This window comes from Mycobacterium sp. HUMS_12744610 (assembly GCF_041206865.1).
Taxonomy (GTDB): domain Bacteria; phylum Actinomycetota; class Actinomycetes; order Mycobacteriales; family Mycobacteriaceae; genus Mycobacterium; species Mycobacterium servetii.
Map to the genome: position 1 here is coordinate 1,598,282 of NZ_JBGEDP010000001.1, position 229,960 is coordinate 1,828,241.

Here is a 229,960-nt window from a genome sequence, read left to right on the forward strand (position 1 = left end):
GTGTATGCCGCGGCCGCCGAACGGAACCTGCAGACCATCGACGCCACCTGCCCGCTGGTGACCAAGGTGCACAACGAGGCCAGGCGCTTCGCCCGCGACGACTACGACATCCTGCTGATCGGCCACGAGGGCCACGAGGAGGTCATCGGCACCGCCGGGGAGGCGCCCGAGCACGTGCAGCTGGTCGACGGCGTTGCCGCGGCCGACAACGTGACCGTGCGCGACGAGGACAAGGTCGTCTGGCTGTCCCAGACCACCCTGTCGGTGGACGAGACCATGGAGATCGTCGAGCGGCTGCGGCAGCGTTTCCCGAAGCTGCAGGATCCGCCCAGCGACGACATCTGCTACGCCACCCAGAACCGGCAGGTGGCGGTCAAGGCGATGGCTCCCGAGTGCGAGCTGGTGATCGTCGTGGGGTCCCGCAACTCGTCGAATTCGGTGCGGCTGGTCGAGGTTGCCCTGGGCGGCGGCGCGGGAGCCGCTCACCTGGTCGACTGGGCCGACGACATCGACCCGGCGTGGCTGGAGGGCGTCACGACGGTGGGTGTCACCTCGGGTGCATCGGTCCCGGAGGTGCTGGTGCGCGGGGTGCTCGAGCGGCTCGCCGACAATGGCTTCGACGTGGTCCAGCCGGTGACGACCGCCCAGGAAACCCTGGTGTTCGCCCTGCCCAGGGAGATCCGCTAGGAGCAGCTAGGCGTCGTGCTCCCAGGATTCGGCCGGGAACCGGCCGTTCGAGCGGGATCGCGGACGGTACTGGCCCCGCGGCTCGGCCCTCGACTCGTCCACCGGTGCTGTCGCGCGGTAGCGGACCTGCGATATCGGGTGGTGCGTGGATTCGGCGCCGTTGGTGGCGCGGCGCCGCTTCGGTTCGCCGGCCGGCTCGTGGCGGCGGTCGTAGCGCTCATGGGTGTCGTAGCGGCCGTAACGCTCGGACGCCCCCGGCAGGTCATACCTGTCGTAGCCGTCGAAGCGGCTGCTGCGCGGCGCCGGCCGTTCGTAGGGGCTGCGACGGGGGCGGGGCTCCCTGGGCGGCAGCTGGCCGCGCGGGTCCGAGTCGGGCTCAGGGCGCGGGCGGCGCCGCGAGCGACGGGGAGGCTGCGCGGCGTCGTAATCGCGCGCCGGAGCCGCGCCCCGGCGGCTTGGCCGCCGCGGCCGCTCGGCCGTCGCTCCCCGCTCGTCGTCGAGTGGCTGTCGGGCGTGCCGGGAACGGCCGCGGGTGGTGCGTGTCGTCGTTCGGGTGCCGCGCGCCGACCGCCGGCGGGCGGTCGATGCGGTGGTTCCCGCGCGGCTCCGGCGCGCGCCGGAGGAGCGGGACTCGTCGGCGTCTTCGCCGTCGGCCCTGGGCCGCAGCAGCGCGTGCAGCCGGGCGGCGATGTCCTTGACAACGGAGTGCGCGGCCGGTGCCGAGGCGTCGGCGTCGTCGGCGTTGCCGGCCTTGTCGGCCGCGATCAGCCGGTGCGACATCCCGAAGTACCACCGGAGCAGCCCGATCAGCAGGACGCCGCCGGCGGTGCCCAGCATCAGCGGGAACCGCTCGATCAGCGGGTAGCCGCAGTTGATCAGCAGGTCTTTGAGGTGGCCGATCTTGCCCCCGTGGAACAGCCAGTAGGCGCCCGGCACCGCGCAGAACAGGATCAGCGGCGGCTGGATGACGGCGGTGAACAGGCCCTCTTGCCGCACGGCCAGCACCGCGGCCACACACCCGGCGATGTAGAAGCCGGCGAAGACGTGGGTCAGCTCCTTGTGGCCGGCGTCGATTCCGTAGCCGACGGCGGTCGCGGTGACGGCGATGAGCAGGGCCGTCCACCAGGGCACACCTGGGATGTTGGGGTGGACCGAGCGATGGGCGGTCTCCACCGCCGACCTTGCCCGCTGTGCTGACACACGTAGACCGTACCGGCAATGACCCCAAAGGCGCGTATATAGCGGGCCGTCGCGCGGGCGTGCCCTCTTTCCTCACCTTTTCTTCCACCGGTGAATCCGCGGCGGGTCGACGCCGCCGCGGAGCCTAGACTTGGTTCCCTGTGAGCCTGAGCCTGGGAATCGTGGGTCTGCCCAATGTCGGCAAGTCGACGCTGTTCAACGCGCTGACCCGCAACAACGTGGTGGCGGCCAACTATCCGTTCGCGACCATCGAACCGAACGAGGGCGTCGTTGCGCTGCCCGATCCGCGGCTGGACAAGCTGGCGGAGATGTTCTCCTCCGAGCGCGTCGTGGCGGCGCCGGTCACCTTCGTCGACATCGCCGGTCTGGTCAAGGGAGCGTCGGAGGGGGCCGGGCTGGGCAACAAGTTCCTGGCCCACATCCGCGAGTGCGACGCCATCTGCCAGGTGGTGCGCGTGTTCGCCGACGACGACGTGACCCACGTCGCCGGGGCGGTCGATCCCAAGTCCGACATCGAGGTGGTCGAGACCGAGCTGATCCTGGCGGACCTGCAGACGCTCGAGCGCGCCGTGCCGAGGCTGGAGAAGGAAGCCCGTAACAACAAGGAGCGTAAGCCTCTCTACGAGGCGGCGCTGAGCGCCCAGCAGGTGCTCGACGGCGGCAAGACGCTGTTCGGCGCGGGTGTGGACGGTTCGGTGCTGCGCGAGCTCAACCTGTTGACCACCAAGCCGTTCCTCTACGTCTTTAACGCCGACGAGTCGGTGCTCACCGACGCCGCGCGCGTCGCCGAGTTGCGCGCGCTCGTTGCGCCCGCCGACGCGGTGTTCCTCGACGCGGCGATCGAGGCCGAGCTGAACGAACTCGACGACGAGTCGGCCGCCGAGCTGCTGGAGTCGATCGGGCAGACCGAGCGCGGCCTCGACGCGCTGGCCCGCGCCGGTTTCCACACGCTCAAGCTGCAGACCTTCCTGACCGCGGGGCCCAAGGAGGCCCGGGCGTGGGTGATCCACCAGGGCGACACCGCGCCCAAGGCCGCCGGGGTGATCCACACCGACTTCGAGAAGGGCTTCATCAAAGCCGAGATCGTCTCCTACGACGACCTGATGGCCGCCGGCTCGATGGCAGCGGCCAAGGCGGCCGGCAAGGTGCGCATGGAGGGCAAGGACTACGTCATGGCCGATGGCGACGTGGTCGAGTTCCGGTTCAACGTGTAGAGCGCGGGGTGCGGCTCAACGTCTTGGTGGTGACACCGGAAATCGTGGCATCATGATATGCATCAATGATGCGCGTAGGGGTGTGCTGTGAGGACAACCGTCACAATCGACGATGATTTACTGGCCAAGGCTGCCGAGTTGACCGGCGTGCATGAAAACGTCGCGCTGCTGCGCCAAGGGTTGCAGACGCTGATCCGAGTGGAAAGCGCTCGCCGTCTTGCCGCGCTCGGCGGAACGGATCGCGAGGCGACGGCCGGTCCCCGGCGGCGTGGTGTGACTGAATGATCCTGGTCGACACCGCAGTGTGGATCGATCACCTCCACGCGGCGGAGTCGAGACTGGTCGAGTTGCTGGAGGCCGATGGAGTCGGCTGTCACCCGTTGGTCATCGAGGAAATCGCGCTCGGGTCGATCTCGCAGCGGGATGTGGTGCTCGACCTGCTCGCGAATCTGCGCCAGTTCCCGACTGTCCACCACTACGAAATCCTCCACTTCACTGATCGACGCGCGCTCTGGGGGCGTGGCCTGAGTGCAGTCGACGTTCATCTCATGGCGGCGGTCACCATGGTCGGAGGGGCGCGGCTCTGGACGAGAGACAGGCGGTTGAAGGCCGCGTCGGCCGATGTGGGCGTCGCGTTGTTCGATGCTTGACGTTATTCGGCGACGCGGCGTGATCGAGTTCCGGTTCACCGTGTAGCCGCCGGCAGACCGGGACGAACCGCGCGATCAAGCTAGAATTCTGTACATGACAACGCTGCCGCTCGCCGAGGTACGGGCAAACCTGTCCAGGCTCGTCGAGGAAGCGGTGCGCACGCACCAGCGGATCGAGGTGACTCGACAGGGACGCCGGGCCGCGGTGATCCTGAGTGCGGATGACTTCGACTCGATCATGGAGACCTTGGCGATCCTCAGCGATCAGGAACTCATGCGCGATGTCCGGGAGGCCGAAGCCGAGGCTGAAAACGGTGACATCTTCTCGCTCGAGGAGGTAACAGCGGAGATGCGCGCCGCTGGTCGGCTGCCGCGGTGAGCTACCGCATCGAATTGACGAAGACCGCGAAAAGGGCGCTGCTCGAGTTGTTGCCCGAAGCGGTCGCCGTCGCCTGCTGGGAGTTCATCAGAGGCCCGCTGGCCGAGAATCCCCATCAGGTGGGTAAGCCGCTCCGCGGCCGGCTGGAGGGCCGGTTCTCGGCGCGGCGAGGCGAATTTCGGTTGCTCTACCAGGTTTTCGACGACAGAGTCGTCGTCCGGGTGATCCACATCGCGCATCGCCGCGACGTCTACCGATGACGCGACGTGGTCGAGTTCAGGTTCACGTGTAGAGCGGGCGCGTCCAGCGTGGGGGACGTTCGTGCGCAGGGCCGGCAGTCGTCGGGGAGTGCTGAGCGCTCACGCCGATTCGACTTTCGGTTCCGGGGGCGCCGACGGAGCCGGGCTGGGGGCGTTGGGGCCCCTCTTGGGGAGGGCGGGGACGGCGAGGGAGCCGTACTGGGGGCAATAGGCCTGGATCGCGGCCCCCGTGAAGTAGGCGGCGTTGAGCGCTGGCCAGTGGGTGGCGTCGGTGACCTTGGTGACCAGGTCCGCGTTGCTGGTGTCGGGGTTGCTGCCGAGGGTGGCGCAGACGACGGTCTTGGCGACCTGGATGGCTTTCTCGGGTGCGCCGTAGTTCATGCCGGAGGTGTTGAGGTTGGCGATGAATGCGTCGTCGGTGGCGTCCGCACGGGCCGGCGCGGCGAATCCGAGGGAAACGACCAGCAACGCGATGGCTCGTACCACCATGACACCCTCCTCGAGTCGAATTCCGCGGCGTCCGGTGGCTGGGACTGGGGAGTAACGACGTGATCTCCAAAGATTTTAGCTGCCACCGCGCGCGCCCGGCGGCGAGTTTCGCGTGATCGAGAAGAAGTCCCGTTGTCGGAGGGTCTGCCTAGCATCGTCGCCCGAGCGCTGCAGGAGGCGGCGCGCCGGATTCCCGCAGGAGGCCGCATGAAATTCGTTTCGACCCGCATCATCACCGCCGACGTGCAGCGGCTCGTCGCCTTCTACGAGTTGGTCACCGAAACCGCCGCGGTCTGGGCGAACGAACTGTTCGCCGAGGTTCCGACGCCGGTCGGCACGTTGGCCATCGGAAGTGACAGGACCGTACCCATGTTCGGGGCCGGATCGGCCCAACCGGCCGCCAACCGAAGCGTGATCATCGAGTTCATCGTCGAGGATGTGGACGCCGAGTGGGAGCGGCTGCGTGGGCATGTCGGTGGGGCCGTGACCGAGCCGACGACGATGCCGTGGGGCAACCGGGCTTTGCTGTTCCGCGACCCAGACGGAAACCTGGTCAACCTGTTCGCCCCGGTGACGGACGAGGCTCGCGTCAAGTTCGGCGCGTGAGCACCCGGCACCCCTAGGGGTGAGTCACCAGGTACGTCTCGTTGCCCAGTCCTGCGGTGAGTTCGTCGACCTTGAAGGGCCGGTCGAGCCGTGCGTGCAAAGCCTTCGGATCGACCAGCAGGCTGATTTCAGCGGTTTGCCGCGCGAACAGTCGCCCGATGAACGGGTAGATCCGGCGCATCAATGCCCGCTCCGCGGAGCTGCAACGTGATGCGCAGTAACCGACGTGGCCGATCTCGTCGGTGAGGATCTCGCTGTAGAGCAGTTCGATGCGCGCGGCGACAGCGGGTTCGTCGGCGAACAGTTCGGCGCCGACGCGGCGCAGTTCGTCGAACATGACGCAGCCGGCCATCTCGGCGGCTCCGACGAACGTGAAGTTGAGCCGGTCGGGCATGAACACGGCCGCCTTGACGAACTGTCGCATCACGAAAGGCGGGGGGACAACCTGGAACGTCAGGTCGAACACGTCCAGGACGTATGCCAGCAGCCGGGTGTGATAATGCTCTTCCAGTTCGAGATAGACGTTCTCGGGCGGCAGGTTCTCGTCGCTGTTGCGGCCGTAGGTCTCGCCGAGTCCCACGCCGAAGCGTTCGGCCTGATTGAGTTTGGCAGTGGCCAGCAGGAACAGCATTTTCCTGTCCAGGCCGGGTTCGGGCCGGCGGCGGCGCAGGTTGCGAAGAAAGGTCTGCCGGTCAGCGGGGTGGGCCGAGCGGACGGGGTTCGCTTCGATGTCGTCGAAGAATTGCTCTCGATTCGCCAGGCGCCTGTTGAGGAGGTCGGCGTCGCCGTCACGCCGGGCCAGGAATTCCCGGTAGCCCTGAATGCCCGTGCCGTTCATCGCTTCTCCATTCCTTTGACGATCGTTGTCACGTAACGGCTCAACAGCGCGGCGTCGTGCGCTCCGGTGGACAGCAGCGCGAACAGACCGGTGAGGAAGAACGTCGCGAGTTCCCCGGCGTCGGCGGCCGGTGCGACTTGTCCGGCGTCTTGCGCCTGCCGGATCGCGCGCACCAGGAACTGTGCGAGCGGGTGCTGTTCCATTTCGTCTTCGAGCGGACGCGTCGAGGAGAAATGCAGTCCCAGCATGTCGCTGAAGACGACCGCGCCCAGCCGCCGTCGGGCCTCGAGTACGTGCCGCACCAGTTGCGAAAGCACCGACGCCAGATCGCCCTCGGCGCGGTCGAGTTCGCCGGCGATGCGGGTCTCCTCGTCGCGTTCGATCTCGATGAGGACGTGCTCTTTCGTCGGGAAGTGGAAGTAGAACGTCCCCCGCACGACACCGGCCGCGGCGGCGATGGCGCTGACGTCGGCGCCGCCCAGTCCGCGCCGCGCGATCTCGGCCAGCGCGGCGTGCAGCAGGCGGGCTCGCGTCTCGAGCCGTCGGGCTTCCCGCACGCCGCGGCTCGGCGATTCGGCGACGGCGGACGGTCGTGGCGACCCCATGAAGGCACAGTACGACCGTCGTTGACGGACGTCAATGACGGCCGTCAATGAATGCGATTAGGCGCGGTGGCCGCCGTCGACAAGAACTTCAACGACGCTCGCAAGCTCGCGCCGATCGGCTGCTGACTCTCGGCAGTCTGCGGGTGCACTACCCGGCCGACCGCCCGGCGGATGCCGGGTGGCCCTCGAGCCGGAAGAAGTCGCCGACCCGACCGGCGCGGTAGCGCAGCGGTGACCCGACGAACTCGCCCAGCACCGCCTCGCTACCGAGAGCCAGCGCCGCCGTCGCCCCCACCAGTTGCGCCTGAGCAACTCGAGGGCAAATCCGCAGAGGTCTTGACTCGTCGACGCTGCAACCATGTGGCAACTCCCGGGGGAGGGGTGAATCGGCGGGAAATGCAAGTTTGTCAGCCGCGATTTGCTGAATGTGAGACGAAAGCCATTATCCACCACGCGGATGACCTGCGCCACAAATTTTGGCGCGCAATGAATGTAATTGCTAACGTGCCTGCCCATGGTAGTTCTTGCCACGTTGATATCTCTTGTCAATCAGGTTTCCGGGACACCCTATATTTCAGGTGGGGATTCTCCGGCGGGTACCGACTGTTCCGGGTTGGCATCCTGGATCGCGAATGCGGCAGCCGATCGGCCGGTCTTCGGGAATCGCTTCGACACCGGTAACGAGGAAGCCGCATTGTTGGCGCGCGGATTTCACTATGGGACTGCCCCCGACGCCGTGGTGATCGGCTGGAACAGTGGCCACACCGCCGTGACGCTGCCCGACGGCACCGCGGTGTCCAGTGGTGAGCGCGGTGGGGTGCATGTCGGTGGCCAGGGCGCTTACCAGTCCGGATTCACCCATCACATGTTTTTGCCCATTCCTCCGGACGACGCGGGGACGCCGCCCCCGCCGCCCGACGCACCGCCCCCGCCGCCTGACGCACCGGCCGTTCCGGTCGATGACGCGGCTCCGGATATGGTCGCTCCACCGCCTGAGGAATCACCGCCACCCGGACCCTGAATTTCGAATTCATAAGCGCGTATCAATGGCCGTGATTTCAGGATCCTGCGGACGATTGACACCGTGCCAGGGAATACGGACAGCCGACTGCGCAACGCCAATGCTTCGATATTCTCACGTTCCGGTCAAGTTTAGAAAACAATTTGCTATTCCGGCCACACCCGAATATCGATTGATGCGCGGGCGTGCCGCCTGGCCGAGGGCTGCGCGACGACGCTGCCGACAGCATGCAGGTCGCCGGGTGGGCTGCGCCCGTCGCCAGCACCACAAGTGCCAGCAGTGCGCGGCCGCCGACTCGGTGCGCGCAGGAGGCCGGTTGGCTTTCCTAGTCGGTGGTGACGGCTCCGCCCAGGCTGACCGCGATCTCGTCGCCGAGTCGATAGCCGGCTGCCAACGGCAGGGTGTCACCGCTCCAAAACGAGCCCGGATCAAACCAATTCGCCTTCTTGTCCGTGACGAGCAGACCCATTTCCTCGTAGGTGATCGCCACCGTCTCCGCGCAGTAGGCGGTCTCCAGGCCGACGTGTTGGCGCGCTTTGCGTCGTTGCGTTGACTCTCGAACCTTGCGGTCCGCCCACGGGATCCCCCGCACCCAGTCGGCGGCGGTCGGGAGCCGCCCCCGCAACCACCGGCCGGTCAGCCGGGCGGTCGTCGGGAATGCGGTGCCGTCCATTCGCGCGATGACGCGCAGCAGTTTGTCCTCCTGCTCGCGGCTGGCGTATGGCGTCAGCTGACGCAGCCAACAGCGTTGGCGGTAGCGCTGTGTCCACTGCTCGACGGCCTGTTTCAGGTCATTGAGCTGAACGCCGCGGTGGTTGGTGCCCGCCCACATGTCGACCAGCCTGTCGCCCAGTTCGGCATGCCAGATCAGGGGCGGTAGGTCGTCGATGGCGACAGTCATGCCGACGTGGTTGACCGGGCTGTTGGTCAGGGTCTGGATTGCCCGGTCGGGTCGTGAACCGCCGCGGAACAACCAGATGTCGCCGGTCCGGGTTTCGTGGAGTGCCCAATCCAGTGTCAGCATGGTCGCGTTATCCCGTTCGTGGCCGAAACCGCCGGACAGATCACCGATGCCCCCGGTCCACGGGCAGATTGCAGGCATTGTGTGCCGATGACGGCGATCTTCTCGCGCGAGGTGTGTCCATTGGCTCTCGGGGCCGATGCCGTTGCCGTGTCTGGTGGTCGATGGGCAAACAAGTTAACCACGACCGGCGATAGCCTGGGCGCATGCGCAGCGTCTGGAAGTGGGTCGGGTTGGCTGGTGCCGCCGGCGTGGTCGCCGGGGGAGCGCTGGTCGCGCGCGATCAACGCAGGCGACGCGCCTACACCGCCGACGAGGTGCGGGCGCGTCTGCACCAGCGACTGGCCGAATCCGAGGCGGAGGGTGGTCAATCCGAGACGTCCGCTTCGACGGCGAACAGGCGGAAAGTCCCCGAAAATCCCTTCAATTCGACGTCGCGGCCGTCGTCGAACCCGATGCCCTGACAGTCGGGGCGGCCGTCGACGGCGTCGCGCACCTTTTCGCTGACCAGGATCTCCCCGCCGACGGCCTGGGCCGCGACCCGCGCCGCCATGGCGACGTTGCGCCCGAACAGGTCGTCACCGCGACGCACGGAGCGTCCCATGTGGATGCCGATCCGAACGCGAATCGCATCGTGGTGCTTGCGTTTTGACGCTGTGCACAACGCGCGTTGCACGTCGACGCCACACCGCACCGCGTGTTCGGGGCGCGAGAAGGCGATCATGAACCCGTCGCCCTGGCTCTTGACCACATGCCCGGAGTGCCGTCGCACGAGGCCTGAGACGAGTTTGTCGTGCGCGCTGATGAGCTTGACCCACGCCCGGTCGCCGATGCGCTCGTTGAGCGCGGTGGATTCCTCGATGTCGGAGAACAGGATCACCACCCGGCCGTCCGGGGTGACGCGCGCCAGGTCGGGCCGCTCGACCTCGGCCCAATCGGCGAGGTCCTCGATCGAGCTGCGCAGTGCGCCGCCGAAGCCCTCCTTGTTGATCAGGTTTGCGGTTTGCCACACGGTCTTGACGGCCTCGCGGCCGCTCGACAGCAGCCAACCTCGCGTATCGGTTCGGTCCCGCAGTTCCTCGATCTCGCGGCGACTTCGGTACAGCAGCCGCCCCAGGACGACCAGCGCAACGGCTTCGGCTACGGCAAATCCGGCCAGCACGCAGGCGGCGATGGGCAGCACGTTAGCCACATCAGCATCCTCCCAAAAGCCGTCGCGGCTCCGGTTTGTCGGGTCCCGGCATAGTGTCTAGTGTTGATCCCGGCCGTCGTGGGGTAATGCTTGTCAAGTAAGCCGATCGGGTGACTTTCGGGAGGTGCGGCTTGGCCGACGGCGACGATATCCCCTCTGACCTGCTCGTCATTTTCGGAATCACCGGGGATCTGGCCCGCAAGATGACGTTTCGGGCGTTGTACCGGATCGAGCGCCGAAACCTGCTCGACTGCCCGATCATCGGTGTGGCCAGCGACGATATCTCGGTGGACCAGTTGGTCGAGCGGGCGCGGGACGCCATCAAGGCGTCCGGCGAGGATTTCGACGCGGGGGTGTTCGACCGCCTGGCGGGCCGGTTCTCCTACCTGCACGGCGACGTCGTCGACGGGAAGCTCTACACGCGGCTGGCCGATCAGATCGGCGCGGACCGCCGTGCGCTCTTCTACCTGGAGATGCCGCCGGCGTTGTTCGCGCCGATCGTCGAGAACCTCGCCAAGGTGAACCTCCTGGAGAACGCTCGCGTCGCCGTGGAGAAGCCGTTCGGTCACGATCTGGCCTCCGCGCGCGACCTCAACGCCCGGCTGCGTGCGGTGCTCGACGAGGACCAGATCCTGCGGGTCGACCACTTCCTGGGCAAGCAACCCGTCGAGGAGCTGCAGTACCTGCGCTTTGCCAACAAGAGTCTGGCCAAGCTGTGGGACCGCGAGAGCATCTCGGAGATCCACGTCACTATGGCCGAGGACTTCGGCGTCGCGGACCGCGGCAAGTTCTACGACGCGGTGGGCGCGCTGCGCGACGTGGTCCAAAACCATCTGCTGCAGGTGCTCGCGCTGGTCGCCATGGGGCCCCCGGTCGGGCCCTCCGCCGACGACCTCAACGACAAGAAGGCGGAGGTGTTTCGCGCCATGCCGGCCCTGGACCCGCAACTTTGCGTGCGGGGCCAGTACCGGGGTTACACCGACGTACCCGGAGTGGCCAAGAATTCGCGCACCGAGACCTACATCGCGCTGCGCACCGAGATCGACAACTGGCGCTGGGCCGGGGTGCCCATCTTCTTGCGTGCCGGCAAGGCGCTGCCGGAAAGGGTCACCGAGGTGCGGATGTTCTTGCACCACGTGCCCGGTTACTCCTTCCTTCCCAACCGCCGGCCGCCGGCTCCCAACCAGGTCGTGCTGCGTATCGACCCCGACCCGGGGCTGCGGCTGCAGCTGTCCGCACAGGTCGGCAGCTCGTGGCAGGACGTTCACCTGGACTCGTCGTTCGCCGTGGACCTCGGTGAGGCCGTGCGCCCCTACGAGCGTTTGCTGTATGCCGGGTTGACCGGCGACCGCGAGCTTTTCGCCAGGGAAGACGCGATCGAAGAAACGTGGCGCATCGTGCAGCCGCTACTCGACAAGCCGGGCCGGATCCACCTCTACGACCAGGGTTCCTGGGGGCCCGAGGCCGCACACACGCTGCTTCGCGGTCACCGTAATTGGCAATCGCCGTGGCTTCCTCGCGGCGCGAACGCGGCACAGTAAGGAGACAGCAGCAATGCAGCTGGGGATGATCGGACTGGGCCGCATGGGCGCCAACATCGTGCGCCGCCTCGTCGCCGACGGCCACGAATGCGTGGTCTACGACCACAACGCCGACGCGGTCAAAGCCATGGCCGGTGAGGACAACACGACCGGGGTGTCCTCGGTCAAAGAGCTCGTCGAGAAGCTGAGCGCCCCGCGTGTCGTCTGGGTGATGGTGCCGGCCGGAACCATCACCACCGGAGTCATCGAGGAGCTGGCCAAGACGCTGGACTCCGGCGACATCGTGATCGACGGCGGCAACTCCTATTACCGCGACGACATCCGCCACGCGAAAACCTTGTCCGAGAGCGGAATTCGGCTGCTCGACTGCGGGACCAGCGGCGGCGTGTGGGGCCGCGAGCGCGGCTACTGCCTGATGATCGGCGGGGACCGGGAGGCGTTCGACCACGCCGAGCCGATCTTCGCCACCGTGGCTCCCGGGGTCGAGGCGGCGGAACGCACACCGGGCCGTGACGGCGAGATTGCGCAATCGGAGAGGGGTTACCTGCATTGCGGGCCGTCCGGGGCCGGACACTTCGTCAAGATGGTGCACAACGGCATCGAGTACGGGATGATGGCCTCGCTGGCCGAGGGGCTCAACGTGCTGCGCAACGCCGACATCGGCAAGCACGTGCAGCAGGGTGACGCCGAAACCGCGCCGCTGTCGAATCCCGAGTTCTACCAATATGACTTGGACATCGCCGAGGTCGCCGAGGTCTGGCGCCGCGGCAGCGTCATTGGGTCCTGGTTGCTGGACCTGACCGCGATCGCGCTGCACGAGTCGCCGAGCCTCGAGGAGTTCTCCGGGCGCGTCTCCGATTCGGGGGAAGGCCGGTGGACCTCGATCGCGGCGATCGACGAAGGCGTTCCGACACCGGTGCTCACGACCGCGCTGCAGTCCCGTTTCGCCTCACGTCACCTCGACGACTTCGCCAACAAGGCCCTGTCGGCGATGCGCAAGCAGTTCGGCGGACACGCGGAAAAACCCGCTAACTGAGCGGTCGCCGCCGGACGAACGTCACCACGGCCTCGCTGAACGCGTCATTGTCGTCGCCGGCGGCGGTGTGCCCCGCGTTGGACAGTTCGACGAATTCCGCCTGCGGCACCGTCGTCAGGAAGTGTTGGACGCCTTCGGGACTGACGACGTCGGACAGTTTCCCGCGAATCAACAGAATCGGAATCGTCAGGTTCGTCGCGGCGTGCTCGAATTTCTCGGTGCGCAGTTCGGGGTCGTCTCCGGGCTTGGTCATGAACGCGGGGTCCCAGTGCCAATACCAGCGACCGTCGCGCAGGCGCAGGTTCTTCTTCAGACCCTCCGGGTTGCGCGGTTTGGTGCGGTAGGGCAGGTATTCGGCGACGGCATCGGCGGCCTGATCCAGCGTGTCGAACCCGTCGAGGTTGCCCATCATGAAGTCGCGGATGCGGGCGCTTCCACCCTTCTCGAATCGGGGTACCACGTCGACCAGAACCAGTTGGGTGACCCGGTCGGGGCCGGCGCGGTGAGCGGCGAGAATCCCGGTCAACCCACCCATGCTGGCCCCGATGATCGTCACCGGGCGGCCGATCGCGTCGAGGACGTGCATGACGTCGGCGGTCAACGTCTCGACCGCATAATCGGCTTCGGGGGCGCGATCGCTGTCACCGTGGCCACGGGCGTCGAGGGCGACGACGTGGAATCCGCCGTCGGCCAGAACCTGGCCGGTGTTCTTCCAGGAGAACCGATTCTGGCCACCGCCATGCAGCATGAGGATGGTCGGGTGATCGGACGCGGCGGCGCCGCGGTTCCATTCGTCGGCGACCAGGCTGATCCCGTCGACACCGGAAAACTCGACGGTCTGGGGGTTGCTGCTCGCGGCGTTCATGCCCTGACGTTACCCAGGCGGCTTGAGCAGCCCGAGCAGGGGCCACGGCAAAAGCCGGCGCGGCCACGTGCATTCTGACCGCGCCGGTCGAGTGTGACGCGGGGTGCTCGCTTTGGGCCGGTTTGAGCGTTGCGGTGCAACGCTATTGGTGGACGCGCCTGGGCTGCGGCCATCTGGCCTGGGTTCCGGGCTTGGCCGGCGGGCGTCCCGTTGGTGTCGTTCCTGTTCAGCGCCGAGAACAAGACGAGACCGGGACCGGTGGCGGCAAGCGGAGACAGGCGGACAAACAACCGCGGCAGTCTCTGCCGCGGTTGGCCTTTGGCGGGAAAGGGTGGAGGCCGGTGCGCTTCGGACGCACACGGGCTAGGTTGGTCCGTGCGGATACGCCGAACAGGGAGTGAACATGGCGGACGAGGCTGAGGGAGTGCGCGAGCGGGCCACGCGAATCGCCGGCGAGGGTCGGGTGACGGCCCGAGCCGACAGGGCGGTCCGCGATGACTGAACCGGGCTGGATCGACGTACCGGGCCCCGGTGCCGACCTCAAGGCGCTGACCTGGGGCCCGCCCGACGCCCCCATCGCGCTGTGCCTGCACGGCTTCCCCGACACCCCCTACGGCTGGCGCAAAATCGCTCCCCGGCTGGCCAGCTCGGGCTGGCGTGTCGTCGCGCCGTTCATGCGGGGGTACGCGCCCTCCTCGCTCCCCGCCGACGGCAGCTTCCACATCGGTGCGCTGATGGACGACGCGCTGCGCGTGCGTTCGGCGGCGGGCGGTACCGATCGCGACGTGGTGATCGGCCACGACTGGGGCGCCATCGCCGCCACCGGACTGGCCGCGATGCCCGACAGCCCGTTCACCAAGGCCGTGATCATGTCGGTCCCGCCCCCGGCGGCGCTGCGCCGCCCGGGCGGGGTGGCCGAGCGGGGCCGGCTGGCTCGCCAGCTGCCGCGTCAGCTGTTGCGCAGCTGGTACATCTTCTATTTTCAGTTGCCTTGGCTGCCCGAGCGTTCCGCCTCCTGGGTGTTGCCGTTGCTGTGGCGGCGATGGTCGCCCGGCTACAACCCCAACGAGGACCTGCGCCACGTCGACGCCGCGATCGGTACACCGGAGAGCTGGCGCGCGGCGCTGGGGACGTACCGGGCCACGATCCGCAACACCGCGCCGCCGGCCCGGTATGCCGAGTTGCACCGGCTGTGGACCGAGGCGCCCGTGCTGCCCTGCCTGTACCTGCATGGCCGCGACGACGGGTGCATGACACCGGCTTTCACCCAGTGGGTGGAGAAGGTGCTGCCCCCCGGCAGCGAGGTCGACATCGTCGAACACGCCGGACATTTCCTGCAGCTCGAACAGCCGGAGAAGGTTGCCGGCCTGGTGCTCGGGTTCATCGGCTCGCCCGGCTGAGCCGATGCCGTCCCAGCAGATGACGGCCGTGGATGCGCAGTTCTACTGGATGTCGGCCAAGATCCCGAACGACCAGTTCCTGCTGTATGCGTCGACGGCGAGCCCGCGGACCTGGTGCACGCCGTCAAACGGGTGTGCCGACGGGCGCGCGCCTGCCCGGACTTGGCGACGCGGATCCAGGACCGGAATCCGCTGACTTATCCGCGGTGGGTGCCGGCGGCCGTGGACGCACGTTGGGTGGTCCGCCACGACCTGCCCGACGGCTGCTGGGCCGATTGTCTGGCGGCCGTTGCCGGACTCGCCGATGCCCAGCTGGACGTTCGTCTGATGCCCTGGCGGCTGCACGTGTTCACGCCGGTCTTCGGCATCCCCGGTGTCGCCGGCACGGGAACGGTCGCGGTATTGCAGGTCGCGCACGCGTTGGGCGACGGCGCCCGCGCGGCGGCGATGGCGGCCTGGCTTTTCGGCCGGGACGTTCCGGTGCCCGCGGTGGCGCGGCCCGCGGCGGCCTGCTTTCCCTGGCGGGTCGTCGACGCGGCCCGCACCCATCGGCGGTTGCTCCGCGATACCCGCGCCGGGCTCCTCGCACCCGGGGCCGGTCCGCGCCCGTTGCAGCGCACCAACGCCTATCGGGGTGGCGCCCGCACGGTGCGCACGTTCGTGCGACACCGCTCGCAACTGCCCGGTCCCACGGTAACGGTCGGCGTGCTGGGGGCGGTGTCCACGGCGTTGTCCGATCTCCTCGGCGGCACGGCCGATTCGCTGGGGGCCGAAGTGCCTATGACCAAAGCGGGTGCCCCACAAGCACACAACCACTTCGGCAACGTCGTCGTGGGTCTGTACCCGAACCTGGGCCGCGATGCCCGCGCCGAACGGATCGCGTCCGACCTGGCCAACGGCCGGCGTCGCCTCGCCCACTCGGCCGCCCGCAGCGCCGACCGGGCGATCGCCGCGCTGCCCCCGCCGCTGCTGCGGTGGGGCGTGGCGCAGTTCGACCCCGGCGTGCGACCTTCGCAGGTGGCCGGCAACACAGTCGTCTCCAGCGTGCATCGCGGGGCTGCCGACCTGAGTTTCGGGGGCGCCAGGGTGGTGCTGACGGCCGGCTATCCCGCGTTGTCGCCCGCGATGGGCCTGACCCACGGAGTGCACGGCATCGGCGACACCATCGCGATCAGCGTGCATGCGGCGGAGTCGGCCGTCGAGGACATCGACGCCTACGTGCGACTGCTCGACGCGGCGCTGTAGCAGTTCGCCCGATGTTTCGGAAGCAGCTATTGGGCGTAGCCGGCGCGTGCCTCGCCTTCGCGGGTGAGGCCGGCAGCGAGGATCAATTCCTCGTGCAATTCGAACCACACGGTGTGGTATGAGTCGATGAGCGGCTGTGTCAGCCAGGTGGTCTGTCCCGACTGCACCTTGGCCAACGCCGCGGCCAGTTTGTCCGAATAGGCGGCGAGCCGGGGGACTTCGGCTGCGACGGCCGTGGCAATCGGCATCACTCGCTCGTGCACATCGGCGAGCCGAGCCAAGACCGCGGAGTCGTATTCCCCATCATCGTGGGCGTTCGGCTCACCGTTTCTGAGCTGCCAGTCCGTCACCAGAGCCTTGAAATCGGCATTGACACTGCGGAAATCGTGGTAGGCGGCCTCGACGGCAGCGTGGTTTGCTTTCCGTCGTTCCGCTGCGAGCAGCTCGCCGAGTCGGGTGCGCCCGTCCGGCAAAAGCTGAAGAGCCTTGCCCTCGGCGAGGTAGCCCGCTCTCGTTGCCACCCCGACCGCCTCGGCCACCGCGGCTGGGTCTTCGTTGATGGTGGCAGCGATCTCGGCTGCGCCGAGTCTGCCCTTGAGGCGAACTGCCTGGAGCACTTTCAGCTCGATCATCATCGAATCCTTCCGCCGATCCGTCGATCGCCACCGGGAGGAGAGTCCTCGGTCACAGGGCCGATCGTCGTGACCGACGCTAATTGCTTCAGATGCATTGCAAGCACCGATCATAGTCAGGACCGTTGCCGGACCAGGCTTGTCGCCTCGCTGACCGGCGGAGGAGGCGATAGGCGTATCTCGTCGGCCAGTCAAATCCGCTGCTGGAATGCCACGTTGGTTCATGGATGGGATGCGGTTAGCAGCGGTCCGGTCTCGTCGGTACCCGGATATGCATGACGACGTTGTGATGGCCGCGTACGATCCCGCAACCGGCGCTATGTCGGGCCGGACGGCACGGTATCGAAAGACCTATCTGGTCGGGCGATCGAGCAGGGAGCAGACATGGCAGCAGATGCTGACGCCCCCATGGCGAAACAAGCGGCACCGAATCCGGGGGCATTTCGGCGGAGCCCGAGCCGTCAGAGCCTGTGGCGTCGTCGTCCGCCCCGGGGAGCCGGTCCCTCATCGCCCCGCGATTTCGCGCGCCTGCAGACGCGCGGCGATCAGCATGGTGACCAGCGGATGCGGCGAGACAACGTCGGTCAGGCCCGCGTCCAAAGCGGCGTGGACGCCTGCTTCGGTGTTGTCGTCGATCGCCGGGTGATCCCCGGCAGCGTGCGCGACCAGCGGGCTGTGCCGGCGTGCGATCGTTGCGAGCTCAGCCAGGTCAGGGGTGTCGTCCTCGGACCACGCCGTCAGTTCGAGGGTGCCCTCGCGGACTTCGCCCTCGGCGCCGTCGATCGTGATCTGCTTGCCGGCCAGAGCCCGGGTGATTCCGGTCCCGCACCCGACGACCGAGGGCCGATGCAGTTCGCGCGACACCACAGCCGCGTGACTGGTCGCGCCGCCCGTTTCGGTGACGATGCCCCGCGCCGCCATCATGCCGCGAATGTCGTCGGGACTGGTGCAGGGGCGCACCAGGATCACGTCCTTGCCGGCCTCGGCCGCGTCGATCGCCTCGTCGACGTCTTCGTAGGCCGTGCCAGACGCAACTCCGGGGCAGGCGGGCAGGCCCTTAGCCAGAAGCGGTGCAGCCAAACGGGTCTCGGGTTGTAGCGAGGGCCGCAACAGCGTCTCGAGCTGCGCAGGGTCGATGCGGCGCAGCGTTTCTAGATCGTCGATCAAGCCCTCGGTGCGCAGCGCCAACGCCAAGCGCACCGCGGCCTGCGCCGACCGCATGGCCACCCGGGTCTGCAACAGCCACAGCTTGCCCTGTTCGACGGTGAACTCGATGTCCTGCACATCGGCGGCGATGCGCTCGAGCGTGCCGGCGGCTCTGAGTAATTCTTCGTAGATCGCCGGTTGCTCGTCGCGCAGCGCGGTCACCGGCTGCACGTCGAAGGTGCCGGAGACGACGTCCTCGCCCTGACCGTTAGGCAGCCATTCGCCGAATGGTTCGCCTGCGCCGGTCAGCGGGTTTCGCGAGAACAACACTCCGCTACCCGATTTCGGATCGACGTTGCCGAAGACCATGGCTTGCACTACCACGGCCGTGCCACCGACCTCACTGAACCCGCGGTGCTTTCGGTAGGCGACGGCGCGGGGTACATTCCAGGATCTGAAGACCGCACCGATGGCGCCGTCCAACTGGGCGAAGGGGTCGTCAGGTACCTCGCTGTCGGCGCCAGCGAGGACGATGCGCCGATACATGTGGCGGAAGCGCCGGCGGGTGTCGACGGCGAACTCGGGGCTATGCAGCTCGGCGAGGGCCGACTCGACGGCGTCGTCGATGCCCAGGTCGAGCACGGTGTCCAACATGCCGGGCATGGACAGGGCTGCGCCGCTGCGGACGCTCACCAACAACGGCCGCGGGCCGGCCCCGAAGGTCCGCGAGGTCTCCGCTTCCAGCCGGCACAGCTGGGCGCGTACGTCGTCGCGAATGGCGTCGGCGGTCGAGTCGGGTTCGTCGAAGTAGCGCGCACACACCTCTGTGGTGATGCAGAACGCCGGGGGCACGGGTAGGCCCTCGCGCCGCATGACGTTGATGCCGTAGCCCTTGTCGCCGAGGATATCTCGCGGCAGGGCTGCCGTGCCGTCGAGGGAGACGACGGGCGGATGCTCAAACGGCGTAGCACCGTCCATTCCTGCCCACTCCTTCCGGCCGACCACAAGTCGTCCGCTTATCGTTTCACGAGTCCGATGTCGGAGGTGGCAACGTGCGAATGGCCGCGGGGAGCGCCTCGTCAAGACGGCGGGGTTTCAGCACGGTGTGTCGCCGCCCATGCGGTCGTCGCCGAATCGCCCGGCTCAATCTCCCGGCGCTCCTGTCAACCGAGCGACCAAATGCTCTAGGTTTGCACCTATGACTCCCTACTACGTCGGCTTACTGATCCTGCGGCTGGTGTTGGGCGTGACAATGGCCGCGCACGGCTACAACAAGTTCTTCGGCGGTGGCCGCATCCCCGGCACCGCGCGCTGGTTCGAAAGCATCGGCATGAAGCCCGGTAAGTTCCACGCCACCGTGGCCGCGACCACCGAGATGGCCGCCGGGTTGGGCCTGGCCGCGGGGCTGTTGACGCCGATTCCCGCGGCGGGCTTCGTGTCGCTGATGTTCGTCGCTGCCTGGACCGTGCACCGCGCCAACGGCTTCTTCATCGTCAAGGAGGGCTGGGAGTACAACCTGGTCCTGGCCGTCAGCGCGGTCGCGGTCGCCACGCTGGGGGCGGGCAGGCTGAGCCTGGACTGGCTGATCTTCGGCAAGAACTGGTTCGACGGTTGGCAGGGCCTGCTGATCTCGGTGGTGCTCGGCCTGGCCGGAGCGTTCGGTCAGTTGCTGATCTTCTACCGCCCGCCGGCGAAACAGGCGGGCTGACGGCTCGCCGTCCCGCAAGCTTTCCGGCCACTCGCGGCCGCGCGCTAGCGGGAGTTTCCAGCCTTTGTAGCTGATCGGCGTGTCTTGCGTTGTGGTGCTTGATGTTTGTGGGGCTGGAGTGTATTACCCATATATGGCGTCGATCGTGGGTAAGCGGCGCGGCAAGCAGACCTATTACTACCTGGTGGAATCGGCCCGCGTGCAAGGTAAGCCGCGCATCGTTTCGCAGCAGTATTTGGGCAGCGCGGAGGAGGTGATGGCGAAGCTGTCGGCGACGCCGGCCGGGCAGCCGATCCGTAGCCAGCACAAGCAGTTCGGGGATCTGGCTGCGGTGTGGTCGATGCTGGCCCGGCTGGATGTGGCCGGCATCGTCAACGACGTGGCGCCCCGGTACGCGAACGCGGCCGCACCGGTGGGCACCTATGTGGCCCTGGCGTGCGCGAACCGGATTGTCGACCCATGTTCCAAGCGTGGCTTCGCTGACTGGTGGGCCACCACGGCCGGGTCACGGTGGGTGAAGCTGGACCGGGCCGCGCTGGATCATCGCCGGTTCTGGGACGCGATGGACCGCCTGGGCCAGACCGAACTGCGTGAGATCGAGACCCGGCTGGGACGGCGGATGGTGACCGAGTTCGGGCTGGATTTGACCGGGCTGGCGTTGGACATGACCAACTTCGCTACCTTCATCGACACCGGCAATGACCGCGCGCCGATCGCGCAGCGGGGCAAGGCCAAGCAGAAACGCACCGATCTGCGGTTGGTCGGGCTGGCCCTGGTCGTCACCCGCGACGGCGGGGTGCCCGTGATCAGCCACCCCTATCCCGGGGACCGGCCCGATGTCACCCAGTTCAGCACCGTCGTCGACGAACTGCTCACCCGCTACCGGGACCTGGTCGAGCACGTGGAGTCGCTGACCGTGGTCTATGACGCCGGGCAAAACAGCAGCGACAACCATGCGGTAGTGGAGGCGCACGGGATCGGGTTCGTCGGTTCGCTGCCGCCCAGCGATCACCCCGAACTGCTGCAGATCCCGACCCGGGACTACCGGCCCGTGGACGACGACCGCTACCCCGAGCTGCGCTATGTCGACACCACCGTCACCGCGCTCGGCGTCACCCGCCGAGCGGTACTCACCCACTCGGCGAACCTGGCGGCCAAACAATCCCGCGGCCTGGACCAGACCCTGGCCAAGGCCCGGCGCCGCCTGGCCGAGCTGGCCGCCCGCCTCGCGCGCGGCCGCACCCGCCGCGACCGCGACCAGGTCCAGGCCGAGATCACCGCGATCCTCAAACCCCGCTGGGTCGCCGACATCATCACCACCACCCTCACCGGCGACACGCCCGCCCAATTGAGGCTGTCCTGGCGCACCGACACCAAGGCCCGAAAGCGCCTGCAAGAACGGCTGTTCGGCAAGCGCATCCTATTCACCAACCGCGACTGGCCGGTACCCGACGTGGTGGCCGCCTACCGATCGCAATCCGACGCCGAATTCGGGTTCCGCCAACTCAAAGACCCCCACGTAGTCTCGTTCAGCCCGATGCACCACTGGACCGACTCCAAGATCCGGGTGCACGTGTTCTACTGCGTGCTCGCCCTGGCCGTCGCCCACCTGATGCGCCGCCAGACCGAGCACGCCGGGCTGCACCTGTCGGTACGCGAACTACTCGACGAACTCTCCGGCATCCAAGAGACCGTGTTGATTTACCACGACGGCAGCAAGGGACGGCCCCGCGTGCAGCGCATGCTCACCGACACCAGCCCCACCCAACAGCGACTCGCCGACCTGTTCGCAATCCACCAATACGCACCCACCCGCTGACCAACAACGCCCAACACAACGACTTGGGTAATACACCAACCCTGCCCAAAAACCCAACCCCACCAGGGCAAATCAGGCCGTCGATCAACGAAGGCCGGAAACTCCCGCTAGCGCAGCACCGCAGATAGGCCTAACGTTGCTGGTTATGGCCGCTTTGCGGCAGACCTGCTGGTTGTGCGGCAGCGAGTTCTATGCTCGTGCCGACGCACGGTACTGCTGTAATGCGTGCTGCCAGAAGGCCCACCGCCGCGCCCGGGCGGCGCGGTGCGCCTTCGCGCGATCCCAGGTCGCCACCACGATCCGGAGCGCACGAGAAGCCCGGGAGCAGGCCCCCGCCCTGCGCGAACGATCGGCGGCGAGACACGCCAATTCGTATGCGGCGCCCACCCGGAGCGGCTCGGCGCCACCCGACGGCTAGCAACCACATCGCCGCCGGGTGGTCGGGTGGCTAGTGTCGGGTTGTGTTGATGCATGCGGTACGGGCGCGGCGCAGCGCCGAGGAGTTCCCGCGCGCCGATCACCTGGCGGCCAGGATCGCCGACGTCGCGACCGACCCGGTCCCCATCGAGCCGGACGTCGCGGCGATGGTGGCAAACCGGATCATCGACAACGCCGCGGTCAGCGCCGCGGCGGTGCTGCGCCGGCCGGTGACCGTGGCCCGCCGGCAGGCGCTGGCCCATCGCGTCGCGCACGGGGCAGCCGTGTTCGGCGTGGACGGCGCCTACTCGGCCGACTGGGCGGCATGGGCCAACGGGGTTGCGGTGCGCGAGTTGGACTTTCACGACACCTTTCTGGCCGCCGAGTATGCCCACCCGGGCGACAACATCCCCCCGCTGGTGGCCGTTGCGCAGCAAATCGGCGTGTGCGGTGCCGACCTGATCCGCGGTGTGGCCACCGCCTACGAAATCCACATCGACCTGGCGCGCGGAATCTGCTTGCACGAGCACAAGATCGACCATGTCGCCCATCTGGGGCCCGCGGTGGCGGCGGGGATCGGGGCCATGCTGCGGCTGGACACCGAAACCATCTATCAGGCGATCGGGCAGGCCGTGCACCTGACCACTAGTACTCGCCAGTCGCGCAAAGGCCTGATCTCGAGCTGGAAGGCCTTCGCGCCGGCGCACGCTGGAAAGGTCGCCATCGAAGCGGTCGACCGCGCGATGCGCGGTGAGGGATCGCCGGCGCCGATCTGGGAGGGCGAGGACGGCGTCATCGCCCGGCTGCTCGGCGGGCCGGACCGCGAATACCGGGTGCCGCTGCCCGCTCCTGGCGAGCCCAAGCTCGCCATCCTCGACAGCTATACCAAGGAGTATTCGGCGGAGTACCAGAGCCAGGCGCCGATCGACCTGGCGCGGCGGTTGCGCGCGCGCCTTGCGGCGTCGGAGGGCGGACTCGATCGGATCGAGGCGATCGTGTTGCACACCAGCCACCACACCCATGTGGTGATCGGGACCGGTTCCGGGGACCCGCAGAAGTTCGACCCGGACGCGTCGCGGGAAACGCTCGACCACTCGCTGCCTTATATTTTCGCGGTCGCGCTGCAGGACGGCAGCTGGCACCACGAGCGCTCCTACGCGCCCGGGCGCGCTCACCGGCCCGACACCGTGGACCTGTGGCGCAAGATCTCCACCGTCGAGGATCCGGAGTGGACCCGCCGCTACCACTCGACCGATCCGGCCGAGAAGGCCTTCGGCGCGCGGGCGGAGGTGCGCCTGGCCGACGGCGAGGTGATCGTCGACGAACTGGCCGTGGCCGACGCGCATCCACTGGGCGCCCGGCCATTCGGCCGCCGGGAGTACATAGCGAAGTTCGCCGAACTCGCCGGCGGCGTCGTGGGAGCCGCCGAGCAGCGAAGGTTCTTGTCCGCGGTGGACTCCCTGGCCGATCTGCGGGCCGCGGATCTGCATGCTTTGAACGTCGTGATCGATCCGCGGGTGCTGCAAGCCGCACCCGCGACACCGCCGGGGATCTTCGGATAGCCGCCCTGGGCTCCCACTCGAGCAGGAAACTCTGACCCGAAGATCAACGCATCAGACTAGAACACGTTCTAGTCTGTGAAACCATGGGATTCCTCAAGCCCGACCTGCCGCAAATCGACATGGCCGAATGGAGCAAGGGCACCCGCAGCGAGAAAATCCGTCCGATGGCCCGGCACTGGGCCGAGGTCGGGTTCGGGACGCCCGTCGTCCTACACCTGTTCTACGTGGCGAAAATACTGCTCTACATCCTCTTCGGATGGCTTTTCGCGTTGGCCACGAACGGCATCCACGGGTTCACCGGCGTCGGGTCGTGGTGGTCGGAGCCGATCGTGTTCGAGAAGGTCGTCCTCTACACGATGTTGTTCGAGGTGGTCGGCCTGGGCTGCGGGTTCGGGCCGCTCAACAACAGGTTCTTCCCGCCGATGGGCTCGATCCTGTACTGGATGCGCTTCGGCACCATCCGCCTGCCCCCGTGGCCGGACCGGGTTCCCTGGACCAGGGGCACCAAGCGCACGCCGATCGACGTGGGGCTCTACGGGCTGCTGCTGGTGGTGACGCTGGGGGCACTGCTCTCCGACGGCACCGGCCCCGTGCCGGAACTGGGCACCACGGTCGGCCTGCTGCCGACGTGGGAGATCGTGCTGATCCTGCTGCTGCTCGGCGTGCTCGGCCTGCGCGACAAGGTGATCTTCCTGGCCGCCCGCGGCGAGGTCTACGGCAGCCTGGCGGTGACCTTCCTGTTCGGCGGGATCGACATGATCGTGGCCGCCAAGCTGGTGTTCCTGGTGATCTGGATGGGCGCGGCGACCTCCAAGCTCAACAAGCACTTCCCGTTCGTGATCTCGACGATGATGTCGAACAACCCGCTGGTGCGGCCCCGCTGGCTGAAACGCCGCTTCTTCGAGAAATTCCCGGACGACCTGCGGCCCGGCTGGCTATCGCGCTGGCTCGCGCACCTGAGCACGGCCGTCGAGATGCTGGTGCCGCTGGTGCTGTTCTTCTCCCACGGCGGCAAGCCGACCATGGTGGCCGCGATCGATGGTGTGCTTCCACCTGGGCATCCTGGTGTCGATCCCGATGGGGGTGCCGCTGGAATGGAACGTGTTCATGATCTTCGGGGTGCTGTCGCTGTTCGTCGCGCACGCGGGCATCGGGCTGAGCGACGTCAGACACCCGGTGCCGGTGGCGATCCTGTTCATCCTCGTCGCGGGCACCGTCGTCCTGGGCAACCTGTTTCCCCGTAAGATCTCGTTTCTGCCGGGCATGCGGTACTACGCCGGCAACTGGGACACCACGCTGTGGTGCATCAAAGGATCGGCGAACGACAAGATCACCCGGGGCATCGTGGCGATCGCCAGCATGCCGCAGGCCCAGCTGGAGCGCTTCTACGGCAGCCCGGAGGCGGCGCAGATTCCGATTTACATGGGATATGCCTTCCGCGGCTTCAACACTCACGGTCGGGCGCTGTTCACCCTTGCCCACCGCGCCATGGCCGGCCAGAACGAGGACGACTACGTCATCACCGACGGCGAGCGGATCTGCAGCACGGCCATCGGCTGGAACTTCGGCGACGGCCACATGCACAACGAGCAGCTGATCGCCGCCCTGCAGCAGCGTTGTCACTTCGAGCCGGGGGAGGTGCGCGTCGTCCTGCTCGACGCGCAGCCGATCCACAAGCAGACCCAGCAGTATCGCCTGGTCGACGCGGCGACCGGTGAGTTCGAGCGCGGGTTAGTCAAGGTCGCCGACATGGTGACTCGTCAGCCCTGGGCCGACGACGTTCCGGTCCACGTGCACGCGACCGGGTGAGCGCTGTCACTCACGGGACGTGAGGCGCTGGGCTGTTTCCGAGTGGGTACCCGGCGGCACGGGCACAGGCGTTTGCCCGCTACGCGCCCTTTGGTCCACGCGGCGCCGTCGGTGGTAGCCCGCCCCGCCGAGAACTCGCAGACGGCAAACGTCACGACGGCTTAGGCCGCGCTCACACCGGGCCGCATGTCGTACCGTAGCAAACGGACAGGAGGCTGTCCGATCCTGAACGCGCTGTGACGTAGACGACTCCGGTAGTTTGCTATCCGGTGATATATGCGATCCGGCCGCTCGCCTCGAATTGCTGATCCGGGGGTTATCGCAGCTCGACGCGCTCCCAAATCGTTATTTCACACGTGACTTGCCCGTAATACTACTCTCAGGTAACATCCGTCACAGCGCTGTGACGCGCGCCATACTCCACACCCAGCAAAGGAGTAGTCATGACAATAACCTCAACTGCCGATCGACAGGGCGTGGCAGCCTGGTCGCCGGCGGGCTCGTCGACCCGCATGCGGCCGTATCTGGCCGCCGGCGTCGCGATGATGGGTGCCAGCCTCATCGCGGTCAACCCGCTCACCCCGACCATCGTCAACGACATCCAGGAGCGCGCGGTGCGGCTCACCGACTCGGTGGTCGCCGATGTCGGCGACTTCGCCGCCAACGTGGGCACCGCGCTGCCGGGCTCGCTGGACATGAGCGGCTTGGCCAGTGCGGCGGCCTCGATTCCGCCGGCGGTCAACCCGATCGTGGAGTGGCTGAACGTGTTTGAGACGGCGGGCTCCAACCTGCAGAGCATCGCCGACACCTGGCTTGCCGACCCGTTCCCGGTGCTGGCGCAGGTGGCCAGCAACCAGATCGGCTTCGCCGACACTTTGGGCAGCAACTTGCAGACGCTGGGCAACGGTGTCTACGACCTGCTGACCCAGACGTTGCCGCCGCAGATCAACACGCTGATCGACGGCATCCAGGCCGGGGACATCGCGTCCTCGGTGAGCACGTTCAACAGCAACTTGACGTTGGACCTGCTTCCGCTTGCCACTCCGCTGGTGAATATCGCCGATATTCCCGGTGAGATGTTGACGAATCTGTCGACCACGGTCAGTCAAAACTTGTCCAACACCGTTTTGGAGCTCTTGCTCGACTTCAATGGCACGATTTTTGCGCAGGCACAGGGGGCCGCAAACGGACTGCAGTTGGCGCTGGACGCCTACAACGCCGGGCAGTACGGCACCGCGTTCGTCGACCTGCTGAACGTGCCCGCCCTTAGCGTGGGCGGTTATCTCAACGGATCAACAGGCCCGTTTGACGTGGGTTACCTGCAAACAGGCGGACTGCTCGATCAGCTGGTCAACGAGATCCCCCAGGCCTTCGCGAAATCGCTGATACCGAGTGGGGGAACGGCGGCCACCTGGGGTGGGGTTCTCGACCAGCTGGGCACCCTGTTGTTCGGCGGGCTGGAATCTTACTTCGGGGTGGCTCCCGCGGCTTTCGATCCCGTCGCCGCGTTCGATCCCGCCGCGTTCAGCGCCGCGTTCGACCCGGCCGCGTTGTCGATGGCCTTCGACCCGGCCGCGGTCACGGACATCGGCTCGATGCTGGCCGCCGACCTGGCGCCCAACCTGAGCACCATCGCGCTGGATCTGCTCTCGTCGCTGCTCTGAGTTGCCGTCGGTGTGGCCAGTCTTCCCGCGGGCGCCACCCGCGGGAAGACTGGCCGCTCGGCTTTTGCCGAATCCGTTGCCGCGTAGGCGATTTCGGTGAAAACCGCACTGTATTCGCAGTGGCCGGGCTACGATGGCGGGAACTGCTGGGATGCAAGCCAGATCAGTTGTCCCCGGCAGGTGCCGCGCCTAATCGCTTCGGTCACAGGAGAATTTGGTCCCCGTTGCCGGGGTGGCCGGCCGACATTGGTGACAGGAGGTGGAGGTCGTGTCCTTCGTAACGGCTCGACCGGAAATGCTGACCGCCGCGGCGGGAAGCTTGTCGAGGATCGGATCGTCGATGGCGTCCAACAATGCGGCGGCCGAAGGGCCGACCACCGAGGTGGCGCCGCCGGCGGCCGACCAGGTGTCCCAACTGGTGGGCACCCACTTCGCCGCGCACGGGTTGGCCTACCAGACCATTGCGTTGATGGCCAACCAGATCCACGAGGCGTTCGTCAACGCCCTGTCCACCGGCGCCACGTCGTACACGATCACCGAGGCGGCCAACGTGGCGGCGGCCGGCTAGGGCAAGGCGGCCGCGGTGTTCTTCTCCTTTTTCCCCCCCGAAATCATCTCCGGGATGATGTACTCGGGCCCGGGCTCGGGGCCCCTCGTGGCGTCGGCGGCGGCGTGGGATGGGCTGGCAAGCGACCTGTACGCGACGGCGGCTTCCTATGAGTCGGTGATCGCGACCCTCACCAGCGGATGGGCGGGCCCGTCGGCGATGGCGATGACCGCGGCAGCCGTGCCGTACGTGTCGTGGATGGGCGCGACGGCCGCGGCAGCGGCCGAGGCCGGCGCGCAGGCGAGCGCGGCGGTGGTCGCGTTCGAGACGGCGTTCGCGACGACGGTGCCCCCGCCGGTGATCGCCACCAACCGGGCGGTGCTCGCCGCGTTGATCGCCTCGAACATCTTCGGCCAGAACACCCCGGCCATCGCGGCGACCGAGGCCGACTATCTGGAGATGTGGGCCCAGGATGTTGGCGCGATGAACGGATACGCCGCCTCGGCCGCCGGTGCGCTGCAGACGCCGGCGTTCAGCGTGCCGCCGGCGATGACCAACCCGGCGGCCACGCTGACGCCACTGCTGACCAGTTCCGGAGCCGGCGCGCTGTCCGCGCTGACCACGCTGAGCGTCGAGCTGCAGGCGACGCTGGGGTCGCTGACGACGTCGGCCCCCGTGGCCGGGTTTCTCAACGCCACCGGTCTGGGTTCGTTGGCGAGCGGGGGCGGTCTGACCCAGGCGTCGATCTATCCCATCGAGGGCGGCTACTACGCGGCGATGATGAGCAGCATCCCGGCGCGCATGTTCATGAGCATGGGCAACTCGGCCGGATCCTCGGGAATGGGGCTTACCGGCAGTCAGGCGCTGTTCGACAGCATCGGCCAGTTCGTCAGCAGCAAGATGCAGGTGGTGGTCGGCGGGATCTCCAATCAGCTCAAGAGCTGGGGTGGTTCGATTTCGGCCCAGTTGGCGTCCGCCTCGAAGCTGGGTGGGCTGTCGATCCCGTCGGGCTGGTCGGCGGCCGCGGACGGGGGGATCCGTGCCGCGCCGGTGCTGCCACCCACCAGCGTCGCCAGCCCGGCGATGGCGCAGGCCTCGGCCATGCCGAACAGCCCGTTCGGCCAGGCGCTGATGGGAGCCCTCAGCGGTCGGGGCATCGGCAGCATCGGCAAAGTGCCGGCGAAGATCCTGCCCCGTTCACCGGCCGGGGGCTGATCGCCGCGGTCAGCTCGACACCTCGGCCCTCACCTCGTGGGCCGCGCCCACCATGTTGCGCAGCGACGCGGTCACCTCGTCGACGGAGCGCGTCTTCAGCCCGCAGTCGGGGTTGACCCAGAGCCGTTGTGCCGGAAGGGCTTTGAGCGCGGCACGCAACGACTCGGCCATCTCGGCGGTGCCGGGCACCCGCGGGGAGTGGATGTCGTAGACGCCGGGCCCCACGCTGTTGGCGAAGCCGACCGAGTTGAGGTCGTCGAGCACCTCCATGTGCGAGCGCGCCGCCTCGATCGACGTCACGTCGGCGTCCAGGTCCGCAATCGCCCCGATCACCTCGCCGAACTCCGAGTAACACAGGTGCGTGTGGATCTGCGTCGAGTCGGCGACACCGGAGGTGGCCAAGCGGAAAGCCCCGATGGCCCAGCGCAAGTACTCGCCCTGGGCGGCGCGGCGCAGCGGCAGCAGCTCCCGCAGCGCGGGCTCGTCGACCTGGATGATGGAGATGCCGGCGGCCTCCAGGTCGAGGATTTCGTCGCGGATGGCCAGCGCCACCTGGTTGGCCGTCTCGGCCAGCGGCTGGTCGTCACGGACGAACGACCACGCCAGGATCGTGACGGGCCCGGTCAGCATGCCCTTGACCGGCTTGTCGGTCAGCGACTGCGCATAGGTGATCCACTCGACCGTCATCGGTCGGGGCCGGGACACGTCGCCGTAGAGGATCGGCGGACGAACGCAGCGGCTGCCGTAGGATTGCACCCACCCGTTCTGGGTGGCCGCAAACCCCGCCAGTTGTTCGGCGAAGTACTGGACCATGTCGTTGCGTTCCGGCTCGCCGTGTACAAGGACGTCGAGGCCGAGTTGTTCCTGCAGCTCGATGACATCGGCGATCTCCCGCTTCATCCGGTCGACGTATTCGGCTTCGGTGATCTCACCGGAACGAAAAGCGGCGCGCGCCTTGCGGATCGCGGGGGTCTGCGGGTAGGAGCCGATCGTGGTGGTCGGCAGCGGCGGCAGGTGCAGCCGCGCGTCCTGCGCGGCGCGGCGCTGTGCCGGCTCGCCGCGGTGCACACCGGAGTCGAGGATGTCGGCGATGCGGGCCCGCACCCGGTCGTTGTGCAGTCGCGGATCCTCGCGGCGGGAGGCGGCGGCCGCATCCGACGCCGCGATCTGCCCGGCGACCGCGTCGCGTCCGTCGCGCAGCGCGCGCGCCAGGGTCACGACCTCGGTGACCTTCTCCTGCCCGAACGCCAGCCAGCTGAGCAGCTTTTCGTCCAGCCCGGTCTCGGGTTCGAGCGAGTACGGCACGTGCATGGTGGAGCAGGAGGTCGAAACCGCCACCGTGGCGGCCGAATTCAGCAAGGGGACGAGCGTGTCCAGCGCCGCCGCAAGGTCGGTGCGCCAGACGTTGCGCCCGTCGACGACGCCGGCCACCAGGATTTTGCCGGCCAGTTCGGGTACCTCGACTATGGATGCGACCGCCGCGTCGGCGCCGGCCACCAGGTCGAGGCCGATCGCTTCCACGGGCGTGCGGGCCAGCGCCGCCAGGGACGGGCCGGGGTCGCCGAAGTAGGTGGCGACGTGGATGCCGGGACGCGTGCTCCGCGAGCCCAGCGCGTTGTAGACGCGCTCGGCCAGGGCGGGCGCGTCGGGGCAGATGTCGGTGACCAGCGCCGGCTCGTCGAACTGCACCCACTGCGCGCCGGCGTCGGCGAGCAAGGCGAGCAGCTCGGAGTAGACAGGCACCAGCTCTTCGAGGCGTTCGATCGGTGCGTCCGCGCCCTTGATGCCCTTGCTGAGCAAAAGGAAGGTGACCGGGCCGATGACGACGGGTCGCGCCGGGATGCCCTGGCCGAGAGCTTCTTTCAGCTCGGACAGCACCTTGCCCGCGTTCAGGGTGAAGCGGGTGGTGGGCTCGATCTCGGGGACCAGGTAGTGGTAGTTGGTGTCGAACCACTTGGTCATCTCCAGTGGTGCGACGTCGTCGTTGCCACGGGCGAGGGCGAAGTAGCGATCCAACTCGTCGGGAATGTCGGTCACGCGTTGCGGCAGCGCGCCGAGCAGGAACGCCGCGTCGAGCATCTGGTCGTAGTAGGAGAACGTGTTCACCGGCACGGAGTCCAGGCCCGCGCCCGCCAGCCCCGACCACATATCGCGCCGCAGTGTGGCTGCGACGGCCTCCAGCTCGGAGCGGCTGGTCCGCCCGGCCCAGTACCCCTCGGTCGCGCGCTTGAGCTCGCGATTCGGGCCGATGCGTGGAGAGCCGGTGACTGTGGCGGTGAATGGCTGGGGGGTCACGGTCTGGTCCTATCGCTCGACGGAATGTGGTCACCGCCCGTGGCGGTGCGCGCCTTCTGTGCAACGCCCACAGCCAAACGCCCATTCCACCGGGCGATGAGCCACCGGACGCGGCGCGCCCGGCACGACTGCCAGCGGGCCGGCCCCGCGGGGACACCTCATCGCCGCAGCGACAGTTGTCGTTGCCGTGTCGCGCTGCCGGGGACGTGCCGGACTCTGACCGGGTTCCCTGCCGCGTTGCGCGTCTAACCTGCCGGGTTCGACGCCGACCGCGAAGTCAGGTCAGCTTGCCAGCGCCTCGGCGATGGGGGTTTTGCCGTTGTTGAAGTCGATGGTGCGACCGATCGTCGAATCGTCCGCGAGTGCGGCGGCCACGACCAGGGCGACATCGCCCCGGGTCACCTCGTGCCCTGCGCCGACCACGATCCGGCCCGTCGGCGCGTCGAGGGTGAGCCGACCCGGCCCGAGGATCGTCCAATTGAGGTCGCTGGCCCGCAGCCGCGCATCCGCGGCCGCCTTGGCCTCGGCATAGGGAAAGAACGAATCACTCGGCGGTACACCGTGATCCGCGCCCGCCCCGAAATACGAGACCATCACGAAACGCCGCACCCCGGCCCGCGCGGCCGCGTCGATCGTCCGGATCGCCGCGTCCCGGTCGACGGCGTAGGTCCGTTCCGGGCTACCCCCGCCGGCCCCGGCGGAGAAGACGACCGCGTCGTGCCCGGCGAGCAGGCCGGCCAGCGCATCGGTGTCCAGCCGCTCGACGTCGGCGACGACCGGCGTGGCGCCGGTGGCCGCGACGTCGTCGGCGTGGTCCGGATTGCGGAACACCGAAGCCACCTCGTCGCCGCGCTCGACCAGGATGGGGGCCAGTTGCAGCGCGACCTTCCCGTGGCCGCCGATGACGACGATGCGTGACATACCCCGACGGTAGCGCGGTGGTCTCGACCGGGGGCAACCCGCTTCTAGAGCTTCACCCGCCCCATGATGATGTCGATGATCGGCTTACCGGGCGGGTAGGCGCCGGTCAGCGACGCCATCGTGTGCCCGTAGTCCACCAGCAGCGTGATGCCGTTGATACCGAAGGCGGCGGCGCTGTTGAGGAACGCCATCACGTCACCCATCTGCTCCGGCGTGTGAACCTTCGAACCGGTCTCGTCGCGATAGTCCTGGGCGAACGTCAGCCAGAGGTCGGCGTTGGCCTGGGCCAGCGGGGTGTCGGTGGGACCGGGGCAGATCGCGTTGATCCGAATGCCCTTCTTGAGCAGGGGATAACCCTGCGTCGCCACGTAGGCGTTGACGACCTTCTTGGAGAAGCCGTAGTGGATGATGCCTTCCGACTCGTGCGCCTTGACCCAGTCCTGCGCGGCCGCGAAGTCGCCCAGGGCGAGGAACTCGTTCAGCAGGTCCAGATCGTTTTCCCACCCCATGCCGGCCACCGAGGAGATGAAGCAGATCGCCGAGCCGGAGGGAAGCTGGTTTTTCTCGAGCAGGCGATCGATGAGATACCGGTGGCCGAGGAAGTTGATCGCCATCAGGTCGGTCGTCCCCTCGGCGATGCCGGCGGCCGAGAAAACGGCGTGCACGGGGCCGTCCAGCTGCTCGAGCGCGGCATCGATCGAGGCGGGGTCGCGCAGGTCCACCTGGATCGACTTGGCGACGTCATAGTTCACCGGCGCGTAGTCCATGACGATGACTTCGGCGCCGAGCTCCCCGGCCGACTTGGCCGCCGCGGCACCCATGCCGGTCGCACCGCCGACCACGAGCGCCCGCTTACCGTCATAACGCAACCGATCGACGATGGTCATGGAAATCCCCTTCTCGGCAATTGCTAACCCGGTTCTAACCGCCCAACTGTATGGGTAACAGTTTTTTGGTTCAATACCTAACCGCTTCGAACCGCGACGCCGCGCAAAACCGTGTCCCGCGCATGCAGCAGCGCCGCGCGGGTGCCGATGTTGCGAAGGATGTTCTCCGGTATCCACTGCAAGCCGACGACGCACCGTGCCAGCATCGCCGTCGATGGCGCTTGGATAGCGATCTCTCCTGACTTGATGCCCTCGGAGAGAAGCGATTTCATCTGCCGAAGCCTCGTGGCATACAACCAGCCGGGGTTCGGGCTGTCCGGCGGTGATTGCCGCATCCAGGCCAGCTGAATCCGGAACTCGTCGGAGAATCGGTCGAGTGCGTTGACGTTGACCCAGCTCAGTGCGTCCAGCTTCTCGACGGCCGTGGCATCCGAGCGCAGGACTTTGACCCAGCCCGCCTCCACCTTCTTGCCGAAGGATTTCATGATCGAGGCAAGCAGTTCGTCCTTGGACCCGATCACCCGGTAGACGGTCCCGGTGCCCATGTCGGCGGCCGCCGCGATGTCCCTGATGGTGGTCACCTCGTAACCCTTGCGACCGAACACGGTCCGCGCCACCGCACGCACGTGGGCGGCTTTGTCGCTGGGATCCGCGTCGCTGTCGTCGGCCCAGGTGTCGATGACCTCGTTTGCGGCGGCAAAGGCCTGGGATCGGTCCAGGGCCGCATCGGCGGGTGAGCGGGTCGCCAACCCCTGCAGGATGATTCGGCAGAGGAGGCTCGCAACCTGGTCGGGCGAGGAATCGTGGCGCATCACGGCGAGCCCGACCTGCAGCATTGTCTGGCAGATGCGGTCGGCCAGGACCGGAAGGTCGATGTCGGGTTTGATGTACCCGCTCCACCGCCCGGCGCGCAAGGCCTGCAGCATCGCCTCCTGGATGGCCACGGGCTGCCGCCGGGTCAGCTCGATCAGCTCGGGATCCGAACTCGGCCCCTCATAGAAGGACATCTGCAGCGCCGCACCGTGCTGCACGGCGCAGCGGGCGATCGCCGACCCGAGCTCGATGATCTTCTCGGGTACCGGTCGCGCGTCGGGTGCGTCCAACTTCGCCTGCGCGGTCCGGCCGATCCGATCCAGATCGTCCTGGTAGCGGCGGATCAGTTCGACCAGGATCGCCTCTTTGGACTCGAAATGGTGATACAGGCTGCCCGGCAGGATTCCTGCGGCGTCGGCGATCTCCTGTAGCGAGGTCCGCAATCCCGAGGACGCGATCAACGATGCCGCGGTCTGCAGGATCTCGGTGCGACGGGTGCCGGAGTTCTCTGCGTGGTTCGCGCGCTCGGCTTCCGGCGGGCGACCCTTGGGCAGCGAGTTGGCTTTGGCCATGATCAGCGGTGGTCGAGCTGTGGCGAGTGCGGTTTCGCGGCCCTGCGCATTCGTCCTCCCGCCGAACCAAATCTTTGTTGGAGGCTATCAGACGGGGTGCGCCAAACGCGCTGCACAACGCGTTGCCACCATCGTAGAGGCCGGCGGACGGCCCGAGGGGGGCCGCGGCCCCGGCCGCGCCCGGGCCGGCCGGGGCGAGTGCGGGCGCCCTCTAATAACGATTTCGCCGAATTGGGGCTTGCCTACCTGCCAGCGCCTTACCATTTCACCATCTTGCAAATAGTCTCTATAGGGGACTATTGCTATAGATAACCGTTGAGCCGGTGCGGAGACATTGGTGCGGGCAGCTGTGGTGGGGTTGTGATGGTTCTGGATTTCTCGTGGTTGCCGCCGGAGGTCAACTCCGCGCGCATGTTCACCGGGCGGGGATCGGGTTCGTAGATCATGGCGGTCGAACCGCTTCATCCATGGCCACCCGGCATCGCGCTTATCCCGCGTCGCTCACACACTTCCAGCACCTGATCGAAGATCGACGTGGGTATGTAGAACGCTTCGGTGCACGACATCTGCTCGAGATTATGCCGTGCGTTTCGCCTTCGATGGCAATCACGTTGGTCAATCCGACCAGTCCCGCCTTTGCCGCGGCGTAGTGCGCCTCCATCGGTTGACCGAAGACCCCCGCCGAGGACGAGACGAACACGAAACGTCCGCCCCCGCTTTTCTTCATCTCGCGATAGGCGGGCTGCGAAAGATGGAAGCCGCCAGCGACAACCGCCACGCGGTCGGTGAAGTCGATCATGATGCACTCCCCGTAGCCTGCAGCCGGCGCCGCGATGCGATTGACGGCAATGGCACCGGACTCTACGGTGGAACAGATATTTGGTCAACGCAGTCCTGCGGTCGGAGGTGAGCGTGCCGAGCGAGGATCGCGCAGCCCGGGTCCAGACACTGGGCATGCTCGCGTCCGTACTCGCGGGCCGAGGGGTCGCGGTGGCCGAGTCGAAACCGGGCGAATCCCCGTGGACGGACGGCCACACGCTTTATCTCGATCCGTCCGCCAGAGCCCGCGCCAATCTCGAAACCGTTGCGGTGCAGGCCTCGATGATCGCCGCCGGCAGCCTGGAACCCGACGTTCTGCGCCGCCTGCGCCGCCGGCCCCGGCTGGCGAGGCGCTATCTGGCGATCGAAGCTCACCGCGCACTGGCCGGCAACAGCGGTTTGCTGCCGGGAATCCTGGCATCGTTGGCCGACCGCGACATCGCGGGCCGGAGCGACTCGCCCGCGCAGTCGCTGAGGATCGCCGAGGGCCGGAGCACGATCGCGGACCCGGCGCCGGAGTTCGGCGAGATCCGCGCGGCCAGGGTGCTGGCCGGCCGTTCCCGCGCGGCCCGACGGGGCGATCCGGCACCCGGACACGTCCCGCGACGCGGCGCCGGGGGAGAACCGGAAGACCTCGACGACGGCGAAGTCGACGATTCCGACGATGCGGACATGTTCACCAGCCCGGTCGGCGGCGGCGGTTTTCTCGGCAAGTGGCTGAAAAAGCTGCTGTCGTCGGTGCGTAAGACCGGTGGCGGTGGCGGACCGGCCGGCGCGGACACCCCGACGCATCGGACGAACGCGGCGAATCGCGGGCAGCACGCCGTGTCGTCGTCGGCGGCGACGTCGATCGAGGACCTCGGCGACCCGGAACGTCGCACCGGTGGCCTGACGTATCCGGAATGGGACGTGGCGCGAAAGAAGTACCGGCCCGCGTGGTGCACGGTGCGCGAACTCGAGCCGAGGATCAAGGCGCAGGCGACGCACGCGATCGACGACGCCGTCAGCGTGCGGCGCCCGCTGTCACGGCTGGGCATGGGCCTGCACCGCCGCCACCGCCAGTCCCAGGGCGACGACATCGACATCGACGCCGCGGTCGAGGCCCGCGTCGAGGCGCTGGCCGGATCGCTGCCCGGCGAGGCGGTCTACCTGGACAGCCTGGCGAACCTGCTGGTCGCGCTGCACGACCTGGGTGACCGACGTCTCCGGGTCCGCGGCCGAGCCCGGCACTTCGGGGCGCACGGTGCACGAGCAGCAGAAAGCGGCGGTGGCGAACCTGCTGGTCGCGCTGCACGACCTGGGTGACCGGGTCGCGCTCTACGGTTACTACTCGCAGGGCCGCGGCGCGGTGAGCGTGGTGCCCGTCAAACGGTTCGACGACCACCTCGACACCCGGGTCATGAAGCGGCTCGACAGCATGGAGCCCGGCGCGTACTCGCGCCTCGGTGCGGCCATCCGCCACGGCTCGGCGGTCGTGGAAGCGCGCGGCGGCACGTCGCGGCGGTTGTTGGTGGTGCTGTCCGACGGACTCGCATACGACCACGGATACGAGCGTGCCTACGGTGCCGCGGACTCGCGCCGCGCCCTGGCCGAGGCCCGCCGGCGCGGCACCGGCTGCGTGTGCCTGACGATCGGCGCGGGAACCGACGTGCGGTCGCTACGCCGGGTGTTCGGCGACACCGCCCATGCGACGATCGCGCGCCCGGATCAGCTCGCCGGGGTGATCGGACCGCTGTTCCGGTCGGCGCTGCGGTCGGCGGAGGTCCGGCGCCGGGTCTCGTGACGTGCACTCTCTCGGGTTCACGATGATGCTTGTCGCACAACGTAGTTGAGGGCAAAGGGGCACGATGTCCCCTCCCTGATGTGCGCTTGAAACAAACATCTGTTCCGGATACGCTGCAACCACAGCGTGGCGAAAGGGAAGTTATGGCCGAGGAGCCCGGGCTGGCGTTCCGCAACGGCGCGGCCTCGGAGGCGGTGCGGCCCTACTACAAGGCGCTCGGCAACGAGGAGGCCATCTTCAAGGCGGCCCACCGCCAGGGTCTGGCGCTCCTCCTGAAGGGGCCGACGGGGTGCGGCAAGACCCGGTTCGTCGAGGCGATGGCCCACGACCTCGGCCGGCCGCTGATCACCGTGGCCTGCCACGACGACCTCACCACCGCCGACCTCGTCGGCCGGTACCTGCTGCAGGGCGACGAGACCGTGTGGGTGGACGGCCCGCTGACGAGAGCGGTGCGCGAGGGGGCCATCTGCTACCTCGACGAGGTGGTGGAGGCCAGGCAGGACACCACCGTGGTACTGCACCCCCTCGCCGACCACCGGCGGCAGCTGCCCATCGAGCGGCTCGGCGTCACGCTGGACGCGGCCCCGGGTTTCGGTCTCGTGGTGTCCTACAACCCCGGCTACCAGAGCGTGCTCAAGGACCTCAAGGATTCGACGCGCCAGCGGATGGTGGCCATCGAATTCGACTTCCCGGCCGCCGAATTCGAGGAGGGGATCGTCGCGCACGAGGCCGGGGTGGACGGTGCCACCGCCGCCGAGCTGGTGCGTTTCGGCCAGGCCATCCGCCGGCTCGAGACCGGCGGCCTGCGCGAGGTCGCGTCGACCCGCGTGCTGATCGCGGCGGGCAGGCTCGTCGCGGCGGGGCTCGCCATGCCGGACGCCGCCCGGGCCGCCATCGCCGGGCCGCTCACCGACGACGTGGCGGTGGGCCGGGCGCTGGGCGAGATGATCGACCTCTACCTCGGCGGGGCCGGCCCAGTCGATTGACGCTGTCTGCCAGCGCAGCTAGTGTCTGAACAAATATTAGGTTTCCCAGGCGGGCAGGTCGAATGTCCTACGAAAGCAGCGCAGAACCGATCAAGGTCGGTTACCTCATGGACTTCACGCTCCCACCGCAGTTCCCGGAGGAGATGAAAGCCGACTTCACGCGGTGCTTCGACCTGATATTCGCCGAGGCCCTCTCATCCGGGGTGCTGGACCGGCCCGTGCAGATGGTCTACCGCGAAGTGGAGGGATTGCCCAAGGGATCGGTCAAGGCGGTGATCGACGCGTTCGGAGCACTCGTCGACGACGGGTGTCTGGTGGTGTTCGGGCCCCACATCACCGACAACTGCGTGCCGACCCGCGAGGCGATCGAGGAGCGTTTCAAGGTCCCGGCGATCAGCGTCACCGGCACCGACGACTGGTTGGGCGAATGGACGTTTGCCTTCCCGCAGGGATCGATGACCGACGAGCCCATCTTCATCGCCGACCTCCTGGCCAAGCGCGAACTGTCCGAGATCGGAGTTCTCGTCGAGCAGAACCTGATCGGCGAAAGCTACCTGAGGAATCTGCGTAGTGCGTGCCGGCGCAAGGGCATCCGCATCGTCGCCGAGGCGGCCATTGCGCAGACCGCGCAGGACATCGACGAAGCGGTGCGCTCCCTGCACGATGCGAAGGCGGACGCGATCGTGCACCTAGGCTTCGGGTTCGGGATCGTGTTCATCAATCCCGCGCTGCAGGCCGTCGATTGGGACCCACCCAGATTCACCACCACGGCCTTCCAGAACGCCTGGGTGAACCCCGTCATGTGGGACGCGTTCACGGGCTGGATCGGCGTCGACCAGTACGACGAGCAGAACCGGCTCGGCCAGGACTTCCTCGACCGCTACGCCGCAGCGTACGGCGGCAGGCGCCCCGAATACTGCGTGCCCGTGGTCAACCGGGACGTCGCCGCGACGCTGGTGCGCGCGTTCACCGACGCTCATCCGCTCAGCCCGCGTGGGGTCAAGGAGGCGCTGGAGCGGGTGAAGATGATGCCCGCCGCGGCCGGTGCGCCCGGTACCCGCGTGTCGTTCGGCAAGTGGACTCGACGGGCCTGGATGGGCGCCGGCTACCTGGTCGCTCGGACGCTCGACGCCGACGGCGTCAGCTCGCATCTGGTCGACCGCTTCGGAGAGGAAGGCTGATGCCATGTCCGCGGACCAGTCGCTGACCGTGGGCGAGACACCGGTCCGGCAACCCGGGGGCGCAGGGCGCGGCTGGGGCGGATGGATCGCCGGCGCCGCCGTGGCCGCGTTCGTGGCCTTCTTCATCGCGAACTGCCGCGTCGCCCTCGATCCCCGCGTCGCGAACCCGAAGGTGCAGGGCCGGCCCCGTCCGGTCAGGTTCATCTTCGGCCTCGATTACATCGCTTTCCTGCAGATTTCGACCGTGATCATGCTGATCGTGCTGCTCGTGGTGTTCATCAGGGGCTGGCGACGCAACCCGGGCAGCCCGGTGATGCTGATGTTCTTGTGCACGACCCTGATCGTGTGGCAGGACCCGATCATGAATTGGGCGCCGTTCGCGGTCTACAACCCCGATCTCATCCATTGGCCCGAGTCGTGGCCGCTGGTGTCGCTGTCGCCGACGGTCGAGCCCTTCGTCGTGTTCGGTTACGTCACTTTCTATTTCGGTCCGTACTTCCCGGCGATCTGGATCCTGCGCAAGCTGCAGGCCAGGCGCGGCCCCGAGGCGTTCGTGTCGCGGCACCCGTTGGTCAGCCTGGGCGTGCTGACCTGCGCCATCGGCTTCGTCTTCGACGCGTGGCTGGAGATCCAGCTCGTCCACACCGGCATGTACATCTATTCCCAGGTGATACCGTGGGGTTCGGTGTCCACCGGCACGACATTCCAGTTCCCGCTGATCTGGGAATCGTTCTCGGTGACCTTCGTGATGGCGCCCGCCGCGATACTCTGCTACCGCGACGACACCGGAAAGTCGGTGGCCGAGAAGCTGGCCGCGAAAGCCAAGGTCTTCCCCGGCCGTCCGGTGCTCGGCACGTTCCTGGTGATGTTCGCGATCATCAACGTGTCCTACTTCGCCTACGGGGCATGGTTCGCCGTGATCAAGATCAGCCACGCGGCGACCTCCGTGGCCTGCCCGTGGCCCTACCCGGAAGCCAAAGTGTATGACCCACAGGGCTTTTACGAAAAGGCGGGCGCCCAGGGGCCCTACTCGGTGGGCATCTGGTCGACCTGGGCGAGTGGGGAGCCGAACGGACGGCCCCATGTCGAAGCGCCGCCGCCCGGTCATGGGCCCTGCGCGACTTCTTCGTCACCGAGCGCGAATGGCTGAGGCGCGCGCGGTCGTCATCACCGGCGCGTCCCGCGGCCTGGGATTCGCCTCGGCGGCGCGGCTCTATCGCGAGGGCTGGCGCGTGGTGGCGGCCATGCGGAACCCGGCCACCGGGATGCCGCTGCTGCGCGCGGCAGCCGACGCCCTGCCCGACGACGACCGGCTGATCGGCGTGCACCTCGACCTGCTGGACACCGCGTCGGTGGCCGCCGCGGCCAAGGCGATCGAGGAAGCCGTCGGTGCGCCGTACGCCATCGTGCACAACGCGGGCATCTCTGCCGCCGGGATGGTCGAGGAGACCGATATCCGGTTGTGGCAGAACATGTTCGCCACCAGCGTCCTGGGTCCGGTCGAACTCACCAAGGCATTGCTCCCGGGCATGCGGGCAGCGGGTGAGGGCCGCATCGTGCTGGTGTCCAGCGCGGCCGGGGTCCGCGGTCAGCCCGCCACCGCGCCGTACTCGGCGGCCAAGGGAGCGGTGGAGCGGTGGGGTGAATCGATGGCCTGCGAGATCGCGCCGTTCGGTCTCGGTGTCACCGTTTTGGTGGCCGGCACCTACGACACCGACATCATCACCGACGCGGGCACCACCGACAACCGCGACTTCAGTGGCCCGTATGCCCGGCTGCACAACACCATGAACACCCGTGGGAGGGCCGCGATGAAATTGGCGCGGTCACCCGAACGGTTCGCCGACGGCCTGCTCCGGGCGCTGGACGACCGGGGCCCGTTCCGCCGCCGCGGCGTCGGCCCCGATGCCTCGATGCTGCTGGCGACCAGCAGAATTCTGCCCGTGTCGGGCATGCACCACATGTCCCGGGTCGTGCTGGGCATACCGCGGCAGGGTTCGATGCGGGACGGCGCCTGGCCGCTGACCGCGGCGCAGCGGGCGATGGTGTTCGCCGCGCGGATTCTGCCGCAGCCGGTCCTGCAGCGCTTGGCGGCCCGCAAAAGCGAAGTGAAGGAGCGTTGATGGAACAGCTTTTCGACGACCTGGAGGACTTCGGCGCCTTCGACGCCGCGGTGTCCGGGGACGTGCGCGACCCCTACACGGAGTTGGCCCGGCTGCGCCGCGAGGAGCCGATCCAGCGCCTGGACGTCTCCGGGATGCCGCACGAGGAGTCCAAGCCGGTCTTCATCGTCTACCGCCACGAGGAAGCCCAGCAGATGCTGCGCGACAACGAGACGTTCTCGTCGGCGGGCGTGATCGCGGCGTTCGGCCCGGTGTTGGGGGAACGCGTGATGCTCGGCATGGACGAACCGCTGCACGGCCGGCTGCGGTCGTTGGTGTCGAAGGCGTTCTCGCAGAAGGCGTTGGCGCGGTGGGAAGACGAGTTGGTGGGGCGCGTCGGCAACAGCCTGATCGACAAGTTCGCGGGCAACGGCAGGGCCGACCTGGTCAAGGAGTTCACCTTCGACTACCCCAGCCAGATCATCGCGGGCCTGCTGGGCCTGCCGGAACAGGACTATCCGCAGTTCCAGCGGTGGTCCATCTCCCTGCTGAGTTGGATCCTGAATCCGGAACGGGGTCTTGCCGCGTCGGCCGCCCTCTGCGACTACTTCGCGCCGATCCTGCAGGCGCGCCGCGCCGATCCGCGGGGCGATCTCATCAGCGGGCTGGCCCAGGCCGAGATCGACGGAGAGAAACTCGAGGACGAGGAGATCTACTCGTTCTTGCGCCTGCTGCTGCCCGCGGGGGTGGAGACGACCTACCGGTCGCTGGGTAGCTTGTTGTTCGCCCTGCTGTGCGACCCCGCGCAGTTGGACGCCGTCCGCGCCGACCGGTCGCTGCTGCCGCAGGCCATCGAAGAAGGCGTGCGGTGGGAACCACCCCTGCTGACCATCACCCGGGTCGCCACCCGTGACACCGAACTCGGCGGGGTGGCGATACCGGCGGGCTCGACGGTGATGCCGATGCTGGGGGCCGCCAACCGGCAGGAGGACCGCTACCCCGACCCGGACACGTTCGACATTTTCCGGCCCGCGCGCTCGCACCTCGGCTGGGGCCACGGCGTGCACGTCTGCCTGGGGATGCACCTGGCGCGGCTCGAGATGCGCACCGCCGTCAACCTTCTGCTCGACCGGCTGCCGAACCTTCGGCTGGACCCCGACGGCGACGACCCGCACATCCGCGGGCAGGTCTTCCGGTCGCCGACGTCGCTGCCGGTGCTGTTCGATCCTCGATAGCCGACCTGACAGCGGTTGAAACTTGCCAATCGGATAGTTTCCGGTAAGGCTCTCCGTAGCCCCTCAACGACTCAGAAGAGAGTGACAGATATGACCGAGGCTGTAAAGGTCCGTTTCGAGCCCAAGATGATGATCGACGGCAAGCTCGTCGAGGGCCGGGCCGGCACCTTCACCAACATCAACCCGGCTACCGAAGAGGTGCTCGGCGAGGTCGCCGACGCGTCGAAGGAGGACATGCACCGGGCTATCGACGCCGCCCGGCGTGCCTTCGACGAGACGGACTGGTCGACCAACCGCGAGCTGCGCAAGCGTTGCCTGGTACAGCTGCACGAAGCGATCGACGCGGAGCGGGAAGAGCTGCGCGAGGAGCTCATCCTCGAGGTCGGTGCCCCGCGTGCCATCACTTACGGACCCCAGCTCGACGCCCCGCTGGCCGAGGGGCTGCTGTATCCCGCCAAGCTGATCGACGAGTACCCCTGGGAGACCGACCTGGGCGACCGGGTCATCAGCCTCACCGGCACGAACACCACCGTCAAGGTCTGGCGGGAACCGGTGGGTGTGGTCGGCGCGATCGTCCCGTGGAACTTCCCGTTCGAAGTCGCTATCAACAAGCTCGGCCAGGCGTTGGCCACCGGTAACACCGTCGTTCTCAAGCCGGCGCCGGACACCCCGTTCAACGCCACCCGACTGGGTCGGCTCATCGCCGAGAAGACCGACATCCCACCGGGTGTGGTCAACGTGGTCACCGCGTCGGACCACCTGGTGGGCGAGGAGCTCACGCTGTCGCCGAAAGTCGACCTGATCTCGTTCACCGGCTCGACCGCGGTCGGCAAGCGGATCATGGAAAAGGGTGCGGCGACGCTGAAGCGGCTGTTCCTGGAACTCGGCGGCAAGTCGGCCACCATCGTGCTGGAAGACGCCGACTTCGGCTCGGCGTGCGCGATCGGCATCTCGCCGTGCATGCACGCCGGACAGGGCTGCGCCATCCCCACCAGGATGCTGCTGCCGCGGTCTCGCTACGACGAGGGCGTGGCAATTCTCAAGAGCATCTATGAGAACGTCATACCGGGCGATCCGCAGGACCCCAATACCCTTACCGGCCCGCTGATCTCGGACAAGCAGCGTCAGCGCGTGCTCGGTTACATCAACAAGGGCGTGGAAGAGGGCGCCACGCTGCTGGTTGGCGGGCCCGACGCACCCACCGGCTTCGACAAGGGATTCTTCGTCCGGCCAACGCTTTTCGTCGACGTCGACAACTCCATGACGATCGCGCAGGAGGAGATCTTCGGTCCGGTGCTGGCCGTCATTCCGTTCGACGACGAGGAGGACGCCATCCGGATCGCCAACGACAGCGCCTACGGGCTGGCCGGCAACGTGATGTCGGGGTCCCTCGAGCGGTCGTTGGCGGTGGCCCGCCGATTGCGGGCCGGCGTCATCGGCGTCAACGGTGGCGCCTGCTACGGCGCGGACACGCCATTCGGCGGATACAAGGCCAGCGGGGTGGGCCGCCAGAACGGTGTGGCCGGGTTCGACCAGTACACCGAGGTCAAGTCCGTGGGGTATCCGGCCGGGTAGCGACCCGCACACGCCGAGATTGCCGTGCGGGCAGTGGTTTCGGCATCGACCACGACCACGGCGGCAATCTCGGTGCGTGTCGGGAAGCGGCGTGCGAGACGTGGCGGTGGCCGGTCAGCTGACGCCGTCGACGCTCGCGGAGAACGAGTTGACCGACTGCCCACGCTGCCGTTCCACGGCTCGAAGCCGGCTTGGATACTGGTCAGATAAACCGTTGCTGCCCTCCTGCGCCCGTCGTTCGTGCTGTTGCCCAAGATGGAGCTTGTACGAACCAGTCGTGAAACTGCGCCACTTGGGCGCTCGAAGTTGAGACTCCTGCCCGACCGCGCCGGGCAAGGTCGCCACGCTCGTGGACACTTCGTCGGCGGCCGCCACCAAAACCTTCGTTGGCGGGGCCCGCGACCCGGCGCCCCGCGGTCCTTCGCCGCATGTCTCTCCAGGAGATCCCCGGCTGAAGTGGCCCACTTGAGGCGCGATGACGAACGTCCTGAAGCGCGCGACTTTGGTCCCTGTTGCGGAACTCCGGTAAATGGTCGGATATTCATGACGGCGCCGCCGCTTTTCGCCGGCGTCTGCGGTGCAGAACCGGCGAACATCGCGACCGGAATGTCGGAGGAGTCAGTGATGCGCAACAAGAATGGGGTTTCACCAGTCAAGCGACTCGGACGCGGATCGTGCGTCCGACGGGTGGCCCTAGCGGTCGCGCGGGGCGCCGCCGGCGCGCTGACCGCCGTGGCCGGGCTGGGCTTGCTTACCTACGCCGGTGCGCAGCCGGCGGCCGCCACTCACTTCAACCCCGACGAGCAACGGATCGTCGAGGAACTGCCCTTCGGATTCTCGGGAGCTTCCTGCGAAACCGCCGCCAACCCGCCTGCCGGCGCGCTGGCCAGTTTGGACTGCGGCCAGGACGCCGGACTCGACAGCCCGTTGGGCGGGCACTTCACGTCGTTCGCCGATCCGGGATCATTGGACCGTGCCTTCCACGACGATCTGGCCAACCGCGGGGCGGACTACATGCCGTCGCCGTGCCCCGGTCTGGACGCGTCCCCGACGGTGTGGCACTACATCGCGACGCCGGGGGAGACCGCGGGTCAGATCTTTTGCGGCACGCTCAACAACGCCCCGGATATCGAATGGACACGCGATCGGCAACTGCTGCTCCTCAATGTCCACGATGGCCCGGAACTGAACAAGCTGTTCCAGTGGTGGGACAGGTACGGGAACGAGCCCAGGGAGCTGTTTCCGTTCACCCGTTGAGTACACACTCCTGAAGTGGCGCGGTCTGCTGTGGCACGATCCCGAAAGGCGCGCTGAGCCAACGGGTCCCAGGGACGGCGCGTCGGGTCAGCCGGTGGTGTGGACGATCAGCACGTCGATCTTCGCCTTGGTGGCGATTCCTCCGGGGATGGAGAAGACCCGGCCGATGAGTGCGGATCGCGCGTCCAGCCCGACATTGCCGACCACGAGCAGATCGGCGTCGACTTCCTCGGCCAGGTCCACCAGCGCATGAACCGGGGCATCCTGGATCGGCCTTTCCTCGATGTCCGTGGCCCCCGCCGCCTCGGCTCGCTCTCGGGCGTCGTGCAGCATCGCGTAGATGGGCGCGTTGCCCTGCACCTTGTAGGCCTCGTCCCGGAGTATGTCGGCCGCGCGCAGGTCGTCCTTGGGGGGAACGTACCCGGTGGCGACGATCAACTTCGCGCCCGATTCGGCCGCGATGGCGCCGGCCTTGGCGACCGCCCGTAGCGACGACTCCGAGCCGTCGGTGCCGACGACCACGGTCCGATAGGTCTTCACTCGTTCTCCCTGCCTTGTCGCGCAATCCTTCTGCAGTCGGCCCCATCCATCCCGTCGCTGCCAGATTATCGGCGGATGTGCCGCAGTAAAGAGTTTTGCCCGACACCGCGGCGATCGCCGGTCGCGCGGACGCGGCCGCGTACGACCCGTCCGGTTGCGGGACCTTTTCTCATGGCGCGGAACTCAGCGCAGCGAGCCGGGTCGTGGAGTCGTCGCTCGGGGCGGCTGCCACGATGTGGGCAACCAGCTTGCCGCCACGGGTGACCTCGATCGGCTGTCCCGCGGCAACCCGGTCGAAATAACGACCCGCTCGCCTGCGCAGCTCCTCGAGCTCGACTCGCGGACCCGCGTCGGGGGCAGTCCTCGAGTCGCCGGCCGCCACGATCCGCGCCAGTAAGCTGCCGTCCCGGACGACGAAGAGCGTTTCCCCGGCCGCGACCCGATCGAAGCACCGGCCGGCGCGCTTTCGCAGCTCGTCGAGGCCGACCCACCCGCCGGCGTCCGGTGCCGCGACGCGGACGGGTCGCGCCGGGATCGGAGCGACCCTCCGGTGACCGACCGGCACGATTCGAGCCACCAACTTGCCGCGGCGGACGACATCGATCGTCGCGCCGGCGGCGACCCGCTCGAGATAGGTGGGCATGTTGTACCGAAGTTGGCCTAGGCCAATGACTTCCCGCATTCCACTCCGATCTCCGTGCTCCCGGACCGGCCCGGGAAGTATCGGCCGCGCGCTGCGACCGCGCCGACCCGGAACAGTATATGACCGTACGTGCGGTCAGTATCAACGCTTGGTGCCCGACCCGGCCTCCGCCGGCCAAGGCCACAGGAAAAGCGCTGTGATCCAACGGCATCGACCGCGGCGGGGATGGTAGAGCCGATCGCGTTCAGCCGGGCGGCGCCAGCATGTCCTTCCATCCGTCGTCTCCTGTTTTGCTGGAATTCTCGACCGCATACCTGACACCGTCGGGCCCGACGAGCTCCCCACTCTGCGGGCTGTAAACCGCGGTCGGGGGACTGCTGGGCGTGTATACGCAGGGATTCGGCTGCTGGCCGTTGCATTCGACGGTCCCCGACCCCGGCCGCTGCAGCGCATCGCTGACGGGAGGCGGTGTCCCCGCCACCCTGTCGGAAGGCGCCGGGTTGAGACCGTTGTCGATCGATGGTGCGGGTATCACCTGACCCGGCTTCACCGGCTGGTCGCAGCGCGCCGCGGGCGCGGGGCAGGTGAGGATCTGGTTGGGTTCGCCGTACCAGGGGTTGGTTCCCAGGGGGACGTAGGGTTTGTTGTCGCGGCAGTCGCGCGGTGTGGCAGCGCGCTTCCCCGGGACATCGACGCACGGTAGGTTGCGCGCCCCGCGCACGGCGTTGGCCGGAGTGTCTTGCGGGATCTTGCAATACGTTCCGGACGGCATCGGCGCCAGGCTGGTGTCCGCCGGAGACCGCCACTGCGATGCCGGGAGGAAGCCCGTCAGGCACGGGGGAGGCTGGTTGATGGTCGCCGACGTGCCGAGGGACGCATAGCCGGGGAAAGGCGCCGTCACCGTCAGCCCTTCCGCGGCGCCCTGCGGATAGGAGACCAGGAGTTGCTCGACGCCCTTGTGGTAGCGCTTGAGCATCTCCAGCACGATCTCGATGTTGGCCAGCGTCTGCGGCAACGAGTCGCGGACGTCGCCGAACACCGCGTTGACCTGATCTGCGGTGGGCGCCGCTTGGGTCAGGATGCTTCGCACGTGCTGGTCTTCTCCCGCGGTCTGCGCGGACAGGATGTTCAGGTTGTGCGCCCAGCGCTCGATCGCGCCACCCGACTCGACCTGACTGTCGATGACCGGCCCGGAGTGCTGGATGATGTCGTCGACATCGGCGATGTTGGTCTTGAAGTCACCGGCGATCGCCTGCGTCGCGTCGACCAGTCGTTGCAGCGCCGGGCCCAGCCCGCCGACGGCTTGGGCGGTCTCGTCGAGCAGCGCGGGAATCTTGTCCCTGGGCAGCACGGCCAGGCCACGGTTGGCGGCGTCCAGCGCCGGCCCGATCTCGGTGGGCACGGTGCCCTTGGTGATGGTCTGTCCCGGCGAGAAGTAGCGGGTCGGGTTGCCCACCGACACCAGGTCCAGATACTGCTCACCGACCGCCGACACCGAATGCACGTTGGCCGACGCGTCGATCGGAATCTTGTAGCGGTCGGCGATGCTCATGCTCACCCTCGCGCCGGTCTCGGTGGGTCGGACGGCGGTGACCTTGCCGATGGTTTGACCGCGGTACGTCACGTTGGCCGTCTTGTACAGGCCGCCCGAGGCGGGCAGATCCGCGTTCAACGTGTACTGGCCGATTCCCATCGCAGCGGGGATCCGCAGGTAATACCAGCCCAGTACGATCGCGGTGAGCACACTCAGAACGCCGAACACGATCAGCTGGGTCTTGATGAAGCGGGTCAGCATTGCCTGTCGGCTCTTTCGACCAGTGGCCCGCCGGGAGCGTCGTTCGGGTTGGGTGTGTACCGGACGTCGGGAATCATCGTTTCGGGGTCGCGGCCCCACGATTGCTCGAGCGCGCGCAGCGCTCCGGAGAATCCGGTCCCGGTGAGCACCGCGTTGTCGACGGCGCTCAGCGTCAGATCGAGCGTCAGCGACAGGTTGAAGTAGTCGCCGCGGAACGACTTCGGCACGGCGTCGACATCGAACGGCCGGACCAGGATCACCTTGAGTGCGCGGATGAGATACGGTGCGGCACGACCGAGTTCCCGCAGGGGGCACTGCAGCGACAGTAGATCCTGGTGCAGATTGCCCCGCGACGCGGTCAGGTATTCGTCGGCGAGCCGGCTGAGCCGTCCCGTCGCGACGACCGCGTTGATCAGAAGGTTCTGTTTGTCGGCGAAATGTTTGATCAGGGGTGGGAACTCGGTGAGCACCCGGTCCAGGACGTCCGAGCGGGGACCCACGTACGCCAACAGCCGGTCGGTGGAGTCGATGGCGCGAGTGATGTCGTCGCGTTGCTCGTCGAGGCGGGCGGTGAAGGTGTCCAGCTTGCCGAGAAAGGCGCGGATCTGGTCGGCGCGCCCGCGCACGACGTTGTAGAGCTCGTTTTGCAGCACCTCGAGGTTCGGGATGCCGCCGCCGCGCAAGATCAGGGCGAGACTGGCCATTGTCTGTTCGGTCGTCGGGTAAGCGGAGGAGTTCTTCAGCGGGATGGTGTCGCCGTCCTTGAGCCGCTCCGGGGACGGGTCGGGCGGCGCGGCCAGCTCCAGATGCTGGGAACCCAGAAGGCTTGTCTGTCCGATCTTGGCGGTGGCGTTCCTGGGTAGCTTGACGTTGTTGTCCAGACGGATCGTCAGCGTGGCGACCCAGTTCTTCAGTGCGATCGCGCGCACCGTGCCGACGAAGACGTCGGCCACCCGCACCCGGCTGTTGTTGTTGAGGGCGAGCGTGTCGGGCATCTGCACGTAGACGGTGTAGGAGCCGGGCTGGCTGCCCGGACCGCCGGGCATCGGCACGTTGGCGATTCCATGCCAGCTCCCGCACGACGACAGCGCCGCGGCGGTGCTCATCAGGACCAGCCCCCGAAAGGCTCGACTCCGCATCCGAGACATCAACGCGCGCAACGTTTTCATGATCCGACGCCCTTCGATGCGGCCGCCTCCGCGGGTGGTGGCCCGGGGGGCGGCGGGACCGGCGCCTGCGGCGCCTGCACTCCGATGGGCGGCAACACCGGGTATTCGTCGTAGGCGTTCGGCGGGCCTGGCGGGGTCTGCACCCCCGGCGGTGGCGGTGCGACGTCCGGACCGCCCATCAGTTCGGCCAGCGACCCCGCGGTCAACAGGCCCGCCGTGATCGGCCCGACCTTGGTGCCCTGCATGCCCGGCGCGACAACCCAGCCGGGCTGGGTGTTGCGATGCGACAACGGGGTGTCGGGCACCCAGATCCCGGGCACGGTGGTGTCCTTGTAGCCGTCGGGCGGTTGCAGCCGGGCCTCGGAGTAGGCGACCTCCTTGGGAAGGGTCTCGGCGGTGCTGAACGGGTTCAGCCCGAACGGCGGGTAGTTGAACTTGATCGCGTCGAGAACCGGCGCCAGGTACTGCGCGCACAATTCGGCGGAATCCTGATACCCCAGCCGGCTGCCGGCCTGAATCATGCTGCAGATGAACTGCATCGGGTTCGCGAAATTCGGGATCGCCGGGATGGACATGACGGCGCCATGCGACGGATGGTAGATCTGGCTGAGATTGGTCTCCAGCGTCGGCAGGACGTGCAGGGCGGTCTCCAGACCGTTCAGCGGATCGGGCTGAACCAGTGCGGTGGTCAGGTCGGCGAGGTTGCCGACGTCGTGTGCGATCACCTCGCGGTTTTTGGCCAGGAACGGTCGCAGGGTGGGCAGCAGTCTGTCGAAATGCCTTATCGCACTGGTGAGTTCGGAGTCGGACCTGGTCAACCTGTCGGTGAACCCGGCCAGGTTGTTGTTCAGCGCGACGAGCTGCTGGTCGTCTTTGTGCAGCGCGTCGACGAACAACGCCAGGCTGTGCACCACCGCGAAGAAGTCGCCGCGGCCCTCGTTCAGGGCGGTCAACGCGCGCGACAGGCTGTTCAGCGTGGTGTTGATCTGGGTGCCCTTGCCGGCCAGCCCGTCGGCGAACGATTCGATGACCTCACCGAACGGGCCCGTGGGCTGCTCGGGGGTGGGGCCGAGCTTGGAGATGATGTGGGCGACGCTGTCGCGCAGCTGATCCCACTCCGTCGGCACCTGCGTGCGCTCGAGCGGGATCACCGCGTGGTCGGCCAGCACCGCACCCCCTTCGTAGGGCGGCTCGAGCTGAATACTGCGTGACGCCACCAACGTGGGATTGACGATCACCGCGGAGGCGTTGGCGGGCACCTTGTACTTGTTGGCGTAGTGGAACGTCACCCTCATCTTGTCGCCGGCCGGCTCGATCCTGTCGATCGAACCGACGCGAACGCCCATGATCTCGACTTTGTCCCCGGGATAGAGCGCGTTCGCCTCCGCGAAGTACGCCACCACGGTGTTGGTGGTCGATTTCTGGTAGAGCTGCCAGCCGAGGAAGCCGGCCACCAGCGCCAGCACCACCACGGCCGACCCGATGACCGTGCGGCGCCGCAATTTGTGAATGCTCAACACGGACTTCAATTCCGGCCACCTCCCGTCCCATCCGTCGCGATGGCCGGGGCCGGCGCCAACGGCTCGGTGCGCGCGCCGGGCGGCGCCTGAGTCGGAAGCGGCACCGGCGTGCCCGGGACGTCCGGCGGCGGCTCGCCCGGTCGCCCGGCGATTCCGATCCCCGGTGTCGGCGACAAGCCCGCCGGGTTCGGTGGCGACGTCTGCACGTCCAGCGGCGCCGGGAAACTGCCGCCGAACGGGCCGGCGTCCACCCCGGCGCACGGAAGAGGGTTCCACGGCCGTGGCAGCGCGTCGTGCGCCGGCGTGTACGAACACGCCGATCCCGGTGGCACGGCGGGGCCGGGATGCTCCGGGGTCCCCTCGGACACCGCCGGTGCGGGCGGGGGCGCGCCGTTGGGGAACCGGGTGCCGTTGGGGTCGGGCCAGCGGAAGGCCGGCAGGCCGGCGCTGCGCCAGAAGTCCTCCGGGTCGATGCCACGCTTCTTGAAGGCGGCGTCGACGAACGGCTGCAACATCCAGTACGGCAGCAGATTGGACAGGACGATCTTGAAGTACGGTCCCGAGGCGACGGACTCTCCCAGCGATGCCGCGAATTGGCTCACGTATGTGAGGGTTTGAGCGAGGTCTTCTTTGCGTGCCACCAGCACATCACTGAGGGTGCGCAACTGTTCGAGGACCGGATTCAGGCTCGGGTTGTCGTTGATGAACCCCTGAACCTGGGACGAGAACGCGGAGATGTTGCCCAGCAGGGCGTCGATGGCTCGTCCGCGCGCGTTGAACGCGACCAGCAGCGTCTTCGCGTTGACCAGCAACCTGTCGATCTGTTCGCTGCGGTCACCCAGGACGCCGGCCACCTTGTTGGCCTGGGCGAGCAGGTGTTTGATCTGTTCGTCGCGTTGACCGATGGTGTCGGAGAATCTGGCCAAACCGTCGAGCGCGGCACTCAGATGGGGATAGGTCTCATCGACGGTCTGCGACAGGGTGTTCAGCGAAAGCTTGATGGTGTCGATGTCCCAGCCGGTGGCGGCCTTGGTGGCGTCGGAGAACGCATCGTAGAGCTGATAGGGCGTCGTGCTCTGGGCCAGCGGCAACACGCCGCCGGGCCGCAACATCCGGTTGCCCCGCGGCTCGATCTCGAGCACCTTCTTCCCCAGGATGGTGTCGGTCTTGATCGCCAGCCGGCTCTCGGTGCCGATCGTGTTGCCGCCGATGGAGAACTTGATCTTGACGTGATTGCCGTCGATCGCAAGTGCCTGCACCGTACCGACGTTCACCCCGGAGATGCGCACCTTGTCATTGGTGTTCAGCTGTCCGGTGTTGGCGAACTGCCCGTAGTAGCTGGGAGTGGCGAACACCATCGGGACACTGGTGAAGCTTTGGCCGACGGCGACGACGAGCGCCAGCACGGTGATGCCCATCAGCCCGGTGCGGCCGCGGTTGAACTCGGTCAGCGTTCTCATTGCGGGGTGCACCTGCCCGTAGGCTGCTGCCAGATCCTGACCGTGCGGACCGGGCCGCCGGGCTGCAGTCCGTTCCACTTGATCGTGAGGTCACACAGGTAGAAGTTGACCCAGTCTCCGTAGAGGCCGATGCTGCGCCCGATCAGGTTGAGCGCGGTCGGCATCTTGTGGATCAGATCGTTCAGTTGATCCTTCTGGTCGATCAGCGGCTGCTGGAACGCCTGCAGGTAGTTGATCTCCTTGTGCAGCAGGGCGCGGTTGTCCGCCAGCAGGTCGGACACCGTCCCGGCGGCATTGCTCAGTTGCGCGGTGCCCTCGGCCAGCGGGTCGGCGTGGTTTTTCAGCCCGGTGATCAACCTCTCGAAGTTTTCGACGGTCTGGTCGAACTCCTTGCGATGCCGAACCGTGGTGTCCAGCACGATGTTCAGGTTCTTGACCACATCGCCGATCGCCTGGTCGCGCTCGGCGATGTGCGCGGTAACCTGCGCGGTCTGGTCGAGGATGTCGTTGATGGTGCCGCCCTGGCCCTGGAACACGGTGATGATGGCCGACGCGATGGTGTTGACCTTTTCCGGATCGAGCGCCCGGAAGAGCGGCTTGAAACCACCGATCAGGCTGTCGAGATCCACGGCCGGTGTCGTGCGCGAGAGCGGGATGAAACCGCCCGGCGGCAGGATCCGGTCGACCCCCTCGCCGGCACCGCGTTTGAGCTCCACGTAGCGGTTGCCGATCAGGTCGAGGTAGCGGATCTGCGCGGTCGTCGACTGGTAGAGCGGTATCGAGCGGTCGACGTCGAAATCCACCAGTACCCGCGTGCCGCCTTCGATCAGCCGGACGTTCTTGACCTTGCCGACCTCCACCCCGGAGGCGCGGACGAACTGCCCGTCGCGCAACCCGGTGGCGTTGCTGAACTCGGCGGAATAGCTGTTGGTGCGGTTGAAGCGCATCTGACCGAAGACCAGGACGATCGCCACGGTGATCAGCAGCAGCACCAACGCGATGCTGCCTAGCTTGATTGCGCTGCCGGTGATTTTCATGGGTTGATCGTGTTGTCCCCGACCTGACGACCCCACACGTACTCGATTGCGTACGGAGAGCCGGTGTCCACGTGGTTGTAAGGGGCGATGCTGGCGCCGGTGTCCACCACCAGGGACGGGGCGGGCCACAGATCACGGGTGACGGGTTGCCAGCACCCGGGCGCGCCGCCCGGCCCGCCATGGGCGTTCACGCGCGGCAGATTGTCCGGATAGACATAGGGATTCGGCGCCCCGCCGACCAGCCCGGCCAATCCCAAGAGCCCCATCGTGGCTACGCTGCCGGCCAGTCCCGGGAGGGTCAGAATGCCGCCCAGGCCCGACGTCAGCTCGGTCATGGTTCTCAGCGCGTAACCGTTGCCGCCGCCCACCGTCGCATAGGCAGCGGGTTCGGCCTCGTTGTACTCGCGGACGGTGCAGAAGATTTCGGGACTGTAGGTGTCGAGCAGCTGTGCGGTGGGCACCAGATCGCCGATGCCCCGCTGCAGGTAGGGCCCGCCGCGGGCGAAGATGTCTGCGCCGGTGTCGCCCAACCCGGCCGCGGCCAGCAGGGCGGCGTCCAGGTCGGCCTCCTGCCGGTGCAGCGTGTGCGCCGTGACCACCGCATGGTCGAGGGCGTCGAACAGATCCGGTGCGGCGGTGGCGTAGGTGTCACCCAGGTCGGCCAGCCGCGCGATGTCGTGCCGGATCTGGGGCATCTGCGGATTGAGGTCGTCGAGGATGGCGTTGCCGTTGACGATCGACTGGCCGAACTTGTCGCCCAGCCCGCTCAACGCCTCCGCGGCCGCGGCCAGCGTCAGGTTCAGCTTGACCGGGTCGACCTTCTCGGCGATCGAGGTGAGTGTCTCGAACAACGTGTTGAACTCCGTTGTCACCGACCTGGCGTCGATGACCTGGCTCGGGGTGATCCGTTGCGGCGTAGGGTGTTTAGGCGACGTCAGCGACACGTACTTGTTGCCGAACACCGTGGTCCCGGTGATGTTGGCGTCGACATTGGCAGGAATCAGCGGGATGTACTCGGGCTTCACGTTCAAGATGAGCTTGGCTGCGGGCCTGCCGTCACGCTCGATCTCGGAAATGCTGGCCACCCGGCCGATCTCCACACCGTTGTAGGTGACTTTCGACCCCGGGTCCAGCACCAGACCCGCGCGGGCGGACAGCATCGTCAGAGGCGTCTTCGGCGTCAGCTGGCCCCGAAACTGCAACCACACGAACGCCAAGACCAGCGCGGCGACCAACAAGAAGACCACGGCCGCCGTCTTGTACGGCGGGATGCGTTGCTGGTTCTCCTGCACCGGTCTGGTCATGGCGGCTACACGGTGAGCGCAAAGTTCGGGTTCTTGCCGTAGACCGCCATCGCGGTCAGCACCACCACCACGACGACGGTGACCAGCGACAGCCGCATCGACCGGCCGACGGCCTCGCCGACGCCGACCGGTCCGCCGCTGGCGTTGTAGCCGTAGTAGCAGTGGGTGGTCATCACGATCACCGCGATGACGATCACCTCCAGGAAGGACCAGCCCACGTCATTGAGGCGCAGGAACGTGTGGAAGTAGTGGTCGTACGTGCCGGCGGACTGCCCGTAGAGGAACACCGTGGTGGCTTGCTGGGACAGGAAGGCCATGGTGATTCCCAGCGCGAACAGCGGGGCGATGACGACCAGGCTCGCCACCACCCGGGTGGAGGCCAGGAAGGCGATCGACCTGATGCTCATCACCTCCAGCGCGTCGATCTCCTCGCTGATGCGCATGGCGCCCAGTTCGGCGGTGGCGCCGGCGCCGACGGTGGCGGCCAGCGCGTGACCGGCGGCCACCGGCGCCACGAACCGCACATTGACCATCGCGGCCACGAAGCCGGTGAACGCCTCGACGCCGATGTTGCCCAGCGAGGCGTAGCCCTGGATGGCGACCAGGGAGCCCGTGGCCAGGGTGATGAAGCTGACGATGGCGACGGTGCCGCCCACCACGGCCATCGCCCCCGTCCCCATCCCGACCTGGGCAACCATCCGCAGCGTCTCTTTGTGGTAGCGGCGCACCGCGAAGGGGATCAGCCCGACCGCGGTCAGCGTGAACCAGACCATCTGCCCGATCTCGACCAGTAGCCGAACCGGGGCGTCCCGGTATCTCCTGAGGGTCGTGGCCGCCCGTGGGAAGCGGACACGCAGTGCGGCGGTCGCCGTAGCCGTGGTCACCTCAGCGCCCCGTTCCGAAGCGGACACCAATCGTGGTCAGCACGACGTTGACCGCGAACAGCGCGATGAAGCACAGCACCACCGTCTCGTTGACGGCGGTGCCGAGACCTTTGGACCCGCCGCGCACGATCAGGCCGCGGTAGCAGCCGACCAGGCCGGCGATCAGGCCGAACGTCGCGGCCTTGACCATCGCGATGACGACCTCGGGCAGGCCGGTGATCGCGGTCAACGTGGACAGGTAGGCACCGCTCGAGACGTTCTGCAGATACACGCTGAACAGGTAGCCGCCGACCAGGCCGACGGCGACCACGAGGCCGTTGAGCAGCACCGCGACCACGGTCGAGGCGACGACGCGGGGCACCACCATGCGGTGGATGGGGTCGATGCCGAGCACCTCGAGCGCGTCGATCTCCTCGCGGATGGTGCGGGCGCCGAGGTCGGCGCAGATGGCGGTGGACCCGGCGCCGGCGACCACCAGCACCGTCACGATCGGGCCGAGCTGGGTGACCGCGCCCAGCGCGGCACCGGCCCCGGAGACGTCGGCGGCGCCGATCTCGGTCAGCAGGATGTTGATGACGTAGATGAGCAGCACGGTTTCCGGGATGGACACCGCGATGGTGGGCAGCAGGGACACCCGCATGATGAACCAGCCGTTGAGGATGAATTCGCGCCATTCGAACGGCTTCATCAGGGCCTTGCCGGTCAGCACGCACATGCGGAAGAACCCGCCGACCACTTCCGTTCCCGGCCGGATCTGGGTGCCGAGCTTGCCGGCGAACGTGGTCGAAGTGGTCATCGGCGCGGCCCCCGGCCTACGTGGTGCGCGAGCTCGCCCACGCCGGGATAGCTCGTCGAAAGGGTTTGGCAGAAAAGGTTTTTCGCAGCTGTAGGCGCGTGCCGCGTCGGGCCGGCAGCGTCGGCCTGCGCCGTCCGGTTCGGTGTCGTCCGCGTGTGCACCACGCTGCCACTATGGCATCCGACCGTACGGTCAGTCAACGAAATGGCCTCGCTGAGGCCCCGTGGCCTTGTCGGCAGGAGCCATTTGCGCCCGCTCGATGTTTCGGTTGCCCTCGGGAGCGGATATTCCCGACTAGAAGCCGACCCGTCGTACAGTCGAGCTTTCCGCCGGCCGCGCGAGCGCCCGGCGTGTCACGTGGGCCGGAGCGGGGGGATTCCTTCCTGCCCAACGCATTCCAGCGCTAGGTGGTCAACCCGTCGTACCCGCCGCCGCGGCGAGGGAGTCGCGCACCACCGAGACCACGTCGGCCGAAGGGCTCGCCCATCTGCCGAGTCCCAGGCGGTCGAGTAGCAGTCCGCCCAGGAACACGTCGGCGAAGGCGGCCCCGACCTGTTCGGGTGTGCGGGAGTCGGCGGGATCGAACCACACCCACATCCACTCCAGCGACCCCCACAGCTGCAGTGCCGCCAGTTCGACGTCCACGCTGCGGAAAACACCGCTGTCCACTCCGTTGCGAATCTCGCTCACGGTGAGTGCGAGCAGATCTCGGCGCAGTTCACGCACGTGTTGCATCGCCGGGTCGTCGGACAGCTGGAGTACCTCGCGCTGGCTTGCCACCGTCGCGTCACGAGCGGTGACCTGCAGCAGCGCGGACGTGAAAATGATTGCGGCGATGCGTTCGTGAGGGGCCCCCACGTGATCCCAGACCGTCCGCAGCGCATCGAGCTGGCGGGCCAGATGTGTCTCTTCCAGCTCCCGCAGCATCTGGGCTTTGGTCCCGAAGTGATGAACGATGGTGCCTTTGGACATGCCGAGCTCATCGGCGATGTCGCCGATGTTTGTCTTGTCGTAGCCGCGTTCGGCGACATAGCGGACGAACGCGTCGAGGATCTCGCTACGTCGGCCGGGGGATCTGGGCATCTTCCAACCCTTCGGCGTCGACTAACCGTACGAACGGTCTACCATAACCTCCGGTGTGTGAATATCCCCCGTCGGGTGTGTCGGCCGTGCGGATCGCCTCTGTGGCGATCAGTCGCCGGAACGCGCGCGAGGGGCGACCGGTTTGGGGCCGTCCGGCGGTTCAACGGAGCCCGTAACCATTGCGCCGATCCGGTGCGGTCACGACGTACATGTGCGCGCCGTCGGCGCAGGTGATCTCACCGGCGGTGTAGACCGTCATGAGTTCTTTCCCGTCGCCGTCGGCAACGCACACATACGTGTCGGTCTCGGCGTCGTAGTCGAAGCTGTTCCACGCCAGGACGAACGCCAGGCAGTTGCCGTCGCGGTCGGCGACGACGAGCTTGTGCGCACCGGACTCCTTCAACAAGTCGGCATCCCGCGTGCGCTGCTGAGGGACCTGGGTGGTGTGGACCGTTACGCCGTTCGCCATCTCTGCACTCCTTAGCGAGGAGATCTCCTCGGGTCCGGGCGCTCCAGTCCGGACCTGGCAGCGATTGTCTCCCCCCGGCACCACCCCAGACCAGGGCATAACGACCCTCCGCGCGGGGTCGTAAGTCGCCGACCACCCCCGCCGCCCGCCCTCCCAACGCGTTGGTTGACAATCGACGCCAGACCACTTCGTCCGAAGTCCCAGCGTCAAAGGAGACACAACCATGGCTGAAGCCGTCATCGTCGAGGCAGTGCGCTCACCCGTCGGCAAGCGCAACGGCGGGCTGTCCGGCGTGCACCCGGCCGACCTGTCCGCGCAGGTGCTCAACGGATTGGTCGGCAAGGCCGGCATCGACCCCGAGATCGTCGACGACGTCATCTGGGGCTGCGTCATGCAGGCCGGTGAGCAAGCCCTCGACATCGGCCGCACCGCGCTGCTGACGGCCGGTTGGCCGGAGACGGTTCCGGGTGTGACCGTCGACCGCCAGTGCGGGTCGAGCCAGCAGTCGGTGCACTTCGCCGCGGCCGGCGTGGTGGCCGGCCACTACGACGTGGTGGTCGCCGGCGGGGTGGAGTCGATGTCCCGCACCCCGATGGGTTCCTCGCTGGCCAACGGCGGACGGCCGTACCCGGACGCGTTCATGAACCGCTACGACCGCCAGGTGCCCAACCAGGGCCTCGGCGCCGAGATGATCGCCGAGCAGTGGGGGCTGAGCCGCACCGCGCTCGACGAGTTCTCGCTCGCCTCACACGAAAAGGCTGCAGCGGCACAGGATTCCGGAGCCTTCGACGACCAGATCGTGGGCATCAAGGACCAGGAGGGTGGGGTGGTGCTCAAGGACGAGGGCATCCGCCGCGGCACGCCGATGGAGAAGATGGCGTCGCTGAAGCCGGCGTTCAAGGAGGACGGCGTGATCCACGCCGGCAACTCCTCGCAGATCTCCGACGGCTCGGCCGCCCTGCTGTTCATGTCCGCCGAGAAGGCGAAGTCGTTGGGCCTCAAGCCGATCGCCAAGGTGCACACGGCCACCCTGGCCGGGGCCAACCCGGTGATCATGCTGACCGCGCCCATCCCGGCCACCCAGAAGGTGCTGAAGCGCTCGGGCCTGAGCATCGACGAGATCGGCGCCTACGAGGTCAACGAGGCCTTCGCCCCGGTCCCCCTGGCGTGGCTGAAGGACATCGGCGCCGACGAGAAGAAGCTCAACCCCAACGGCGGGGCGATCGCGCTCGGGCACCCGCTCGGCGGCTCGGGGGCGCGGCTGATGACCACGCTGCTCTACCACATGCGGGACAAGGGGATTCGCTACGGCCTGCAGACGATGTGTGAGGGCGGCGGTCAGGCCAACGCCACCATCCTGGAGCTGCTGTGACCGAAGGCGACACCGGCCGGCCCGCGGTGCTGGTCGAACGTCGCGGCAACGTCGCCGTCATCACCATCAACCGGCCGGAGGCCCGCAACGCGATCAACGGCGCGGTCAGCATCGGGGTCGGCGACGCGCTCGAGGAAGCGGGGCGCGACGCGGGAGTGCGGGCCGTCGTCGTCACCGGCGCGGGCGACAAGTCGTTCTGCGCCGGTGCCGACCTCAAGGCGCTCTCCCGCCGGGAGAACATCTATCACCCCGACCACGGCGAGTGGGGCTTCGCGGGCTACGTGCACCACTTCATCGACAAGCCGACCATCGCCGCGGTCAACGGCACGGCGCTGGGTGGGGGTACCGAGATCGCGATGGCCAGCGACCTGGTGGTGGCCACCGAGGGTGCCACGTTCGGGCTGCCGGAGGTCAAGCGCGGGCTCATCGCGGCGGCCGGTGGCGTGTTCCGGATCATGAACCACCTGCCGCGCAAGGTGGCCATGGAACTGCTGATGACCGGCGAGCCGATCACGGCCTCCGACGCGTGCCGGTGGGGCCTGATCAACCAGGTCGTCGGGGAGGGTTCGGTGCTCGACGCCGCGCTGGCGCTCGCCGCGCGGATCACCGTCAACGCGCCGCTGTCCGTGCAGGCCAGCAAGCGCATCGCCTACGGGGTCGACGACGGCGTGATCGCCGACGAGGAGGCCGGCTGGGAGCGCACCGGCCGCGAGATGCGCACGCTGCTGAAATCGGAGGACGCCAGGGAAGGGCCGCTGGCGTTCGCCGAGAAGCGGGAACCGGTCTGGAAGGCGCGTTAGACACCGCTCGCGCTATCAGCTGCCCAGGACGTTGACTCCCCACCGGAACACCGGGGGGAGCAGGGCGGCCGCCGGTACGATCGCGCGGCGCGCGGCGCGGGGCGCGCTGGCCAGCACCAGTGCGCGCGTGAGCAGCCGGTAGTCGCGGGTGATCCGGTGCCATGCGGCCTCGTAGGAGCCGGGCTCGTCGGCGGCGATCGCGTCGATGACCGCGCCCGCCTGCTTGACCGCGAGGCTGATGCCCTCGCCGGTCAGCGCGTCCTCGTAGCCGGCCGCATCGCCGACCAACAGCACGCGCCCGGCGACCCGGCGCGAAACCACCTGGCGCAGCGGGCCGCAGCCGCGCGCCGGCCCGCGCTCGGCGCCCGCCAGGCGCCGTTCCAGTTCCGGAAACCAGGCCAGGTCGGGCCGCCCGGGGGACAGGATCGCCACACCGACCAGGTCCGGTTCGACCGGCGTGACGTACGCCTCGCCGAACCGCGACCAGTGCACTTCGACGAACTCCGACCACGCCGGCACACGGAAATGCCGGCGGACGCCGTAGCGGCGCGGTGTTCCGGCCGTCGCCGTGATTCCCGCCGCGCGGCGGACCGTCGAGTGCAGCCCGTCGGCCCCCACCAACCACCTCGCACGCACGCCGGCGGCCGTCACACCGCGCGCGTCCTGGTCTACGGCCGTCACCCGCGCCGAAAGCCATTCGGTGTCTTGTTCTTTGGCGCGGGCGGCCAGCGCCGCGTGCAACGTGGTGCGGCGCACGCCCCGTCCGGGACCGCTGCGGAATCGGGCCTGCGCCCGGTGGCGGTCGCTCACGTAGGCGATCCCGCGGAACGGCATGCCGGCGGGGTCGACCCCGAGCGCAGTCAGCTCGGACAGCCCGCCGGGCATCAGCCCCTCGCCGCACGCCTTGTCGACGGGGCCGTCGCGCGGCTCGACCACGACCACCGACAGTCCGTGCCGGCGCGCGTGCAACGCCGCGGCGAGGCCCGCGGGCCCGCCGCCGATCACGAGCACGTCGGCGTCGTAGTCGCTCACGTGTAGCCCAACGCGGCGTTTTCCACACCCACGCGCACCCTTAGCAATATCGCGTTGGCCACGGTGAACAGGGCCGCGGTCACCCACGCGGTGTGCACCAGCGGCAGCGCGATTCCCTCGGCCACCACTGCAACATAGTTCGGATGGTGCAGGAACCGGTAAGGCCCCTGGCGCACCAGCGGCGCGTCCGGCAACACGATGACCCGGGTGTTCCAGCGCGGGCCCAGGGTCTCGATGCACCACCAGCGCAGCCCCTGACTCAACGCCACCACGCCCAGCATCGGCCAACCCAGCCACGCGATGAACGGCCGGTGCAGCGCCCACGGTTCGACGACGCAGCCCACCAGCAGTGCCGTGTGGATGGTCACCATCACCACGTAGTGCGGCCGGCCGAACTCCTTGGCGCCCCGGGCGAAAGACCACTCCGCGTTTCGCTTCGATACGACCAGCTCCACCAGGCGTTCCAGCCCGACCGCCAGGATCAGCAGGTAATACATGCGACTACTATCTCGTGGCCGGGCCCACCGGGCCAACGGGCGGCTGTTGCTGACACATCTCGGCTCACGAGGTCGGCGCGGGATCGGTTCAGCGGTTCGCGCGCGCCCGCGCCGACCCCGGTGCGGCCGCTAGGGTGGGCAGGTATGCGGATCCTGGTCACCGGCGCCACCGGCTATGTGGGATCGCGGCTGGTCACGGCGTTGCTGGCAGACGGGCACCAGGTGGTGGCGGCCTCCCGGAACCCGGCGCGCCTCAAACGTCTGGGATGGTTCGCCGACGTGACGTCGGTCACCCTCGAAGCGGCCGATCCCGAGTCGGTGCGCGCCGCGATGCAGGCCGCGGGCCCCGTCGACGTGGTGTATTACCTGGTACACGCGATCGGACAGCGCGGGTTCCGCGATGCCGACAAGGCCGCCGCGACGAACGTCGCGGCGGCGGCGCGGGACGCCGGCGTGCGGCGCATCGTCTACCTGGGCGGGTTCGTCCCCGCCGGCGGTGCCCTGTCGGAGCACCTGGCCAGCCGTGCCGAGGTGGCCGAGGCGCTGACAGTCGAGGACGGCCCGGAACTGGTGTGGCTGGGCGCGGCGATCATCGTCGGCGCCGGTTCGACGTCGTTCGAGATGCTGCGCTACGTCGGGGACCGGTTCCCGCTGATCCCGATTCCCACCTGGATGGACAACCCGATCGACCCGATCTCCATCCGCGACGTGCTGCACTATCTCGTCGCCGCCGCGGATCCCGACCGGGTGCCCGCGGGCGCCTACGACATCTGCGGCCCCGACACCACGACCTACCGGGGGTTGCTCGAGACCTACGCGCGCGTGGCCGGCAGGTGGCACGCCGCGGTGCGGGTCGGCCCGGTCGACACCGCGCTGGCGTCGCTGATCACCGGGCTCGCGCTGCCGGTTCCGCAGGGATTGGCCGGAGACCTCGTCGAGTCGCTGGATCACCCGATGGTGGCGTCGGTGAGCGGTCTGCGCGACCGGGTGCCCGACCCGCCCGGCGGCCTGCTCGGGGTCGAGGACGCCGTCGCGCGCGCGCTGACCGCCAACCGCAGGCCCCCGCCCGTCAACGCGCTGGTCGATCCGCACCATCTCGCCGACAGCGATCCCAGCTGGGCCGGCGGCGACGCGCTGTGGATCCGCCGGGTCGCGCGGGCGGTCACACCGCCCCTCGCCCGGCCCACGCTGCGGCTGGTGAACCGTGTCCCCGGGCCACTGGCCGGGGCGCTGCGGACCGGCCTGGAAATCCTGGCCGCAGTCACCCCGAAGGTGCGTCCCGCATGAGCGGGCCGACCGCGTCCGCGCACACCAGCACCGTCGCCGAGCTGCGCCGCGCGATGGCCAATGTCGCTGTCCCGCACAATGAAGCGCCCAGGGCGGCATGGCGCCGCCGGGTCGTCGTCAGCGTCACGCTCGTCGCCGGTGCCGCGGTGCTGGGCTTCTCGCTGCGCCGCCACCCGGGCGAGTCGAGCTTCTACTGGCTCACCCTCGCGCTGGCCGCGCTGTGGATAGCCGGCGCGTTCGCCTCGGGCCCGCTGCATCTGGGGGGTATCTGCTGGCGGGGGCGCAACCAACGGCCCGTCGTCTCCGGGCTGAGCATCGGCCTGCTGGTCGGCGCCGTGTTCGTGGCGGGCGGGCTGGTCGCCAGGGAGATTCCGCCGGTCGCCGAGTTGATCACCCGGGTGCTGCTCTTCGCCCACGGGTCCTACCTGTTCATCGTCGTGATCACCGTCATCAACGCGGTGGCCGAGGAGATCTTCTTTCGCGGCGCGCTCTACACGGCGCTGGGCCGGCAGCACCCGGTGGTGATCTCGACCCTGCTGTACACCGTTGCCACGATGGCCAGTGGCAACCCGATGCTCGGGTTCGCCGCGGTCATCCTGGGCACCGTGTGCGCCGTGGAGCGCCGGGCCACCGGCGGTGTGCTGGCGCCGGTGCTGACCCACTTCGTGTGGGGCCTGATCATGGTGCTGGTGCTGCCGCCGATGTTCGGCGTCTAGGACGATCGTCGAGGCGCCGTCGAGATCGGCGTTTCGCAGGAAAAGTTCGAGAAGCGCGCTGCAAAAGGTCGATCTCGCCCACCCGAGAACCCCGTTCGCCTGCCTACCGCGCCGCGTCGACGATCCGGCGGGCCAGGCGGTGCATCCCGGCGGTGTGCAGGGGCCGCGTCAGCCACCAGTACAGCCGCCCGACGATGCCGGCCGGCAGGAAGATCGCCCGCTGCGTGTAGGTGGTTCCGCCGCCGTCGCGCGGCGCCACCGAGATCTCGAGCCAGGCCCGCCCCGGTCGGCGCCGGGTCCCGCGCAGCCGCAGCAGCCGGCCGGGCTCGCGCTCGGTCACCGCCCAATGTGCGCGGCCGCCCAGGACGCTCTCGGCCGCCCGCCACACGTCGGCGGGCGCGGCGCCGCTCACGGCGGTCCGCACGCCGGTGTAGACGACCTCGCCGGCCCAGTCCGGGTCGCTGGGCAGCGCCTCGGCCGGCGCGGACAGCAGCGAGTCCCAGGTGGCGTCGGTCAGGCCCCGCTTGGCGCGGTCGAGTGCCAGCGCGACCGAGCGGCGGTAGTCGGTGAGCCCGCCCGGCGGCGGCGCGATGAGCCCGTCGATGTCGTGGTTGCGCATCACCGCGTCGCATTCCAGCGACTCGATCAGGGGCCGCGCCAGCCCGGGCGGGATCGGGGTCACCGCTCCCACCCAGAGGCTGGCGATCGTCGGCGTCAAGAACGGCAGCACGACCAACCGGCGCGGCCACAAGCCGGCCACCTGTGCGTAGACCCGCATCATGTCGCCGTATTCCAGGACGTCGGGCCCCCCGATGTCCCAGGTGCGCGACCCCTCCCCAGCGGGCACCGGGGCCGTCGCCGCGGCGGCCAGGTAGTGCAGCACGTCACGCACCGCGATGGGCTGGATCTTGTTGTGCACCCACTTGGGGGTGGTCATCACCGGCAACCGGTCGGTGAGGTGCCGGATCATCTCGAAGGACGCCGACCCCGACCCCACGACCACCCCGGCCTGCAGCACCACGGTTTCGATGCCGGAGTCGATCAGCGCCTCGCCCACGGCTTTGCGCGACTCGAGATGCGGCGAGAGCTTGCGGCCCTCCGGGTGCAGGCCGCTCAGGTACACCACCCGCCGCACCCCGGTGCGACGTGCGGCTGTCACGACGTTGCCGACGGCCCGGGATTCCTCGGCGGCGAAATTCTTCGACGCCCCCATCGAATGGACCAGGTAGTACACGACGTCCATGCCGTCGAACGCTGCGACCAGTGACTCGACGTCGCCGAGGTCGCCGCGCGCCACCTGGGCTTGGTCCCGCCACGGCACGTCGGCCAGCTTGTCCGGGTTGCGGGCCAGCGCCCGAACCTGATGGCCCTCGTCCAGCAGTCGCGGCACCAACCGGGCGCCGATGTAGCCGGTCGCCCCCGTTACCAGGCAGCGAACTCGTTCTGCCATCGCTTCTCCGTTCCTCGCCGGCCATTCGGAGCTGACGCAGGCTGGGATTGCCGCTTCCGGGGACCGCTAAGCGGTCAACGGTCGCTGAACTGAGGAGTGCGGCGGTCCTGGAACGCCGTCGCGCCCTCGATGAAGTCGTGCGACCGCAACAGGACGGCCTGCCCGTCGAGCTCACGCTCGAGGGCCGGCTCCAGTTCGGTCAGCGTGGCGGCGTTGATGGCGTCCTTGGTCTTGGCGTAGGCCGCGGCCGGACCGGCCAACAGCTTGGCGACCACCTTGTCGACTTCGGCGTCGAAGTCGTCCGCCGGATACACCGCGGAGACCAGGCCCCAGGACAACGCGTCGACGGCCGGCAACCGCTCGGCCAGCAGCGCCATGCGCATCGCGCGGATCCGGCCGATCGCCGCGGCGACCAACGCCGACGCGCCACCGTCGGGCATCAAGCCGATCCGCGTGAAGGCCAGCATGAAAAACGCCTTCTCCGAAGCTAATACGACGTCGCAAGCCAGCGCCAGCGACACCCCCACACCGGCAGCTGGCCCGTGCACCACGGCGACGACCGGCCGGGGCAGCGCGGTGATGGCCCGCACGGCGCGGTTCGCCTGCTCGAGGACCTCGGTTCCCGGACCGGCGTCTGCCAGGTCGTCGGCGCTCATCCCGGCCCCCGAGCAGAAGCCGCGGCCCGAACCACCTAGGCGCACCACGCTGACCCGGGAATCGGAGGCCGCGCGTTCCATCGCGTCGGCGATGCCGGCCAGCACCGGGGTGGTCAGCGAGTTGAGGCTCTCGGGCCGGTCGATCGTGACCGACAGCACGCCGTCGGACAGCGCGACGGCAAGGCCCTCGACGGGCGTCAGCGTGTCGATGCCGGGTTCCATGGGGCCACCCTAAGCGACCGGGGTGCGCGGCTCTCACGGGCGGCTGCAAAGATGCCAACGGCCGGTAGTTCGACCTACACCGCCGGTCGAAGGCGTCGGAGCGGACGAGAGGTCGGTGCATCGTGGCGGGACCGCTGAGTGGACTGCGTGTCGTCGAGTTGGCCGGTATCGGACCCGGCCCCCATGCGGCGATGATCCTGGGGGACCTGGGCGCAGACGTGGTGCGCATCGACCGGCCCTCGAGTGGTCCCGGTGGTGTCGCCAAGGACGCCATGATGCGCAACCGGCGCGTCGTTACCGCCGACCTGAAGTCCGACGCGGGACGCGACCTCGTGCTGCGGCTCGTCGCGAAGGCCGACGTGCTGATCGAGGGCTACCGGCCCGGCGTCACCGAGCGCCTCGGCCTCGGGCCGGAGCAGTGCGCCGAGGTCAACGATCGGCTGATCTACGCCCGGATGACGGGCTGGGGGCAGACCGGGCCGCGCAGCCAGCGGGCCGGGCACGACATCAACTACATCTCGCTCAACGGCATCCTGCACGCGATCGGCCGGGTCGGTGAGCGGCCCGTGCCGCCGCTGAACCTGGTCGGCGACTTCGGCGGCGGCTCGATGTTCCTGCTGGTCGGCATCCTCTCGGCGCTGTGGGAGCGGCAGAGCTCCGGCAAGGGCCAGGTCATCGACGCCGCGATGGTCGACGGCTCCAGCGTGCTCGTCCAGATGATGTGGCAGATGCGGGCCTCCGGCATGTGGTCGGACAACCGCGGCACCAACCTGCTCGACGGCGGCGCGCCCTACTACGACACCTACGAGTGCGCCGACGGCCGCTACGTCGCCGTAGGGGCCATCGAGCCGCAGTTCTACGCCGCCTTGCTGACCGGCCTGGGTCTCGAGGGGGCCGACCTGCCCGGGCAGAACGACGTCACCCGCTGGCCGGAGTTGCGGGCGGTGCTGACCGAGGCTTTCGCCGGCCGTGACCGCGACCACTGGGCGAAGGTGTTCGCCGAGTCCGACGCCTGCGTCACGCCGGTGCTCGCGTTCGGCGAGGTGCAGACCGAACCGCACATCACCGAGCGCAACACGTTCTACGAGGTCGGCGGGAGCCTGCAGCCGCGGCCGGCGCCGCGGTTCTCGCGCACCGCGCCCGAGAAGCCGCGTGCGGCCGCTCCGGTGGCCGACGCCGAGGCCATTCTGAAGGACTGGGTATAGTCCCCGACCAACAGGTTGGTGGGCCAAACCGCTGGGATCAGGGAAGGATTCGCATGGAGATCAAGGACGCCGTCGCCATCGTCACCGGCGGGGCCTCGGGCCTGGGCCTGGCCACCACCCGCCGCCTGCTGGACGCCGGAGCCCAGGTGGTCGTGCTGGACCTGCGGGGCGAGCACGTGGTTCGCGAACTCGGCGAGCGGGCGCGTTTCGCGCCGGCCGACGTTACCGACGAGGCCGCCGTCACCAGCGCGCTGGACATCGCCGAGGCGATGGGTCCGCTGCGCATGGTGGTCAACTGCGCCGGCACCGGCAACGCCATCCGGGTGCTGAGCAAGGACGGCGTCTTCCCGCTGGACGCGTTCCGCAAGATCGTCGACATCAACCTGGTCGGGAGCTTCAACGTGCTGCGACTGGCCGCCGAGCGGATCGCCAGGACCGAGCCAGTCGGCCCCCCGGACGGCCAGGAGCGCGGGGTCATCGTGAACACCGCGTCGGTGGCGGCGTTCGACGGGCAGATCGGCCAGGCCGCCTACTCGGCGTCCAAGGGTGGCGTGGTGGGGATGACGTTGCCGATCGCGCGCGATCTGGCCAGCCGGCTCATCCGGGTGGTCACCATCGCCCCGGGCCTGTTCGACACCCCGCTGCTGGCCGGCCTGCCGGAACCGGCCCGCGAGTCGCTCGGCAAGCAGGTACCGCACCCGTCGCGGCTGGGGAAGCCCGACGAGTACGGGGCGTTGGCGGTGCACATCATCGAGAACCCGATGCTGAACGGCGAGGTCATCCGGTTGGACGGCGCCATCCGCATGGCCCCGCGCTGACGGGCGCCCCCAGTCCCGGGTCGGCGGGAAAACGAAAGCCCCCCGCATCGCGGGGGGCTGACCCGGAGAAGACCTCCGGATCTATCGACGGAACCACCGGGTGATAGCGGGTTCGGCCATCAAAAGCCGTGCGAGCACACTCATGGAGGTCAGCTCGCCGTCGGGAGGGGGTGCCAGTCCTCGAACTGCTCCGAGGTCTCCCCTTCCACCAACATGTCGCCGTGGTAGAGGGCTTCGAAGTCGGCTTTGATGACGTCGGCACTCGAGTCGTCGATCCACATGACACAGAGCGTATGGGCCACGTTTAAGGAATCTTTGAGTCGCGATTCGGAAAATGGTGGCAATTTACCCGCGGGTAGGTTACTCGCGCGTCGAACCCCCGATCGTGCCGCCGACCGGCTTATTCGCTGCCCAGTTTTCTGGCCGGACTCTTAGGGCCGCGCCGGTTTGAAAACGACGCTGAACCCTTCGGTGCCCGTATCCGTCGATTACGTGAACAGCGTTGTTCGGCACATGTAAGTTGACCCTAAGCAAGGCCCATCGGGGTGGGCGCACGCGACCGGCTGGGGGAGAACGCCGACATGCTGCAACGAATCGCACGATTGGCCATCGCCGCGCCGCGCCGAATCATCGGGGCGGCGCTTCTGTTGTTCGTGGCCGCGGCGGTCTTCGGCATCCCCGTCGCCGAGAGCTTGTCGCCCGGCGGCTTCCAGGACCCAGGCGCGGAGTCGGCCCGCGCGATCAAGGTCTTGACCAGCAAGTTCGGGCAAAGCGGTCAGAAGATGCTGATCCTGGTGACCGCCCCCGCGGGCGCCCACAGCGAGCAGGCGCGGCGGGTTGCCACGGGCCTCGTCGCGGATCTGGAACGCTCGCCGCTGGTGTACAACGTGTCCTCGGCCTGGACCGCGCCCCCGCAGAGCGCCGCGGACATGGTCAGCACCGACGGTAAGTCGGGGTTGATCGTGGTCAACCTCAAAGGCGGCGAGAACCACGTTCAGACCAACGCCCAGCAGCTGGCCGACGAATTCGTCCACGACCGCGACGGCGTGACCATGCTGGCCGGCGGCTCGGCGATGGAGTACGCCGAGATCAACAAGCAGAACCAAGACGACCTCCTGGTGATGGAGATGATCGCCCTGCCGTTGAGCTTCCTGGTGCTGGTCTGGGTGTTCGGCGGATTGCTGGCGGCGGCGTTGCCGATGGCCCTGGGCGCGCTGGCCGTCGTCGGGTCGATGTCGGTGTTGCGGCTGGTCACCTATACCACCGAGGTATCCATCTTCGCGCTGAACCTGAGCACGGCGTTGGGTCTTGCTCTGGCCATCGACTACACGCTACTGATCGTCAGCCGGTACCGCGACGAGCTGGCCGAGGGCGCCGACCGGGACGAGGCGCTCATCCGGACCATGGCCACGTCCGGCCGCACGGTGCTGTTCTCCGCGGTCACCGTCGCGTTGTCGATGTCGGCGACGGTGGCGTTCCCCATGTACTTCCTCAAGTCGTTCGCCTATGCGGGGGTGGCCACCGTGGCCTTCGTCGCCACGTCGTCGATCGTGATAACCCCGGCTGCGATCGCGCTGCTGGGCCCGCGCCTGGACGCGCTGGACGTGCGCGCGCTGCTGCGCCGGATCCTGCCCATGAGCAAGGGGAGCGCCGATCCGGCACGCAAGCCGGTCGAGCAGCTGTTCTGGTACCGCTCCAGCAAATTTGTGATGCGGCGCTGGGCGCCGATCGGCCTGGCCGTCATCGCGGTGCTGGTGCTGCTCGGCCTGCCGTTCGCCGGCGTGACGTGGGGATTCCCCGACGACCGGGTGCTGCCGCGGTCGGCGTCGGCCCATCAGGTCGGTGACCAGTTGCGTCACGACTTCGCCCACGATTCCGCCGCGGCCGTGCCGATCGTCGTCCCCGATGCCCGTGGGCTCAGCCCCGAGGCCCTCGACACCTACGCCGCCGCCCTGTCGAAGGTCCCCGGCGTCTCGGGGGTGTCGGCGCCGGGCGGGTCGTTCGTGGCGGGCAACCGGGTGGGGCCGCCCGCCGCGGCGACCGGGGTGGAAGACGGCAGCGCCCTGTTGACCGTGGACAGCAGCGTGCCGCTGTTCACCCGGGCCTCCGATACCCAGCTGAGGCGTTTGCACCAGGTCAGCGGGCCCGCCGGCCGGCCCGTCGAGATGGCCGGCGTCGCCCAGATCAACCGCGACAGCGTCGACGCGGTGACCGATCGGCTGCCGCTGGTCCTGGGCTTGATGGCCGTCGTCACCTTCGTTCTGCTGTTCCTGCTGACCGGCAGCGTGGTGCTGCCCGTCAAGGCGCTGATGTGCAACGTGTTGTCCCTGAGCGCGGCCTTCGGCGCGCTGGTGTGGATTTTCCAGGACGGCCACCTCGGTGCGTTGGGGACCACGCCGAGCGGGACGCTGGTGGCGAACATGCCGGTGCTGCTCTTCTGCATCGCGTTCGGCCTGTCCATGGATTACGAGGTGTTCCTGATGGCCCGGATCCGCGAGTACTGGGTGGCGTCCGGGGCCGCCCGGCAGGCCACGGCGTTGAACCCGGCCGAAGCCAACGCCCCGCATGGGTTAGCGTGGCGATCGTCGGTATTCGCGGTGCGGAAGGGTGACGCGCATGGCATCAGCTGGGGCAGCGGTCGACAACCCGTTCTTCGCCCGGATCTGGCCCTACATCGCCGCGCACGAGGTCGAGGCGATCAAGGCACTGCGCCGGGAGAATCTGGCGGGCCTGAGCGGCCGCGTGTTGGAGGTCGGCGCGGGCATCGGGACGAACTTTCCGCACTACCCCGAGTCGGTCGACGAGGTGGTCGCCGTGGAGCCCGAGCAGCGGCTGACGGTCCAGGCCCGCGCCGCGGCGGACGTGGTACCGGTTCGGGTCGTGGTGCACGGCGACACCGTGGAGGCCTTCAGCGGCGGTGAACCGTTCGACGCGGTGGTGTGCTCGCTGGTGTTGTGCTCGGTGGCCGACCCCGGCGACGTGCTCCAACGCCTGCATTCGCTGCTGCGGCCGGGCGGCGAGCTGCGCTACCTCGAGCACGTGGCCAGCCGCGGGATGCGGGGGCGGCTGCAGCGGTTTGCCGACGCGACCGTGTGGCCGCGGCTGTTCGGCAACTGTCACACCCATCGCGACACCGAGCGCGAGATCGTCGCGGCCGGATTCGAGGTGCAAACCGCCCGGCGGGAGGAGACGCTGCCGGCCTGGGCGCCGTTGCCGGTGTCGGAGTTGGCGCTGGGCAGAGCACGCCGACCATGACGCTCAATTTCTCGTCGCCGAGCCTGTGCTCAGCGCGGAGTTGGTGGCGGCGGCTTGGCGCCGTGACAAGGGAGCTAACCCAACAGCGCGGGCAGTCGCTGTAGCAGCTCGGGCAGCGCCTGGCTCGCCGTCTCGTGAATGCTGATCGTCGCGCTTGCCGACAGCGGGGTGACCTCGGGGTTGACCTCGACGACGGCCGTGCCGCGCGACAGCGCCAGATCGGCCAACCCGGCCGCCGGGTAGACGACGGCGGAGGTTCCCACCACCACCATCAGGTCGGCGGCCTCGGTGGCCTCGACGGCGCGCTGCCAGGGCGCGTCGGGCAGCTGCTCCCCGAACCACACGATGTCCGGTCTGATCAGACCGCCGCAGTGACACACCGGGGGTTCGACCTCCAGCGCCGGCTCGGGCATTTCGGGCAGCGCGCCGGCGTAGGCGATTCCGCACTGAGCGCAACGGAATTCGAAAAGGCTGCCGTGCAAATGGTGCACCGCTGTGCTTCCCGCCCGCTCGTGCAGGTCGTCGACGTTCTGGGTGATCACGCTGACCTCGGCGTAGTCCTGCCAGGCGGCGATGGCGCGGTGTCCGGCGTTGGGCTCGACGTTGGCCACCAGGTAGTGGCGCCACAGATACCAACCCCAGACCCGTTCGGGGTTGTCGCGCCAACCCTGGGCGCTGGACAGCTCGTAGGGGTCGAAGCGGGCCCAGAGACCGTTCTTGTCGTCGCGGAAGGTGGGCACGCCGCTCTCCGCGGAGATCCCCGCGCCGCTGAGCACCGTTACGCGCATCCCCCCAACATAGTCGGCGCGGGGTGGATACTGGGGGCGTGGAGCTGGCTGACTGGTTGCGGGTCGACGTGAAGGGGCGTAAGCCCCTGTTCGACCAGCTCAGAACGCAGGTGATCGACGGGGTCCGGGAAGGTGCGTTGCCGCCCGGCACCCGCCTGCCGACCGTCCGCGAGCTGGCCGGCCAACTCGGCGTGGCCGTGAACACGGTGGCCCGCGCCTACCGCGAGCTGGAGAGCGCGGCGATCGTCGAAACCCGCGGCCGCTTCGGCACTTTCATCGCCCGCTACGACCCGACGGACGCCGCGATGGCGGCCGCGGCGCGGGAGTACGTCCAGGTGGCCAGGGGCCTGGGACTGGGCAAGAACGACGCGCTGCGCTACATCGAGGCCGTGCCCGAGGAACGGGACGCGCGCTAGCGCTAGCGGCGGGCCTCCGTCCGCTCAGCGCAGCACCTTCGTCAGCGTGCGCAGGTTGCGGGTCGTGGTCGTCGACTTGTACCGCGCCTTTCCCATCGTCTTGCCGATCGTGCTGTTCAGGGTGGAGCCCTTGGGCACTCCGCGCCTCCGGCGCGTCCAGCAGTACGTTGCCGCTGGCCAGGATCGTGCACACGCCGGCGAATCCGGCGTCGGTCAAGGCGGCGGCCACGTCGGCCAGCTTGAGGTTGACGCCGCCGACGTTGACGCCGCGCAGGAAGGCCGCGTAGTGGGGCATGCCCCCATCGAACCAGGACCGCGTGCCCGCGACGTAGTCTTTCGGCATGGGACGTCAGGTCTTCGACGACAAATTGCTGGCCGTGATCAGTGGGAACTCCATCGGGGTCCTGGCCACGATCAAACGGGACGGACGCCCCCAGCTGTCCAATGTGCAGTATCACTTCGACCCGCGGGAAGCGGTGTTGCGGGTGTCGATCACCGAGCCGCGGGCCAAGACCCGCAACCTGCGCCGCGACCCGCGGGCGTCGCTGCTGGTCGACGCCGACGACGGGTGGTCGTATGCCGTCGCCGAGGGCACGGCGGCGTTGACGCCGCCGGCGGCCGCGCCCGACGACGACACCGTCGAGGCCCTGATCGCCTTGTACCGCAACATCGCCGGGGAACACCCGGACTGGGACGAATACCGGCAGGCGATGGTCACCGATCGGCGGGTCGTGCTGACGCTGCCGATCTCCCACATTTACGGCATGCCGCCGGGCAGGCGTTGACCGCGCCGTCTACCGCTGCGGCGGCTGCGACGGGGCTAAGCTTCCGGTATGGCTGAGTCGAGCTCTCCGCGAGAAGAAACGGCACCCACGGATGCGGCCTCGGGGGAGTCCGAGGACGAGAACAAGCGCAAGTTCCGCGAAGCCCTCGACCGCAAGATGGCCAAGGCGTCCGGCGGCTCCGCCCACAAAGACGGCGGCGGCAGGCAGCCGCGGACGCACGGGCCGGTGGAGAACCGTCGGGAGTTCCGTCGCAAGAGTGGCTGAGTGCCGCTGAATACCGTTGAGCGGCATCCGTTCTGTGGTGTCGGGGGCGCTTTTGGGCTGCGCCGGGGCTTCTCCCCGGTTCTGGACCGCACGGGCGCCGAAACTGCACCTCGTCCAAGACCCGGCCGCCGTCGCGTTGCTGGTCGGCATGCTGCTCGACTAGCAGGTGCCGAATTGAGACGGTTCAGCTCTGGGGCGTTGTGAACAGGCTGATCGAAGGGTCGGCTTGGCCCGGTTTGCCGCGCAGGCTTCCCCGGGTGCTCGGGTGTCCGAAGTTCACTTGCGACGGGTCATTTTGATATGCCCAGTCCGCCACGATGGTGCGTTGGCTGAACTTCCAGCGGCCGTCGTGTTTGGTGTACTTGTCCAGGTACCGGCCGCCGATGATGACGTCCACGTCGTTTTCGGGACCGGCGAAGGTGTGAAAAACCAGGCAGTAGATTTCGCCACGGGCTGTGTCTCCGTCGATCACGAAGTTCGTCGTGGTGATGTTGTGTTGAGACACAAGCACATACGGCTCCGCGGCCTGTAGTTGCGCGATGAACTCTTCGACGCCGCCGGTCGAGAACGACCCGTGAGAGTCGGTCGCGTCGGAGTGGTAGAGGCTGCGAAGCGTCTCATAGTCGGCGCCCTGTGTGACAGGGTTAAGTGAGACAGCAGCAGTAGCCAATCATCGCTACAGGGCGAGACAGGATCACCATTTTCCGTGACTATGACGATCGCATCCCTGGACGGGTGCAGTGATAATGACCAAGTGGACAACGTGCCCGATCCAGGTGCTCGGGCGCGGCGGCGCACGTTCACCGCCGAGTACAAGGCCCGCATCCTCGACGAGTACGACGCGCTGTCGGTGGGCTCGTCGGAGCGTGGTGCGTTGCTGCGCCGTGAAGGCCTGTACAGCTCGCATATCGCCGAATGGCGAAAGGCCCGTGATGCCGGCGCTCGGGAGGGTTTGTCGGCGAAGGGCAAGCCGAAGCGCAGCGCTGAGCAGGTCGAGTTGGACAAGCTGCGGCGGCGCACCACGCAACTGCAGGCTGAGCTGGATCGGACCAAGCTAGCGCTGGAGATCACGGGAAAAGCACACGCGCTCTTGGAGATGCTCTGAGCCTGTCACGATTTCTGTGTAAGTCAGAGGTGATTTGACTACGAGTTGTATTCTAGCACAATGGGATTCGCCCAGGGAATAGTCTGGCGAGTGTGTTGAGCGCCACAGTCCAGTTGTGCGTTCCAGTACCCGAATAGCCTCCTCTCTCGCTGGAGATGTTGCGCAGCCCGAGGTACAGCAACTTCATCGCGGCGTCCTTGTCCGTGAAATGACCACGGTTCTTGGTGATCTTGCGCAACTGGAAGTTGATCGACTCGATCGCATTGGTGGTGTAGACGATCTTGCGCAACTCCACCGGATAGTCCAGGAACGGAACGAATTCCCCCCAGGCGTTGTGCCACACGTCAATTGCACCCGGATATTGGGCGCCGAATTGCTGGTCGAACTCCTTGAGTGCGAGTTCGGCTCCATCGACGGTCGGCGCACTGTAGATCGCCCGCATCGCGGTGGCGACCTTCTTGCGGTCCTTATAAGACACGAAGCGCATCGCATTCCTAATGACGTGCACGACGCAGGTCTGCACCACGGTATCGGGATAGATCGAGCGGATCGCATCAGGCAGACCGGTCAGCCCGTCGCAGCAGGCGATGAGGATGTCGCGCACCCCGCGGTTGCGCAGGTCGATGACGACCTTCTGCCAGAACTTCGCCCCCTCGGAGTCCTGGATCCAGCAGCCCAAGGCGTGTTTGCGGCCCTCCAGATCCACGCCAATGGCCAAATAGGCGACCTTGGTGGTGATGACCCCGTTGTCGCCGATCCGCAGCCGCAGCCCATCGATGTAGAGGATCGGGTAGACCTCATCGAGCGGGCGGGCCTGCCAGGCCTTGATCTCATCGACCACCACCTCGGTGATATTGGAGATCAACTCCCGCGACACCGACGCCCCATAGACCTCCTGCAGGTGGGCTTCGATATCGCGGGTGGTCATTCCCCGTGAATACAGCGACAACACCACCGAATTGATGTTGTTGAGCCGGCGGGTCTTCTTCGGCACAATCGCCGGCTCAAACGAGCCGTTGCGATCACGCGGCGCATCGATCTGCACCGGGCCGTTGACGGTGGTCACCGTTTTCGGCGTGGTGCCGTTGCGCGAATTTCCCGATCCGCGTCCGGCCGGATCGCCGGCCTCATAGCCCAGATGGTGGGTTAGCTCCGCATTCAGCGCCCGCTCCAGCACGGCCTTAGTCAGCTGGTTCAGCAAACCGTCCGCGCCGTCGATCGGGGTCCCGGTCTTCACCGCATCCTTAATCAACGAGTCCAGCGTCTCTTCGGTGAACATCTCGGCCAGCCGCCGCGCCGCGGTCGTCTCCTCAGCCGGCATCTGCATGGTCTTGGTCACAAAACACTCCTTCTGTCCGCCCAACGGCGGTCCGATGATGGACCACCCCGGACTTACACAGATGGAATGACACGCCCGATGCTCTCCGAGAGCGCGGATTTCGAGCCGAAGTCCAAGCCGTGATCGGCGAGCACCTGCCCGACCTGGAGGCCGCAACCAGCACCAAACGGGCGTGCGAATTGCTGGGTGCATCGCGGGCCACGCTCCACCGCCACCGCAACCCACCACCACGGCCGGCACGGCGGGTGCGGCCCGAGCCACTGAATAAGCTCACCGAGGCCGAACGCCAGCAGATTCTGACGGTGCTGCGCTCAGAGCAGTACTGCGATCTGGCGCCGGCGCAGGTGTGGGCGCGACTGCTTGATGATGGTGTCTACCTGTGCTCGATTCGCACCATGTACCGGCTACTGGCCATTGCCGGGGAGAACCGCGAGCGGCGTCGCCAGCGCACCCATCCGGCGCGCAAGAAACCCGAGCTGATCGCTAACGCACCAAACCGGGTCTGGTCCTGGGGTATAACGAAATTGCAAGGGCCACAACGGGGTATCTTCTATCAACTCTATGTGATTATCGACATCTTCTCGCGCTACGTCGTCGGCTGGATCATCGCAGAAGTTGAGGACGGTGAGTTGGCCAAAGCATTTATCGCCGACACCATGGCCCGTCACGGCATCGCCCGCGGCCAGTTGGCCTTGCACGCTGATCGCGGCACCTCGATGACCTCCAAGCCGGTCGCCCAGTTGCTGATCGACCTGGGGGTGGACCGCAGCCACAGCCGCCCGCACGTGTCCAACGACAATCCCTACTCGGAGGCTAATTTCAAGACCCTCAAGTACTGCCCGGCGTTCCCGGGCCGGTTCGGCTCGATCGAAGATGCCCGCGCCTTCTGCACGACATTCTTCGATTACTACAACCATGAGCATCGCCACAGCGGCGTGGGCCTACACACCGTTGCATCGGTGCACTACGGCACCGCAAACGAGATCCAGGCCCAACGTGCCGCCACGCTGGATGCGGCCTACGCCGCTAACCCCGCTAGATTCCGGCACCGGCGGCCCGCTCCACCGAAGCTGCCCACCGTCGCCTGGATCAACCAACCAACCCCGGAAGCACTCATCAAATCCGCGTAAGAAACTGTCTCACCGACCTTGACACGTTCCGGCGCGGTCGACGGCCCGGCAATAGGCAGTGACGAGCTGATGCAGTTCGTCCCGGTCCAGCATCTGTGCCAACGTGACCTCATCCACCACCACGCCACGATAACGCGACGGTTGTGCGCCGTTCTGGTGGTTGGTGCCGCAACTTTGGGCCATCGGTCTTAGGGTGTTCAACGGAAGGAAGTCACGAAAGGTCGTTGACATTGAAGCTTTGGCTCGCTCAAGATCCTGAGGCTGACAGGCTACTGGCCGAGAATCCGTTGGCGTTGCTGGTCGGCATGCTGCTCGACCAGCAGGTGCCCATGGAGACCGCGTTCGCGGGGCCGAAGAAGATCGCCGACCGGATGGGTGGCTTCGATGCCGCCGAGATCGCCGAGTACGACCCGGACAAGTTCGCCGCCTTGTGTTCGGAAAAGCCTGCGATACACCGGTTTCCGGGGTCGATGGCCAAGCGGGTGCAGGCGTTGGCGCAGATCGTCGTGGACCGCTACGACGGGGACGCCACCGGGTTGTGGCGCAGCGGCGAGCCCGACGGGCACGAACTGCTGCGACGGCTCAAAGGCCTGCCCGGTTTCGGTGAGCAGAAGGCGCAGATCTTTTTGGCGCTGCTCGGCAAGCAGTACGGGGTCACACCGCCGGGCTGGCGCGAGGCGGCGGGCGACTTCGGCCGGCCCGGCACGCACATCTCGGTCGCCGACATCGTCGACGACCGTTCGCTCGGGCAGGTGCGTTCCTACAAGAAGCAGATGAAGGCCGCGGCCAAGGCGGCGAAGTAACCGGTGGAGCAGTGCAGAAAGGCGGCATCGTGAAGACACACATAACGTGCCCGTGCGGAGAGGCCATCGTCGGCAAGGACGAGGACGAGTTGGTCGAACTGACCCAGGCCCACCTCGCCGCGGTCCATCCCGGACTGGAGTACGACCGCGACGCCATCCTGTTCATGGCGTACTGACGAGCGACCGGCGTGCCCCGTCGCGGGGACACGCCGGCCGTCACGTCTGCATCAAGTGAGCTCTACGGCACCACCGTCGAGCCGATCGTTGGCATGAACTGGCACTGCTTCTCCTTGGTGGTGACCTGCCCGAAGATCGTCGACATGACGCTGCCCGACCCCGTGTCGGCGATCGCGGTCAGCGTCGTCGGCCCCTCCGGGTTGATGTCCGAGCGTGGCTTGAGCGTGACGCTGCCGGACTTGCCGGTCGTCAGGTTCACCCAGGTGACGTTCAACGGGAGCTTCTGCACCTCGGCCGGGCCGGGCGTGCCGACCGCGGTGAACACGTAGGCGGTCTGGCCCGGGCCGGGGCCCGGCAGCGGAATCTTCGCCGGGCCCGCCACCGACAGTGCGGTCGCGATCGAATTGCCGCCGTCGGCAAGGCAATTGCTGCCGATCGAGGGATACAAGAAGTCCTGCGTGGGCGGCGCGTCGGGGCCGAAATCCGGGGTCGTCGCCGCCTCGGGCGCGGGTCCCGCCGCCGCGGAATCCGGGGCGGGCGCCGCAGCCGCCGGGGCGGGCGCCGGTGCCGGTGCCGCGGCCGGCGCTGTGTCCACAGGTGGCGCGACGGGGGCGGCGAGGGGCGCAGGGCCCGCCGCGTGCGCGGGGTCGACGCCCGTGGGCAGGTGCGCCTGGAGGCCGGGCTCGAGCCCCGCCGGTGGCACGTGCTCGACCGGCGCCTGGACGAAGTGGTCCACCGACGCGGCCACGTTCTTGGACTCGGCGGGGGCGGTCGGATTGTGGGTGAAGGCCTGGGCGGCGGCCATGAGCAGCTGGGTGGCCTGCTCGGGGTTGCCGGCCGCCTGCTGGATGATCGGGCTCAGCTGCGACAACGCCGGCAGGCCCGGCAGTTGCTGGGCCGAGCTCGCCTGCGGTGCGGGTTGCGGTACCGCCGGGTCGGCCGTCGCGCTCGGGCAGAGCCCGAACGCGACGGCCGCGGCCGCGGCCACGACAGCTAATCCTTCGGACAGTTTCCTAGTACGTGCCACGATGTCCTCCGGTCCTGGTAGTGGGTTGGCCGACTAAATGGCTGATCAGGGCATTGCCGAGAGCAGCCCCGGCGCGGCCGCTGGCGCCACGGCCGCCGGTGCCGCCGAAGCCAGAGCCGGCAGGTCGCCCGGCAGCGTGACCTGCGGCGGCACGCTCACCGGCAGGCCCGGCAACGCGGGCATGTCGATCTTCGCCTGCGGCATCCCCGCTTGCGGCGTGGAAGCGGCCGGAGAGGCCGCGCCCGGCAGCGACACGGGCAAGCCCGGGATCGGCGAAGCCGCCGGAGCGGGAGCGGTCGCCGGTGCCGGCGACGTCAGGCCCGGGATTGATGCCGGGAACCCCGGCAGGGCGGAGGAGGCCGGCGCGGCGGGTGCGGTGGCCGCGGGCGGCGTCAGCCCGGGGATGGAAGGCAGGCCCGCCGGCGGGGTCGACGCCGGCGCCGTCGCCGCCGCCGGGGTCACACCCGGGAAGCTGATGCCGGGAGCCGACGGCGGAGCCGCCGGCGGAGTGGCGCCGAGCGCGGTCGCGAGGTTCTGCAGGATCTGCGGCGCGTTGGCCGCCGAGCTGATCAGCTGCTGCGGGATGTTCGGCAGCGGCGCGGGCGCCGGCGCCGGATCGGCGTGGGCGATACCGCCCGTCAGTAGCGCTGCGGACGAACCGACCACGACGGCGGTTGCACGCAGATAGGTCCAGATGGTTGGCATGTCTCTCCCTGGTTGTCGACGACAGGTCCCGCGGCTGAAGCTACTTTGATACGGATGTGACTCAAGTGACACGTGTGGCATTTATTCGATCGTTACCCCTTCGAGTGACGGCGGTGACCGGGCGCTCGCCGGACCGTGACCGGCGATGCCGAAGCGGCCGCGGCGGCACCCCCTAAAGTCGGATGGATAGACATCACCTCGGCCGCCCCGGCGGCAACCACCGACGGCCGGCCGGCGCGCCGGCTCAGCACCGTCGCGCCGGTGCTGTTGGTCCTCAGCGTCGCCGCCCGGCTCGCCTGGACGTACCTGGCGCGCAACGGCGCGAACTTCGTCGACCTGCACGTGTATCTGGGCGGCGCGGCCGCGCTGAACCATCCGGGCAGCCTCTACAGCTACGTCTACGCCGACCAGACGCCGGACTTCCCGCTGCCGTTCACCTACCCGCCGTTCGCGGCGGTGGTGTTCTACCCGCTGCACCTGCTGTCGTTCGGCCTGGTCGCGTTCCTGTGGCAGGTCGCGACCATGGCCGCGTTGTACGGGGCGATCCGGATCAGCCAGCGGCTGATGGGCGTCGCCTCCGGCACCGGACACCGCATGGCGATGCTGTGGACGGCGGTCGCGATCTGGATCGAGCCGCTGCGCAGCACGTTCGACTACGGACAGATCAACGTGCTGCTGATGCTGGCGGTGCTGTGGGCGGTCGCGACGACGCGGTGGTGGCTCTCCGGCCTGTTGGTCGGCGTCGCGGCCGGGATCAAGCTGACCCCCGCGATCGCCGGGATCTACCTCGTCGGCGTGCGGCGGTGGGCGGCCGCGGTGTTCTCGGCCGTGGTGTTCGTCGCCACCGTCGGGCTGTCGGCCCTGGTCGTCGGCGACGAGACTCGTTACTACTTCACCGAAGTGCTCGGCGATGCACACCGCGTCGGCCCCGTGGCCACCTCGTTCAACCAATCGTGGCGCGGCGGCATCTCCCGGATCGTCGGCTACGACGCGGGTTACGGCCCGCCGGTGCTCGCCGCCATCGGCATCACGGCTGTGCTGGCCCTGCTGGCGTGGTGGGCGCTCGGCCCCGGGGACCGGCTCGGCAGGTTACTGGTGGTCGAGCTGTTCGGGCTGCTGCTCTCGCCGATCTCCTGGACCCATCACTGGGTGTGGCTGGTTCCGCTGATGATGTGGCTGCTGCACGGGCCCCTGAGCGCGCGCCGCGGCGCGCGCATCCTGGGCTGGACCTGGCTGGCGCTCGCGGTCGTCGGCGTGCCGTGGCTGCTCAGCTTCGTGCAACCCTCCATCTGGACGATCCACCGCCCCTGGTACCTGGCCTGGGCCGGCCTCGTCTACATCGCCGCCGCGGTCGCGACCCTGAGCTGGATTGCCACGAGCCGACGCGGCGCCGCAGAACTAGCGGGAGTTTCCGGCCTTCGTTGATCGACGGCCTGATTTGCCCTGGTGGGGTTGGGTTTTTGGGCAGGGTTGGTGTATTACCCAAGTCGTTGTGTTGGGCGTTGTTGGTCAGCGGGTGGGTGCGTATTGGTGGATTGCGAACAGGTCGGCGAGTCGCTGTTGGGTGGGGCTGGTGTCGGTGAGCATGCGCTGCACGCGGGGCCGTCCCTTGCTGCCGTCGTGGTAAATCAACACGGTCTCTTGGATGCCGGAGAGTTCGTCGAGTAGTTCGCGTACCGACAGGTGCAGCCCGGCGTGCTCGGTCTGGCGGCGCATCAGGTGGGCGACGGCCAGGGCGAGCACGCAGTAGAACACGTGCACCCGGATCTTGGAGTCGGTCCAGTGGTGCATCGGGCTGAACGAGACTACGTGGGGGTCTTTGAGTTGGCGGAACCCGAATTCGGCGTCGGATTGCGATCGGTAGGCGGCCACCACGTCGGGTACCGGCCAGTCGCGGTTGGTGAATAGGATGCGCTTGCCGAACAGCCGTTCTTGCAGGCGCTTTCGGGCCTTGGTGTCGGTGCGCCAGGACAGCCTCAATTGGGCGGGCGTGTCGCCGGTGAGGGTGGTGGTGATGATGTCGGCGACCCAGCGGGGTTTGAGGATCGCGGTGATCTCGGCCTGGACCTGGTCGCGGTCGCGGCGGGTGCGGCCGCGCGCGAGGCGGGCGGCCAGCTCGGCCAGGCGGCGCCGGGCCTTGGCCAGGGTCTGGTCCAGGCCGCGGGATTGTTTGGCCGCCAGGTTCGCCGAGTGGGTGAGTACCGCTCGGCGGGTGACGCCGAGCGCGGTGACGGTGGTGTCGACATAGCGCAGCTCGGGGTAGCGGTCGTCGTCCACGGGCCGGTAGTCCCGGGTCGGGATCTGCAGCAGTTCGGGGTGATCGCTGGGCGGCAGCGAACCGACGAACCCGATCCCGTGCGCCTCCACTACCGCATGGTTGTCGCTGCTGTTTTGCCCGGCGTCATAGACCACGGTCAGCGACTCCACGTGCTCGACCAGGTCCCGGTAGCGGGTGAGCAGTTCGTCGACGACGGTGCTGAACTGGGTGACATCGGGCCGGTCCCCGGGATAGGGGTGGCTGATCACGGGCACCCCGCCGTCGCGGGTGACGACCAGGGCCAGCCCGACCAACCGCAGATCGGTGCGTTTCTGCTTGGCCTTGCCCCGCTGCGCGATCGGCGCGCGGTCATTGCCGGTGTCGATGAAGGTAGCGAAGTTGGTCATGTCCAACGCCAGCCCGGTCAAATCCAGCCCGAACTCGGTCACCATCCGCCGTCCCAGCCGGGTCTCGATCTCACGCAGTTCGGTCTGGCCCAGGCGGTCCATCGCGTCCCAGAACCGGCGATGATCCAGCGCGGCCCGGTCCAGCTTCACCCACCGTGACCCGGCCGTGGTGGCCCACCAGTCAGCGAAGCCACGCTTGGAACATGGGTCGACAATCCGGTTCGCGCACGCCAGGGCCACATAGGTGCCCACCGGTGCGGCCGCGTTCGCGTACCGGGGCGCCACGTCGTTGACGATGCCGGCCACATCCAGCCGGGCCAGCATCGACCACACCGCAGCCAGATCCCCGAACTGCTTGTGCTGGCTACGGATCGGCTGCCCGGCCGGCGTCGCCGACAGCTTCGCCATCACCTCCTCCGCGCTGCCCAAATACTGCTGCGAAACGATGCGCGGCTTACCTTGCACGCGGGCCGATTCCACCAGGTAATAATAGGTCTGCTTGCCGCGCCGCTTACCCACGATCGACGCCATATATGGGTAATACACTCCAGCCCCACAAACATCAAGCACCACAACGCAAGACACGCCGATCAGCTACAAAGGCTGGAAACTCCCGCTAGCCCCCGACGATCCCGTCGATGTCGCGCGCCATCGCTAGGTCGTTCTGGGTGATGCCACCCTCGGAGTGCGTCACCAGAACGAAAGTCACCGTCCGCCAACGGATGTCGATGTCGGGGTGGTGATCTTTGCGCTCGGCGTGCTCGGCCACCCGGCGCACGGCGTCGATCCCGTCGAGGAACGCCGGGAACTTGATCGACCGGCGCAGGGCGCCGCCGGCGCGCTCCCATCCGCTCAGTTCGGCCAGCGCGGCATCCACCTGCTCATCCGATAACACAGCCATATCGGACCTATCCTTTCTCCGCAGATATTAGCTTCTAGCTGCGACGATACACCCATGATCTGGCCCCGGGGTTGCGCATAACGCAATCAGTTACCATTAACATATGACGACCGACGCCGTTGACCTTGCCGCCTTGGTTGACAGCTTCGAGATCGAGCTTAAGTCCGCCCGCCGCTCTCCTCGGACCTGCACGATCTACCTCTCTAGTGTGCGCCGCTATCTGCAATGGTGCGCCGACAACGGCCACCCCGCCCAGATCGACAGGCGCCAGGTGCAGCTGTGGATCGCGCAGATGCTCGATTCCGGCGCTCAGGCCGCTACCGCACAGGCGCGCCTGGCCGGTGTGCGCCAGTTCTCGAAATGGCTTGCCGCAGAGGGGGAGATTCCGTCTGATCCGCTGCTGCGGCTCAACGCGCCGAAGAGCGACACGCCCATCACTCCGGTGCTCACAGAGGAGCAACTGGCGGCGTTGATCAAGGCGTGCGACGGGAAGTCCCTGAAGGATCGCCGCGACGAGGCGATTGTCAGGCTCCTCGCCGAGACTGGAATGCGGGCCGGCGAGTTGATGGCACTCGAACTGGACGACATCGACCCGGTGCGCGGCCTGGTGACAATCCGGCGGGGGAAGGGCGGCAAGGGTCGTATCGCGCCTTTTGGGCCGCAGACCGCCAAAGCCCTAGACCGGTACATCCGGCTGCGCCGGACCCATCCCGGCTCGGAGAGCAAGGCGCTCTGGTTAGGTGCGCGTACGCACCAGCCCTTGGGTCCGCACGGGTTGCGTGTCACGCTGGCCGAGCGGGCGCGAAAGGCCGGTGTAACCGGATTTCATCCCCACGTGTTGCGGCACACCTTCGCTAGTCGGTGGATGTCTCAGCGTGGCTCTGAGGGGGGACTAATGGCCGTCGCCGGGTGGTCGTCAAGAGAGATGCTCGACAGGTACGCCCGCGCCACCGCGTCCCAACGCGCCGTCGATGAGGCCCGCACTCTCAACCTGGGGGACGTGTAGATGCCGTGCTGTATGCTTGTGGTCACAAACGCTGCTGAGGTGTCGGTTGCAGACCGCAAGCCCGTGAAACTCGGGAGTCAGACCAGCAATCCATAACAAACGGCCAAACAAGGCCGGTAACGAAACTCTTTGAGCCGCATCCGCATTGGGTGTGGCTTTTTCTTTTGCCAATTTTCAGGCCGGGTCTCACAGCCCGGCCTTTTTGTCATGCCGAGGAGAAACCATGACACTGACACCCGCTGAGCGCCGCCTGGGCGCGCAATACGCAGCCCACTTGTCCTGGGCCTACACCGAGAACCGCTCAATCAGAACGCTGCCGGCCCGGTTGGGCCTCTTGGCCCGCTTTGAGCGGCTGGCAGACCCGGACGGGGAGCTTCTACCGGCCGAACGCCACAAGCGCGCCGAGTCCCTACGCAAGGCCCACTATGCCGATATGGCGCGAAAGTCTGCGCGTGCTCGGCGGCTACGCAAGGGGCTTGTTACGTCACGCGTTACGTAACGGCGTGACCCTAGGAAAGGCGAGCCAAGGCGAGGCGAGGCCAGCCAGGAAACAGGCTAGGAATTAGGAACTAGGCCAGTTAGGCGAGAAAGGCCACTTAGTAAAGGCCCGGCTTAGGCCACAGGTCTTAGGAGAAGGACAGGAATAGGCGAGGCGCGGCAAGTCCAGGTAAAGGCCACGCCAGTCTTTCAGGAAAAGGATTTAAGGCACGTTTAGCGAGTGCCAGGAAAAGGAACTGAGAATGACACTTAAGACTAAAGGCGAATCGTTGGATACTCGCCTGCGTCACAAGGTACTCCTCGATGCGAAGTTGCAACGCAAGCTGACGGCCGAGGAGTTTCGGGCGTTTATCAATCTCAACGTGTGGGTGGTGTCGCTGATCTCGGATGGGGTCTTCGACCCGACCGACGCCGAGATGGTCGCCAATCTGGACTCCGGGCACATCGCCCGCTTTTTAGCGATGGGACTGGTCGAGTGTGATGATACCGGCCTTTATCGCGTGAATGCCGATTACTGGGTGTGGCAGTCGACCCGTGCGCAGCTCGAAGAACAGGAACGCGTCCGCGAGGCCAACCGCGCCCGTCAGGAGGCGTGGCGCGCGAACCAGAAGCGCGAAGCCTAGTGGAGTTCGACTGGGGAGAGGAGTGGCGCGTCATCCCCGAATTCAGCGCCTACGTTATGAGTGTCCGGCTGGAAGTATGGAGCTTGCCGCGTGAGGTTGCGTGTAAGGGTGGTCGCACTCGACAGCACGCGGGCAAGCGGATCAAGTGCGACGACGGCCGGGTTTGGTTGTGCAAGAACGGACAATCGCGGCGGTTTCACGTCCGGGACCTTTTTCCGCAGGTGTTTCCCGAGCTGGTCGACCAGGAGCGACGGGCCGCACGCCAGCGCCCCCAGGTCACATGCCGCAAGGGTCATCCCCTCATGGAGTTTGACCACGAAGTCCTCAAGACGTGGATGACGCCCAAGCCGAAACTGGCGTACTGGGGCACCGGCAACCGGATCTGCCTGGCATGCGGCGATGCTCCGAGAAGCTATCCGACCGATAATTGTTACTCCCTGCATTTCGGCGTCGCCGGAATACGTGATTACACCGGGGCGCCTGCCGAACCGAAATTGGTGGGCCGCCGGCCTGGTGATGACCGTGACCAGTTGGCGGAATTGGATTGGGCAGACCGTGGCTTCATGATTCTAAAATCGCCGCTGTAAATGCGCAGGTAGATTACTTCTCCGATCATCACCAATAGGTGAGAGGAACTTTTTATGACTAACATTGAAGCGGCCAGCTATGCCGTGCTGGTCGACCATACGGCGCCCGAGAAAATCCTGGGCCTGAAAGTGAATCCGCGGTTCGGCGAGAGCTTCGTCGTCCCCATGACGGCGCGCACCGCCGTAGAGATCGGCACCCTATTGCTGGAAAAGGCGCAATGACGCAGACCCTCGTCATCTCCGACCGCTTTCGCTCGCCCATTTCGGTCCGTAGGCGAACTGACGCGGAGGGCGGCATTGTGATTCGCAACCACCGTCACGCGATGCTGCTGAGCCGGTCCGAGCTGGATCGGTTGATTCAGTTCGTTCACGGCCTCTGCAGCGCTACACAAAAGCCAATGGAGACTTAGGTGAGTGAACTGTCGATGCTGCTCTTCGCGGCCATGGAAGGCGCCGAGGACGTGGACCGTAATCGCCTCCTATTGGCCGCGAGCGCGTTTTTGGACGCCACCACCCCGCTGGCCGCGTCCGAAGGGGCCGAGTTGGCGCGCACGATGGCATTCCGGGCGATGGACTGGGCCGTGTTCGACACCGCCGAGACCTACCACGCCTTGTTCCGCGCCGTGAGCCGCTTCGCTCATACTTGCCGTGTCTGCTAGCTGTCCCGTAGCCGGCGGGATTCCGGAACCACCCTGGCTGGCCGACCTTCCGCGGCTACGGCCGAACGGCAGCCGCACCCCGTCACAGTTGAAACTTCCCGTCCCAGCGGTGTGCCACCCCGGTGGAACGTCATTTGACGTGACTCGCGCCGTGGCCCTTGGTCTTAGGCGACGGTGCGGGCACTGTGGTTATGCCGTGTCTGGTGCGCGGTATGTAGTAGAACATTGCTCAGACGACTATGAGCCTTGCCTTTCCTATCCAGGTGGCGTGCTCGTGGATAGTCAGCCGCCATTGCACTTGTCCTGCGCCCTGTACGGGAGCTTGGTGTGTCCGTTCCTACAGCGGCCCACCTCACGGGCACTGCGCGACGGTACGCACCGGGGGGGCGCAGCGGTGGCTGGATTCTCGCGGTACGGCATCGCCTACCTCGATGAGCCTGTCGTGGGTGACTGGAACTGGGCTTTTGGCTACCTAGGCCAGACGAAGCGCATCGAATTTGTCGCCGCCAGGGAACTTCTTTCGGCATATCGCGATGCGCTGACCGCCGACGCGAAGACCGTGAAGGTCGCGAACAGGCTTTACTGGACCGATTCCGCGACCGACCGGCGACGGCTAGCCGAGCTAAAACAAATCGACGAAGCCCACCTTGAAGCGGGGCGCGCTGGTGCGCACCTGCAGGTCGGCGGCTACACGTATCGCTTGGCGCTGCTGTGAGCGGCTTCCCAGAGCCCCCCTGGCTGGCTTCACTTCCGCGTCTACGCCCGGTATCGGACTTCGGCACCCCCCGCACGCCAGCGCAACTAAAGGTTCACAACCCAGCGGTGAGCGACCACGCCCACAGTGTGTTTGACGACGCTCGCGCACTAGCCCTGGCAACGAGGGGGCACTGCGCCAGTTGCGGTTGCGCCATTTCTGGACCGCGGTACGTAGTGCTCCACTGCTCGGAGGACTACGAGGGGAGCTACTCCTACCCCGGCGGCGTCTTCGTGTCGTCACTCGGGCCGGCGCACCTCTCGTGCATCATCTACACCGCCGCCGTGGCGTGTCCGTTCCTACAGCGTCCGACCTCGCGAACGCGCGATGGTGCCCACCGGGGCGCCGCAGCGATAGCCGGATTCTCTCGCCACGGCGTCGCCTACCTCGATGAGCCCGTGTTCAGCGGCAAGAAATGGGCCTTCGGCTACCTCGGTAAGACGAAGACGTGGGACTTCGTCGCGGCGAAGGAACTCGCGTCGGCATATCGCGATGCGCTGACCGCCGACGCCAAGGCCATCAATGTGGCGAATCGCCTCTATTGGACGGACTCGCCGACCGACCGGCGACGGCTAGCCGAGCTTAACCAAATCGACTTGGCACAGCTCGAAGCGGGGCGCGCTGGTGCGTATACAAAAGTCGGGAGTTACGAATACCGCTTGGCGTTGCTGTAGTCCATGCGCGATTCATTGCCCCTTACATGGGCGTGCCGCGATCACATTGTGGCACATGGTCTCGTAATGGCGTGGCAGTCGAGAGCGGTTTGCGTCAAGGCATTCCGACCGTGGGGGGTACTAGGAAATCCCTAGGAATGGTCACCCCCCGCGACCCTTCGGGCAAAGCATTGCGAACGGCAAGTATTGCGGCACAACGGATTTCGTGAAAACCACAAAACCGCAGGTCACGGCACTTTTTTGGCCGAATCAAAACCCCGCTCCCGCTTGGGATCTCACCCACGCGAAAAGCGTTGCTAGCGAAGGACTTACGCGATGAAGTACACGCCAACGGCGTGCCCGAAATGTGGTGGCGCGCTTGAGGATAAGCCACGCGGCGGCCGGCCAACCCGCTGGTGCTGCGAAGGCTGCAAGCGCAGCGGTGAAACGGAGATGGCACGGCTAGACTCCTTGCTGCGAACGTTCACCGAAGGCCGGTACGTCGACAAGCTTAACGGCTGGCCGACTGAACGGCGTGACGCCATCATCGCTGAGATGCAGGCCAGATACGATCACCTGGCCGGCGTACCGGGGTAGGGCAAAGTCCCTTACCCCCAACTGGGCCGATTCCCGGCCCCAACGGGCGCCGTCGATGGCCGCCTGTCAACCCCGATAGCCCGCCCCCATGTGGGGCCGCCTGTCGAGCGACAGCCCGCCGATGACAATCGCCTATGAGTGCCCTTGGGCACGAACCACCCCCACACCCGCCGCTCACGTTCGTGACCCGCAATTAAAAGTGTGGCGCTTGGTCGTCTATGCAGGACTACCATGAAAGAAATAGATATGAACATCACCCAGCTCAAGGCCAAAGGCCAAGAACTGGAATCGCGTTTGGCGAACTTCGATACGGATTTCGAGAATAACCCTCGCCTGACCGAGCACCAAAAGCAAAAAGCGCACGATGACCTGACCGCGGAATTTAAAGCCTGGAAGGCTGAAATGCGGAAACACGACGGTGACCGTGAACCTTTTGTCAAGATGACTAGCCATGGCGAAATTCCCAATCCCGCGTTCGCTAAGACTATTGAAGGAAAGAATATGAGTGACAGGCTCAGCGGCGCGAAATTTGTCGGCGTCGATGGAAGGGTCATTGAGACCAAGGGCGCACAGCTTTCGCCGTTGGACGTGGACGACTTCGCCGTTAAGGCAATGGATCAACACCACCGCACGGGCTTGCCGGTGAACGTGAAAGGCATGACCGCCGCTCAGGGCAGTGTCGGCCTGAAGACGCTCGACGCGTCGATGCCGACGATGACCGGCCTAATCCCGGCGCAGCTTTTGCCAGCAGGAATCGTAGAGCGCGTCTGGCCTTTCCGAATCGCTAGTGAGCTTCCTTCAATCGGCGGCGACGCGGCCCAGTTCACTTACATCAAGGACACCACCACCGCAGCTGCGCAAGCATCCGTGGTTGGGGAGGGCCAGACCAAGCCGACCGTTGATGTTGCGCTTACCGCCGTCACCGATTCCTATGTGAAGATTGCCGGCAAAGCGATATTCACGCGGGAACAGTCCGATTATCCTGCCGCATTTTCTTACCTAATTAACCAGCTTCAGAAAAATGTTATCTCAGCGGAGAACCACCAAATTCTTTATGGTGACGGTTCGACTAATGCTGACGGTTCGGTCAACATGATTGGGCTTAAGAATCTGTCGGGTGTTTTGACGGCTACTGCCACAACTCCTACCAGTCCTCGCAGCTATTTGGATAACATCCTGGCGGCGATTGACAGTATGAATACGGGCGCAGCTCTGGCGCAGCCGAATCTGATGTTGACCCATCCGACCACGTATCACGCCTTGGTGCAGCAGCTTGACGGTTTGAACCGTTCCCTGTTGGCGCCTGACCCGTCGCGTTCGCCGTTGACGGAGATTTACGGCGTGGAAGTACGGCTGAGTACCGATGTGACCGCGGGCGATGCGTTTTTCATCGACTCAAGCCGCCTCGGGTATTTGGTAATCCGTGAGGCCATGAATATTATCACCGGCACGAATGCGGACGACCTCGCCCGTAACCAAAACACGTGGATTGCGGAACTTCGCGAAGGTGCCGCTTGGGTAAGGGCTTCGGCCGCCTTCTACCTGACTGGCCTGCCGACTTCGGTCGCCGTTTAGAAATTGCTGCATAACTATCAGGGGCCGTTCCCCCTTCGGGGCCTCGTGGATCTCGGACCATATTGCAGTGGTGTCGAGTACGTGACGACTGTTGAATCCGAGGGTGAGTCTACGGGTTTGATTTTTGTGAGGGCCGAAGAACCTGAACGGACGGAGGGGCCTCGGCGCGGCCGTAGGCCCCACCCTCCCAATTAATTTTCGACAATTGCGGCTGCCTTTCTCTGTAATTGTCGAGAATGGTCGTATTTGCGGGGATTTCTTTTAGTTATTCTCCTACTCCCGCATCTCGCGGCCAAATGGGGCCGGGCGATTCCCCTGATCTCGGGAGTTCGCCCGGCCCCCCTCAAACTTCCGCCCAGCTGCGCCTGTCCCCCCTGGCTGCGCGGGCGATGGGCGCGGCTTTCCCCTGAAAGGCCGGCGCCAGGCCGGGGCGTGACATGTGAGGTGCACGTCCCGGCTTTCAAACTTCCGCACCCCAAAAAGGTGTCGGAAACACCGGGTCAGCTTCGTCTCCTGACCCCACGCCAGAGGCGGCCGGTCGACAAAAAATAAAATCGGAGTAAACGTACTCGCTCGCCCGGCCCCTCTGTGCATTTCTCAGCCCTGAATGGCCCGTAGGGGCCTCAACGGCATGCGGGTAGATAGGACATACCTGAGACAACAAAAAGGCCCCCAGAATTGATCTGAGGGCCGTTTTTGCGCTTTGGTGGTGTTTATTAGGATGGAATTTCCCCGCCGCTTCCATCGCCATCCCCTCTTATCAGACTCGGAGCGGCGTCAATGTAGGCACGCGCCGCATCGGCCGACTCGAAAACCTCACTCTCTTCGGGATGATCGAGCGGGTAGACGCGGTACCATTCGGCGGTCTCCTCGTTTGCGCCCCCGTTCGCCATGGTGCTAGTGATGGCCGCGACGCCGTAGCCCTTTGGTGTGGCCTCCTTACGCAGGCCCCTTACGGTTTCGGTTGCGGCGAAGCTTTCGCTCCGCGAAGGCCGCTACGTCGTCGCCGCTCATGACTCGCCACCTCCCAGGCTTAGTTCGAGCGCCCGCAAGATCTCGTTTTGCTCCGCGTCGGGGTCGGCTTCCTGGTCCAGTTGCTCTAGGTATTGCTCAACTGAAACCCCTTGCTCGCGAGCGCGTTCCTCTGCGTGATGGCGGAATTTCGCGTCGATCATCCCTAGCATGAAATCCTCAACCGAAACGCCGGCTTCCTGTGCGCGGTGTTCAAGCGCCGCTCGCGCTTCGGGGCCGAGGTTGTGAACCATGATGACCCCATCGCCGGAATGGGCCTCAATCCGGACTTGGCCCATGTCGTAGTCGTCCATTTCTTTTTGGTTCCTCCTCCTTTATCTGTTGTACTGCGGGGGCCGTCTATTGTGTATTTTGGAGCTTGGCGCTCTCGTTCATCCCCCGAGAATGTCGGGGCAATAAAAGTTCTTGGTAATTTCAAAAAATCTGCGTAACTTTAGTTCCGTGGGATCGATAATTCCAGCCCCGGTTTTTATGCTGTGTTCAACAGAGGCCAAACCATCGGGGTGGCTGACCGACCTCAACCTCAAGCAGCTTTCATGTGCCCACGCAATCACATTCGAGTTGCTCAGTGACCGAGCAATCCCGGCAGCTTCGAGCCGCTGTATGTATGCACCGTCTCTAGCTGGCCCTGCTGCAGGTACCGGCGGAGGTTGGGGGGCAGCACGGTGAACGGTCGGTATGGGCGGTGCGGGATTCATCTTGTAATCGTTGCCCCAAAAGGCGTAAACGACGCCCGCGCCCAGGACGGCCGCGATGAGCGTTGGCACCATGTACTTGAGAACCTCCTTGAGCGTATTCCACATCTTTTTTGCTCTTCCTCTAGTAGGTGTGCAGCAAGGTCGCAAGCGAGTCGTCTGGGCAGAAATACTTGATGGCGGCTCCGACTATTGCCTCGGCACTTTCACGGTGGGACGCCGGATCGGCCGCTGATGCAATGAGCCGGTCAACGAGTTGTTGTGGGTCGTCATCGGCGCTTAGTCGTAAGCAGATTTCGTGGCCCGCGTCGATCATGTCGTCATCGCGGGGCCATGTGATCCAGGAATCGCGAAGCGCCGTAGCGAATGCCTCGTCCTGCGCCGGTCCCGGCGGTGGTATCGGCGGTGGGGGCAGGATTTTCGCCGGGGGCGCTGGGTCTGTGATGATTTTGGCCGGTGGCACTGGTGGAGTTATCGCGGGGCGCGCATTTATGTAGGTAAACATTCCTGCCGCGCCTAGCACGGCGGCGACGAGCATCGGTGCCACGTATTTGACGGCCGCGAATCGCTCCTCCTCGCGATAATCCGGCTCTTCCAGCACCTCCGAGTAGGCGGGGGTGGGAATCATCTCCCCGGCCGTTTCGGCTTGAAGCTCCGGCTCAGCTGGGGGCGCTGCCCGAGTATCCATGAGGTGGGACGCCTCTGTAGCGTCTGACAGGCCTTTCGCCGCGTCCGAAGCGGCGTCCTCGCTGCTCATGATCCCGATTGTGTCGTCGGGGTCCGACAGAGCATCGAGTTCGTCGCGCAACGACCGTAGGTCGGTCTCGATCCTTCCAGCGGTCGCGGAATCAACCTCGGTGCCACAGGGGTCAGCTTCAATGAGGATTCTTCGCGTGAGCACCGTCCCGCTGATGTCCTGCAGCCCCCAGATGCCAAGGCGCACGCCCTTGGAGGGCTGAACTGCGGCATCGTGAATGTACGTGGTGCCCCAGAACTGACGGTGGGTATCGTCCTGCCAGGGTTCCGCGTCGAGTGCGCCGGCCGGGAGCGGGACATCGAACGAGCTATCGGCCATGGGCCTTGTCCTTTCGCTGGGCGTATGTCAAACAGTACCACCCGCCGAGGGTTGCGGTGAAGCCGAAAGTGCCTGTTCTGCAAGAGAATTCGTACTACGTACTGTAGCTAGTACGGTCCAGCCTTCGCCAACGCGGGCAGCTTGCAGATACTTACGTTTAACAGGCTTCGCAAAGCCACCCTCTGGCCAGCGTTTATGCAGGTCGCGCACAACGTTTGGCGGGGTGTAACACAGCCATGACCCGACCGTATAACGTCACTGGCCATGGCCACCCAGATCGTCGTCGCCGCGGCCCTCATCTCCGGCTCCGCGGTCCTGGTGGCCCAACGGGTGCGGCCGCCGGAACTGGCCGGCCGCTGGGAGCTGCCCGGCGGCAAGGTCGCGGCCGGCGAATCCGAGCGCGACGCGCTGGCCAGGGAGTTGGCCGAGGAGCTGGGGGTGGGCGAGGCCGACGTCGTGGTGGGGGATCGGCTCGGGCACGACATCGCGCTGGACGGCACGACGACGCTGCGGGCGTACCGGGTGCGCCTGCTCCGCGGTGAGCCGCGGCCGCACGACCACCGGGCGCTGCGCTGGGTGACGGCGGCCGAACTGCACGACGTCGACTGGGTGCCCGCCGACCGGGGCTGGCTGGGGGACCTGACCCGGGCGCTTTCAGCCGTCTCGTGACAACTCCACAGGACTTATTCAGCCAACCTCCAGGTCAGCGGTAGGTTACTACAGTCCAATTTGTAGATACCAACGTCGTTGCGGCGGACAACGCGGTGCCGTCCGGGAGGGCCACGCACCCGCATGCGGGAACACGGCGCCGATGACGGCGTTCGTGCCGACCGGCTACCCGCGGCGAGTTAACCGGCAGGAACGGGGGCGAACGCGTACGGTCACTACTCCATCGCAGCCATCGGGTAGGGGGTTTTGCCGTTGACCGCGAAACCTCACGCCGGCGGAACGCTCGAGGAACTGCTGCAGCGCAGCGGACGATTCTTCACGCCGGGCCAGATCTCACCGGACCTGCGCACCGTCACCCGCCGGGGCGGCCGCGAAGCCGACGTGTTCTACCGCGACCGGTGGAGCCATGACAAGGTGGTCCGCTCCACCCACGGCGTCAACTGCACCGGATCGTGTTCCTGGAAGATCTACGTCAAGGACGGGATCATCACCTGGGAGAGCCAGCAGACGGACTATCCGTCGGTGGGCCCGGACCGGCCGGAATACGAACCGCGGGGCTGCCCGCGCGGCGCGTCGTTCTCCTGGTACAGCTATTCGCCCACCCGGGTGCGCTACCCCTATGGCCGCGGTGTGCTGATCGAGATGTACCGGGAAGCCAAGGCCCGCCTCGGCGACCCCGTACTGGCGTGGGCCGACATCCAGGCCGATCCCGAGCGCCGTCGTCGCTACCAGCAGGCCCGCGGCAAGGGCGGGCTGGTGCGGATCACCTGGGCCGAGGCCACCGAGCTCATCGCCGCCGCCCACGTGCACACCATCAAGACCTACGGCCCCGACCGGGTCGCCGGCTTCTCCCCGATCCCGGCCATGTCGATGGTGTCCTACGCCGCGGGCTCCCGGTTCGTCGAGCTGATCGGCGGCGTCATGACGTCGTTCTACGACTGGTACGCCGACCTGCCGGTGGCCTCGCCGCAGGTGTTCGGCGACCAGACCGACGTCCCCGAATCCGGCGACTGGTGGGACGCGGCCTACCTGATGATGTGGGGCTCCAACGTTCCCGTCACCCGGACCCCCGACGCGCACTGGATGGCCGAGGCGCGCTACCGCGGCACCAAGGTGGTAACCGTCAGCCCCGACTACGCCGACAGCACCAAGTTCGCCGACGAGTGGATGCCGTGCGCGGCCGGCACCGACGGGGCGCTGGCGATGGCGATGGGCCACGTCATCCTCTCGGAATGCTATGTGCAAAAGCGGGTTCCGTTCTTCGCCGACTTCGCGCGCCGCTACACCGACCTGCCGTTCCTGATCAAGTTGGAAGAGCGCGGCGACATGCTGGTGCCGGGGAAGAATCTCACGGCGGCCGACTTGGGAGAAGCGGTCGAGAACTCAGCACTCAAGCCCACCGTGTGGGACGAGGCCACCGACTCGGTCTCGGTGCCGCACGGCTCGCTGGGCTTCCGGTACGGCGAGGACGGCATCGGCAAGTGGAACCTCGACCTCGGCGACCTGATGCCGGCGCTGAGCATATGGGACGTGCACGGCTCGAACGGTCATTCCGGCACCGCGCTGGTGCATCTGCCCGGCTTCGACACCGTCAACGGCGAGGGTGCGACGATCGCGCGCGGCGTACCGGTGCGTCGCATCGGAAAACACCTGGTGTGTACCGTGTTCGACTTGATGCTCGCCCAGTACGGGGTGGCGCGGCCGAGGTTGCCGGGCGACTGGCCTGCCGGCTACGACGACGCGACCCGGCAGAACACCCCGGCGTGGCAGGAGGCGATCACCGGGGTTTCGGCCGCGCAGGCCATCCGCGTCGCCCGCGAATTCGCCCGCAGCGCAGAGGAATCCGGCGGCCGTTCGATGATCATCATGGGCAGCGGCATCAACCAGTGGTTCCACGGCGACGCCATCTACCGCGCGGTGCTGGCGCTGTTGATGTTGACCGGCTCGATGGGACGCAACGGCGGCGGCTGGGCACACTACGTCGGCCAGGAGAAGGTGCGCCCCCTCAGCGGCTTTCAGACGATGGCGATGGCCACTGACTGGGTGCGCCCGCCGCGGCAGATACCCGGTGCCTCCTACTGGTACGCCCACACCGACCAATGGCGCTACGACGGCTACGCGGCCGACAAGCTGGCCAGCCCGGTGGGTCGGGGGCGGTTCGCCGGCAGGCACACGGTGGACCTGCTGGCGGCCGCGACGGCGATGGGCTGGAGCCCGTTCTACCCGCAGTTCGACCGGTCCAGCCTGGACGTCGCCGACGAGGCGCGGGCCGCCGGCCGCGACGTCGCCGAATATGTCGCCGAGCAGCTCGGCCGGCGCGAGCTCAAGCTCTCCGTGACCGACCCCGACAACCCCGTGAACTGGCCGCGCGTGCTGACGGTGTGGCGGGCCAACCTGATCGGATCGTCGGGCAAAGGCGGCGAATACTTCCTGCGCCACCTGCTGGGCACCGACGCCAACATCCAGGCCGGGCCCGCGTTCGACGGGGCGGCGCCCGTCGAGGTGGCCTGTGCGGGGGACATCCCCGAAGGCAAGCTCGACCTGATGATGTCGATCGACTTCCGGATGACCTCGACGACGCTGGTGTCCGATGTCGTGCTGCCCGCTGCGACCTGGTACGAAAAGGCGGACATCTCCAGTACCGACATGCACCCGTTCGTGCACGCGTTCAGCGCCGCAACCGACCCGCCGTGGGAAACCCGGTCGGACTTCGACGCTTTCGGCGCCATCGCCCGCGCCTTCAGTGTCATGGCCAAGCGGCACCTGGGCACCCGCAGCGACGTGGTGCTCACCGCGCTGCAACACGACACCCCCGATGCGATGGTGTATCCCGATGGCAGCGAAGAAGACTGGCTGCGCACCGGAGCGACGCCGGTGGCGGGGCAAACCATGCCCAAGCTCACCGTGGTGGAGCGCGACTACACCGCCGTCTACGACAAGTGGATGACGCTGGGACCGCTTGTCGACCAGTTCGGCGTGACCACCAAGGGAGTCACGGTCCACCCCACCCGTGAGGTCGCGGAGCTCGCCGCCAAATTCGGGGTGATGAATTCTGGTGCGGCGGAAGACCGCCCGGCGGTAAACACCGATGAGCGGATGGCCGATGTCATGCTGCTGCTGTCGGGCACGTGCAACGGCCGGCTCGCGGTCGAGGGGTTCCGGGAACTGGAGAAACGCACCGGGCAGCGGCTGGCGCACCTGGCCGAGGGCAGCGAGGACCGCCGCATCACCTACGCCGACACCCAGGCGCGCCCGGTGCCGGTGATCACCAGCCCGGAGTGGTCGGGCAGCGAGACCGGTGGGCGCCGCTACGCTCCCTTCACCATCAACATCGAGAACCTCAAGCCGTTCCACACCCTCACCGGACGCATGCATTTCTATCTGGCCCACGACTGGATCGAGGAACTCGGCGAGCAGTTGCCGGTCTTCCGACCACCGCTGGACATGGCGCGGTTGTTCGGTCAGCCCGAGCTCGGCCCGACCGATGACGGCGTCGGCCTGACCGTTCGGTACGTGACCCCGCACTCGAAGTGGTCGTTCCACTCGACCTATCAGGACAACCTGTACATGCTGACGCTGTCGCGCGGGGGACCGACGATGTGGATGAGTCCCGGCGATGCGGCCAAGATAGGTGTGCGAGATAACGATTGGGTGGAGGCGGTCAACACCAACGGAATTTTCGTGTGCCGGGTTATCGTCTCGCACCGGATGCCCGACGGTGTGGTGTTCGTCTACCACGTCCAGGAACGCACCGTGGACACGCCACGCTCGGAGATCAACGGCAAACGCGGCGGCAACCACAACGCGCTGACCCGGATCCGGATCAAGCCCAGCCACCTGGCCGGCGGCTACGGCCAGCACGCGTTCGCCTTCAACTACCTGGGACCCGCCGGTAGCCAGCGCGACGAGGTCACCGTGGTGCGCCGCCGCAGCCAGGAAGTGCGGTACTAAAGCGATGAAAGTCATGGCGCAGTTGGCGATGGTGATGAACCTCGACAAATGCATCGGCTGCCACACCTGTTCGGTGACCTGCAAGCAGGCCTGGACCAATCGCGCCGGCACCGAGTACGTGTGGTTCAACAACGTCGAAACCCGGCCGGGACAAGGCTATCCGCGTACCTACGAGGACCAGCAGCGCTGGCGCGGCGGCTGGGTCCGCGACAAGCGAGGCCGCCTGCGGCTGCGCGACGGCGGGCGCATCCGGAAACTGCTGCGGATCTTCGCCAACCCGCAGCTGCCCACCATCGACGACTATTACGAACCGTGGACCTACGACTACGAGAACCTGACCACTGCACCGGCCGGTGACACGTTCCCCACCGCTGCGCCGCGCAGCCTCATCAGCGGCGAGCCGATGAAGATCTCCTGGGGACCCAACTGGGACGACAACCTGTCCGGTTCACCGGAGATCCTGGCCGGAGACCCGATCCTGCAGAAGGTCGGCGAGGAGGTCCGGCTGCGTCTCGAAGAGACGTTCATGTTCTACCTGCCGCGGATCTGCGAGCACTGCCTCAACCCGTCCTGCGTGGCCTCCTGCCCGTCCGGTGCGATGTACAAGCGCAGCGAGGACGGCATCGTGCTGGTCGATCAGGACCGCTGCCGCGGCTGGCGGATGTGCGTGTCCGGATGTCCCTACAAGAAGGTGTATTTCAACCACAAGACTGGTAAGGCCGAGAAGTGCACGCTGTGTTACCCGCGGATGGAGGTCGGCTTGCCGACCATCTGCTCGGAGACCTGCGTGGGCCGGCTGCGCTATCTCGGCCTGGTGCTCTACGACGCCGACGAGGTGCTGGCGGCCGCGTCGGTGGAGAACGACACCGACCTCTACGAGTCGCAGCGCCGAATTCTGTTGGATCCCAACGATCCCGAGGTGATCGCCGGTGCGCGCGCCGAGGGCATCTCCGACGAGTGGATCGAGGCCGCGCAACGCTCGCCGGTCTACGCGCTGATCAACACCTACCAGGTGGCGCTGCCGTTGCATCCCGAGTACCGCACCATGCCGATGGTCTGGTACATCCCGCCGCTGTCGCCGGTGGTCGACGCGGTCAGCCGGGACGGCCACGACGGGGAGGACCTGGGCAACCTGTTCGGCGCGCTGGAGGCGCTGCGCATCCCGATGCAGTACCTGGCCGAGCTGTTCACCGCCGGCGACACCGGACCGGTCGAGGCCGTGCTGCGCCGGCTGGCGGCGATGCGCTCCTACATGCGCGACATCAACCTCGGGCGCGAGACCCAGCCGCACATCCCGCATTCGGTGGGAATGACCGAAGAGCAGATCTACGAGATGTACCGGCTGCTTGCGATCGCGAAATACGAAGAGCGCTACGTCATCCCGACGGCCTTCAGCCCGCAGGCCCGGGATCTCGAGGAGCAGGGGTGCTCGCTGACCGGTGAGGGGGGTCCGGGAATGTACGAGTCGGGCGGCCCGGTGCCCGTCTCGGTGGAAAGCTTCCACGCCACGCAACGCTCCCGGGTGAACCTGCTGAACTGGGACGGCCGTGAGGCGTCGGCCGGGATGTTTCCCGAAGAGGACAAGCAATGAGACTGCCGCAGCTTCGGGACCGTTCCGGTGGCCGGATGCAGGATCGGCTGGTCTGGCAGGCGGCGTCGCTGCTGCTGGCCTATCCCGACGACGGGCTGACCGACCGGCTGGACACCGTGGCGGAGTTGCTGGGTCACATCGTCGGCCCCGCCGCCGAACTGCTCGCGCAGACGGCGGCGGCGCTGCGCGCCCGCGAGCCGATGGCCGCGGCGATGGACTACGTCGCCACCTTCGACCTGCGGCGGCGGGCCACGATGTACCTGACGTACTGGACGGCCGGGGACACCCGTAACCGCGGCCGGGAGATGCTGGCGTTCGCGGCCGCCTACCGGGCGGCGGGCGTCGAGTCGCCGCGCGTCGAGGCCCCCGACCACCTCCCGGTGGTGCTCGAGTTCGCCGCCACCGTCGATCCCGGGGCCGGGCGGCGGCTGCTGAGCGAGCATCGGGTCCCCATCGACGTGTTACGTAGGGCGCTGGCCGATGCGCAGTCACCCTACGAGCCCACCGTGGCGGCGGTCGCCGCGACGCTGCCGGCGGCCACCGGCCAGGAGATCACTCGGGCGGAGCGACTGGCCGAAGCCGGGCCGCCCGCGGAAGCCGTTGGGCTGCAGGCGTTCACACTGACCGTACCGCCCCGACGGCAGGCAGGAGCGCCAAGTGTTTAGCAACGTGCTGTTCTGGGACATCGCGCCCTACGTGACGCTGGCCGTTTTGATCATCGGCAGCTGGTGGCGGTATCGCTACGACAAGTTCGGCTGGACCTCCCGGTCCTCGCAGATCTACGAGTCGCGGCTGCTGCGTATCGGCAGCCCGATCTTTCACTTCGGCATCCTCGCGGTGTTCGCCGGACACGTGATGGGCCTGCTCATCCCGCCTCGGGTGACGCACTGGCTGCACGTGAGCGACTACGCCTACCACCTGCAGGCGGTGATCGCCGGGTCGATCGCCGGCGCCGCGGCGTTGGCCGGCATCGGGTTGCTGATCTACCGGCGGTTCACCCGCCCCGCGGTGTCGGCGGCCACCACCCGCGGCGACAAGGTGATGTATGTGGTGCTGGTGCTGGCCATCGTGGTCGGCCTGTACTGCGACCTGATCGGCACCGGTCCCCACGGCGGCGAGTTCCACTACCGCTACACCGTCGGCTTGTGGTTCCGGCGGATCTGGCTGCTGCAGCCGCACGGGGAGGTGATGATCAACGCCCCGTGGGATTACCAACTGCACGCCCTGATCGGGATGGTGCTGTTCGCGATGTGGCCGTTCACGCGCCTGGTGCACGTGTTCAGCGCGCCGGTCGCCTACCTGTTCCGGCCCTACATCGTCTACCGCAGCCGTGAGGTGGCGGCCAAGGGCGACATGGTCGGCGCGGCGCCGCCCCGCAGGGGCTGGTAGGCGCACGGGCGCCGACGCGCCGACCATGTCGCCCTTCGACGCCGCCCTTTCACGCCCGGTGACCTGCTCGGTTCGCGCATGCGCAGCCCGCGCTGCCACAATCACCGACGTGCCATTTCGCAACGTTGCCATCGTCGCCCACGTCGACCACGGAAAAACCACCCTGGTCGACGCGATGCTGCGGCAGTCAGGGGCGTTGACGCACCGCGGTGATGACACCCAGGAACGCATCATGGACAGCGGTGACCTCGAGAAAGAAAAGGGCATCACCATCCTGGCCAAGAACACCGCCGTGCACCGCCTTCACCCGGACGGGACCGTGACGGTGATCAACGTCATCGACACCCCCGGGCACGCCGACTTCGGCGGCGAGGTCGAACGCGGGCTGTCCATGGTGGACGGGGTGTTGCTGCTGGTCGACGCGTCGGAGGGGCCGCTGCCCCAGACGCGGTTCGTGCTGCGCAAGGCGCTGGCCGCGCACCTGCCGGTGATCCTCGTCGTCAACAAGACCGACCGGCCGGACGCGCGCATCGCCGAGGTGGTCGAAGCCAGCCACGACCTGCTGCTCGACGTCGCCTCGGACCTCGACGACGAGGCGGCCAAGGCGGCCGAACACGCGCTGGGGCTGCCGACGCTGTACGCGTCCGGTCGCGCGGGCATCGCGAGCACCGAACAGCCCGCCGACGGCGAGGTGCCCGCCGGCGACAACCTCGACCCGCTGTTCGACGTGTTGATGGAGCACATCCCGCCACCGTCGGGAGACCCGGAGGCACCGCTGCAGGCGTTGGTGACCAACCTCGACGCGTCGGCGTTCCTCGGGCGGCTCGCCCTGATCCGCATCTACAACGGCAAACTGCGCAAGGGTCAGCAGGTCGCCTGGATGCGGGAAGTCGACGGGCTGCCCGTCATCACCAGCGCCAAGATCACCGAGCTGCTCGCGACCGAGGGAGTCGAGCGCAGCGCCACCGACGAGGCGATCGCCGGCGACATCGTGGCCGTCGCGGGCCTGCCCGAGATCATGATCGGCGACACGCTGGCCGACCCCGATCACGCCCACGCGCTGCCGCGCATCACCGTCGACGAGCCGGCGATCTCGGTGACCATCGGCACCAACACCTCGCCGCTGGCGGGCAAGGTGCCCGGCCACAAGCTGACCGCGCGCATGGTCCGCAGCCGGCTGGACACCGAGCTGGTCGGCAACGTGTCCATCCGGGTCGTGGACATCGGCCGGCCCGACGCGTGGGAGGTGCAGGGCCGCGGCGAGCTCGCCCTGGCCGTGCTGGTCGAACAGATGCGCCGCGAGGGCTTCGAGCTCACGGTCGGCAAGCCGCAAGTGGTCACCAGAACGATCGACGGCAAGCTGCACGAGCCGTTCGAGGCGATGACGATCGACTGCCCCGAGGAGTTCGTCGGCGCGATCACCCAATTGATGGCGGGCCGCAAGGGCCGCATGGAGGACATGACCAACCACGCGGCCGGCTGGGTCCGGATGGACTTCATCGTGCCCAGCCGCGGCCTGATCGGCTTTCGCACCGACTTCCTCACCATCACCCGCGGCACCGGGATCGCCAACGCCGTGTTCGACGGTTACCGGCCGTGGGCGGGCGACATCCGCGCCCGCCACACCGGTTCCCTGGTCTCGGACCGTTCCGGCACCATCACGCCGTTCGCGATGATCCAACTCGCCGACCGTGGCCAGTTCTTCGTCGAACCCGGCCAAGACACCTACGAGGGCATGGTCGTCGGAATCAACCCGCGCGCTGAGGATCTCGACGTCAACGTCACCCGGGAAAAGAAACTCACCAACATGCGGTCGTCGACCGCCGACGTCATCGAGACCCTGGCCAGGCCGCTCGAGCTGGACCTCGAACAAGCCATGGAGTTCTGCGCGCACGACGAATGCGTCGAGGTGACCCCGGAGATCGTGCGCGTCCGCAAGGTCGAGCTGGACGCGACGGCCCGGGCCCGCAGCCGGGCGCGGGCCAAGGCCCGGGGTTAGGTCGTTGGGCCCTTGCGCCCGCGGGCGTGACGCCGTTGCCAAATCCGGCCCGGATTTCGGCGACGGCGCTCCGCTCGCCGAGCGTGCCGCGGCCGGTGCGCCCGATACCCTGATCGGCGTGCCGAGACGAGTTCGCCGCCTGCTCACCACCGTCGGCGTCGTCGTCGCGCTGGCCGGGCTGGCGCCGGCCGCGTGCACCGTCAAGCCTCCGCCGGCGCCGCAGAGCACCGACACGCCGCACAACTCGCCGCCGCCGCCGCAACGGGTCACGCAGATCATCATGGGCATCGACTCGATCGGCGCCGGATTCAACCCCCACCTGTTGTCGGACCTCTCGCCGGTGAACGCGGCGATCAGCGCGCTGGTGCTGCCCAGTGCGTTCCGGCCGGTGCCCGACACCAGCACGCCGACCGGGTCGCGCTGGGAGATGGATCCGACGCTGCTGGTGTCCGCGGAGGTGACCGCCCAGAACCCGTTCACCGTGACCTACAAGATCCGTCCCGAGGCGCAGTGGACGGACAACGCCCCGATCGCGGCCGACGACTTCTGGTACCTGTGGCGTCAGATGGTCAGCCAGCCCGGCGTGGTGGATCCGGCCGGCTACGACATGATCACCGGCGTGCAGTCGCTCGAGGGCGGCAAGCAGGCGGTGGTCACCTTCGCGCAGCCGTATCCGGCCTGGCGGGAGCTGTTCACCAACATCGTGCCCGCGCACATCGTCAAGGACGTGCCGGGCGGCTTCGCGGCCGGGCTGGCCCGGGCGCTGCCCGTCACCGGGGGCCAGTTCCGGGTGGAGAACATCGACCCGCAGCGCGACGAGATCCTGATCGCCCGCAACGACCGGTACTGGGGGCCGCCGGCCAAGCCCGCGCTCATCCTGTTCCGGCGTGCCGGCGCCCCGGCGGCACTGGCCGATTCGATGCGCAACGGCGACACACAGGTCGCCCAGGTGCACGGCGGGTCCGCGGCGTTCGCGCAGCTGTCGGCGATCCCCGACGTGCGGACCGCCCGGATCGTGACACCGCGGGTCATGCAGCTCACGCTGCGCGCGAACGAACCCAAACTGGCCGAAACCCAGGTCCGCAAGGCGATTCTGGGATTGCTCGACGTCGACCTGCTCGCGGCCGTGGGCGCCGGCAGCGACAACACCGTCACGCTGGACCAGGCGCAGATCCGCTCGCCCAGCGATCCCGGCTACGAGCCGACCGCGCCCCCGGCGATGACCACCACCGCGGCGCTGGGCTTGCTCACCGCCGCCGGGTTCGACGTCGAGAGCAACGGGCCGGTTTCGGAGGCGTCTTCCGTGCCCGCGTCGACGCCGGCCAGCACCGGACCGCCGGAAGTCGTCCGCGGCCGCATCAGCAGGGACGGCCACCAGTTGTCGCTCGTCATCGGAGTGGCGGCCAACGACCCGACGGCCGTCGCGGTGGCCAACACGGCCGCCGACCAGCTGCGCAACGTGGGCATCGCCGCGACGGTGCTGGCGCTGGATCCGGTGACGCTCTACCGAGACGCGCTCAACGACAACCGGGTCGACGCGGTCGTGGGCTGGCGCCAGGCGGGCGGCAACCTGGCGACGCTGCTGGAGTCGCGGTACGGCTGCCCGGCGCTGCAGTCGACGCAGATTCCGGCTCCCGCCGCCCCGACGAACCCGGCGGCCCGCGCGACGCCGTCCGGCGGGGCCGGTCCCAGGTCGACGGCGCCGCCGCCGAGCCCGGCACCGGAGCCAGGGGCGCTGGTGCAGGCGCCGTCGAACCTCACCGGCATCTGCGATCCCAGCATCCAGTCGAACATCGACGCCGCCCTCAACGGCACCAAGAACATCAACGACGTGATCACCGCCGTCGAGCCACGCCTGTGGAACATGGCAACGGTGCTGCCGATCCTGCAGGACACCACCATCGTCGCGGCCGGCCCCAGCGTGCAGAACGTCAGCCTCTCGGGGGCGGTGCCGGTGGGCATCGTCGGCGACGCTGGCCAGTGGGTGAAGACCGGGCCCTAGTCCCAAGGCCTAGTCGTCCTACGGCGGTCCGGCGCCGGCCCCGTCGCGGCAACAGCGGAAAACGAAGGTTTCCGGATAAAAGCCTGCATCGTGCGCGGGGGCGATATCATTTGGCCGTCCAAGGCTTGATGTCCGGGTCTTGGGGGGACGGCCATCATGCCACGCCTTCAGAAAGGTGCACGATGTCGTTCCTGACCGCTACGCCGGACATGGTATCTGCAGCCGCGTCGAACCTGGCGGGTATCGGGTCCACGCTGAACGAGGCCAACTCCGCGGCGGCGGCGGCAACGACCGGGGTGATGCCGCCGGCCCTCGACGAGGTATCGGCGACCGTCGCCTCCATGTTCGGGGCCCACGGCCAGGCGTACCAGGCGCTCAGCGCGCAGGCGGCGCAGTTCCATGCCCAGTTCGTGCAGGCACTGACCGCGGGGGCGAACGCGTACGCCGGCGCCGAGGCCAGCGCCGTCCAGGCGATGTAGGGTACGGATCCTGAGCCCGCGCAGGCGGTGTCGGCGGCGACGTCGGTGAGCGCAACGCAGATCCGCTCTAACACCGGCCTGATCACCCACCAAGTGAACCTCAACAATGCGTTGCTCACCAACTGTGGCCTCGACGCCTTCAACCTATTTGGGTCGGCACCGGCGAGCAAAGCATCAACAACTCGCCGGTGGGCCCGGCAACCAGACGCTGCTGACCGGCGGCAGCGCCCAGGTCTTCAACAGCGGGCAGATCGGCGGCCCGGTGGGTTCTGTCGACCAGACCCTCGCCGCCGGCGCCGACCTCGTCGGGTTGTTCACCGGCCAGTGATCGCCGGCCCCGGGTCGCGAATTTCTCGGCCCCGGAAACGAAGTGCTTCGGGCCGTTCAGCGGATATACACAAATTCGTTAGTGCAAATGACAATTTTCACCGTGCAATTGCGGCTACGCTTCGAGCTATCGCGATATCTGCACGAGCGGGCTGGTGGGATAGCGGTCACGTTTCGCTGAGCTGGGGAGGTACGGGGTGTCGTTTCTGATCGCAACGCCAGATGCCATGGCTGCGGCCGCATCTGACTTGGCGAACATCGGTTCTGCCATTGGGTCAGCAAATTCCGCGGCAGCGGTGGCGACGTCGGGCGTCCTGCCCGCGGCGGCCGATGAGGTGTCGGCCGAAATCGCCGCACTGTTCTCCGCGCACGCGGCGGGCTACCAGCAACTCAGCGCGCACGCGGCAGCGTTCCATCAGCAGTTCGTCGAGGCCATGAACCTGGGCGCGGCCACGTACGCGTCCGCCGAGACCAGCGTCGTCCAGACCATGGCGAGCGCGGTTCCCGCATTCGGGTTGGACCTGGGCGGTGCGCTCGGGGGCCTCGAGGCCAGCCTGGCCGCCGACATCTCCGGCCTCAGCGGTGCGCTCAACGCCGGCCTGTCGCTCAACCTCGCCGGGGGTCTTTCCGGAATGGCGCCTCTGGGGGCCGCCCTGACGGCGGACCTCAACGGTGGGCTGTCGGCGCTCGCGCAGACCGGCGCGTCGCTGACCAGCAGCCTGAACACCGGTCTTTCCGGCCTGGCCAACCTGGGTGTCGGGCTACCCGCCCTGTCGGGCGCGTTGACGGCCGGGCTGCCGGGGTTGCAGGCGACTCTGACCGGCGGGCTGGCCGGCCTGAACGCGGAGCTGAACGCGGCGCTCTCGGGCGGCCTCGGCGGCAGCCTATCGGGGCTGGGGCCGGTGGGGGCGATGCTGGCCGCGGACGTCAACGGCGCGTTGTCGACGCTGGCGCAGACCGGGGCCGCGCTGCCTGCCCTGGCGGGCGTGCTGGCCGCGGGCCTGCCCGGGCTGGCGGCCAGCCTCAGCGCGACGTTCCCGGCGCTGAGCGCGGACATCGCCGGTCTGGCGGGCATGCTCGGCCTCAACGCCGGCCTGTTCGCCGACGTGACGGCCGGGCTCGCCGGAATGGGTGCGCAGCTGAGCGCCTTCCTGACCGGTGGCCTCAGCGCCAGCCTGGCCGGCATTCCCGCCTTGCTGGGCACGTTGATCGCGCCGTGGCAGGCGCTGCTGACGGCGGCCTCGCCGGCCGCGTTCCTGGCCCAGCTGCAGGCGATGGAGATTGCGTTCAACACCAGCCTGATCAACGCCGAATTGGGCTTCAACGCCGCCCTGGTCGCCAACGAGGCGGGCCTGGAGCTCGCCCTGTTCGGCAACCTCGGCAACGGCGTGCTGAACAGCTTCTACAACTTCTGGAACCCGCTGCTGGGCGCCGGCGAGGCGACATTCGACGCCATCCTGGGGGCGCCGGTGGGGTTGGTTGGTACAGCCTTGATTCCCAGCCTTTTCGTGGGCACCAGCCCGAGCATCTTCGGCGCCGCGCTCGGCGGGCTGCTGGCCGCCGTGCCCGACAAGTTCCTGTGGGACCTCAACATCATCAGCGCGATCACCGGCGCGCTGACCGGAAACGGCGCGCTGTCGGCCACGTTGACCGGTGCGCTCTCCGGCGCGGGGCTGTCGGTGAGCGCCTTGCTCAACGGGTCGCTGTTCGCCGGTATTCCGACGACGGGGGCCGCGCTCATCGCGGCGCCGCTCGCCGGCCTGCAGGGGATCGGGTCGGCCGAGTTGGGCTTCTTCAACAACCTGGTCGGCATGGAGACCGCCTTCGACACGAACCTGCTGGCCAGCGAATTGACTTGGGAGGCAAGCACCTTCGGAGCCGGCGCGTTCAACGGAGCCCTCGATCGGCTCTTCAACGTCGCCAACCTGACCGTGCTCACCGGCCAGCAAGCCGTGAACGGCGTCCTGGGCGGTGCGGCGCTGCCGGCGTCCGGGGCCTTCGGACCGTACTTCCTGACCGGTAGCGCGACGCCGCTCGTACCCCAGGAGGTCCAGCTGATAGCACCTTCGCTGGCATCTTCTACACCGGTCTTCGACGGAGCCGGACCGTACGCGATCGGCGGCATCGAGGGCATCTTCGACCAGACCCTCGCGGCCGGCGTCGACCTCGCCGGAATGCTGTAATCCCTGGCGCGTTCAATTACCGCGGGCCGACGGCCTGGGCGGGATCACAGTGTCGACGATCAGGCCCAGCTCCCGCCGGGTCGGTGGCGACCCGGTGACCAGGCATTGGTGGTTGATCAAGGCCGGTCCGATGCGCGCGGTGAACGGGGTGATCGCGGCCGGGTCGAGGTCCCCGTCCGCGACGGCGGTGCGCAGGATCGCCTCGACGAGAGCCAGGCGCGGGCCGACCACGGCGTCGGCGAAGATGGCGCGCAACTCGGGCTCGTGGATGAGCTGGCCGATGATGTCCAGGCCGGGGAATCCGGTTTTGCCGGCCAGCACGTCGCGGTGCGCGGTGAACACCGCCAGCAGGTTCTCGCGGGCCGACCGGCCGGGGCGCGACTCGGGCAGCGACGGCAGGGCATACACCAGCGCGGCGTGCACCAGGTCGTGCTTGCTGCACCAGCGCCGGTACAGCGCCGCCTTGCCGGTGTGGGCGCGCGCCGCGATGCCCTCCATGGTCAGCCCGCCGTACCCGACGTCGGCCAATTCCGCCAGCGTGGCCTCGTAGAGCGCGCGTTCAAGGACCTCACCGCGTCGGCGGCCCCGGGCGCCGGCGGCGGGGGTGAGCTGCGGCATCGTTCGATAGTAGCCGTCGGCGTTCTCACATTCCGAAGAAACGGATAAGCAACGGAACCGACCACTATCTGGGCCGTGGGCGGAAGGGCGGTCCGGGTAGGGTGCGTGCATGCCTGAGTCCCCGCGGCTGTTGTTCGTCCATGCGCACCCCGATGACGAGACCATCGGCACCGGCGCCACCATCGCCCATTACGCCGCCCGCGGAGCGGAAGTGCGCGTCATCACCTGCACGCTCGGCGAGGAGGGCGAGGTCATCGGCGAGCGGTGGGCCGGGTTGGCCGTCGATCGCGCCGACCAACTCGGTGGCTACCGGGTCGCCGAATTGACCGCGGCTCTGCAGGCGCTGGGCGCCGGCGGACCCACCTACCTCGGCGGCGCCGGCCGCTGGCGCGACTCGGGCATGGTCGGCACCGAGAAGCGCCGGCACCAGCGGTTCATCGACGCCGACGAGCGCGAGGCCGTCGGGTCGCTGGTCGCCGTCATCCGCGACGTGCGCCCCCACGTCGTCGTGACCTACGACCCCCGGGGAGGCTACGGCCACCCCGACCACGTCCACGCCCACACCGTGACCACCGCCGCCGTCGCGGCCGCCGCCACGACCGACTATCCGGGCGAGCCGTGGCAGGTCCCGAAGTTCTACTGGTCGGTGTTCGCGCTGAGCGCCTTCCGGGCGGCCCGAGGCGAGCTGGGGCCCGAGGATCTGCAGCCGCACTGGGTGGTCCCGCCGGAGGACGCGTTCGCCTTCGGGTATGCCGACGAGGACATCGACGCCGTCGTGGAGGCGGGGCCGGAGGCCTGGGCGGCCAAGCGCGCGGCGCTGGCCGCGCATGCCACCCAGGTGGATCTCGGGCCGACCGGGCGGGCCTGCGCGCTGTCCAACAACATCGCGCTGCCGATCTCCGCGCATGAGCACTATGTGCTGGCCGCCGGCGCCGCGGGGGAGCGCGACGCGCGCGGTTGGGAAACGGATCTGCTTGCCGGGCTTGGTTTCACTGCGGGCTGACGCGGTAGGCTTCCGGGCAGGCGCCCCACGGAAGGAATTCGCATGGACCCTGACCTGGACCCTAATATGCAGCACTGGCAGGACCGACTCGACAGCTTTCAGTGGGTGATCGGTTCGATCCTCTCCCAGGTCGATAGCGTCCCGACCTGACCGCGACCAAGCCGGGCGCCGCGCCGGTTGAGGACGGCGCCGCAGACTCAGCTCTTCGCGTCGTCATCCTGACGCTGTTGGCCGTGGACGGTGTGCTGTCCGCGCTGGCCGGGGCGCTGCTGTTGCCTTCCTATATCGGTGCCGTCCCCTTTCCCGTCAGCGGGTTGGCTAGCGGGCTGGTCAATGCGGCCCTGGTGTGGGCCGCCGGCTCGTGGGCGAGGTCCCCGCGGGTGGCCGCGGTGCCGCTGTGGACATGGCTGATCACCGTCGCGTTCATCAGCATGGGCGGTCCCGCGGACGACGTGCTCCTGGGGGGCGAGGGTCTGATGCGTTACGGGGCGCTGCTGCTGATGGTGCTCGGCGTGACGCCGCCGGTGTTGGTGCTGTGGCGGCGCGGCTCGCCCGGTTGAGTTTTACGGCAGGTTCACCCCGAGCGGCGGGGGCGGCGGGAACAAGCTGCGGAACCAGTAGTTCTCGGTGGTGATGAACTGGTCGATCGACGCCATCGTGGCCGCAGAGATGTTGTTCAGCCCCTGGGTGAAACTGACTGTCCCATCCAGGAAGTCGATGGTGTTGAACAGGACGCTCTGCACGATGGGCTCGAACAGGTCGTAGAAGTAGTTGATCTGCGGTGCCAAGATGCCGATCAAGAACACCCATCTGACCGCGTAGGAGACGAGGTCGAAGCCGTACGACACCCACGGCTCGATGGCCAGGTAGGCGTTCTCTATCGCGGTACCGAGGGGCAGCAAGATGTTTGCGGCCGGCACCGCCGCGGCGCCGGCGACCGCGGCCGGCCCGAGCAGCGCGGCCGCGGCCGGTATTGCTGCCGCACCACTGCCGCCGAAAATCCCGGTGCCGAGCAGCCCGGCGACGCCGCCCCCCGCCGTCCACCCGGGGACGGATCCGATCAGGGGGTGCCCCAGCAGCATCTCGGCGGGCGTGTTGACCGCGTTCACCAAGGTCTGCACCGCGCTGGTCTCGGTGGACGCGTACGCGTTCGCCGCGGCGGTCAGCGCCTGGACGAACCGCTGGTGGAATTCCGACACCTGGGTGCTGAGCTGCTGATACCGAGCCGCATGTTCGGAGAACAGGGCGGCGATCTGCGTCGACACCTCGTCTCGGGCGGCGGCGAGGATGCCGGTCGTCGCCGGCGCCGCGGCGGCGTTGGCGGCGCTGATCGTCGCCCCGAGACCGGCCAGGTCCGACGCCGCGCCGGCCAGCGCCTCGGGCGCCGCGAACAACAAAGACACCGCGCATCCTCCAGGGTCTGAGTTTTGCTGTCCGGCAACCCGGTTTGCCGGCAACGGATTTGCTCGGATCGTAGCGCGATCGTGGTTGATTAGCCGGAAATGTCGGTAAAACCGCCACGCCCGGACACCTGGGCCGCGTCGCGCCGGGACGGTCGAGCGCAGCCGCGCGGCAGCCTGGCGCTACTGTTGCGCATATGGCACCGTTGCCCAGGGATTCGTGTTGGGACGCGCGGATGAAAATCGATCGTGGGGAAGTTACACCAAGGTGCCAATGAAACCGGGGACTCCGGGCCAGGAGCCCATCGCTCTGCCCAGCCCCGTCGTTCCGCCACAGCCCGGTGGGTCAGCGCTGCGCAGGGTGTTGCGCCGGGCCCGGGACGGCGTCGCGCTGAACCTCGAGGAGGCGGCGGTCGCGATGACCGCGCGCGGCGATGCCCTGGCCGACCTGTGCGCGAGCGCGGCGCGGGTCCGCGACGCGGGCCTGGACTCGGCGGGACGCCGCGGGCCCAACGGGCGGCTGCCGATCACGTACTCGCGCAAAGTCTTCATCCCGGTCACTCATCTGTGCCGCGATAGCTGCCACTACTGCACCTTCGTGGCCGCGCCGGGCAAGTTGCGCGCCCAGGGCGCGGGTATGTATCTCGAGCCGGACGAGATCCTGGACGTCGCTCGGCGTGGGGCCGAACTCGGTTGCAAGGAAGCCTTATTCACCCTCGGTGACCGGCCCGAGGACCGATGGCCCGAGGCCAGGGAGTGGCTGGCAGAGCGCGGTTACGATTCCACGCTGTCCTACGTGCGGGCGATGGCGATCGGCGTGCTGGAGGAGACCGGGCTGCTGCCGCACCTGAACCCCGGTGTCATGAGCTGGTCGGAGATGTCGCGGCTCAAGCCGGTGGCGCCGTCGATGGGCATGATGCTCGAGACGACGTCGCGGCGACTGTTCGAGACCAAAGGTCTTGCCCACTATGGCAGCCCGGACAAAGACCCGGCGGTGCGCCTGCGTGCACTCACCGACGCGGGTCGGCTGTCCATCCCGTTCACCACCGGTCTGCTGGTCGGCATCGGCGAGACGCTGGCCGAGCGTGCCGACACCTTGCACGCGATTCGGAAGTTGCACAAGGAATTCGGGCACGTCCAAGAAGTGATCGTGCAGAATTTCCGGGCCAAGCAACACACTGCGATGGCCGCGGTGCCCGACGCCGGGATCGAGGATTACCTGGCCACGGTGGCGGTTGCGCGGCTGGTGCTCGGCCCGGGCATGCGCATCCAGGCGCCGCCGAACCTGGTCTCGCGCGAGGAGTGCCGGGCGCTGATCGCCGCAGGCGTCGACGACTGGGGCGGTGTTTCGCCGCTGACGCCCGACCACGTGAACCCCGAACGGCCCTGGCCCGCTTTGGCGGAACTGGCCGCCGTCACCGCGGAGTCCGGGTACGACCTGGTGCAGCGGCTGACCGCCCAACCCCGATACGTGCAGGCGGGTGCGGCCTGGATCGATCCCCGGGTGCGGGGCCATGTGCTGGCGCTGGCCGATCCGGCTACCGGCCTGGCCCGCGACGTCAACCCGGTGGGGCTGCCCTGGCAGGAACCCGACGACGTGGAGTCTTCGGGGCGGGTGGACCTCAACGCGACCATCGACACCGAGGGGCGCACCACCGAAACCCGTGGCGACCTCGACAGCGCCTTCGGCGACTGGGAGTCGATCCGGGCGCACGTGCACGAGCTGGCCGCGCAGGGCGCCAAAGCGCCAGAACGCCTAGACACCGACGTGCTCGCCGCGCTGCGCTCGGCGGAGCGCGATCCCGCCGGCTGCACCGAAAGTGAGTACCTGGCGCTGGCCACCGCAGCGGGCTCCGCACTGGAAGCCGTTGCTGCACTCGCTGATTCGCTACGCCGCGACGCGGTCGGCGATGACGTGACCTTCGTGGTGAACCGCAACATCAACTTCACCAACATCTGTTACACCGGCTGCCGGTTCTGCGCGTTCGCTCAGCGCAAGGGCGACGCCGACGCGTATTCGCTGTCCACCGAGGAGGTCGCCGAGCGCGCGTGGGAGGCGCACGTGCAGGGCGCCACCGAGGTGTGCATGCAGGGCGGCATCGATCCCGAGCTGCCGGTGACCGGTTACGCCGAGCTGGTGCGCGCCGTCAAGGCCCGCGTGCCCTCGATGCACGTGCACGCGTTCTCCCCGATGGAGATCGCCAACGGTGTGACCAAGAGCGGGTTGAGCGTTCGCGAATGGCTGAGCAGCCTGCGCGAAGCCGGACTCGACACCATACCCGGCACCGCGGCCGAGATCCTGGACGACGAAGTGCGCTGGGTGCTCACCAAGGGCAAGCTGCCGACGTCACTGTGGATCGAGATCGTGACCACCGCGCACGAGGTGGGCCTGCGCTCCTCGTCGACGATGATGTACGGACACGTCGACACCCCGCGGCACTGGGTTGCCCACCTCAACGTGCTGCGCGACATCCAGGACCGCACCGGCGGCTTCACCGAGTTCGTACCGTTGCCTTTCGTGCACCAGAATTCGCCGTTGTACCTGGCCGGGGCGGCCCGTCCCGGACCCACCCTTCGCGACAACCGCGCGGTGCACGCGCTCGCACGGATCATGTTGCACGGCCGCATCTCGCACATCCAGACCAGCTGGGTAAAGCTCGGCGTGGAGCGCACCCGGGTGATGCTCAACGGCGGGGCCAACGACCTCGGCGGCACGCTGATGGAGGAGACCATCTCGAGGATGGCCGGCTCGGAACACGGATCCTCGAAGAGTGCGGCGGAGCTGGCCGCGATCGCCGAGGGCATTGGCCGTCCGGCGCGTCAGCGCACCACGACCTACGTCACCCAACTCGCATAGCGACCGGCTACTCAGCGGGTGCTGAGCAGCCGGTCGCTATGCGAGTTATCGGATCAGTAGTTGTTGCAGCTACCGGCGACCGACTGGACGACACCGAAGTACTGCGCGGCCTGCGGCATCGCCTGGATCTGAGCCGCCATCGCCGCACGCTGCGGCGGCGCGGAGGCGAGGAACTGACGCAGGTAGTTCTGCGCGATCGGCGACGAGTTCAGCTGAGCGGCCGCACCGGGCGAAGTCGCGTTGAGCGCCGCCATGACCTGCCCGTAGTTGCAGGTCGTGTTGATGATCGGATCCAGAGCGGGGTCCGCGGACGCGATCCCGGCCCCGGCAGTGAACGCCAACGCCACGCCACCGGCCACGGCAGCGATCTTGGCCAACGAAAGCTTCACCATTATGGACACCTTCCCCATTCAATGCACCGTCGACAGACGGCGACGACGACTGCCCAAACGGTGTCGTCTCGGTCGAGATTACCAGTCCGTGCGGGCGTTCTTCTATCGTACGGCTTTTCGGAAAGTGGCTTTCGAATGTGACAAACGGGAGGTCAGGGGCGCGGCGATGTCCGTCACATTTGCGCTGCTGGACGCCCTGGCGGGCGCCTGAGAGCCCGCGTGGGAAGACACGGCTGCGAGCCGAAGGGCGTGCCATGTGGTCGACGTGTGTGCGACGTTTAGTATCAGTAACCGAAACGCCCGCCTACCGGCACCGAGCGGCCTGCGGCGAGCCGACAACAGCAGCCCACATTGATCAGTACGAGGAGACGTCTGTGACGTACACGATCGCCGAACCCTGCGTCGACATCAAAGACAAGGCGTGTATCGAGGAGTGCCCGGTCGACTGCATCTACGAGGGTGCTCGGATGATGTACATCCACCCCGACGAATGCGTCGACTGCGGGGCATGCGAACCGGTCTGCCCCGTCGAAGCGATCTACTACGAAGACGATGTGCCCGACCAGTGGAGCCAGTACACGCAGATCAACGCCGACTTCTTCGCCGAGCTGGGCTCGCCCGGCGGCGCGGCCAAGGTCGGCATGACCGAGAACGACCCGCAGGTGGTCAAGGACCTGCCGCCGCAGGGCGAAGGCGACTGAGCGGGGCGGTGCCGCCGGCGCGCGCCAAGGTGTCGGCGTCGCTGCCGGAGTTTCCCTGGGACACGCTGGCCGAGGCGAAGGCTTTGGCGGCGGCCCACCCGGACGGGATCGTCGACTTGTCCGTCGGCACGCCGGTCGATCCGGTCGCACCGGTGATCCGGCGGGCGCTGACGGCGGCCGGATCGGCGCCGGGGTATCCCACGACCGCCGGCACCCCGGGCCTGCGCGCGTCGGTGGCGGCGGCGCTGTCGCGACGCTTCGGCGTCACCGGGCTCGGTGCGGCGGCGGTGCTGCCGGTGATCGGCAGCAAGGAGCTCATCGCCTGGCTGCCGACGCTACTGGGCCTCGGGGCTCCGGACGTCGTGGCGGTGCCTGAGCTGGCCTACCCGACGTACGAAGTCGGTGCCCGCCTGGCCGGAGCGCAGGTGTTGCGCGCCGACTCGCTGACCCAGTTGGGCCCGCAGACCCCGGCGCTGATCTACCTGAACTCGCCGAGCAACCCGACGGGACGCGTCCTGGGCGTCGAGCACCTGCGCAAGGTCATCGGCTGGGCGCGCGAGCGCGGTTCCGTCGTGGCCTCCGACGAGTGCTACCTGGGCCTGGGCTGGGACGCCGAGGCCCCGCGCCCCCTGTCGGTGCTGCACCCGTCGGTCTGCGACGGCGACCACACCGGTCTGCTGGCGATCCATTCGCTGTCGAAGAGTTCGTCGCTGGCCGGCTACCGGGCGGGTTTCGTCGCCGGGGACCCGGAGCTGGTCGCGGAGCTGCTGGCCGTGCGCAAGCACGCCGGGATGATGGTCCCGACGCCGGTGCAGGCGGCGATGGTGGCCGCCCTCGACGACGACGAGCACGAGGATGCGCAGCGCGAACGGTACCGGCGGCGCCGCGACGCGCTGCTGCCGGCGCTGCGGGCGGCGGGTTTCCGCATCGACCACTCCGAGGCGGGCCTGTACCTGTGGGCCACCCGCGACGAGCCGTGCCGGGACAGCGTCACCTGGCTGGCCACTCGCGGGATCCTGGTGGCGCCCGGCGACTTCTACGGCCCGGCGGGAGCGCGGCATGTGCGGGTCGCGCTGACCGCGGCCGACGAACGGGTCGCCGCGGCGGTGGAACGGCTCACCTAGCCGAGGTGCACAGGGACTGCCGCAGCCTGGGTGAAGATGTGGTGGTGACTATTTCGACGGACAAGCCACGCATTCCCCTGTCGATCGGGGACATCGCCAAGCGCGTCTTCCTGGGGAAGCCGCTGATCACCGAGGACCTCGGCTCCGAGAAGTTGTCGAATCCGGTTGCCCTCGGCGCGCTGTCACCCGACGCGGTCTCGTCCGTCGCCTACGGCCCGGAACAGATCTTGAACGAGCTGCTGCCGCACGCCGGGCTGGCCGCCTTCGTGTTGCTGCTTCCCATCACCGGTGTCATCCTGCTGATCCTGGTGCTCGTGGCCGCGTCGTATCGGCAGGTCGTGATGGCCTATACGCGGGCCGGCGGCTCCTACATCGTCGCGCGCGACAACTTTGGGCCCAAGGTGGCGCAGGTCGCCGCCGCGGCGCTGCTGATCGACTACGTGGTCACCGTCGCGGTGCAGTCGGCGGCCGGGACGGTGGCGGTGGCGTCCGCGGTCCCGGCGCTGGGTCCCCACAGCCTGGAACTCACTGTCGGCGTGGTGCTGGTGATCTGCTACGCGAACCTGCGCGGCTTGCGCGAGGCCGGGCTGCCGTTCGCCGTGGCGACGTACGCCTTCGTCGTCATGGTCGGTCTGATGATCGTCGTCGGCGTGATCCGGGCGACCGTCGGGAACCTGCCGGTATACGATCCTGCGCGGCTGCCGGGAACGGTGCCGCTGCATCAGGGTGGCGCGTTGGTGATGGGCGCCACGATCCTGACCGTGCTGCGTGCGTTCGCCAACGGGGGTTCGTCACTGACCGGGGTCGAGGCCATCTCCAACACGGTCGACTACTTCCGAAAGCCACAGGGCCGCAATGCGCGTCGGGTCCTCACCGTGATGGCCACCATCCTGGGCCTGCTGCTGGCCGGTGTCGCCTACCTCGCCCACGTCACGCACGCCACACCGTATCTGGACGAGTACCCGTCGGTGTTGTCACAGGTCGGTCGGGCGGTGTTCGGCAACGGGGTGGTCGGCGACATCTGCTATGTCCTGGTCCAGGCCTCGACCGCCGCCATCTTGTTCACCGGGGCCAACACCAGCTTCAACGGCTTCCCGGCGCTGGCCAGCTTCGTCGCCGAGGACCGTTTCCTGCCGCGACAGCTGATGAAACGCGGCCACCGGTTGGTGTTCTCCAACGGGATCATCACGCTCACCGCGCTGTCGGTGCTGCTGCTGGTGGCGACCGGCGGCTCGGTGGGCGCGCTGGTCCCCTTCTATGCGATCGGCGTGTTCACCGGGTTCTCGATGGCCGGCTACGGGATGACCAAACATCATCTGACCCATCGTGACCCGGGCTGGCGAAGGCGGCTAGCGATCAACCTGTCCGCCGGGATCCTCTCCACGGTCGTGGTGGTCATCTTCGCGGTGGCCAAGTTCACCGAGGGTGCGTGGCTGGTGGTGGTCATCTTCCCCCTGCTGGTGTTCGCGCTGACCCGGCTCAACCGCGAATATCGTTCCGAAGCAGCCATTCTCGAGATGTTCCGCACCGACCGCCCCGAGCTGGTGAAATACGCGCGGCACCGGGCGTTCGTGTTCGTGGACTCGGTGGACCTGGCGGTGATCGAAGCGCTGCGCTACGGGAGGGGACTGCGCGCCGACGAGCTGACTGCGGTCCACTTCATGGTCGACGCGGCCCACGCCGCGCAACTGCGGAAGCGCTGGGATCACTTCGAACTCGACACCCCGCTGCGGATCGTGGACGTCCCGGACCGGCGGGTCACCCGGGCGGCCCAGGTGTTCGTCGTCAAAGTCCGCGACGAACATCCGGACACCAACGTGACGGTGCTGCTGCCTCGCCGCACGTACGCCCGGCTGCTGGGCCGGCTGCTGCATGACCGTACCGCCGACAAGATCGCGCAGGCAGTCAGCGTCATCCCGGACGCGGCGGCCACGATCGTGCCCTACGATGTGGAATCGCGCATCAGGGAGGCCTACCCCGACGAGTTCGAGCAGCGGCTCGCGCACGAGATCGACAAGCTGCGGGCGTGGGTGTCCCAGGCCAACGAAGAGCAGCTCGAGGCCTACGCGCGTCCGGAGCGGCCGCCGTCGGTGATCACGGTGGCGGGGCTGATCCCGGGGCAGCGCGGGACGGTCGAGGGTCGGGTCAGCGAGGTCCAGGACATCAGCGAACGCAGGCGGACCCTACGGCAGGTCATCGTCGGCGACAGCAGCGGGGAGCTGACCGTCACTTTCCGCCCGGGGCACGGCGGCGCGGACATCGAACCCGGCCAGCTGCTGCGGATCACCGGGAAGGCACGCCGCAGCGCCGACCGGTCGATCTCGATGGTCGACCCGGCCTATCACGTGATCGGGGGCCCGGCGGAGGTCACCGAATCGGACGGCGCCGAACGGCCCGGCTGAGCGCGCTCACCCGCCGTAGGGCGGGCGCGGCATCGTGAAACGCCGGCGTCCGTTGCGCAGAACGACACTGCTCGCGGGTTCGGATCTCCCGGTCGGCATGGCGCCCACCATGTTCGACGGCTGGTGCGCCGCTGCGGCCGGGACGGCCCGGAACTCGTTTTCCGACAACGCGACAGTCCGAACTGCCGAGCCGTCGGCGGGGCTGGCCGTCACCCAGCTCGACGGGACCGACAGTTTTCCCACCGCCGCCGCCTGTCCCGCTTGCGCCACCACCGGACCTCGGGCGCCCACGGCGCCGGCCTTGGCCGCCGATTTGGCGGCGATCTTGGCCAGCTGGCGGTTGAGCAGGGTGTAGCCGGTTCCGTAATGGCCCGCCGAGAAGATCGTGTACGGAATCTCGTACATGACTCTTCCTGGGCCCAGCAGCGTGTCGAGGTAGGAGAAGGCGGTGACCAGCGGCGTGGACCCCAACAAGGCTGCCGGATTCGCCGTCGAAGTGTTCGTTGCCACTCCGGTGGCGAGGGTCTGCAGCTGTTGCGGCAGAGTGGCCATCAGCTCGGAAACGGTGGCCTGAGTCTCTCCGGCCGAGGTGCCGGTGGCCTGCGACACCGCGGCCGCCTGTTCGCCCGGGCCCGCGGCGCTGGTGGTCTGCGGCGGCTGATCGAACGGTGTCAGCGCGGTCGCGGCCGACGACGACGCGGCATAGCCGTACATCGCGGCGGCATCCTGCGCCCACATCTCGGCGTATTGTGCCTCGGTGGCCGCGATCGCCGGCGTGTTCTGTCCGAAGAAATTGGTCGCGACCAGTACGGCCAACTGAATGCGGTTGGCGGCCACGACCCCCGGCGGGACCGTGGCGGCGAATGCCGCCTCGAACGCGGCCGCCGCGGCCCGCGCCTGCCCGGCGGCCTGCTCGACCTGGCCGGCTGTCGCCGTCGCCCACGCGACGTAGGGTTCGACCGCGCCCGCCATCGTGAACGAGGCGCCCCCGGCCCAAAGGCCTTGCAGCTCCGACAGTGTCGAGGCGTATCCGGCGGCGTAGGACTCCAGTTGGGCGGCCAGTGCGTCCCAGCTCGCCGCCGCCGCCATCATCGGCGCCGAGCCCGGCCCGGAATACATTCGTGCCGAGTTGATCTCGGGTGGCAACGCCCCGAAATCAAACATCGGCATTCCTTTCTCAACCGTCGGTCAAGGAGCGCCCCGGACTGGAGAGGCGATTTCTCAGCGTTGAGGTGGTAAGTGACTGCTATCCGCCGAGGGAGGGGCGGGGCATGGTGAATTTGCGCGGCCCCACCCGCAGCGCGTTGTTGACCGAGGAACCCGATATCACGCTCGACCTGGTGCCGGTCCCCGCCGCCGGCACGCCGTTCCACATGTTGGTCGCCGGGGTGACTTCCTCCCAGGACGGGCCCCCGCTGATGTCGGAGTCGGACAGCCAGAGCGGCTCGGCGACGGTGGTGGCCGCCGGGTTCGTCGTCGTCCAGCTCTGCGGCACGGACAACTTGCCCAGCGTGCTGGCGGTGCCCGCATTGGCGACCACCGGGGCGGGCGCGTGGCCCAAGCCCGCGGCCGCGGCCGCCTTGGCGGCGCCACCCGCGCCCTGGATGACCGGATTGGCGGCGGCGTTGCCCGACTGCAGGCCGACACGCTGAAGTCCCGTCCCGAAGCTTCCACCCGATGTGATCGTGCGGCTGAGGCCAGCGCCGAGACTTGTTGGCCCGGTGAGGGTGTTGAATGCATCGAAGGCGCTGAGTAACGAGTTAACCCCCGTCCCCTGTGCGGGGTTCGCAGATCCCGTGGAAGCGAGCGATTGCAGCTGCTGCGGCACGCTCGACATCAGCTGGGACAGCGTCGTCTGAGCCTGGCCCGCCGCCGAGTTGCCCGTGCTCTGCGACACCGCGGCGGCCTGGGCGGGCTGGGCGGCGGCGCTGGTGGTCTGCGGCGGCCGGCCGAACTGCGACAGCGTGGTCGCGGCGGACGAGGACGCCGCGTAGTTGTACATCGCGGCGGCGTCCTGGGCCCACATCTGCTCGTATTGCGCCTCGACGGCCGCGATCTCCGCGGTGTACTGCCCGAAGACGTTGTTGGCGACCAATTCGGCGAACTGTGCACGGTTGGCCGCGACCAGCGGCGGCGGCACCGTCGCCGCGTATGCCGTCTCATAAGCCGCGGCGGCCGCGCGCGCCTGGCCTGCGGCCTCTTCGGCCTTGGCCCCGGCCGTCGCGACCCAGGCCACATAGGGTGCGACCGCGCTGCTCATCTCCTCCGATGCGCCGCCGGACCAGCTCTCGCCCTGCAGCCGCGTGATCACCGAGGAGTAACCCCGCGAAACCGACTCCAGGCCGTTGGCCAGCACGTCCCAGGCCGCGGCGGCGGCCATCATCGGGCCCGAGCCCGAACCCGCATACATGCGCGCCGAATTGATCTCCGGCGGCAGCGCCCCGTAATCCAGCATCAGCGTTCCCCTCCCTCGCCCGGGCGCGCAGCGCCGCGGAGCGTCGAGACCGCGAGGGGCGCGCCGACCGGTGCGGTCAACGACCGTGGCCTCGAGGACGAATATTCAACGGTCATTTGCGCTCCTTCGGGTCGTTGCGGCTGCTGCGCCATTGGGCAGTCGCGCACTCATTGTTCCGAAGGGACCGTTGGCGGTCGACGGTGACGCGCAGTTCTGGCGGGCCCCACCGCCATCGTGCGTTGCCGGGGCGGGGCGATCCCACCGCTGGGCACACCCCTGTCAACGCACCTTGACACTCAAGAGACAGTCAAGCCCAGCGTAGGCCGTTCGACAACGACGAATGACCGATGTACAGCAGATTTCCAGCTAACTTCACCGGCATATTCAGTTAGCGGTGAGGTGGGTGTCCGCCCGGGGTTATCGCAATGGCGGCCGCAATCGACGCGGTTGCGGCCGCCAGGATCAATGGGCGTGATCGCAGCGGCCGCAAGAACTTTGACTGCGCGGCGCGACCATCGTCATGCACGGGACCGCCCCGGCCGGGGCTACCGGAAAGTGCCGGCCCGGCAAGCGACCGGCGCCGGTGTGGCGTTACCTACGTCACTTTTCACAAATTGGCGGTGTGCCGGGGGCTTTGCCACCGGCACGGCCTGATGCGCCGGCCGGCGTCCAGTGCTGGCCGCCATCGCGGGCGGTGCCGAACCCTACGCGCGAGGGATCCGGCAAACCGGGCCGGCGCCGCGGGCCGCGCATTGCGGATCGTAAATCTCAGGGCAGCTAATTTCTGTTCCCCGCGAGGCGGTCACATTTCACCCGATCCGGAGTGAATGGAGGATGGCCGGCAGGTGGAGCGGGCATAGTCCGCCGCCCGCCCCGCCCGCAATTCTCGAATTTGCTGGGAAAGTAATACCTCACCTGTCCCCGGTCGGCTTGTGAGCTCATACGCGCATGAACAGCGCTTTGAGGTCGTCGACGGAGCCCGGCCCGGGTAGCTGGACGTCTCTGTGAAGTTAACTGGGGATTTCCTGTTTATCGGTCGGTGCGAGTTGTCGGAGCGCGGGAATTGAGTTCTACTATTGGGTAGTGGAGCATGTCGCCGCTGCGGTTCACCCGAAATGCGCGCCAGAAGGTATCCGAACGGTTTCCGAATGGTGTCCGGCAGGTGTCCCGAACGGGTCGACCCACTGTGGCGCCGGACCCGCCATGATCGCGCGTCAATGTCGACCGCCAACAGGTCCTGTAGCAGCCGGTGCTACGCCGGCGACGGCGGCCAGATGTGACGCGGAGGGCGGCAAGTGGCGGTTCATGTCTCGTCTCGTGTGTCGCCCAGGTGGGCGGGCAAGATCGTCGGCCGCCGCGCCTTGCGCGGCTTCGGGGTGTCGATGCCCGTTGCCGTCGACCGCCGGGTAGGGTCGGGCGCATGTTCCATGGTGTCGTTCAATGTCACTGACCGACAACGGGTTTCGGTCTCGCGGCGCGGTCCGCGCCGAATACGGATCTTCCTCCATGCGGGTGGGCGATAAGGAAACGGCAGATCCGCCAGGCTGTTCGGAGTGCAGGATCCGTAGCGCCGACGAGTTCACCGCAACCCGGCTCCCCACCGCGCGAAGAGTGGCTGATGGTTGCCCGACATTGTGAAAGGTAAAGACCGCATGGCAAGTACGCGTCGCATCCTGGACTGGGATCCGGAAGACGTCGTGGCCTGGGCGGCCGGCAACAGCCGCATAGCCCGTCGCAACCTGATCTGGTCGATCGTGACCGCGCACGTCGCGTTTTCGATCTGGTATCTCTGGTCGGTGATGGTGCTGTTCATGCCATACGGCGTGTACGGCTTCAGCACCGGCGACAAGCTGCTGATCGGCGCCACCGCGTCTCTGGTCGGAGCGGTCGCCCGCATCCCGTATGCGATGGCGGGGGCCAGGTTCGGCGGCCGCAACTGGGCGGTGTTCTCCTCGGCGGTACTGTTGATCCCCACCGTCGGCACGCTCGTCCTGCTAGCTCATCCGGGGCTGCCGTTGTGGCCGTATCTGCTGTGCGCGGCGCTGACCGGCCTCGGGGGTGCCAATTACTCGGCGTCGCTCGCCACCGCCGAAACCTTCTACCCGCAGCGGTTGAAGGGCTTCGCACTGGGTCTCACTGGTGGCATCGCCAACCTCGGGTCGGCGGCCATTCAGGCGGTCGGTCTGATCGTGCTGGCCACCGCCGGCCACGAGGCGCCGTACCTGGTCTGCGCGGTATATCTGGCCCTGCTGGCCCTGGGCGGGCTCGGTGCGGCGCTGTTCATGAACAACCTGCACTACCGCATCGATATGAGCCACCTCAAAGACGTCCTCAAGGTGGGCGACTCGTGGGGCATCGCGATGCTCTACCTGTGCTGCTCCGGGTCGTTCCTCGGGTTCGCGTTCGCCTTCGGGCAGGTGCTGCAGCACAACTTCGTGGCCAGCGGCCAAAGCCACGGGGTGGCGTCGCTGCACGCGGCCGAGGTCGCTTTCACCGGTCCGCTGCTGGGCTCGGTGGCCCGCGTGGTCGGAGGCAAGCTGAGCGACCGCTTCGGCGGCGGCCACATGAGCCTGGCCCTACTGTCCTGCATGATCCTGGGCGGTGGCTTTCTGGTCGCCGTCAGCACCCACGACGACCTTACCCGCCACGAGGGCGACCCCGTGACGGGCTTCACGCTGGCGGGCTACATCGTCGGGTTCATCGCGCTGTTCATCTTCTCCGGAGCGGGGAAGGGCGCAGTGTACAAGCTGATCCCGTCCATCTTCGAGGTACGCAGCCGCCAGCTGGACGTCAATGAGGCCGAACGGCGTCACTGGGCACGGGTGCGATCGGGCACGTTGATCGGGTTCGCCGGGGCGTTCGGCGCGCTAGGGGGTGTGGGGATCAACCTGGCGTTGCGGCAGTCCTACGACCGCGCCGGCACCGAGACGCCCGCGTTCTGGATTTTCCTGGGGTGCTACATCGCCGCCGCGGTCCTGGCCTGGGCGCGCTACGTGCGGCCGCAGGATAAGGTGGCGCCGGCGGCTGCGCCGCTGCAGACCACCGCCGAGGTGCCGGTCAACACTTGACTGCTCTCCGATGAACGCCACCGATAACCCAACGGCGGCAAAGCCAAGGGCCGAGGGGACGTAGTCCCGCTCGGCCCTTGGCTTTGCTCAGAGATTCCGGCTTTCACGCCTCCTGCAGGAAGCGATCCGTCACCTCGGGACCCGTCGAATGCATCTGGATGGAGAGCTCCAGCAACTTGTCCTTGGCCTTCTTGGGCAGCAACTCGATGGACTTGGTGGTGGCGGAGTCGTACTTCGCCCCCGCGAACCGCTGCAGGATGACGTCCTTCTGCTCCTCGGTCGTGTGGATGGCGAGCAGCCTCATGCCGGCGAACGCGTCCTCCGCCAGCTGCGCCATTCCCGCCTTCTCCAGCGCTTCGAGCCGCTCCTCGTTGATCCACACGTTGATCTTGATGGTGCCACCATTCGTGCTCATGAGTCGAGTCCCTCCAGTTGATTGAGCGAAAAGACCGGCCGCCGGTTCTTCAGGTACTCCTCGGTGCAAAACGGTGACCCCTCGCCGTACTTGGCGGCGCTGTCCATGACGACCTCGAACACCTCGTGCCGCATTACCCGCTGGGTCGGCTTCACCTCGTCGGTGAGGATACTGCGGATGACGCTGCCGCTGAAGCTCTGCGACGTGGCGTCATGGCCGCACAGCGCCGAGTTGGTGACCTCCTGGCATTGCGGGCAGTACCAGTTCTCCTTGAGGAACACCGGCTTGATGGAGAGCTGGTCGCGGTGCTTGGTCAAGAGGTTCTGCGCGTCGTAGGGCTGGTAGAAGTCCCCGACGCCGGCGTGGTCACGGCCGAACATGTGGTGGGTGCAGCCGAGGTTTGCCCGCAGGATCGCGTGGAAGATCGCCTCCCTGGGGCCGGCGTACCGCATGTCCCATAACGTGAAGGTCACCTTGTGGACGTCGTCGCGGAAGTAGCCGTTGGTGCGCAGGGCGTCCTGAGCCAGCAGGATCGCTTCGTCGATGTAGTCACCGGCCCGCTTCTGCCCGATGATGCAGTTGACCAGCACACCGGTCTTCAGCGTGTCGATGGGGAGGTCCTCGTTCGCGGCGAACCAGGCCTGCTTCATCAGCGCCTCGTGACCGGTGTGGGGCACGTTGCGCGTCTGGTGTGCGACGAGGTTCTGCCAGCCCTTCTGCGTCAACACGTCCCGGTGTTGCTTGGGCGTGAGCCAGAAGCTCTTGAACGGCTCGTTGAAGACCGGCTCGTTGATCAGGGTGATGCCACCGCTGAGGAACCGGTTCTGGTAGGACATGGTCTTCTTCACGCCCGGGTGCCGGGCGTCCGTCGTGCCGTACGTCTTCTCGGCCATGCGCTCGAGGTCGTACTCGTAGATCTCCGCGATCTCGAAGACGGCCATCGGCGCGCCGAGGTACTCGAGTACGACGCTGCTGCCCTCGGTGATGTCGAACTTCTTGATGTCGTCGGTGGACATGTCGAACACGATGGGAATGCTCCACAGCGTCCCGTCTGGAAGCTGCATGTCGTCCAGCGTCCCGTCCACTTCCCGCCGGTTCATGAATCCGGTGAGTGGGGTGAAGAAACCGTAGGAGAGGCTGATCACCTCGTGCGCGGTCGCCTTGGATATGGGAACGCGCGTCAAACCCTCGATCTGCTTGGCTGCGTTCGCGGTCGAGACCCGCTCCACGATCGGTTTACCGTTGTGACCGATATAATCCATCTTGCTAACACCTCTTTCCGAGACAAAGTTCTGCCACTGTTAATCTTTCAGTTCGGCGGGGTACTTCTTGCGGTTGTCTTTATCGGCGCTGCGCCACCGTCGTCGCTCCTGTGCTGAATCTGTCTCGCTCTCTTCGATGACGGCCATCATCGCCTTGGTGCTGTGCAAGAACCGATGCCGCGCGAGTCGTCGCCAATTTTAGCCAACCCCTCGCCCGCTCTCGCGCCGAGGCGGGAAGGACACCGCCGGGCCGCCGGTGCGGCGCTACGGCCCTCGCGGGAGGCGCAGTGCCGGCCGGCGTGTTGGAGACGCGAATAGCGCCGTCCGGCAACAGATATGGCCGCGGCGTCGCGCGCGCTGGCGGGCGCTGCGGTTACGCCGTCGGGTGCGGGCTCGGAGCGCGGGGCGGGTGGCCATCGCGTCGCAGGGGCGGGCTCGCCGAGGAGTCGACGGGGGAGCCGATCTCATGCCACTCGTGGTGCGCCGGGGGGCATCCCCCGCCCGCTGCGGCATCCCGGTCACCCCTTAGCTGGACGTCTCGATGAAGTCTGCTGGAAATCTCCTGTGCATCAACCCCGTCGAGTTGTCTGATGCCCACAACTCCGTTTGACTGAGGAACGAAGCAGTCAGCTTGCGGTGTCGAGGTTCGGGAGTCACCCCGGCCTGGTCGCGCAAGACGGCGGTGGGGCTCGCCATAACCGCTCGTCGGATCACGACGGCCAACAGTCCCTGCGTAACCGATCAGTATTCGGCTGACAAGCGATGCAGCCGCGTGTGACGCAGGAGGACTATGAGCGCCGATCCAAGATTTCCCACTCACCCTGATCTCCGCCTGAGCGCCACGCGGGACCCTCGGTCCGCAAGGCCGGCCGGCTTCTGCCGTCGCTAGACGGCGAAATGCCAACCACGCGGCGCGAATTCGATCGGCTCACACCGAATCGACCACCGGCGCAACAAATCCCAACCTTATTCCCTACGCGCTAGGGGCGGCTTGGTGGTTGCCGGCATCAACCCTGAAAGGTAAACAGCGCATGGCGCGTTCGCGCATCACCTCTTGGAATCCAGAGGACACGGCTGCCTGGACCGCCGGCAACGACGCCATCGCCCGTCGCAACCTGATCTGGCTTGTCATCAATGCGCATATCGCCTTTTCGGTCTGGTACCTGTGGTCGGTGATGGTGCTGTTCATGCCGCAGTCCATCTACGGGTTCTCGACCGGCGACAAGCTCCTGCTGGACGCCGTCGCATCCCTGGTCGGCGCGCTCGTGCGCATTCCCTACGCGATGGCGGCCAACTGGTTCGGCGGCAGCACCTGGACCACGATCTCGTCGCTGGTGCTGCTGATCCCCACCGCCGGGACGATCGTGCTGCTGGCCCATCCCGGCCTGCCGCTGTGGCCCTACCTGATCTGCGCGGCGCTGACCGGGCTGGGCGGCGGCAACTACTCCGGGTCGCTGGCCAAGGTCGACGGCCTGTTCCCCCAGCGGCTCAAAGGCTTCACGCTGGGGCTGACCGGCGGGCTGGCCAATCTCGGCTCGGCGGCCATCCAGGTGGTGGGGCTGGTCGTTCTGGCGACCGCGGGGCACCAGGCGCCCTACTGGGTGTGTGCGATCTACCTGGTCCTGCTGGCCGTCGGCGGCGTCGGCGCGGCGGTGTTCATGGACGACGTCGTCGCGCACCGTACCGGGCTTTCGCTGGACAACCTGCGGGCCATCGTCGCGGTGCCCGATTCCTGGGCGATCTCCCTGCTGTACATGTGTGCCTCCGGTTCCTTTCTGGGCTTCGCCTTCGCCTTCGGTCAGGTGCTGCAGCACAACTTCTTCGCGGCGGGGGAGAGCCATGCCCAGGCGGCGCTGCACGCGGCCGAGATCGCCTTCATCGGGCCGTTGTTGGGCTCGCTGGCGCGCATCGTCGGCGGGAAGGTGAGCGACCGCTTCGGCGGCGGCCACGTCACCTTCACCGCGTTCCTCGCCGCGATCCTGGCCGGCGGGCTGCTCGTCGCCGTCAGCACGAACGCCGACGGCGCCGAGGACCGCGGGAACACGCTGACCGGGTTGACGATGGCCGGCTACATCGTCGGCTTTATCGCGCTGTTCATCTTCTGCGGTGTCGGCAAGGGTGCCGTGTACAAGCTGATCCCGTCGGTGTTCGAGGAGCGCAGCCGGGCGCTGGGTCTCGACGACAGCCAACGCCACCACTGGGCGCGGGTCAGGTCGGGCGCGTTGATCGGGTTCGCCGGCGCGGCCGGCGCGCTCGGGGGGGTGGGGATCAACCTGGCGCTGCGGCAGTCCTACGACACCGAGGGGACGGAAACCCCGGCGTTCTGCATCTTCCTGGCGTGCTACGTCGGCGCCGCGGCGCTGACTTGGGCGCGCTACGTCCGGTCACCAGCCGAGCGGGCGGCGACGTCGGGGCCCCGGGAACCGGTGACCGCGGAGTCGATCGAGACGGCAATGACCGAAGGGGGAGTGAATCGATGAGCGGGACCGACCTGGGCCGGCACCTCGAACAGGTGAGCGCAATCGCGGTCGAAGCCGGCAAGCTCACGCTCAAGTACCGGCGGGATCCGCGGGTGGTGGAGAAGGGCGATCACGGCGACGACACCTCGCCGGTCACCGACGCCGACCTGGCGGCCAACCACTACATCACCGATCATCTCGCGGCCCTGGATCCGCGGACCCCGATCATCTCGGAGGAATCGAAATCGGCCGACTACGCGACCAGGAAGGACTGGCGGCGTTTTTGGCTGGTGGATCCGCTGGACGGGACCAAGGAATTCCTGAAGGGCAGCGACGAATTCACCGTGAACATCGCGCTGATCGACAATTTGGAACCGGTGCTCGGCGTGATCTACGTTCCGGCGCAGGAGCTGCTCTATTACGCGGAAAAGGACGCGGGAAGCTGGCGGCGGAGGGGCGACGGGCACCCGGTGCGCATTTTCTCGTCGGTGCCGGACCTGAGCAAGGGACTCACCGTCGTCGAGAGCAAGTCGCACCCCTCGCCGGAATTGGAAGAGTACCTCAAGGACCTTCCGGTCAAGGAGCGGGTGAGTGCGGGCAGTTCGCTCAAGTTCTGCCTGGTAGCGGAGGGTCTCGCGGACATCTACCCGCGGATGAACCCGACCATGGAATGGGACGTCGCGGCGGGTGACTGCATCTACCGCAATTCGGCACGGCTGGGGCAGCGGACGTCGTCGTTGACGTATAACAAGCCGACTTTGAAAAATGGCAGCTTCGTCATGGGTTTCAGGTGAGTCAGCGGTAGGAAGCGTCGTCAAGCGAACCATTACGTATTTACGCGACAACAATAAAAATCAGGCTGATTAAAATGAGCGCAGAAAGGCGGGCGATGGTACCACCGCGGCAACCAGTCAAATGTCTGCGTAGTGAAACTCTCGATCGCACTGTCGATATGACCGGAAAGGGGCTTTGCAGTGAGGACTGACATCACGTGGCACGACCACAGCGTGACTCGACTCGAGCGGGAAAGGCTCAACGGGCACCGGGGTTGCGTCATCTGGTTCACCGGGCTGAGTGCCAGTGGAAAGAGCACGATAGCCAACCTCGTCGACGTCAAACTCTACGATCGGGGCCTGCGCAGCTACCTGCTCGACGGCGACAACGTCCGGTACGGGCTCAACGCCAATCCCGACATCATCGAAGAGCACCACGGCAAGGAATTCGCCGAGCGGTTCGGCCTGGGCTTCTCCGCCGAGGACCGCGAGGAGAACATCCGGCGCATCGGGTCGGTGGCGAAACTGTTCTGCGAGGCCGGCGTCGTGGCGCTGACGGCCTTCATCAGCCCGTACCGCCGTGACCGGGACAGGGTGCGCGCCACCCTCAACGAGGACGATTTCGTCGAGATCTTCGTGGACACTCCCATCGAGATCTGCGAGCAGCGCGATCCCAAGGGCCTCTACAAGAAGGTCCGGGCCGGCAAGATCAAGGGGTTCACCGGGATCGACGACCCGTACGAGGCCCCGTCCAAGCCGGAGTTACGGCTCGAAGGCGGATCCAAGGATGCCGACACCCTGGCCGAGGAAGTGATCTCCCACCTGGAGAAGGTGGGCATCATTCCGGCGCTCGCGCGAAGCGGAGGACCGCTGGGAGGGAGCGCCGAGGCCTAGAGAGTCCTTGCCCGTAGATCCGAACGACGAAACTTCAAGAAAGGCAATCTCATATGACGAACCAACTGTTGGCGCCCACCCGGGTCGTGAGGGACTACCTGTCCAATTCCCTGGTGTGGGAAGACTTCTTGGCCCAGGGCGGCTTTGTCGGCGGGGACATCGTCGTCGCCGACCCGTTCAAGGCCGGCACCACCTGGACCCAGCGGATCCTGCAGCAGATCCTGAGCAACGGCGAAGAGCACGACGCCGGCCTCTCGGACACCTCGCCGTGGCTGGACTCCAGTTGGGGCGATCACGCCGAAATGCTCGCCACGCTCAAGGGGCAGCGCGAGGCCGGCACGCGGCGGGTCATGAAGTCGCACCTGCCCGCGGACGCCCTGCCGATCGCGCCCGAGGCCCGCTACGTGTTCGTCGGCCGCAACGGCAAAGACCTGGGAATCAGCTTCCACAACTACCTCCACAACTTCTCCGAGTCGACCATGGCGGAGATCAACCGGATTCACGCCGAGTGGTCCGATGACTCCACTCCGCTGGTGATTCCCGAGGACATGCGGGAGTTCTTCGACCTGTGGCTGGACACCGACGGGTACCAGTGCTGCGACCTGCTCGACATCATGGCGTCGTGGTGGAAGCTCAAGGACGAGCCCAACATCCTGCTGGTGCACTACAAGAACCTGAAACAAGATCTGCCGGGCCAGGTTTCGCGGATCGCGAAGTTCTTGTCCATCGAGCCCGAGTCGTTGCGCATGGATGCCATCCTCGAGCACTGTTCGTTCGAGTACATGAGCGGGCGGGCGGAGAAGATGGCGCCCTTCGGCGGTGAGCACATGTCCAGCGCCAAGGCCTTCTTCCACAAGGGGCCCAAGCGCGACTTCCGCACCGAGCTGACCGATGAGCAGATCGAGCGATTCGACCGCAAAGCCCTCGACAAGTTGGGTGCGGAGTGCGCACAGTGGTTGGAGACGGGCGAAAGTCGCTAGGATCGCAAGTCGCGCGGAGTCGTTGACGCGGACCCGGACGGCTGGACTGCCGTCCGGGCTTCAGCACGACGACGCGAACGGGGGATTGGTTCGGTGATCGATTTCGGTGCACTGCCGCCGGAGATCAACTCCGGGCGGATGTATACGGGCCCAGGGTCGGGACCGATGGTGGCCGCCGCGGAGGCCTGGGACGGTTTGGCCGCTGAGTTGCATTCCGCCGCAGCGCATTACTCCTCGGCGCTTTCCGGGCTCACGGCGAAGTGGCAGGGCCCCTCGTCGCTGACGATGGCTGCCGCCGCCGCGCCGTACGTGGCCTGGCTGACCGGTACGGCCGTGCAGGCCGAACAGGCCGCCAGCCAGGCCAGGGCGGCCGCGGCCGCCTACGAGGCCGCGTTCGCGGCGACGGTTCCCCCCGCGGCGGTCACGGCCAATCGCGCGCAGCTGCTGGCACTGATCGCGACGAATTTCTTCGGCCAGAACACCCCGGCGATCATGGAGACCCAGGCCCAGTACCTCGAGATGTGGGCCCAGGACGCGGCGGCGATGTACGGCTACGCCGGCTCCTCGGCGTCCGCCGCGACCCTGCCGCCGTTCGGGCCCCCGCCGCGGACCACCGAACCGGCCGGCGCCGCCGGACAGGCCGCCGCCGTCGCCCAGGCCACCGGCACCCAGGCCGGGGCCCGGGCGCTGCCACCGCTGATGTCGGCGGTGCCGTCCTCGTTGCACGGCCTCGCGGGATCCGCCGCCGCGGCACCCGCGACCACCTCCCCCTCGGCGTCGGCGCCGCAATCGCTGGCATCGGCGCTGAATTCGCTCGTGGCCTTCGGGAACGGGCCGTTGTCGCCGCTGTCGTATTTCAGCGCGGTGGGCGCGCCGCAACTCCTCGGCGCACAGAGCTACCTGCTGCCCCAGGCGGGGGCGAACCTGTCCGACGCCATGGCCAAGCTGGGGACGGCGCCGGCAATCGCCGCCGCGTCGGGGCCGGTTTCGCCGACCGGCGCGCTGGGTTCGGCGGTGACGGCGGGTGTGAACCGGGCCGGCTTCGTCGGGGGCCTGTCGGTGCCGCAGGGCTGGGCGATGGCGGCCCCGGCGGTCAAGCCGGTGGCCGCGGTGTTCGCGGACCCCGGCCCCGCCGGCGCTGCGGCCGCCGCCGCAACGCAGGGCGAAGGAAACCTGTTCGGCAACGTGGCGCTGTCGAGCCTGGCCGGCAGGGCGATCGCGGACACCGGCGGCACCGCCGCGCGATCGGCCGGGGCCGGCGCGAGCGGCGAGGCCGCCGGACCGGTCAACATCTTCATCATTCCCGCTCTTCCCCCAGAAGCCTGAGGTCCGCCAATGCTTTTCGGATTATTGCCACCGGAGGTCAACTCCGGACGCATGTATGCCGGCCCGGGATCCGCGCCGATGTTGGCGGCCGCGGAGGCGTGGGACACGCTGGCGGCGCAACTGCACGGCACGGCCGCGTCCTACTCCTCGGTGATCGCGGGCCTGACGACGGCATGGCGGGGCCCGTCGTCGGTGTCGATGGCGAGCGCGGCCGCGTATCTGGACTGGCTGAACGCCACGGCCACCCAGGCCGAGCAGGCCGCCGCGCAGGCCCGTGGTGCCGCGGCCGCCTACGAAGCGGCGTTCGCGGCGACGGTGCCGCCGGCGGTGGTCGCGGCCAACCGCAGCGAACTGGCGTTCCTGGTGGCGACGAACATCTTCGGGCAGAACACCGCCGCGATCGCGGCCAACGAGGCCCAGTACAGCCGGATGTGGGCGCAGGACGCCTCGGCGATGTCCACCTACGCCACCCAGTCGGCGGCCGCGTCGGCGGTCACCCCGTTCACACCACCGCCGGCGACCACCGCCACGGCCGGAGCGCTCGGCCCGGTGTCGAACGTCATCGCAAGCGCGCAAACGGAGTTGGCCGCCGCATTCGGCGCGGTGCCCGCCGCGTTGCAGAGTCTTGGCACCGTGCTGACCGGGCCGAACCCGGCCGCCGGACTGGTGAGCGCCCTGCAGGACTTCGCCGGGATGCAGACGCTGAGCTCGCTCAGCGCGGACTTCGAGGGCATCGGCAAGCTGGTCCTGCCGGTCAACGTCGTCATGATCAACACCATCTTCGGCCTGGTAGCCGGGGCGAGGTACGTCCTCGGATTGGAGCCCGCGGCCGGCATCGGGGTGACCGGCGGCGCAGAGTGGGCGTTGGAAGCCGGCCTGGGTTCGGCGTCGCCGCTGGCGAATCTTGCCGGCGCGGGCAGCGTTTCGGCGGCTGTCGGTCACGCCGGCCTGGTCGGCGGCGTGTCCGTGCCGCCCAGCTGGGCCACGGCCACCCCGGCGATCCGGACGGTGGCGGCGGTATTGTCCGGCGCGGGGGCGGACGCGGTACCGGCGGCTGCGGTCAGCGAGGGTACGTGGCTGAGCGGAATGGCGTTGGCGGGCATGGCCGGAAGCGCGCTGGGCGCCGCCGTGCCCGGAGCCCTCGGCGGCGCGGGCGTCCGACTGCGCTCCACCTCGCTCAAGGACGGCGCGTCCAAAGACGGTGAGACGCCGGCGAATCTGCAGCGGCTCGTGGCCGAAATGGCCGACAAGCCCGACGACGTCCAGCATTGGTACACCGAATCGGCGGACCTGGAAAGCCTCGTCGCCAAGCTGAGGAAGAAGCCGGGCATTCACGCGGTGCACTTGACCGACGGCGGTATGAACGTGAGATTACCGCGGCCTGAATAGAAGTCGGTGCCGCGGCGAAGCCCAGCTCATCGCCGGACCACGACGCAAGGAACAGGAAACACCCAACCGGGACACAGCTAACCGTCAGCTTGGGCGGCAAGGGTACCTTAAGAATCGGGATGAATAAAACGGGCCCAGAGAGGCGGTCGGTGACATCGCAACGATAACCGGCGCCGGCACCTGCGTCCTGACTCCCGCCAAATCCCCAGTTCGGTGCGGGATTTTTCGTCGACCGAACCTCGTTAGCCGACTGGTACGGCAAATGTCAATTTCCGCTCGAATTTTTTCCGATCGTTCCCGCTTTTCGGCGCAGGGGCGCTCCGACCACCTCCGCGCGCCCTGTCAGCGGGCTTAGAAATCGCTGACATCCGACCCACCCGCAGAAAGGCAGGATCGCCGTGCCGAGCCAACTCATCGCACCGACCCGGGTGCTGAGGGACTACCTGTCCAATTCCTCGGTGTGGGAGGACTTTTTGGTCCAGGGCGGCTTTGTCGGCGGGGACATCGTCGTCGCCGACCCGTTCAAGGCCGGCACCACCTGGACTCAACGAATCGTTCAGCAGATCCTGCACAACGGCGAGGAGGGGGACGCCGGCCTCTCGAACACCTCGCCGTGGCTGGACTCCGGTTGGGGCGAGCACGCCGAAATGCTCGCCACGCTCAAGGGGCAGCGCGAGGCGGGCACGCGGCGGGTCATGAAGTCGCACCTGCCCGCGGACGCCCTGCCGATCGCGCCCGTGGCCCGCTACGTGTTCGTCGGCCGCAACGGCAAAGACCTGGGAATCAGCTTCCACAACTACCTCCACAACTTCTCCCCGGCGACCATGGCGGAGATCAACCGGATTCACGCGGCGTGGTCCGGCGACTCCGCTCCGCTGGTCATCCCCGAGGACATGTCGACCTTCTTCGATCTGTGGCTCGAGACGAATGGATACGGCTGCTGCGACCTGATCGACGTCATGGCTTCCTGGTGGAGGCTCAAGGATGAGCCGAATATCCTGCTCCTGCACTACCGGCAGCTGAAAGACGACCTGCCGGGCCAGATAGCCCAGCTCGCGGAGTTCTTCTCCATCGATCCGGGGTCGCTGCGGATGGACGCCATCGTCGAACATTGCTCGTTCGACTACATGAGTGCCCGCGCGGAGAAAATGGCGCCATTCGGCGGCGCGCACATGTCCAGCCCCCAGGCGTTCTTCCACAAAGGGCTCAAACGTGACCACCGCACCGAGCTGAGCCCCCAGCAGGTCGAGCGTTTCGACCGGGTCGCGCTGAACAAGCTGGGGGCCGAGTGCGCGCACTGGCTGGAGACCGGTGAAACCCCAACAGCGGGTTAGCTTTCACCGCCACCACGTGGAGGTTAGCGGGACCTCGCCGAACGACGGGGTCCCGCGCACGCGCGTGGGTTCCGCGGCCATGGCTCAGCGCGTGCTGACGCCGCGCCACCGCCTCCTCATGGAGGCCGTGGCCGTGGTCTACATCGTGGTGGCAGCGCAGTGCGACGGCCACCACTACCTGTTCTTCCCGGGCCTCGCGGCCCTGGCCTACGACGTGCTGACCCGGCCCTGGGGTAAATGGGCGAGCCAGCCGGCGCGGCTTGTGCTGACACCGTCGCTGGCGGCGGTGGCCGGAGTGTGGACCACCCGGCAGTTCCCGTACCACGCTCTGAGCGTCTTGGGCCTTGTCACCGTGTGCCTGCTGGTTGTCGCCGCGCTCAAATCGAACATCGCCCCCGCCATCGCGGCGGGCGTGCTGCCCCTGGTCCTGGGGATCCAGAGCTGGGTTTATCCCGCCTCGATAGCGGCCAGTCTCGTTGTCCTGCTTTGCATCCTGATGCCGTGGCAACGGTATTGCCGGCGCAGATACCAGTCGGCCGGCGGGGCCGCGGCCACGAATCTCGACGACATCCTCGAAACGTCACCGGTCGGGCGCGGCTGGATCGTGCCCTTATACGCGTTCGTGACGACGATGGCGTTCTGCGCCGCGGGTTCGGGCCTGCGGCTGTTGCTGTTCCCGCCGCTGATCGTCATCGCCTACGCGATGTTCGCGCATCCCGGTACCTGCCCCTGGGCCGGAAAGCCGATCGCGCTTCTGGCTGCATGCTCGTTGATATCGACCGCGGGCTGGATCGTCGTCAGCCTTTGGGGCAAGGGCGGTTTCGCGGCCGGATGCGCGATGGTGTTCGGCATCATCGCGCTTCGCGCCCTGAAATTCCACATGCCACCAGCGTTGGCGATCGGATTGCTTCCGCTGGTCATCGGTTCTCTCAGTATCGAATTTCCCGTCTCCGTCACCGTCGGGGCGGCAGCCCTGACGCTCGCCTACCTGCCCTACCGGCGGCTGAATATGAGGAGTGCATCGTGTCAAACGCCCAACTGACCCACGTCATCATCGTCCTGCTCTTACTAGTGGGGCTCGCCCAGTTGCTGGGGTACGTGTTCGTCAAGCTTCGCCAGCCCAAGGTGGTGGGCGAAATTCTCGCCGGCATCGTGCTGGGCCCGGCGGTGCTCGGGCAGATCCCGTTCATGGCCCACCTCGTCGGCAGCGCCACGCATCAGGGCAACATCCTGACGTTCGTCTACTGGCTCGGCCTGCTGCTGCTGATGTTCGTGTCCGGGGCCGAGATGCAGCAACTGTTCGGTCGCGGGGAGCGGCGCACCGTGAGCTGGCTCGTCATCGTGGGCACCGGCATCCCGTTCCTGCTGGGTCTTGGTTTCGGACCGCATCTCATCCGGCCCAGCCTGGCCGGACCGCACGGAAACCGGTTGTCGCTCATCATCATTCTGGCCGTCGGGGTCGCGGTCACGTCGGTGCCGGTGGTGTCGAAGATCTTCGCCGACCTCAACATCATGGACACCCGGTTCGCGCGGCTCATCCTCGGCGTCGCCGTGATCGAGGACATCGTGTTGTGGCTCGCCCTGGCCATCGCGACCGCGGTCGCGGCCAAGGCCGCGCTGGAGCCCGAAGAGATGGCCGTGCACCTGGCGATCACCGTGGCCTACTTCGTCGTCGGGCTCACGCTGGCGCCGCGCCTGATACGGCGCGTCAACACCGCCAGCTGGAACGTCCTGGCGCAGCACTCGCCGACCGGCTACGCCATCGCGATTCTGCTGACCTACTGCGCCATCGCCGGTGCGCTCGACGTCAACCTCGTCTTCGCCGCGTTCCTGGCGGGGTTCGCCGTCGTGCACAAGGAGCGCAGGATCTTCGACGACTCGATGGAGGCGATCAGCAAGGTCTCCTTCGCCTTCTTCATCCCGGTGTACTTCGCGATCGTCGGCCTCAAGCTGGACCTCATCCGAGGCGTCTCCCTGCCGATGATGGCGATCTTCATCCTCGGCACCTGCGCGGTGAAGCTGATGTCCGTCGCGCTCGCCGGCCGGTTCGCCGGCTTCCGCGGACTCGACCTGATCAACCTCGCGATCACCACCAACGCCCGCGGCGGCCCCGGCATCGTGCTGGCCAGCGTCGCCTTCGACGCCGGCATCATCAGCCCGACGTTCTACACCACGCTGGTGGTCGCGGCCGTGCTCACCTCGCAGCTGGCCGGCGCGTGGCTGGACTACGTGCTGCGCAAGGGCTGGCCGTTGCTCAAGTCCGACCTGGACGAGACGGTGTCCGGAGACGGCATGGCGGCAGCGGAACCCGTCGGCGCGCCTCATGACTCCGAGGCCGCGCCGGCCGTCGGCCGGGCGGCCGCGGATCAGCCCACCCAGGCCTAGCTCCCGGTCGGGCAGCGCGCGCCGACGCTCAATGACCGGTCAGGCCGGCCAGCAGTAGGACAACGCCGACGACGGTGAGCAGGGCGGCCACCTCGACGCGGCGCCGAGCGCGGATCCAGTTGTGCAACGCCGCCACGGACGTGCGCGTCGCCCGCGGCGCCAGCAGGTAGGCCAGCAGTGGGATCTCCACGAACGCGAAGGCCACGACGTTGAACAACAACAGCGCGCCGACCTGCGTCGCGGCGGCCGCGCCCGAGGCCAGGATGACGGCCAGCGCGGCCAGATAGTCCACCGACGGCAGGGCGATGCCCAGGCCGGCCACCCCGGCGACCCACAGCGAGCGACCGTGCAGCAGCCGGCTTGTCCGCGCGGGCAGCCTCACCGAACCGGATCGCCCGGTGGCGACCCGGACGGCCAGGACGGCGGCGACGAGCAGCGCGAGCAGCCCGATCAAGATCTGGACCCTGGGCAGGGTGAAATAGGTGGAGCGCACCAGAATGCGCCGAAACACGAACAAAACGGCCAGGCCCACCGTCATTCCCATCGCGAAACCGCCGGACAGGAAGGCGAGCAGTTGCAGCAGCGGCCGCGGCCGGTTCAGCATCAGCACCGTCATCCCGATACGGAACGGTTCGAGGCTCACGGCGACGGCCATCACCAGGATGGTGATCAACATGGCGGGATGTGATTGCGGACGGGCGTGTCCGCTCAGACGTGCAAGCGGGCGAGCCGCCTGATCTCGCCGCTCGTCGGCGCCGGAAGCGATCCGGGCGACGTGACGACGACGCCGCCCGCGTTGCGAGCGTGTGACGGCGATGTCACGTCGCGGATATCGGCGGCGCCGACGGTGAACGTGTGCACTGTGTCCCCGCGCCTGCCCTCCTGCTCGGCGTGGCTATCGTCGCCGGTTTGCGCGGCAAATTCGACGGGGATGGCGGATTCGACGGTCCGGCGTGGGATCGAGCCGACAGCTACCTCATTCCGGTGCGTATCGCGAAATACCACGGTGTCTGGCCGCATTCTGGCGCGTTCGCTCAACAGGGAGACAATGGACGAGCGCTGCATGACGTCAGGTTACCGGTCCACGCCCAGCCATATTCGGCCATGCCTGGCATCGGAGCGCGGGTGGCTGCGGTGGCCTGTTCCCCGCTGCTGCCCGGCCGAACGCCACGCGCCAGAGGTTACAAGGGCCGGGTCATGACAGGCATCTGCGGCGACCGCAGTTTGACCGCCAGTTTCGGGATTTCGGGCACGCCGGCTGCAGCTCAAGCCCCGCCAGGCCGCGTGCCGTCCATCCTGCCAGCCCTGTGGGTATTCTTGATCGCCGCTAGCCCCAAGCGAATTCGTTGGCGGCCAATTCCTCCTGCCAATGCGGCGGAAGAGGTAGCGACGTCGATGCCGGCTCCACCCGTCGGCGGTTGTGGTACGCCAACGTCGACGCCAGCCAGCCACTGGGCATGAGCAGGGCGGCGGCCGTCCGCTCCCCGTCCTTCTCCTTGTCGTCTTTGCCCCGGCGGTTCTTGCCGCTGCGACCGTCGCCATGGGTGTCGGCCACCGCGTTCGCCGCGCCTCCCCCGGACATCGTGCCCACCATCGCCTCTTGCATCGCCACCCCCGGCGGCAGGCTGGCGGCTATCGCCGGGGCCGCGTTGGCATTGGTGGCCGCCAGCGACAGTGCGATCGGATGGGTCTCGGCAGCGGCCGTGGCCCAACTCGCCGGCACCGACAACGCGCCGATCCCATACCCCTGCGCCATGCCCGCGGCCGGCAAACCGGCAACATTCGGCCCCAGCAACGCGGTTTTACCCAGATCGCCGAGATAGCCACCGACACCGGACAAGTTGTTGAAACCGCCGAGCCCCTCGAACCAGGTGTATCCGGCGATCCCACCGCGCACGAGGCCCTCACGCCAATAACCAAAGCCGTTGGCACCAATGGTGTAGAAGGCCGTGAAGTAGCCAAGCGGGACGTTTGTAGTGTCTCCCACCGCCTGATTGACCCAGCCCAGGCCCTGCACGGTAAGGGCGCCGGCATTGGAGTCCAGGAACGCCAGCAGTCCCGACGGGCTTAAGGCGTTGGCGGCGTTGGCCCCCAGAGTCTGGGCGTTGCTCCCGACGGTGGCGGCAGCCTGGGCGACCGTACTGGTCAGGGTGTCCAGCCCGGCCGCATTGGTGGTCAACGGCGGTTCGCGGAAGGGTGTGAGCACGCTCGCCGACAACGAGGCACCCGCGTAGGTGTACATCGCGGCGGCGTCCTGCGCCCACATCTCGGCGTAGTGCGCTTCGGTTGCCATGATCGCCGGGGTGTTCTGCCCGAAGAAGTTCGTGGCGACCAACGCGGCCAACGTCGCCCGGTTGGCGGCGATCACCGCCGGCGGCACGGTGGCGGCAAACGCCACCTCGTAGGCCGCCGCAGCCGCCTTGGCTTGCATGGCAGTCCGCTCGGCTTGCGCGGAGCTGGTCTGCAACCATTCCACATAGGGAGCGGCCGCGCTCGCCATAGTCGTCGAGGACGGGCCGGCCCATTCGATCCCGGTGAGTTCGGAGATCACCGAGGCGTAACCGGTTGCGGTCAAATCCAGTTCGTCGGCCAGCGCGTCCCACGAGGCCGCGGCTGCCAGCAGCGGCGCTGACCCGGGGCCGGTGTACATCAGCCCCGAATTGATCTCCGGTGGAAGTGATCCGAAGTCCATCGGTGTTGCCCACTTTCTTGTTAGCAAAGCTCAGTAGTAGATACGCGCAAGCCCTTGACGAGTCCTGGGGTCCGTTGGGCGTGGAAACCATCTTTCGAGCGGGCAGGCGGAATTCGCCGCCAGATCGCGTCCTCCGATGGGGATGGTTCAGCCGCCCGCGGGTGAGCGAGATACGATACTGTCCCGGCGGGTGGCGGCGCGCGCCGTCGCCCCACCTAGACCACGGCCGGCCAGGGTGCCCAGCATGGTCTCGCCGAACGCCCCACCCGGGAAGCCACCGGCGGCGACCGGGATGCCGGTTGCGCTGCTGACCGGCAAGGTGAACGACACCGGCGTGATGGCAGCGGCGGGCGTTGCCCAACCCGTCGGCACCGACAACGCGCCAATCTTGAGTGCTTGGCCCGCGCTTGCGGCCGCACCGGCTGTCGCCGCGGCGCGCGCCGCCCCGCCGCCGAAGTTCAACGCCGCCGGACCCACGAATGCCGGGTTGAGTGTTTCGGCGAGGCCGCCGGGGTTCTCGGCCGTCCAGGTCAACAAACCGATACCGTTGTTGGCGTTACTAAGGGCGTTTGCCATATCGGCCCAGGAGGCGGTGCCGTTGCCGAACGCCTGGCCCCCGTACCCGGTCATCTGGCCGAGTAAGCCGTCGGCGTTGATGAGATCGCCGTTCCCGAGTAACTGTGTCAGCCACGACGGCAGGCTGGATCCGGTGCTGCTGCCGGTGACTTGGGCGACCGAGGCGGATTGGGCCGCCTGCCCGGCGGGGTTGGTGTTCTGTGCCGGTTGGCTGAACGGGGTGAGTCCCGACGCGGCCGACGACGAACGTGCGTAGCTGTGCATCGCGGTGGCATCCTGGGCCCACATCTGTGCGTATTGACGTTCGGTCTCCCCGATCGCCGCGCTGTACTGCCCGAAGTAATTGTTCGCGACGAGCGCGGCCAGCAAGGCACGGTTGGATGCGATCACCGGCGGTGGAACGTGAGCCGCCAGTGCGGCCGCGTGGGCGCTCGCGGCAGCTTTGGCCTGGCCGGCTGTTTGTTCGGCCAGGCCGGCGGTGTTATGCAGCCACGTCACATACGACTGGGCGGCGGTCGCCATCGCCGTCGCCGACGGGCCGGCCCACTGTGCGACGGTCAAGCCTGAAATTACCGAACGATATTGGGCCGCCGTTGAATGCAACTCGGTAGCCAGCGCATCCCAGGCCGCTGCGGCGGTGACGAGCGAGCCCGATCCGGGACCGGCATACATGCGCCCTGAGTTGATTTCGGGTGGCAACAAGCTGTAGTCCACAACCATTTATCTCCCCATTTTCCTGACTCGTGGATGGATCTGCGGGTGTTGCTGGCAACGCTCGCCGCTTGCCAACGGCATGATTCGGGCGGGCGAAGCGATGGCGTTGCCGCGCTTTCGGTCACCGCTTTGTCGTCGCGGCCGACGTGTCGTCGGGACGCCGCGGTGTAGTTCATCGAAAAGCGTTAGGGACAAACAATTCTGGCTCGGCGATGCTGATGTGCGATGCGCGGTGCCGCTGGCCATCGTTTCCTGAGCTGCCGCTGGTCGACGGGTCGTGGGGGCCTCGTAAGCCGTAGATCGCGGCAGGCAGTCAGCCATCATGGGCCTGAGCACTCCTTCGTGCGGACCAGTCGTCAACCATGGGAATGACAATCTCTTCCGGTGAACTGACGGGGCGCACAGATGCGCTAAACGATGACTTGCGGATGAACTATTGGTTACCGACGACCACGCGGGACGGCCGCGAATCGGTTCGGCAAACGCCGCTGACGCACTGGGCGCGAGGTAGTCCCATTTTCTGTGGCAGACGAGAAAACCCCATTTAGTGTAGGGCCCCGGCCTACGGGGTGAAGGCCGTCCATAACCGGTTGCCGAGAACCGTTGCGGGGCCCTCGCTACGGTGGGCGACTTCGCCGGTGTGGTTTTGTTTTCACGACGTGCAACCCGGGATACCGCGATGTCGACAACCTCGCTGGGGGCCGGTGTGGTGGGCGCGAATGTCCACGGCTGCAGGCGCACCGCGGACATTGTCGGGAGATTGCAGTGATCATGGCGCGCTGCCGCGCAGCCCACTCCCCGAATGCCCGTCGATCACGCCGACGTCGCCCAGACAGCGACGACGTGTCCACCGCGGGCACCCTCTCGAAATCCGCGGACACCCCGTCGCGGCGCCTATTCGGGCAGCGGGCAATGCCGACGTAAGGAATTCGCCCATCGATATTCACCTTCTCGTCACCTGCCGCCCAGGTGGCGTTCGCCGCCGGCGACAAAAATTCCGTAACCATGTGGTCGACGAGATTGGTTCTGCCCGTCGCCGGCACCCTGACCGCGATCGGCCTGGCCGTGCCCGCTCAGGCCGACAACGGTGACGCCGTACTCCTGGACCAGCTGGACCGGGTCGGCATCGAGTTCGCCGACGCGCAGGACGCCGTGGCGACCGCGAAAGGGGTGTGTGGCTACCTCGCGGAAGGGCGCTCCCCGACGGTCGTGGCGCGCGCACTGAAAATCCGCAACCACCATCTGTCCAACAACAACGCCTTGCAGTTCGTGGAGATCGCCGGAGAGACCTACTGTCCGAACGACTTGTCGGCTGCCGTCAATAGTTGAACAGCGTGACCAATCAGGGGACGGCGACCATAGCGTGCTCGTACCACCGAAAGCAGTTGCCACGCAAGATTTCCGAAACGGCTTTGGGTTCTCCACACGGAGCCTACCGGCTCGCTTGATGTTGACAGGGAGGCAACAGTGACACCGATGTTCGTTAAGCCGCTTGTGGTCGTAGCCGGGATGGCCGCCTTCGCGGTGCCGGCAACCGCGCACGCCGACGACGCCGCCTTCTTAAACGCGCTCAACCAGGCTGGTATTCAATTTCCGGATACGTCCGCAGTCAGGTCCGCAGCCCGGGAGGTGTGTGACTACCTCGCAGATGGTCATACCGCCGCACAGGCCGCGCGCGGGGTGAAAAACGCCAATCCCGAGCTGACGCTGACACACGCAGGCCAGTTCGTGGCCATCGCACGGGATACGTACTGCCACCAGTCCGTCACCGGCGCCAGTGACAATCAGCCTGTCGCCGACCGGTCGCAGCCGTAGTCGGTGGCTGTGTGGGCCGCTCACCGAGGCCCGGTAAGGCGGCGGCGTCGGCGGTTCCTTCGACCGTGTTGACGCGATCGATTTTCTGCGTGAACCTGCCCGATTCCGCGCAGTAATGGGGATCCTCGGCTCCACTGTTACAGCAAGACCGGCTCATTCGGTGGTCGAGTACGTTCGGCGGTGGGGATGCGAATGGGCCGTGTGGGCGAGGAAGCGAAACGCAGGTCGTAGTTGGAGCCGAAGCGGTTGGGCCGGGATTCGGTTGCAGCGCGGTCCTGCTCGATCGTGGCTGGACACAGGTTGACCAGATCCACGGATTTACTGTAACGATGCCCCAAATCATCTCGATGGGATTGAGATCGTGAACGGAGCCTGGTAGGCGTTCAACACGACTCTGGTGAAGACAGCCGACGCTGGCGGGCCTTGAACTTGGGCACCGCCAAGGTACCTGCACGCACCCCATCTGAGCCCATGTGACCGCGCCGCCAAGCAAAGACTTGATTGTTAGCCGCCGCCACCGCCGCCCATCGGCGGCAACGGGCAATACGCCCCGCGGGCCAGGTTTACGAATTGAACGGCTTGAATCGACGAAAGCTTGGGATTTTGTTCAGCCACCATTTGCACGGTCTCGTTTTCCGTGTGTCGTCCGGCGATGATATAGGAACACACAGCTTTGCCGCTGGATATGGCCTGATCCGCGTTCGGGTATTGAATTCCCTCTGCGTTGAGTGCTTCGATGAATGCGTCGTCGTTCCCGTCGTCCCCGTCGGCTTCTGCGACGCCAGATGCGCCGAAAAAGGTTGTTGTACAAGCGATAGCCACAAGCAGCCGCTTCATTGCGCACATGTCGTCTCCCATCTCGAGATCCGAAAGAGATTCGACCCAAAGCATAGGGCACGATCGGCCGGATGGAACCTTACTTCCTACCGTCGGCGGAATCGATGGAACCGTGCAGTCGACGGTGATGCTGGCTGCGGATCTGCCTTGCTGCTAAGGCGATCTTTCCATGACACGCAGCGCGAGCGAAAACAAAAGGCGCGCTTCGGGATCGGCCAGTGAGACCGACAGCAGTCTCTCGATCCGCCGCACCCGGTAACGCACGGTGTTGGGATGCACCTGCAGCGCCCGCGCCGCGGCGCCGACGTCGCCGAAGCTGTCGAGGTAGACGCGGAGGGTCTCGGCCAGCGCCGGGTCCTGAGCGTGCAGGTCGCGTATCCACGGATCCACCAACCGTTTCTCGGCGGCGACCACGGTGACGATCTCGTCGAGCAGGACGGTGGTGCGTGCCTCGGCCAGCGACGTGACCTGCCCGATCGAGACCGGGTGGCGCTCGGCGCTGTCGAGCACGCGGTCCACCTCGGCGCGCGCGCCCGCGACAGCCGCCAGACCCGCGACCGGCGCCGCGATGGCGGCCCGCAGCTCGATACCGAGCTCGGCGCGCAGAGCGCCGATCGTGCCGCGGACCCAGGAGGTGACCGACCGCGTCGTCGCGGTCTGCGGCAACAGCACATAGATCCGTGAGCCGTGTGAGGCCACCCGGGCGTCGCCGCGAAATGCACTGGCGCTCAACGCCACGACGTCGGACAGCCGCGGGGGGCGGGGCATGGTGGTGTCCGCGGTATCCCACCCGATCAGCACGGCACTGCCGTCGACGGTCAGGCCGAGCTCGGCGGCGACGGCGGGCACGTCGGCGGGCTCGCCGTCGGTCAGGCCCAGCAGCTGCTGCAGCCGGCGGGTCTGCGTCGACGGCCGCGCCGCCAGCCGCGCCATGATCCGCGCGGCCAATACCGCCGCTCCCCGCAGCACCTCCTCGGCGTCGTCGGCCAGCGGCCGCGCACCCTGCTGCACCCAGATGGTGCCGGCGAACACCGGGGCGCGGCGCGCGTCGGCCGCCGGCTGGTAGATCCCGACCGCCAGGCGCGGGCGCAGCCCCAGCGCCGGGCGCTCGTCGACACGCACCACCCCGCCGCCGGCGCGCAGCGCATCGAAGATGCCCCACTGGCCGATCCACTTGAGGTGCTCCGGCGGGCCGGCCCTGCCCAGGATGGAGAGCCGGCGCAGCTCGTCGGCCTCGTCGTTGGAGGCCGAATACGCGAGCACCTGGGATTCGGCGTTCTCGATGCTGACCATGCCGTGGATGCGGTCGGCCAGCGACTGCGCCAGCCCGAACAGGTCGGTGCCCGAGTCGTCCGCCGGGTCGGTGCGGTCCCCGTGATGCTCCAGCACGTGGTTGACCAGCTGGTAGAGCCGCTCCCAGCGGGCCCGCGGTTCCACGGCCACCACCGCCGACCCGGCGGCCACCGCCCTGGTCACCAGCGCGTCGGAGGGCTCCTTGGCGAAGATCGCCACGGGCACGCGCTCGCGCGCCTGCTTGTCCACCCAGCGCAGCGCCTCGTCGTCGGCGACGCCGAGCAGGAAGAAAATGTCGGCCGAACCGGCCGCCGCCGCCAGGCCCAGCCGCACGTCGTCGGAATCGATCAGCGCCGCCGAGCCCACCGGCAGGTCCAGGCCGCGAGGTGCCCCCACCAGGCTGACCAGGGTCGCATCCAACGCGAGCAGCAACTGACCAAGTCCGACACCAGCCGCCCGCATATTGTCGGATTTTACTACCAAGCCCGACCAATCCTGTCCGATCAGACAAACATATCGACGACGGCGGCAGGGACCCTGGCAGGCATGGATGCGATCACCCACGTGCCAGTACCCGCCAACGAACCGGTCCACGACTACGCCCCCGGTTCCCCGGAACGCGCCCGGTTGGTCGCCGAGCTGGCCGCGGTGGCCGACCACCCCATCGACCTTCCCCACGTGATCGGCGGCAAGCACCTGATGGGCGACGGCGAGCGGATCGACGTCGTGCAGCCGCACCGGCACGCCGCGAAGCTGGGGACGCTGACCAATGCCGGGCACGCGGAGGCCACCGCGGCGGTCGAGGCCGCGACAGCCGCCAAAAACGACTGGGCGGCAATGCCCTTCGAGGAACGCGCCGCGGTCTTCTTGCGCGCGGCCGACCTGCTCGCGGGACCGTGGCGGGAGAAGTTGGCCGCCGTGACGATGCTCGGCCAGTCCAAGTCGCCGTACCAGGCCGAGATCGACGCGGTGTGCGAACTCATCGACTTCTGGCGCTTCGACGTCGCGTTCGCGCGTCAGATCCTCGACCAGCAGCCGCTCAGCGGGCCGGGCGAGTGGAACCGCAGCGACTACCGCCCGCTGGACGGTTTCGTCTACGCCGTCACCCCGTTCAACTTCACCTCGATCGCGGCGAACCTGCCGTCGGCCCCGGCGCTGATGGGCAACACCGTCGTGTGGAAGCCGTCGATCACCCAGACGCTGGCGGCCTACCTGAGCATGCAACTGCTCGAGGCCGCCGGATTGCCGCCCGGGGTGATCAACCTGGTCACCGGGGACGGATTCGCGGTCTCCGACGTGGCGCTGGCCGATCCGCGGCTGGCCGGCATCCACTTCACCGGGTCCACGGCCACCTTCGGCCATCTGTGGCAACAGGTGGGCGCCAACATCGGCCGTTACCAAAGCTATCCGCGGCTAGTCGGTGAGACCGGGGGCAAGGACTTCGTCGTCGCACACACCTCGGCCGACCCGCAGGTGCTGTCGACGGCCCTGATCCGCGGCGCGTTCGACTACCAGGGCCAGAAGTGCTCCGCGGCGTCGCGGGCCTTCATCCCGCATTCGGTGTGGCAGCGCATGGGTGAGGACTTCCTGGGCGAGGCGGCGGCGCTGCGCTACGGGGACGTCACCGACCTGACCAACTTCGGTGGCGCCGTGATCGACCGCCGCGCCTTCACCAAGCACGTCAACGCCATCGAGCGCGCCAAGGGCGCCGCCGGCGTGACCATCGCCGTGGGCGGTGAATACGACGACAGCGAGGGCTATTTCGTGCGGCCGACCGTGCTGCTGTCCGACGATCCGACCGACGAATCCTTCTCGACCGAATACTTCGGGCCGATACTGTCGGTGCACGTCTATCCCGACGACCAGTACGAGCGCATCCTCGGCGTGGTCGACACCGGCTCTCGCTACGCGCTGACTGGAGCGGTCATCGCCGACGACCGGCGCGCGGTGCTGACGGCGCAGGACCGGCTGCGGTTCACGGCCGGCAACTTCTACGTCAACGACAAACCGACCGGGGCGGTGGTCGGGCGCCAGCCGTTCGGCGGGTCGCGGGGCTCGGGTACCAACGACAAGGCCGGATCGCTGCTGAACATGGTGCGCTGGGTGTCGGCACGCACCATCAAGGAGACGTTCGTCCCGCCGACCCACCACAGTTACCCGCACATGGAATCCGACTGATGGGCGGGGTCTTCGCCAACACGGTGCGCCCGGCGATCCTGTCGGCCGGCCGGCGACAGGGGTTGCGCCGCATCGCCGAACGGCTGCCAATCACCCGCAAGGTGGTGCGGCGGTTCGTGCCCGGGGAGACGATCGGCTCGGTGTTGACCAGTGTCGCCGCGCTGCGCGACTCGGGGCTCTACGTCAGCGTCGACCACCTCGGTGAGGACGTGACCGGCATCGACGACGCCGAGGCGGCGGTGCAGGTGTACCTGGACCTGATCGGCAGGCTGGGCCGGCTCGACGACCGCGTCGAGGACGGCGCACGGCCCCTGGAGGTGTCGCTGAAGCTGTCGGCGCTGGGGCAGTCGCTCGAGCGCGACGGCGAGAAGATCGCCCGGGAGAACGCCTTTGCGATCTGCGAAGCGGCGCAGCGTGCCGGGGTGTGGGTGACGGTGGACGCCGAGGACCACACGACGACGGATTCCACGCTGACGATCGTGCGCGACCTGCGGGCCGATTTCCCTTGGCTGGGAACCGTTTTACAGGCATACCTGCGCCGCACGCCCAGGGACTGCGCGGAATTCGCCGCAGCGGGAGCGCGGATCCGGCTGTGCAAGGGCGCCTACGACGAACCGGCGTCGGTGGCCTACCGCGACCCCGCCGCGGTCACCGACTCCTACCTGCGCTGCCTGCGGGTGCTGATGGGCGGCTCGGGCTACCCGATGGTGGCTTCCCACGATCCCGCCGTCATCGAGGCGGTCCCGTCGCTGGCCCGCGAATCCGGCCGTGGGGTAGACGATTTCGAACACCAGATGCTGTTCGGCATCCGCGACGACGAACAGCGGCGACTGGTCGCCGCCGGCAACCGGGTGCGCGTGTACGTGCCGTTCGGCGACCAGTGGTACGGCTACTTCATGCGGCGGCTGGCCGAGCGGCCCGCCAACCTGACGTTCTTCCTGAGGGCGCTGGCGTCTCGCGGTCACTGAGTCACCGGATGGCCAGCCGCAGCCGGTTGCGCCGCCGGACCAGGATGCTGGGCAACCATTCCCCGATGTCGGCGGCCTCGATCCAGGTCGTGCGTTCCAACAGCACGCGTAGCACGATCCGGGCCTCCAGGCGTGCCAGAGCGGCTCCCACGCAGAAGTGCACACCCTTGCCGAACGTGATGTGGCCCTTGGCTGTGCCGCGGTCGAGGCGGAATTCGTCGGGAGCCTCGAAGTGCGCCGGGTCGCGGTTTGCCGCGCCCCACATGAGGAGCAGGTGGGTATCGGCGGGCACCGCGACCCCGGCCAGGGTGGTGTCGCGCCACACGTGCCGGTAGTGGCCGCGAAACGGTGATTCGAACCGCAACGTCTCCTCGATGAAAGCGCCCAACAATTCGGGGTTCTCACGCAGCTGCCGTTGGATCTCGGGGCGATCCGCGAGGATCCAGGCCGCGCTGCCCAGCAGTGAGGCGGTCGACTCGCCGGCGGCGCTGAACAGCGTGAGCATGATGCCCAGCGCCGGGAGCTGCTCCAGCTCGCCCGACGCGTAGCGCGCGGCCAGGTCGGCGATCAGGCCGTTGCTGCTCGGCTTTTCGAAGTGCTCCATGACGTAGGCGGACAGCTCGATCGCCGCCATGCCGGCGGCGTCGAGTTGATCGGGGGTGACGACCCCGTCGAGCAGTGTGGTGGTGGCGTAGCCCAGGCGGATGAGTTCGTCGACGTCACCGGCGGGCAGGCCCAACAGCTTGGCGACGACCATCATGGGCAGCCGGTTGGCCACCGCGCCCATCCACTCGATGTGACCCTCTTGCAGGTTCTGTTCCCAGAGCAGCTCGGCGGTCTCGGTGGCGAACTCCTCGATGATGCGCACCCGCTTCGCCGACAGGTGCGGCAGCAGGAGTCTGCGATGCACCGCATGCACCGGATCGTCCGCGGTGGCCAGCGCGTGAGACGGACCTCCCGGCGGCCCCATGTCGAACGGGGTGACGCTGCCGTCGTCGCGGTAGACCATGGTCGCGGTGAGGTTCGACGAGAAGTCCCCGACCCGCTCGATCGCCTCGGTCACCGCGTCCCAGCCGCACACGGCATAGAACACCGAGTCGCCGATGCGGTGCACCGGTGCCTCCGCGCGCATCCGCTCATAGAGCGGATACGGGTCCTGCAACGCGGCGGCGCCGAAGAATTCGACCGGATCGGTGAGGACCGTCATGGGTTCAGGCTGAGATGCGTCCGCCGGCGGCGTCAACGGGGCGCGACGAAGTTGAGAGACGCCCCGGGCTGGCCCGGGCGCGGCCGCACTCAACCATCCGGACCGATCAGCGCGTTAGGCTGAGAAAAACGTTGCGAAAATTCTCAAGTTGCGAGAAGAATTTCGGCGGCTTTCGATGCGAGGAGACTGGTTGGATGCCACGCGACGATTGGCTGGTGGGACGGGACCGCCGCAGCGAAGCCACGACACGCATCTACGCGGCCGCCGCCGACCTCATCGCCCGGCGCGGCTACGAGGCCTTCACCATCGAGGCGCTGGCGGCCACGGTCCACTGCTCGCCGGCGACGATCTACCGGCACGCGGGCGGCAAGGCGGCCATCCGCGACGCGGTCGTGGCGATCCAGTCCGCGCGCATCCTGGACACGGTGCGCGAAGCGATCAAAGACCTCCAAGGCCCGGACCGGGTGGTGACCGCCACCATCGTTGCGCTGCAACGCCTTCGATCGGATCCACTTGCCCAGCTCATGCGGTCGATGCACGTTGCTCCGGTCAGCGACTGGATCACCGATTCGCCGATCGTCACCGGCCTCGCCGCCGAAATGCTGGGCCACGACAGCCCGGATCCGCTCCAGGCGCAGTGGCTCATCCGCGTCTTCCTGGCGTTGTGGTGCTGGCCCCACAAAGACGCCGCCGCCGAACGCGCCATGGTGCGACGCTTCCTCGGCCGCCTGGTGTGAACCCGTCACACCCGAAGCCGGCCGAGATCAGGCGGCCGGCGGCGCCGAGCGCTTTCGGTGCGTCCTCGATGGCGGTGTGCAGCACGTCGAAAACCTGCGGATCGCACGTGAGCGGCGTCTTCGGATCCAGCCCGGCCGCGCGGGCGTCAGGATGCGTCGCACAACGCGGGATGCCAGCGGCCGGCGCCGGTCAGTGGGCGCGCTTCGGCCGCGAGCGGTCGCCGGCGAATCCGCGCACCACGTGCGCGCGCACGAAATCCGCTGCCACTTCGGGGTTTTCCATGTCCAGGGTGGACGACGGCGTGCTGAACAGCGAGAACAGGATCCGCGCGAACCATTCGCCGGCGGCCTCCACGTCGAGGTCCTTGCGCACCTCTCCGGTCAGCCTGGCCGCCGACAGGTAGGGCTTGAAGAAGTCGACGCACTCGCGCAGCAGCACGGCGGCATCCTTGGTGAGCAGCAGGCTGACCGCGTCCTCGTCGAAGTACCGCTCGGCGGCGATGACCCGGCGGGCCTGGGTGACGAACACCGCGGCGCGGCTGAGCTTGTCCTCGAGTGAGCCGCCCTGGTCCATCGCCTTGGACATCTCGCGGTAGAACCGCTCGGAGGCGTGTTCGGCGCACGCCTCGACGATCGCGGCCTTGTCGCTGAAGTACTCGTAGACCGTGCTGCGCGACACGCCGGCCTTCTTGGCGATGTCGACGATCGTCGCCTTCTGCAGCCCCTGCTTGCCGAAACAGGCATACGCCGATTCGACGATCAGTTCGCGCGTCTCGGTGGCCTGAACCTGGGTCGTCATGGCACCAGCGCGCCCCTGGGCATCGACCCCGTATCGGCGGCGGCGTAGGCGGCGTTGATGTCGGCGAGGCGGAAGGGCCTGGGCAGCAACCGGTGAAACGGAAAGCTGGTGTGCTGCAGGAAGGACAGGCCGACTGCCAGCGTGACCGGGTCGTAGAACATCACCCCGCGCACGGACTTGTTGCCGTAGACCAGGACGCTCGGGTCGAGTTCGAAGGTGCGGCCCATCCCGACGTTGCCGACCTCTAGCAGCGTGCCCCCGTTGTTGAGGAAGCCGATGCCGTCCGGGATGACCGCCGGCACGCCGACGACCTCGAGCACCCAGTCGGCCCCGATGCCGTCGGTGAGCCCGTGGACCCGCTCGGTGAGCTCGGCGGCCGACAGACCGCCGGCGTCCAGACAGTGGGTGGCGCCGAAATCGGCGGCGACGTCGAGCCGTTGGGGGATCTTGTCGATGACGATCACCGCCGCGGCGCCCGCCGTGCGCGCGACGGCGGCGGCGTTGATGCCCAGCCCGCCGGCGCCCTGGATGACGACGGTGTCGCCGAGGCGCACGTCGCGCAGCGCGAACAGCACCTGGGAGAGTGCGCAATTGAGCGGCGCGACGGCCTCGTCGGCGAGGCCGTCGGGGACCTTGTACAGCGGCTGGCGCGCGCTGGTGTAGTAGTACTCGGCGTGCGCGGCGATGAAGTGCGGCTCCTGGTCGTGGGTGCGGTACTCGCCGGCCATCAGGTTCTGGCAGGCGTGGGGGCGTCCCCGCGAGCAGGCGTGGCATGAGCCGCAGAACCAGAAGTACGGTGTCACGACGCGATCGCCGACCGCCAGCGGTTGGCCGGTGGCGTCGGTGGTCAGCCCCGCCCCGAGTTCGGCTATCTCGCCGACCATTTCGTGGCCCATGGCGAACGGGCACGGCAATGGCAGCTCGCCCCGGAAGATGTGCAGATCTGATCCGCAGATCCCCGCCACCCGCAGCTTCAGCGCGGCCGTCCCCGGCGCCGGGTCCGACAGCGGGAATTCGGCCAGCTCGATCGGGCCGCCGGGTGCGGTCAGCAGCGCGAGCGTGGGCATCGGGGTCCCTCCTAGCCGGCCGGTGCGAGGATCAGGCCGCTGGTGGGCACTCCGGTTCCCGACGTGACGAGGACGTGCTCGACGTTGTCGACCTGGTTGTGGGACGTGCCGCGCACCTGGCGCACGCCCTCGGTGATGCCGTTCATCCCGTGGATGTAGGCCTCGCCGAGCAGCCCGCCGTTGGTGTTGATCGGGAACTCCCCACCGAGCGAGAGCCGTTCGACGGTGGCGAAGTCCTTGGCCTCGCCGCGCCCGCAGAAGCCGAGCTCCTCCAATTGGGCGAACACGAACGGCGTGAAATGGTCGTAGATGAACGCGGTTTGGATGTCTTGGGGCTTGAGGCCGGAATCGCGCCAAAGCCGTTGGGCCACCACGCCCATCTCGGGCAGCCCGGTGATGTCCTCGCGGTAGTAGCTGGTCATCATCTCGCCGTTGGCCGCTGCGCCCTGGGCGGCCGCGGTGATGATCGCCGGCGGTTGGCGCAGGTCGCGGGCGCGTTCGGCGCTGGTCACCACCAGCGCCACCCCGCCGTCGCTTTCCTGGCAGCAATCCAGCAGGCGCAGCACGGGTTCGATGATCCAGCGCGAATTCTGGTGGTCTTCCAGCGTGATCGGGCGCTGGTAGAACCAGGCGTCGGGGTTGGTCGCCGCGTGCTTGCGGTCCACCACCGCGATGCGGCCGAAGTCCTCGTTGGTCACCCCATAGGTCGACATGTAGCGCTGCGCGTGCATCGCGACCCACGCCGCGGGGGTGAGCAGCCCGAACGGCGCGTAGTGCGCCATGAACAGCGGCGTCCCCAGGTCGGTGCGCCCGCTGCCGCCGAAGCGCATGCCGGAGCGTTCGTTGAACGCGCGCCAGCACACCACCACGTCGGCCACGCCCGTGGCGACGGCCATCGCCGCGTGCACCACGGTGCCCGAGGCCGCGCCGCCGCCGTGATGCACGCGGGAGAAGAAGCTCAGGTCGCCGATGCCCACATTGCGGGCGATGTCGATCTCGTCGCTGGAGTCCATGGTGAAGGTGACCATGCCGTCGACGTCGGCGGGCGCCAGGCCGGCGTCGTCGAGTGCGGCACTGACCGCCTCGCACGCCAATTGCAGTTCGCTGCGCCCGGATTCCTTGGAGAATTCGGTCTGGCCGATCCCGACGATCGCGGCGGCGCCGGGCAGCGCGCTCATGCCCCCGACCCGTCGAGCAGGCTGAGCACCGCGGTGCCCGACACGTGGTCGCCGAGGCTGTTGGACGCCTTGAAGGTCACCTCGACGAAGTTCTCTCCGCCCGAAGCCTCGCTCTTGCCGGTCACGCTGCCGGTGAACCGCAGCGGATCGTCGGGAAAGCACGGCACCCCAAGGCGAATCGAGAGGTTCTTGACCATCGCCTCGGGCCCGGCCCAGTCGGTCAGGAAGCGCACGCAGTAGCCGTTGCTGGTCAGGATGTTCATGAACAGGTTCGGCGAGCCCTGCTTGTTGGCGTAGTCGCGGTCGTGGTGCACCGGCATGAAGTCGCGGGTCGCGATCGCGCCGGCGACGATCATCGTGGTGGTGATCGGGACCTCGAGCGGCGTCACCTCGTCGCCGACGTTGATATCGGCCCACTGCAGCGTGGTGGTGCGGGTTTTGGCGGTCGTCATCGGTTTCCTTCGGAGTAAGCGCTGCCCATGGCGGCGAGCTGGGCGGAGGCGGGGCCGAGCGCGAGCTCGTTGTGCTTGGCCCACAGGAAGTAGCGGTGCAGGGGATAGGTGACGTCGATGCCGATGCCGCCGTGCACCTGTTGGGCGGTGGCGGCGACGCGGGCGCCGGCCTCGGCGGCCCAGAACTTCGCGATGCGGGCGGCCCGGCGGGCCTCCGTCGCGGGCCGGTCGTTCGCGACCAGCCAGGCCGCGTGCCAGGTGGTCCAGCGGATCGCCTCGACGTCGATGAACGCGTCGGCCATCCGCTGCTGCACCGCCTGGAAGCTGCCGATCGGCCGGCCGAACTGCTCGCGCCCGCTGGTGTAGTCGGCGGCCAGCCGCAGTGCGCGCTCGCAGACGCCGAGCTGGATGGCGCACAGGCCGATGAGCGCGCGGGTGTGCAGGTCGTCGAGCGTGGCGTCGAGCCGGTCTTGCTCGGAAACCGTTGCGCCGTCCAGGAACACGTCGGCGTGCGGTTCGTGGTCGGTGGTCGCCACCGGCCGGACCTCGACGCCGGGAGCGTCGGTCGCCAGCAGGAACAGGCCCGCCTCGCCGTCGTCGGTGGTGGCGGCGACCAGGACGGTGTCGGCGATCTGGGCGGCGGGCACCAGTTCCTTGATGCCGTCGAGGCGCCAATGCGGACCGTCGCGGCGGGCGGTGGTGCCGGGACTCGTCGGATCGGAGCGGCCGGGCTCGGCCAGGGCGGCGGTCAGCATGCGGGCGCCCGCGACGACGTGGGGCAGGTAGCGTTGCCGTTGCTGCGCCGTGCCGTGCCGGGCGATGGGGTCGGCGCCCAGCACCAGGGTCGCGTACGCGGGCACCGGCGCGACGGTCCAGCCCACCTCGGCCAGCAACACGCCGAGTTCGACGAAGCCGCCGCCGTTCCCGCCGAACTGCTCCGGCAGCGCGGTGCCCAACAGGTCGGCGGACGCGAGTTCGCGCCAGAGCCCCGCATCGTGGCGGATCTCCCCGGCTTCGAGTTCGGTGAGGCGCTCAGGGGTGGCGCGGCGCTCGAGAATGTCGCGGGCGAGCTTGGCGATCGTCTCCTGCTCTTCGGTGAACGTGAAATCCATGGCGCGCCTAGCCCACCGGCCGGAATTGGTGCAGCACCAAACCGTCGTCGAATTCTTGGTAGAAGACCTCGACTTCCATGCCGACCGTGACGTCGGCCGGGTCGATGTCGCACAGGTTCGACACCAGCCGCACCCCCTCGGCGAGCTCGATCAGCGCGACGATGTAGGGGTATTCGGAGAAGGGGAATTTGGGTTCGTGCGGCATCACGTAGCTGTAGACGGTGCCGCGGCCGCTCGCCTCGACCGCCTCCCAGTCCAGCGACCGGCACGCCGGGCACATCGGCCGGGGCGGGTGGCGCAGCGCCCCGCAGCCGCCGCAGCGCTGGATCAGCAACCTGTGCTCACGCAGGCCGTTCCAGAAGAACTCGGTGTCCTTGCTGATGGCCGGGGCCAGCCGGGCCGCCATCAGCGTTCCGGCCTGAATCGCAGCACCCGGAATCGCTGCCGCCCCAGCACCTCACCGTTCTGGTCGGTGTAGGTGGTCAGCCAGGTCAGGAAGAAGCCGGTGCCCAGCGCGGTCTTCTTCTCCTCGGAGACCGATTCGTAGACCGCCGTGGCGCTGATGACGTCGCCCAGCCGGGGATAGCGCTCGATCTCGAACTCCGAGTTGGTGGCGACGGTGCTGGTGTAGCCGGCCTCGTCGAGGAAGGCCGTTGGGTTGCCGGTGATCTCGACCGGGGCGCCGCCCCGCTCGCCGATGCCTTCCAGTTTGGGTGACGGCATCGTCCAGGTCTGCAGCATGACCGGCGGCGAGACGATGCCGCCGAACCGGGACGACGCCGCGAACTCCGGGTCGAGGTAGACCGGGTTCATGTCGGCCATGGCGTAAGCCCAGTGCCGGATCATCGGCTGGTTGACCGGATCCGGCGCCACCGAGGGCTCTCCGGTGCCGCCGGTGGGCTGGCCGACGAGGGCCCGCACCTTGGCGCTGACGGTTTCTGGGTCGGTCACTGCGTTGGTCCTCCTGACTACGTGGCGGCTCGAAGGTCGCGCGGCGCGCGGGGCATGCCCAGCCCGGCCATGGCAATGATGTCACGCTGGATTTCGTTGGCCCCGCCGCCGAAGGTGTTGATGACCGCGAACCGGTAGGCGGCTTCCAGGGCGCCCCGCAGCGGGGCGTCGGCGCCGCGTCGTAACCCGTTGTGGTCCAGCACTTCCAGCAGCTGGCGGGCGACCTGCTGGGTCAGTTCGGTGCCGAACACCTTGGCCGCGGATGCTTCCCCCATACTCAGCACGCCCTTCGTCATCGCGGCGTTGACCCGCAGGTTGATCAGTTTGTACGCGGCGACCTGGGCCTCGACGCGGGCGAGCGCGAGCCGCACCCACGGCTGGTCGATGACGCGGCCGCCGTCGAGTTCGGTGGTGGCGGCCCAGTCCAGCGTCTTCTCGAACAGCGGCTCGAGCCCGGCGAGGTTGCCCAGGGCCGCGCGCTCGAAGTTCAACTGCGTGGTGATCAGCTGCCAGCCCTGGTTCTCGCCGCCCACCAGCGTGCTCACCGGCACTCGCACGTCGTCGTAGAACGTGTAGAACGTCGAGACGCCCGGCATGGTGTGCAGCGGCTGCCAGGAGAACCCGGGCGACGAGGTGGGCACGATGAGGATGGAAATGCCCTTGTGCTTCTTGGCATCCGGGTCGGTGCGCACGGCCAGCCACACATAGTCGGCGTACGCGGCGCCGCTGGTGAACATCTTCTGGCCGTTGATCACGTATTCGTTGCCGTCGCGCACCGCCGTGGTGCGGATCGAGGCCAGGTCGCTGCCGGCGCCGGGCTCGGAGTAGCCGATCGCGAACTCGACGCTGCCGTCCAGGATCGCCGGCAGGAACTTGCGCTTCTGCTCCTCGGTGCCGCACTGCATCAGCGTCGGCCCGACCGTGTTGAGCGTCACCAGCGGGATCGGGGCGTCGACCCGGCGAGCCTCCTCGGCGAAGATGAACTGCTCGATCGCCGAGAAGCCGCGCCCGCCGTACTCTTTGGGCCAGCCGACCCCGAGCAGGTCGGCCGCCGCCAGGGCGCGGATGCACTCCCGGACCTCCGGGCCACCCTCCATGCGTTCGCGGACCGCGGCGGCCCGCTCGGGCGTCATCACCCGCTCCAACGACGCGCGGATCTCTGCGCGCAGCCGTTCCTGCTCGGGCGTGTACTCGAGGTGCACCGTCAGGCCCCGAGCCGTACCGGCATGCGCTTGACCCCGGGCACCATGGTGGCCCGCATCCGGTCCACCTCGCCCACCAACTCCAGCCGGGGAAACCGGCGCAGCACCTCCTCGAACAGTACGCGCGCCTCCAGGCGCGCCAATTGCGCTCCCACACAGGAATGTTCGCCACAGCCGAAGGCGATGTGCGGGTTGGGGTTGCGGGTGACCTTGAACTGCTCGGCGTCGGGGCCGAAGATGTCCTCGTCGCGGTTGGCCGACCCGTAGAGCATCACCACGACGTCGCCCGCGGCGATGCGCCGGCCGCGGATCTCGACGTCGGCGGTCGCGGTGCGCGCCATGTGGACCACCGGGCTGTTGAAGCGCAGCATCTCCTCGACCGCACCAGGGATCAAGCCGGGATCGTCGGCCAGCAGGCGGCATTGGTCCGGGTGGGCGATCAGCGCGCACGTGCCCAGCGCGATCAGGTTGCGGGTGGTCTCGTTGCCGGCGACCAGCAGCAGGAATGCGAAGTTGAGCAGGTCCTCGTCGGTGAGGCGGTGCCCGTCGATCTCCGCGCCGGCCAGCACCGACAGCAGGTCGTCGCGGGGCTCGGTGCGCCGTGCCGCGATCAGCTTCTGGAAGTACTCGTAGAGCTGGCCCATCGCGACCATCGAGTCGAGTTCGATCTCCGGGTCGGCGGTTCCGGTGGCCGCGTCCGACCACGCCCGGAACTGCTCCCAGTCGTCGGGCGGGGCGCCGATCAGCTCGGCGATCATCCGGGTGGGCAGCGGGGCGGCGATCTCCTCGGCGAACTCGTGCACCGAATCCGGCTGCAGGGGATCGAGGATGCCCCGCACGATCTCGCGGATCTTGGGCTCGAGCACCGCCACGCGCCGCCGGGTGAAGCCCGAGTTGATCAGCTTGCGCAGCTGCCGGTGCCGCGGCGGGTCGGTGAAGATGAGGTTGCCCTCCTGCACGGGATTGGCCATGTGCGGGTCGGGGATGGTGATGCCCTTGGTCGAGGTGAACAGGGCCGGGTTGCCCGACACGAACCGGATGTCCTCGTATTTCAGCAGCGCCCAGAAGTTGGTGACATCGTTCCAGCAGACCGGGTTGGTCGCGCGCAGCTCCCGGTACGCCGGGTAGGGGTCGCCGGCGTAGAAATCGGGGGAGTGCAACAAAGAAGCGGGCAAAGTGGTCTGCACGGCAGGCCTCCTGACCAGAAGATCCGACATATTGATGCAATATGTCTTGCGCCGTTGTGTCTACTCCAGGCGGACAGCTCTGTCAACGGGGCAGACACGCATTGAAATACGCGGAAATTCGCGTCTGCAGTGATTGACGTCACGTCGTCATAGGTGAACACTGTCTCCCGAGATGACCGACATTCGGTGAGGAAGCGCATGGCCGAGTTACACCCTCCGGGTCCCCTGGTCGACACCTATCGGCTCTACATCGACGGCGCGTGGGTCGAACCGGAGGACGGGCGCTACGACGACGTCGACCCGGCGACCGAGCAGGTCATCGCCGGCGCCCCCGACGCGAGCGTCGCGCAGGTCGGCGACGCGATCGCGGCCGCGCGCCGCGCTTTCGACGACGGCCCCTGGTCGGCGATGGGCCCCGAAGAGCGGTCCGGCTGCCTCAACCAACTCGGCGCCGCGCTGCTCGAGCACGCCGACGAGTTCTTCGCGCTCTCGCAGGCGGAGTGGGGCTGCGTTGCGAACGAACGCATGATGCAGATCGACGGCGCCGGATACACGTCCATGCACGCCGCCCAGTTGGCCACGCAGCTGGTCGACGAGCCGGTCACCGGGATCGGCGCCGGTACCACCGTGCTGCGGCACGAGCCCCTCGGTGTGGTGTCCATCCTGACGCCGTGGAACTTCCCGCACATTCTCAACGTCATGAAGGTGAACAACGCGCTGGCCGCGGGCAACACCGTCCTGCTCAAGCCGTCGCCGCTGACGCCGCTGGCCGGGCTCGCGCTGGCCCGAATCATCGACGAACACACCGACATTCCCCCCGGGGTGGTCAACGTCGTCACGCCGTCGGGCCTGCAGGCCGCCAAGCTGCTCACCACCGACCCGCGCATCGACATGATCAGCTTCACCGGCAGCTCGACCGTCGGGTGCGAGGTCATGCGCTCCGCCGGCGACGCCATGACCCGGCTCCTGCTGGAGTGCGGCGGCAAGTCGGCGAGCGTCGTCCTGGACGACGCGACCGTCACCGACGAGATGCTCGAGCAGCTGCTGTTCAACTGCTGCTCACTGCACGCCGGCCAGGCCTGCATCCTGCACAGCCGGCTGCTGTTGCCCGAGAAGCTGCACGACGACGTCGTCGACCGGCTGGTCACGCTCGCCGGCGACGTCAAGGTCGGCGATCCCCGGGATCCCGCGACGCGGATGGGACCGCTGATCAGCGCCGCGCAGCGCGACCGGGTGCAGGCGCACGTGGACGGGGCGGTCAACGACGGAGCGAAACTGGTGACCGGGGGCGGCCGCCCGGCCGGGCTGGATACCGGGTTCTATTTCGAGCCAACGATTCTCACCGAGGTCGACCCGGACTCGGCGATCGCCCAGGAGGAGGTCTTCGGCCCGGTGCTGACCGTGCTGCGCTACTCCGGGGACGACGACGCCGTGGCGATCGCGAACAACTCCCGCTACGGGCTGTCCGGCGCCGTGTGGGGCACCGACGTGGACCGGGCGGTCGCCGTCGCCCGCCGCATCCGCACCGGGCAGGTCGCGATCAACGGCGTCGGGCCCGGCGACGCCCCGTTCGGCGGTTTCAAACTGAGCGGATTCGGCCGGGAGAGCGGCGGGATCCGCGGGCTGCACCAGTACACGGAGGTGAAGGCCATCGGGATCCCCGCATGACGGGGCCGCTGGCCGGGCTGCGCGTCGTCGAACTCGCCGGCGACATCTCGGGCCCCTACGCCGGCAAGCTCCTCGCCGACCTCGGCGCCGAGGTCACCAAAGTCGAGCCGCCCGAAGGGGATCCGCTGCGCCGGTGGGGCCCGTTTCCCGGTGGTGTCGCCGACCCGCAGCGAGCGGGCTTGTTCGAATACCTCAACGCCGGAAAGCGCATGACCGCAATGGATTCCGCCAACACACGCGAGCTCGTCGCCGGCGCGCACGTCCTCATCGAGGATTTCGCACCCGGCACGCTCACGGACCGGGGACTCGGCGCCGAGGCGTTGGAGCGGCTGAACCCGAACCTGGTGCGGCTGAGCATCTCCGCGTTCGGCCGGTCGGGGCCGTGGCGTGATCGGCGCGCCACACCGCTGACCCTGCAGGCCGCGTCGGGCTGGGTCAGCGCCCGCGACCCCGACCGCCCGCCGGTGCAGGTCGGCGCCCGCATCTGCGAATACGTCGCGGGCGCCTACGGCGCGCTGGGCGCGCTGACCGCGCTGCGGCTGCACCCCGCCGGCCGCGTCCGGGAGGTGGACGTCTCGCAGCTGGAGTGCCTGCTCTCGACGCTGCCGTATCCGATGTTGATGGCGCAGCGGATGGAACGCCTTGGCCTGCCGGCGAACATGCGCTCGGCGCCGATGCTCGGTGTCGTGCGGGCCGCCGACGGGTGGGTGGGCATCAACTGCCTGACGGGGCAGCACTGGCTCGACGTGTGCGCGATGCTCGGCCTGCCGGAGTACGGCGAGCAGCAGCTCGCGATCATGATGGGCGGCCCGGAGCGCGACGAATTCTTCGCCGAGGCCGAGCCGTGGCTCGCCGGCCGGACCGTCGCCGAGATCGTCGAACTGGCCCAGGCGCTGCGCGTCCCGGCGTCCCCGGTCAACGACGGCGCGACGGTGCTGGACTGCCCGCAATACGCCGAACGCGGGTTCTTCCAGGCGGGCGGCGGCGCCGGCTGGCCGTTCCGGCGGCCCGGTCCCGCGTTCCGATTCTCGGAAGCCGCTGTGCAGCAACAGGAGCCGGTAGTCCCGGCGGCGGATGCGTTGCCCTTCGCGGGGCTGCGGGTGCTCGACCTCACCACGTTCTGGGCCGGGGCGTACCTGACCTGCTACCTCGGGGCGTTCGGCGCCGACATCGTCAAGGTCGAGTCCATCCAGCGTCCCGACGGCCACCGCTACTCGGGGGCGTTGGCCTACGAGGGCGACGACTGGTACGAGCGCAGCCCGATCTGGCAGGGCACCAACCTCAACAAGCGCGACCTCACGCTCGACCTGACCTCGCAGCGGGGCCTCGAGATCGCCCGCCGGCTGGCCGCCCAGGCCGACGTCGTCGTGGAGAACTTCTCCCCGCGCGTGGTCGAGCACTTCGGTCTGGACTACGAGTCGGTGGTGGCGCTGAACCCCGGCGTGATCATGGTGCGGATGCCCGGCTACGGCCTGCACGGCCCCTGGCGCGACTACGTCGGCTGGGCGCTGAACTTCGAACAGACCGCCGGGATGTCGGCGGTCACCGGCTATCCCGAGGGGCCGCCGTGCAACCCGCAGGGGCCCGCCGACCCGATCGTCGGCGTGCACGCGGGCGTCGCGCTGCTGGCCGCGCTCGAGCACCGCAACCGCACCGGAGCGGGCCGGCTGATCGAGATCGCCCAGATCGAGGTCGCGGCCTGCCTCACCGCGGAACCGGTGATCGAGTACTCGATGAACGGCGTCGTGCGTCCGCGCGAGGGCAACCGGCGGCGCGGGTACCTGCAGGGTGTCTACCCGACCGCGGACGACGCCTGGGTCGCGCTGTCCGTGCCCGACCGGGACGGGTCCGACCACGACGCCTTCGACGGGATCGTCGGCGCCTGGACCTCGACGCAGACGGCCGCGGAGATCGTGCAAACCTGCGCGGCGCATGGCATCGCGGCCGAGCGAGTCAGCACCGGCGAGGACATGTACGGCATCCCGCAACTCGACGCCCGCGGCTACTACGAGGAACTCGAGCACCCCGTCACCGGGGTGCACCGCTACCCGGGGTGGCCGTTTCGCATCACCCCCGGCCCGGCGCGGCACCACCGCAGCGCCCCGCCCACCCTGGGCCGGCACAACGACGAGATCCTGCGCGGCCTGGGCCTTTCCAGTGATGAGGTGGCGTCGCTGCGCGCGGCTCGGGTGATCGGCGAGCGGGTGCTGAACGCGTAACCGCGGCTGAAGGCGTCAGCGGCGATAGGCATGCGCGCGGTGCTCGATGCGGCCGATGTACAGCACGCGGTCGTCCTCGAGCGCCCGGAATGTGACGCGGTAATCGCCGCGGCGCGCGAGGCGCCAGCCTTCGAATTCGAATCGCAGCGGCTTGGACAGCCGGTACGGGTCAGCCGGCAATGTGAGGGTGATGAATTCGGCGATCGCAGCGGCGACTCGGTGCGCGAGCCGGTCGAGGGAGCGCGACGCCGACGGCGACAGCTGGACGGACCACGGTGTCTTCGGCCCGGTCACTTCAAGCCGTAGCGCCGGCGAATCTCTTCGCCGCTGACCGTCTTTCCGGCGGCGTAGTCGGCGTCGGCCTGGGCGAGCTCGTCGGCCACGCCCGGCGTCCGCAGCGCGTGCAGAGTCTCGTTGAGCGACTCGAGGTCGTCGGCGGACATGAGAACTGCCGCGACGCGGCCGTGCCGGGTGATCTGGATGATTTCGTGGGTCGTGTCGGCCTCGTCGACCAGCGCGGAGAGCTTGTCCTTGGCCTCGGTCAGCGGCACCGTCTTCATGAGTCCGCAGTATAGCCCGGACCTTGGCCAATCAATGGCTCGATAAATAGCCGGGAGAAACCGATGTCGCTAGGAGGCCGCTTCGTGGCACGAGAGCTCCAACTGCCCAATCAACCGCAGGGCGGTCGGCTCCCCGCGAGGCTTTGGTAAACCGCTCGTCACATGCCAAGCTGCTGGGCATGGCCATCGAGATCGCCCGCCCCAAGCTCGAAGGAAACGTCGCGGTCGGCGAGGACCGCCAGATCGGCTTCGCCGAGTTCGGCGACCCGCAGGGGCGTGCGATGTTCTGGCTGCACGGGACCCCCGGTGCCCGCCGTCAGATTCCGGTCGAGGCTCGCGTCTACGCCGAGAACCACCACATCCGCCTGATCGGCCTGGACCGACCCGGAATCGGCTCGTCGACACCCCACCGCTACGAGAACATCCGGGCGTTCGGTGACGACCTGCGCACGATCGCCGACACGCTGGGCATCGACAAGATGGCCGTCATCGGCCTGTCCGGCGGCGGCCCCTACGCGCTGGCCTCCGCCGCGGTGCTGCCCGACCGGGTGGTCGCCGCCGGCGTGCTCGGCGGCGTCGCGCCGTTCGTCGGCGACGAGGGCATCACCAGCGGCCTGATGAACCTGGGCAAGCGGGTGGCGCCGCTGCTGCGGCTGGGCGGTGACCCGCTGCGGATCGGCGCGAGCCTGATGGTCCGGATGATCCGCCCGGTGGCGAACCCCGCGCTGTATCTGTACGCCGCGATATCGCCCGAGGGCGACCGGCGCCTGCTCACCCGGCCCGAGTTCGGGGCCATGTTCCTCGACGACCTGCTCAACGGCAGCCGCAAGCAACTGGCGGCCCCGTTCAACGACGTCATCCTGTTCACCCGGGACTGGGGATTCCGGCTCGACGAGGTCAAGGTCCCGGTCCGCTGGTGGCACGGCGACCACGACCACATCGTTCCGTTCGCCCACGGCGAGCACGTGGTGTCGCGGCTGCCCGACGCCGAGCTCTATGTGCTGCCGGGCGAAAGCCATCTGGCCGGGCTGGGGCGCGGCGAGGAGATCCTGGCCACCCTGATGAAGATCTGGGACGAGCAGTAACCTGCTCACGTGCTGCTGGCTTCCCTGAATCCCGCGCTGGTCACCGCCACCGACCTCGCCGACGCGGTACGCATCGACGGCGTCGCGTTGAGCCGCGGCGACCTGCTCGGCGCCGCGACGTCGGTGGCCGAACGGGTCGCCGGCGCTGACCGGGTCGCGGTGCTGGCCACGCCCACCGCGGCGACGGTGCTGGCGGTCACCGGCTGCCTGATCGCCGGCGTCCCGTTCGTCCCGGTGCCGGCCGACATCGGTACGTCCGAACGCCGCCACATGCTCACCGACTCCGGCGTGCAGGCCTGGCTGGGGCCCCCGCCGGACGAGCCGGAAGGGTTGCCGCACATCCCTGTCCGGCTGCATGCGCGCTCCTGGCACCGGTATCCCGAGCCGCCGCCCGATGCCACCGCGATGGTCATCTACACCTCCGGCACCACCGGGCTGCCCAAGGGGGTGGTGCTGAGCCGGCGCGCGATCGCCGCCGACCTCGACGCACTGGCCGAAGCCTGGCAGTGGACCGCCGAGGACGTCCTGGTGCACGGACTGCCGCTGTTCCACGTGCACGGCCTGGTTTTGGGCCTGCTCGGGTCGCTGCGCGTGGGAAACCGCTTCGTGCACACCGGAAAACCGACACCGGCCGGTTATGCCCAGGCGTGTGCGGAAGCCGGCGGCACGCTGTACTTCGGGGTGCCCACGGTGTGGTCGCGGGTGGTGGCCGACGAGGGCTCCGCGCGGGCGCTGAGCCGGGCGCGGCTGCTGGTCTCCGGCAGCGCACCGCTGCCGGTCCCGGTGTTCGACGGGCTCGCCGGGCTCACCGGGCACCGGCCCGTCGAACGCTACGGCGCCTCGGAGTCGCTGATCACGCTGTCCACGCGCGCGGACGGTGAGCGGCGCGCCGGCTGGGTCGGCCTGCCGCTGCCCGGCGTGCAGACCCGGCTGCTCGACGAGGACGGCGGCCCCGCGCCGCACGACGGGGAAACCGTTGGCAGGCTGCAGGTTCGCGGGCCGACGATGTTTGACGGCTACCTCAACCGGCCGGACGCCACCGCCGAGGCGTTCGACACCGACGGCTGGTACCGCACCGGGGACGTCGCGGTCATCGACGGCGGCGGGATGCACCGCATCGTCGGGCGCGAGTCCGTCGACCTGATCAAGTCCGGCGGATACCGCATCGGTGCGGGCGAGATCGAAACGGCCTTGCTCGGGCATCCGGGCGTGGGCGAGGTGGCCGTCGTCGGGGTGCCCGACGACGACCTGGGCCAGCGCATCGTCGCCTACGTCGTCGGGGCGCCGGACGTCTCCGCCGACGAGTTGGTCAACCATGTCGCCCAGGAGCTTTCGGCCCACAAGCGGCCGCGCGAGGTGCGCTTCGTGGATTCGTTGCCCCGCAACGCCATGGGCAAGGTGCTCAAGAAGCAGTTGCTGTCCGAAGGCTGAGAGCGCGGCCTGTCCCCGAGCACGACGGCGCGGCGTCGCGCTACCGTCGTTACCGTGTCGATCCACACGGACCCCGGCGTCACGCCGATGAGGCGGGTGGCGGCCGCCTGTCTGGTCGGCTCCGCCATCGAGTTCTACGACTTCCTCATCTACGGCATCGCGGCGGCGCTGGTGTTCCCCACCGTGTTCTTCCCGCATCTGAGTCCGGCAATGGCCACGGTCGCCTCGATGGGCACGTTCGCCACCGCGTTTCTCTCCCGGCCGCTGGGCGCGGCCGTGTTCGGGCACTTCGGGGATCGGCTGGGCCGCAAGAAGACGCTCGTCGCCACGTTGCTGATCATGGCCGTGTCCACGGTGGGGGTGGGCCTGGTGCCCACCCCCGCGGCCATCGGGGGCGCCGCCCCGCTGATCCTGATCGCCCTGCGGGTGCTGCAGGGGTTCGCCGTCGGCGGCGAGTGGGCGGGGTCGGCGCTGCTGAGCGCCGAGTACGCGCCCGCGGGCCGGCGCGGCCGGTACGGCATGTTCACCCCGCTGGGCGGGGGTGTCGCGCTGGTGCTGACCAGCCTGGTGTTCCTCGGCGTGAACGCGACCATCGGCGAGCGCAGCGCCGCGTTCCTGCAGTGGGGGTGGCGGGTTCCGTTCCTGATCAGCGCCGCGTTGATCGTCGTCGCCCTGTACGTTCGGCTCAACATCGGGGAGACCCCGGTGTTCGCGGGCGAGAAGGCCCGCAACGCCGTCACCGAGGCGCCGATCAAGGAGGTGCTGCGCCGCGAGTACCGCACGATCGTCCTGGCCGGTGGCAGCGTTGTCAGCGGATTCGGATTCGTCTACATGGCCAGTACGTACCTGGCTCGGTACGCGCAGAGCGAACTGGGGCATTCCCGCACCCTCATCCTGGTCGTCGGGGTGCTGGGCGGGTTGGCGAGCATCGCGCTCGTCGCGGTCTCTGCGAGCCTGTCCGATCGGGTCGGGCGACGCCGGATGATGCTGGTGGGGAGAGTGGCGTCGCTGCCGTGGTCGCTGGTCGTGATCCCGCTGATGGACACCGGCAGCCCCGTCCTGTTCGCGGTCGCGATCGTGGGCATGTACGCCGTCGGCGCCATCGCCGCGGGCCCCACGGCGTCGTTCGTGCCCGAACTGTTCGCCACCCGCTACCGCTACACCGGCGCCGCGCTGTCCAGCAACCTCGCGGGCATCCTCGGCGGGGCGTTGCCGCCGCTGATCGCCGGGACTCTGCTGGCCAGCTTCGGCAGCTGGGCGCTGAGCCTGCTGCTTGCCGCGCTGGTGTCGGTCAGCCTGGTGAGCACCTACTTGCTGCCGGAGACCAACGGGGCGGCGCTGGGGTCGGCCGCGTCGCCCGACCTGCAGCGCAACGGCTGCCGCTGACTCAGTTGGCGTGCAGTTCGGCGTTGAGCGTGATGCCCCGGCCGTCGCGGGCCACCACCTCGACTGACCCGGTGCGCGAATTGCGGCGGAACAGCATGTTCCCGGCGCCGGAGAGCTCCCTGGCCTTGACCACTTTGCCGGCCGGCGTGGTCACCTTGGTGCCCGCGGTGACGTAGAGGCCGGCCTCGACGACGCAGTCGTCGCCGAGCGAGATGCCCAGCCCCGCGTTCGCGCCCAGCAGGCAGCGCTTCCCGATCGAGATGACATCCGTACCGCCGCCGGACAGCGTGCCCATGATCGATGCCCCGCCGCCGACGTCCGACCCGTCGCCCACCACCACACCGGCGGAGATGCGGCCTTCGACCATCGACGCGCCCAGCGTGCCGGCGTTGAAGTTGACGAAGCCCTCGTGCATCACGGTGGTGCCCGGGGCCAGGTGGGCGCCCAGGCGCACCCGGTCGGCGTCGGCGATGCGCACCCCTGTCGGCACGACGTAGTCGACCATCCGCGGGAACTTGTCGACACCGTAGACGGTCACCGGTCCGCGGCGGCGCAGCCGGGTCCGGACCGCCTCGAACCCGTCGACGGCGCAGGGCCCGTGGTTGGTCCACACCACGTTGGTCAGCACCCCGAACAGCCCGGTGGCGTTCAGGCCGTGCGGGGCCACCAGCCGGTGCGAGAGCAGATGTAACCGCAGGTAGGCGTCGTAGGAGTCGGTCGCGACATCGTCGAGCGAGCCGATCACCGTGCGCACCGCGACGGTCTCGGTGCCGCGGTCCTCGTCGCGGCCGACCAGCGCGGCCAGGTCCGGGGGAACGTCGGACGCGGCGAGCCGCGAGGTGGTGGTGGTGCCCGATTCGGTCAATTCCGGTGCGGGGAACCAGGTGTCGAGGATCGATCCGTCCGAGGCCAGCGTCGCCAGCCCGATTCCTGCAGCTCCAGTCACGGCGGTCAGGTTACTTTCTCCGGCCGAGCAGACACAAAAGCGCCCTCTTTGGGGCCGCAAATAGGAGCTTTTGCGTCTGCTCGGCATACTTGGGATCGTGCTGGACTTGCGCGGGGACCCGATCGAGTTGACCGCGGCGCTGGTCGACATTCCCAGCGAATCGCGGCACGAGGCGCGCCTGGCCGACGAGGTGGAGGCCGCGCTGCGCGCCCAGACGTCGGGCTTCGAGATCGTCCGCAACGGCAACGCCGTCCTGGCGCGCACGTCGCTGGGCCGGCCGTCGCGGGTGCTGCTGGCCGGACACCTCGACACCGTCCCGGCCGCCGGCAACCTGCCCAGCCGCCGCGACGGCGACCTGCTGTGCGGCTGCGGGGCCGCCGACATGAAGTCCGGTGACGCGGTGTTCCTGCACCTGGCCGCCACCGTGGCCGACCCCGCGCACGACCTGACGCTGGTGTTCTACGACTGCGAGGAGATCGAGGCCGCCGCAAACGGCTTGGGACGCATCGAGCGCGAGCTTCCGGACTGGCTGGCCGCCGACGTGGCCGTCCTGGGCGAGCCCACCGGCGGCTACATCGAAGCCGGCTGCCAGGGGACGCTGCGCGTGGTGATCGGGGCCACCGGCACCCGCGCGCATTCAGCGCGTTCCTGGTTGGGCGACAACGCCATTCACAAGCTGAGCCCGGTCCTGGACCGGCTGGCGCGATACCGGGCGCGCTCCGTGGACATCGACGGGTGCACCTACCGCGAGGGCCTGTCGGCGGTGCGGATCGAGGGCGGTGTGGCCGGCAACGTGATCCCCGACGCGGCCTCGGTGACGGTCAACTTCCGTTTCGCGCCCGACCGGTCGGCGGCCGCCGCGCTGGCGCACGTGCACGAGGTGTTCGACGGGCTCGACGTGGCAATCGAGCAGACCGACGCCGCATCGGGCGCCCTGCCCGGGCTGGCGCAGCCCGCCGCCAGGGCCCTGGTCGAGGCCGCCGACGGGCGCGTCCGGGCGAAATACGGCTGGACGGACGTGGCGCGGTTCGCCGCCCTGGGCATCCCGGCGGTCAACTTCGGGCCCGGCGACCCCAACGTCGCGCACAAGCGCGACGAGGCGGTGCCGGTGGGCAACATCACCGCGGCCGTGGACGTGTTGCGGGCATACCTGAGCGCATGAGTGCCGAGCCGGCCAATCGCGGCCATATCGGCGTCCCCCTGGCGGTCCTCACCGCCCTGTTGGATCGGCTTGGACACCACGAACCGGCCGCCATCATCGGCGGTTTGGCCGTCGATCCCCTCGGCGCGGCGGGCTTTCCCGAGATCATCACGACGGTCACACACCTTCACGAGGTCCTCGGCGGCCAGATCTACGAATCGTCACTCGCACGGGCGAGGGCATGGGCGTTGCCGTTGCCGAGGTGGCCGCCTACGCATACGACCAAATCGAGCGGGTCCGCACGGAACCGCAGGCGGTCTCGGAATAAGCGGAGAGTTGTGCCCGACGTGCGTAGCTCACCGTCGCACCACTTGCTACACTTCGTCGGTGGCCAGGACCATCGCGCAGCGTGAGCTCCGCAACGACAACGCCAAGGTGATCGACGCGGTGGCTGCGGGGGAGACGTTTGTCGTCACCCGCAACGGTGAGCCGGTGGCCGAGTTGAGCCCGATCCGAACCGGTCGCCGCCGCACCTTCGTCTCCCGCGACGACGTCGCGGCGCTGGCGGCCGCCGCCGCCGTGCGCATCGACCACCGCCGGTTCCGCGCCGACCTGGACCGGTCGATCGACCAGGGCCTCTGAGCCGTGGCGTCCGGCCTTCTCGACACCTCGGTGGTCGTCGACTGGCATGACCCGGCCGTGATCGCCGCGCTGCCCGACGAAATGGCGATCTCGGCGATCACCGCGGCCGAACTGGCGTCCGGTCCGCATTTGGCCGGCGACCCGGTCGAAGCGGCCAGGCGGCAGGCCCGGCTGCAGGAAGTCGAATCGATACTGGAACCGATTCCCTTCGACGCGGCGGCCGCGCGCAGTTATGGACTCGTCGTCGCCGCCGTGGTCGGTGCAGGCCGGATGCCGCGGAGCCGTTTCGCCGACCTGCTGATCGCGGCGACCGCGCACGCGAGCGGCCTCGATCTCTACACCCGAAACGGGGCGGACTTCGCCGGGCTGGACGGCCTGGTCCGGGTCTTCGACGTCTGAGCCGTCTGAGCCATCGGGGCCATCGGGGCGTGACGACCAACTCGACGCTGCCGACGCCCGCGTTCGCGACGACGGCCAGCACGGGCGCGTTGGGCGCCGAAACCACTTGCCGCCGCCCACGCCGGGGCGCCCTCGCCCTGGAACGCCTCGTTGTACGAGGTCCCGATGGAAGTCGAGCAGGCTGACCATGCCGTGCGACGCGACCGGCGACGCGGCGCCAGTGGTCAGCGCGGTGATCAGCGATCCGACCGCAACCAGACTGGCCGCACGGGAAGGGCGGATCTGCATCGTGCCTTCAACCCGCGTTGCTCACGGGCTCGGAGCCACTGCAAACCGTGATGGCTAATGGTCGCTGCGGCAACATGATCGGGTCACGGTTCGCGCACAATGCGGCGCGCCGGTCAACGCTATCCGTCGCACCGCCGGGCCTGCGCGTCGGCGTCGGCGGCCGCCGCGCGCATCCCCACCGCGGCCAGCTCGCCGGACACCGTCTGCAGCGCGGCCGCGTCGCCAGCGGCCAGTGCCCGCGCGTGGGCGAGGGCGAGATTGCCGGTGAGACAATCGATCTCGTCGCAGAGTCGGGCCAACGGGTCCGCGGCGCGAATGTCGCCGAGCCGTACGGTCTCGTACCACGCCCGCAGCGCCGTGCCGGGCTGGCCGCCGCGTTCGGCCATGCGCGCGGCGTCCCGGGCGGCGGCCACCGCGCCGTGTGCGTCGCGCACCGCGGCCAGCCGCCAGGCCCGCGCCACACCGAGCTCGGGGGCGAACAGCGCCGACTTGGTGCCGTGGCGGGATTCGGCCCTGCTCAATGCCTTTGCCGCCGCGGCGGTGTCGCCCTGCTGCGCCAGCGCGGTGGCCAGCAGTGTCAACGACAGTGGTCCCCACGAATACCCCGTGCGTTCCAGCGTGGTGGCGGCCGGCCCGAGCAGCGCCGCGGCACGGCCGAATTCCCCGGCGGCGATCAGCACATGGGCCAGCAGGACCTCGCCGATCGCGCGGCCCGGCTGCTGTAGTTCGGCGAAATCGGTGAACTGCTGGGCCAGTTCGGCGGCCGCGTCGAGCCGGCCAGTCATCATCAGCGCAGTGGTCTGCCCCAAACCGATGGTGAAGCGCAGCAGCCCGGGATGCTCAGCGGCCAGGGCCCGTCGGGCCAGCGGCTCGACATCGTCGAACCGGCCCTGCCGCGCCGAGCACAGCGCGGCCGCGCTGGCGGCCCAGGCCACCGCCTGGTCGTCGGCCGCCGGCGACGCCAGCACCTCCCCGGCGATCTCGACGGCGTGGGCGACATTGCCCGCGTTCATCGCGAACGTGGCGCTCAGCGCCTGCAGGGTTGTCAACGAGGCGGCATCGGTGACCCGGTTGCGCACGGTCCGCAAAAACGCGGTCGCGCGTTCGGGTTCGCCGAGCATCCAGAACTGATTGGCCGCCCGCAACAGCGTGAACGCCATCAGCTCCGGTTCGGATAGCGCGGCCGGGTCGACCCCGGCCAGCACCGACTCGGCCTCGCGGCCGCGCCCCTGCCACGCCAGGGCATGGGCCAGTGGCAGTCGCGCCGCGAGGTCCCCGGAGCGGTCCAGCGCCGAGCGGGCCAGCCGCTCGCCCAGGTCGAGGTCGCCCAGCCGCAGGGCCTGCTCTGCGGCGGCGACCACCTCGGCGACCGGCTGCTGCGCGTCGCTGTCCAGCGCCAGGGACGCCAGCCGCAGCCGCTCGCTGAGATGCTCGGGCGCACGCCGGGACAGCAACGTCACGATCTCGGTGCGCCGCCGCCGGGCGCCGTCGGCTCCGAGCGCGGCCCGGGCCCGCTCGGCGAACAGCGGGTGCGCGGTGTAGACCACCGGCACGCCGCGTTCCCGCGTCTCCGCCGCGCCCCATTCCCGGGCCTGCTCCACCGCGCCGTCGCCGGCCAGCACCGCCAGGTCGGCCAGCGCCAGCGGCTCCTCGACGGCCAGGTAGTCCAGCACCGACCGGGCCGGCGCGGGCAAGGCGGCGATGAACGCGTCGACCTCGGCCGGGTCGGTCGGCCCGCCGGGCGCCTCGATGTCGATGCGGTCCAGCAGGGCGTCGGTCCACAGCGCCGCGATGGCCTCGGGGGCGGCGTCCGCACGGGCGGTGACGATCAGCCGGGCGGTGCCGGCCAGCGCCAACTGATAGACCAGCGTGGCCGACAGGATGTCCAGCTCGTGGGCGTCGTCGACGACCAGCAGCAGGTCTTCACCGCCCGCCGCCAGCGAGGCCCGGGCCGCCCGCAACAACGCCGCCGGCTTGCCGATGTCCGCGATCGCGACCAGATGGCCGAAGGCCCCGAACGGCACCGCCCGTTCGCTCGGGGTGCCGGTGACCCACCTGGCGAGCACGTTGGGGTGCCGGCGGGCGAGGTGCTCGGCGGCCAGCCGCGCCAACGTGGACTTGCCGACGCCGTCGGGTCCGAGCACTACCGCACCGGCGCCGTCGGCCAGGGCGTCGTTCAGCCGGTCCAGCGCCGCCGCATGCCGCGGAACGTTCCATCGAATCGGCACTGCCGGATCTTATTGCGCGGGCGAGCCCCGGCGGGGCGCATCGGCGGGCGTGCCGTCGGGGGCTTGGTCTACCTTTGGCGGATATGGGTCCGGGAGGCAATCCGTCAGGCAGCTGGGCTGTCTGCGTCTACTGCGCGTCCGCGCCGACTCATCCCGAATTACTCGGCCTGGCCGCCGAACTCGGCGAGGCGATCGCCGAGCGCGGCTGGACCCTGGTCTGGGGTGGTGGCCGCGTGTCGGCGATGGGGGCGGTCGCCGGCGCGGCGCGGGCCCGCGGCGGCCACACCGTCGGCGTCATCCCGCAGCACCTGATGCGCCGCGAGATCGCCGACACCGACGCCGACGAGCTGATCGTCAGCGACACGATGCGCGACCGCAAGCGCACGATGGAAGACCTCGCCGACGCGTTCATCGTCCTGCCCGGCGGCGTCGGCACCCTCGACGAGCTGTTCGACGCATGGACCACCGGCTACCTCGGCATACACGGCAAGCCGATCGTGCTGCTGGACCCGCTGGGGCATTACGAGGGGCTGTGGGTGTGGTTGTGCGGGCTGGCCGACCGCGGTTACGTCTCGCAGGCGGCGATGGACCGGTTGGTGCTGGTCGACAAGGTGAGCGCCGCGCTGGAGGCGTGCGCGCCCGCCTGAGTCATCCCTCAGCGGGCCGTCCCCGGCCCGCGTCGTCGCCCGGCGGGGTTGGATGGTCGGACTCCTCAGCGGGCCGTCCCCGGCCCGCATCGTCGCCCGATAGGCTGGCCGCCGAGCTGGACGGTGCGCAGGAATGAGGGGTCGACGTGTCCGATCACGACGGGGGAATGCGCAAGGCGGTCGGCCTGACCGACATCGCATTCAGGCTGCCGGGCGTACTTGCCGACCTGCCGGTCATCCTGCGCGGGGCGCTGACGGGTCTGCTGGCGCGGCCGGGTTCCCGGAAGTCGATCGGCACGGTGTTCCAGGACCGGGCCGCCCGTCATGGCGACCGGGTCTTTCTGAGGTTCGGCGACCAGGAGGTGACCTACCGTGACGCCAACGCGGCCGCCAACCGTTATGCCGCGGTGCTGGCCGCGCGCGGCGTCGGCAAGGGTGACGTCGTCGCGATCATGCTGCGCAACTCGCCCAGCACCGTGCTGGCCATGCTGGCCACGGTCAAGTGCGGTGCCGTCGCCGGGATGATCAACTACCACCAGCGCGGCGAGGTGCTGGCGCACAGCCTGGGCCTGCTGGACGCCAAGGTGTTGATCGCCGAGACCGACCTGGTGAGCGCGGTCGCCGACTGCGGAACCGCCGGCAGCACCGAGACGCTCACGGTCGAAGACCTCGAGCGGTTCGCCATGAGCGCCCCGGCCACCAATCCGGCGTCCGCCTCTTCCGTGCAGGCCCGTGACACCGCGTTCTACATCTTCACCTCGGGCACCACGGGATTCCCCAAGGCCAGCGTGATGACGCATCGCCGGTGGTTGGCCGCGCTGGCCGCGTTCGGCGGCATGGGCCTGCGGCTGAAGAGCTCCGACGCGCTGTACTGCTGCCTGCCGCTTTACCACAACAACGCGTTGACGGTGGCGTTGTCCTCGGTGATCAACTCCGGGGCGACGCTGGCGCTGGGCTCGTCGTTCTCGGCGTCCAAGTTCTGGGACGAGGTGATCGCGAGCGAGGCCACCGCGTTCATCTACATCGGCGAGATCTGCCGCTACCTGCTCAACCAGCCGCCCAAGCAGACCGACCGGGCGCACAACGTGCGGATGATCGCGGGAAACGGGCTGCGCCCGGAGATCTGGGACGAGTTCACCGAGAGGTTCGGCATCGGCCGCGTTTGCGAGTTCTACGCCTCGAGCGAGGGCAACGCCGCGTTCATCAACGTCTTCAATGTGCCCCGGACCACCGGACTGTTCCCGATGCCGCTGGCCTACGTGGAGTACGACCCCGACACCGGCGCACCGCTGCGCGACGAGAGCGGGCGGGTGCGCCGGGTCCCGGCCGGCCAGCCCGGCCTGCTGCTCAGCCCGGTCAACAAGCTGCAGCCGTTCGACGGCTACACCGACCAGGAGTCGAGCGAGAAGAAGTTGGTGCGCAACGCATTTCGCGAGGGTGACTGCTGGTTCAACTCCGGGGACGTGATGAGCCCGCAGGGCCTTTGGCACGCCGCCTTCGTCGACCGGCTCGGCGACACCTTCCGGTGGAAGGGCGAAAACGTCGCCACCACGCAGGTCGAGGCGGCGCTGGCGTCCGACGGCTCCGTCGAGGACTGCACGGTGTTCGGTGTCGAGGTGCCCCGCACCGGCGGGCGCGCCGGCATGGCCGCGATCAAGCTGCGCGAGGGTGCCGAGTTCGACGGGCAGTCGCTGGCCCGCGCGGTGTATTCGCAGCTCCCCGCGTATGCCTTGCCGCTGTTCGTGCGGGTGGTGGACTCGATCGAGCAGACCACGACGTTCAAGAGCCGCAAGGTGCAGTTGCGCGACCAGGGTTACGGTCCCGACGTCAAGGACCCGCTGTACGTGCTGGCCGGCCGGGAGGAAGGCTACGTGCAGTACTACGACGACTACCCCGACGAGGTGGCGGCCGGTAAGCGACCGCGGGGCTGAAGGGCCCGGGGCCGTCGGTTCGAGCCGGTAAGCGACCGCAGGGCTGACGTGAGACGCCCCTGCGTGCGCCGAGATCGACGTTTTGCAGCTGGAGTGCGAGCAGCGGCCTGCAAAACGTCGATCTCGGCGCAATGGGGCCTGCGCGCCGCGGGGTTTGCGGGAACCAGGCACCATGTATGCGTGCAGTCCACGCTGTGCGGCCGCCCGGTCGCAGGGGATCGCCCGCTGATCATGGCGATCGTCAACCGCACCCCGGATTCGTTCTACGACCGCGGTGCGACCTTCAGCGACGGCGCGGCCCGGGACGCGGTCCACCGGGCCATCGCCGACGGCGCCGACGTGATCGACGTGGGCGGTGTCAAAGCGGGGCCCGGTGACAGCGTCGACGCGGCCACCGAGATCGCCCGCCTGGCGCCGTTCATCGAGTGGCTGCGCGGCGCCTATCCGGACCAGCTGATCAGTGCCGACACCTGGCGTTCGGAGGTGGCCAGGGTGGCCTGCGCCGCCGGCGCGGACCTGATCAACGACACCTGGGGCGGCGTCGACCCCGCCCTGCCCGCGGTGGCCGCCGAGTTCGGCGCGGGACTGGTGTGTTCGCACACCGGGGGCGCGCTGCCGCGCACCCGCCCGTTCCGGGTGAGTTACGGTACATCGGCCCGCGGCGTGGTGGACGACGTGATTCGCCAGGTCACCGGCGCCGCCGACAGGGCCGTTTCGGCCGGGGTGGCCCCCGACAGGGTGCTCATCGACCCGGCCCACGACTTCGGCAAGAACACCTTCCACGGGCTGGCTCTGTTGCGTCACGTGGGCGATCTTGTTAACACGGGGTGGCCGGTGCTCATGGCTTTGAGCAACAAGGACTTCGTCGGGGAGACTCTTGGAGTGGAATTGACCGAGCGGCTCGAGGGAACATTGGCGGCCACTGCGCTGGCGGCGGCCGCGGGCGCGCGAATGTTTCGGGTGCACCAGGTCGCGGCCACCCGGCGGGTTCTGGAGATGGTGGCCTCGATCCAGGGAACGCGCCCGCCCGCGCGCACCGTGAGGGGACTGGCATGACGGCATCCGAATTGGTCGCCGGCGAACTGACGGGTGAGGGGGCCGTGTCCGCCCGACCGGGGGATGTCTGGCTGCGCGACCGCTGGCACCGGCCCGGCTGGACCGTCGAGGCGCTGGAGGCCGCGAAGGGCGGGCGGACCATCTCCGTGGTGCTGCCCGCCCTCAACGAGCAAGACACCGTCCAATCGGTGATCGAGAGCGTCTCGCCGCTGATCCGGGACGGCGGGGGCCTCATCGACGAACTGATCGTGCTCGACTCCGGCTCGACCGATGACACCAAGAACCGCGCCATCGCCGCGGGCGCCCGCGTCGTCAGCCGGGAACAGGCGCTTCCCGAGGTGCCGCCCCGGCCGGGCAAGGGCGAGGCGCTGTGGCGCTCCCTGGCGGCCACCAGCGGCGACATCGTGGTGTTCGTCGACTCCGACCTGATCGACCCGCACCCGATGTTCGTGCCGTGGCTGGTCGCTCCGCTGCTCACCGGCGACTGCGTTCACCTGGTGAAAAGCTTCTACCGGCGACCCCTGCAGGTCGGCGACGCCGACGGCACCGCGGGAGAGACGGGCGGCGGGCGGGTCACCGAACTGGTGGCCCGGCCGCTGTTGGCGGCGTTGCGGCCGGAGCTGGGCCTCATCCTGCAGCCGCTGGGCGGGGAGTACGCCGCGAGCCGGGAATTGCTGACCTCGCTACCGTTCGCCCCGGGCTACGGCGTGGAGATCGGCCTGCTGGTCGATACCTTCGACCGGTTGGGGCTCGACGCGATCGCCCAGGTCAACCTGGGTGTGCGGGCTCACCGCAACAGGCCGCTGGCCGAACTGGGGGCGATGAGCCGTCAGGTCATCGCGACCCTGCTCTCACGCTGCGGGATCCCCGACTCCGGGGTCGGGTTGACCCAGTTCCTCTGTGGCGGGCCCGAGGGTTTCGGCTTCATCCCGCACACCTCGCCGGTGTCGCTGGCGGACCGGCCGCCGATGAAAACGGTCCGGCCACGTTGATCCCCGGGCTGTCGGCACGATAGGGCAGTATCGGTCACGTGGCGCTGGTGTTGCTGTACCTGGTTGTGTTGGTGCTGGTCGCGATCGTGCTGTTCGGTGCGGCCAGCCTGCTGTTCGGGCGTGGTGAGCAGCTGCCGCCCCTGCCGCGGGGCACGACGGCGACGGTGTTGCCCGCCTACGGCGTGACCGGCTCCGACGTCGACGCAGTCAAGTTCACCCAGGTGTTGCGCGGATACAAGACCAGCGAGGTGGACTGGGTGCTGGACCGGCTCGCCCGCGAGCTCGAGGCCCTGCGCGGCCAGCTGGCGGCGGTCGATGCCTCGGCCGCCGAGCGCGCCGCCCAGCCCGATCCGGTGGAACCCGAGGACGGCCAGGGTCGTCAGGACTCACATGAACGATGATGAGCTGGTTCGCTGCGACTGGGCGTCGGCGCGGCCCGGCCGCGATTTCGACCTGTACCGCGACTACCACGACCGGGAATGGGGCCGCCCGGTGCGCGGCGGGGTCGCGTTGTTCGAACGGGTGAGCCTGGAGGCCTTCCAGAGCGGGCTGTCCTGGCTGGTGATCCTGCGCAAGCGGGAGAACTTCCGGCGCGCCTTCTCCGGGTTCGACATCGAGAAGGTCGCCGGCTACACCGATGCCGACGTGCAACGGCTGATGGCCGACGAGGGAATCGTCCGCAACAGGTCCAAGATCGAGGCGACGATCGCCAACGCGCGCGCGGCTGCCGAGCTGGGATCTCCCGACGACATGTCCCGGCTGCTGTGGTCGTTTGCGCCGCCGCCGCGGCCCCGGCCGGCCGACGGCAGCCAAATCCCCTCGGCCAGCGCCGAATCGAAGGCGATGGCCCGCGAGCTGAAACGCCGTGGATTCCGCTTCGTGGGGCCGACCACCGCCTATGCGCTGATGCAGGCGACCGGGATGGTCGACGACCATATTCGTGCTTGCTGGGTGCCCGCGACAGGCGGATGAGGCGCGACAGCCGGGTCTTGGTGCAACCCGTGATCTCCATAGGGAACAATGGAGGGGTGATTTGGCAGTTCGATGTCGGGTGTGGCAGGAAGTTCGCTGGCGGGGCACGCTCGACGCCGACCAGGCCCGCTGAAGCGGGCCGGCCCGACTGTGGAGGGAGCACTCGATGGCGGCGATGAAGCCCCGGACCGGAGATGGTCCTTTGGAAGCGACCAAGGAGGGGCGCGGCATCGTGATGCGGGTACCACTCGAGGGAGGTGGTCGACTGGTCGTCGAGCTGACGCCCGACGAAGCCGCCGCCCTGGGTGACGAGCTCAAGGGTGTTACCAGCTCGACCTGAGGTTCGGCATGACCGAAGACCCGGGTGCTAAGCACACACCTTCCGGTAGACGTCCAGCGTCTGATCCGCGGCGTGCGCCCAGGAAAATTCTTCGATGCAGCGCTGCCGCCCCGCCCGGCCGTAGCGCTCGGCTTTTCCCGGGTCGGCGATCAGCTCGTTGACCGCTTCGGCCAATCCGGCCTGGTACCCGCAGGCGTCGTCGGGATCGTAATGTACCAATGACCCGGTGACACCATCGGCGACCACCTCGGGTATCCCGCCGACGTCGGAGGCCACCACCGCGGTCCCGCAGGCCATCGCCTCCAGATTGACGATGCCCAGCGGCTCATAGACCGAAGGGCATACGAAAACAGTTGCCGCCGAAAGTATTTCGCGTAGATCGCTCGTGGGCAGCATCTCCCGGACCCAGAACACGCCGGAGCGGGCGCGGGCCAGTTGCGCCACCGAGTTGCGCACCTCCTCGGCCAGCTCCGGGGTGTCGGGAGCGCCGGCGCACAAAACCAGCTGCACCCCGGGGCTGAAATGGTGCGCGGCGGCCACCAGGTGGGCGACGCCCTTCTGCCGGGTGATCCTGCCGACGAAGGCCACGATCGGCCTGTTCCGGTCCACCCCGAGTTCGGCCAGCAACGAGCCGCCGGGGTCCGCGGGTCCGGCGGGATACCAGACTTCGGCGTCGACGCCGTTGCGGATTACGTGCACCTTGGCAGGGTCCAGCGCGGGATACACCCGTAGGACGTCCTCGCGCATGCCGGAGCTGACCGCGATAACCGCGTCGGCCGCCAGCACCGCGGTGTGCTCGACCCACGTCGACACCCGATAGCCGCCGCCGAGCTGTTCGGCCTTCCACGGCCGCAGCGGCTCGAGGGAATGCGCGGTCAGCACATGGGGGATGCCGTAGAGCAAAGCGGTCAGGTGCCCGGCCAGGCCGGTGTACCAGGTATGCGAATGCACGACGGTGGCCGCCGACGCGGCGTTGACCATGACCAGGTCCGACGACAAGGTCGACAGTGCCGCGTTGGCGTCCTGCAGCCGCGGATCGGGCTGGTGGGCCTGCACCCCCGGGACTCCCGGGCGGGGCGCGCCCATGCAGTGCACGTCGACCTCGCAGAGCCGGCGCAGCTGGGCGACCAACTCGGTGACGTGCACCCCGGCCCCGCCGTAGACCTCCGGTGGGTACTCCCGCGTCATCATCGCCACCCGCATATCGGCACCGTAGTGCGGCGGCCGGGGGGTCCGCGAGTCGGGATGCGGTAGCACCGGGGCGGCAGCCGGTGGGTGGCGGCCGGTGGGCCGCGGCGCGGCCGGGCGAGCCAAATACCTTGACGGACAGAACGTCAGAACGGCAAAAGCGAGGACCCCCTGGCAGCGGTTCGCAACGGCCGATAGGTTTGTGCCATGAGGGAAGCGCCACACGTGCTGGGCATCGTCCTGGCCGGCGGTGAGGGCAAGCGCCTGTACCCGCTCACCGCGGACCGTGCTAAGCCCGCGGTTCCCTTCGGCGGCGCCTACCGGCTGATCGATTTCGTGCTGTCCAACCTGGTGAATGCCCGGTTTCTGCGGATCTGTGTTCTCACGCAATACAAGTCGCATTCACTCGATCGTCACATTTCGCAGAACTGGCGGTTGTCCGGCCTGGCCGGTGAGTACATCACCCCGGTGCCGGCGCAGCAGCGCCTCGGCCCGCGCTGGTACACCGGCTCGGCTGACGCGATCTACCAGTCGCTCAACCTGATCTACGACGAAGACCCCGACTACATCGTGGTTTTCGGTGCCGACCACGTGTACCGGATGGATCCCGAGCAGATGGTCCGGTTCCACATAGACAGCGGGGCCGGCGCGACGGTGGCCGGAATCCGCGTCCCGCGCAGCGAGGCCTCCGCGTTCGGGTGCATCGACGCCGACGACTCCGGTCGCATCCGCGATTTCGTGGAGAAGCCACTGGACCCGCCGGGAACCCCGGACGACCCGGAGTCGACGTTCGTGTCGATGGGCAACTACATCTTCACCACCAAGGTGCTCATCGACGCGATCCGCGCTGACGCCGACGACGACCACTCCGACCACGACATGGGCGGCGACATCATCCCGCGGTTGGTCAACGACGGGATGGCCGCGGTCTACGACTTCAACAACAACGAGGTCCCCGGCGCCACCGATCGCGACCGGGCCTACTGGCGCGACGTCGGGACGCTGGACGCGTTCTACGACGCGCACATGGACCTGGTGTCGGTTCATCCGGTGTTCAACCTCTACAACAAGCGCTGGCCGATCCGCGGCGAGTCGGAGAACCTGGCGCCGGCCAAGTTCGTCAACGGCGGCTCGGCGCAGGAGTCGGTGGTGGGGGCGGGCAGCATCATCTCGGCGTCCTCGGTGCGCAACTCGGTGCTGTCGTCCAACGTCGTGGTCGATGACGGCGCGATCGTGGAGGGCAGCGTGATCATGCCGGGCGCCCGGGTGGGCCGCGGCGCGGTGGTGCGGCACGCAATCCTGGACAAGAACGTCGTGGTAGGGCCCGGCGAGATGGTCGGGGTGGACCTGGAGCGGGACCGGGAGCGTTTCGCGATCAGCGCCGGTGGCGTCGTCGCGGTGGGCAAGGGCGTCTGGATTTAGCTCCGAGCAGACACAACCTCCCGCTTGCGGGGGACTGGTCACGGGGCTTAGGGGAGCTCCGGGACGAGCAGATGGGCGTCGTAACCGGCCCCCAGTGCAAGGTGACCGACCCGGCCGCGCGGCGAGCCGGCGTAGGCCGCCGGGAACTGGCCGGTGAGCGGGTTGCGCGGACACAGCCGGCGCCCGGCGACCACCAGCCGCAGCTGCTTGCCGGCGCGGAACAGCGTCGCCAAGGGGCCCAGCGCGACGTCGACCGCCACGACCTCGCCGGCGGACACCGGGCCGATGCATGCCGGCGCGGGCTCCCACGGCCGCGAGAGCTCGGGGTCCGGCGCGCGCAGTGCCACCCGCTGCCACCCGGTCCCGGCCATAGCCGTAGGACCCCTCGAATCCCACATACCGCCCGCCGCGCCACTTCTCCACGCCGACTAACAGGTTCGCGCCGTCGCAGCCGTCCAGTGAGATCCACAACCGTGCGGCCATGGGACCGGTTAGCTCGACATCCTCGGATGCTGTCCAATTGAAAGATGCTGTGCGAGAACGGCTTCGGAACGCAAAGCGACTGGACTCCGGTGGCGGGTCCGGGGAGAGCATTCCCGGGCCGCTCAGATACAGCGGCCGCCAACGGGTTCCGGCTAGCGGCCATTCCGCCTCTTCGCGCACCGCGGCGACGGTGTCGCGATCCTCGCGCACCTCGAGGCGCACGCTGCGCGACCCCGCCGCGCCGTCCAGCACGCCGCGGAAGAACTGCAGCTGTTCGTCGCGCGCGGCCGAGGCGTAGAAGGTCGCCCACTTGCCGCCGCGGTGGGTGTAGAGGCGGGCGGGGGCGGAGCCGCACTGCGTGAAGGCCCGGATGGAACCGCGGCTGTGCAGGTTGTCGTCGGAGAAGCTGCCGCACACCAGCATGGGCACCTCGATCGCCGACAGGTCGGGCACCAACGAGCGCCAGAAGTCGTCGCGCAGCGGGTGCTCGTCCTGCATCTGCGCGAGGTCGTAGGCCTGCCGCGTCGTCCAGGCGACGATGCGCCCCCACAGACGGGCGAACCCGCGTTCGCAGACGCCGCCCGGAAAGGTCAGATCGCGGTACGCGTCGGTCAGGCCCTCCCACGGGCAGATCGTCCGCAGCGCCGGCGGCCGCACGGGCGCGACGGCGTACTGGCTCATGGCCAGGTAGGAGACCCCGAGCATGACCACCCGGCCGTCGCACCAGGGCTGGCCGGCGATCCACTGCACGAGGTCGTTACTGTCCTCGGATTACTGGTGCGACAACAGCTTTCCGGCTCCGCCGGAATGGTCGCACCCGCGTGAGTCGGCGTTCACGACCGTGAACCCGCGCGCGGTCCACCACGCCGGGTCGGGCGCCTCCCAGCCGGTGAGCGCCGAGAACCTCACCGGCCGCGGCTGACGCAGCATGCGGTATTGCGCCGAGAACGTCCACCTCTTGCCCCGCCGCGCCGGCAGGGTGTCCTTGCCGTAGGGGTGGATGCTGAGCACCACTGGCCGAGGCGGACCGTCGGACTTACGAATTACATTGACAAGCAACGTGTTTCCATCGCGGGTCGGCGCCCCCACGTCGTGGTCGACGACGACGCCGGCCGGGGGTCGGTGACGGTGACGGGCGGTTTGACGATGCCGCGGATCCGGCTCAGGGCGTACCGCAGGGCGCCGGGCCGTCGCCACGGCCGGTCCAGGGCAGGCGCCGCGTTTCGGGTCACGCCGCTACCTTAAGGCGTGCGGCCAGGTGTCACCACAGGTGCGGCAGCAACCGGTAGCGCACGTCCCGGGTGTATTCGCGGTAGCCCGGCAACTCCGCGATGAGCACCTTCTCCTCGTCGAGGATGCGAAAGACGAGCATGACGACGCCGGGGATGACGAAGACAAGACCCCAGTAGGAACCGAGGGCCAGCGGCACGCCGACCATCATCACCACGTCTCCGGCATACATCGGATGCCGCACCAACCCATAGAGACCGCCGGTGACCAGTGTCTGACGCGCCTCCACCGTGACCGTGGCGGCGGCATAGCCGTTCTGGACGACCACCAGCATGGCGATACTCAGCCCGGCAGCTACCAGGAGATCACCGAGCAGGCAGAGCCACACGGGCACCGTCGACCAGCCCATCCGATGATCGAATGCGCTGAGCGCCATCATCGCGAAGAGATCGACGGAGAAGCCGGTCATGATGATCTTTTGGATCGTCCGGGTCTCCGCCCTTGGCCCGGCATGCATGCGTCGCCGCAGAGCCGCGAGGTTCGTCCGCGCCAGATAGATCGTGGGGACGATCGATGTCGTCGTGAACGTGGCGATGAAAACCCAGGCCTGCCAATAGTGCAGCGTGCCGGCAGGTACGAAGAGGGCCAGACCGAATGTGGCGAGTCCGAAGACCGAGGACACGGCCAGCCGAACGGCGGTCTTCACCAGGCCCCTAGCAACGCAGATCGCGGCGTCGAAAAGCCATGACACCAAACATGATCAGGGCACCATCGATGGCCAGCAACCACAGCAGCGGCACGGCGGTGAAGTCGCCGCCGACGCGCGGGATGTGGGCGAAAGGCTCCAGATCGAGCAACCACTGCGGGAACCCGGCCAGTGAACCCATCAGGTAGACGGCGACGAAGGCGACCAGCACGCCCCACGCCGCTGGTGCGAAACGGGGCGTGAGACCGAACAATCCGACCGTCACGGCGGCGAGCAACCACACCGCCGGCAACTGCGCGAGGGCGGTTCCACTCACCACCGCCAGCTTGCCGCCGACGTCGCCGGCGGCGACGCCGTAGACGAATCCGCCCACCGCACCGCTGGTCAGCATCGCCGCCGCGGATCCGGCCAATGCGGCCACCAGATGGCTTGTCAGCCAGCCGGTTCGCGATACCGCACCCGCCAGCGTCGTTTCCGCTCGTTGGCAGGATTCCTCCTGGTGCAAACGCAAGGTCAGCGAGATGGCGAAAGCGGCGGCCACCATCCCCATCATGGTGAACGCCACCGCGATGAACGCCTCCTCGAGCGCGGCGGTGCCGCCCATGCGCACCACCATGTCGTGCGCCAGCTGGCTGCCGCCCAGTTCGTCGCCGACGCCGTGCACCACGCTGCCCATCACCAGGCCGTAGAGGCACAGCCCGGCCGTCCACAACAACAGCGAGCCGCGGTCCAGCCGCCATGCCAGCCCGAAGGCGTTGCCCAACCCCGGTGCCGCGGCCCCGGGACCGGCGCGTTCATCCAGCAGTCCGGCGCCGACGTCGCGCGCGGCGAGCAGCCGATACGCCACCGCGGTGAGCACCGTCGCCGCCGTCAGGTCCACCGCCAACACCCACCAGTGATCGCCCGCATACGGCCTGACCTTTAGCGACCAGCCCAGCGGCGACAGCCACGACAGTGCGCCGTCACCGGCATCGCCGATGGCGCGCAACGTGAACGCGCCCGCCAGCACGGCGAACGCGGCCCCGCGCGCGAACCGCGCGCTCGACGACAGCTGCGCGGCCACCGCGGCCACAGCGGTGAACACCACGCCGGAGCCGGCCAGCGCCGCCCCGAAGGCGAGCGACCCGCCGGACGGCACGGCGGTGGTGAGCAGTCCGGCCGCACCGATCGCGCCGGTGGCCACGGATGCCCCGAACGACAGCAGCAGCGCCGCGCTCAGGCTGGCGTAGCGGCCCACCGCGGTCGAGTCGACCAACTCGGTGCGGCCCGTCTCCTCGTCGGCGCGGGTGTGCCGGATCACCGTGAGGATGACGGCCACCCCGATCAGCACGTGGAACATCCCCGCCTTCCAGATGCCGACCGCGCCGAGGCTGTCGTTGTAGACCTGCCCGTAGAGCCCCCGCTGGGCCGGGCTGGCCATGATGGAGGCCGCGAGTGCGGCGCGGGCGGCCTGGGTGGGGTAGACCTTCTCGATGCTGCCGATGTAGACCGTGGCCAACGGCACGGACAACAGCAGCACCCACAGGGGCAGGGAGACCCGGTCGCGGCGCACATAGAGCCGCAGCATCCCCAGCGTGCCGGCGAATTTCGAAAAGTGTTGCGGTGCCCGGTGCGTTGCGGGGTGCGGCCGGTCCACGGTGGCGGTGCCCATCACGCCGAAACCTCCGCGGTGTTGTAGTGGCGCAGGAAGAGTTCCTCGAGCGTCGGCGGCTGGCTGACCAGGCTGCGCACGCCGGCGTGGCCGAGCGCCCGGATGAGTTCGCCGAGGCTTTCGCTGTCGACCTGGGCGCGCACCGTGTTGCCCTCGACGATGACGTCCTCGACTCCCCGGATTCGGGTCAGGTCGCCGGGATCGCCCGTCATTTCAGCCCTGATCGAGGTGCGGCTGAGATGCCGCAGGGCGGCCAGGGACCCGCTCTCGACGGTTCTGCCGGCCCGGATGATCGTGACGCGTTCGCACAGTGCTTCCGTTTCGGCCAGGATGTGGCTGGACAGTAGGACCGTCACCCCACGGTCGCGGGCTTCGCCGACGCACTGCTGAAACACGTTCTCCATCAACGGGTCCAGGCCGCTACTGGGCTCGTCCAGCAGCAACAGCTCGGCGTGCGAGGAGAAGGCCGAGATCAGGGACACCTTCTGGCGGTTGCCCTTGGAGTAGGTGCGGGCCTTCTTGTGGGGGTCGAGGTCGAACCGCTCGATCAGCTCCGCGCGGCGCTTCCCGTCGATGCCACCGCGCATCCGGGCCAGCAGGTCGATGGTCTCGCCGCCCGTCAGCGAGGGCCACAACGTGACATCGCCGGGCACATAGGCGATCCGGCGGTGCAAGGCGACGGCTTCGGTCCACGGGTCACCGCCCAGCAACCGCACGCTGCCGCCGTCGGACTTCACCAGGCCCAGCAGGATGCGGATGGTGGTGGACTTGCCGGCGCCGTTGGGTCCGAGAAAGCCGTGCACCTCGCCGGCCCGCACCGTGAGATCCAGGCCGTCCAGCGCCCGCACCGCGCCGAAGTGTTTTGTCAGCCCACGGATTTCGATGGGCGCAGCCTGCTCAACCGGCATGGGATTCTCCTTCTTCAGCTGCGGACAGGAATGCGTCGTACATGGTGCGATCGGCCATCAGTCCCTCGGTGTAGATCTCCAGCGCGGGCAGCATCATGTCGTGGGCGTAGTCGCGTAGCACGGCACGCAGATCCGTTGGGGTGTCGTGCATGTGCAGATACAACATGAATCCGCCGCCCCCGGTGATCGACAGGTATTTCGCCCTGGCCCGGGGATCGCGGCTCGGTTTGAGCGCTCCCGACCGCACGCCCTCGTCCAGGTAGGTCTCGGCGTTGTCGATCATCTTGCGCCACAGTGTCTTTGCCAGTTCTCCGCCGTCCTGCATGCTGCGGACCAGGTAGGCCATCAACGGCGCGTAGGACTCGATCTCGGCCATCTGCGCGAACCACGAGGCCGGATCGGGGGACCGCATCGCCTCCAGCTTGCCGCTGCGGATCTCTTCGGCGAGGTAGTCGTCGCACGCTTTGCGCAGTCCGTCCTTGGAGCCGAAGTGGTGGATGACCAACGCGGCGCTCACGCCGGCCGTCTCGGCGATCGCCCGGACCCCGACGCCGAAGCCGTGCTCGCCGAACTGCGCTATGGCCGCGTCGCGAATCCGGGCGGCGGCGGTCAGGTCAGCTGAACGCATGTTCAGGAGACTAAACGAGCGTTCAGCCCGGCGTCAAGCAAACATGCAGAGCGGATGCGAAAGCCCCCGCACGCTCGGCGTGTCGGAGGCTTTCGCGTCTGCTCGCGAGGAGTTCAGTCGCGGACGGCGGCAAGCAGGCCGTCGCCCAGCGGGACCAGCGCCGGGGTGAGCCGCTCGTCCTCGGCGATGAGCCGCGCCGCCTCGCGGACCGCCATCACCTCGGGGTCGCGCGCGGAGGGATCGCCGGCCCGCCCGCCCAGGGCCGCCCGGTGCACGACGATGACGCCGCCGGAGCGCAGCAGTCGTACCCCCTCGACCACGTAGTCGGGCTGGTCGAGCGGATCGGCGTCGATGAACACCAGGTCATAGGACTCGTCGGCGAGCCGGGTGAGGACTTCCTGGGCTCGGCCACTGATCAGGCGGGTGCGCGACGGCCCCACCCCGGCCTCGGAAAACGCCTGCTTGGCCAGTCGCAGATGCTCGGGCTCGATGTCGATGGTGGTCAGCACGCCGTCCTCGCCCATCCCCGAGAGCAGCCAGAGTCCGCTCACGCCCGCGCCGGTGCCGACCTCGGCGACGGCCTTGCCGCCGCTGAGCTTTGCCAGCAGGCTCAACACCGCGCCGACCGCGGGGGTGACCGCCCCCGCGCCGATGTCGACGGCGCGCTCGCGGGCCGCGGCCAGGATCGCGTCCTCCGAGATCGAACCCTCGGCGTGCGCGAACAGCGATTCGGCCCGGCCGGGGGCCGGCTGGTCGGGGGTGACGGAGCTGCTACCGGTGCCGTCCATGCCCGCAGCGTATGTCGAATCCGCGGCGCCGTCGCTCAGGCGCGCCTGAACCGGACCGCGGCGACACGCCCGCCGGGACGGGGAGGTTTAAGGTTGCCGCGCGGCGGATATCTCCTGCGCAGCGCAGGTAACGATATGGTTTCTCAGCTTCAGCTCAGATTGCTCATATATCGCACACACCCCGGTACGCGACGGTATCCGTATGGAACGCGGAGGGCGATGGACCGGGAATACAGAATGGCAGCTTCCTGTTGCCGCCAGTGACGAAATGCCAATCACTGGCAGACCGAACTCGGAGGATTCGATCATCACCACGCTTTTGAGCCCGGCCAGCATGTCGCACCCCCAGGAGCTTCCCGACGACAAATGGGTGGAGACGTCCGAGGAGTTGCAAGGCACCGCGGTATTCGACGCGACCGGTGACAAGTCGACGATGCCGTCCTGGGACGAGCTGGTCCGCCAGCACGCCGACCGGGTCTACCGCCTGGCTTACCGACTTTCCGGAAATCAGCAGGATGCCGAGGACCTGACCCAGGAGACGTTCATCCGGGTCTTTCGCTCGGTGCAGAATTACCAGCCCGGCACGTTCGAGGGCTGGCTGCACCGCATCACCACGAACCTGTTCCTCGACATGGTGCGGCGCCGTGCCCGCATCCGGATGGAGGCGCTGCCCGAGGACTACGACCGGGTACCCGCCGACGATCCCAGCCCCGAGCAGATCTACCACGACGCGCGGCTGGGCCCGGACCTGCAGGCGGCCCTGGATTCGTTGCCGCCGGAGTTTCGTGCCGCCGTGGTGCTGTGTGACATCGAAGGTCTGTCCTACGAGGAAATCGGCGCCACCCTGGGCGTCAAACTGGGCACCGTACGCAGTCGCATCCACCGCGGACGTCAGGCGTTGCGCGACTACCTGGCCGCGCACCCGGACCAGGGCAGTCGCGCCGGCGCCGTCACGTCGGCGTAGGCCGGCGGGGTTCGCCCGGCGGCCGATCCCGAGTCGATGCACCGGCTCGTCCCAGCCGGATCGCGGCCCGATCGCGAAACCGGGCCGACAAACCAGCGGTTTTGGGGTCCTCGGGCGGGCTCACGGGCGCTACGTCGCGCTACATTCGAGGTGTTGGATTCGAGGCGTCGCGCGACGAAGGGAGCTGGCATGGCCGACCGGGGACATGTGTTCCGCCGCGCGTTCTCCTGGTTACCCGCCCAGTTCGCCTCCCAGAGCGACGCACCAGTCGGTGCGCCCCGCCAGTTCGGTTCCACCGAGCACCTGTCCGCCGAGGCGATCGTGGCCTTCGTCGACGGCGAGTTGCGGATGAACGCGCACCTGCGCGCGGCGCACCACCTGTCGTTGTGCGCGCAGTGCGCGGCCGAAGTCGACGATCAGAGCCGGGCGCGTGCGGCGCTGCGCGAATCCCACCCGATCCGGATCCCCAGCACCTTGCTGGGCATGCTGTCCGACATCGCGCGTTGTTCGCCCGACGAGGCATCGCCGCCATCGGAGCCTTTCGCCGACCGCGATGCGCGCGACGAGCGCAAGCGCCGGTGACTTGCCCCTGCCGACCGGTGGCCCGCCGTGGGCGCTCACCCCGAACGCCCGGGGAGCATGGATACTAGGGATTGACACGGACCACGCCGGTCCCGCTATCGCCCCTAAATGGGCTGTCTCCAGTGCTCAGAAGAGGATTCAAAGAGGATAATGTGACCTCCGACCAAGACAGCGGCAAGGACAGCGCCCCGCGTCTGGCGCCGCGCCCCATCTCCCGGCCACCGGTCGATCCCGCTTCGCGGCAGGCGTTCAGTCGTCCCGCCGGGCTGCAGGGGTCATTCGTGGCTGAGCGCGTGCGACCGGCGAAGTACCGCGAACAAGGCGAATTCAGGCCTGACGACCAACCGGCCGACCCCGTGCTGCAGGAGGCGTTCAGCCGCCCGGTGGGGATTACCGAATCGCTGCAACGGCACCCGATCGATGCCGGCGCGCTGGACGGCGAACGCAACGGCGCCGGGCCGGACGACCCCGACGACCCGTGGCGCGACCCCGGTGCCGGGGCCGCGCTGGGAACCCCGGCGGTGGCCCCGGCCCCCCCGCAGACCGTGCCGGGCTACCGCGGCAAGTTGGGCGTGCGCGACGTCCTGTTCGGCGGCCGGGTGTCCTACCGCGCGCTGGCCGTCCTGGCGATGATCGCGCTGCTGATCGGCGTGATCGGCGGGGTGATCGGTCGCAAGACGGCGGAGGTCGTCGAGGCGTTCACCACCTCGCGGGTCACTCTGGCCACCGACAACAACCCGCAGGGACCGGCCGGCCGGTTCGCCAAGGTGGCGGCTGCGACCGCCGACTCGGTGGTGACCATCGAGTCCAAGAGCGACCAGGAGGGGCTGCAGGGCTCCGGAGTCATCATCGACGGCCGCGGCTACATCCTGACCAACAACCACGTCATCTCCGAGGCGGCCAACAACCCCAGCCAGTTCAAGACCACCGTAGTGTTCAACGACGGCAAGGAAGTGCCCGCCAACCTCGTGGGGCGCGATCCCAAGACCGACCTGGCCGTCCTCAAGGTCGACAACGTCGACAACCTGACGGTGGCGCGCCTCGGCGACTCCGCCAAGGTGCGCGTCGGCGACGAGGTGCTCGCCGCCGGTGCCCCGCTGGGGCTGCGCAGCACCGTGACCCAAGGCATCGTCAGCGCGCTGCACCGCCCCGTCCCGCTGTCGGGGGAGGGCTCGGACACCGACACCGTCATCGACGCCATCCAGACGGACGCCTCGATCAACCACGGCAACTCCGGCGGCCCGCTGATCAACATGGATTCGCAGGTGATCGGCATCAACACCGCCGGGAAGTCGTTGTCGGACAGCGCCAGCGGGTTGGGCTTCGCCATCCCGATCAACGAGGCCAGGCAGGTCGCCGAAACCCTGATCAAAGACGGAAAGATCGTGCACCCGACGCTGGGTATCAGCACCCGGTCGGTGAGCAACGCGATCGCGTCCGGCGCCCAGGTCGCCAACGTGAAGGCGGGCAGCCCGGCGCAGAAGGCGGGGATCCTGGAAAACGACGTCATCGTCAAGATCGGCAACCGCACCGTGGCCGACTCCGACGAGTTCGTGGTCGCCGTGCGGCAGCTGACCATCGGCCAGGACGCGCCGGTGGAGGTGGTGCGCGACGGCCGGCACGTCACGCTGACGGTCAAGCCCGAACCCGATACCAGCTAGATGTTCGCCAACGTCGGCTGGGGGGAGATGCTCGTCCTCGTGGTGGTCGGGCTGGTGGTCCTCGGCCCGGAGCGGCTTCCGGGAGCCATCCGCTGGAGCGCGACCGCGCTGCGGCAGGCACGTGACTACCTTTCCGGTGTGACCAGCCAGCTGCGCGAGGATATCGGTCCCGAGTTCGACGACCTGCGCGGCCCGATCAGCGAGCTGCAGAAGCTGCGGGGCATGTCACCGCGCGCGGCGTTGACCAAGCACCTCTTCGACGGCGACGACTCCCTCTTCACCGGCAACTTCGACGGGCCGGTCAGGCCGATCAACGGGTCACCGCCGCCGGCGGCGGGCCGTGCGGCCGAGCAGCACGACGGCCCCGCGCCGTTCGACGCCGACGCCACCTGAGCCGTCTGGTCGCGCGAAGGGACTATCGCCGGGTCGGGTCCAGCCCCAGCGAAACACCCGCCAGGCCGCGCCGCCGCGAGGACAGGACGTCGGCGACGCCACGCAGTTGCGCGCTCACCGGCGAGTCGGGCGCGCTCAGCACGATCGGGGTGCCCGCGTCCCCGGCGGCCACCAGCGCGGGGTCCAGCGGGATCTTGCCCAGCAGCGGCACGTCGGCACCGACCGCGCGGGACAACCGCTCGGCGACCTGCTGGCCGCCGCCCTCGCCGAACACCTGCACCGTCGACCCGTCCGGCAGGATCAGCCCCGACATGTTCTCCACGACCCCCACGACGCGCTGGCGGGTCTGCAGGGCGATGCTGCCGGCTCGTTCGGCGACCTCGGCCGCGGCCAGCTGCGGGGTGGTCACCACCAGGATTTCTGCGTTGGGGATGAGCTGCGCCACCGAGATGGCGATGTCGCCGGTGCCGGGCGGCAGGTCGAGCAGCAGCACGTCCAGGTCGCCCCAGTACACGTCGGCCAGGAACTGCTGCAGCGCCCGGTGCAGCATCGGCCCGCGCCACACCACCGGCGTGTTTCCCTCGACGAACTGGGCGATCGAGATGACCTTCACGTCGTGCGCAATGGGCGGCAGGATCATCGACTCGACCTGGGTGGGCCGGTCGGTGGTGCCCATCATCCGCGGGATGGAATGGCCGTGGATGTCGGCGTCGAGCACGCCGACCGACAACCCGCGGGCGGCCATCGCCGCGGCCAGGTTGACCGTCACGGTGGACTTTCCCACCCCGCCCTTGCCGGACGCGACCGCGTAGACGCGGGTCAGGGAGCTCGGCTGGGCGAACGGGATGACGGGCTCGCGCGCATCGCCGCGCAGTTGCTTGCGCAGTTCGGTGCGCTGCTCGTCGTTCATGACGTCCAGGCTGACCCGCACCGCGCCGGTGCCGGGGACGTCGGCGACCGCGCTGGTGACGCGCTCGGTGATCTCGCTCTTCTTCGGGCAGCCGGCGATGGTCAGGTAGATCCCGACGTGCACATCCCCGTCGGGTTCGATGTCGATGCTCTTGACCATCCCCAGTTCGGTGATGGGACGCCGCAGTTCGGGGTCGATCACCTTGCCCAGCGCCGTGCGGATGGCTGCGGTGAGCTCGTCGGTGTTATGAGGTGACATCACCGCCGAGTGTATGCGGCGGGGCCGGGCGGCCGGGTGTCAGCCGCCGGGTGCGGGCGCCGGCGCCGGGTTGGGGGGCGGCGCCATCCACGGGGGCGGAGGCGGCGGGGGTGCCATCCACGGCGGCGGGGCCGGCCACGGGGGGGCCTGCGGGGTGACGCAGATTACCGTGCAGCCGGGCATCTGGGTCTGCAGTTGCGACGGCGTCGGCGCCATCCATGGGAACATCGGTTGCTGGCCGGCGGGCTGGGAACCGCTCAGGTCGATCAGCGGGGTGCGCGCCTGCGGGTGGTCCATCGGCAGGCCGTTGATGTTCATCGGCAGGCTGGGCCCGAGGCCTTCCGGGTGCTCGAGGAAGGCGTCGCCGAGCGGCGGCGGCGGCCCGGTCATCGGAGGCAGGTCGACCGGGACCACACCGGTCGCGTACGCCGACGCCCAGCCCAGCACGTTCTGGGCGTAGGCCGACGAGTTGTTGTAGCGCAGGATCGAGGCCATCACCTGCGACGGGTCGCGCAGGTTGAGGCCCCCGCTGCACAGGTACCGCGCCGCGGCCAGGGTCGAGTCGAACAGGTTCTGCGGGTCGGCCACGCCGTCGCCGTCCCCGTCGGCGGCGTAGCGTGCCCACGTGCCGGGCAGGAACTGCATCGGGCCCATCGCGCGGGCGTACGTCACCCGGTTGCCGACGTTGCTCTCGATGATGACCTCGTTGCCGGGCAGGGTGCCGTCCAGCGCGGGGCCGTAGATCGGGGTGACTGCGGTGCCGCGCGCATCGACGGCGCCGCCGCCGGCGTGCCCGGACTCGATGCGCCCGATCCCGGCCAGCAGGTTCCAGCTGATGCCGCAATTCGGGTCGGAGACCGCCATCTTCTGTTCGGCGTTGCGGTAGGCCGACAGCGCCATCGTCGGGATGCCCAGCGCGCCCGGGGCGTTCACGGCCTTCGGGGGTGGCGCCGCCAGCGCGCCCTGGGCGATGTGGAAGGCGGTCGGCTCACGGTCGGCGGCGACGACGGCCGGCCCGGAATTCCCGGGGACGGAGGGTGAGACCGCGGCCACCGGGGTGATGGCGGTGCCTTTCGGCGGGGGCGGGGCCTGCAGCGGCGGAGCCTCGCCGCCGACCGCCCCCGCGAGTATCAACGGGGCGATGACGGCGACACCGAAGGCCGGGGTCCGTGTCAACCGGCGCGTACGCTGACCGACCGCAGCCGCGGCCGGGCTTCGACTCTGGCGACCCCAGCGTCCCCCAATGCGCACTCGACCGTCCTAAGCAATGTGACCTGGCTGTAACCAGTTCTTATTAGCTTCGTGAACCAGATCACCATACATAACTCATGTGACGAGAGTGGCGCAATGGTCAGTTCTGCTCTCAGCCCGAATTCTTAGAGCTGCGGCCCGCGTCGGCTAGTCGGCGTCCCTCGACACCGGCGCCAGCGCGTCGAGTTTCGCTCGCAGCTCGTCCAGCTCGTCACGCAGGTACTCGCGAGTGACGACCTCGCCGATGGCGATGCGCAACGCGGCCAGCTCGCGGGCCAGGAACTCGGTGTCGGCCTTGGTCTGCGCGGCGCGGCGGCGGTCCTCCTCCAGCGCGACCCGGTCGCGGTTCTCCTGACGGTTCTGGGCCAGCAGGATCAGCGGCGCCGCGTAGGCGGCCTGCGTGGAGAAGGCCAGGTTGAGCAGGATGAACGGGTACGGGTCCCAGCGCACCGCCGCCGCGAACAGGTTCACGGCGATCCAGGCGATCACCACGATCGTCTGGATCAGCAGGTAGCGGCCGGTGCCGAAGAACCGCGCGATCGACTCGGTGAGCTGCCCGACGGTCTCGGGGTCCACCCGGGGTGAGTAGCGCCGGGAGGTGCGCGGGGTGTACAGCCCGCGGGGTGCCGGGGTTCTGCTCACGCGGAACCCCCCAACCCTTCGAGCAGGGCCGCGTCCAGTCGCTGCATGTCCACGCGCCAGTCGTGGGGCAGCAGGTGGTCGAGCAGGTCGTCCACGGTGACGGCGCCCAACAGGTGGTTCTGGTCGTCGACCACCGGCCCGCAGACCAGGTTGTAGGCGGCCAGGTAGCGGGTCACGGCGACCAGCGGGGTTTCCGGCGCCAGCGTGAGCAGGTCGCTGTCCACGATGCCGCCGACCAGCTCGGCCGGGGGTTCGCGCAGGAGCCGCTGCAGCGCCACACAGCCCAGGTAGCGGCCGGTGGGGGTGGCCGTGGGCGGGCGGGCCACGAACACCATCGACGACAGGGCCGGGGTGAGGTCGGGATCGCGGACCCGGGCCAGCGCCTCGGCGACCGAGGTGTGCGGGGTCAGCACCACCGGGTCCGACGTCATCAAGCCGCCCGCGGTGTCCGGTGAATGCGTCAGCAGCCGGCGCACCTGGCCGGACTCCCCGGGGTCCATGCGCGTCAGCAACATCTCGGCGTCGGTTGGGCTCAGGGCCCCGAGCAGGTCGGCGGCGTCGTCGGGATCCATCTCTTCGAGCACCTCGGCGGAGCGGTCGGTGCCCAGTTGGGACAGCACGTCGGCCTGATCCGACTCGGGCAACTCCTGCAGGATGTCGGCGAGCCGATCGTTGTCGAGCGCCCTGAGCACCTCGTAGCGCCGCTTGGGTGGCAGCCCGCGGATGGCGTCGGCGACGTCGACCGCCCTGCGCCCCTCGAACTGTTCGAGCAGCTGGGCGACCCCCTGCCCGGGCATCGCCAATGCCGACGGGGTCAGGCCCTGCACGTACTGCCAGTCGACCACGTGCACGGGGCCGCGTCGCCCCATCCGTCGCTGGCCGCGGACAGCGACCCTGCTCACGACCCAGTCCCGGGTTCGGGTTTGTTCGATGCCGAGGTCGGTGATCACGACCTCGAGCCCGGCCAGCTCGGGCAGTGCGGGGTCGCTGACTTTGACCGGGGTGTCGAGCACCTGGCCGATGGCCAGCACCTCACCCGGCCGTTTCTCGAAGTGGCGCAGCGACACGTTGCCGGTGTTGAGCGTGACCGCGCCGGGCTCGATGGCGGTGACCCGCAAGATCGGGATGAAGATGCTGCGGCGGGTGGCCAAGTCCACCACCAGCCCCAGGACGCGCGGTTGCTGGCGGACGATGCTGATGCTGACCACGACGTCGCGGATGCGTCCGAAGTTTTCGCCGAGTGGGCCCAGCACCAGCATCCGCGCGAGCCGCGCGACGTACACCCTGTTGACCGATCCCATAGACGTAGAGCCTAGGCAGCCGGTGGCCGGAGGACGGAGCGCAGTCGTCGACGCTAACGCGCAAGCGTGTTGAGGACGGCGACGGCCACGCCGACCAGCAGCGTGCCGATGCCGATCACGACGCCGGCCACGGCCATACCCTGGCCGCCCTGGCGGGTCTGCCTGATCTGGCTCAGCGCGACCACGCCCAGCACGATGCCCACGATCGGGCCGATGAAACAGCAGAGAAAACCGGTGAGCGACGAGACCAGCGAGGCGACCGCGAGCCCGTTCGTGCCGGGACGGGCGGCGTCGAACGTCCCGTAGCCGCCCCGGTAGTTCGGCAGCGGCGGATAGGCCCCCGGGTACGGAGCGGGCCCGTAGCCGGGCGGTGGTGGCACCGGGGGGTAGGGCGGTGCCGGCTGCCCGTATCCGGGCATGGGTGCCGGCGGCGGTATCGGAGCGGGATAGGGCGCGGGATAGCCGGGCGGTGGATAGTCGGATCCCGGTGGCTCCCAGGGGCCCTGCCGGGTCGGCTCCGCGAAGGCCCCGCCGGGCCGGGACGCATCGGCGTCGTCGTGGGCACTCTCGCCGAAGCCGCCGCCGGGAGCCGTCATGGGTTCAACCTAGCCCATCGGCGGGTGGCCACCGCGGCCCGCGAACGCGCGGGACGTCCGGGCCGGGGGCTCGAGTATTCGCAGGTCGCCGAGGGGTCGCGTCATAGGGTGGGAGGGCCGAAGATGAGACGTGGAAGCGAGAAAGGCCGAGGCGGAGGAGAATGAGCACAAATGACTAGTCCATTCCAGCCTGGACAAGTTCCCGGCGGCACACCCACCGGCGCTCCGGCCGGCCGCCGTGGTGTGCCCGGTTTGCCGACCCCGCCGAAGGGCTGGCCCGTCGGGTCCTATCCCACCTACGCCGAGGCGCAGCGCGCTGTCGACTATCTCTCCGAACAGGACTTCCCCGTCCAGCAGATGACCATCGTCGGGGTCGACCTCATGCAGGTCGAGCGGGTCACCGGGCGGCTGACCTGGCCGAAGGTGCTCGGTGGTGGCGTGCTCAGCGGGGCCTGGCTCGGGTTGTTCATCGGGCTGGTGCTGGGCTTCTTCAGCCCCAATCCGTGGGCGGCGCTGGTCACCGGCCTGGTCGCGGGCGTCTTCTTCGGGCTGATCACGTCCGCGGTTCCGTACGCGATGGCGCGCGGGACGCGCGATTTCAGCTCCACGATGCAACTGGTGGCCGGCCGCTACGACGTGCTCTGCGACCCACAGAACGCGGAGAAGGCGCGGGACCTGTTGGCGCGCCTGGCGATCTGAGCCCGCACGCAGGAACGCGCGAGAGCCGATGAGGGTGAGTCGCCGCCGGCGCCACGGTCGCGTCCGCCGGCTGGGTGCGCTCCTGTTGGCGACAACGAGCGTGGCAGCCTCCGGGTCGGCCTGCGGTTCCGGCGCCCACGGGCTGGTGATCAGCCTGTACACGCCGGCCGGAGACGCGGCGACGTTCACCGCGGTCGCCCACGACTGCACCCAGCGGGCGGGCGGCAGGTTCGCCATCCGGCAGATCAGTCTGCCCCGGGCCCCCGGCGAGCAGCGCCTGCAGCTGGCCCGACGGCTGACCGGGCACGACCGCACACTGGACGTGATGGCGATGGACGTGGTGTGGACCGCGGAGTTCGCCGAGGCGGGCTGGGCGCTGCCGTTGTCCGACGACCCCGCCGGGCTGGCCGAGTCCGACGCCACCTCCGATACCCTGCCGGGACCACTTGAGACCGCCCGCTGGAAGGGCCGGCTGTACGGGGCACCGGTCGTCACCAACACGGAACTGCTCTGGTATCGCGCGGATCTGGTGAAGCAACCGCCCCACGACTGGAACGCGATGATTGCCGAGGCCGCCGCGTTGCGGGCCGCGGGCCGGCCCAGCTGGATCGCCGTGCAGGCCAACCAGAACGAGGGTCTGGTGGTGTGGTTCAACACGCTGCTGGTCAGCGGCGGCGGCCGGGTCCTCTCCGAGGACGGCCACCACGTCACCCTGACCGACACGCCCGCGCACCGGGCCGCCACGGTCAGCGCGCTGCGCATCCTCAAGTCGGTGGCCACCGCCCCGGGAGCCGACCCGTCGATCACCCGCAGCGACGAGGGCACCGCCCGGCTGGCGCTCGAACAGGGCAGGGCCGCACTGGAGATCAACTGGCCCTATGTGCTGGCCTCCATGTTGGAGAACGCGGTGAAGGGCGGGGTGAGCTTCCTGCCGCTCAACGAGGACCCCGCGTTGGCCGGCGCCATCAACCAGTTCGGCGCCTTCGTCCCCGACGACGAGCAATTCCGCATCGCCTACGACGCCAGCACGAAGGTCTTCGGGTTCGCGCCGTACCCCGGTGTGGCGCCCGGCCGGCCGGCCAGGGTGACCATCGGGGCGAACCTGGCGGTGGCCAGCACCACCCGCCACCGCGCCGAGGCCTTCGAGGCCGTGCGCTGCCTGCGCAGCATGCAGAGCCAGAAGTACGTCTCGATCGAAGGGGGCCTGCCCCCGGTGCGCGTCTCGCTGTACTCCGACCCGCAGTTCCAGGCCAAGTACCCGATGTACGCCATCATCCGCCAGCAGCTCACCGACGCCGCGGTGCGGCCGGCGACGCCGGACTACCAGGCGGTGGCGATCCGGCTCGCGGCCACGCTGAGCCCGATCACCGACATCGACCCCGAGCGCACGGCCGACGAACTCACCCGGCAGGTGCGAAAGGCCATCCACGGGGAGGGGCTGCTGCCGTGACGCGCCGCGACGATGCAGAGCGCAGTGATGAGGAGGAGCGGCGCCATATGACGCGCCGCGACGATGCAGAGCGCAGTGATGAGGAGGAGCGGCGCCATATGACCCGCCGCGACGATGCAGAGCGCAGTGATGAGGAGGAGCGGCCCCATATGACCCGCCGCGACGATGCAGAGCGCAGTGATGAGGAGAAGCGGCGGCGCCACTTGACCCCCCGGGACGAGCGGCGACTGGCGTTCGCGCTGGTGGCGCCCGCGGCGACGCTCATGCTGGCCGTGACGGCCTACCCAATCTGCTACGCGGTATGGCTGAGCCTGCAACGGAACAGCCTGACCACCCCGGAGGACACCGCGTTCGTCGGCCTGGGCAACTACCAGACCATCCTGACCGACCGGTACTGGTGGACCGCGTTGACGGTGACGCTGGCGATCACGGTGGTTTCGGTGTCGATCGAGTTCGCCCTCGGCCTGGCGCTGGCGCTGGTGATGCACCGCACCCTCGTCGGCAGGGACCTGGTGCGCACCGCGGTGCTCATCCCGTACGGGATCGTCACCGTCGCCGCTTCCTACAGCTGGTACTACGCCTGGACGCCGGGCACCGGCTATTTGGCCGGCCTGTTGCCGCACGACGCGGCTCCGCTGACCGAGCAGATCCCGTCGCTGGGCATCGTCGTCCTCGCCGAGGTGTGGAAGACCACGCCGTTCATGTCGCTGCTGCTGCTGGCCGGGTTGGCGCTGGTCCCCGAGGACCTGCTGAAGGCCGCGCAGGTCGACGGGGCGGGCGCCTGGCGGCGGCTGACCCGCGTCATCCTGCCGATCATCAAGCCCGCCGTGGTGGTCGCCCTGTTGTTCCGGACGCTGGACGCCTTCCGCATCTTCGACAACATCTACGTGCTGACCGAGGGCGCCAACGGCACCGAATCCGTGTCGATCCTGGGCTACGACAACCTGTTCAAGGGTTTCAACGTCGGGCTGGGGTCGGCGATCAGCGTGCTGATCTTCTGCTGCGTGGGCGTCATCGCGCTGGTCTTCATCAAGGTGTTCGGCGTCGCGGCACCCGGTGGTGACGTCCATGCCGGCTGAACCCGGAGACCGGCGGCGCACCGCGGCGTGGGCCGTCATCGACACCGTGGTGGTGGTGTACGCGCTGCTTCCTGTCCTGTGGATCTTGAGCCTGTCGCTCAAGCCGACGTCAACGGTCAAGGACGGCAAGCTGATTCCGTCATCGCCGACTCTGGACAACTACCGCGGCATCTTCCGGGGCGACTTCTTCTCCTCGGCGCTGGTCAATTCGGTCGGCGTCGGCCTGATCACCACACTGATCGCGGTGTTGTTGGGCGCGATGGCGGCCTACGCGATTGCCCGGCTGGACTTTCCGGGCAAGCGCCTGCTCGTCGGCGCCACCCTGCTGATCACGATGTTCCCGGCGATCTCGCTGGTCACTCCGTTGTTCAACATCGAGCGCTTCACCGGACTGTTCGACACCTGGCCGGGGTTGATCCTGCCGTACACCACGTTCGCGCTGCCGCTTGCCATCTACACCCTGTCCGCGTTCTTCCGGGAGATCCCGTGGGACCTGGAGAAGGCCGCCGAGATGGACGGCGCGACGCCGGCGCAGGCGTTCCGGAAGGTGATCGTCCCGCTGGCGGCGCCCGGGGTGGTGACGGCGGCGATCCTGGTGTTCATCTTCGCTTGGAACGACCTGCTGCTGGCGCTGTCGCTGACCGCGACCAAGGCCGCGATCACCGCGCCCGTGGCGATCGTGAACTTCTCGGGCAGTTCGCAATTCGAGGAGCCAACCGGTTCGATCGCAGCCGGTGCCATCGTGATCACCGTCCCCGTCGTCGTCTTTGTTTTAATCTTCCAGAGGCGAATTGTCGCCGGTTTGACCTCTGGCGCCGTGAAGGGATGACGTGATGGCCGAGATCGTGCTCGAGCACGTCAGCAAGAGCTACCCGGACGGCGCGACGGCCGTGCGGGACCTGAGCATCACGATCGCCGACGGCGAATTCCTGATCCTGGTCGGCCCTTCGGGCTGCGGCAAGACCACGACGCTGAATATGATTGCCGGGCTTGAAAACATCTCCTCTGGTGAGCTGCGGATCGGCGGGCAGCGGATGAACGAGAAGGCGCCCAGGGACCGCGACATCGCCATGGTGTTCCAGTCGTACGCGCTGTACCCGCACATGACCGTGCGTCAGAACATCGCGTTCCCGTTGACCCTGGCGAAGATGAAGAAGGCCGAGATCGCCCAGAAGGTCGAGGAAACAGCCAAAACCCTTGACCTGACGGAGTTTCTGGACCGCAAGCCCGCCCAACTGTCGGGGGGTCAGCGGCAGCGGGTCGCGATGGGCCGGGCGATCGTGCGTCATCCCAAGGCCTTTTTGATGGACGAGCCGCTGTCCAACCTCGATGCCAAACTGCGGGTGCAGATGCGCGGTGAGATCGCCCGGCTCCAGAAGAGGCTGGGCACCTCCACCGTCTACGTCACCCACGACCAGACCGAGGCCATGACCCTCGGTGACCGGGTGGTGGTGATGCACGGCGGTGTCGCGCAGCAGATCGGTACGCCCGACGAGCTCTACGAGCGCCCCGCCAACCTTTTCGTCGCGGGTTTCATCGGCTCTCCGGCGATGAATTTCTTCCCCGCGAAGCTGACGCCGTTCGGGCTGACGCTGCCCTTCGGCGAAGTGATGCTCGACTCGGAGGTCCAGCAGGCGATCGCTCAGCATCCGAAGCCGGAGAACGTCATCGTCGGCGTGCGGCCCGAGCATCTCACCGACGCCGCCCTGATCGACGGCTACCAGCGCATCAGGGCGCTGACCTTCGAGGTGAAGGTCGACCTGGTCGAGTCGCTGGGCGCCGACAAGTACGTGTACTTCACCGCGGCGGGCTGCGCGGTGCATTCCCTGCAACTCGACGAGTTGGCCGAGGACGCAGATTGGCACGAGAACCAGTTCGTGGCAAGGGTTCCCGCAGAGTCCAAGGCTCGCATCGGGCAGTCGGTCGAGTTGGCATTCGACACCGCCAAACTCGCCGTCTTCGACGCCGACTCCGGGGCCAACCTCACCGTCGCGCCCGCCGGTGGGCAGTGACAGAGATCCTGGACCGGGTGCGTGCGCACCTGAGTGCCCACTTCGCGGGCTTATCCATGAGTGGGGAGCCCGCCGTGGCGCGCGTGACATTTCTGGGCGCCGAACCCGTGGAGGTGCTGCGATTTCGACGCGGGACCAGCGAATTGGTGCACTACGTGACGCTGGGTTGCTCGCGGCGACCGATGGGGGAGCCGGCCGAGGCCGTCACCGAGCAGGTGCGCGGCCCGCGCGCCGAAGTCGTGCTGTGCCTGCGCGATCCGGGTCCGGCCACCGGAATCGCCCGCAGCCTGGCGATTCTGGCGGCCACCCCGGCCGTCGAGGGGGTGGTGCTGGTGCCCGACGCGCTGATCGATCTGGGCGCGCCGCTGTGGGCGCGGAATTCGGTGAGCGCACCGTTCACCGCGGTCCTGTTGGGCCGCAGCGAGATCACGGATCTCGAGCTGGACCCGCCGTGCGACCCGGTGGTCTTCCTGTCGGCGACCCCCATCACGGCCACGGAGGCCGCCTGGGTGCGCCTGAAGGGTGCAGAGGCCATGCGGCGGGCGTGGGACACCGACGATGTCGACGTGCTGGATCCGAATCGCCCCGCCGCGCAGCCGAAGTGAGCCCGGCGCGCTAGAGCCAGCCCCGCTTGCGGAAGGCGCGGTACAACAAGAAGCACACGAGGAACATCCCGCTCAGCACCGCGGGGTAGCCCCACTCCGCGTGCAACTCGGGCATGTCGGCGAAGTTCATCCCGTAGATCCCGGCGACCATCGTGGGCACCGCGAGGATGCCCGCAATAGCCGAGATCTTGCGCATGTCGCTGTTCTGCTGCATGCCCACGCGGGCCAGCGCGGCCTGCACCAGCGAGTTGAGCATGTCGTCGTAGGCGCTGATCTGGTCCGCGGCCTCCGTCTGGTGGTCGGCGACGTCGCGCAGGTAGCGCCGCACCTCCTTGGAGATCAGGTCCTTGTTTTCGTTCTGCATCCGCGAGAACGCGGTGGACAGCGGGCTCACGCACCGGCGCAGCTCGACGACCTCGCGCTTGAGCAGATAGATGGGCTCCACGTCGAGCGTGCGGCCCGGCGAGAACGCCACCTCCTCGATGGCGTCGATGTCGACCTCCATCAGGCGCGTCACGCCGAGGTAGTGATCCACCACGTAGTCGGCGATGGCGTGCATCACCGCGTAGGGCCCCAACCGCAGATGCTCTGGGTCGGCGTCCATCCGCTTGCGCACATCGGCCAGCCCGCTGTGCTCGCCGTGGCGCACCGTGACGACGAACCCCTTGCCGACGAAGATCATGATCTCGCCGGTTTCCACGATCTGCCGGGCCAGCACTACCGATTCGTGCTCGACGTAGTTCACCGTCTTCAGCACGAGGAACAGCGTCTCGTCGTAGCGCTCCAGCTTGGGCCGCTGGTGGGCGTGCACGGCGTCCTCGACCGCCAGCGGATGCAGCCCGAACACGTCGGCCACCTCCTGCATGTGCTCGACGTCGGGTTCGTGCAACCCGATCCAGACGAACGCCTCGTGGTCGACGAGCTCGACCTCGCGCACCTTGTCCAGCGCGTCGGCGTAGCCGTATCTGCCGGGCAACCGGTGGCCGTCGACGTAGACGCCGCAGTCGACCAGGGGAGCGCCGCGGCCCGGTTCGGGGTGCACGTGATGCTGGTAGACGCGGGGCTGCGGCTTGGCGATCGGCCGCAAAGCTTCAGGTAATGCGTCGAATCCCTCGAACACATTTACCTCCGATCGCAGCGCAGGTCTGACCGGCGGTGCTTCATGCTACGCGTGTTCCGGCTCTTCAGCGCGACATCCGGGTGCGGGGATTGGGCGCCGGGCGCGGTGCGATAGTTTCGACCTGAAACCTGAACCGCAAGACCTTCTCCTCAAGGAGTAAACCGACGTGAGCGCAAGTCCTTTCAAGGTCGCCGTCACCGGCGCCGCCGGCCAGATCGGCTACAGCCTGTTGTTCCGCCTGGCCAGCGGTTCGCTGCTGGGTCCCGATCGCCCGATCGAGCTGCGCCTGCTCGAGATCGAGCCCGCACTCAAGGCGCTCGAGGGCGTCGTGATGGAACTCGACGACTGCGCCTTCCCGCTACTGGCGGGCATCGAGACCGGTTCGGACGCCAACAAGATCTTCGACGGCGCGAACCTGGCGCTGCTGGTCGGCGCCCGCCCGCGCGGCCCGGGCATGGAGCGCAGCGACCTGCTCGAGGCCAACGGGGCGATCTTCACCGCGCAGGGCAAGGCCCTCAACTCGGTGGCGGCCGACGACATCCGCGTCCTGATCACCGGCAACCCGGCCAACACCAACGGCCTGATCGCGATGAGCAACGCCCCGGACATCCCGCGCGAGCGGTTCACCGCGCTGACCCGCCTCGACCACAACCGGGCGCTGACGCAGCTGGCCAAGAAGGCCGGCGTCGCGGTCACCGACATCAAGAAGATGACGATTTGGGGCAACCACTCGGCCACCCAGTACCCCGACCTGTTCCACGCCGAGATCAACGGCAAGAACGCGGCCCAGGTCGTGGGCGACCAGGCCTGGATCGAGAACGACTTCATCCCGACCGTCGCCAAGCGTGGCGCGGCCGTCATCGACGCCCGCGGCGCCTCCTCGGCGGCCTCGGCCGCGTCGGCCACCGTCGACGCGGCCCGCGACTGGCTGCTGGGCTCGCCGGAGGGTGACTGGGTTTCGATGTCGGTGCTCTCCGATGGTTCCTACGGCGTGCCGGAGGGCCTGATGTCGTCGTTCCCGGTGACCACCAAGGACGGCAACTGGTCGATCGTCACCGGCCTCGAAATCGACGACTTCTCCCGTGCCCGCATCGACAAGACGACCGCGGAGCTGGCCGACGAGCGCAAGGCGGTCACGGAGCTGGGCCTGATCTGAGGCCGGCCAGCGAGGCGCCGATTAGGTCTACTAATCGGTAATTCAGTACCCTGGGCGCGTGCCGGAACACGAGCATTCCCCGATCGTCATCCACGACGAGGAGATCTTCGAGGCGCACGCGGGCGGAAAGCTTTCCGTGGCGCTGAACGCCCCGCTGGACACCCAGCGCGCCCTGTCGATCGCCTACACCCCAGGGGTGGCGCAGGTCAGCCGGGCGATCGCGACCGATCACACGCTGGCCGCGCGCTACACGTGGGCGAACCGGCTGGTGGCGGTGGTCAGCGACGGCAGCGCGGTGCTGGGCCTGGGCGACATCGGGCCCGCGGCGTCGCTGCCGGTGATGGAGGGCAAGTGCGCCCTGTTCCGGGCGTACGGCGGGCTCAACGCCATCCCGGTGGTGCTGGACACCAAGGATCCCGACGAGATCGTCGAGACGCTGGTGCGGCTGCGCCCGACGTTCGGCGCGGTCAACCTCGAGGACATCTCCGCGCCGCGCTGCTTCGACATCGAGCGCCGCCTCGTCGAGGCCCTGGACTGCCCGGTCATGCACGACGACCAGCACGGCACCGCGATCGTCGTGCTGGCCGCGCTGATGGGCGCGACCAAGCTGCTCGGCCGCGACATGTCCTCGCTGCGGGTCGCGGTCTCCGGGGCCGGAGCCGCGGGCGTCGCGTGCACCAACCTGCTCATGGCGATGGGCGTGTCGGACATCACCGTGCTGGACTCGCGCGGCATCCTGCACACCGGCCGTGACGACATGAACAGCGCCAAGGTCGGTCTGGCTCAGCGCACCAACCCGAGCGGTCTGACCGGCGGCATGGTCGAGGCCCTCGCCGGCGCGGACATGTTCCTCGGGGTGTCGGGCGGTCTCGTTCCCGAGGAGCTGATCGCCACGATGGCGCCCGACGGGATCGTGTTCGCGCTGTCCAACCCCGACCCCGAGATCCATCCCGAGGTCGCGGCCCGGCACGCGGCGGTGGTGGCCACCGGGCGCAGCGACTTCCCCAACCAGATCAACAACGTGCTGGCCTTCCCGGGAGTGTTCCGCGGCGCGCTGGACGCCAAGGCCGGCCGGATCACCGAGAAGATGATGGTCGCTGCCGCCGAGGCGATCTTCTCCGTGGTCAGCGACGACCTGGCCCCCGACCGGATCGTCCCGAGTCCGCTGGACCTGCGCGTCGGGGAAGCTGTGGCCAAGGCGGTGGCCATCGCCGCGGACACCGCAGCCCGCACGGGGTGAGTGTCGGCAGGCTGGCGGCGCTGCTGCTCGCCGCCCTGCTGGTGGTCGCCGGCTGCGGCAGCGACGACCACCGCGCCACCCCGCTGGTCGTCGGATCCCGCCCCGACCCCGAGTCGACGCTGCTGGCCGCCCTCTACGTGGCGGCGCTGCGGTCCTACGGCTTCGCGGCGGACGCGCGCACCGGCGCCGACCCGATGGCACAGCTGGACTCCGGCGCGTTCCTCGTCGTCCCCGCCTTTACCGGCCGGACGCTGCACGCGTTGCAACCGGACGCTCCGGCGCTCTCCGACAAGCAGGTGTACCGGGCCATGGTCGCCGCCCTGCCCGAGGGCATCGCCGCCGGTGACTACACGACGGCCGCGGAGGACAAACCCGTCGTGCTGGTCACCGGGGCCACCGCCCGGGCGTGGGGCGGCAGTGACACCGGCGCCGAGCTCGCCGCTCTGCCCAAACATTGCGCCGGGCTCGTCCTCGGGGCGGTTTCCGGGCGCCGCACACCCCCGTCGGTCGGCTCCTGCAAGCTCCCCGCCGCGCGCGAATTCCCCGACGATGCAACGATGTTCGCCGCGCTGCGGGATGCGCGGCTGACGGCGGCGTGGGCCACCACCGCCGACCCAAGCATTCCCCCCGACCTGGTCGCGCTGGCCGACGGCAAGCCCGCGCTGATCCGCGCCGAGAACGTCGTGCCGCTGTACCGCCGTAACGCCTTGAGCGAACGCCAGTTGCTGGCGGTCAACGAAGTGGCCGGAGTGCTCGACACCGCGGCGCTGGCCGGGATGCGCCGCCAGGTCGCAGGCGGTGCCGATCCGCAGGCCGTGGCCGGGGGATGGCTGGCCGAACACCCGCTGGGCCGTTAGCGCGTGGGGGGCAGCATCCGGCGCATCACCGGGCTGAACAGCTGCTGGTAGCCCGACCCGGTCAGCCGCACCAGGATGTCGAGCACCTTGGCGTCGCCGCCGACCAGCACCCGGGCCTTGTTCTTGCGCACCGCGTCCAGGATGATCTCGGCGGCCCGCTGCGGGCTGGTCCGCGCCATCTGCTTGTCGAACGTCCTGGCCAGTTCGTCACGGTCGAGCCCCTCGGCGGCGGTGGCATTGCGCGCGATCGCGGTCTTGATGCCGCCGGGATGAACCGTGGTCACGCCCACCGGGCGACCCGCCAGGATCATCTCCTGCCGCAGCGCCTCGGTGAAGCCGCGGACGGCGAACTTGGCGGAGTTGTAGGCGGCCTGCCCCGGCACCGAGAACAGCCCGAACACGCTCGAGATGTTGACGACGTGCCCGTCGCCGGAGGCGATCAGGTGCGGGAGGAACGCCTTGGTCCCGTTGACGACGCCCCAGTAGTCGACGTCCATCACCCGTTCGATGTCCTTGAACTGGCTGACCTCGATGTCGCCGCTGAAGGCGATGCCGGCGTTGTTATAGATCTGGTTGACCTTGCCGAAGTGCTCGGCGACGGCGTCGGCGTAGGCCAGGAACGCCTCGCGCTCGGTGACGTCGAGCCGGTCGGACTTGACCGCGGCCCCGAGCGCCTTGACCTGCTGCTCGGTTTCGGCCAGTCCGTCCACGTCGACGTCGCTGATCGCCAGCTTGGCGCCCGAGCGGGCCAACTCGATGGCCAGCGCCCGGCCGATACCCGAACCCGCGCCGGTGACCACGGCGACTTTTCCGGCGAACCCTTGCATGTGCACTCCTCTTGGCCGGCCACGTCCGGGCCGAGCGTGTCGAGGCTAGACGGTACCCCGGGTAACGGGTGCGTGCGGGAGCGGCCGCCCTATCCGAACGCGGTGTCGATGATCTCCTGCTGCTCGACCGCGTGTACCTTAGACGAGCCCGAGGACGGGGCCGACATCGCGCGGCGCGAGATGCGCTTGAGCCCGGTCAGCTTGTCGGGCAGCAACTCCGGCAGCTCCAGGCCGAAGCGCGGCCACGCGCCCTGGTTGGCCGGCTCCTCCTGAACCCAGAAGAACTCGCGGGCCTCCGGGTAGCGGTCCAGCGTCTCGCGCAGGCGGCGCATCGGCAGCGGGGCGAGCTGTTCGATGCGCACGATCGCCACGTCGTCGCGGTTGTCCTTGGCCTTGCGCGCCGCCAGTTCGTAGTACAGCTTGCCCGCGGTTAGCAGGATTCTGGTGACCTTGCCTCGGTCGCCGATGCCGTCCTCGTAGGTGGGTTCCTCGAGCACCGAGCGGAACTTGATCTCGGTGAAGTCCTTGACGTCGCTGACCGCGGCCTTGTTGCGCAGCATCGACTTGGGCGTGAACACGATCAGCGGGCGGCGGACACCGTCGAGGGCGTGGCGGCGCAGCAGGTGGAAGTAGTTGGACGGCGTCGAGGGCATCGCGATGGTCATCGAGCCCTCCGCCCACAGCTGCAGGAAGCGCTCGACCCGCCCCGACGTGTGGTCCGGGCCCTGCCCCTCGTGGCCGTGCGGCAGCAGCAGCACCACGTTGGACAACTGCCCCCACTTGGCCTCACCGGAGCTGATGAACTCGTCGATGATCGACTGCGCGCCGTTGACGAAGTCGCCGAACTGCGCCTCCCACAACACCAGGGCGTCGGGGTTGCCGACGGTGTAGCCGTACTCGAAGCCCACCGCCGCGTACTCCGAGAGCGGTGAGTCGTACACGAGGAACTTCCCGCCGGTGGGGGTGCCGTCGGGGTTGGTGGCCAGCAACTGCAGCGGGGTGAACTCCTCGCCGGTCTGGCGGTCGAAGATCACCGAATGCCGCTGCGAGAACGTGCCGCGGCGGGTGTCCTGCCCGGACAGCCGCACCAGCTTGCCGTCGGCCACCAGCGAACCCAGCGCCAGCAGCTCGCCGAAGGCCCAGTCGATCTTGCCCTCATACGCCATCTCCCGGCGCCTCTCCAGCACCGGCTGCACTCTCGGGTGCGGGGTGAACCCATCGGGCAGCGCCAGGAACGCGTCGCCGATGCGGGCCAGCAGGGCTTTGTCCACCCCGGTGGACAGCCCCGCGGGGATCATCTGGTCGGCCTCCACCGACTCGCTGGGTCGCGCGCCGTGCTTCTCCAGCTCCCGCACCTCGGTGAAGACCCGTTCCAGCTGGCCCTGGTAGTCGCGCAGCGCGTCCTCGGCCTCCTTCATCGAGATGTCGCCGCGGCCGATCAGCGCCTCGGTGTAGCTCTTGCGGACCCCGCGCTTGGTGTCGACGACGTCGTACATGGCCGGGTTGGTCATCGACGGGTCGTCACCCTCGTTGTGTCCGCGCCGGCGGTAGCACAGCATGTCGATGACGACGTCCTTGTTGAACTTCTGGCGGAAGTCCACGGCCAGCTTGGCCACCCACACGCAGGCCTCCGGGTCGTCGCCGTTGACGTGGAAGATCGGCGCCCCGATCATCTTGGCGACGTCGGTGCAGTACTCGCTGGAACGCGAGTACTCCGGCGCGGTGGTGAAGCCGATCTGGTTGTTGACGATGATGTGGACGGTGCCGCCGACGCGGTAGCCGGGCAGGTTGGCCATGTTCAGCACTTCGGCGACGATGCCCTGCCCGGCGAACGCGGCGTCGCCGTGCACCATCAGCGGCACCACCGAGAATCCGTCGCTGCCTTCTTCATCGTCGGCGAGCAGGTCCTGCTTGGCCCGGACCAGACCCTCCAGCACCGGGTCCACGGCCTCCAGGTGCGACGGGTTGGCGGTCAGCGACACCTGAATGTCGTTGTCGCCGAACATCTGTAGGTACACGCCGGTGGCGCCGAGGTGATACTTGACGTCACCGGAGCCGTGCGTCATCGCCGGGTTGAGGTTGCCCTCGAACTCGGTGAAGATCTGTTTGTACGGTTTGCCGACGATGTTGGCCAGCACGTTGAGCCGGCCCCGGTGCGGCATCCCGATGACCACCTCATTCAGGCCGTGCTCGGCGCACTGGTCGATCGCCGCGTCCATCATCGGGATCACGCTTTCGGCGCCTTCCAGCGAGAACCGTTTCTGCCCAACGTATTTGGTCTGCAGGAACGTCTCGAACGCCTCGGCGGCGTTCAGCTTGCTCAGGATGTACTTCTGTTCGGCGACGGTCGGTTTGACGTGCTTGGTCTCGATCCGCTCTTGCAGCCACTCCTGTTGTTCGGGCTCGAGGATGTGGGTGTACTCCACGCCGACGTGGCGGCAGTAGGCGTCGCGCAGCAGGCCGAGCACGTCGCGCAGCTTCTTGTACTCCGACCCGGCGAATCCGTTGACCTTGAACACCCGGTCGAGGTCCCACAGCGTCAGGCCGTGGTTGAGGATCTCGAGGTCGGGGTGACTGCGGAACCGGCTGCTGTCCAACCGCAGCGGGTCGATGTCGGCCATCAGGTGGCCGCGGTTGCGGTAGGCCGCGATCAGCTCGATGACTCGCGCGGTCTTGTCGACGATGGAGTCCGGGTTGTCGGTGCTCCAGCGCACCGGCAGGTAGGGGATGGAAAGTTCGCGGAAGATCTCGTCCCAGAAGCCGTCCGACAGGAGCATCTCGTGGATCGCGCGCAGGAAGTCGCCCGATTCGGCGCCCTGGATGATGCGGTGGTCGTAGGTCGAGGTCAGGGTGATCAGTTTGCCGATACCGAGCTCGGCGATGCGCTCGTCGCTGGCGCCCTGGAACTCGGCCGGGTACTCCATGGCGCCGACGCCGATGATGGCGCCCTGGCCGGCCATCAGCCGGGGCACCGAGTGCACCGTGCCGATCGTGCCGGGGTTGGTCAGCGAAATCGTCACGCCGGCAAAGTCTTCGGCGGTCAACTTGCCGTCGCGGGCGCGCCGCACGATGTCCTCGTAGGCGGTGACGAACTGGGCGAAGCGCAGTCGCTCGCAACCCTTGATGCCCGCGACCACCAGGGAGCGCTTGCCGTCCTTGCCCTGCAGGTCGATCGCCAGCCCCAGGTTGGTGTGGGCCGGGGTGACGGCGGTCGGCTTGCCGCCGACCTCGGCGTAGTGCCGGTTCATGTTCGGGAACTGCTTGATCGCCTGCACCAGCGCGTAGCCCAGCAGGTGGGTGAAGGAGATCTTGCCGCCGCGGGTGCGCTTGAGCTGGTTGTTGATGACGATGCGGTTGTCGATGAGCAGCTTGGCCGGCACCGCCCGCACGCTGGTCGCGGTCGGCACCTCCAGCGAGGCGGACATGTTCTTGACGACGGCCGCGGCGGCGCCGCGCAGCACCTGGACCTCGTCGCCCTCGGCGGTAGGGGCGGCGGCCTTGGCCGGTGGCTTGGCGGGCGGTGCGGACGGTGCCGCGGCACCGTTGCCCGCGGCGGGGCTTTCGGCCTGTGGCGCGGGTTTTGCCGACGGGGCGGGGACGGCCCGGGCTCGCCGGTGGTCTTCGGGGGGCTCGCGGGCGTGCCGACGGCAGGCTCGGGGTTGTAGTCGACGAGGAATTCGTGCCAGCTCGGATCCACCGACGAGGGGTCCTCGCGGAACTTGCGGTACATCTCCTCGACCAGCCATTCGTTCTGCCCGAATGGCGATATGTTGCTCACGGCCGCTTCTCGCCTCGATCCTTTTGCCGTGCAGGCCCTGGGATCTCGATTCCTCAACACCTGCGACTTTGCGCGTCCCGGCTGGCGCGGCGCCTCACGGCGCCGGTTCTCACCGTTTCCGCCCCGTCAAGGCTAACCCTTCCCCGTCGATTCGCCAGACGGGCCGGGTATGTCCGCCGAACCGGCTACCGGTCGGCCTCAGCCGGTCTCGGAGATCGGCGGCACCACGTGCAGGGCGCGTGGCCAGCGCGTGGGCGGGGCGCCGAACGCCTGGTGGGCGTTGCGCACGATCTTGCGGCCCGCGAGGTAGTTGCCGACGGCCCCGACGATGATGCCGATGCCCACCGGTAGCAGCTTGCCGAACACCAGGGCGCTGCGCCGCACCGTGTAGCGGCGCACCCACGACTTGAGCAGCCGCGAGTTGAGCCCCGACATCGATGACAGCGGCAGCGCGGCCACGCCCTCGGCGATCCAGCCGCCGTTGGTGCGCGACGGACCGATCAACTGGGCGACTGCCTGCTTACCGTTGTCGCCGACCAGCACCGACAGCACCAGTGCCCGGCGCCGCTCCCGGTGCTCGGCGGGAATGCCGTGCGCGACCGCCACCGCCAGCACGAAGAAGGCGGTGGCCTCGAGGAACGCGACGGTTTCCGCGGCGGCCGCCGACAGCGCGCTCAGCGTGCCGATACCGGGGATGGTGGCCGCCGCGCCCACCGCGATGCCGCTGGACGTGACCACCGCCATGTAGCGCCGCTGCAGCTTGGTGACGACCCCGGCGGGGCTGATCCCCGGGTGGCTGTGCCGCAGGCGAGACACGTAGGCCTCGGCGGCCGGGCCCTGGATCCGCGAACTGCGCTCGATGACCTGCGCCAACGCCCGCGCGGATGCCCTGGGCCGGCCGTTGGTAGGGGGCGGGGGCCGCTCCGCGCCGGCCTTGCTCGGGCATCGGCCGTCAGACCGTTGAGACCTGTTCCGTCGGGCCCGCATATCGTCTCTCCTGCGAATGGCGTTCATTTCAGGCTAACGCGCATTCGCGCCCGGCAGGGGATCCGTGCCTGCGGGCTCCGTCACCCCAATCGGGATAATGGCTCTGCATGCGGGGTGCAGTGGGTGGCGTGCCGGTCCGTTTGCCGGTCCCGGTGTGGGGAACCGTCGAGAGCTGAACGAGGTGGGGTACATGGTCACGGCGACACGCCCGTCGCCCCGGGGAGGCCGGCGCACGGGGCCCGGCCGCGACGTCGCCACCCGCCGGTCCCGGCGGTGGCCGTCGGGCGCCCGGCTCGCTGGAAGCCCGTGGTCGGCGCTGTGGGCGATGATGATCGGTTTCTTCATGATCATGGTCGACTCGACCATCGTCGCGATCGCGAACCCGACCATCATGGCCGACCTGAACATCGGGTACGACGCCGTGGTGTGGGTGACCAGCGCCTACCTGCTGGGCTATGCGGTCGTGTTGCTGGTGGCGGGGCGCCTGGGTGACCGGTTCGGTCCCAAGAATCTCTACCTGATCGGCCTGGTGGTGTTCACGGTCGCCTCGATGTGGTGCGGGCTGGCGGGCAGCGCCGGCATGCTGGTGGCGGCCCGCGTCGTGCAGGGTGTCGGCGCCGGGGTGCTGACACCGCAGACGTTGTCCACGATCACCCGCATATTCCCGGCGCACCGGCGCGGTGTGGCGGTCAGCGTGTGGGGCGCCACCGCCGGGGTGGCCAGCCTGGTGGGGCCGCTGGCCGGCGGCGTGCTGGTCGACGGGCTGGGCTGGGAGTGGATCTTCTTCGTCAACGTGCCCATCGGCGTCGCCGGACTGGCGCTGGCGGTGTGGCTGGTTCCGGCGCTGCCCACGCAGGCGCACCGGTTCGACCCGCTCGGCGTCGGGTTGTCGGGGGCGGGCATATTCCTGATCGTCTTCGCCCTGCAGCAGGGCCAGGCCGCGCATTGGCAGCCTTGGATCTGGGCGATGATCGTCGCCGGCGCCGGGTTCGTCTGCGCGTTCGTCTACTGGCAGTCGGTCAACCACCGGGAGCCGCTGGTTCCGCTGGTCGTCTTCGCAGACCGCGACTTCAGCCTGTGCGCCGCCGGGGTGGCCATCACGGCTTTCGCGACGACTGGGATGATGCTGCCGGTCACGTTCTACGCGCAGACCGTGTGCGGGCTGTCGCCGACCCGCTCGGCCCTGCTGATCGCACCGATGGCCATCGCCAACGGCGTGCTGGCGCCCTTCGTCGGCAGGATCGTCGACCGCTATCACCCGCGGCCGGTGCTCGGCTTCGGCTTTTCGATGCTGGCGGTCGCGCTGACGTGGCTGTCGTTCGAGATGGGCCCCGACACCCCGGTGTGGCGGCTGGTGTTGCCGTTCCTGGCGCTGGGGGTGGGCAACGCGTTCGTCTGGTCGCCGCTGACCGCGACGGCCACCCGCAATCTGCCGGCGCGCCTCGCCGGCGCCGGCTCGGGGGTCTACAACGCGATCCGCCAGCTGGGGGCCGTGCTGGGCAGCGCCGCCATGGCCGCGTTCATGGCCTCGCGGATCGGCGCGGAGATGCCGCCCCACGCGGGGAGTCCGGAGCATGCCGGGGCGCTGCGACTGCCCGGGTTCCTGCGCGACCCGTTCTCGGCCGCGATGGCGCAGTCGATGCTCCTGCCCGCGTTCATCGCGTTGTTCGGGATCCTCGCGGCGCTGTTTCTGGTCGGGTTCGCGCCCTCGGTGATCACCCGTGCGGGCGCCGACGAGCCGGGCCGGCCCGTGGGTGGCCCCGTCGTCGGCGCTGACGATGACGATGACTATGTCGAGGTGATACTGCGCCGCGAAGCCGCCGCCGGCTACGGCAGGCACTCCTCCGGCAGGTAGGCCCGGTCCGTCAGCGCCAGGAAGGCGCCCAGGTCGACCAGGCCCGCGGGCGTGGCCGGCAGGTACTCGGTCAGCAGTGCAGACCGGACGATCACCGCCGCGTACTGTGCCCGGCTGACGGCGACGTTGAGCCGGTTCCTGTTGAGCAGGAACGACATTCCGCGCGACACCACATCGGCAGACGAGGCAGTCATCGAAACGAACACCACCGGCGCCTGCCCGCCCTGGAACTTGTCGACGGTTCCGACCCGCACGTCGCCGAGCCCGGCGGCGGCCAATCGGCGGCGCACCAACGCCACCTGCGCGTTGTAGGGCGCCAGCACCAGCACGTCGGCGGCGGCCAGCGGGCGGGTGCCGTGCTCGTCGGTCCACGAGGCACCGATCAACCGCGTGATCTCGGCGGCGATCGCGTCGGCCTCTTCGGGGCTCTCGCTCGAGTTGCCCTGGTGGGCAACCGGGAGCACGCGCACGCCGGGGCGGCATCCGACGAGGTGGCGCGTGGCGGTCAGCTCGTCGTGGGAGTGCAGCCTGCCCTCGTAGGACAACGTGGAGACCGCGGCGCAGATCGCCGGGTGCATCCGGTAGGAGCGGTCCAAGAAGTAGCCCCGCGCGTCGGGCAGCGTGCGTTCGCCGTCGACCAGCCATTCCAGCGCGGACACGTCCACGGGCTCGGGATGGGTGCCCTGGCTGACCTGCGGCAGTTGCCGGGGGTCGCCGAGCAGCAGGAGATCGGCGGCCGCCGGCGCCACGGCGATGGTGTTGGCCAGGCAGAACTGGCCCGCCTCGTCGATCACCAGCAGGTCCAGGCTGCCCGGGGGGACCCGGTTCGGATTGGCGAAATCCCATGCCGTGCCGCCGATCACGCATCCGGACGTATCGGCGATGAATGCCGGGTAGTGGGCCCCATCGATCTGCTGCCAGCGCACGGTGTCGTGGTGGTGCCGCTTCTTGGCGACCCGCCCCGCATCCAGCCCGGAGTCGATCACGCAGTCCAACAGGTTTTCCACCGCCGCATGCGACTGGGCCACCACGCCGACCCGCCACGCGTGGTCGGTGACGAGCTGCCGGATCACCCGGCCGGCGGTGTGTGTCTTGCCGGTTCCCGGCGGCCCGTGCACCGCCAGGTACGACGCGTCCAGGTCGAGCAGCGCGGTGGTGATGTCGGCGGCGGCGTCGCCGCTACGCGGTAGCGGATCGCCGCTGCGGGTGCGGGGCGCGCGGCGCAGCAGGATGTCGACGATCGCGCTGTCCGGCAGTCGCGGCAGTCCGGCAGCCACCGTGGCGGCGGTCGACTCGATCGACTCCCGCAGCACCGTCGTCGAAATGGGCGCGCCCGGCGTGAGGGCGAACGGCAACTGGTGAAAGGTGTTGCCGTCGCGTCCCGTTCGTTCGACGATGACCACCTCGGTGGGCACCATCGGGTCGTCGGCCCCGATCACCTCGGCGCGCCCGGCCGCCCGCCGCCTGGGGTCGTCGGTCATGCCGGGCGGGGTCGGCGGGTCGTAGAGCGCGAACACCTCCCTCGCCAGGTCGCCGCGTGCGAGGTCTCCGCGCAGCCGCACTTCTCGCCGGGGCTTGCGCGCGCGCGGGGGCGTATGCCAGTCGGCGCTGACGCACGCGTCCACCGCGATGAAAACGTCGGTGCTGTCCGCCCATTCGTCGACCGGGAAGTTCAGGCGGTCGAAGTGCGCCCACCAGAACGGCTTGTCCTCGCGCCGGTGATAGCCGCGCGCCGCGGCAACCAGCGCCACCGCCGTCTGCTCGGGCGCGCGGCCGCCGACGGCGGGATCGCCGGCGAAGGCCGACAGCGTTACCGCCAGTTCGTCGCCGTCCTCGACGGCATCGGCCGCCGGAACCGCCTGCACACCAACCGGCACCACGCCGGACTCGTAGGCGCGCAACAACAGCCAGTTGCGCAGTTCGCGGGTCGACCGGCAGTCGTAGTGGTTGTAGTCCTCGATCTCCTTGAGCACCGCGGCGGCGTCGTCGAATCGGGCGGCGGACCGCAGCTCGCAGTAGCGGGCGTAGGAGGTGATCGAAGCGGTGGCCGTGGTGACCTCGCCGGCGCGCAGCTGCGCACCCATGTACAGTGGCTCCAGCGCCTTGAGGCTGAACGATTCAGCGCCCACGCGAATGCTCTTGCGCACCAGCGGGTACAGGTCGACCAGTGTCCCGCTGCGCAACAGTTCGTCGACCTCGTCCTCGTCGACACCGTAGCGGCCGGCCAGCCGCAGCAGCGCCGTCTTCTCGTACGGCGCGTAATGGTAGATGTGCATGTTGGGGTGGCGTTTGCGGCGTTTGGCCACCAGCGCCAGAAAGTCGGCCAGCGCCTTGCGTTCGTCGACCCGGTCGTGCGCCCACAGCGGGCGGAAGTTGCCCGCCGTCTCCAGGATGCCGAACAGATATTCCAGGCCCCACTCGTGGCCGTCGGCGGTCCACAGCGGGTCGCCCTCGAAGTCGAAGAACAGGTCGCCGGGATCGGGCTCGGGCAGCAGGGCCAGCGGCTGCGGGTCGACGACCTCGAACTGGGGGGCACCGGTGTCACGTTGGCGCACTTGCAGTTTCGCCTGCTCGGTCAGTTTGGCCAGCGCCGTCGCGCCCAGGCCCGGTACCGGCCCGGTGTGGCCGGCCAGCTGTGCGACCGTGGTGATCCCGGCCGCCACCAGCGCGTCGCGCCGGCTCACCCGCATGCCGGCCACCAGCAGCAGGTCGTCGGCCGCCCGCAGCTGTTCGGCGCACAACTGGCAGCGAAAACAGGCGGCCACCCGCGGGTCGCCCCAGCGCACCGGGGCGCCGCCGGCGTGGTGTTCGTCGAGCAGGCGCTGCAGCAGTGCGCGCTGGGAGCGGTACACCGGGATCAGGTCGCAGAGGCGATAGGGCACCACGGTTCCATCGCCCAGGTGCAGTTCGGCGTCCGGTGCCACCGCGATGCCGGCGGCGGCCAGCGTGTCGGCGTAGGCGGCCAGCTGCAACAGCGCCTCGACCTTGGGGGAGCGGGCCAGCTTGGTGTCGACGATCCGATACCGGTCCCCGTCGCGTACCAGGAAGTCGGCGAAGCCGACGAAGCGGCCGTCGAACATGGCGGCCTGATACACCGCCGGAGCGCGTCGCTCGACCGCGCGTCGGGTCGCCTGCGCGGCGGCCGTCAGTCCGGCGAACGTGTAGGGCGGACGGCCGATGATCGCGACGGCGTCCCCGAATGCGCGTCTTAATCCGGCGAGTTCGCGTCGCTCGTGCTCGTTGCCGAGGGCGGCGGTTCGCGTCAGCAGTTCGTCCTCGGCGGCCACGGCGGGGCCCCGGCCGAGCTTGGCGTCGAAATCCCGGAGCAAGGCGTATTCGCACCGGGCGGCGGCGGCGAGGTCCGAAGCGCTGTAGACGATGCTGTCGCCGGTGACGAACACAGCAGCAACTGTAGGCGAGTGGCCTGGTGGCGAGCCGGATGTGCGCTGGCCTGCCGTCCGCGACCGCACCATGGCCTTGATCGGGGACGCTTGGCGCTGTGACTTACGTCATCTCCCACATTGCTGGCGCGGCGCCGGTCCGCTCAGCCCGGGACGTTCCCGATGATCTCGACGCCGGTGCCGTTCCAGTGGAAGCGCACCGGGGTGTGCAGGCCGTTGAGGCCGCTGGGATAGGTCAGCGCCACCGTGTCACCGGTGCACAGCGCGGTGTCAATCCCGTTGAACCCGTAGGTGTCTGGCACCCCCTGCGGGATGAACTTGCCGAGATGGAACATCACCGCGCGGGTGTTGGGGCCGGGCGCATTGGTGTTGGCCTTGATGATGACGGCCGATAGCTGGGCGCATTCGTTGTAGTTGCCGGCCAGCGGGGCGGGGCTCCAGGGTTGCCCGCTGCGCGGGTCGCGGGGCAACTCGGAGACCACTTTGGCGATGGCGGGCGCGGCGAGGTCGACCGCGCAGGGATCGGGCGGCGGGCCACTGCTGGCGGGGGGCGCCGGCGGCGCGGTGATCGACGGCGCCCCGGGCGCTGCGCCCGGGGCGCTCGCCGGGCTGGTGACCCTGCTCTCGGGGGTCTTGGCGACCGTGGAGTCTCCCGAGCCGCAGCCCGCCACGGTGGCGGCGACCAACACGACAGCCGGGGCACGGCGGGCTAGCGACCACACACCGCGCACCGTACCGCCCTCGGCCCGGCGGGCCGGGCAGGCGTGGCCGCGTCGCCGCCGCGGCGCGATGTGCTCTCGGCCACGGTGGAGGGGCCACTCGGCCCCGCTCGGCACCTGCGAACCGTCGGTTCCCACTAAACTCCATAGGACAATGGCCCCCTCAGAAGATCCGCCCGCGACTTTCGCCGACCTGCAGATCCATCCCGCGGTGGTGCGGGCGGCCGCCGACGTCGGCTACGAATCGCCGACGGCCATCCAGGCTGCGACGATTCCGGCGCTGCTGGCGGGCTCGGACGTGGTGGGCCTGGCCCAGACGGGCACCGGCAAGACGGCGGCGTTCGCGATGCCGATCCTGTCCAAGATCGACGTGACCAGCAAGGCGACCCAGGCGCTGGTGCTGGCGCCCACCCGGGAGCTGGCCCTGCAGGTGGCCGAGGCGTTCAGCCGCTACGGGGCCCACCTGCCCGAGGTGAACGTGTTACCGATCTACGGCGGGTCTTCCTACGGCGTGCAGCTGGCCGGGCTGCGCCGCGGCGCGCAGGTGGTGGTGGGCACCCCCGGCCGGGTCATCGACCACCTGGAGCGGGGGACGCTGGACCTCTCGCGCGTCGACTACCTGGTGCTCGACGAGGCCGACGAGATGCTCACCATGGGCTTCGCCGAGGACGTCGAACGCATCCTGTCCGAAACCCCGGAATACAAGCAGGTGGCTTTGTTCTCGGCGACCATGCCACCGGCGATCCGCAAGATCACCACCAAATACCTCCACGACCCCCTCGAGGTCACCTCCAAGGCGAAAACCGCCACCGCCGAGAACATCTCGCAGCGCTACATCCAGGTGGCCGGCCCGCGCAAGATGGACGCGCTGACCCGCGTGCTGGAGGTCGAGCCGTTCGAGGCGATGATCGTCTTCGTGCGCACCAAGCAGGCCACCGAGGAGGTCGCCGAAAAGCTGCGGGCGCGAGGGTTTTCCGCCGCCGCCATCAACGGCGACATCCCCCAGGCGCAACGGGAGCGGACCATCGCCGCGCTCAAGGCCGGCAGCATCGACATCCTGGTCGCCACCGACGTGGCCGCCCGCGGCCTCGACGTCGAACGCATCTCCCACGTGCTCAACTACGACATCCCGCACGACACCGAGTCCTACGTGCACCGCATCGGGCGCACCGGGCGGGCCGGGCGCAGCGGGTCCGCGCTGCTGTTCGTGTCGCCGCGCGAGCGCCACCTGCTCAAGGCGATCGAGAAGGCCACGCGCCAGACACTCACCGAGGCCGAGCTGCCCAGCGTCGAGGACGTCAACGCGCAGCGGGTGGCGAAGTTCGCCGACTCCATCACCGACGCGCTCGGCGCCCCCGGCATCGAGCTGTTCCGCCGCCTCGTCGAGGACTACGAACGCGAGCACGACGTCCCGATGGCCGACATCGCCGCGGCGCTGGCGCTGCAGTCCCGCGACGGCGAGGCGTTCCTGATGGCGCCCGAACCCCCGCCCGAGCAGCGCCGCGAGCGCCGCGAGCATGCCGAGAAGCCCGGGCACCTGCGCGCCTTCAGCACCTACCGCGTCGCCGTGGGCAAGCGGCACAAGATCGGCCCCGGCGCGATCGTCGGCGCCATCGCCAACGAGGGCGGGCTGCACCGCAGCGACTTCGGCCACATCTCGATCGGGCCGGACTTCTCGCTGGTGGAACTGCCGGCCAAACTGCCCAAATCGACGCTGAAAAAGCTTGAGCACACCCGCATCTCGGGCGTGCTCATCGACCTGCGGCCGGAGAGGTCGTCCGGCAAGCCCCCCGCGAAGGCCCGCCACGAGGGCGGGCGGCCCCGCAGGCAAAGCCCCCGATGACCCTGTCCGAGGAAATCGAACAGGGCGGACTCGAACAGATCTCGCACGTCGACCGGGTCGCCTCGCTGACCGGCATCCGCGCCCTCGCCGCGCTCCTGGTCGTCGGTACCCACGCCGCCTACACCACCGGCAAGTACACCCACGGTTACTGGGGCCTGGTCGGCGCCCGGCTGGAGATCGGCGTGCCGATCTTCTTCGTGCTCTCGGGCTTCCTGCTGTTTCGCCCCTGGGTGAAATCGGCCGCCACCGGCGGACCACCGCCGTCGCTGAGTCGCTATGCGCGGCACCGGGTGCGCCGGATCATGCCCGCCTACGTGATCACCGTGCTGTTCGCCTACGTGCTGTACCACTTCCGCGCGGCGGGACCCAACCCCGGGCACAGCTGGCTGGGGCTGGCCCGCAACCTGACGCTGACGCAGATTTACTGCAACGGCTATTTGGGCAAGTACCTGCACCAGGGCCTGACGCAGATGTGGAGCCTGGCGGTGGAGGCGTCCTTCTACGTCGTGCTGCCGCTGCTGGCCTATCTGCTGCTGGTGCTGATCTGCCGGCGACGATGGAGGCCGCGGCTGATGCTGGGCGCCCTGGCGGGCCTGGCGTTGCTGAGCCCGGCGTGGCTGGTCCTGGTGCACACCGACCACGCATTTCCCGACGGCGCCCGGCTTTGGCTGCCGACGTACCTGGCCTGGTTCCTGGGTGGCATGGCGCTGGCGGTGCTGCAGGGGATGCGGGTGCGCGGCTACGCGTTCGTGGCCGTACCACTGGCGGTGGTCAGCTACTTCATCGTCTCCACGCCCATCGCGGGCGCCCCGACGACGTCGCCGGCGTCGCTGAGCGAGGCGCTGTTCAAGACGGTGTTCTACGCGGTGATTGCCACGCTGGCGGTGGCGCCGCTGGCCCTGGGCGACCGGGGCTGGTATTCGCGGCTGCTGGCCAGCCGGCCGATGGTGTGGTTGGGGGAGATCTCCTACGAAATCTTCCTGATCCATCTGATCACGATGGAGTTCGCGATGGTCTACGTCGTGCGCGCGCACGTCTACACCGGCTCGATGCTGTACCTGTTCGTCGCGACCCTGGCGATGACGATCCCCCCGGCCTGGCTGCTGCACCGCTTCACGCGCGTGCGCGAATGAGCGCGGCCGAAAGCGTCTGACGGCTGAGCCGTGCAATTTTGATGTCCTAATGACCACAATTCATTGGGCCTCGGCCACGAGTTCGGGTTTGGTTTTCGCCGGTTAAGTGGCCTATCTCGGGGGCTCGTTCCATCCCCGCGCCCGGGTCACTGATTGCCGGGGGCGGGATCCTTCAACCGAGGTTGACAGAAAGGGCGCTGAGCGTCAATGTAGCGTACGCGCCGAATTTAATTTAAGACTTCTGTATTGCCGCCATGATGCCTCAGAATTTCACGGTGGCCCGGGTTCTGCTGTGGCGGTCTGCGGGGCGGCAGCTTTGTCGAGGTTTTGAGGCTGGGGGTAGGCGGCGGCGCCGCGTGTCGTGCGGTGACGCCGGGTCCTTTATCCCGGGGGTGGTTACTCCTTTCTTGGGGTCGAGAGGGCATAGGGGCCTGTGGGTCAGGGTATGGCGCGGACCCTGTTGAGGGCGTCGGCGAATTCTTGTGCCCAGGGCCAGGTTTGGGGGATCCGCAGGATCAGGTAGCGGGATCGTTTGATCAGCCGGGCCGCGGCGTGCAGCAGCCGGTAGCGCAGGGTGGCGGGTTCGGCTTTGGCCAGTGGGCCGTCCAGGAGTAGCAGTCGCATCCAGCACAGCAGGTCGATGGCGATCGCGACGGCGGTGACCCAAGCGGTGTTGATGGCGAACGAGTGTGAGGGCCAGCGGGCCAGGCCGGTGTCTTTGCCGGTGCGGATGAAGCCCTCCACCCGGGCGTGGACGCGGTGGCGGGCTTCCAGTCGCTGGGGTTGTCCACCGGCAGTCGAGGTGGCGAGGACCTGGTAGCGGTAGCCGGCCAGCTGCTCGAACAATGACAACTGGGTGCCGTGTTCGATTTCTTCGCGCCGCACCAGGATGCGCATGCCGGCCGGCCAGCCGACCAGCCGATCCCCTCCGGTGCTGTGGCGCAGCAGCCCGGTCAACTCGGCGACCTGGGCGTCGTCACGGGCCGCTCCGGTGGCATCCAGTGCGGCTTGCCATCCCGCATCGGGCATCTGGCCGATCGCGACCCGGACCCGCTCATCGAGGTCGAATCCGACCGAGTAGCCCACTGACATCCCCGGCCGGGCATTGAGTTTCTCCAGGTGTTCGACGACGGCGTGGCTTGAACCCGCGCCGTCGATGGTGACCAGCAACTTGCGGCGCCACTTGGCCGGGATCGCCGCGATCGCGGCGTCGATGATCGCGATATGATCGGCCGCGGTGTTCGAGCCGGCGTTGCCTGCACGGGCGATCACCGCCAGCAGTTCGCCGGTGTTGTCACACCACGCCAACAGCGGGTGGAAGCCAAACCCGCCTTTGAAATTGCCTGCGGCGTGCTGCTTATCGCTGTGCGACTGAATCAGCGACGCGTCGATGCGGATCACGATCGTGTCCCCGAGGTCCCCATAGCAGGTCTGCGAAGCCGGGATCGCACCGTGGCGGGCCTCGATCGCCTCCCACACCCGAGAGCGGACCTTGTTGCGCACGGCCGTGACCTCGGTGATGCTCTGCTCGTCGATCTCGCCCAGGGACCGCCACATCGTCGGAACCGACGCCACCGCCTGAAACAACCGGTGCTGATCGCGCAGCACCGCGGTGCCGGCCAGGTTCTGCGCGCCGCCGGCGATCGATACCGCCACATCGCGCAACACCGCGCCTCGGTCGTGGGTGACTTCTGGGCGCGACAGCACCGACGACAAACCGCTGGTCAAACCCAGATTGTCGGCCAGCAACCGGGGTATCACGTTACCGGCGTGCCCGACCACGTCGTCGCCACGGACCTCAACTCGGACATTCTTCGACCAATCCGTAGTAGCCTGCATCTGACAGGTGCACTCCCATCCTGGATAACCGAGCCTCGAATACTCCGATTATCCTTGCGGCAGTGCACCTTTCACGTTAACGACACCCCTGAGCTCCACATTCGATGAAAAATCCAGGGATGGGAGTCGGAATTGTCTTTTGTCATCGCTTCGCCCGATGCTATTGCCGCAGCGTCCGCCAACCTCGCCAGCATTGGATCGGTGCTCCAGGAAGCGCACGCGGCTGCGGCGGGTGCGACCACGCAGATCCTCAACGCGGCCCAAGACGACATATCCGTGGCGGTCTCGGCGGTGTTCGGCAACTACGGTCGGGAGTTTCAGGCCCTGGGCGCGCAGGCCACGGCTTTTCATGGGCAGTTCGCGCAGGCGTTGAACTCGGGCGGGTTCAGCTACGCGGCCTCGGAGGTCGCCAATTCCTCGCCGCTGCAGGCGTTAGCGCAAGATGTCCCCGCGAACATCGGCCCGGGCAACATCGGCGTTTTCAACCTCGGCGCCGGCAACACCGGCAACCTGAACCTGGGCGTGGGCAACATCGGCAGCGTCAACATCGGCAGCGGCAACACCGGCAACCTGAACCTGGGGTTTGGCAACCTCGGCGGCGGCAACTGGGGCTCGGGCAATTTCGGCAACAGCAACTTGGGCTTCGGCAACGGCAGCACGCTCAACAATACGATCAGTGCTCCCACCCCGTCGTCGGGGAACGTCGGCAACGGTAACCTCGGCAACTCCAACCTGGGTAGCGCCAACATCGGCAACTTCAACGTCGGATTCGCGAACAACGGCAACAACAACGTCGGCTCGGCGAACATGGGCAGCGACAATTTCGGCTTCGGCAACTTCGGCAACCACGACATCGGTATCGGGCTCACCGGCAATGACCAGATCGGCATCGGCGGGCTGGACTTCGGCAGCGGGAACGTCGGCTTCGGGAACTCCGGCAACTTCAACTGGGGCCTGGCCAACACCGGTGACTACAACATCGGCCTGGCCAACACGGGCAACCACGACATCGGTATCGGGCTCACCGGTGACAATCAAATGGGTTTCGGTGGGTTCAACTCCGGCAGCGGCAACACCGGCCTGTTCAACTCGGGTGCGAACAATACCGGTTTCTTCAACTCGGGCGGCGCCGGCTTCGGTGGCGGCGGAAACTGGGGCCTGCTCAACTCGGGTGTGGCGAACTCGGGCATGTTCAACGCCGGCTCGTTCGACACCGGTTTGTTCAACGCGGGCTCGTTCGACGCCGGTGTGTTCAACGCGGGCAGCTACAACACCGGGTTGCTCAACCCGGGCACGCTTGACATGGGCATCGGCAACACAAGCCAAGGGGATCTGGGCATGTGGAACGCGGGCCAATCGGACATGGGCATGTTCAACGCGGGCGCGACGAACCTGGGTTTCGGCAACGCCGGTTCCTTCAACAACGGCTTCTTCAACTCCGGCAATGCCAACTTGGGGTTTTTCAACTCCGGTATCCAGAACGTGGGCGGTTTCAACTCCGGCGGCACCTCCGCCTTGACGGCCACCGGCCCGATCACCGGCGTGTACACCGGCAACATGGGTTTCTTCAACTCCGGCACCCTCAACACCGGCATCGGGAACTCCGGCAATATCAACACCGGCATGTTCAACGCCGGCAGCGTGAACACGGGCTTCGGCAGCGCGCTCAGCCAGCCCGGCACGGTCTCGGGCTTCGGGAACACGGGCAGCTACGAGTCGGGCTGGGACAACACGGGCACCTACAACGCGGGCATGGGCAACTCGGGCAGCTTCAATTCGGGCTACATGAATACGAATACGTCGGGTTACTTCGACGCGGGCTTCTACAACTCCGGCGACGACGTGGGCTTCGCCAACACGGGCAGCTTCAATGTGGGCTTCGCCAACTCGGGTGCCGGCGGTGGCAACGTGGGCTTCGCCAACTCGGGTGCCGGCGGTAGCAACGTGGGCTTCGCCAACTCGGGTGCCGGCGGTAGCAACGTGGGCTTCGCCAACACGGGTAATACCACCACGGGTGTGGGTAACTCCGGTGAGCTAGACGCGGGTGTCGGGAACTTGGGCACCAACGATTCGGGTGGCTTCAACCACAGCGACAACCAGTCCGGCTTCTTCAACTGAACCTCGGGTTTGGCCGCTTCGCACCGGGCGCCTGCGTTGGCCCGCGGTCGCAGTCAGCCGTTCGGCACCGATGCGGCCGGTGTCAGGATCGGCACGACGAACTCCTCGACCATCGCCTTCTCGTCGGCCTCGTCGCGGCCCGGGAACATCAGCAACGACGTCAGCACCCGCACCAGCCAGCGCGCCCGGCGCTCGACGGTGGCCGGGTCTTCCGGACCGAGCGAGTCGAGGAACGCCGCGGCCAGGGCGGTGATCACCTCGGAGCGGCCCGCGAATTCGCCGCCGATCGGGGGACGGCTGGTCGCGAACCACGCTGCCAGCGCTGGGCTTTCGCGCACCATCTGCAACGCCGCGGCCATGGCCCCGATCAGCCGCTCGCCCGGGTCGTCGATCCCGTCGATCCGCTCGGCGATGCCGCGGGCGAGCCGGCGGGTCTCGCGGTGCACGTACGCGGTGCGCAGCGCCTCGCGGTTGTCGAAGTACCGGTACAGTGTCGCGCGGGAACACCCTGCGGCCGCAGCGATTTCGTTCATGCCGACCGAGGCCGGGTCGTCCTCGGTGAACAGCCGCTCGGCCGCGTCGAGGATCCGGTCGGTGGCCGCCTCCTGGCGGCGTTTCCCGAGCCAGTCGCCCGCCATCAGGCGTTGACCCGGATCGGCACCGACAGCGGGCGGCGCACGTAGCTGCCACCCGACCAGACGATCGCGGACTCGTCGACCTCGAAATCGGGGCAGCGGGACAGCAATTCGGTGAGCGCGACGCGCGACTGCATCCGGGCGGCCGCGGCGCCCAGGCAGTGATGCGCCCCGTGGCTGAAGGTCAGGATGTTGCGCGGGCACCGGGTGACGTCGAGTTCGCCGGCGTCGGGCCCGTATTGGCGTTCGTCGCGGTTGGCCGACCCGTAGAGCAGGAGCACCTTGCGACCGGCCGGGATGGTCGTGCCGTGCAGCGTCACGTCGCGGGTGGTGGTGCGCGCCAGTCCTTGCACCGGTGAGGTCAGCCGCAGCAGTTCGTCGACCGCGTCGGGGATCAGCCCGGGCCGATCGGCCAGCAGCCGGCGCTGGTCGGGCCGCCGGTGCAGCAGCGGCATCGAGCCGCCCAGCATGCCGGTCGTGGTGTCGTTACCGCCGGTGACCATCGTGAACGTGAACGCCAGCACCGAAAGCGTGCCGGCAACGTCGCCGCCAACGCCGCCGTCCGCGCCGACTCCGGCGGCCACCAGATGCGAGATGGTGTCGTCTTCGGGTTCGGTGCGCCGGCGCTCGATCAGCCCGGTGAAGTAGGCCATCATCGAGCCGACGGTGTCGCCGGCGCTCTGGGGAGCGCCGGCGACACCGCCTTCGACGGTGTTGGCCGCCACGATGGCGTCCGTCCACCCGTCGAACTGCGCGCGATCCTCCTCGGGCACGCCGAGGTAATGGGCGACCACCATCGATGGCAGCGGCTTGAACAGCTCGGCGACGATGTCGCCGCCCCCGGCGGCGCGCAACCCCTCGATGCGCTCCACCACGAATGCGCGGACTTTCGGCTCGACCGCCTCCACCTGGCGCGGCGTGAAACCGCGCGACACCAGTTTGCGAAACTCGGTGTGCACCGGCGGATCCTGCATGACTAAAGGCGGATTGTCTTGCAGACCAATCATTTTCAGATCACCGTAGGCGACCGTCAAACCCTGTGCCGAGGAGAACGTCTCGTGGTCGCGCGCCGCCGCCCAGATGTCGGCATGGCGGGACAGCACGTAGTAGTCGTGCTCGGGCCTGCCGGCCGGCACGACGTGGTGCACCGGGTCGTGGTCGCGCAGCGCGCGGTACATCGGCCAGGGGTCTGCCCACGTGTCGGCGGTGGCGAGTTCGAACGCGGCCGGCGCGTTGTGAGACACGGCCGCAGTCATGTCTCATTGGTACGACACGGGGCGCGCGGTGTCAAATCCGGCCGTGCTGCAGCCGGGCGCGAGGGCTCAGATCGCCACGCCGGGGTTCAGAATGCCCAGCGGGTCGAGTGCTTGCTTGATGCGCTGGTTCAGCGCCATCGCCTCGGGCCCCAGGTAGCCGCCCAGCCACGGGCGCTTCAACCGCCCGACACCGTGTTCGCCGGTGATCGTGCCGCCGAGGCCGACGGCCAGGTCCATGATCTCGCCGTACGCGAGCTCGGCGCGTTCGGTCATCGCGGCGTCCGCGGCGTCGTACACCAGCAACGGATGGGTGTTACCGTCCCCCGCGTGGGCGATGACCGAGATCATCAGGTCGCGCTCGGCGGCGATGCGCGCGATCCCGCCGACCAGCTCGCCCAGCGCCGGCAGCGGCACCCCGACGTCCTCGAGCAGCAGCGACCCCTTGGCCTCGACCGCGGGAATGGCGAACCGGCGGGCGGCGACGAACGCCTCGCCCTCGTCCGGGTCGTCGGTCGAGAACACTTCCGTGGCACCGTTTTCCGCGAACACCGCGGCCATCACCTCGGCGTCCTGCGCACCGGCCGCGCCCCGCTCGTCGGAGCCGGCCACCAGCATGGCGGCCGCACCGCGGTCCAGGTCCATCCGCAGGATGTCCTCGACGGCGTTGATCGCCACCGAATCCATGAACTCCAGCATCGAGGGCCGCAGGCGCGCCGATACGCCGAGCACCGCGTCGACCGCGGCCTGAACCGATCCGAACGACGCCACCACGACGCTCGAGGTGTTCTGCGCGGGCAGCAGCCGCAGCGTCACCTCGGTGATGACGCCCAACGTGCCCTCGCTGCCCACGAACAGCTTGGTCAGCGACAGGCCCGCCACGTCCTTCAGACGCGGACCGCCCAACCGCACGGCGGTGCCGTCGGCCAGCACCACCTGCATGCCCAGCACGTAGTCGGTGGTGACTCCGTACTTCACGCAGCACAGCCCGCCGGCGTTGGTGGCGATGTTGCCGCCGATGCTGCAGATCTCGAACGACGAGGGATCGGGCGGGTACCACAGGCCGTGCTCGGCGGCGGCCTTCTTGACCTCGGCGTTGAACAGACCCGGCTGGCACACCGCGGTGCGGGTGACGGGGTCGACGGTGATGTCGCGCATCTTCTCCGTCGACAGCACGATCCCGTTGTCCAGGGCGGTGGCCCCGCCCGACAGGCCGCTGCCGGCGCCGCGGGTCACCACCGGCACCCGGTTTGCGTTCGCCCAGCGCAGCACCGTCTGCACCTCTTCGGTGCGCCGCGGCCGGACCACCGCCAGGGGCTTGCCGGCCGACGGGTCGAAGGCCCGGTCCTGCCGGTAGCCCTCGGTCACTGCGGGATCGGTGACCACCGTCCCGTCGGGCAACTCGGCGATCAGGCCTGCCAGCGCGTTTTCCACGTCCCGATCCTACGGACCGGCGTCGACGGCGACCGACGGCGCGTTGTCCAGTTCCCGCAGCGACGGCAGCCGGCAAGCCACCAGCCCGATCGCGGCGATCGGCAGCGCCAGCGCCAGGAAGGCGCGCTGTTGTGGTGTGGCAGGGCCAGCCACGGGAAAGTCACCAGCGAGGTGCCGGTGCCCGTTGTCGCCATGAGTGTGGCGAACAGGATCAGGAATGCCGGGCCGCGGCTTGTGGGAGTCATGAATATCGCGGCCGAACGTAACCCCGGCTCGGCCGGGGCGGCGTATGAATTTCGCGGTCGCCACCAGCTGAATGCACGATGTTCATGTGCTCGTCCATCCACGCACCGGCCGGCCGTTCGATTCCCCGGTGGTTCCCGGCACCGGATGGCCCGGCGATCCGGCGACCCCGCAGACACCGGCGGCGGCCGGCGCCGCGCAGGTGGTCGCGCTGGCGGCCGGCGCCGACTCGATACCCCGGCTCGACGCGCTGATCAGCGTGTGCCGGGCCTGCCCGCGGCTGGTGAGCTGGCGCGAGGGCGTCGCCGTCGACAAACGCCGGGCGTTTGCCGACCAGCCGTACTGGGGACGCCCGGTGCCGGGCTGGGGTGCGCAGCGGCCCCGGCTGTTGATCGTGGGACTGGCGCCCGCCGCGCACGGCGCGAACCGGACGGGGCGGATGTTCACCGGCGACCGGTCGGGCGATCAGCTGTACGCGGCGCTGTACCGGGCCGGCCTGGTGAACCAGCCGACCAGCGTGGACGCCGCGGACGGGTTGCGCACCAAGCACGTTCGCGTCGTCGCACCGGTGCGCTGCGCGCCCCCGGCCAACGCCCCGACCCCGGCGGAGCGCGACACCTGCTGGCCGTGGCTGGAGGCCGAGTGGCGGCTGGTGGCCGCTCACGTCCGGGTGATAGTGGCCCTCGGCGGGTTCGGCTGGCAGGTCGCGCTGCGGCTGCCGGCCGCCGCCGGGCTGCCCAAGCCGCGGTTCGGGCACGGTGTCGTCGCGGAGCTGAACGCGGGCGTGCGGTTGCTCGGCTGCTACCACCCGAGCCAGCAGAACATGTTCACCGGTAGGTTGACACCGGCGATGCTCGACGACATCTCACCGATGCAAGGAAACTGGCAGGGATCAAGTGACTTTCCATGGTTAGCGTTCTGGTACGCGGCGCCAGGCTGGCCGGCGTATTGGCTTGCGCACCAAGGCTATTCGGTGACCGTCGTGGAGCGTGCGCTGGGCTGCGGCCGGGCGGGCAGGCGATCGACGTGCAGGGCCCGGCGCTGACGGTGCTCGACCGCATGTAGTCGCGGGCCGCCGCCGACCATCTCCGGACGCGGATCCGCGACGCGTCGGTGGTCGACCGCGACGGCAACGAGATGTCCCGCGACACCGAGGCCCAGATCGCCGAACTGGATCGGCGGATGGCCGGCGACGGCTGGGTACGGCCGCAGCTGCTCGAGTACATGCGCAGCGCACCGGATTTCTATTTCGACGAGATGTCGCAGATCAAGATGGATCACTGGGCCAAGGGCCGGGTGGTGCTGGCGGGCGACGCGGGCTACTGCTGCTCACCGCTGTCGGGCCAGGGGACCAGTGTCGCGCTGGTGGGGGGCCTACATCCTGGCCCGGGCGCTCGCCGCCAGCGGTGACGACTACGAGAAGGGCTTCGCCAACTACCAGAAAGGGTTCGCCGACTACGTCAAGCGCAACCAGTGGCTGGTCGTCGACAATGTCCCCGGCGGCGCGCCGATCCCGCAGGAGGTGTTCGAGCGCATCGTCAACTCGCTCGACCTGAAAACCTACTGACGGGGAACGTTCGCACCGCAGGAAGCGTTGACGCCATCGTGCGCCTTTCCGTCCTCGACCTCGTCCCGGTGCGCAGCGACCAGACGACCGCGGACGCGCTGGCCGCCACCGTGCAGCTGGCGCAGACCGCGGACCGGCTGGGTTTCACCCGCTATTGGGTCGCAGAACACCACAACATGCCGTCGGTCGGCGCCACCAGCCCGCCCGTCCTGCTGGCCTACCTGGCCGCGCAGACCACCCGGCTGCGGCTGGGCTCGGGCGGGGTGATGCTGCCCAACCACGCGCCGCTGGCGGTGGCCGAGCAGTTCGCGCTGCTGGAAGCGGCGGCGCCCGGCCGCATCGACCTCGGCATCGGCCGTGCGCCCGGCTCCGACCCGGTGACGTCGTACGCCCTGCGCGGCAGCCGCGGCGACGAGGACATCGAGAACTTCCCGAACTACCTCGACGACGTGGCCGCGCTGATGAGCCTGCGCGGCGTGGTGGTGCCGCTGCGCTCGGGGGACTACCGGCTCAAGGCCACGCCCGCCGCATCGAGCGAGCCGCGGCTGTGGCTGCTCGGCTCCTCGATGTACTCGGCGCACCTCGCGGCCGCCAAGGGCCTGCCGTACGTGTTCGCCCACCATTTCTCGGGCCAGGGCACCGAGGAGGCGCTGGAGATCTACCGGTCCCGGTTCACGCCCGGCAAGCTGACCCCGGAGCCGTTGACGTTCCTGACGGTCAACGCCGCGGTGGCCGAAACACGCGAGGAGGCAACGGCATTGGT

The 229,960-nt window shown here is 68.3% G+C and carries 202 protein-coding genes and 14 pseudogenes (2 of these 216 cut by a window edge); 121 read left to right on the plus strand and 95 right to left on the minus strand.

Features of this window, described 5'->3' with window-relative positions; all coding sequences use genetic code 11:
* A protein-coding gene (locus tag AB8998_RS08005) for a 4-hydroxy-3-methylbut-2-enyl diphosphate reductase (RefSeq protein ID WP_369737379.1) crosses the window boundary here: on the plus strand, window positions 1-687 show its 3' portion. Its footprint begins 312 nt before the window's first position; 687 of the gene's 999 nt are visible here — the last part of the coding sequence; its start codon lies off the left edge, out of view; it ends in the stop codon at window positions 685-687.
* A gap of 6 nt (window positions 688-693) precedes the next feature.
* Here the strand turns inward: AB8998_RS08005 and AB8998_RS08010 are convergent, their stop codons facing one another.
* Window positions 694-1,887 (minus strand): DUF6542 domain-containing protein, encoded by a 1,194-nt coding sequence (locus AB8998_RS08010; RefSeq protein ID WP_369737380.1) that lies wholly within the window; start codon window positions 1,885-1,887, stop codon window positions 694-696.
* 140 nt (window positions 1,888-2,027) lie between these two features.
* On the opposite strand from AB8998_RS08010, the gene ychF reads away from it, so the two are divergent.
* From ychF to AB8998_RS08035, 5 genes are all read left to right on the plus strand, one after another.
* Window positions 2,028-3,101: a redox-regulated ATPase YchF gene (gene ychF / locus AB8998_RS08015; RefSeq protein WP_369737381.1), complete on the plus strand. Its 1,074-nt coding sequence runs from the start codon at window positions 2,028-2,030 to the stop codon at window positions 3,099-3,101.
* An 87-nt stretch (window positions 3,102-3,188) separates the two neighbouring features.
* Window positions 3,189-3,386, plus strand: a complete 198-nt coding sequence (locus AB8998_RS08020; protein WP_144952320.1) for a type II toxin-antitoxin system VapB family antitoxin — start codon at window positions 3,189-3,191, stop codon at window positions 3,384-3,386.
* Complete coding sequence (locus tag AB8998_RS08025) at window positions 3,383-3,751, plus strand: type II toxin-antitoxin system VapC family toxin (protein WP_369737382.1); 369 nt, start codon at window positions 3,383-3,385, stop codon at window positions 3,749-3,751. The genes AB8998_RS08020 and AB8998_RS08025 overlap by 4 nt, the downstream gene beginning before the upstream one ends.
* A gap of 94 nt (window positions 3,752-3,845) precedes the next feature.
* Window positions 3,846-4,130: a type II toxin-antitoxin system Phd/YefM family antitoxin gene (locus AB8998_RS08030; protein ID WP_369737383.1), complete on the plus strand. Its 285-nt coding sequence runs from the start codon at window positions 3,846-3,848 to the stop codon at window positions 4,128-4,130.
* The gene (locus AB8998_RS08035) at window positions 4,127-4,390 is read left to right on the plus strand and encodes a type II toxin-antitoxin system RelE family toxin (RefSeq protein WP_369737384.1); all 264 of its coding nucleotides are present in this window, start codon (window positions 4,127-4,129) and stop codon (window positions 4,388-4,390) included. The genes AB8998_RS08030 and AB8998_RS08035 overlap by 4 nt, the downstream gene beginning before the upstream one ends.
* Before the next feature lie 99 nt (window positions 4,391-4,489).
* Here the strand turns inward: AB8998_RS08035 and AB8998_RS08040 are convergent, their stop codons facing one another.
* Window positions 4,490-4,879, minus strand: coding sequence for a DUF732 domain-containing protein (locus AB8998_RS08040; RefSeq protein ID WP_369737385.1), 390 nt, complete (start codon window positions 4,877-4,879; stop codon window positions 4,490-4,492).
* Window positions 4,880-5,086: 207 nt separating this feature from the next.
* On the opposite strand from AB8998_RS08040, the gene AB8998_RS08045 reads away from it, so the two are divergent.
* Entirely contained in the window at window positions 5,087-5,485 is a 399-nt protein-coding gene (locus AB8998_RS08045) for a VOC family protein (protein WP_369737386.1), read from the plus strand.
* 13 nt (window positions 5,486-5,498) lie between these two features.
* On the opposite strand, the gene AB8998_RS08050 is transcribed toward AB8998_RS08045, so the two are convergent.
* From AB8998_RS08050 to AB8998_RS08060, 3 genes and pseudogenes are all read right to left on the minus strand, one after another.
* The gene (locus tag AB8998_RS08050; RefSeq protein WP_369737387.1) at window positions 5,499-6,323 is read right to left on the minus strand and encodes a hypothetical protein; all 825 of its coding nucleotides are present in this window, start codon (window positions 6,321-6,323) and stop codon (window positions 5,499-5,501) included.
* Entirely contained in the window at window positions 6,320-6,928 is a 609-nt protein-coding gene (locus tag AB8998_RS08055) for a TetR family transcriptional regulator (RefSeq protein WP_369737388.1), read from the minus strand. The genes AB8998_RS08050 and AB8998_RS08055 overlap by 4 nt, the downstream gene beginning before the upstream one ends.
* A gap of 44 nt (window positions 6,929-6,972) precedes the next feature.
* Window positions 6,973-7,232: pseudogene (locus tag AB8998_RS08060) on the minus strand (hypothetical protein); the annotation flags it as partial.
* A gap of 210 nt (window positions 7,233-7,442) precedes the next feature.
* Between AB8998_RS08060 and AB8998_RS08065 the strand changes: the two are divergent.
* Window positions 7,443-7,949 (plus strand): peptidoglycan endopeptidase, encoded by a 507-nt coding sequence (locus AB8998_RS08065; protein WP_369737389.1) that lies wholly within the window; start codon window positions 7,443-7,445, stop codon window positions 7,947-7,949.
* A 325-nt stretch (window positions 7,950-8,274) separates the two neighbouring features.
* Here the strand turns inward: AB8998_RS08065 and AB8998_RS08070 are convergent, their stop codons facing one another.
* Entirely contained in the window at window positions 8,275-8,973 is a 699-nt protein-coding gene (locus AB8998_RS08070; protein WP_369737391.1) for a guanylate cyclase, read from the minus strand.
* Between the two features lie 203 nt (window positions 8,974-9,176).
* Between AB8998_RS08070 and AB8998_RS08075 the strand changes: the two are divergent.
* Window positions 9,177-9,374 (plus strand): annotated as a pseudogene (locus AB8998_RS08075) (hypothetical protein); the annotation flags it as partial.
* Here AB8998_RS08075 and AB8998_RS08080 read toward each other — a convergent pair.
* Window positions 9,338-10,162, minus strand: a complete 825-nt coding sequence (locus tag AB8998_RS08080) for an adenylate/guanylate cyclase domain-containing protein (RefSeq protein ID WP_369737392.1) — start codon at window positions 10,160-10,162, stop codon at window positions 9,338-9,340. The pseudogene AB8998_RS08075 and the gene AB8998_RS08080 overlap by 37 nt on opposite strands.
* 131 nt (window positions 10,163-10,293) lie before the next feature.
* Between AB8998_RS08080 and AB8998_RS08085 the strand changes: the two genes are divergently transcribed.
* On the plus strand, window positions 10,294-11,703 hold the full coding sequence (locus AB8998_RS08085) for a glucose-6-phosphate dehydrogenase (RefSeq protein ID WP_369737393.1): 1,410 nt from the start codon (window positions 10,294-10,296) through the stop codon (window positions 11,701-11,703).
* Window positions 11,704-11,716: 13 nt separating this feature from the next.
* A complete protein-coding gene (gene gnd, locus AB8998_RS08090; RefSeq protein WP_369737394.1) occupies window positions 11,717-12,739 on the plus strand; it encodes a phosphogluconate dehydrogenase (NAD(+)-dependent, decarboxylating) in 1,023 nt (340 codons plus the stop codon).
* Here gnd and AB8998_RS08095 read toward each other — a convergent pair.
* Window positions 12,732-13,604: an alpha/beta fold hydrolase gene (locus AB8998_RS08095; protein WP_369737395.1), complete on the minus strand. Its 873-nt coding sequence runs from the start codon at window positions 13,602-13,604 to the stop codon at window positions 12,732-12,734. The two genes, gnd and AB8998_RS08095, sit on opposite strands and share 8 nt — an antisense overlap.
* Window positions 13,605-14,098: 494 nt before the next feature.
* Between AB8998_RS08095 and AB8998_RS08100 the strand changes: the two genes are divergently transcribed.
* Together AB8998_RS08100 and AB8998_RS08105 are read left to right on the plus strand one after the other, a co-directional pair.
* Window positions 14,099-15,004, plus strand: a complete 906-nt coding sequence (locus AB8998_RS08100) for an alpha/beta fold hydrolase (RefSeq protein ID WP_369737396.1) — start codon at window positions 14,099-14,101, stop codon at window positions 15,002-15,004.
* 19 nt (window positions 15,005-15,023) lie between these two features.
* Window positions 15,024-16,249 (plus strand): annotated as a pseudogene (locus AB8998_RS08105) (WS/DGAT domain-containing protein).
* 26 nt (window positions 16,250-16,275) lie between these two features.
* On the opposite strand, the gene AB8998_RS08110 reads toward AB8998_RS08105, so the two are convergent.
* Both AB8998_RS08110 and AB8998_RS08115 read right to left on the minus strand, forming a co-directional pair.
* Window positions 16,276-16,881, minus strand: a complete 606-nt coding sequence (locus tag AB8998_RS08110; protein WP_369741473.1) for a MarR family transcriptional regulator — start codon at window positions 16,879-16,881, stop codon at window positions 16,276-16,278.
* 504 nt (window positions 16,882-17,385) lie between these two features.
* On the minus strand, window positions 17,386-19,005 hold the full coding sequence (locus AB8998_RS08115) for a pyruvate, phosphate dikinase (protein ID WP_369737397.1): 1,620 nt from the start codon (window positions 19,003-19,005) through the stop codon (window positions 17,386-17,388).
* Window positions 19,006-19,225: 220 nt separating this feature from the next.
* On the opposite strand from AB8998_RS08115, the gene AB8998_RS08120 reads away from it, so the two are divergent.
* From AB8998_RS08120 to AB8998_RS08150, 7 genes and pseudogenes are all read left to right on the plus strand, one after another.
* On the plus strand, window positions 19,226-19,735 hold the full coding sequence (locus tag AB8998_RS08120) for a DoxX family protein (protein WP_369737398.1): 510 nt from the start codon (window positions 19,226-19,228) through the stop codon (window positions 19,733-19,735).
* A 133-nt stretch (window positions 19,736-19,868) separates the two neighbouring features.
* Window positions 19,869-21,554 carry an IS1634 family transposase gene (locus tag AB8998_RS08125; RefSeq protein ID WP_369737399.1) on the plus strand — a complete coding sequence of 562 codons (1,686 nt, stop codon included), beginning with the start codon at window positions 19,869-19,871 and terminating at the stop codon, window positions 21,552-21,554.
* Between the two features lie 467 nt (window positions 21,555-22,021).
* Window positions 22,022-23,533: an MmgE/PrpD family protein gene (locus AB8998_RS08130; RefSeq protein ID WP_369741474.1), complete on the plus strand. Its 1,512-nt coding sequence runs from the start codon at window positions 22,022-22,024 to the stop codon at window positions 23,531-23,533.
* 83 nt (window positions 23,534-23,616) lie between these two features.
* Window positions 23,617-25,342, plus strand: a pseudogene (locus tag AB8998_RS08135) (DUF3556 domain-containing protein).
* Window positions 25,343-25,785: 443 nt separating this feature from the next.
* Window positions 25,786-27,006 (plus strand): hypothetical protein, encoded by a 1,221-nt coding sequence (locus AB8998_RS08140; RefSeq protein WP_369737400.1) that lies wholly within the window; start codon window positions 25,786-25,788, stop codon window positions 27,004-27,006.
* A gap of 268 nt (window positions 27,007-27,274) precedes the next feature.
* The gene (locus tag AB8998_RS08145) at window positions 27,275-27,574 is read left to right on the plus strand and encodes a PE family protein (RefSeq protein ID WP_369737401.1); all 300 of its coding nucleotides are present in this window, start codon (window positions 27,275-27,277) and stop codon (window positions 27,572-27,574) included.
* Between the two features lie 15 nt (window positions 27,575-27,589).
* A complete protein-coding gene (locus AB8998_RS08150; RefSeq protein WP_369737402.1) occupies window positions 27,590-28,768 on the plus strand; it encodes a PPE family protein in 1,179 nt (392 codons plus the stop codon).
* A gap of 9 nt (window positions 28,769-28,777) precedes the next feature.
* On the opposite strand, the gene metE is transcribed toward AB8998_RS08150, so the two are convergent.
* The 4 genes from metE to AB8998_RS08170 form a co-directional block, all read right to left on the minus strand.
* Entirely contained in the window at window positions 28,778-31,063 is a 2,286-nt protein-coding gene (gene metE / locus AB8998_RS08155; protein ID WP_369737403.1) for a 5-methyltetrahydropteroyltriglutamate--homocysteine S-methyltransferase, read from the minus strand.
* Between the two features lie 282 nt (window positions 31,064-31,345).
* Complete coding sequence (locus AB8998_RS08160) at window positions 31,346-31,984, minus strand: SDR family oxidoreductase (RefSeq protein ID WP_369737404.1); 639 nt, start codon at window positions 31,982-31,984, stop codon at window positions 31,346-31,348.
* A gap of 44 nt (window positions 31,985-32,028) precedes the next feature.
* Window positions 32,029-32,871, minus strand: coding sequence for an SDR family oxidoreductase (locus AB8998_RS08165; RefSeq protein ID WP_369737405.1), 843 nt, complete (start codon window positions 32,869-32,871; stop codon window positions 32,029-32,031).
* A 77-nt stretch (window positions 32,872-32,948) separates the two neighbouring features.
* On the minus strand, window positions 32,949-34,256 hold the full coding sequence (locus AB8998_RS08170) for a TetR/AcrR family transcriptional regulator (RefSeq protein WP_369737406.1): 1,308 nt from the start codon (window positions 34,254-34,256) through the stop codon (window positions 32,949-32,951).
* 363 nt (window positions 34,257-34,619) lie between these two features.
* On the opposite strand from AB8998_RS08170, the pseudogene AB8998_RS08175 reads away from it, so the two are divergent.
* Window positions 34,620-34,691: pseudogene (locus tag AB8998_RS08175) on the plus strand (PPE domain-containing protein); the annotation flags it as partial.
* 133 nt (window positions 34,692-34,824) lie between these two features.
* Here the strand turns inward: AB8998_RS08175 and AB8998_RS08180 are convergent.
* Window positions 34,825-35,019: pseudogene (locus tag AB8998_RS08180) on the minus strand (SDR family NAD(P)-dependent oxidoreductase); the annotation flags it as partial.
* Between the two features lie 191 nt (window positions 35,020-35,210).
* On the opposite strand from AB8998_RS08180, the pseudogene AB8998_RS08185 reads away from it, so the two are divergent.
* The 7 genes and pseudogenes from AB8998_RS08185 (at window position 35,211) to AB8998_RS08215 (ending at window position 43,937) form a co-directional block, all read left to right on the plus strand.
* Window positions 35,211-36,858: pseudogene (locus AB8998_RS08185) on the plus strand (nitric oxide reductase activation protein NorD).
* Between the two features lie 143 nt (window positions 36,859-37,001).
* Entirely contained in the window at window positions 37,002-37,844 is an 843-nt protein-coding gene (locus AB8998_RS08190; protein WP_369737407.1) for a CbbQ/NirQ/NorQ/GpvN family protein, read from the plus strand.
* 62 nt (window positions 37,845-37,906) lie between these two features.
* The gene (locus tag AB8998_RS08195) at window positions 37,907-39,025 is read left to right on the plus strand and encodes an ABC transporter substrate-binding protein (protein ID WP_369737408.1); all 1,119 of its coding nucleotides are present in this window, start codon (window positions 37,907-37,909) and stop codon (window positions 39,023-39,025) included.
* Between the two features lie 4 nt (window positions 39,026-39,029).
* Entirely contained in the window at window positions 39,030-40,175 is a 1,146-nt protein-coding gene (locus AB8998_RS08200; RefSeq protein ID WP_369737409.1) for a spirocyclase AveC family protein, read from the plus strand.
* Window positions 40,168-41,148, plus strand: a complete 981-nt coding sequence (locus AB8998_RS08205) for an SDR family NAD(P)-dependent oxidoreductase (protein WP_369737411.1) — start codon at window positions 40,168-40,170, stop codon at window positions 41,146-41,148. Before AB8998_RS08200 ends, AB8998_RS08205 begins: the two co-directional genes overlap by 8 nt.
* Window positions 41,148-42,362 (plus strand): cytochrome P450, encoded by a 1,215-nt coding sequence (locus AB8998_RS08210; protein WP_369737412.1) that lies wholly within the window; start codon window positions 41,148-41,150, stop codon window positions 42,360-42,362. The genes AB8998_RS08205 and AB8998_RS08210 overlap by 1 nt, the downstream gene beginning before the upstream one ends.
* A gap of 90 nt (window positions 42,363-42,452) precedes the next feature.
* Window positions 42,453-43,937: an aldehyde dehydrogenase family protein gene (locus AB8998_RS08215; protein WP_369737413.1), complete on the plus strand. Its 1,485-nt coding sequence runs from the start codon at window positions 42,453-42,455 to the stop codon at window positions 43,935-43,937.
* Between the two features lie 114 nt (window positions 43,938-44,051).
* Here the strand turns inward: AB8998_RS08215 and AB8998_RS08220 are convergent, their stop codons facing one another.
* Complete coding sequence (locus AB8998_RS08220; RefSeq protein ID WP_369737414.1) at window positions 44,052-44,402, minus strand: PE family protein; 351 nt, start codon at window positions 44,400-44,402, stop codon at window positions 44,052-44,054.
* Window positions 44,403-44,624: 222 nt separating this feature from the next.
* On the opposite strand from AB8998_RS08220, the gene AB8998_RS08225 reads away from it, so the two are divergent.
* On the plus strand, window positions 44,625-45,194 hold the full coding sequence (locus AB8998_RS08225) for a hypothetical protein (protein ID WP_369737416.1): 570 nt from the start codon (window positions 44,625-44,627) through the stop codon (window positions 45,192-45,194).
* 87 nt (window positions 45,195-45,281) lie between these two features.
* Here AB8998_RS08225 and AB8998_RS08230 read toward each other — a convergent pair whose 3' ends face one another.
* The 12 genes from AB8998_RS08230 to AB8998_RS08285 form a co-directional block, all read right to left on the minus strand.
* Window positions 45,282-45,734 (minus strand): universal stress protein, encoded by a 453-nt coding sequence (locus AB8998_RS08230; RefSeq protein WP_369737417.1) that lies wholly within the window; start codon window positions 45,732-45,734, stop codon window positions 45,282-45,284.
* Between the two features lie 169 nt (window positions 45,735-45,903).
* Window positions 45,904-46,377, minus strand: coding sequence for a type II toxin-antitoxin system prevent-host-death family antitoxin (locus tag AB8998_RS08235; RefSeq protein WP_369737418.1), 474 nt, complete (start codon window positions 46,375-46,377; stop codon window positions 45,904-45,906).
* Window positions 46,378-46,621: 244 nt separating this feature from the next.
* Entirely contained in the window at window positions 46,622-48,172 is a 1,551-nt protein-coding gene (locus tag AB8998_RS08240) for an MCE family protein (protein WP_369737420.1), read from the minus strand.
* Complete coding sequence (locus AB8998_RS08245) at window positions 48,166-49,341, minus strand: virulence factor Mce family protein (protein ID WP_369737421.1); 1,176 nt, start codon at window positions 49,339-49,341, stop codon at window positions 48,166-48,168. Before AB8998_RS08245 ends, AB8998_RS08240 begins: the two co-directional genes overlap by 7 nt.
* On the minus strand, window positions 49,338-50,870 hold the full coding sequence (locus AB8998_RS08250; protein WP_369737422.1) for a virulence factor Mce family protein: 1,533 nt from the start codon (window positions 50,868-50,870) through the stop codon (window positions 49,338-49,340). The genes AB8998_RS08245 and AB8998_RS08250 overlap by 4 nt, the downstream gene beginning before the upstream one ends.
* On the minus strand, window positions 50,867-52,321 hold the full coding sequence (locus tag AB8998_RS08255) for a virulence factor Mce family protein (protein ID WP_369737423.1): 1,455 nt from the start codon (window positions 52,319-52,321) through the stop codon (window positions 50,867-50,869). The genes AB8998_RS08250 and AB8998_RS08255 overlap by 4 nt, the downstream gene beginning before the upstream one ends.
* Entirely contained in the window at window positions 52,318-53,358 is a 1,041-nt protein-coding gene (locus tag AB8998_RS08260; RefSeq protein WP_369737425.1) for a virulence factor Mce family protein, read from the minus strand. Before AB8998_RS08260 ends, AB8998_RS08255 begins: the two co-directional genes overlap by 4 nt.
* The gene (locus tag AB8998_RS08265) at window positions 53,355-54,662 is read right to left on the minus strand and encodes an MCE family protein (RefSeq protein ID WP_369737426.1); all 1,308 of its coding nucleotides are present in this window, start codon (window positions 54,660-54,662) and stop codon (window positions 53,355-53,357) included. The genes AB8998_RS08260 and AB8998_RS08265 overlap by 4 nt, the downstream gene beginning before the upstream one ends.
* 5 nt (window positions 54,663-54,667) lie before the next feature.
* On the minus strand, window positions 54,668-55,546 hold the full coding sequence (locus AB8998_RS08270; RefSeq protein ID WP_369737427.1) for an ABC transporter permease: 879 nt from the start codon (window positions 55,544-55,546) through the stop codon (window positions 54,668-54,670).
* A gap of 1 nt (window position 55,547) precedes the next feature.
* Window positions 55,548-56,342, minus strand: a complete 795-nt coding sequence (locus AB8998_RS08275; protein ID WP_369737429.1) for an MlaE family ABC transporter permease — start codon at window positions 56,340-56,342, stop codon at window positions 55,548-55,550.
* A 411-nt stretch (window positions 56,343-56,753) separates the two neighbouring features.
* Window positions 56,754-57,425 (minus strand): TetR/AcrR family transcriptional regulator, encoded by a 672-nt coding sequence (locus AB8998_RS08280; RefSeq protein WP_369737430.1) that lies wholly within the window; start codon window positions 57,423-57,425, stop codon window positions 56,754-56,756.
* 160 nt (window positions 57,426-57,585) lie between these two features.
* Window positions 57,586-57,894 (minus strand): hypothetical protein, encoded by a 309-nt coding sequence (locus AB8998_RS08285; protein ID WP_369737431.1) that lies wholly within the window; start codon window positions 57,892-57,894, stop codon window positions 57,586-57,588.
* A gap of 223 nt (window positions 57,895-58,117) precedes the next feature.
* On the opposite strand from AB8998_RS08285, the gene AB8998_RS08290 reads away from it, so the two are divergent.
* Both AB8998_RS08290 and AB8998_RS08295 read left to right on the plus strand, forming a co-directional pair.
* Window positions 58,118-59,266: a thiolase family protein gene (locus AB8998_RS08290; protein WP_369737432.1), complete on the plus strand. Its 1,149-nt coding sequence runs from the start codon at window positions 58,118-58,120 to the stop codon at window positions 59,264-59,266.
* Window positions 59,263-60,066: a crotonase/enoyl-CoA hydratase family protein gene (locus AB8998_RS08295; protein ID WP_369737433.1), complete on the plus strand. Its 804-nt coding sequence runs from the start codon at window positions 59,263-59,265 to the stop codon at window positions 60,064-60,066. Before AB8998_RS08290 ends, AB8998_RS08295 begins: the two co-directional genes overlap by 4 nt.
* A 15-nt stretch (window positions 60,067-60,081) precedes the next feature.
* On the opposite strand, the gene AB8998_RS08300 is transcribed toward AB8998_RS08295, so the two are convergent.
* On the minus strand, window positions 60,082-61,098 hold the full coding sequence (locus tag AB8998_RS08300) for an NAD(P)/FAD-dependent oxidoreductase (RefSeq protein WP_369737434.1): 1,017 nt from the start codon (window positions 61,096-61,098) through the stop codon (window positions 60,082-60,084).
* A complete protein-coding gene (locus tag AB8998_RS08305; protein ID WP_369737436.1) occupies window positions 61,095-61,595 on the minus strand; it encodes an isoprenylcysteine carboxyl methyltransferase family protein in 501 nt (166 codons plus the stop codon). Before AB8998_RS08305 ends, AB8998_RS08300 begins: the two co-directional genes overlap by 4 nt.
* A gap of 144 nt (window positions 61,596-61,739) precedes the next feature.
* Here AB8998_RS08305 and AB8998_RS08310 point away from each other — a divergent pair, with 144 nt between their 5' ends.
* Window positions 61,740-62,882: an NAD(P)H-binding protein gene (locus AB8998_RS08310; RefSeq protein WP_369737437.1), complete on the plus strand. Its 1,143-nt coding sequence runs from the start codon at window positions 61,740-61,742 to the stop codon at window positions 62,880-62,882.
* Complete coding sequence (locus tag AB8998_RS08315) at window positions 62,879-63,598, plus strand: CPBP family intramembrane glutamic endopeptidase (RefSeq protein ID WP_369737438.1); 720 nt, start codon at window positions 62,879-62,881, stop codon at window positions 63,596-63,598. The genes AB8998_RS08310 and AB8998_RS08315 overlap by 4 nt, the downstream gene beginning before the upstream one ends.
* Before the next feature lie 103 nt (window positions 63,599-63,701).
* Here AB8998_RS08315 and AB8998_RS08320 read toward each other — a convergent pair whose 3' ends face one another.
* Together AB8998_RS08320 and AB8998_RS08325 are read right to left on the minus strand one after the other, a co-directional pair.
* Window positions 63,702-65,048: a DUF2867 domain-containing protein gene (locus AB8998_RS08320; RefSeq protein WP_369737439.1), complete on the minus strand. Its 1,347-nt coding sequence runs from the start codon at window positions 65,046-65,048 to the stop codon at window positions 63,702-63,704.
* A gap of 74 nt (window positions 65,049-65,122) precedes the next feature.
* Entirely contained in the window at window positions 65,123-65,926 is an 804-nt protein-coding gene (locus AB8998_RS08325; protein ID WP_369737440.1) for an enoyl-CoA hydratase, read from the minus strand.
* A 122-nt stretch (window positions 65,927-66,048) separates the two neighbouring features.
* Between AB8998_RS08325 and AB8998_RS08330 the strand changes: the two genes are divergently transcribed.
* Complete coding sequence (locus tag AB8998_RS08330) at window positions 66,049-67,131, plus strand: CaiB/BaiF CoA transferase family protein (RefSeq protein WP_369737441.1); 1,083 nt, start codon at window positions 66,049-66,051, stop codon at window positions 67,129-67,131.
* Between the two features lie 53 nt (window positions 67,132-67,184).
* A complete protein-coding gene (locus tag AB8998_RS08335; protein ID WP_369737442.1) occupies window positions 67,185-67,949 on the plus strand; it encodes a 3-hydroxyacyl-CoA dehydrogenase in 765 nt (254 codons plus the stop codon).
* Between the two features lie 149 nt (window positions 67,950-68,098).
* On the opposite strand, the gene AB8998_RS08340 is transcribed toward AB8998_RS08335, so the two are convergent.
* The gene (locus AB8998_RS08340) at window positions 68,099-68,230 is read right to left on the minus strand and encodes a hypothetical protein (protein WP_116526608.1); all 132 of its coding nucleotides are present in this window, start codon (window positions 68,228-68,230) and stop codon (window positions 68,099-68,101) included.
* Between the two features lie 300 nt (window positions 68,231-68,530).
* Between AB8998_RS08340 and AB8998_RS08345 the strand changes: the two are divergent.
* Both AB8998_RS08345 and AB8998_RS08350 read left to right on the plus strand, forming a co-directional pair.
* Window positions 68,531-70,510: pseudogene (locus AB8998_RS08345) on the plus strand (MMPL family transporter); the annotation flags it as partial.
* A gap of 55 nt (window positions 70,511-70,565) precedes the next feature.
* On the plus strand, window positions 70,566-71,204 hold the full coding sequence (locus AB8998_RS08350; protein ID WP_369737443.1) for a class I SAM-dependent methyltransferase: 639 nt from the start codon (window positions 70,566-70,568) through the stop codon (window positions 71,202-71,204).
* 74 nt (window positions 71,205-71,278) lie between these two features.
* On the opposite strand, the gene AB8998_RS08355 is transcribed toward AB8998_RS08350, so the two are convergent.
* Complete coding sequence (locus AB8998_RS08355) at window positions 71,279-71,992, minus strand: NAD-dependent deacylase (protein ID WP_369737444.1); 714 nt, start codon at window positions 71,990-71,992, stop codon at window positions 71,279-71,281.
* Window positions 71,993-72,030: 38 nt separating this feature from the next.
* Here AB8998_RS08355 and AB8998_RS08360 point away from each other — a divergent pair, with 38 nt between their 5' ends.
* Complete coding sequence (locus tag AB8998_RS08360; protein ID WP_369737445.1) at window positions 72,031-72,408, plus strand: Rv1152 family transcriptional regulator; 378 nt, start codon at window positions 72,031-72,033, stop codon at window positions 72,406-72,408.
* Between the two features lie 24 nt (window positions 72,409-72,432).
* Here the strand turns inward: AB8998_RS08360 and AB8998_RS08365 are convergent.
* Window positions 72,433-72,703 (minus strand): annotated as a pseudogene (locus AB8998_RS08365) (DUF1697 domain-containing protein).
* Between the two features lie 46 nt (window positions 72,704-72,749).
* Here AB8998_RS08365 and AB8998_RS08370 point away from each other — a divergent pair.
* Genes AB8998_RS08370 through AB8998_RS08380 form a run of 3 tightly spaced genes read left to right on the plus strand, consistent with a single transcriptional unit; the run spans window position 72,750 to window position 73,620 of the window.
* A complete protein-coding gene (locus AB8998_RS08370; protein ID WP_369737446.1) occupies window positions 72,750-73,193 on the plus strand; it encodes a PPOX class F420-dependent oxidoreductase in 444 nt (147 codons plus the stop codon).
* Window positions 73,194-73,241: 48 nt separating this feature from the next.
* Entirely contained in the window at window positions 73,242-73,457 is a 216-nt protein-coding gene (locus AB8998_RS08375; RefSeq protein ID WP_369737447.1) for a DUF5302 domain-containing protein, read from the plus strand.
* Window positions 73,458-73,473: 16 nt separating this feature from the next.
* Entirely contained in the window at window positions 73,474-73,620 is a 147-nt protein-coding gene (locus tag AB8998_RS08380; RefSeq protein ID WP_369737448.1) for a hypothetical protein, read from the plus strand.
* A gap of 21 nt (window positions 73,621-73,641) precedes the next feature.
* Here the strand turns inward: AB8998_RS08380 and AB8998_RS08385 are convergent, their stop codons facing one another.
* Window positions 73,642-74,127: a nuclear transport factor 2 family protein gene (locus AB8998_RS08385; RefSeq protein ID WP_369737449.1), complete on the minus strand. Its 486-nt coding sequence runs from the start codon at window positions 74,125-74,127 to the stop codon at window positions 73,642-73,644.
* A gap of 42 nt (window positions 74,128-74,169) precedes the next feature.
* On the opposite strand from AB8998_RS08385, the gene AB8998_RS08390 reads away from it, so the two are divergent.
* On the plus strand, window positions 74,170-74,562 hold the full coding sequence (locus AB8998_RS08390; protein WP_369737450.1) for a transposase: 393 nt from the start codon (window positions 74,170-74,172) through the stop codon (window positions 74,560-74,562).
* A gap of 52 nt (window positions 74,563-74,614) precedes the next feature.
* On the opposite strand, the gene AB8998_RS08395 is transcribed toward AB8998_RS08390, so the two are convergent.
* Window positions 74,615-75,850, minus strand: coding sequence for an IS256 family transposase (locus tag AB8998_RS08395; protein WP_369741377.1), 1,236 nt, complete (start codon window positions 75,848-75,850; stop codon window positions 74,615-74,617).
* A 170-nt stretch (window positions 75,851-76,020) separates the two neighbouring features.
* Between AB8998_RS08395 and AB8998_RS08400 the strand changes: the two genes are divergently transcribed.
* The 3 genes from AB8998_RS08400 to AB8998_RS08410 all read left to right on the plus strand — a co-directional run bounded on the left by AB8998_RS08400 (window position 76,021) and on the right by AB8998_RS08410 (window position 78,010).
* Complete coding sequence (locus AB8998_RS08400) at window positions 76,021-77,031, plus strand: IS3 family transposase (RefSeq protein WP_369737451.1); 1,011 nt, start codon at window positions 76,021-76,023, stop codon at window positions 77,029-77,031.
* Between the two features lie 230 nt (window positions 77,032-77,261).
* Window positions 77,262-77,834 carry an HhH-GPD-type base excision DNA repair protein gene (locus AB8998_RS08405; protein ID WP_369741475.1) on the plus strand — a complete coding sequence of 191 codons (573 nt, stop codon included), beginning with the start codon at window positions 77,262-77,264 and terminating at the stop codon, window positions 77,832-77,834.
* A 29-nt stretch (window positions 77,835-77,863) separates the two neighbouring features.
* Entirely contained in the window at window positions 77,864-78,010 is a 147-nt protein-coding gene (locus tag AB8998_RS08410; RefSeq protein WP_069419838.1) for a DUF1059 domain-containing protein, read from the plus strand.
* Between the two features lie 62 nt (window positions 78,011-78,072).
* Here the strand turns inward: AB8998_RS08410 and AB8998_RS08415 are convergent, their stop codons facing one another.
* Window positions 78,073-79,038 carry an Rv1157c family protein gene (locus AB8998_RS08415; RefSeq protein ID WP_369737452.1) on the minus strand — a complete coding sequence of 322 codons (966 nt, stop codon included), beginning with the start codon at window positions 79,036-79,038 and terminating at the stop codon, window positions 78,073-78,075.
* A 45-nt stretch (window positions 79,039-79,083) separates the two neighbouring features.
* On the minus strand, window positions 79,084-79,743 hold the full coding sequence (locus AB8998_RS08420; protein ID WP_369737453.1) for a hypothetical protein: 660 nt from the start codon (window positions 79,741-79,743) through the stop codon (window positions 79,084-79,086).
* 135 nt (window positions 79,744-79,878) lie between these two features.
* Between AB8998_RS08420 and AB8998_RS08425 the strand changes: the two genes are divergently transcribed.
* On the plus strand, window positions 79,879-81,168 hold the full coding sequence (locus tag AB8998_RS08425) for a mannosyltransferase (protein ID WP_369737454.1): 1,290 nt from the start codon (window positions 79,879-79,881) through the stop codon (window positions 81,166-81,168).
* 84 nt (window positions 81,169-81,252) lie between these two features.
* On the opposite strand, the gene AB8998_RS08430 is transcribed toward AB8998_RS08425, so the two are convergent.
* Complete coding sequence (locus tag AB8998_RS08430) at window positions 81,253-82,938, minus strand: IS1634 family transposase (protein WP_369737399.1); 1,686 nt, start codon at window positions 82,936-82,938, stop codon at window positions 81,253-81,255.
* Window positions 82,939-83,023: 85 nt separating this feature from the next.
* On the minus strand, window positions 83,024-83,308 hold the full coding sequence (locus tag AB8998_RS08435) for a 4a-hydroxytetrahydrobiopterin dehydratase (RefSeq protein WP_369737456.1): 285 nt from the start codon (window positions 83,306-83,308) through the stop codon (window positions 83,024-83,026).
* A 103-nt stretch (window positions 83,309-83,411) separates the two neighbouring features.
* Here AB8998_RS08435 and AB8998_RS08440 point away from each other — a divergent pair, with 103 nt between their 5' ends.
* The 8 genes from AB8998_RS08440 (at window position 83,412) to AB8998_RS08475 (ending at window position 90,260) form a co-directional block, all read left to right on the plus strand.
* Window positions 83,412-84,314, plus strand: coding sequence for a tyrosine-type recombinase/integrase (locus tag AB8998_RS08440; RefSeq protein ID WP_369737458.1), 903 nt, complete (start codon window positions 83,412-83,414; stop codon window positions 84,312-84,314).
* Between the two features lie 740 nt (window positions 84,315-85,054).
* Entirely contained in the window at window positions 85,055-85,435 is a 381-nt protein-coding gene (locus tag AB8998_RS08445; protein ID WP_369737459.1) for a hypothetical protein, read from the plus strand.
* The gene (locus tag AB8998_RS08450) at window positions 85,435-86,022 is read left to right on the plus strand and encodes a hypothetical protein (RefSeq protein WP_369737460.1); all 588 of its coding nucleotides are present in this window, start codon (window positions 85,435-85,437) and stop codon (window positions 86,020-86,022) included. The genes AB8998_RS08445 and AB8998_RS08450 overlap by 1 nt, the downstream gene beginning before the upstream one ends.
* Before the next feature lie 54 nt (window positions 86,023-86,076).
* Window positions 86,077-86,244, plus strand: coding sequence for a hypothetical protein (locus tag AB8998_RS08455; protein WP_369737462.1), 168 nt, complete (start codon window positions 86,077-86,079; stop codon window positions 86,242-86,244).
* 188 nt (window positions 86,245-86,432) lie between these two features.
* On the plus strand, window positions 86,433-86,681 hold the full coding sequence (locus AB8998_RS08460; protein WP_369737463.1) for a hypothetical protein: 249 nt from the start codon (window positions 86,433-86,435) through the stop codon (window positions 86,679-86,681).
* Window positions 86,682-87,123: 442 nt separating this feature from the next.
* Entirely contained in the window at window positions 87,124-87,396 is a 273-nt protein-coding gene (locus AB8998_RS08465) for a hypothetical protein (protein WP_369737464.1), read from the plus strand.
* Window positions 87,397-87,833: 437 nt separating this feature from the next.
* Window positions 87,834-88,109 (plus strand): hypothetical protein, encoded by a 276-nt coding sequence (locus AB8998_RS08470; protein ID WP_369737466.1) that lies wholly within the window; start codon window positions 87,834-87,836, stop codon window positions 88,107-88,109.
* 822 nt (window positions 88,110-88,931) lie between these two features.
* Window positions 88,932-90,260 carry a phage major capsid protein gene (locus AB8998_RS08475; RefSeq protein ID WP_369737467.1) on the plus strand — a complete coding sequence of 443 codons (1,329 nt, stop codon included), beginning with the start codon at window positions 88,932-88,934 and terminating at the stop codon, window positions 90,258-90,260.
* Between the two features lie 1,010 nt (window positions 90,261-91,270).
* Here the strand turns inward: AB8998_RS08475 and AB8998_RS08480 are convergent.
* Together AB8998_RS08480 and AB8998_RS08485 are read right to left on the minus strand one after the other, a co-directional pair.
* The gene (locus AB8998_RS08480) at window positions 91,271-91,585 is read right to left on the minus strand and encodes a hypothetical protein (RefSeq protein WP_369737469.1); all 315 of its coding nucleotides are present in this window, start codon (window positions 91,583-91,585) and stop codon (window positions 91,271-91,273) included.
* 526 nt (window positions 91,586-92,111) lie between these two features.
* Window positions 92,112-93,062 carry a DUF732 domain-containing protein gene (locus AB8998_RS08485; RefSeq protein ID WP_369737470.1) on the minus strand — a complete coding sequence of 317 codons (951 nt, stop codon included), beginning with the start codon at window positions 93,060-93,062 and terminating at the stop codon, window positions 92,112-92,114.
* A 264-nt stretch (window positions 93,063-93,326) separates the two neighbouring features.
* On the opposite strand from AB8998_RS08485, the gene AB8998_RS08490 reads away from it, so the two are divergent.
* The 10 genes and pseudogenes from AB8998_RS08490 to AB8998_RS08535 all read left to right on the plus strand — a co-directional run bounded on the left by AB8998_RS08490 (window position 93,327) and on the right by AB8998_RS08535 (window position 107,652).
* Window positions 93,327-93,731: a (deoxy)nucleoside triphosphate pyrophosphohydrolase gene (locus tag AB8998_RS08490; protein ID WP_369737471.1), complete on the plus strand. Its 405-nt coding sequence runs from the start codon at window positions 93,327-93,329 to the stop codon at window positions 93,729-93,731.
* Window positions 93,732-93,983: 252 nt separating this feature from the next.
* Window positions 93,984-97,682, plus strand: coding sequence for a nitrate reductase subunit alpha (locus AB8998_RS08495; RefSeq protein ID WP_369737472.1), 3,699 nt, complete (start codon window positions 93,984-93,986; stop codon window positions 97,680-97,682).
* Window positions 97,683-97,686: 4 nt separating this feature from the next.
* The gene (gene narH, locus AB8998_RS08500; RefSeq protein WP_369737473.1) at window positions 97,687-99,273 is read left to right on the plus strand and encodes a nitrate reductase subunit beta; all 1,587 of its coding nucleotides are present in this window, start codon (window positions 97,687-97,689) and stop codon (window positions 99,271-99,273) included.
* Window positions 99,270-99,938, plus strand: coding sequence for a nitrate reductase molybdenum cofactor assembly chaperone (narJ, locus tag AB8998_RS08505; RefSeq protein ID WP_369737474.1), 669 nt, complete (start codon window positions 99,270-99,272; stop codon window positions 99,936-99,938). Before narH ends, narJ begins: the two co-directional genes overlap by 4 nt.
* Window positions 99,931-100,662: a respiratory nitrate reductase subunit gamma gene (gene narI / locus AB8998_RS08510; RefSeq protein WP_369737475.1), complete on the plus strand. Its 732-nt coding sequence runs from the start codon at window positions 99,931-99,933 to the stop codon at window positions 100,660-100,662. The genes narJ and narI overlap by 8 nt, the downstream gene beginning before the upstream one ends.
* Window positions 100,663-100,771: 109 nt before the next feature.
* The gene (gene typA, locus AB8998_RS08515) at window positions 100,772-102,661 is read left to right on the plus strand and encodes a translational GTPase TypA (RefSeq protein WP_369737476.1); all 1,890 of its coding nucleotides are present in this window, start codon (window positions 100,772-100,774) and stop codon (window positions 102,659-102,661) included.
* Window positions 102,662-102,773: 112 nt separating this feature from the next.
* Window positions 102,774-104,663, plus strand: coding sequence for an ABC transporter family substrate-binding protein (locus tag AB8998_RS08520; protein ID WP_369741476.1), 1,890 nt, complete (start codon window positions 102,774-102,776; stop codon window positions 104,661-104,663).
* 182 nt (window positions 104,664-104,845) lie between these two features.
* A pseudogene (locus tag AB8998_RS08525) lies at window positions 104,846-105,130 on the plus strand (PE family protein); the annotation flags it as partial.
* 160 nt (window positions 105,131-105,290) lie between these two features.
* Window positions 105,291-105,470: a hypothetical protein gene (locus AB8998_RS08530; RefSeq protein ID WP_369737477.1), complete on the plus strand. Its 180-nt coding sequence runs from the start codon at window positions 105,291-105,293 to the stop codon at window positions 105,468-105,470.
* A 196-nt stretch (window positions 105,471-105,666) separates the two neighbouring features.
* On the plus strand, window positions 105,667-107,652 hold the full coding sequence (locus tag AB8998_RS08535) for a PE domain-containing protein (protein ID WP_369737478.1): 1,986 nt from the start codon (window positions 105,667-105,669) through the stop codon (window positions 107,650-107,652).
* Window positions 107,653-107,664: 12 nt separating this feature from the next.
* Here AB8998_RS08535 and AB8998_RS08540 read toward each other — a convergent pair whose 3' ends face one another.
* Entirely contained in the window at window positions 107,665-108,270 is a 606-nt protein-coding gene (locus tag AB8998_RS08540) for a TetR/AcrR family transcriptional regulator (RefSeq protein ID WP_369737479.1), read from the minus strand.
* Between the two features lie 109 nt (window positions 108,271-108,379).
* Here AB8998_RS08540 and mshB point away from each other — a divergent pair, with 109 nt between their 5' ends.
* Both mshB and AB8998_RS08550 read left to right on the plus strand, forming a co-directional pair.
* The gene (mshB, locus tag AB8998_RS08545) at window positions 108,380-109,273 is read left to right on the plus strand and encodes an N-acetyl-1-D-myo-inositol-2-amino-2-deoxy-alpha-D-glucopyranoside deacetylase (protein ID WP_369737480.1); all 894 of its coding nucleotides are present in this window, start codon (window positions 108,380-108,382) and stop codon (window positions 109,271-109,273) included.
* A 146-nt stretch (window positions 109,274-109,419) separates the two neighbouring features.
* Window positions 109,420-109,833 carry a hypothetical protein gene (locus AB8998_RS08550; protein ID WP_369741477.1) on the plus strand — a complete coding sequence of 138 codons (414 nt, stop codon included), beginning with the start codon at window positions 109,420-109,422 and terminating at the stop codon, window positions 109,831-109,833.
* 3 nt (window positions 109,834-109,836) lie between these two features.
* Here the strand turns inward: AB8998_RS08550 and AB8998_RS08555 are convergent, their stop codons facing one another.
* Entirely contained in the window at window positions 109,837-110,676 is an 840-nt protein-coding gene (locus AB8998_RS08555) for a PE family protein (RefSeq protein WP_369737481.1), read from the minus strand.
* Window positions 110,677-110,947: 271 nt separating this feature from the next.
* Here AB8998_RS08555 and AB8998_RS08560 point away from each other — a divergent pair, with 271 nt between their 5' ends.
* Window positions 110,948-113,530: a bifunctional FO biosynthesis protein CofGH gene (locus AB8998_RS08560; protein ID WP_369737482.1), complete on the plus strand. Its 2,583-nt coding sequence runs from the start codon at window positions 110,948-110,950 to the stop codon at window positions 113,528-113,530.
* 53 nt (window positions 113,531-113,583) lie between these two features.
* On the opposite strand, the gene AB8998_RS08565 is transcribed toward AB8998_RS08560, so the two are convergent.
* Window positions 113,584-113,919, minus strand: a complete 336-nt coding sequence (locus AB8998_RS08565) for a hemophore-related protein (RefSeq protein ID WP_369741478.1) — start codon at window positions 113,917-113,919, stop codon at window positions 113,584-113,586.
* A 377-nt stretch (window positions 113,920-114,296) separates the two neighbouring features.
* On the opposite strand from AB8998_RS08565, the gene fdxA reads away from it, so the two are divergent.
* The 3 genes from fdxA to AB8998_RS08580 are packed head-to-tail and all read left to right on the plus strand — an operon-like array spanning window position 114,297 to window position 118,149.
* Window positions 114,297-114,623: a ferredoxin gene (gene fdxA / locus AB8998_RS08570; protein ID WP_369737483.1), complete on the plus strand. Its 327-nt coding sequence runs from the start codon at window positions 114,297-114,299 to the stop codon at window positions 114,621-114,623.
* 29 nt (window positions 114,624-114,652) lie between these two features.
* Window positions 114,653-115,747 carry a succinyldiaminopimelate transaminase gene (gene dapC, locus AB8998_RS08575; protein ID WP_369741479.1) on the plus strand — a complete coding sequence of 365 codons (1,095 nt, stop codon included), beginning with the start codon at window positions 114,653-114,655 and terminating at the stop codon, window positions 115,745-115,747.
* Window positions 115,748-115,791: 44 nt separating this feature from the next.
* The gene (locus AB8998_RS08580; RefSeq protein WP_369737484.1) at window positions 115,792-118,149 is read left to right on the plus strand and encodes an APC family permease; all 2,358 of its coding nucleotides are present in this window, start codon (window positions 115,792-115,794) and stop codon (window positions 118,147-118,149) included.
* A gap of 6 nt (window positions 118,150-118,155) precedes the next feature.
* Here the strand turns inward: AB8998_RS08580 and AB8998_RS08585 are convergent, their stop codons facing one another.
* Together AB8998_RS08585 and AB8998_RS08590 are read right to left on the minus strand one after the other, a co-directional pair.
* A complete protein-coding gene (locus AB8998_RS08585) occupies window positions 118,156-119,313 on the minus strand; it encodes a PPE family protein (protein WP_369737485.1) in 1,158 nt (385 codons plus the stop codon).
* 82 nt (window positions 119,314-119,395) lie between these two features.
* Window positions 119,396-120,604, minus strand: a complete 1,209-nt coding sequence (locus AB8998_RS08590) for a PPE family protein (RefSeq protein WP_369737486.1) — start codon at window positions 120,602-120,604, stop codon at window positions 119,396-119,398.
* A 1,652-nt stretch (window positions 120,605-122,256) separates the two neighbouring features.
* On the opposite strand from AB8998_RS08590, the gene AB8998_RS08595 reads away from it, so the two are divergent.
* Entirely contained in the window at window positions 122,257-123,672 is a 1,416-nt protein-coding gene (locus AB8998_RS08595; RefSeq protein ID WP_369737487.1) for an MFS transporter, read from the plus strand.
* A 103-nt stretch (window positions 123,673-123,775) separates the two neighbouring features.
* Here the strand turns inward: AB8998_RS08595 and AB8998_RS08600 are convergent, their stop codons facing one another.
* The 3 genes from AB8998_RS08600 to AB8998_RS08610 are packed head-to-tail and all read right to left on the minus strand — an operon-like array spanning window position 123,776 to window position 125,517.
* Window positions 123,776-124,087, minus strand: a complete 312-nt coding sequence (locus tag AB8998_RS08600; RefSeq protein WP_369737488.1) for a DUF6955 family protein — start codon at window positions 124,085-124,087, stop codon at window positions 123,776-123,778.
* Window positions 124,084-125,349, minus strand: coding sequence for a sulfate adenylyltransferase (gene sat, locus AB8998_RS08605; RefSeq protein ID WP_369737489.1), 1,266 nt, complete (start codon window positions 125,347-125,349; stop codon window positions 124,084-124,086). Before sat ends, AB8998_RS08600 begins: the two co-directional genes overlap by 4 nt.
* A gap of 39 nt (window positions 125,350-125,388) precedes the next feature.
* A complete protein-coding gene (locus AB8998_RS08610) occupies window positions 125,389-125,517 on the minus strand; it encodes a hypothetical protein (RefSeq protein ID WP_369737490.1) in 129 nt (42 codons plus the stop codon).
* 863 nt (window positions 125,518-126,380) lie between these two features.
* Here AB8998_RS08610 and AB8998_RS08615 point away from each other — a divergent pair.
* The 9 genes from AB8998_RS08615 (at window position 126,381) to AB8998_RS08655 (ending at window position 136,889) form a co-directional block, all read left to right on the plus strand.
* Window positions 126,381-127,829, plus strand: a complete 1,449-nt coding sequence (locus AB8998_RS08615; protein ID WP_369737491.1) for an MFS transporter — start codon at window positions 126,381-126,383, stop codon at window positions 127,827-127,829.
* Window positions 127,826-128,602, plus strand: a complete 777-nt coding sequence (gene cysQ / locus AB8998_RS08620; protein ID WP_369737492.1) for a 3'(2'),5'-bisphosphate nucleotidase CysQ — start codon at window positions 127,826-127,828, stop codon at window positions 128,600-128,602. The genes AB8998_RS08615 and cysQ overlap by 4 nt, the downstream gene beginning before the upstream one ends.
* Before the next feature lie 180 nt (window positions 128,603-128,782).
* Window positions 128,783-129,475 carry an adenylyl-sulfate kinase gene (gene cysC, locus AB8998_RS08625; RefSeq protein ID WP_369737493.1) on the plus strand — a complete coding sequence of 231 codons (693 nt, stop codon included), beginning with the start codon at window positions 128,783-128,785 and terminating at the stop codon, window positions 129,473-129,475.
* Between the two features lie 53 nt (window positions 129,476-129,528).
* Window positions 129,529-130,455, plus strand: a complete 927-nt coding sequence (locus AB8998_RS08630) for a sulfotransferase domain-containing protein (protein ID WP_369737494.1) — start codon at window positions 129,529-129,531, stop codon at window positions 130,453-130,455.
* A gap of 96 nt (window positions 130,456-130,551) precedes the next feature.
* On the plus strand, window positions 130,552-131,781 hold the full coding sequence (locus AB8998_RS08635; protein ID WP_369741480.1) for a PPE family protein: 1,230 nt from the start codon (window positions 130,552-130,554) through the stop codon (window positions 131,779-131,781).
* A gap of 9 nt (window positions 131,782-131,790) precedes the next feature.
* Entirely contained in the window at window positions 131,791-133,170 is a 1,380-nt protein-coding gene (locus AB8998_RS08640; RefSeq protein WP_369737495.1) for a PPE family protein, read from the plus strand.
* Between the two features lie 398 nt (window positions 133,171-133,568).
* Window positions 133,569-134,504 (plus strand): sulfotransferase domain-containing protein, encoded by a 936-nt coding sequence (locus AB8998_RS08645; protein WP_369737496.1) that lies wholly within the window; start codon window positions 133,569-133,571, stop codon window positions 134,502-134,504.
* Between the two features lie 79 nt (window positions 134,505-134,583).
* A complete protein-coding gene (locus tag AB8998_RS08650; RefSeq protein WP_369737498.1) occupies window positions 134,584-135,546 on the plus strand; it encodes a hypothetical protein in 963 nt (320 codons plus the stop codon).
* Window positions 135,528-136,889 carry a cation:proton antiporter gene (locus AB8998_RS08655; RefSeq protein ID WP_369737500.1) on the plus strand — a complete coding sequence of 454 codons (1,362 nt, stop codon included), beginning with the start codon at window positions 135,528-135,530 and terminating at the stop codon, window positions 136,887-136,889. Before AB8998_RS08650 ends, AB8998_RS08655 begins: the two co-directional genes overlap by 19 nt.
* Window positions 136,890-136,917: 28 nt before the next feature.
* Here AB8998_RS08655 and AB8998_RS08660 read toward each other — a convergent pair whose 3' ends face one another.
* The 4 genes from AB8998_RS08660 to AB8998_RS08675 all read right to left on the minus strand — a co-directional run bounded on the left by AB8998_RS08660 (window position 136,918) and on the right by AB8998_RS08675 (window position 140,877).
* Window positions 136,918-137,565: a GAP family protein gene (locus tag AB8998_RS08660; RefSeq protein WP_369737501.1), complete on the minus strand. Its 648-nt coding sequence runs from the start codon at window positions 137,563-137,565 to the stop codon at window positions 136,918-136,920.
* Window positions 137,566-137,597: 32 nt separating this feature from the next.
* Complete coding sequence (locus AB8998_RS08665; protein ID WP_369737502.1) at window positions 137,598-137,954, minus strand: hypothetical protein; 357 nt, start codon at window positions 137,952-137,954, stop codon at window positions 137,598-137,600.
* Window positions 137,955-138,216: 262 nt separating this feature from the next.
* Window positions 138,217-139,581, minus strand: coding sequence for a PPE family protein (locus AB8998_RS08670; RefSeq protein ID WP_369737503.1), 1,365 nt, complete (start codon window positions 139,579-139,581; stop codon window positions 138,217-138,219).
* Between the two features lie 147 nt (window positions 139,582-139,728).
* Window positions 139,729-140,877: a PPE family protein gene (locus tag AB8998_RS08675; protein WP_369737504.1), complete on the minus strand. Its 1,149-nt coding sequence runs from the start codon at window positions 140,875-140,877 to the stop codon at window positions 139,729-139,731.
* Window positions 140,878-141,840: 963 nt separating this feature from the next.
* Between AB8998_RS08675 and AB8998_RS08680 the strand changes: the two genes are divergently transcribed.
* Together AB8998_RS08680 and AB8998_RS08685 are read left to right on the plus strand one after the other, a co-directional pair.
* Window positions 141,841-142,200: a DUF732 domain-containing protein gene (locus AB8998_RS08680; protein WP_369737505.1), complete on the plus strand. Its 360-nt coding sequence runs from the start codon at window positions 141,841-141,843 to the stop codon at window positions 142,198-142,200.
* Between the two features lie 147 nt (window positions 142,201-142,347).
* Window positions 142,348-142,686, plus strand: coding sequence for a DUF732 domain-containing protein (locus tag AB8998_RS08685; RefSeq protein WP_369741481.1), 339 nt, complete (start codon window positions 142,348-142,350; stop codon window positions 142,684-142,686).
* Window positions 142,687-142,823: 137 nt separating this feature from the next.
* Here the strand turns inward: AB8998_RS08685 and AB8998_RS08690 are convergent, their stop codons facing one another.
* The 3 genes from AB8998_RS08690 to AB8998_RS08700 form a co-directional block, all read right to left on the minus strand.
* Window positions 142,824-143,000, minus strand: coding sequence for a hypothetical protein (locus AB8998_RS08690; RefSeq protein WP_369737506.1), 177 nt, complete (start codon window positions 142,998-143,000; stop codon window positions 142,824-142,826).
* Window positions 143,001-143,190: 190 nt separating this feature from the next.
* The gene (locus AB8998_RS08695; protein ID WP_369737508.1) at window positions 143,191-143,544 is read right to left on the minus strand and encodes a DUF732 domain-containing protein; all 354 of its coding nucleotides are present in this window, start codon (window positions 143,542-143,544) and stop codon (window positions 143,191-143,193) included.
* Window positions 143,545-143,676: 132 nt separating this feature from the next.
* Window positions 143,677-145,278 (minus strand): PucR family transcriptional regulator, encoded by a 1,602-nt coding sequence (locus AB8998_RS08700; RefSeq protein WP_369737509.1) that lies wholly within the window; start codon window positions 145,276-145,278, stop codon window positions 143,677-143,679.
* Window positions 145,279-145,362: 84 nt separating this feature from the next.
* Between AB8998_RS08700 and pruA the strand changes: the two genes are divergently transcribed.
* Together pruA and AB8998_RS08710 are read left to right on the plus strand one after the other, a co-directional pair.
* A complete protein-coding gene (gene pruA / locus AB8998_RS08705; protein WP_369737510.1) occupies window positions 145,363-146,994 on the plus strand; it encodes an L-glutamate gamma-semialdehyde dehydrogenase in 1,632 nt (543 codons plus the stop codon).
* Window positions 146,994-147,962, plus strand: a complete 969-nt coding sequence (locus AB8998_RS08710; RefSeq protein WP_369737511.1) for a proline dehydrogenase family protein — start codon at window positions 146,994-146,996, stop codon at window positions 147,960-147,962. Before pruA ends, AB8998_RS08710 begins: the two co-directional genes overlap by 1 nt.
* A 1-nt stretch (window position 147,963) precedes the next feature.
* Here the strand turns inward: AB8998_RS08710 and AB8998_RS08715 are convergent, their stop codons facing one another.
* Complete coding sequence (locus AB8998_RS08715) at window positions 147,964-149,169, minus strand: cytochrome P450 (protein WP_369737512.1); 1,206 nt, start codon at window positions 149,167-149,169, stop codon at window positions 147,964-147,966.
* 194 nt (window positions 149,170-149,363) lie between these two features.
* On the opposite strand from AB8998_RS08715, the gene AB8998_RS08720 reads away from it, so the two are divergent.
* A complete protein-coding gene (locus tag AB8998_RS08720) occupies window positions 149,364-149,906 on the plus strand; it encodes a TetR/AcrR family transcriptional regulator (RefSeq protein ID WP_369737513.1) in 543 nt (180 codons plus the stop codon).
* A gap of 190 nt (window positions 149,907-150,096) precedes the next feature.
* Here the strand turns inward: AB8998_RS08720 and AB8998_RS08725 are convergent, their stop codons facing one another.
* From AB8998_RS08725 to AB8998_RS08765, 9 genes are read right to left on the minus strand one after another with little or no spacing between them, the layout of a single operon-like run.
* Window positions 150,097-150,705: a TetR/AcrR family transcriptional regulator gene (locus AB8998_RS08725; RefSeq protein WP_369737514.1), complete on the minus strand. Its 609-nt coding sequence runs from the start codon at window positions 150,703-150,705 to the stop codon at window positions 150,097-150,099.
* Window positions 150,702-151,772: a zinc-binding dehydrogenase gene (locus tag AB8998_RS08730; RefSeq protein WP_369737515.1), complete on the minus strand. Its 1,071-nt coding sequence runs from the start codon at window positions 151,770-151,772 to the stop codon at window positions 150,702-150,704. The genes AB8998_RS08725 and AB8998_RS08730 overlap by 4 nt, the downstream gene beginning before the upstream one ends.
* A gap of 11 nt (window positions 151,773-151,783) precedes the next feature.
* Complete coding sequence (locus AB8998_RS08735) at window positions 151,784-152,950, minus strand: lipid-transfer protein (RefSeq protein ID WP_369737516.1); 1,167 nt, start codon at window positions 152,948-152,950, stop codon at window positions 151,784-151,786.
* On the minus strand, window positions 152,947-153,402 hold the full coding sequence (locus AB8998_RS08740) for a MaoC family dehydratase (protein WP_369737517.1): 456 nt from the start codon (window positions 153,400-153,402) through the stop codon (window positions 152,947-152,949). The genes AB8998_RS08735 and AB8998_RS08740 overlap by 4 nt, the downstream gene beginning before the upstream one ends.
* Window positions 153,399-154,514: an acyl-CoA dehydrogenase family protein gene (locus tag AB8998_RS08745; protein WP_369737519.1), complete on the minus strand. Its 1,116-nt coding sequence runs from the start codon at window positions 154,512-154,514 to the stop codon at window positions 153,399-153,401. Before AB8998_RS08745 ends, AB8998_RS08740 begins: the two co-directional genes overlap by 4 nt.
* 7 nt (window positions 154,515-154,521) lie before the next feature.
* A complete protein-coding gene (locus AB8998_RS08750) occupies window positions 154,522-154,920 on the minus strand; it encodes a Zn-ribbon domain-containing OB-fold protein (RefSeq protein ID WP_369737520.1) in 399 nt (132 codons plus the stop codon).
* The gene (locus tag AB8998_RS08755; RefSeq protein ID WP_369737521.1) at window positions 154,920-155,465 is read right to left on the minus strand and encodes an FAS1-like dehydratase domain-containing protein; all 546 of its coding nucleotides are present in this window, start codon (window positions 155,463-155,465) and stop codon (window positions 154,920-154,922) included. The genes AB8998_RS08750 and AB8998_RS08755 overlap by 1 nt, the downstream gene beginning before the upstream one ends.
* A gap of 17 nt (window positions 155,466-155,482) precedes the next feature.
* A complete protein-coding gene (locus AB8998_RS08760) occupies window positions 155,483-156,667 on the minus strand; it encodes an acyl-CoA dehydrogenase family protein (RefSeq protein WP_369737522.1) in 1,185 nt (394 codons plus the stop codon).
* Window positions 156,668-156,669: 2 nt separating this feature from the next.
* Window positions 156,670-157,884, minus strand: a complete 1,215-nt coding sequence (locus AB8998_RS08765) for a cytochrome P450 (RefSeq protein ID WP_369737523.1) — start codon at window positions 157,882-157,884, stop codon at window positions 156,670-156,672.
* 168 nt (window positions 157,885-158,052) lie between these two features.
* Here AB8998_RS08765 and AB8998_RS08770 point away from each other — a divergent pair, with 168 nt between their 5' ends.
* Both AB8998_RS08770 and AB8998_RS08775 read left to right on the plus strand, forming a co-directional pair.
* On the plus strand, window positions 158,053-159,522 hold the full coding sequence (locus AB8998_RS08770) for an aldehyde dehydrogenase family protein (RefSeq protein WP_369737524.1): 1,470 nt from the start codon (window positions 158,053-158,055) through the stop codon (window positions 159,520-159,522).
* Window positions 159,519-161,741, plus strand: coding sequence for a CaiB/BaiF CoA transferase family protein (locus tag AB8998_RS08775; protein WP_369737525.1), 2,223 nt, complete (start codon window positions 159,519-159,521; stop codon window positions 161,739-161,741). Before AB8998_RS08770 ends, AB8998_RS08775 begins: the two co-directional genes overlap by 4 nt.
* Window positions 161,742-161,756: 15 nt before the next feature.
* On the opposite strand, the gene AB8998_RS08780 is transcribed toward AB8998_RS08775, so the two are convergent.
* On the minus strand, window positions 161,757-162,035 hold the full coding sequence (locus AB8998_RS08780) for a type II toxin-antitoxin system RelE family toxin (protein WP_369737526.1): 279 nt from the start codon (window positions 162,033-162,035) through the stop codon (window positions 161,757-161,759).
* Complete coding sequence (locus AB8998_RS08785) at window positions 162,032-162,301, minus strand: type II toxin-antitoxin system Phd/YefM family antitoxin (protein WP_369737527.1); 270 nt, start codon at window positions 162,299-162,301, stop codon at window positions 162,032-162,034. The genes AB8998_RS08780 and AB8998_RS08785 overlap by 4 nt, the downstream gene beginning before the upstream one ends.
* Window positions 162,302-162,480: 179 nt before the next feature.
* On the opposite strand from AB8998_RS08785, the gene AB8998_RS08790 reads away from it, so the two are divergent.
* The 3 genes from AB8998_RS08790 (at window position 162,481) to AB8998_RS08800 (ending at window position 166,203) form a co-directional block, all read left to right on the plus strand.
* A complete protein-coding gene (locus AB8998_RS08790; RefSeq protein ID WP_369737528.1) occupies window positions 162,481-163,386 on the plus strand; it encodes an alpha/beta fold hydrolase in 906 nt (301 codons plus the stop codon).
* A 9-nt stretch (window positions 163,387-163,395) separates the two neighbouring features.
* The gene (locus AB8998_RS08795) at window positions 163,396-164,817 is read left to right on the plus strand and encodes an acyl-CoA synthetase (protein WP_369737529.1); all 1,422 of its coding nucleotides are present in this window, start codon (window positions 163,396-163,398) and stop codon (window positions 164,815-164,817) included.
* An 87-nt stretch (window positions 164,818-164,904) separates the two neighbouring features.
* Window positions 164,905-166,203: an MFS transporter gene (locus tag AB8998_RS08800; protein ID WP_369741482.1), complete on the plus strand. Its 1,299-nt coding sequence runs from the start codon at window positions 164,905-164,907 to the stop codon at window positions 166,201-166,203.
* A gap of 1 nt (window position 166,204) precedes the next feature.
* On the opposite strand, the gene dapD is transcribed toward AB8998_RS08800, so the two are convergent.
* Window positions 166,205-167,158, minus strand: a complete 954-nt coding sequence (gene dapD / locus AB8998_RS08805) for a 2,3,4,5-tetrahydropyridine-2,6-dicarboxylate N-succinyltransferase (protein WP_369741483.1) — start codon at window positions 167,156-167,158, stop codon at window positions 166,205-166,207.
* 88 nt (window positions 167,159-167,246) lie between these two features.
* Here dapD and dapE point away from each other — a divergent pair, with 88 nt between their 5' ends.
* From dapE to AB8998_RS08820, 3 genes are all read left to right on the plus strand, one after another.
* Window positions 167,247-168,311, plus strand: coding sequence for a succinyl-diaminopimelate desuccinylase (dapE, locus tag AB8998_RS08810; RefSeq protein ID WP_369737530.1), 1,065 nt, complete (start codon window positions 167,247-167,249; stop codon window positions 168,309-168,311).
* A 366-nt stretch (window positions 168,312-168,677) separates the two neighbouring features.
* Window positions 168,678-168,932 carry a type II toxin-antitoxin system Phd/YefM family antitoxin gene (locus AB8998_RS08815; protein WP_369737531.1) on the plus strand — a complete coding sequence of 85 codons (255 nt, stop codon included), beginning with the start codon at window positions 168,678-168,680 and terminating at the stop codon, window positions 168,930-168,932.
* 3 nt (window positions 168,933-168,935) lie between these two features.
* On the plus strand, window positions 168,936-169,331 hold the full coding sequence (locus AB8998_RS08820; protein ID WP_369737533.1) for a type II toxin-antitoxin system VapC family toxin: 396 nt from the start codon (window positions 168,936-168,938) through the stop codon (window positions 169,329-169,331).
* Between the two features lie 407 nt (window positions 169,332-169,738).
* On the opposite strand, the gene AB8998_RS08825 is transcribed toward AB8998_RS08820, so the two are convergent.
* Window positions 169,739-171,847: an AAA family ATPase gene (locus AB8998_RS08825; protein WP_369737535.1), complete on the minus strand. Its 2,109-nt coding sequence runs from the start codon at window positions 171,845-171,847 to the stop codon at window positions 169,739-169,741.
* 83 nt (window positions 171,848-171,930) lie between these two features.
* On the opposite strand from AB8998_RS08825, the gene AB8998_RS08830 reads away from it, so the two are divergent.
* The 7 genes from AB8998_RS08830 to AB8998_RS08860 all read left to right on the plus strand — a co-directional run bounded on the left by AB8998_RS08830 (window position 171,931) and on the right by AB8998_RS08860 (window position 177,785).
* Window positions 171,931-172,494: a TIGR00730 family Rossman fold protein gene (locus AB8998_RS08830; RefSeq protein WP_369737536.1), complete on the plus strand. Its 564-nt coding sequence runs from the start codon at window positions 171,931-171,933 to the stop codon at window positions 172,492-172,494.
* A 146-nt stretch (window positions 172,495-172,640) separates the two neighbouring features.
* Window positions 172,641-174,425: a long-chain-acyl-CoA synthetase FadD6 gene (fadD6, locus tag AB8998_RS08835; RefSeq protein WP_369737537.1), complete on the plus strand. Its 1,785-nt coding sequence runs from the start codon at window positions 172,641-172,643 to the stop codon at window positions 174,423-174,425.
* 231 nt (window positions 174,426-174,656) lie between these two features.
* Window positions 174,657-175,481 (plus strand): dihydropteroate synthase, encoded by an 825-nt coding sequence (gene folP, locus AB8998_RS08840; RefSeq protein WP_369741484.1) that lies wholly within the window; start codon window positions 174,657-174,659, stop codon window positions 175,479-175,481.
* Window positions 175,478-176,473: a glucosyl-3-phosphoglycerate synthase gene (locus AB8998_RS08845; protein ID WP_369737538.1), complete on the plus strand. Its 996-nt coding sequence runs from the start codon at window positions 175,478-175,480 to the stop codon at window positions 176,471-176,473. The genes folP and AB8998_RS08845 overlap by 4 nt, the downstream gene beginning before the upstream one ends.
* A 38-nt stretch (window positions 176,474-176,511) precedes the next feature.
* Window positions 176,512-176,874: a DivIVA domain-containing protein gene (locus AB8998_RS08850; RefSeq protein WP_369737539.1), complete on the plus strand. Its 363-nt coding sequence runs from the start codon at window positions 176,512-176,514 to the stop codon at window positions 176,872-176,874.
* The gene (locus AB8998_RS08855) at window positions 176,864-177,445 is read left to right on the plus strand and encodes a DNA-3-methyladenine glycosylase I (protein WP_369737540.1); all 582 of its coding nucleotides are present in this window, start codon (window positions 176,864-176,866) and stop codon (window positions 177,443-177,445) included. Before AB8998_RS08850 ends, AB8998_RS08855 begins: the two co-directional genes overlap by 11 nt.
* 166 nt (window positions 177,446-177,611) lie before the next feature.
* Complete coding sequence (locus AB8998_RS08860; protein WP_066995255.1) at window positions 177,612-177,785, plus strand: DUF3117 domain-containing protein; 174 nt, start codon at window positions 177,612-177,614, stop codon at window positions 177,783-177,785.
* Window positions 177,786-177,812: 27 nt separating this feature from the next.
* Here AB8998_RS08860 and glgA read toward each other — a convergent pair whose 3' ends face one another.
* Window positions 177,813-178,988, minus strand: a complete 1,176-nt coding sequence (gene glgA / locus AB8998_RS08865) for a glycogen synthase (RefSeq protein WP_369737541.1) — start codon at window positions 178,986-178,988, stop codon at window positions 177,813-177,815.
* Window positions 178,989-179,180: 192 nt separating this feature from the next.
* Here glgA and glgC point away from each other — a divergent pair, with 192 nt between their 5' ends.
* The gene (gene glgC, locus AB8998_RS08870; protein WP_369737542.1) at window positions 179,181-180,395 is read left to right on the plus strand and encodes a glucose-1-phosphate adenylyltransferase; all 1,215 of its coding nucleotides are present in this window, start codon (window positions 179,181-179,183) and stop codon (window positions 180,393-180,395) included.
* 47 nt (window positions 180,396-180,442) lie between these two features.
* Here glgC and AB8998_RS08875 read toward each other — a convergent pair.
* From AB8998_RS08875 to AB8998_RS08900, 6 genes and pseudogenes are all read right to left on the minus strand, one after another.
* Window positions 180,443-182,110 (minus strand): annotated as a pseudogene (locus tag AB8998_RS08875) (CocE/NonD family hydrolase).
* Between the two features lie 29 nt (window positions 182,111-182,139).
* Entirely contained in the window at window positions 182,140-182,814 is a 675-nt protein-coding gene (locus tag AB8998_RS08880; protein WP_369737543.1) for a methyltransferase family protein, read from the minus strand.
* Between the two features lie 7 nt (window positions 182,815-182,821).
* Window positions 182,822-184,465, minus strand: a complete 1,644-nt coding sequence (locus AB8998_RS08885) for an ABC transporter permease (RefSeq protein ID WP_369737545.1) — start codon at window positions 184,463-184,465, stop codon at window positions 182,822-182,824.
* Entirely contained in the window at window positions 184,465-185,373 is a 909-nt protein-coding gene (locus AB8998_RS08890; RefSeq protein WP_369737546.1) for an ABC transporter ATP-binding protein, read from the minus strand. Before AB8998_RS08890 ends, AB8998_RS08885 begins: the two co-directional genes overlap by 1 nt.
* A complete protein-coding gene (locus AB8998_RS08895) occupies window positions 185,363-186,001 on the minus strand; it encodes a TetR/AcrR family transcriptional regulator (protein WP_369737547.1) in 639 nt (212 codons plus the stop codon). The genes AB8998_RS08890 and AB8998_RS08895 overlap by 11 nt, the downstream gene beginning before the upstream one ends.
* Before the next feature lie 113 nt (window positions 186,002-186,114).
* Window positions 186,115-186,789, minus strand: a complete 675-nt coding sequence (locus tag AB8998_RS08900) for an O-methyltransferase (protein ID WP_369737549.1) — start codon at window positions 186,787-186,789, stop codon at window positions 186,115-186,117.
* Between the two features lie 202 nt (window positions 186,790-186,991).
* On the opposite strand from AB8998_RS08900, the gene sigE reads away from it, so the two are divergent.
* From sigE to tatB, 4 genes are all read left to right on the plus strand, one after another.
* Entirely contained in the window at window positions 186,992-187,753 is a 762-nt protein-coding gene (gene sigE, locus AB8998_RS08905; RefSeq protein WP_369737550.1) for an RNA polymerase sigma factor SigE, read from the plus strand.
* 189 nt (window positions 187,754-187,942) lie between these two features.
* Entirely contained in the window at window positions 187,943-188,335 is a 393-nt protein-coding gene (rseA, locus tag AB8998_RS08910; protein WP_369737551.1) for an anti-sigma E factor RseA, read from the plus strand.
* Between the two features lie 152 nt (window positions 188,336-188,487).
* Window positions 188,488-189,996 (plus strand): serine protease HtrA, encoded by a 1,509-nt coding sequence (htrA, locus tag AB8998_RS08915; protein WP_369737552.1) that lies wholly within the window; start codon window positions 188,488-188,490, stop codon window positions 189,994-189,996.
* The gene (gene tatB, locus AB8998_RS08920; protein ID WP_369737553.1) at window positions 189,997-190,389 is read left to right on the plus strand and encodes a Sec-independent protein translocase protein TatB; all 393 of its coding nucleotides are present in this window, start codon (window positions 189,997-189,999) and stop codon (window positions 190,387-190,389) included.
* A gap of 22 nt (window positions 190,390-190,411) precedes the next feature.
* Here tatB and AB8998_RS08925 read toward each other — a convergent pair whose 3' ends face one another.
* The 5 genes from AB8998_RS08925 to AB8998_RS08945 all read right to left on the minus strand — a co-directional run bounded on the left by AB8998_RS08925 (window position 190,412) and on the right by AB8998_RS08945 (window position 195,347).
* Window positions 190,412-191,557, minus strand: a complete 1,146-nt coding sequence (locus AB8998_RS08925) for an Mrp/NBP35 family ATP-binding protein (protein WP_369737554.1) — start codon at window positions 191,555-191,557, stop codon at window positions 190,412-190,414.
* A gap of 39 nt (window positions 191,558-191,596) precedes the next feature.
* Window positions 191,597-192,808: a lytic transglycosylase domain-containing protein gene (locus tag AB8998_RS08930; RefSeq protein WP_369737555.1), complete on the minus strand. Its 1,212-nt coding sequence runs from the start codon at window positions 192,806-192,808 to the stop codon at window positions 191,597-191,599.
* 147 nt (window positions 192,809-192,955) lie between these two features.
* Window positions 192,956-193,450, minus strand: coding sequence for a DUF1003 domain-containing protein (locus tag AB8998_RS08935; RefSeq protein ID WP_369737556.1), 495 nt, complete (start codon window positions 193,448-193,450; stop codon window positions 192,956-192,958).
* Window positions 193,447-194,751, minus strand: a complete 1,305-nt coding sequence (locus AB8998_RS08940) for a magnesium transporter MgtE N-terminal domain-containing protein (RefSeq protein ID WP_369737557.1) — start codon at window positions 194,749-194,751, stop codon at window positions 193,447-193,449. Before AB8998_RS08940 ends, AB8998_RS08935 begins: the two co-directional genes overlap by 4 nt.
* Before the next feature lie 53 nt (window positions 194,752-194,804).
* Entirely contained in the window at window positions 194,805-195,347 is a 543-nt protein-coding gene (locus AB8998_RS08945; protein WP_369737558.1) for a DUF4190 domain-containing protein, read from the minus strand.
* A 171-nt stretch (window positions 195,348-195,518) separates the two neighbouring features.
* Between AB8998_RS08945 and AB8998_RS08950 the strand changes: the two genes are divergently transcribed.
* The 6 genes from AB8998_RS08950 to AB8998_RS08975 are packed head-to-tail and all read left to right on the plus strand — an operon-like array spanning window position 195,519 to window position 201,192.
* Window positions 195,519-196,046, plus strand: coding sequence for a YflT domain-containing protein (locus AB8998_RS08950; protein ID WP_369737559.1), 528 nt, complete (start codon window positions 195,519-195,521; stop codon window positions 196,044-196,046).
* Between the two features lie 28 nt (window positions 196,047-196,074).
* Window positions 196,075-197,496 (plus strand): extracellular solute-binding protein, encoded by a 1,422-nt coding sequence (locus AB8998_RS08955; RefSeq protein WP_369737560.1) that lies wholly within the window; start codon window positions 196,075-196,077, stop codon window positions 197,494-197,496.
* A 47-nt stretch (window positions 197,497-197,543) separates the two neighbouring features.
* On the plus strand, window positions 197,544-198,575 hold the full coding sequence (locus tag AB8998_RS08960) for a carbohydrate ABC transporter permease (RefSeq protein WP_369737561.1): 1,032 nt from the start codon (window positions 197,544-197,546) through the stop codon (window positions 198,573-198,575).
* Window positions 198,565-199,404 carry a carbohydrate ABC transporter permease gene (locus AB8998_RS08965; RefSeq protein WP_369737562.1) on the plus strand — a complete coding sequence of 280 codons (840 nt, stop codon included), beginning with the start codon at window positions 198,565-198,567 and terminating at the stop codon, window positions 199,402-199,404. The genes AB8998_RS08960 and AB8998_RS08965 overlap by 11 nt, the downstream gene beginning before the upstream one ends.
* 4 nt (window positions 199,405-199,408) lie before the next feature.
* On the plus strand, window positions 199,409-200,587 hold the full coding sequence (locus AB8998_RS08970; RefSeq protein ID WP_369737563.1) for an ABC transporter ATP-binding protein: 1,179 nt from the start codon (window positions 199,409-199,411) through the stop codon (window positions 200,585-200,587).
* A gap of 56 nt (window positions 200,588-200,643) precedes the next feature.
* A complete protein-coding gene (locus AB8998_RS08975) occupies window positions 200,644-201,192 on the plus strand; it encodes a suppressor of fused domain protein (RefSeq protein ID WP_369741485.1) in 549 nt (182 codons plus the stop codon).
* A gap of 10 nt (window positions 201,193-201,202) precedes the next feature.
* Here AB8998_RS08975 and corA read toward each other — a convergent pair whose 3' ends face one another.
* Complete coding sequence (gene corA / locus AB8998_RS08980; protein WP_369737564.1) at window positions 201,203-202,312, minus strand: magnesium/cobalt transporter CorA; 1,110 nt, start codon at window positions 202,310-202,312, stop codon at window positions 201,203-201,205.
* 166 nt (window positions 202,313-202,478) lie between these two features.
* On the opposite strand from corA, the gene AB8998_RS08985 reads away from it, so the two are divergent.
* Genes AB8998_RS08985 through AB8998_RS08995 form a run of 3 tightly spaced genes read left to right on the plus strand, consistent with a single transcriptional unit; the run spans window position 202,479 to window position 205,565 of the window.
* Entirely contained in the window at window positions 202,479-203,468 is a 990-nt protein-coding gene (locus AB8998_RS08985; RefSeq protein WP_369737565.1) for a malate dehydrogenase, read from the plus strand.
* 58 nt (window positions 203,469-203,526) lie between these two features.
* Window positions 203,527-204,708 (plus strand): NAD(P)-dependent malic enzyme, encoded by a 1,182-nt coding sequence (locus AB8998_RS08990; RefSeq protein WP_369737566.1) that lies wholly within the window; start codon window positions 203,527-203,529, stop codon window positions 204,706-204,708.
* Window positions 204,705-205,565, plus strand: coding sequence for a glycine betaine ABC transporter substrate-binding protein (locus AB8998_RS08995; RefSeq protein ID WP_369737567.1), 861 nt, complete (start codon window positions 204,705-204,707; stop codon window positions 205,563-205,565). Before AB8998_RS08990 ends, AB8998_RS08995 begins: the two co-directional genes overlap by 4 nt.
* Here AB8998_RS08995 and AB8998_RS09000 read toward each other — a convergent pair.
* From AB8998_RS09000 to AB8998_RS09010, 3 genes and pseudogenes are all read right to left on the minus strand, one after another.
* Complete coding sequence (locus AB8998_RS09000) at window positions 205,562-206,392, minus strand: SDR family NAD(P)-dependent oxidoreductase (protein ID WP_369737568.1); 831 nt, start codon at window positions 206,390-206,392, stop codon at window positions 205,562-205,564. The genes AB8998_RS08995 and AB8998_RS09000 overlap by 4 nt on opposite strands.
* Before the next feature lie 89 nt (window positions 206,393-206,481).
* Window positions 206,482-210,170 (minus strand): annotated as a pseudogene (locus AB8998_RS09005) (multifunctional oxoglutarate decarboxylase/oxoglutarate dehydrogenase thiamine pyrophosphate-binding subunit/dihydrolipoyllysine-residue succinyltransferase subunit).
* Between the two features lie 198 nt (window positions 210,171-210,368).
* Window positions 210,369-211,157 carry a hypothetical protein gene (locus tag AB8998_RS09010; RefSeq protein ID WP_369737570.1) on the minus strand — a complete coding sequence of 263 codons (789 nt, stop codon included), beginning with the start codon at window positions 211,155-211,157 and terminating at the stop codon, window positions 210,369-210,371.
* A gap of 190 nt (window positions 211,158-211,347) precedes the next feature.
* Here AB8998_RS09010 and AB8998_RS09015 point away from each other — a divergent pair, with 190 nt between their 5' ends.
* Complete coding sequence (locus AB8998_RS09015) at window positions 211,348-213,012, plus strand: DHA2 family efflux MFS transporter permease subunit (protein WP_369737571.1); 1,665 nt, start codon at window positions 211,348-211,350, stop codon at window positions 213,010-213,012.
* On the opposite strand, the gene AB8998_RS09020 is transcribed toward AB8998_RS09015, so the two are convergent.
* Window positions 212,985-216,413, minus strand: coding sequence for a TM0106 family RecB-like putative nuclease (locus AB8998_RS09020; RefSeq protein WP_369737573.1), 3,429 nt, complete (start codon window positions 216,411-216,413; stop codon window positions 212,985-212,987). The genes AB8998_RS09015 and AB8998_RS09020 overlap by 28 nt on opposite strands.
* A gap of 143 nt (window positions 216,414-216,556) precedes the next feature.
* On the minus strand, window positions 216,557-217,144 hold the full coding sequence (locus tag AB8998_RS09025; protein ID WP_369737574.1) for an LppP/LprE family lipoprotein: 588 nt from the start codon (window positions 217,142-217,144) through the stop codon (window positions 216,557-216,559).
* Between the two features lie 142 nt (window positions 217,145-217,286).
* Here AB8998_RS09025 and AB8998_RS09030 point away from each other — a divergent pair, with 142 nt between their 5' ends.
* Together AB8998_RS09030 and AB8998_RS09035 are read left to right on the plus strand one after the other, a co-directional pair.
* Entirely contained in the window at window positions 217,287-218,975 is a 1,689-nt protein-coding gene (locus tag AB8998_RS09030) for a DEAD/DEAH box helicase (RefSeq protein WP_369737575.1), read from the plus strand.
* On the plus strand, window positions 218,972-220,108 hold the full coding sequence (locus tag AB8998_RS09035; RefSeq protein ID WP_369737576.1) for an acyltransferase family protein: 1,137 nt from the start codon (window positions 218,972-218,974) through the stop codon (window positions 220,106-220,108). The genes AB8998_RS09030 and AB8998_RS09035 overlap by 4 nt, the downstream gene beginning before the upstream one ends.
* Before the next feature lie 438 nt (window positions 220,109-220,546).
* Here AB8998_RS09035 and AB8998_RS09040 read toward each other — a convergent pair whose 3' ends face one another.
* Window positions 220,547-221,947, minus strand: a complete 1,401-nt coding sequence (locus AB8998_RS09040; RefSeq protein WP_369736302.1) for an IS1380 family transposase — start codon at window positions 221,945-221,947, stop codon at window positions 220,547-220,549.
* 132 nt (window positions 221,948-222,079) lie between these two features.
* Between AB8998_RS09040 and AB8998_RS09045 the strand changes: the two genes are divergently transcribed.
* Window positions 222,080-224,065, plus strand: coding sequence for a PE domain-containing protein (locus AB8998_RS09045; protein ID WP_369737577.1), 1,986 nt, complete (start codon window positions 222,080-222,082; stop codon window positions 224,063-224,065).
* 53 nt (window positions 224,066-224,118) lie between these two features.
* Here the strand turns inward: AB8998_RS09045 and AB8998_RS09050 are convergent, their stop codons facing one another.
* The 4 genes from AB8998_RS09050 to AB8998_RS09065 all read right to left on the minus strand — a co-directional run bounded on the left by AB8998_RS09050 (window position 224,119) and on the right by AB8998_RS09065 (window position 227,540).
* Window positions 224,119-224,703, minus strand: coding sequence for a TetR/AcrR family transcriptional regulator (locus AB8998_RS09050; protein WP_369737578.1), 585 nt, complete (start codon window positions 224,701-224,703; stop codon window positions 224,119-224,121).
* Window positions 224,703-225,956, minus strand: coding sequence for a cytochrome P450 (locus tag AB8998_RS09055; RefSeq protein ID WP_369737579.1), 1,254 nt, complete (start codon window positions 225,954-225,956; stop codon window positions 224,703-224,705). The genes AB8998_RS09050 and AB8998_RS09055 overlap by 1 nt, the downstream gene beginning before the upstream one ends.
* 66 nt (window positions 225,957-226,022) lie before the next feature.
* A complete protein-coding gene (locus AB8998_RS09060) occupies window positions 226,023-227,387 on the minus strand; it encodes an FAD-binding oxidoreductase (protein ID WP_369737580.1) in 1,365 nt (454 codons plus the stop codon).
* Window positions 227,388-227,396: 9 nt separating this feature from the next.
* A complete protein-coding gene (locus tag AB8998_RS09065; RefSeq protein WP_369737582.1) occupies window positions 227,397-227,540 on the minus strand; it encodes a hypothetical protein in 144 nt (47 codons plus the stop codon).
* A gap of 163 nt (window positions 227,541-227,703) precedes the next feature.
* Here AB8998_RS09065 and AB8998_RS09070 point away from each other — a divergent pair.
* From AB8998_RS09070 to AB8998_RS09085, 3 genes and pseudogenes are all read left to right on the plus strand, one after another.
* Window positions 227,704-228,530: pseudogene (locus tag AB8998_RS09070) on the plus strand (uracil-DNA glycosylase).
* Window positions 228,531-228,573: 43 nt separating this feature from the next.
* Window positions 228,574-229,197: pseudogene (locus AB8998_RS09080) on the plus strand (FAD-dependent monooxygenase); the annotation flags it as partial.
* A gap of 38 nt (window positions 229,198-229,235) precedes the next feature.
* A protein-coding gene (locus tag AB8998_RS09085) for an LLM class flavin-dependent oxidoreductase (protein ID WP_369737583.1) crosses the window boundary here: on the plus strand, window positions 229,236-229,960 show its 5' portion. The gene runs 307 nt beyond the window's last position; only the first 725 of its 1,032 coding nucleotides appear in the window; the start codon lies at window positions 229,236-229,238; its stop codon lies beyond the right edge, outside the window.

Excerpts from the sequence above, each read along its gene's own strand:
- AB8998_RS08700 (WP_369737509.1), bottom strand. The coding sequence starts at position 145,278 with ATGCGGGCGGCTGGTGTCGGACTTGGTCAGTTGCTGCTCGCGTTGGAT.
- AB8998_RS08710 (WP_369737511.1), top strand. The coding sequence starts at position 146,994 with ATGGGCGGGGTCTTCGCCAACACGGTGCGCCCGGCGATCCTGTCGGCC.
- glgC (WP_369737542.1), top strand. The coding sequence starts at position 179,181 with ATGAGGGAAGCGCCACACGTGCTGGGCATCGTCCTGGCCGGCGGTGAG.
- AB8998_RS09030 (WP_369737575.1), top strand. The coding sequence starts at position 217,287 with ATGGCCCCCTCAGAAGATCCGCCCGCGACTTTCGCCGACCTGCAGATC.
- AB8998_RS08240 (WP_369737420.1), bottom strand. The coding sequence starts at position 48,172 with ATGCTGACCCGCTTCATCAAGACCCAGCTGATCGTGTTCGGCGTTCTG.
- pruA (WP_369737510.1), top strand. The coding sequence starts at position 145,363 with ATGGATGCGATCACCCACGTGCCAGTACCCGCCAACGAACCGGTCCAC.
- AB8998_RS08475 (WP_369737467.1), top strand. The coding sequence starts at position 88,932 with ATGAACATCACCCAGCTCAAGGCCAAAGGCCAAGAACTGGAATCGCGT.
- AB8998_RS08160 (WP_369737404.1), bottom strand. The coding sequence starts at position 31,984 with ATGTCACGCATCGTCGTCATCGGCGGCCACGGGAAGGTCGCGCTGCAA.
- AB8998_RS08125 (WP_369737399.1), top strand. The coding sequence starts at position 19,869 with ATGGCGTCGATCGTGGGTAAGCGGCGCGGCAAGCAGACCTATTACTAC.
- AB8998_RS08210 (WP_369737412.1), top strand. The coding sequence starts at position 41,148 with ATGGAACAGCTTTTCGACGACCTGGAGGACTTCGGCGCCTTCGACGCC.
- AB8998_RS08845 (WP_369737538.1), top strand. The coding sequence starts at position 175,478 with ATGACGGCATCCGAATTGGTCGCCGGCGAACTGACGGGTGAGGGGGCC.
- AB8998_RS08480 (WP_369737469.1), bottom strand. The coding sequence starts at position 91,585 with ATGGACGACTACGACATGGGCCAAGTCCGGATTGAGGCCCATTCCGGC.
- sigE (WP_369737550.1), top strand. The coding sequence starts at position 186,992 with ATGGAACGCGGAGGGCGATGGACCGGGAATACAGAATGGCAGCTTCCT.
- AB8998_RS08560 (WP_369737482.1), top strand. The coding sequence starts at position 110,948 with ATGAAACCGGGGACTCCGGGCCAGGAGCCCATCGCTCTGCCCAGCCCC.
- AB8998_RS09010 (WP_369737570.1), bottom strand. The coding sequence starts at position 211,157 with ATGCGGGCCCGACGGAACAGGTCTCAACGGTCTGACGGCCGATGCCCG.
- AB8998_RS08070 (WP_369737391.1), bottom strand. The coding sequence starts at position 8,973 with ATGCTGACACTGGATTGGGCACTCCACGAAACCCGGACCGGCGACATC.
- AB8998_RS08585 (WP_369737485.1), bottom strand. The coding sequence starts at position 119,313 with ATGTTTGATTTCGGGGCGTTGCCACCCGAGATCAACTCGGCACGAATG.
- AB8998_RS09055 (WP_369737579.1), bottom strand. The coding sequence starts at position 225,956 with ATGACTGCGGCCGTGTCTCACAACGCGCCGGCCGCGTTCGAACTCGCC.
- AB8998_RS08675 (WP_369737504.1), bottom strand. The coding sequence starts at position 140,877 with ATGGTTGTGGACTACAGCTTGTTGCCACCCGAAATCAACTCAGGGCGC.
- AB8998_RS08195 (WP_369737408.1), top strand. The coding sequence starts at position 37,907 with ATGTCCTACGAAAGCAGCGCAGAACCGATCAAGGTCGGTTACCTCATG.
- gnd (WP_369737394.1), top strand. The coding sequence starts at position 11,717 with ATGCAGCTGGGGATGATCGGACTGGGCCGCATGGGCGCCAACATCGTG.
- AB8998_RS08590 (WP_369737486.1), bottom strand. The coding sequence starts at position 120,604 with ATGCTGGATTACGGGGCGCTGCCGCCGGAGATCAATTCGGCGCGCATG.
- AB8998_RS08110 (WP_369741473.1), bottom strand. The coding sequence starts at position 16,881 with ATGATCGAGCTGAAAGTGCTCCAGGCAGTTCGCCTCAAGGGCAGACTC.
- AB8998_RS08970 (WP_369737563.1), top strand. The coding sequence starts at position 199,409 with ATGGCCGAGATCGTGCTCGAGCACGTCAGCAAGAGCTACCCGGACGGC.
- AB8998_RS08115 (WP_369737397.1), bottom strand. The coding sequence starts at position 19,005 with ATGGACGGTGCTACGCCGTTTGAGCATCCGCCCGTCGTCTCCCTCGAC.
- AB8998_RS08305 (WP_369737436.1), bottom strand. The coding sequence starts at position 61,595 with ATGTATTACCTGCTGATCCTGGCGGTCGGGCTGGAACGCCTGGTGGAG.
- AB8998_RS09015 (WP_369737571.1), top strand. The coding sequence starts at position 211,348 with ATGGTCACGGCGACACGCCCGTCGCCCCGGGGAGGCCGGCGCACGGGG.
- AB8998_RS08965 (WP_369737562.1), top strand. The coding sequence starts at position 198,565 with ATGCCGGCTGAACCCGGAGACCGGCGGCGCACCGCGGCGTGGGCCGTC.
- folP (WP_369741484.1), top strand. The coding sequence starts at position 174,657 with ATGGCGATCGTCAACCGCACCCCGGATTCGTTCTACGACCGCGGTGCG.
- AB8998_RS08430 (WP_369737399.1), bottom strand. The coding sequence starts at position 82,938 with ATGGCGTCGATCGTGGGTAAGCGGCGCGGCAAGCAGACCTATTATTAC.
- AB8998_RS08335 (WP_369737442.1), top strand. The coding sequence starts at position 67,185 with ATGGAGATCAAGGACGCCGTCGCCATCGTCACCGGCGGGGCCTCGGGC.
- AB8998_RS08440 (WP_369737458.1), top strand. The coding sequence starts at position 83,412 with ATGACGACCGACGCCGTTGACCTTGCCGCCTTGGTTGACAGCTTCGAG.
- AB8998_RS08685 (WP_369741481.1), top strand. The coding sequence starts at position 142,348 with ATGTTCGTTAAGCCGCTTGTGGTCGTAGCCGGGATGGCCGCCTTCGCG.
- AB8998_RS08315 (WP_369737438.1), top strand. The coding sequence starts at position 62,879 with ATGAGCGGGCCGACCGCGTCCGCGCACACCAGCACCGTCGCCGAGCTG.
- AB8998_RS08745 (WP_369737519.1), bottom strand. The coding sequence starts at position 154,514 with ATGGATTTCACGTTCACCGAAGAGCAGGAGACGATCGCCAAGCTCGCC.
- AB8998_RS08245 (WP_369737421.1), bottom strand. The coding sequence starts at position 49,341 with ATGAAAACGTTGCGCGCGTTGATGTCTCGGATGCGGAGTCGAGCCTTT.
- AB8998_RS08790 (WP_369737528.1), top strand. The coding sequence starts at position 162,481 with ATGGCCATCGAGATCGCCCGCCCCAAGCTCGAAGGAAACGTCGCGGTC.
- AB8998_RS09050 (WP_369737578.1), bottom strand. The coding sequence starts at position 224,703 with ATGGCGGGCGACTGGCTCGGGAAACGCCGCCAGGAGGCGGCCACCGAC.
- AB8998_RS08830 (WP_369737536.1), top strand. The coding sequence starts at position 171,931 with ATGGGTCCGGGAGGCAATCCGTCAGGCAGCTGGGCTGTCTGCGTCTAC.
- AB8998_RS08310 (WP_369737437.1), top strand. The coding sequence starts at position 61,740 with ATGCGGATCCTGGTCACCGGCGCCACCGGCTATGTGGGATCGCGGCTG.
- AB8998_RS08290 (WP_369737432.1), top strand. The coding sequence starts at position 58,118 with ATGGCTGAAGCCGTCATCGTCGAGGCAGTGCGCTCACCCGTCGGCAAG.
- AB8998_RS08165 (WP_369737405.1), bottom strand. The coding sequence starts at position 32,871 with ATGACCATCGTCGATCGGTTGCGTTATGACGGTAAGCGGGCGCTCGTG.
- AB8998_RS08095 (WP_369737395.1), bottom strand. The coding sequence starts at position 13,604 with ATGAACGCCGCGAGCAGCAACCCCCAGACCGTCGAGTTTTCCGGTGTC.
- AB8998_RS08275 (WP_369737429.1), bottom strand. The coding sequence starts at position 56,342 with ATGACCACTTCGACCACGTTCGCCGGCAAGCTCGGCACCCAGATCCGG.
- AB8998_RS08045 (WP_369737386.1), top strand. The coding sequence starts at position 5,087 with ATGAAATTCGTTTCGACCCGCATCATCACCGCCGACGTGCAGCGGCTC.
- AB8998_RS08205 (WP_369737411.1), top strand. The coding sequence starts at position 40,168 with ATGGCTGAGGCGCGCGCGGTCGTCATCACCGGCGCGTCCCGCGGCCTG.
- AB8998_RS08350 (WP_369737443.1), top strand. The coding sequence starts at position 70,566 with ATGGCATCAGCTGGGGCAGCGGTCGACAACCCGTTCTTCGCCCGGATC.
- AB8998_RS08340 (WP_116526608.1), bottom strand. The coding sequence starts at position 68,230 with ATGTGGATCGACGACTCGAGTGCCGACGTCATCAAAGCCGACTTCGAA.
- AB8998_RS09000 (WP_369737568.1), bottom strand. The coding sequence starts at position 206,392 with ATGCAAGGGTTCGCCGGAAAAGTCGCCGTGGTCACCGGCGCGGGTTCG.
- rseA (WP_369737551.1), top strand. The coding sequence starts at position 187,943 with ATGGCCGACCGGGGACATGTGTTCCGCCGCGCGTTCTCCTGGTTACCC.
- cysQ (WP_369737492.1), top strand. The coding sequence starts at position 127,826 with ATGAGCGGGACCGACCTGGGCCGGCACCTCGAACAGGTGAGCGCAATC.
- AB8998_RS08715 (WP_369737512.1), bottom strand. The coding sequence starts at position 149,169 with ATGACGGTCCTCACCGATCCGGTCGAATTCTTCGGCGCCGCCGCGTTG.
- AB8998_RS08950 (WP_369737559.1), top strand. The coding sequence starts at position 195,519 with ATGACTAGTCCATTCCAGCCTGGACAAGTTCCCGGCGGCACACCCACC.
- AB8998_RS08630 (WP_369737494.1), top strand. The coding sequence starts at position 129,529 with ATGACGAACCAACTGTTGGCGCCCACCCGGGTCGTGAGGGACTACCTG.
- tatB (WP_369737553.1), top strand. The coding sequence starts at position 189,997 with ATGTTCGCCAACGTCGGCTGGGGGGAGATGCTCGTCCTCGTGGTGGTC.
- AB8998_RS08785 (WP_369737527.1), bottom strand. The coding sequence starts at position 162,301 with ATGAAGACGGTGCCGCTGACCGAGGCCAAGGACAAGCTCTCCGCGCTG.
- AB8998_RS08975 (WP_369741485.1), top strand. The coding sequence starts at position 200,644 with ATGAGTGGGGAGCCCGCCGTGGCGCGCGTGACATTTCTGGGCGCCGAA.
- AB8998_RS08770 (WP_369737524.1), top strand. The coding sequence starts at position 158,053 with ATGGCCGAGTTACACCCTCCGGGTCCCCTGGTCGACACCTATCGGCTC.
- AB8998_RS08140 (WP_369737400.1), top strand. The coding sequence starts at position 25,786 with ATGACAATAACCTCAACTGCCGATCGACAGGGCGTGGCAGCCTGGTCG.
- mshB (WP_369737480.1), top strand. The coding sequence starts at position 108,380 with ATGCCTGAGTCCCCGCGGCTGTTGTTCGTCCATGCGCACCCCGATGAC.
- AB8998_RS08695 (WP_369737508.1), bottom strand. The coding sequence starts at position 143,544 with ATGGGAGACGACATGTGCGCAATGAAGCGGCTGCTTGTGGCTATCGCT.
- AB8998_RS09040 (WP_369736302.1), bottom strand. The coding sequence starts at position 221,947 with ATGCAGGCTACTACGGATTGGTCGAAGAATGTCCGAGTTGAGGTCCGT.
- AB8998_RS08355 (WP_369737444.1), bottom strand. The coding sequence starts at position 71,992 with ATGCGCGTAACGGTGCTCAGCGGCGCGGGGATCTCCGCGGAGAGCGGC.
- AB8998_RS08955 (WP_369737560.1), top strand. The coding sequence starts at position 196,075 with ATGAGGGTGAGTCGCCGCCGGCGCCACGGTCGCGTCCGCCGGCTGGGT.
- AB8998_RS08435 (WP_369737456.1), bottom strand. The coding sequence starts at position 83,308 with ATGGCTGTGTTATCGGATGAGCAGGTGGATGCCGCGCTGGCCGAACTG.
- sat (WP_369737489.1), bottom strand. The coding sequence starts at position 125,349 with ATGGATTATATCGGTCACAACGGTAAACCGATCGTGGAGCGGGTCTCG.
- AB8998_RS08960 (WP_369737561.1), top strand. The coding sequence starts at position 197,544 with ATGACGCGCCGCGACGATGCAGAGCGCAGTGATGAGGAGGAGCGGCGC.
- AB8998_RS08200 (WP_369737409.1), top strand. The coding sequence starts at position 39,030 with ATGTCCGCGGACCAGTCGCTGACCGTGGGCGAGACACCGGTCCGGCAA.
- AB8998_RS08650 (WP_369737498.1), top strand. The coding sequence starts at position 134,584 with ATGGCTCAGCGCGTGCTGACGCCGCGCCACCGCCTCCTCATGGAGGCC.
- AB8998_RS08390 (WP_369737450.1), top strand. The coding sequence starts at position 74,170 with ATGACGATCGCATCCCTGGACGGGTGCAGTGATAATGACCAAGTGGAC.
- AB8998_RS08925 (WP_369737554.1), bottom strand. The coding sequence starts at position 191,557 with ATGTCACCTCATAACACCGACGAGCTCACCGCAGCCATCCGCACGGCG.
- AB8998_RS08445 (WP_369737459.1), top strand. The coding sequence starts at position 85,055 with ATGACACTTAAGACTAAAGGCGAATCGTTGGATACTCGCCTGCGTCAC.
- AB8998_RS08660 (WP_369737501.1), bottom strand. The coding sequence starts at position 137,565 with ATGTTGATCACCATCCTGGTGATGGCCGTCGCCGTGAGCCTCGAACCG.
- AB8998_RS08420 (WP_369737453.1), bottom strand. The coding sequence starts at position 79,743 with ATGCCAACCATCTGGACCTATCTGCGTGCAACCGCCGTCGTGGTCGGT.
- AB8998_RS08800 (WP_369741482.1), top strand. The coding sequence starts at position 164,905 with ATGAGGCGGGTGGCGGCCGCCTGTCTGGTCGGCTCCGCCATCGAGTTC.
- AB8998_RS08885 (WP_369737545.1), bottom strand. The coding sequence starts at position 184,465 with ATGGGCACCGCCACCGTGGACCGGCCGCACCCCGCAACGCACCGGGCA.
- AB8998_RS08855 (WP_369737540.1), top strand. The coding sequence starts at position 176,864 with ATGAACGATGATGAGCTGGTTCGCTGCGACTGGGCGTCGGCGCGGCCC.
- AB8998_RS08730 (WP_369737515.1), bottom strand. The coding sequence starts at position 151,772 with ATGCCCACGCTCGCGCTGCTGACCGCACCCGGCGGCCCGATCGAGCTG.
- narH (WP_369737473.1), top strand. The coding sequence starts at position 97,687 with ATGAAAGTCATGGCGCAGTTGGCGATGGTGATGAACCTCGACAAATGC.
- AB8998_RS08540 (WP_369737479.1), bottom strand. The coding sequence starts at position 108,270 with ATGCCGCAGCTCACCCCCGCCGCCGGCGCCCGGGGCCGCCGACGCGGT.
- AB8998_RS08890 (WP_369737546.1), bottom strand. The coding sequence starts at position 185,373 with ATGCCGGTTGAGCAGGCTGCGCCCATCGAAATCCGTGGGCTGACAAAA.
- AB8998_RS08260 (WP_369737425.1), bottom strand. The coding sequence starts at position 53,358 with ATGAAAATCACCGGCAGCGCAATCAAGCTAGGCAGCATCGCGTTGGTG.
- AB8998_RS08215 (WP_369737413.1), top strand. The coding sequence starts at position 42,453 with ATGACCGAGGCTGTAAAGGTCCGTTTCGAGCCCAAGATGATGATCGAC.
- AB8998_RS08235 (WP_369737418.1), bottom strand. The coding sequence starts at position 46,377 with ATGCCCACCTATCTCGAGCGGGTCGCCGCCGGCGCGACGATCGATGTC.
- AB8998_RS08775 (WP_369737525.1), top strand. The coding sequence starts at position 159,519 with ATGACGGGGCCGCTGGCCGGGCTGCGCGTCGTCGAACTCGCCGGCGAC.
- AB8998_RS08025 (WP_369737382.1), top strand. The coding sequence starts at position 3,383 with ATGATCCTGGTCGACACCGCAGTGTGGATCGATCACCTCCACGCGGCG.
- AB8998_RS08720 (WP_369737513.1), top strand. The coding sequence starts at position 149,364 with ATGCCACGCGACGATTGGCTGGTGGGACGGGACCGCCGCAGCGAAGCC.
- AB8998_RS08320 (WP_369737439.1), bottom strand. The coding sequence starts at position 65,048 with ATGGCAGAACGAGTTCGCTGCCTGGTAACGGGGGCGACCGGCTACATC.
- AB8998_RS08940 (WP_369737557.1), bottom strand. The coding sequence starts at position 194,751 with ATGGGATCGGTCAACAGGGTGTACGTCGCGCGGCTCGCGCGGATGCTG.
- AB8998_RS08900 (WP_369737549.1), bottom strand. The coding sequence starts at position 186,789 with ATGGACGGCACCGGTAGCAGCTCCGTCACCCCCGACCAGCCGGCCCCC.
- AB8998_RS08040 (WP_369737385.1), bottom strand. The coding sequence starts at position 4,879 with ATGGTGGTACGAGCCATCGCGTTGCTGGTCGTTTCCCTCGGATTCGCC.
- AB8998_RS08050 (WP_369737387.1), bottom strand. The coding sequence starts at position 6,323 with ATGAACGGCACGGGCATTCAGGGCTACCGGGAATTCCTGGCCCGGCGT.
- AB8998_RS08640 (WP_369737495.1), top strand. The coding sequence starts at position 131,791 with ATGCTTTTCGGATTATTGCCACCGGAGGTCAACTCCGGACGCATGTAT.
- AB8998_RS08485 (WP_369737470.1), bottom strand. The coding sequence starts at position 93,062 with ATGGCCGATAGCTCGTTCGATGTCCCGCTCCCGGCCGGCGCACTCGAC.
- AB8998_RS08055 (WP_369737388.1), bottom strand. The coding sequence starts at position 6,928 with ATGGGGTCGCCACGACCGTCCGCCGTCGCCGAATCGCCGAGCCGCGGC.
- AB8998_RS08370 (WP_369737446.1), top strand. The coding sequence starts at position 72,750 with ATGGGACGTCAGGTCTTCGACGACAAATTGCTGGCCGTGATCAGTGGG.
- AB8998_RS08670 (WP_369737503.1), bottom strand. The coding sequence starts at position 139,581 with ATGGACTTCGGATCACTTCCACCGGAGATCAATTCGGGGCTGATGTAC.
- AB8998_RS08265 (WP_369737426.1), bottom strand. The coding sequence starts at position 54,662 with ATGACCAGACCGGTGCAGGAGAACCAGCAACGCATCCCGCCGTACAAG.
- AB8998_RS08170 (WP_369737406.1), bottom strand. The coding sequence starts at position 34,256 with ATGGCCAAAGCCAACTCGCTGCCCAAGGGTCGCCCGCCGGAAGCCGAG.
- AB8998_RS08860 (WP_066995255.1), top strand. The coding sequence starts at position 177,612 with ATGGCGGCGATGAAGCCCCGGACCGGAGATGGTCCTTTGGAAGCGACC.
- AB8998_RS08130 (WP_369741474.1), top strand. The coding sequence starts at position 22,022 with ATGCATGCGGTACGGGCGCGGCGCAGCGCCGAGGAGTTCCCGCGCGCC.
- AB8998_RS08255 (WP_369737423.1), bottom strand. The coding sequence starts at position 52,321 with ATGAGAACGCTGACCGAGTTCAACCGCGGCCGCACCGGGCTGATGGGC.
- AB8998_RS08285 (WP_369737431.1), bottom strand. The coding sequence starts at position 57,894 with ATGGCGAACGGCGTAACGGTCCACACCACCCAGGTCCCTCAGCAGCGC.
- AB8998_RS08120 (WP_369737398.1), top strand. The coding sequence starts at position 19,226 with ATGACTCCCTACTACGTCGGCTTACTGATCCTGCGGCTGGTGTTGGGC.
- AB8998_RS08600 (WP_369737488.1), bottom strand. The coding sequence starts at position 124,087 with ATGAGCACGAATGGTGGCACCATCAAGATCAACGTGTGGATCAACGAG.
- AB8998_RS08740 (WP_369737517.1), bottom strand. The coding sequence starts at position 153,402 with ATGACGACCGCCAAAACCCGCACCACCACGCTGCAGTGGGCCGATATC.
- narJ (WP_369737474.1), top strand. The coding sequence starts at position 99,270 with ATGAGACTGCCGCAGCTTCGGGACCGTTCCGGTGGCCGGATGCAGGAT.
- AB8998_RS08895 (WP_369737547.1), bottom strand. The coding sequence starts at position 186,001 with ATGCGTTCAGCTGACCTGACCGCCGCCGCCCGGATTCGCGACGCGGCC.
- AB8998_RS08325 (WP_369737440.1), bottom strand. The coding sequence starts at position 65,926 with ATGGAACCCGGCATCGACACGCTGACGCCCGTCGAGGGCCTTGCCGTC.
- AB8998_RS08945 (WP_369737558.1), bottom strand. The coding sequence starts at position 195,347 with ATGACGGCTCCCGGCGGCGGCTTCGGCGAGAGTGCCCACGACGACGCC.
- AB8998_RS08725 (WP_369737514.1), bottom strand. The coding sequence starts at position 150,705 with ATGACGACCCAGGTTCAGGCCACCGAGACGCGCGAACTGATCGTCGAA.
- AB8998_RS08030 (WP_369737383.1), top strand. The coding sequence starts at position 3,846 with ATGACAACGCTGCCGCTCGCCGAGGTACGGGCAAACCTGTCCAGGCTC.
- AB8998_RS08765 (WP_369737523.1), bottom strand. The coding sequence starts at position 157,884 with ATGTCGGATCTTCTGGTCAGGAGGCCTGCCGTGCAGACCACTTTGCCC.
- glgA (WP_369737541.1), bottom strand. The coding sequence starts at position 178,988 with ATGCGGGTGGCGATGATGACGCGGGAGTACCCACCGGAGGTCTACGGC.
- AB8998_RS08190 (WP_369737407.1), top strand. The coding sequence starts at position 37,002 with ATGGCCGAGGAGCCCGGGCTGGCGTTCCGCAACGGCGCGGCCTCGGAG.
- AB8998_RS08595 (WP_369737487.1), top strand. The coding sequence starts at position 122,257 with ATGGCAAGTACGCGTCGCATCCTGGACTGGGATCCGGAAGACGTCGTG.
- AB8998_RS09035 (WP_369737576.1), top strand. The coding sequence starts at position 218,972 with ATGACCCTGTCCGAGGAAATCGAACAGGGCGGACTCGAACAGATCTCG.
- AB8998_RS08065 (WP_369737389.1), top strand. The coding sequence starts at position 7,443 with ATGGTAGTTCTTGCCACGTTGATATCTCTTGTCAATCAGGTTTCCGGG.
- AB8998_RS08100 (WP_369737396.1), top strand. The coding sequence starts at position 14,099 with ATGACTGAACCGGGCTGGATCGACGTACCGGGCCCCGGTGCCGACCTC.
- AB8998_RS08455 (WP_369737462.1), top strand. The coding sequence starts at position 86,077 with ATGACTAACATTGAAGCGGCCAGCTATGCCGTGCTGGTCGACCATACG.
- AB8998_RS08280 (WP_369737430.1), bottom strand. The coding sequence starts at position 57,425 with ATGCCCAGATCCCCCGGCCGACGTAGCGAGATCCTCGACGCGTTCGTC.
- AB8998_RS08735 (WP_369737516.1), bottom strand. The coding sequence starts at position 152,950 with ATGAGCGCGCTGCCCGGCGCCGCCGCGATCGTCGGGATCGGCCAGACC.
- AB8998_RS08375 (WP_369737447.1), top strand. The coding sequence starts at position 73,242 with ATGGCTGAGTCGAGCTCTCCGCGAGAAGAAACGGCACCCACGGATGCG.
- AB8998_RS08665 (WP_369737502.1), bottom strand. The coding sequence starts at position 137,954 with ATGCAGCGCTCGTCCATTGTCTCCCTGTTGAGCGAACGCGCCAGAATG.
- AB8998_RS08490 (WP_369737471.1), top strand. The coding sequence starts at position 93,327 with ATGGCCACCCAGATCGTCGTCGCCGCGGCCCTCATCTCCGGCTCCGCG.
- AB8998_RS08750 (WP_369737520.1), bottom strand. The coding sequence starts at position 154,920 with ATGGCGGCCCGGCTGGCCCCGGCCATCAGCAAGGACACCGAGTTCTTC.
- AB8998_RS08615 (WP_369737491.1), top strand. The coding sequence starts at position 126,381 with ATGGCGCGTTCGCGCATCACCTCTTGGAATCCAGAGGACACGGCTGCC.